The organism is Clostridium paraputrificum AGR2156 (assembly GCF_000424025.1).
GTDB lineage: Bacteria > Bacillota > Clostridia > Clostridiales > Clostridiaceae > Clostridium > Clostridium paraputrificum.
This window is the reverse complement of the sequence record NZ_AUJC01000004.1, coordinates 57,672-288,357: the sequence shown is the minus strand read 5'-3', so window position 1 is coordinate 288,357 and position 230,686 is coordinate 57,672. Positions and strand designations below refer to the sequence as shown.

The 230,686-nt window shown below is 29.9% G+C and carries 219 protein-coding genes, 2 pseudogenes, 2 riboswitches and 1 other annotated feature (2 of these 224 only partly in view); of the genes and pseudogenes, 19 read left to right on the top strand and 202 right to left on the bottom strand.

The window, feature by feature from the left end; translation table 11 throughout:
• The 4 genes from codY to G594_RS0104740 form a co-directional block, all read right to left on the bottom strand.
• On the bottom strand, positions 1-279 hold the beginning of the coding sequence (gene codY, locus G594_RS0104755; protein WP_027097529.1) for a GTP-sensing pleiotropic transcriptional regulator CodY. 498 nt of this gene lie to the left of the window's left edge; only the first 279 of its 777 coding nucleotides appear in the window; its start codon is at positions 277-279; the stop codon falls past the left edge of the window.
• Positions 280-435: 156 nt separating this feature from the next.
• Positions 436-2,538, bottom strand: coding sequence for a type I DNA topoisomerase (gene topA / locus G594_RS0104750; RefSeq protein WP_027097528.1), 2,103 nt, complete (start codon positions 2,536-2,538; stop codon positions 436-438).
• 41 nt (positions 2,539-2,579) lie between these two features.
• Positions 2,580-3,590, bottom strand: a complete 1,011-nt coding sequence (dprA, locus tag G594_RS0104745) for a DNA-processing protein DprA (RefSeq protein WP_027097527.1) — start codon at positions 3,588-3,590, stop codon at positions 2,580-2,582.
• Between the two features lie 15 nt (positions 3,591-3,605).
• Positions 3,606-5,129, bottom strand: a complete 1,524-nt coding sequence (locus G594_RS0104740) for a YifB family Mg chelatase-like AAA ATPase (RefSeq protein ID WP_027097526.1) — start codon at positions 5,127-5,129, stop codon at positions 3,606-3,608.
• A gap of 152 nt (positions 5,130-5,281) precedes the next feature.
• Here G594_RS0104740 and G594_RS0104735 point away from each other — a divergent pair, with 152 nt between their 5' ends.
• Positions 5,282-5,638 (top strand): YraN family protein, encoded by a 357-nt coding sequence (locus G594_RS0104735; RefSeq protein WP_242829702.1) that lies wholly within the window; start codon positions 5,282-5,284, stop codon positions 5,636-5,638.
• A gap of 55 nt (positions 5,639-5,693) precedes the next feature.
• On the opposite strand, the gene G594_RS0104730 is transcribed toward G594_RS0104735, so the two are convergent.
• From G594_RS0104730 to pta, 20 genes are all read right to left on the bottom strand, one after another.
• On the bottom strand, positions 5,694-6,500 hold the full coding sequence (locus G594_RS0104730) for a ribonuclease HII (RefSeq protein ID WP_027097524.1): 807 nt from the start codon (positions 6,498-6,500) through the stop codon (positions 5,694-5,696).
• Positions 6,501-6,516: 16 nt separating this feature from the next.
• Positions 6,517-7,359 (bottom strand): ribosome biogenesis GTPase YlqF, encoded by an 843-nt coding sequence (ylqF, locus tag G594_RS0104725; protein ID WP_027097523.1) that lies wholly within the window; start codon positions 7,357-7,359, stop codon positions 6,517-6,519.
• Between the two features lie 81 nt (positions 7,360-7,440).
• Positions 7,441-7,788, bottom strand: coding sequence for a 50S ribosomal protein L19 (gene rplS / locus G594_RS0104720; RefSeq protein ID WP_027097522.1), 348 nt, complete (start codon positions 7,786-7,788; stop codon positions 7,441-7,443).
• Between the two features lie 120 nt (positions 7,789-7,908).
• Complete coding sequence (trmD, locus tag G594_RS0104715) at positions 7,909-8,625, bottom strand: tRNA (guanosine(37)-N1)-methyltransferase TrmD (protein ID WP_027097521.1); 717 nt, start codon at positions 8,623-8,625, stop codon at positions 7,909-7,911.
• Positions 8,615-9,112: a ribosome maturation factor RimM gene (gene rimM, locus G594_RS0104710; protein WP_027097520.1), complete on the bottom strand. Its 498-nt coding sequence runs from the start codon at positions 9,110-9,112 to the stop codon at positions 8,615-8,617. Before rimM ends, trmD begins: the two co-directional genes overlap by 11 nt.
• A 58-nt stretch (positions 9,113-9,170) precedes the next feature.
• Positions 9,171-9,398, bottom strand: coding sequence for a KH domain-containing protein (locus G594_RS0104705; protein ID WP_027097519.1), 228 nt, complete (start codon positions 9,396-9,398; stop codon positions 9,171-9,173).
• Positions 9,399-9,444: 46 nt separating this feature from the next.
• Complete coding sequence (gene rpsP, locus G594_RS0104700) at positions 9,445-9,690, bottom strand: 30S ribosomal protein S16 (RefSeq protein ID WP_027097518.1); 246 nt, start codon at positions 9,688-9,690, stop codon at positions 9,445-9,447.
• A gap of 36 nt (positions 9,691-9,726) precedes the next feature.
• Positions 9,727-11,082, bottom strand: a complete 1,356-nt coding sequence (gene ffh / locus G594_RS0104695; protein ID WP_027097517.1) for a signal recognition particle protein — start codon at positions 11,080-11,082, stop codon at positions 9,727-9,729.
• 19 nt (positions 11,083-11,101) lie between these two features.
• The gene (locus G594_RS0104690; protein ID WP_027097516.1) at positions 11,102-11,431 is read right to left on the bottom strand and encodes a putative DNA-binding protein; all 330 of its coding nucleotides are present in this window, start codon (positions 11,429-11,431) and stop codon (positions 11,102-11,104) included.
• An 81-nt stretch (positions 11,432-11,512) separates the two neighbouring features.
• Positions 11,513-12,424, bottom strand: coding sequence for a signal recognition particle-docking protein FtsY (gene ftsY / locus G594_RS0104685; protein ID WP_027097515.1), 912 nt, complete (start codon positions 12,422-12,424; stop codon positions 11,513-11,515).
• 17 nt (positions 12,425-12,441) lie between these two features.
• Positions 12,442-15,996, bottom strand: coding sequence for a chromosome segregation protein SMC (gene smc, locus G594_RS0104680; RefSeq protein WP_027097514.1), 3,555 nt, complete (start codon positions 15,994-15,996; stop codon positions 12,442-12,444).
• 15 nt (positions 15,997-16,011) lie between these two features.
• A complete protein-coding gene (locus G594_RS20440) occupies positions 16,012-16,107 on the bottom strand; it encodes a DUF4044 domain-containing protein (RefSeq protein ID WP_195259236.1) in 96 nt (31 codons plus the stop codon).
• 124 nt (positions 16,108-16,231) lie between these two features.
• Positions 16,232-17,230, bottom strand: a complete 999-nt coding sequence (locus G594_RS0104670; protein ID WP_027097513.1) for an elongator complex protein 3 — start codon at positions 17,228-17,230, stop codon at positions 16,232-16,234.
• Positions 17,223-17,921, bottom strand: coding sequence for a ribonuclease III (rnc, locus tag G594_RS0104665; RefSeq protein ID WP_027097512.1), 699 nt, complete (start codon positions 17,919-17,921; stop codon positions 17,223-17,225). Before rnc ends, G594_RS0104670 begins: the two co-directional genes overlap by 8 nt.
• 98 nt (positions 17,922-18,019) lie before the next feature.
• Positions 18,020-18,250: an acyl carrier protein gene (gene acpP, locus G594_RS0104660; RefSeq protein WP_027097511.1), complete on the bottom strand. Its 231-nt coding sequence runs from the start codon at positions 18,248-18,250 to the stop codon at positions 18,020-18,022.
• An 84-nt stretch (positions 18,251-18,334) separates the two neighbouring features.
• Positions 18,335-19,333 (bottom strand): phosphate acyltransferase PlsX, encoded by a 999-nt coding sequence (plsX, locus tag G594_RS0104655; RefSeq protein ID WP_027097510.1) that lies wholly within the window; start codon positions 19,331-19,333, stop codon positions 18,335-18,337.
• Between the two features lie 55 nt (positions 19,334-19,388).
• Entirely contained in the window at positions 19,389-19,571 is a 183-nt protein-coding gene (gene rpmF / locus G594_RS0104650; protein ID WP_027097509.1) for a 50S ribosomal protein L32, read from the bottom strand.
• A gap of 2 nt (positions 19,572-19,573) precedes the next feature.
• Positions 19,574-20,083, bottom strand: a complete 510-nt coding sequence (locus tag G594_RS0104645; RefSeq protein ID WP_027097508.1) for a YceD family protein — start codon at positions 20,081-20,083, stop codon at positions 19,574-19,576.
• A gap of 97 nt (positions 20,084-20,180) precedes the next feature.
• A complete protein-coding gene (locus G594_RS0104640; protein WP_027097507.1) occupies positions 20,181-21,377 on the bottom strand; it encodes an acetate/propionate family kinase in 1,197 nt (398 codons plus the stop codon).
• Between the two features lie 27 nt (positions 21,378-21,404).
• On the bottom strand, positions 21,405-22,406 hold the full coding sequence (gene pta / locus G594_RS0104635) for a phosphate acetyltransferase (protein WP_027097506.1): 1,002 nt from the start codon (positions 22,404-22,406) through the stop codon (positions 21,405-21,407).
• 214 nt (positions 22,407-22,620) lie between these two features.
• Here pta and G594_RS0104630 point away from each other — a divergent pair, with 214 nt between their 5' ends.
• Entirely contained in the window at positions 22,621-23,832 is a 1,212-nt protein-coding gene (locus G594_RS0104630; RefSeq protein ID WP_027097505.1) for a nucleotidyltransferase, read from the top strand.
• Positions 23,833-23,882: 50 nt separating this feature from the next.
• Positions 23,883-25,058, top strand: coding sequence for a sporulation integral membrane protein YlbJ (gene ylbJ / locus G594_RS0104625; protein WP_027097504.1), 1,176 nt, complete (start codon positions 23,883-23,885; stop codon positions 25,056-25,058).
• On the opposite strand, the gene G594_RS0104620 is transcribed toward ylbJ, so the two are convergent.
• The 6 genes from G594_RS0104620 to G594_RS0104595 form a co-directional block, all read right to left on the bottom strand.
• Complete coding sequence (locus G594_RS0104620) at positions 25,038-25,583, bottom strand: hypothetical protein (RefSeq protein WP_027097503.1); 546 nt, start codon at positions 25,581-25,583, stop codon at positions 25,038-25,040. The genes ylbJ and G594_RS0104620 overlap by 21 nt on opposite strands.
• A 13-nt stretch (positions 25,584-25,596) precedes the next feature.
• On the bottom strand, positions 25,597-26,076 hold the full coding sequence (gene coaD / locus G594_RS0104615; protein WP_027097502.1) for a pantetheine-phosphate adenylyltransferase: 480 nt from the start codon (positions 26,074-26,076) through the stop codon (positions 25,597-25,599).
• A gap of 10 nt (positions 26,077-26,086) precedes the next feature.
• A complete protein-coding gene (gene rsmD, locus G594_RS0104610) occupies positions 26,087-26,635 on the bottom strand; it encodes a 16S rRNA (guanine(966)-N(2))-methyltransferase RsmD (RefSeq protein WP_027097501.1) in 549 nt (182 codons plus the stop codon).
• 66 nt (positions 26,636-26,701) lie between these two features.
• The gene (gene recG / locus G594_RS0104605; RefSeq protein WP_027097500.1) at positions 26,702-28,738 is read right to left on the bottom strand and encodes an ATP-dependent DNA helicase RecG; all 2,037 of its coding nucleotides are present in this window, start codon (positions 28,736-28,738) and stop codon (positions 26,702-26,704) included.
• A gap of 53 nt (positions 28,739-28,791) precedes the next feature.
• Positions 28,792-30,441, bottom strand: coding sequence for a DAK2 domain-containing protein (locus G594_RS0104600; RefSeq protein WP_027097499.1), 1,650 nt, complete (start codon positions 30,439-30,441; stop codon positions 28,792-28,794).
• An 11-nt stretch (positions 30,442-30,452) separates the two neighbouring features.
• A complete protein-coding gene (locus G594_RS0104595; RefSeq protein WP_027097498.1) occupies positions 30,453-30,803 on the bottom strand; it encodes an Asp23/Gls24 family envelope stress response protein in 351 nt (116 codons plus the stop codon).
• Positions 30,804-31,000: 197 nt separating this feature from the next.
• On the opposite strand from G594_RS0104595, the gene rpmB reads away from it, so the two are divergent.
• Positions 31,001-31,192, top strand: coding sequence for a 50S ribosomal protein L28 (rpmB, locus tag G594_RS0104590; protein WP_027097497.1), 192 nt, complete (start codon positions 31,001-31,003; stop codon positions 31,190-31,192).
• Between the two features lie 273 nt (positions 31,193-31,465).
• Here the strand turns inward: rpmB and G594_RS0104585 are convergent, their stop codons facing one another.
• The 19 genes from G594_RS0104585 to G594_RS0104495 form a co-directional block, all read right to left on the bottom strand.
• On the bottom strand, positions 31,466-32,101 hold the full coding sequence (locus G594_RS0104585; RefSeq protein ID WP_027097496.1) for a thiamine diphosphokinase: 636 nt from the start codon (positions 32,099-32,101) through the stop codon (positions 31,466-31,468).
• Positions 32,101-32,751 carry a ribulose-phosphate 3-epimerase gene (gene rpe, locus G594_RS0104580; protein WP_027097495.1) on the bottom strand — a complete coding sequence of 217 codons (651 nt, stop codon included), beginning with the start codon at positions 32,749-32,751 and terminating at the stop codon, positions 32,101-32,103. Before rpe ends, G594_RS0104585 begins: the two co-directional genes overlap by 1 nt.
• Positions 32,745-33,614 (bottom strand): ribosome small subunit-dependent GTPase A, encoded by an 870-nt coding sequence (gene rsgA / locus G594_RS0104575; protein WP_027097494.1) that lies wholly within the window; start codon positions 33,612-33,614, stop codon positions 32,745-32,747. Before rsgA ends, rpe begins: the two co-directional genes overlap by 7 nt.
• 132 nt (positions 33,615-33,746) lie before the next feature.
• A complete protein-coding gene (pknB, locus tag G594_RS0104570) occupies positions 33,747-35,717 on the bottom strand; it encodes a Stk1 family PASTA domain-containing Ser/Thr kinase (protein WP_027097493.1) in 1,971 nt (656 codons plus the stop codon).
• A 1-nt stretch (position 35,718) separates the two neighbouring features.
• On the bottom strand, positions 35,719-36,438 hold the full coding sequence (locus G594_RS0104565) for a Stp1/IreP family PP2C-type Ser/Thr phosphatase (protein WP_027097492.1): 720 nt from the start codon (positions 36,436-36,438) through the stop codon (positions 35,719-35,721).
• A 20-nt stretch (positions 36,439-36,458) separates the two neighbouring features.
• A complete protein-coding gene (gene rlmN, locus G594_RS0104560; protein ID WP_027097491.1) occupies positions 36,459-37,502 on the bottom strand; it encodes a dual-specificity RNA methyltransferase RlmN in 1,044 nt (347 codons plus the stop codon).
• An 8-nt stretch (positions 37,503-37,510) separates the two neighbouring features.
• Positions 37,511-38,830 (bottom strand): 16S rRNA (cytosine(967)-C(5))-methyltransferase RsmB, encoded by a 1,320-nt coding sequence (gene rsmB / locus G594_RS0104555; RefSeq protein WP_027097490.1) that lies wholly within the window; start codon positions 38,828-38,830, stop codon positions 37,511-37,513.
• A 12-nt stretch (positions 38,831-38,842) separates the two neighbouring features.
• Positions 38,843-39,532 carry a zinc metallopeptidase gene (locus G594_RS0104550; protein WP_027097489.1) on the bottom strand — a complete coding sequence of 230 codons (690 nt, stop codon included), beginning with the start codon at positions 39,530-39,532 and terminating at the stop codon, positions 38,843-38,845.
• A 14-nt stretch (positions 39,533-39,546) separates the two neighbouring features.
• Positions 39,547-40,473, bottom strand: coding sequence for a methionyl-tRNA formyltransferase (fmt, locus tag G594_RS0104545; protein WP_027097488.1), 927 nt, complete (start codon positions 40,471-40,473; stop codon positions 39,547-39,549).
• Between the two features lie 17 nt (positions 40,474-40,490).
• On the bottom strand, positions 40,491-40,934 hold the full coding sequence (gene def / locus G594_RS0104540; protein ID WP_027097487.1) for a peptide deformylase: 444 nt from the start codon (positions 40,932-40,934) through the stop codon (positions 40,491-40,493).
• A gap of 11 nt (positions 40,935-40,945) precedes the next feature.
• Entirely contained in the window at positions 40,946-43,153 is a 2,208-nt protein-coding gene (priA, locus tag G594_RS0104535; protein ID WP_027097486.1) for a primosomal protein N', read from the bottom strand.
• A gap of 45 nt (positions 43,154-43,198) precedes the next feature.
• On the bottom strand, positions 43,199-44,389 hold the full coding sequence (gene coaBC / locus G594_RS0104530) for a bifunctional phosphopantothenoylcysteine decarboxylase/phosphopantothenate--cysteine ligase CoaBC (protein ID WP_027097485.1): 1,191 nt from the start codon (positions 44,387-44,389) through the stop codon (positions 43,199-43,201).
• Between the two features lie 2 nt (positions 44,390-44,391).
• On the bottom strand, positions 44,392-44,610 hold the full coding sequence (gene rpoZ, locus G594_RS0104525; protein ID WP_027097484.1) for a DNA-directed RNA polymerase subunit omega: 219 nt from the start codon (positions 44,608-44,610) through the stop codon (positions 44,392-44,394).
• A complete protein-coding gene (gene gmk / locus G594_RS0104520) occupies positions 44,603-45,226 on the bottom strand; it encodes a guanylate kinase (RefSeq protein WP_027097483.1) in 624 nt (207 codons plus the stop codon). The genes rpoZ and gmk overlap by 8 nt, the downstream gene beginning before the upstream one ends.
• 1 nt (position 45,227) lies before the next feature.
• Positions 45,228-45,497 carry an extracellular matrix/biofilm regulator RemA gene (remA, locus tag G594_RS0104515; protein ID WP_027097482.1) on the bottom strand — a complete coding sequence of 90 codons (270 nt, stop codon included), beginning with the start codon at positions 45,495-45,497 and terminating at the stop codon, positions 45,228-45,230.
• A gap of 19 nt (positions 45,498-45,516) precedes the next feature.
• Positions 45,517-46,398 carry a YicC/YloC family endoribonuclease gene (locus G594_RS0104510; RefSeq protein WP_027097481.1) on the bottom strand — a complete coding sequence of 294 codons (882 nt, stop codon included), beginning with the start codon at positions 46,396-46,398 and terminating at the stop codon, positions 45,517-45,519.
• Positions 46,399-47,110: 712 nt separating this feature from the next.
• A complete protein-coding gene (locus tag G594_RS0104505) occupies positions 47,111-48,478 on the bottom strand; it encodes an NCS2 family permease (protein ID WP_027097480.1) in 1,368 nt (455 codons plus the stop codon).
• Between the two features lie 80 nt (positions 48,479-48,558).
• A riboswitch (purine riboswitch) is annotated at positions 48,559-48,656 on the bottom strand.
• A gap of 86 nt (positions 48,657-48,742) precedes the next feature.
• Positions 48,743-49,738 carry an asparaginase gene (locus G594_RS0104500; RefSeq protein WP_027097479.1) on the bottom strand — a complete coding sequence of 332 codons (996 nt, stop codon included), beginning with the start codon at positions 49,736-49,738 and terminating at the stop codon, positions 48,743-48,745.
• Positions 49,739-49,930: 192 nt separating this feature from the next.
• Positions 49,931-50,332, bottom strand: a complete 402-nt coding sequence (locus tag G594_RS0104495; RefSeq protein ID WP_027097478.1) for a PBECR3 domain-containing polyvalent protein — start codon at positions 50,330-50,332, stop codon at positions 49,931-49,933.
• A gap of 150 nt (positions 50,333-50,482) precedes the next feature.
• On the opposite strand from G594_RS0104495, the gene G594_RS0104490 reads away from it, so the two are divergent.
• Positions 50,483-51,508, top strand: a complete 1,026-nt coding sequence (locus G594_RS0104490; RefSeq protein ID WP_027097477.1) for a branched-chain amino acid aminotransferase — start codon at positions 50,483-50,485, stop codon at positions 51,506-51,508.
• Positions 51,509-51,540: 32 nt separating this feature from the next.
• Here G594_RS0104490 and spoIVA read toward each other — a convergent pair whose 3' ends face one another.
• A complete protein-coding gene (gene spoIVA, locus G594_RS0104485; RefSeq protein ID WP_027097476.1) occupies positions 51,541-53,019 on the bottom strand; it encodes a stage IV sporulation protein A in 1,479 nt (492 codons plus the stop codon).
• Between the two features lie 244 nt (positions 53,020-53,263).
• Between spoIVA and G594_RS0104480 the strand changes: the two genes are divergently transcribed.
• The gene (locus G594_RS0104480; protein WP_027097475.1) at positions 53,264-53,788 is read left to right on the top strand and encodes a hypothetical protein; all 525 of its coding nucleotides are present in this window, start codon (positions 53,264-53,266) and stop codon (positions 53,786-53,788) included.
• A 31-nt stretch (positions 53,789-53,819) separates the two neighbouring features.
• Here the strand turns inward: G594_RS0104480 and G594_RS0104475 are convergent, their stop codons facing one another.
• The 39 genes from G594_RS0104475 to G594_RS0104285 form a co-directional block, all read right to left on the bottom strand.
• Positions 53,820-54,812 carry an NAD(P)H-dependent glycerol-3-phosphate dehydrogenase gene (locus tag G594_RS0104475; protein ID WP_027097474.1) on the bottom strand — a complete coding sequence of 331 codons (993 nt, stop codon included), beginning with the start codon at positions 54,810-54,812 and terminating at the stop codon, positions 53,820-53,822.
• On the bottom strand, positions 54,812-56,131 hold the full coding sequence (gene der / locus G594_RS0104470; RefSeq protein ID WP_027097473.1) for a ribosome biogenesis GTPase Der: 1,320 nt from the start codon (positions 56,129-56,131) through the stop codon (positions 54,812-54,814). The genes G594_RS0104475 and der overlap by 1 nt, the downstream gene beginning before the upstream one ends.
• Positions 56,131-57,465 carry a DUF512 domain-containing protein gene (locus G594_RS0104465; RefSeq protein ID WP_027097472.1) on the bottom strand — a complete coding sequence of 445 codons (1,335 nt, stop codon included), beginning with the start codon at positions 57,463-57,465 and terminating at the stop codon, positions 56,131-56,133. The genes der and G594_RS0104465 overlap by 1 nt, the downstream gene beginning before the upstream one ends.
• Before the next feature lie 205 nt (positions 57,466-57,670).
• On the bottom strand, positions 57,671-59,668 hold the full coding sequence (locus G594_RS0104460; RefSeq protein WP_027097471.1) for a methyl-accepting chemotaxis protein: 1,998 nt from the start codon (positions 59,666-59,668) through the stop codon (positions 57,671-57,673).
• 116 nt (positions 59,669-59,784) lie between these two features.
• Complete coding sequence (gene phoU / locus G594_RS0104455; protein ID WP_027097470.1) at positions 59,785-60,447, bottom strand: phosphate signaling complex protein PhoU; 663 nt, start codon at positions 60,445-60,447, stop codon at positions 59,785-59,787.
• Positions 60,448-60,462: 15 nt separating this feature from the next.
• On the bottom strand, positions 60,463-61,212 hold the full coding sequence (gene pstB / locus G594_RS0104450) for a phosphate ABC transporter ATP-binding protein PstB (RefSeq protein ID WP_027097469.1): 750 nt from the start codon (positions 61,210-61,212) through the stop codon (positions 60,463-60,465).
• A gap of 9 nt (positions 61,213-61,221) precedes the next feature.
• Positions 61,222-62,103, bottom strand: a complete 882-nt coding sequence (gene pstA, locus G594_RS0104445) for a phosphate ABC transporter permease PstA (RefSeq protein WP_027097468.1) — start codon at positions 62,101-62,103, stop codon at positions 61,222-61,224.
• A complete protein-coding gene (gene pstC, locus G594_RS0104440) occupies positions 62,103-62,993 on the bottom strand; it encodes a phosphate ABC transporter permease subunit PstC (protein ID WP_027097467.1) in 891 nt (296 codons plus the stop codon). Before pstC ends, pstA begins: the two co-directional genes overlap by 1 nt.
• Before the next feature lie 19 nt (positions 62,994-63,012).
• Positions 63,013-63,882 carry a phosphate ABC transporter substrate-binding protein gene (locus G594_RS0104435; RefSeq protein ID WP_027097466.1) on the bottom strand — a complete coding sequence of 290 codons (870 nt, stop codon included), beginning with the start codon at positions 63,880-63,882 and terminating at the stop codon, positions 63,013-63,015.
• Positions 63,883-64,075: 193 nt separating this feature from the next.
• On the bottom strand, positions 64,076-65,752 hold the full coding sequence (locus G594_RS0104430; protein WP_027097465.1) for a HAMP domain-containing sensor histidine kinase: 1,677 nt from the start codon (positions 65,750-65,752) through the stop codon (positions 64,076-64,078).
• 1 nt (position 65,753) lies between these two features.
• Positions 65,754-66,452, bottom strand: coding sequence for a response regulator (locus G594_RS0104425; RefSeq protein ID WP_027097464.1), 699 nt, complete (start codon positions 66,450-66,452; stop codon positions 65,754-65,756).
• A gap of 13 nt (positions 66,453-66,465) precedes the next feature.
• Positions 66,466-67,200: a peptidoglycan editing factor PgeF gene (gene pgeF / locus G594_RS0104420; protein ID WP_027097463.1), complete on the bottom strand. Its 735-nt coding sequence runs from the start codon at positions 67,198-67,200 to the stop codon at positions 66,466-66,468.
• A gap of 145 nt (positions 67,201-67,345) precedes the next feature.
• A complete protein-coding gene (gene nrdR / locus G594_RS0104415; protein WP_027097462.1) occupies positions 67,346-67,798 on the bottom strand; it encodes a transcriptional regulator NrdR in 453 nt (150 codons plus the stop codon).
• A gap of 75 nt (positions 67,799-67,873) precedes the next feature.
• Positions 67,874-68,140 (bottom strand): YlmC/YmxH family sporulation protein, encoded by a 267-nt coding sequence (locus G594_RS0104410; protein ID WP_027097461.1) that lies wholly within the window; start codon positions 68,138-68,140, stop codon positions 67,874-67,876.
• A 114-nt stretch (positions 68,141-68,254) separates the two neighbouring features.
• Positions 68,255-69,028 (bottom strand): RNA polymerase sporulation sigma factor SigG, encoded by a 774-nt coding sequence (gene sigG, locus G594_RS0104405; protein ID WP_027097460.1) that lies wholly within the window; start codon positions 69,026-69,028, stop codon positions 68,255-68,257.
• 81 nt (positions 69,029-69,109) lie between these two features.
• Entirely contained in the window at positions 69,110-69,814 is a 705-nt protein-coding gene (gene sigE / locus G594_RS0104400; protein ID WP_027097459.1) for an RNA polymerase sporulation sigma factor SigE, read from the bottom strand.
• A gap of 11 nt (positions 69,815-69,825) precedes the next feature.
• Complete coding sequence (locus tag G594_RS0104395) at positions 69,826-70,629, bottom strand: sigma-E processing peptidase SpoIIGA (RefSeq protein WP_027097458.1); 804 nt, start codon at positions 70,627-70,629, stop codon at positions 69,826-69,828.
• Positions 70,630-70,995: 366 nt separating this feature from the next.
• Positions 70,996-72,117, bottom strand: a complete 1,122-nt coding sequence (ftsZ, locus tag G594_RS0104390) for a cell division protein FtsZ (RefSeq protein WP_027097457.1) — start codon at positions 72,115-72,117, stop codon at positions 70,996-70,998.
• A gap of 13 nt (positions 72,118-72,130) precedes the next feature.
• The gene (locus G594_RS0104385) at positions 72,131-73,348 is read right to left on the bottom strand and encodes a cell division FtsA domain-containing protein (protein WP_027097456.1); all 1,218 of its coding nucleotides are present in this window, start codon (positions 73,346-73,348) and stop codon (positions 72,131-72,133) included.
• 293 nt (positions 73,349-73,641) lie between these two features.
• Positions 73,642-74,697: a type IV pilus twitching motility protein PilT gene (locus G594_RS0104380; RefSeq protein ID WP_027097455.1), complete on the bottom strand. Its 1,056-nt coding sequence runs from the start codon at positions 74,695-74,697 to the stop codon at positions 73,642-73,644.
• 107 nt (positions 74,698-74,804) lie between these two features.
• Positions 74,805-75,503 (bottom strand): RNA polymerase sporulation sigma factor SigK, encoded by a 699-nt coding sequence (gene sigK / locus G594_RS0104375; RefSeq protein ID WP_027097454.1) that lies wholly within the window; start codon positions 75,501-75,503, stop codon positions 74,805-74,807.
• A gap of 271 nt (positions 75,504-75,774) precedes the next feature.
• Entirely contained in the window at positions 75,775-77,313 is a 1,539-nt protein-coding gene (locus tag G594_RS0104370; RefSeq protein WP_081663562.1) for a penicillin-binding transpeptidase domain-containing protein, read from the bottom strand.
• A gap of 123 nt (positions 77,314-77,436) precedes the next feature.
• Positions 77,437-78,054, bottom strand: a complete 618-nt coding sequence (udk, locus tag G594_RS0104365; protein WP_027097452.1) for a uridine kinase — start codon at positions 78,052-78,054, stop codon at positions 77,437-77,439.
• Between the two features lie 22 nt (positions 78,055-78,076).
• Entirely contained in the window at positions 78,077-79,312 is a 1,236-nt protein-coding gene (locus tag G594_RS0104360) for a peptidase U32 family protein (RefSeq protein WP_027097451.1), read from the bottom strand.
• Positions 79,313-79,317: 5 nt separating this feature from the next.
• A complete protein-coding gene (locus G594_RS0104355; protein ID WP_027097450.1) occupies positions 79,318-79,962 on the bottom strand; it encodes an O-methyltransferase in 645 nt (214 codons plus the stop codon).
• Positions 79,963-79,976: 14 nt separating this feature from the next.
• Positions 79,977-81,029: an endolytic transglycosylase MltG gene (mltG, locus tag G594_RS0104350; protein ID WP_027097449.1), complete on the bottom strand. Its 1,053-nt coding sequence runs from the start codon at positions 81,027-81,029 to the stop codon at positions 79,977-79,979.
• Between the two features lie 82 nt (positions 81,030-81,111).
• Entirely contained in the window at positions 81,112-82,938 is a 1,827-nt protein-coding gene (typA, locus tag G594_RS0104345; protein ID WP_027097448.1) for a translational GTPase TypA, read from the bottom strand.
• 136 nt (positions 82,939-83,074) lie between these two features.
• Positions 83,075-84,742 carry a ribonuclease J gene (locus tag G594_RS0104340; protein WP_027097447.1) on the bottom strand — a complete coding sequence of 556 codons (1,668 nt, stop codon included), beginning with the start codon at positions 84,740-84,742 and terminating at the stop codon, positions 83,075-83,077.
• A 40-nt stretch (positions 84,743-84,782) separates the two neighbouring features.
• Complete coding sequence (locus G594_RS0104335; RefSeq protein ID WP_027097446.1) at positions 84,783-85,244, bottom strand: Fur family transcriptional regulator; 462 nt, start codon at positions 85,242-85,244, stop codon at positions 84,783-84,785.
• Between the two features lie 26 nt (positions 85,245-85,270).
• Complete coding sequence (locus G594_RS0104330) at positions 85,271-85,540, bottom strand: DUF1292 domain-containing protein (protein WP_027097445.1); 270 nt, start codon at positions 85,538-85,540, stop codon at positions 85,271-85,273.
• A gap of 75 nt (positions 85,541-85,615) precedes the next feature.
• Positions 85,616-86,035, bottom strand: coding sequence for a Holliday junction resolvase RuvX (ruvX, locus tag G594_RS0104325; RefSeq protein WP_027097444.1), 420 nt, complete (start codon positions 86,033-86,035; stop codon positions 85,616-85,618).
• A 52-nt stretch (positions 86,036-86,087) separates the two neighbouring features.
• Positions 86,088-86,345: an IreB family regulatory phosphoprotein gene (locus G594_RS0104320; RefSeq protein ID WP_027097443.1), complete on the bottom strand. Its 258-nt coding sequence runs from the start codon at positions 86,343-86,345 to the stop codon at positions 86,088-86,090.
• Between the two features lie 134 nt (positions 86,346-86,479).
• Complete coding sequence (gene alaS, locus G594_RS0104315) at positions 86,480-89,119, bottom strand: alanine--tRNA ligase (RefSeq protein ID WP_027097442.1); 2,640 nt, start codon at positions 89,117-89,119, stop codon at positions 86,480-86,482.
• Positions 89,120-89,171: 52 nt separating this feature from the next.
• Positions 89,172-89,350: a binding site (T-box leader), on the bottom strand.
• Between the two features lie 73 nt (positions 89,351-89,423).
• Entirely contained in the window at positions 89,424-90,455 is a 1,032-nt protein-coding gene (locus tag G594_RS0104310; RefSeq protein WP_027097441.1) for an AI-2E family transporter, read from the bottom strand.
• The gene (locus G594_RS0104305; protein ID WP_027097440.1) at positions 90,433-90,933 is read right to left on the bottom strand and encodes a PRC-barrel domain-containing protein; all 501 of its coding nucleotides are present in this window, start codon (positions 90,931-90,933) and stop codon (positions 90,433-90,435) included. Before G594_RS0104305 ends, G594_RS0104310 begins: the two co-directional genes overlap by 23 nt.
• Before the next feature lie 113 nt (positions 90,934-91,046).
• On the bottom strand, positions 91,047-92,123 hold the full coding sequence (gene mnmA / locus G594_RS0104300; protein WP_027097439.1) for a tRNA 2-thiouridine(34) synthase MnmA: 1,077 nt from the start codon (positions 92,121-92,123) through the stop codon (positions 91,047-91,049).
• A 9-nt stretch (positions 92,124-92,132) separates the two neighbouring features.
• The gene (gene nifU, locus G594_RS0104295; protein WP_027097438.1) at positions 92,133-92,570 is read right to left on the bottom strand and encodes a Fe-S cluster assembly scaffold protein NifU; all 438 of its coding nucleotides are present in this window, start codon (positions 92,568-92,570) and stop codon (positions 92,133-92,135) included.
• 2 nt (positions 92,571-92,572) lie between these two features.
• Positions 92,573-93,754 (bottom strand): cysteine desulfurase NifS, encoded by a 1,182-nt coding sequence (gene nifS / locus G594_RS0104290; protein WP_027097437.1) that lies wholly within the window; start codon positions 93,752-93,754, stop codon positions 92,573-92,575.
• Positions 93,755-93,766: 12 nt separating this feature from the next.
• Positions 93,767-94,210, bottom strand: coding sequence for an RrF2 family transcriptional regulator (locus G594_RS0104285; RefSeq protein ID WP_027097436.1), 444 nt, complete (start codon positions 94,208-94,210; stop codon positions 93,767-93,769).
• A 154-nt stretch (positions 94,211-94,364) separates the two neighbouring features.
• Between G594_RS0104285 and G594_RS18335 the strand changes: the two genes are divergently transcribed.
• Positions 94,365-96,110 (top strand): glycosyl hydrolase family 18 protein, encoded by a 1,746-nt coding sequence (locus G594_RS18335; protein ID WP_051195904.1) that lies wholly within the window; start codon positions 94,365-94,367, stop codon positions 96,108-96,110.
• A 48-nt stretch (positions 96,111-96,158) separates the two neighbouring features.
• On the opposite strand, the gene G594_RS0104275 is transcribed toward G594_RS18335, so the two are convergent.
• From G594_RS0104275 to G594_RS0104260, 4 genes are all read right to left on the bottom strand, one after another.
• On the bottom strand, positions 96,159-97,430 hold the full coding sequence (locus G594_RS0104275; RefSeq protein ID WP_027097435.1) for a replication-associated recombination protein A: 1,272 nt from the start codon (positions 97,428-97,430) through the stop codon (positions 96,159-96,161).
• Between the two features lie 93 nt (positions 97,431-97,523).
• A complete protein-coding gene (locus G594_RS0104270; protein WP_027097434.1) occupies positions 97,524-98,321 on the bottom strand; it encodes an ABC transporter ATP-binding protein in 798 nt (265 codons plus the stop codon).
• Positions 98,281-99,207, bottom strand: a complete 927-nt coding sequence (locus G594_RS0104265) for an ABC transporter permease (protein WP_027097433.1) — start codon at positions 99,205-99,207, stop codon at positions 98,281-98,283. The genes G594_RS0104270 and G594_RS0104265 overlap by 41 nt, the downstream gene beginning before the upstream one ends.
• A complete protein-coding gene (locus G594_RS0104260) occupies positions 99,207-100,208 on the bottom strand; it encodes an ABC transporter substrate-binding protein (RefSeq protein WP_027097432.1) in 1,002 nt (333 codons plus the stop codon). The genes G594_RS0104265 and G594_RS0104260 overlap by 1 nt, the downstream gene beginning before the upstream one ends.
• Before the next feature lie 281 nt (positions 100,209-100,489).
• On the opposite strand from G594_RS0104260, the gene G594_RS0104255 reads away from it, so the two are divergent.
• Complete coding sequence (locus G594_RS0104255; protein WP_027097431.1) at positions 100,490-101,296, top strand: mechanosensitive ion channel family protein; 807 nt, start codon at positions 100,490-100,492, stop codon at positions 101,294-101,296.
• Positions 101,297-101,334: 38 nt separating this feature from the next.
• Here G594_RS0104255 and G594_RS0104250 read toward each other — a convergent pair whose 3' ends face one another.
• The 4 genes from G594_RS0104250 to G594_RS0104235 all read right to left on the bottom strand — a co-directional run bounded on the left by G594_RS0104250 (position 101,335) and on the right by G594_RS0104235 (position 106,377).
• A complete protein-coding gene (locus tag G594_RS0104250; RefSeq protein ID WP_027097430.1) occupies positions 101,335-102,006 on the bottom strand; it encodes a M48 family metallopeptidase in 672 nt (223 codons plus the stop codon).
• 586 nt (positions 102,007-102,592) lie between these two features.
• Positions 102,593-103,918, bottom strand: coding sequence for a family 4 glycosyl hydrolase (locus G594_RS0104245; protein ID WP_027097429.1), 1,326 nt, complete (start codon positions 103,916-103,918; stop codon positions 102,593-102,595).
• A gap of 39 nt (positions 103,919-103,957) precedes the next feature.
• A complete protein-coding gene (locus tag G594_RS0104240) occupies positions 103,958-105,520 on the bottom strand; it encodes a PTS transporter subunit EIIC (RefSeq protein WP_027097428.1) in 1,563 nt (520 codons plus the stop codon).
• A 71-nt stretch (positions 105,521-105,591) separates the two neighbouring features.
• Complete coding sequence (locus tag G594_RS0104235; protein WP_027097427.1) at positions 105,592-106,377, bottom strand: carbohydrate deacetylase; 786 nt, start codon at positions 106,375-106,377, stop codon at positions 105,592-105,594.
• A 237-nt stretch (positions 106,378-106,614) separates the two neighbouring features.
• Here G594_RS0104235 and G594_RS0104230 point away from each other — a divergent pair, with 237 nt between their 5' ends.
• Both G594_RS0104230 and G594_RS18330 read left to right on the top strand, forming a co-directional pair.
• A complete protein-coding gene (locus G594_RS0104230; RefSeq protein WP_027097426.1) occupies positions 106,615-107,334 on the top strand; it encodes a MurR/RpiR family transcriptional regulator in 720 nt (239 codons plus the stop codon).
• Positions 107,335-107,598: 264 nt separating this feature from the next.
• Positions 107,599-107,925 (top strand): annotated as a pseudogene (locus tag G594_RS18330) (helix-turn-helix domain-containing protein); the annotation flags it as partial.
• 127 nt (positions 107,926-108,052) lie between these two features.
• Here the strand turns inward: G594_RS18330 and G594_RS0104220 are convergent.
• The 4 genes from G594_RS0104220 to G594_RS0104205 all read right to left on the bottom strand — a co-directional run bounded on the left by G594_RS0104220 (position 108,053) and on the right by G594_RS0104205 (position 112,094).
• On the bottom strand, positions 108,053-109,612 hold the full coding sequence (locus G594_RS0104220) for a MutS-related protein (protein WP_027097425.1): 1,560 nt from the start codon (positions 109,610-109,612) through the stop codon (positions 108,053-108,055).
• A 276-nt stretch (positions 109,613-109,888) separates the two neighbouring features.
• Positions 109,889-110,557 (bottom strand): response regulator, encoded by a 669-nt coding sequence (locus G594_RS0104215; protein ID WP_027097424.1) that lies wholly within the window; start codon positions 110,555-110,557, stop codon positions 109,889-109,891.
• Entirely contained in the window at positions 110,535-111,710 is a 1,176-nt protein-coding gene (locus G594_RS0104210) for a sensor histidine kinase (protein WP_034865878.1), read from the bottom strand. Before G594_RS0104210 ends, G594_RS0104215 begins: the two co-directional genes overlap by 23 nt.
• Before the next feature lie 147 nt (positions 111,711-111,857).
• Positions 111,858-112,094, bottom strand: a complete 237-nt coding sequence (locus tag G594_RS0104205; RefSeq protein WP_027097422.1) for a TIGR04540 family protein — start codon at positions 112,092-112,094, stop codon at positions 111,858-111,860.
• A 155-nt stretch (positions 112,095-112,249) separates the two neighbouring features.
• Here G594_RS0104205 and G594_RS0104200 point away from each other — a divergent pair, with 155 nt between their 5' ends.
• On the top strand, positions 112,250-112,657 hold the full coding sequence (locus tag G594_RS0104200) for a hypothetical protein (RefSeq protein ID WP_027097421.1): 408 nt from the start codon (positions 112,250-112,252) through the stop codon (positions 112,655-112,657).
• A gap of 24 nt (positions 112,658-112,681) precedes the next feature.
• Here G594_RS0104200 and G594_RS0104195 read toward each other — a convergent pair whose 3' ends face one another.
• The 8 genes from G594_RS0104195 to G594_RS0104160 all read right to left on the bottom strand — a co-directional run bounded on the left by G594_RS0104195 (position 112,682) and on the right by G594_RS0104160 (position 118,263).
• On the bottom strand, positions 112,682-113,029 hold the full coding sequence (locus G594_RS0104195) for a hypothetical protein (protein WP_027097420.1): 348 nt from the start codon (positions 113,027-113,029) through the stop codon (positions 112,682-112,684).
• 17 nt (positions 113,030-113,046) lie between these two features.
• On the bottom strand, positions 113,047-115,002 hold the full coding sequence (locus tag G594_RS0104190) for an elongation factor G (RefSeq protein ID WP_027097419.1): 1,956 nt from the start codon (positions 115,000-115,002) through the stop codon (positions 113,047-113,049).
• A 90-nt stretch (positions 115,003-115,092) separates the two neighbouring features.
• The gene (locus tag G594_RS0104185; RefSeq protein ID WP_027097418.1) at positions 115,093-115,269 is read right to left on the bottom strand and encodes a (2Fe-2S)-binding protein; all 177 of its coding nucleotides are present in this window, start codon (positions 115,267-115,269) and stop codon (positions 115,093-115,095) included.
• A gap of 48 nt (positions 115,270-115,317) precedes the next feature.
• Positions 115,318-115,500 (bottom strand): ferredoxin, encoded by a 183-nt coding sequence (locus G594_RS0104180; protein WP_027097417.1) that lies wholly within the window; start codon positions 115,498-115,500, stop codon positions 115,318-115,320.
• Positions 115,501-115,599: 99 nt separating this feature from the next.
• Complete coding sequence (locus G594_RS0104175) at positions 115,600-116,370, bottom strand: endonuclease/exonuclease/phosphatase family protein (protein WP_027097416.1); 771 nt, start codon at positions 116,368-116,370, stop codon at positions 115,600-115,602.
• Positions 116,371-116,674: 304 nt separating this feature from the next.
• Positions 116,675-117,304 carry a DUF488 domain-containing protein gene (locus tag G594_RS0104170; protein WP_027097415.1) on the bottom strand — a complete coding sequence of 210 codons (630 nt, stop codon included), beginning with the start codon at positions 117,302-117,304 and terminating at the stop codon, positions 116,675-116,677.
• A gap of 32 nt (positions 117,305-117,336) precedes the next feature.
• Positions 117,337-117,750: a hypothetical protein gene (locus tag G594_RS0104165; protein ID WP_027097414.1), complete on the bottom strand. Its 414-nt coding sequence runs from the start codon at positions 117,748-117,750 to the stop codon at positions 117,337-117,339.
• A 12-nt stretch (positions 117,751-117,762) separates the two neighbouring features.
• Positions 117,763-118,263, bottom strand: coding sequence for a gamma carbonic anhydrase family protein (locus G594_RS0104160; protein WP_027097413.1), 501 nt, complete (start codon positions 118,261-118,263; stop codon positions 117,763-117,765).
• Positions 118,264-118,370: 107 nt separating this feature from the next.
• On the opposite strand from G594_RS0104160, the gene G594_RS19530 reads away from it, so the two are divergent.
• Positions 118,371-119,459, top strand: coding sequence for a YbjQ family protein (locus G594_RS19530; RefSeq protein WP_051195902.1), 1,089 nt, complete (start codon positions 118,371-118,373; stop codon positions 119,457-119,459).
• Between the two features lie 56 nt (positions 119,460-119,515).
• Here the strand turns inward: G594_RS19530 and G594_RS19525 are convergent, their stop codons facing one another.
• The 17 genes from G594_RS19525 to G594_RS0104065 all read right to left on the bottom strand — a co-directional run bounded on the left by G594_RS19525 (position 119,516) and on the right by G594_RS0104065 (position 137,572).
• Positions 119,516-121,864, bottom strand: a complete 2,349-nt coding sequence (locus G594_RS19525; protein WP_027097412.1) for a sensor histidine kinase — start codon at positions 121,862-121,864, stop codon at positions 119,516-119,518.
• Positions 121,865-121,885: 21 nt separating this feature from the next.
• Positions 121,886-124,717: an ATP-dependent DNA helicase gene (locus G594_RS0104140; protein WP_051195901.1), complete on the bottom strand. Its 2,832-nt coding sequence runs from the start codon at positions 124,715-124,717 to the stop codon at positions 121,886-121,888.
• Positions 124,718-124,839: 122 nt separating this feature from the next.
• Positions 124,840-126,033, bottom strand: a complete 1,194-nt coding sequence (locus G594_RS0104135) for an acetate kinase (RefSeq protein ID WP_027097410.1) — start codon at positions 126,031-126,033, stop codon at positions 124,840-124,842.
• A 334-nt stretch (positions 126,034-126,367) separates the two neighbouring features.
• Entirely contained in the window at positions 126,368-126,784 is a 417-nt protein-coding gene (locus tag G594_RS0104130) for a HutP family protein (RefSeq protein WP_027097409.1), read from the bottom strand.
• A 32-nt stretch (positions 126,785-126,816) separates the two neighbouring features.
• Positions 126,817-127,749, bottom strand: a complete 933-nt coding sequence (locus G594_RS0104125; RefSeq protein ID WP_027097408.1) for a DUF4003 family protein — start codon at positions 127,747-127,749, stop codon at positions 126,817-126,819.
• Between the two features lie 147 nt (positions 127,750-127,896).
• Positions 127,897-128,706: an acetyl-CoA carboxylase carboxyltransferase subunit alpha gene (locus tag G594_RS0104120; RefSeq protein WP_027097407.1), complete on the bottom strand. Its 810-nt coding sequence runs from the start codon at positions 128,704-128,706 to the stop codon at positions 127,897-127,899.
• On the bottom strand, positions 128,699-129,565 hold the full coding sequence (gene accD, locus G594_RS0104115; protein ID WP_027097406.1) for an acetyl-CoA carboxylase, carboxyltransferase subunit beta: 867 nt from the start codon (positions 129,563-129,565) through the stop codon (positions 128,699-128,701). Before accD ends, G594_RS0104120 begins: the two co-directional genes overlap by 8 nt.
• Positions 129,558-130,910, bottom strand: a complete 1,353-nt coding sequence (locus G594_RS0104110; RefSeq protein ID WP_027097405.1) for an acetyl-CoA carboxylase biotin carboxylase subunit — start codon at positions 130,908-130,910, stop codon at positions 129,558-129,560. The genes accD and G594_RS0104110 overlap by 8 nt, the downstream gene beginning before the upstream one ends.
• 9 nt (positions 130,911-130,919) lie before the next feature.
• A complete protein-coding gene (gene fabZ / locus G594_RS0104105) occupies positions 130,920-131,342 on the bottom strand; it encodes a 3-hydroxyacyl-ACP dehydratase FabZ (protein WP_027097404.1) in 423 nt (140 codons plus the stop codon).
• Between the two features lie 3 nt (positions 131,343-131,345).
• Complete coding sequence (gene accB, locus G594_RS0104100; RefSeq protein WP_027097403.1) at positions 131,346-131,837, bottom strand: acetyl-CoA carboxylase biotin carboxyl carrier protein; 492 nt, start codon at positions 131,835-131,837, stop codon at positions 131,346-131,348.
• A 21-nt stretch (positions 131,838-131,858) separates the two neighbouring features.
• The gene (gene fabF, locus G594_RS0104095; protein ID WP_027097402.1) at positions 131,859-133,091 is read right to left on the bottom strand and encodes a beta-ketoacyl-ACP synthase II; all 1,233 of its coding nucleotides are present in this window, start codon (positions 133,089-133,091) and stop codon (positions 131,859-131,861) included.
• Positions 133,092-133,103: 12 nt separating this feature from the next.
• Positions 133,104-133,844, bottom strand: coding sequence for a 3-oxoacyl-[acyl-carrier-protein] reductase (fabG, locus tag G594_RS0104090; protein ID WP_027097401.1), 741 nt, complete (start codon positions 133,842-133,844; stop codon positions 133,104-133,106).
• 9 nt (positions 133,845-133,853) lie between these two features.
• Entirely contained in the window at positions 133,854-134,798 is a 945-nt protein-coding gene (fabD, locus tag G594_RS0104085; protein WP_027097400.1) for an ACP S-malonyltransferase, read from the bottom strand.
• The gene (gene fabK / locus G594_RS0104080) at positions 134,791-135,729 is read right to left on the bottom strand and encodes an enoyl-[acyl-carrier-protein] reductase FabK (RefSeq protein WP_027097399.1); all 939 of its coding nucleotides are present in this window, start codon (positions 135,727-135,729) and stop codon (positions 134,791-134,793) included. The genes fabD and fabK overlap by 8 nt, the downstream gene beginning before the upstream one ends.
• Before the next feature lie 119 nt (positions 135,730-135,848).
• On the bottom strand, positions 135,849-136,073 hold the full coding sequence (acpP, locus tag G594_RS0104075; protein ID WP_027097398.1) for an acyl carrier protein: 225 nt from the start codon (positions 136,071-136,073) through the stop codon (positions 135,849-135,851).
• 58 nt (positions 136,074-136,131) lie between these two features.
• Positions 136,132-137,109 (bottom strand): beta-ketoacyl-ACP synthase III, encoded by a 978-nt coding sequence (locus G594_RS0104070; protein WP_027097397.1) that lies wholly within the window; start codon positions 137,107-137,109, stop codon positions 136,132-136,134.
• 10 nt (positions 137,110-137,119) lie between these two features.
• Complete coding sequence (locus G594_RS0104065) at positions 137,120-137,572, bottom strand: MarR family winged helix-turn-helix transcriptional regulator (protein ID WP_027097396.1); 453 nt, start codon at positions 137,570-137,572, stop codon at positions 137,120-137,122.
• Positions 137,573-137,804: 232 nt separating this feature from the next.
• Here G594_RS0104065 and G594_RS0104060 point away from each other — a divergent pair, with 232 nt between their 5' ends.
• Positions 137,805-138,788 carry an alpha/beta hydrolase gene (locus G594_RS0104060; RefSeq protein WP_027097395.1) on the top strand — a complete coding sequence of 328 codons (984 nt, stop codon included), beginning with the start codon at positions 137,805-137,807 and terminating at the stop codon, positions 138,786-138,788.
• A 59-nt stretch (positions 138,789-138,847) separates the two neighbouring features.
• On the opposite strand, the gene G594_RS0104055 is transcribed toward G594_RS0104060, so the two are convergent.
• From G594_RS0104055 to G594_RS0103910, 30 genes and pseudogenes are all read right to left on the bottom strand, one after another.
• Complete coding sequence (locus G594_RS0104055; RefSeq protein ID WP_027097394.1) at positions 138,848-139,261, bottom strand: DUF3592 domain-containing protein; 414 nt, start codon at positions 139,259-139,261, stop codon at positions 138,848-138,850.
• 68 nt (positions 139,262-139,329) lie between these two features.
• Positions 139,330-139,824 carry a flavin reductase family protein gene (locus tag G594_RS0104050; protein WP_027097393.1) on the bottom strand — a complete coding sequence of 165 codons (495 nt, stop codon included), beginning with the start codon at positions 139,822-139,824 and terminating at the stop codon, positions 139,330-139,332.
• A gap of 54 nt (positions 139,825-139,878) precedes the next feature.
• The gene (locus G594_RS0104045; RefSeq protein ID WP_027097392.1) at positions 139,879-140,772 is read right to left on the bottom strand and encodes a tetratricopeptide repeat protein; all 894 of its coding nucleotides are present in this window, start codon (positions 140,770-140,772) and stop codon (positions 139,879-139,881) included.
• Between the two features lie 96 nt (positions 140,773-140,868).
• Entirely contained in the window at positions 140,869-141,690 is an 822-nt protein-coding gene (locus G594_RS0104040) for an energy-coupling factor transporter transmembrane component T family protein (RefSeq protein ID WP_034865892.1), read from the bottom strand.
• 4 nt (positions 141,691-141,694) lie between these two features.
• Positions 141,695-143,404, bottom strand: a complete 1,710-nt coding sequence (locus G594_RS0104035) for an ABC transporter ATP-binding protein (protein WP_027097390.1) — start codon at positions 143,402-143,404, stop codon at positions 141,695-141,697.
• Positions 143,405-143,653: 249 nt separating this feature from the next.
• Positions 143,654-144,100: pseudogene (locus tag G594_RS18315) on the bottom strand (GNAT family N-acetyltransferase).
• A 32-nt stretch (positions 144,101-144,132) separates the two neighbouring features.
• On the bottom strand, positions 144,133-144,537 hold the full coding sequence (locus G594_RS0104025) for a GNAT family N-acetyltransferase (protein ID WP_027097389.1): 405 nt from the start codon (positions 144,535-144,537) through the stop codon (positions 144,133-144,135).
• Between the two features lie 21 nt (positions 144,538-144,558).
• Positions 144,559-145,239 (bottom strand): HD domain-containing protein, encoded by a 681-nt coding sequence (locus tag G594_RS0104020; protein WP_027097388.1) that lies wholly within the window; start codon positions 145,237-145,239, stop codon positions 144,559-144,561.
• A gap of 210 nt (positions 145,240-145,449) precedes the next feature.
• Positions 145,450-146,001, bottom strand: coding sequence for an ECF-type riboflavin transporter substrate-binding protein (locus G594_RS0104015; protein ID WP_027097387.1), 552 nt, complete (start codon positions 145,999-146,001; stop codon positions 145,450-145,452).
• A gap of 96 nt (positions 146,002-146,097) precedes the next feature.
• A complete protein-coding gene (locus tag G594_RS0104010) occupies positions 146,098-146,892 on the bottom strand; it encodes an RnfABCDGE type electron transport complex subunit B (RefSeq protein WP_027097386.1) in 795 nt (264 codons plus the stop codon).
• Positions 146,893-146,905: 13 nt separating this feature from the next.
• The gene (locus tag G594_RS0104005; RefSeq protein WP_027097385.1) at positions 146,906-147,484 is read right to left on the bottom strand and encodes an electron transport complex protein RnfA; all 579 of its coding nucleotides are present in this window, start codon (positions 147,482-147,484) and stop codon (positions 146,906-146,908) included.
• A gap of 19 nt (positions 147,485-147,503) precedes the next feature.
• Entirely contained in the window at positions 147,504-148,190 is a 687-nt protein-coding gene (locus G594_RS0104000; RefSeq protein ID WP_027097384.1) for an RnfABCDGE type electron transport complex subunit E, read from the bottom strand.
• A 22-nt stretch (positions 148,191-148,212) separates the two neighbouring features.
• Positions 148,213-148,824: an RnfABCDGE type electron transport complex subunit G gene (locus G594_RS0103995; protein ID WP_027097383.1), complete on the bottom strand. Its 612-nt coding sequence runs from the start codon at positions 148,822-148,824 to the stop codon at positions 148,213-148,215.
• Between the two features lie 2 nt (positions 148,825-148,826).
• Entirely contained in the window at positions 148,827-149,711 is an 885-nt protein-coding gene (locus G594_RS0103990) for an RnfABCDGE type electron transport complex subunit D (RefSeq protein WP_027097382.1), read from the bottom strand.
• A gap of 42 nt (positions 149,712-149,753) precedes the next feature.
• Positions 149,754-150,917 carry a 4Fe-4S dicluster domain-containing protein gene (locus G594_RS19520; RefSeq protein ID WP_051195900.1) on the bottom strand — a complete coding sequence of 388 codons (1,164 nt, stop codon included), beginning with the start codon at positions 150,915-150,917 and terminating at the stop codon, positions 149,754-149,756.
• A gap of 282 nt (positions 150,918-151,199) precedes the next feature.
• Positions 151,200-151,964 (bottom strand): DUF4097 family beta strand repeat-containing protein, encoded by a 765-nt coding sequence (locus G594_RS0103980; protein WP_027097381.1) that lies wholly within the window; start codon positions 151,962-151,964, stop codon positions 151,200-151,202.
• Between the two features lie 161 nt (positions 151,965-152,125).
• Positions 152,126-152,419 carry a nitrous oxide-stimulated promoter family protein gene (locus G594_RS0103975; RefSeq protein WP_027097380.1) on the bottom strand — a complete coding sequence of 98 codons (294 nt, stop codon included), beginning with the start codon at positions 152,417-152,419 and terminating at the stop codon, positions 152,126-152,128.
• On the bottom strand, positions 152,412-152,807 hold the full coding sequence (locus tag G594_RS0103970; protein ID WP_027097379.1) for a YbaN family protein: 396 nt from the start codon (positions 152,805-152,807) through the stop codon (positions 152,412-152,414). Before G594_RS0103970 ends, G594_RS0103975 begins: the two co-directional genes overlap by 8 nt.
• Before the next feature lie 54 nt (positions 152,808-152,861).
• Complete coding sequence (cydC, locus tag G594_RS0103965; RefSeq protein WP_027097378.1) at positions 152,862-154,532, bottom strand: thiol reductant ABC exporter subunit CydC; 1,671 nt, start codon at positions 154,530-154,532, stop codon at positions 152,862-152,864.
• The gene (locus tag G594_RS0103960) at positions 154,532-156,271 is read right to left on the bottom strand and encodes an ABC transporter ATP-binding protein/permease (RefSeq protein ID WP_027097377.1); all 1,740 of its coding nucleotides are present in this window, start codon (positions 156,269-156,271) and stop codon (positions 154,532-154,534) included. The genes cydC and G594_RS0103960 overlap by 1 nt, the downstream gene beginning before the upstream one ends.
• 202 nt (positions 156,272-156,473) lie before the next feature.
• The gene (locus G594_RS0103955; RefSeq protein ID WP_027097376.1) at positions 156,474-157,919 is read right to left on the bottom strand and encodes a DEAD/DEAH box helicase; all 1,446 of its coding nucleotides are present in this window, start codon (positions 157,917-157,919) and stop codon (positions 156,474-156,476) included.
• 138 nt (positions 157,920-158,057) lie between these two features.
• The gene (locus tag G594_RS0103950; protein WP_027097375.1) at positions 158,058-159,125 is read right to left on the bottom strand and encodes an ABC transporter permease; all 1,068 of its coding nucleotides are present in this window, start codon (positions 159,123-159,125) and stop codon (positions 158,058-158,060) included.
• Positions 159,116-160,210 carry an ABC transporter permease gene (locus tag G594_RS0103945; protein ID WP_027097374.1) on the bottom strand — a complete coding sequence of 365 codons (1,095 nt, stop codon included), beginning with the start codon at positions 160,208-160,210 and terminating at the stop codon, positions 159,116-159,118. The genes G594_RS0103950 and G594_RS0103945 overlap by 10 nt, the downstream gene beginning before the upstream one ends.
• A gap of 12 nt (positions 160,211-160,222) precedes the next feature.
• The gene (locus tag G594_RS0103940) at positions 160,223-161,158 is read right to left on the bottom strand and encodes an ABC transporter ATP-binding protein (RefSeq protein ID WP_027097373.1); all 936 of its coding nucleotides are present in this window, start codon (positions 161,156-161,158) and stop codon (positions 160,223-160,225) included.
• A gap of 85 nt (positions 161,159-161,243) precedes the next feature.
• The gene (locus tag G594_RS0103935) at positions 161,244-161,885 is read right to left on the bottom strand and encodes a response regulator transcription factor (protein ID WP_027097372.1); all 642 of its coding nucleotides are present in this window, start codon (positions 161,883-161,885) and stop codon (positions 161,244-161,246) included.
• Between the two features lie 3 nt (positions 161,886-161,888).
• Positions 161,889-163,040, bottom strand: a complete 1,152-nt coding sequence (locus G594_RS0103930) for a sensor histidine kinase (protein WP_027097371.1) — start codon at positions 163,038-163,040, stop codon at positions 161,889-161,891.
• Between the two features lie 92 nt (positions 163,041-163,132).
• The gene (locus G594_RS0103925; protein WP_027097370.1) at positions 163,133-164,893 is read right to left on the bottom strand and encodes a S8 family peptidase; all 1,761 of its coding nucleotides are present in this window, start codon (positions 164,891-164,893) and stop codon (positions 163,133-163,135) included.
• Positions 164,890-166,716 (bottom strand): S8 family peptidase, encoded by a 1,827-nt coding sequence (locus G594_RS18305; RefSeq protein WP_034865876.1) that lies wholly within the window; start codon positions 166,714-166,716, stop codon positions 164,890-164,892. The genes G594_RS0103925 and G594_RS18305 overlap by 4 nt, the downstream gene beginning before the upstream one ends.
• 140 nt (positions 166,717-166,856) lie before the next feature.
• Entirely contained in the window at positions 166,857-168,764 is a 1,908-nt protein-coding gene (gene hcp / locus G594_RS0103915; protein ID WP_027097369.1) for a hydroxylamine reductase, read from the bottom strand.
• 94 nt (positions 168,765-168,858) lie between these two features.
• Positions 168,859-169,533, bottom strand: coding sequence for a Crp/Fnr family transcriptional regulator (locus tag G594_RS0103910; RefSeq protein WP_207734586.1), 675 nt, complete (start codon positions 169,531-169,533; stop codon positions 168,859-168,861).
• A gap of 96 nt (positions 169,534-169,629) precedes the next feature.
• Between G594_RS0103910 and G594_RS0103905 the strand changes: the two genes are divergently transcribed.
• Complete coding sequence (locus G594_RS0103905; RefSeq protein WP_027097367.1) at positions 169,630-169,878, top strand: hypothetical protein; 249 nt, start codon at positions 169,630-169,632, stop codon at positions 169,876-169,878.
• A 62-nt stretch (positions 169,879-169,940) separates the two neighbouring features.
• On the opposite strand, the gene G594_RS18300 is transcribed toward G594_RS0103905, so the two are convergent.
• On the bottom strand, positions 169,941-170,585 hold the full coding sequence (locus G594_RS18300) for a phosphatase PAP2 family protein (protein ID WP_051195899.1): 645 nt from the start codon (positions 170,583-170,585) through the stop codon (positions 169,941-169,943).
• Between the two features lie 157 nt (positions 170,586-170,742).
• Between G594_RS18300 and G594_RS0103895 the strand changes: the two genes are divergently transcribed.
• The gene (locus G594_RS0103895) at positions 170,743-171,648 is read left to right on the top strand and encodes a Gfo/Idh/MocA family protein (protein ID WP_027097366.1); all 906 of its coding nucleotides are present in this window, start codon (positions 170,743-170,745) and stop codon (positions 171,646-171,648) included.
• A 55-nt stretch (positions 171,649-171,703) separates the two neighbouring features.
• Here G594_RS0103895 and lexA read toward each other — a convergent pair whose 3' ends face one another.
• The 3 genes from lexA to G594_RS0103880 form a co-directional block, all read right to left on the bottom strand.
• The gene (lexA, locus tag G594_RS0103890) at positions 171,704-173,113 is read right to left on the bottom strand and encodes a transcriptional repressor LexA (protein WP_027097365.1); all 1,410 of its coding nucleotides are present in this window, start codon (positions 173,111-173,113) and stop codon (positions 171,704-171,706) included.
• A gap of 107 nt (positions 173,114-173,220) precedes the next feature.
• Positions 173,221-174,090, bottom strand: coding sequence for a potassium channel family protein (locus G594_RS0103885; RefSeq protein WP_034865874.1), 870 nt, complete (start codon positions 174,088-174,090; stop codon positions 173,221-173,223).
• 52 nt (positions 174,091-174,142) lie between these two features.
• Positions 174,143-174,874: a hypothetical protein gene (locus G594_RS0103880; protein WP_027097363.1), complete on the bottom strand. Its 732-nt coding sequence runs from the start codon at positions 174,872-174,874 to the stop codon at positions 174,143-174,145.
• A gap of 319 nt (positions 174,875-175,193) precedes the next feature.
• Here G594_RS0103880 and chbG point away from each other — a divergent pair, with 319 nt between their 5' ends.
• The gene (chbG, locus tag G594_RS0103875) at positions 175,194-175,931 is read left to right on the top strand and encodes a chitin disaccharide deacetylase (protein WP_027097362.1); all 738 of its coding nucleotides are present in this window, start codon (positions 175,194-175,196) and stop codon (positions 175,929-175,931) included.
• Between the two features lie 50 nt (positions 175,932-175,981).
• Here the strand turns inward: chbG and G594_RS0103870 are convergent, their stop codons facing one another.
• The 6 genes from G594_RS0103870 to G594_RS0103840 form a co-directional block, all read right to left on the bottom strand.
• On the bottom strand, positions 175,982-177,073 hold the full coding sequence (locus tag G594_RS0103870) for a ribose-phosphate pyrophosphokinase (protein ID WP_027097361.1): 1,092 nt from the start codon (positions 177,071-177,073) through the stop codon (positions 175,982-175,984).
• An 89-nt stretch (positions 177,074-177,162) separates the two neighbouring features.
• Positions 177,163-178,686 carry a YfcC family protein gene (locus G594_RS0103865; RefSeq protein WP_027097360.1) on the bottom strand — a complete coding sequence of 508 codons (1,524 nt, stop codon included), beginning with the start codon at positions 178,684-178,686 and terminating at the stop codon, positions 177,163-177,165.
• 73 nt (positions 178,687-178,759) lie between these two features.
• Positions 178,760-178,924, bottom strand: coding sequence for a hypothetical protein (locus G594_RS20280; RefSeq protein ID WP_167539549.1), 165 nt, complete (start codon positions 178,922-178,924; stop codon positions 178,760-178,762).
• A gap of 112 nt (positions 178,925-179,036) precedes the next feature.
• The gene (locus G594_RS0103850; RefSeq protein WP_027097359.1) at positions 179,037-179,561 is read right to left on the bottom strand and encodes a GNAT family N-acetyltransferase; all 525 of its coding nucleotides are present in this window, start codon (positions 179,559-179,561) and stop codon (positions 179,037-179,039) included.
• Between the two features lie 7 nt (positions 179,562-179,568).
• Positions 179,569-180,339 carry a DUF2087 domain-containing protein gene (locus tag G594_RS0103845; RefSeq protein WP_027097358.1) on the bottom strand — a complete coding sequence of 257 codons (771 nt, stop codon included), beginning with the start codon at positions 180,337-180,339 and terminating at the stop codon, positions 179,569-179,571.
• Positions 180,340-180,517: 178 nt separating this feature from the next.
• A complete protein-coding gene (locus tag G594_RS0103840) occupies positions 180,518-182,233 on the bottom strand; it encodes a methyl-accepting chemotaxis protein (protein WP_051195898.1) in 1,716 nt (571 codons plus the stop codon).
• 288 nt (positions 182,234-182,521) lie between these two features.
• On the opposite strand from G594_RS0103840, the gene G594_RS0103835 reads away from it, so the two are divergent.
• Positions 182,522-184,039 carry a bifunctional metallophosphatase/5'-nucleotidase gene (locus G594_RS0103835; RefSeq protein WP_027097356.1) on the top strand — a complete coding sequence of 506 codons (1,518 nt, stop codon included), beginning with the start codon at positions 182,522-182,524 and terminating at the stop codon, positions 184,037-184,039.
• Positions 184,040-184,202: 163 nt separating this feature from the next.
• Here the strand turns inward: G594_RS0103835 and G594_RS0103830 are convergent, their stop codons facing one another.
• From G594_RS0103830 to G594_RS0103815, 4 genes are all read right to left on the bottom strand, one after another.
• Complete coding sequence (locus G594_RS0103830; RefSeq protein ID WP_027097355.1) at positions 184,203-185,846, bottom strand: SulP family inorganic anion transporter; 1,644 nt, start codon at positions 185,844-185,846, stop codon at positions 184,203-184,205.
• A gap of 190 nt (positions 185,847-186,036) precedes the next feature.
• Positions 186,037-186,261, bottom strand: coding sequence for a PF20097 family protein (locus G594_RS0103825; protein WP_027097354.1), 225 nt, complete (start codon positions 186,259-186,261; stop codon positions 186,037-186,039).
• Between the two features lie 122 nt (positions 186,262-186,383).
• The gene (locus tag G594_RS0103820) at positions 186,384-186,794 is read right to left on the bottom strand and encodes an FxLYD domain-containing protein (protein WP_027097353.1); all 411 of its coding nucleotides are present in this window, start codon (positions 186,792-186,794) and stop codon (positions 186,384-186,386) included.
• A 103-nt stretch (positions 186,795-186,897) separates the two neighbouring features.
• Positions 186,898-187,959, bottom strand: a complete 1,062-nt coding sequence (locus tag G594_RS0103815) for a serine/threonine-protein kinase (protein ID WP_167539548.1) — start codon at positions 187,957-187,959, stop codon at positions 186,898-186,900.
• An 85-nt stretch (positions 187,960-188,044) separates the two neighbouring features.
• On the opposite strand from G594_RS0103815, the gene G594_RS0103810 reads away from it, so the two are divergent.
• Positions 188,045-188,473 (top strand): helix-turn-helix domain-containing protein, encoded by a 429-nt coding sequence (locus G594_RS0103810; RefSeq protein WP_027097351.1) that lies wholly within the window; start codon positions 188,045-188,047, stop codon positions 188,471-188,473.
• 18 nt (positions 188,474-188,491) lie between these two features.
• Here G594_RS0103810 and G594_RS0103805 read toward each other — a convergent pair whose 3' ends face one another.
• From G594_RS0103805 to G594_RS0103750, 11 genes are all read right to left on the bottom strand, one after another.
• Complete coding sequence (locus tag G594_RS0103805) at positions 188,492-188,794, bottom strand: hypothetical protein (RefSeq protein ID WP_027097350.1); 303 nt, start codon at positions 188,792-188,794, stop codon at positions 188,492-188,494.
• A 21-nt stretch (positions 188,795-188,815) separates the two neighbouring features.
• Positions 188,816-190,159, bottom strand: coding sequence for a magnesium transporter (gene mgtE / locus G594_RS0103800; protein ID WP_027097349.1), 1,344 nt, complete (start codon positions 190,157-190,159; stop codon positions 188,816-188,818).
• Positions 190,160-190,489: 330 nt separating this feature from the next.
• A riboswitch (M-box (ykoK) riboswitch) is annotated at positions 190,490-190,655 on the bottom strand.
• A gap of 44 nt (positions 190,656-190,699) precedes the next feature.
• Positions 190,700-191,452: a tRNA pseudouridine(38-40) synthase TruA gene (truA, locus tag G594_RS0103790; protein WP_027097348.1), complete on the bottom strand. Its 753-nt coding sequence runs from the start codon at positions 191,450-191,452 to the stop codon at positions 190,700-190,702.
• Positions 191,453-191,489: 37 nt separating this feature from the next.
• A complete protein-coding gene (locus G594_RS0103785; RefSeq protein ID WP_316110342.1) occupies positions 191,490-192,119 on the bottom strand; it encodes a class I SAM-dependent methyltransferase in 630 nt (209 codons plus the stop codon).
• Between the two features lie 182 nt (positions 192,120-192,301).
• On the bottom strand, positions 192,302-193,702 hold the full coding sequence (locus tag G594_RS0103780) for a glycoside hydrolase family 1 protein (protein WP_034865873.1): 1,401 nt from the start codon (positions 193,700-193,702) through the stop codon (positions 192,302-192,304).
• Between the two features lie 10 nt (positions 193,703-193,712).
• The gene (locus G594_RS0103775) at positions 193,713-194,015 is read right to left on the bottom strand and encodes a PTS sugar transporter subunit IIA (protein ID WP_027097345.1); all 303 of its coding nucleotides are present in this window, start codon (positions 194,013-194,015) and stop codon (positions 193,713-193,715) included.
• Between the two features lies 1 nt (position 194,016).
• Positions 194,017-195,105, bottom strand: a complete 1,089-nt coding sequence (locus G594_RS0103770; RefSeq protein WP_027097344.1) for a DUF871 domain-containing protein — start codon at positions 195,103-195,105, stop codon at positions 194,017-194,019.
• A 25-nt stretch (positions 195,106-195,130) separates the two neighbouring features.
• Positions 195,131-196,450 carry a PTS sugar transporter subunit IIC gene (locus G594_RS0103765; RefSeq protein WP_027097343.1) on the bottom strand — a complete coding sequence of 440 codons (1,320 nt, stop codon included), beginning with the start codon at positions 196,448-196,450 and terminating at the stop codon, positions 195,131-195,133.
• Between the two features lie 2 nt (positions 196,451-196,452).
• Complete coding sequence (locus tag G594_RS0103760; protein ID WP_027097342.1) at positions 196,453-196,764, bottom strand: PTS sugar transporter subunit IIB; 312 nt, start codon at positions 196,762-196,764, stop codon at positions 196,453-196,455.
• A 167-nt stretch (positions 196,765-196,931) separates the two neighbouring features.
• Entirely contained in the window at positions 196,932-199,679 is a 2,748-nt protein-coding gene (locus G594_RS18295; protein ID WP_034865872.1) for a sigma-54-dependent transcriptional regulator, read from the bottom strand.
• A 1-nt stretch (position 199,680) separates the two neighbouring features.
• Entirely contained in the window at positions 199,681-199,992 is a 312-nt protein-coding gene (locus G594_RS0103750; protein WP_034865871.1) for a PTS sugar transporter subunit IIB, read from the bottom strand.
• Positions 199,993-200,267: 275 nt separating this feature from the next.
• Between G594_RS0103750 and G594_RS0103745 the strand changes: the two genes are divergently transcribed.
• On the top strand, positions 200,268-201,377 hold the full coding sequence (locus G594_RS0103745; RefSeq protein ID WP_027097340.1) for a DEAD/DEAH box helicase: 1,110 nt from the start codon (positions 200,268-200,270) through the stop codon (positions 201,375-201,377).
• A gap of 30 nt (positions 201,378-201,407) precedes the next feature.
• Here the strand turns inward: G594_RS0103745 and hcp (G594_RS0103740) are convergent, their stop codons facing one another.
• From hcp (G594_RS0103740) to G594_RS0103640, 21 genes are all read right to left on the bottom strand, one after another.
• Entirely contained in the window at positions 201,408-203,072 is a 1,665-nt protein-coding gene (hcp, locus tag G594_RS0103740; RefSeq protein WP_027097339.1) for a hydroxylamine reductase, read from the bottom strand.
• 123 nt (positions 203,073-203,195) lie between these two features.
• The gene (locus G594_RS0103735) at positions 203,196-203,789 is read right to left on the bottom strand and encodes a CHAP domain-containing protein (protein ID WP_027097338.1); all 594 of its coding nucleotides are present in this window, start codon (positions 203,787-203,789) and stop codon (positions 203,196-203,198) included.
• 88 nt (positions 203,790-203,877) lie between these two features.
• Positions 203,878-204,918: a MerR family transcriptional regulator gene (locus G594_RS0103730; RefSeq protein ID WP_027097337.1), complete on the bottom strand. Its 1,041-nt coding sequence runs from the start codon at positions 204,916-204,918 to the stop codon at positions 203,878-203,880.
• Positions 204,919-205,013: 95 nt separating this feature from the next.
• A complete protein-coding gene (locus tag G594_RS0103725; RefSeq protein WP_027097336.1) occupies positions 205,014-205,262 on the bottom strand; it encodes a hypothetical protein in 249 nt (82 codons plus the stop codon).
• A gap of 178 nt (positions 205,263-205,440) precedes the next feature.
• Positions 205,441-206,172, bottom strand: a complete 732-nt coding sequence (locus G594_RS20690; protein ID WP_034865869.1) for a metalloregulator ArsR/SmtB family transcription factor — start codon at positions 206,170-206,172, stop codon at positions 205,441-205,443.
• A 184-nt stretch (positions 206,173-206,356) separates the two neighbouring features.
• Positions 206,357-207,817 carry a DUF4179 domain-containing protein gene (locus G594_RS0103715; protein ID WP_027097334.1) on the bottom strand — a complete coding sequence of 487 codons (1,461 nt, stop codon included), beginning with the start codon at positions 207,815-207,817 and terminating at the stop codon, positions 206,357-206,359.
• Positions 207,818-207,820: 3 nt separating this feature from the next.
• Positions 207,821-208,333 carry a sigma-70 family RNA polymerase sigma factor gene (locus G594_RS0103710; RefSeq protein WP_027097333.1) on the bottom strand — a complete coding sequence of 171 codons (513 nt, stop codon included), beginning with the start codon at positions 208,331-208,333 and terminating at the stop codon, positions 207,821-207,823.
• Positions 208,334-208,486: 153 nt separating this feature from the next.
• Entirely contained in the window at positions 208,487-209,395 is a 909-nt protein-coding gene (locus G594_RS18285; RefSeq protein WP_034865868.1) for a patatin-like phospholipase family protein, read from the bottom strand.
• A 30-nt stretch (positions 209,396-209,425) separates the two neighbouring features.
• Positions 209,426-209,770: a hypothetical protein gene (locus tag G594_RS0103700; protein WP_027097332.1), complete on the bottom strand. Its 345-nt coding sequence runs from the start codon at positions 209,768-209,770 to the stop codon at positions 209,426-209,428.
• A 150-nt stretch (positions 209,771-209,920) separates the two neighbouring features.
• Positions 209,921-211,021 carry a DHHW family protein gene (locus G594_RS0103695; RefSeq protein WP_027097331.1) on the bottom strand — a complete coding sequence of 367 codons (1,101 nt, stop codon included), beginning with the start codon at positions 211,019-211,021 and terminating at the stop codon, positions 209,921-209,923.
• 12 nt (positions 211,022-211,033) lie between these two features.
• Positions 211,034-212,410, bottom strand: coding sequence for an MBOAT family O-acyltransferase (locus tag G594_RS0103690; protein WP_027097330.1), 1,377 nt, complete (start codon positions 212,408-212,410; stop codon positions 211,034-211,036).
• 291 nt (positions 212,411-212,701) lie between these two features.
• A complete protein-coding gene (locus tag G594_RS0103685) occupies positions 212,702-213,184 on the bottom strand; it encodes a DUF4358 domain-containing protein (protein WP_027097329.1) in 483 nt (160 codons plus the stop codon).
• A gap of 112 nt (positions 213,185-213,296) precedes the next feature.
• On the bottom strand, positions 213,297-214,799 hold the full coding sequence (gene yjeM / locus G594_RS0103680; protein ID WP_027097328.1) for a glutamate/gamma-aminobutyrate family transporter YjeM: 1,503 nt from the start codon (positions 214,797-214,799) through the stop codon (positions 213,297-213,299).
• Between the two features lie 128 nt (positions 214,800-214,927).
• Positions 214,928-219,280, bottom strand: coding sequence for a DNA polymerase III subunit alpha (polC, locus tag G594_RS0103675; RefSeq protein WP_027097327.1), 4,353 nt, complete (start codon positions 219,278-219,280; stop codon positions 214,928-214,930).
• A gap of 134 nt (positions 219,281-219,414) precedes the next feature.
• Entirely contained in the window at positions 219,415-225,030 is a 5,616-nt protein-coding gene (locus G594_RS0103670; protein ID WP_027097326.1) for a glycoside hydrolase domain-containing protein, read from the bottom strand.
• A 260-nt stretch (positions 225,031-225,290) separates the two neighbouring features.
• A complete protein-coding gene (locus tag G594_RS0103665; RefSeq protein WP_027097325.1) occupies positions 225,291-226,082 on the bottom strand; it encodes a sulfite exporter TauE/SafE family protein in 792 nt (263 codons plus the stop codon).
• A 91-nt stretch (positions 226,083-226,173) separates the two neighbouring features.
• A complete protein-coding gene (locus G594_RS0103660; protein WP_027097324.1) occupies positions 226,174-227,535 on the bottom strand; it encodes a sulfatase family protein in 1,362 nt (453 codons plus the stop codon).
• 19 nt (positions 227,536-227,554) lie between these two features.
• Positions 227,555-228,094, bottom strand: a complete 540-nt coding sequence (locus G594_RS0103655) for an RDD family protein (protein WP_027097323.1) — start codon at positions 228,092-228,094, stop codon at positions 227,555-227,557.
• A 12-nt stretch (positions 228,095-228,106) separates the two neighbouring features.
• Positions 228,107-228,577, bottom strand: coding sequence for a PTS sugar transporter subunit IIA (locus tag G594_RS18280; protein ID WP_034865867.1), 471 nt, complete (start codon positions 228,575-228,577; stop codon positions 228,107-228,109).
• A gap of 87 nt (positions 228,578-228,664) precedes the next feature.
• Positions 228,665-230,251 (bottom strand): PTS transporter subunit EIIC, encoded by a 1,587-nt coding sequence (locus G594_RS0103645; RefSeq protein WP_027097322.1) that lies wholly within the window; start codon positions 230,249-230,251, stop codon positions 228,665-228,667.
• 37 nt (positions 230,252-230,288) lie between these two features.
• Positions 230,289-230,686 carry the 3' end of a DUF3604 domain-containing protein gene (locus tag G594_RS0103640; protein ID WP_027097321.1) on the bottom strand. 1,141 nt of this gene lie beyond the right edge of the window, so the window shows 398 of its 1,539 coding nt (coding positions 1,142-1,539); the start codon falls outside the window, past its right edge; the stop codon is at positions 230,289-230,291.

The window sequence follows — 230,686 nt, the reverse complement described above, 5'->3', positions numbered from 1 at the left end:
GTTAGGTAAATTAGATATAGTTTCTGTAATATTAAGAAGCTTTTCATTGTAATCCGCCGGAAATCTTCTTTCTTCTATTACTTTCTTCTTCATCACATGACATTCGAAATCTTTTGCAAAAGTATATCCTAATATTTTCCCTTTTCTACTAGCAATATATACATTACATTCTAACACTTCGCTTAAAAGCTTACATATATCTTCAAAAGCAACTGGCTCTGTTCCTGACTTCTGCAATATCTTGTTCAACATTCTTGTTTTGCTAAGTAATGATGACATATAACTCCCCCTTAAATAATCTATTAAAATTCAAGTATATTTTAAATTTTCATAATTTTTTAAATTTTTGTTCTTTTCATTATAGACTATTTCAGTTTATCATACAGAGCCATTTATTTCAACTCCATTTTTGTTCTTTCGACATTTTAGTTACTATTAGTTATTTTCTTTGTCGTTTTTTTCTTCCTTCTTAATAACTTCTTTATATCCACATTCACTATTTGAACATTGTACATAATTCCCATCTTTTTTAGAGTATTTTAAAACCATATACGCATTACACTTAGGACACTTGTCTTTTACTGGTTCATTCCAACTTACAAACTTACATTCAGGATATCCAGAACAACCAAAGAATTTTTTACCTTTTTTACTCTTCTTAACGACAATCTTTTTACCACATTCAGGACATGGCACATCTAGTTCTTCCACTATTGGCTTAGCATTTTTGCATTCAGGATAACCAGGACATGCAAGGAAGTCACCATATCTTCCTCTTTTTATCACCATCATTCTTCCACACTTATCACATGGAACATCACTAACTTTATCTTCAATAACTACTTTTGCAACTTCTTTTTCAGCTTTATCTATAGCTACCTTTAATGGCTTAAAGAATTCATCTACAACTTCTCTCCATTCTTCTCTACCCTCTTCAATATGGTCTAGCTTCTTTTCCATATCAGCAGTAAACTCTACATCTACAATTTGATTGAAGTAATCACTTAAAATCTTATTTACTATAAATCCCAACTCAGTCGGAATAAGATTCTTCTTTTCTCTAAGTACATAACCTCTACTTAATATTGTTGAAATGGTAGGTACATATGTACTTGGTCTTCCTATCCCCTTTTCTTCCATAAGTTTTACAAATGAAGCTTCAGTAAATCTTGCAGGAGGTTGAGTAAAGTGTTGTTTTCCTTCTATGGATTCCTTCTTTAAAACTTCCCCTTCTTCTAAAACTGGAAGAATAACTCCTTCAGCATCTTCCTCATTAGAGTACTGATATAGTTTCATAAACCCATCAAAGTCAATTGTTGATCCACTAGCTTTAAATTTGTAATCACCATTTATTATATCAATTGAATTTGTATTCAATCTACACGAAGCCATTTGACTTGCCATGAATCTATTCCAAATTAATGTGTATAATTTATATTGTTCGCTAGTTAAGTTTGCCTTTGCAATCTCTGGAGTAATTTCAACATAAGTAGGTCTAATAGCTTCATGAGCATCTTGGATATTTTTCTTTCCTTTATACTCTCTAGGCTTCTCTGGGGAATATTCTTCTCCATAAGTACTATTAATAAATTCTAAAGCCTTTCCTTGAGCTTCTTCTGAAATTCTAACAGAATCTGTTCTCATATATGTTATAAGACCAACTGTTCCATATCCTTTAACTTCAACGCCTTCATATAAAACTTGTGCTACCGACATAGTCCTCTTTGTCATAAAATTAAGTTTTTTACTTGCTTCTTGTTGAAGTGTACTTGTAGTAAATGGTGGAAGTGGATTTTTAACTTTTTTACCTTTTTTGATCCCAGCTACTACAAATTCACCTTTTTCTAGTTCTTTAACTATAATTTTAGCTTCATCTTCATTTTTAATTTCAATCTTTTTGCCATTCTTTGTAGATAACTTAATAGGAAATTTCTTTCTTTCCTTTTTCATTACACAATCAACTGTCCAATACTCTTCTGCATTAAAAACTTTTATCTCTTCTTCCCTATCACAGATAAGCTTCAAAGCTGCTGATTGCACTCTACCTGCACTTAGACCCCACTTTACATTTCTCCATAAAATAGGACTAATTTCATATCCAACTAGTCTATCTAATACTCTTCTAGCTTGTTGAGCATCAACTAAATTTATATTTATTTTTCTAGCTTGTTTTATTGATCCTTTTACAGCAGTTTTAGTTATTTCATTAAATACTATTCTACATTGTGAATCTTCTGATATCTTCAAAAGCTTTGCTAAATGCCAAGAAATTGCTTCTCCCTCACGGTCAGGGTCAGTTGCAAGATAAACTTTATCAGCTTTTTTTGCTGCTTTTCTTAACTTATCTATTAATTCTCCCTTACCTCTTATTGATATATACTTTGGTTCATAATTATTTTCTATATCAACACCCATCTTACTTTTAGGCAAATCTCTAACATGCCCCATAGATGCTTCAACTGTATAATTTTTTCCTAAATATTTTGCGATTGTCTTAGCCTTTGCAGGTGACTCTACTATAACTAAATTTTGACCCATATAAAAACTCCATTTTTATGGAGCCTTCACCCCCTTAAAACTCACGTAATCTTTGCATAATAATTGCCAGGAAGGCTAACTATTTCATTTCTAATTTGCATTTCAAATAATACCTTAAACAAAGCAGCCCTGTCAATACAAGACTTTTCAACGATTTCATCTATATGTGTTGGTGCCTTTGCTATAACAGATAATATTTTTCTCTTTATTGGAGATATTATTCCTTCTTCCTTTGGAATTTTTAATTTCAAAATAGAATATAAGTCATCCATTCCACTAAAAATCTGCGCACCATCTCTAATAAGCTTATTACATCCATTACTTCCTTTTGAAAAAATTGATCCAGGAACAGCCATTACTGATTTTCCTTGTTCTGCAGCATAATTAGCCGTAATTAAAGAACCACTTTTACTCGACGCCTCGGCAACTATTACTAATCTACTTAACCCACTAATTATCCTATTTCTCATTGGAAAATGGTATGGAAGTGGCTTAGTGCCTGGTAGAAATTCTGAAATAATCAATCCAGTATCTTCAACCTTTTTAAATAATGATGCATTTTGTTTAGGATATACAACATCTATACCACATCCTAAAACAACAATAGTGTTTCCACCATCTTCTAATGCTGTTTTATGTGCTACTGAATCTATCCCTTTAGCACCTCCGCTTATTATTGTGATATTATAGCTAATTAATTCTTTTGTCAATAGTTTTGTAATTTGTGCACCATACTGAGTACACATTCTTGAGCCAACTATACCAACTATATCTTCATTAAGTAATTCTATATTTCCTTTATAAAACAAACCATATGGCGGTTCATCTATATTCTTTAAATCCTCAGGATATTTAAGATCATTATATGTAACAAGCCCTATATTTTCTTTAGCTAATATCCCTACATATTCCTCTGCATCCTGTAATGAAGAACTGCTAAAAGTACTGTTTAATTCATCATAAACAACTTTTTCATTTCCATATCTCTCAATAAGAGATATTTTATCCGAATTTGATACATTTAACATTATTAACCATATCTTATATTTCATAAACTGTCTACCCCTTTACACAATTTCTCCATGATAATCCCTCCTATAATTTATTCCCTCCAGAATATTTTCTTCTAATATATCCTTATTCCCATCTAGGTCTGCAATAGTTCTAGATATCTTTATAAGCTTTCCATATCCTCTTAATGAAGGACTATTTAAGTCAAAATAGTTTTCTAATATTCTCTCTATATTTTTTGAAACTCTACACAATTCAAAAACATCTTTTCCTCTTATTTCAGAATTATATTTATATTTAGTTCCTTTTAACCTTCCTCTCTGAACTTCTGTTGCCTTAATTACTCTCTCTTTCATTTTCAAGGAAGAATACATTTCATTATTATTTCTTATTTCTTTATATCCTACCTTTGGTACATAATTATATAGATCAATTCTATCCCTTAAAGCTTTTGACATTCTATTTAAATATTTCATTTTTTGATTATCACTACAATTACATCCATCTGAATCCCCACTTTCTAGTCCACTCTTACCACATGGACAAACATTAAAGGAACCTATCATTATAAAATTGCATGGTAATTCATAACTTCCATATAATCTATTAATTTTTATCTTTCCTTCTTCTAATGGTTCTCTCAAAACCTCTAGTACATCTCTTTTAAACTCTAATATCTCATCTAAAAACAGTACTCCTCTATGAGCCAAAGTAATTTCTCCAGCTTTAGCAATATTTCCTCCACCAATTAAAGCTCCTTTTGTAATAGAGTGATGAGGATTTCTAAAGGGTCTTTTTACATTACATAATTTATCATTTCCTGCTATACTATAAACCTTAGCAACTTCAAGTTCTTCCTCTTTAGTTAAATCAGGCAATATGGATTGAAGCGCATTTGCTAACATAGTTTTTCCTGCTCCTGTACTACCATAAATAAGTATATTATGATTTCCTGCAGCAACTATTTCCATTGCTCTTTTAGAACTTTCTTGCCCTATAATATCACTGAAATCTAAATAGTTTTCCTTAGAAACTTCTTCTAATAAAAATGAATCATAAGGTAACATATCTTTATAATTCAAAAAAGATATACTTTCTCTTAAATTACTAAAAGGATAATATTTCGCTTCCTTAATATATTTACATTCATTTAGGTTTTCATAAGGTAATACAAAATTCATTTTCCCTTCACTAACACCAGCTAGTATTATTGGAAGTGTCCCCTTTACCCCTTTAATATCTCCTGCTAATGATAACTCTCCAAACAAAATGTAATCTTCTATATATTTAGAGTTAATTTGTCTAGAACAGGCTAGTATGCCAATAGCAATAGGTAAATCTAATAATGATCCTATCTTTTTTACATCTGCTGGTGCTAAGTTAACTACTATCCTTCCTAGAGGAAATTCAAATCCGCTATTTACTATTGCTGATCTCACTCTTTCTTTTGCTTCTTTTATTGCAGCATCTGGTAATCCAACAATATTGAAGTACGGAATTCCTCTTGTAATATCAACTTCAACATCTATAAGCTGCCCTTCTAATCCAGAGTAGGTGGCACTAATTATTTTTATTGCCATGCGCTCAATCCCTTCTATACAATTTCCTCTTAGATTATTACCAATATAATTTATACTAAACATAAAATCTTGCTTGCATTAACCAAATAAAGGTAATAATTATTTATATAAATATAAAAATATATAAATATGGGAGTTATAAAATGAAAAATATGAAGAAACTACTAGGTAACCACGGCGAAGACATTGCCGCTAATTATTATTTAAATAACGGCTATACTATTCTTGATAGAAATTTTCTAATTAAAAAAGGTGAGATGGATCTAATTGTTAAAAAAAATGACGTCATAGTATTTGTTGAAGTGAAATCTAGAAGCAATAACTCCTTCGGTACCCCTTGTGAATCTGTAACATTCTCAAAGCAAAAAAATATAAAGTACTTATCTAAATACTATTTAACTATTCATAATCTCTATAACTATTATGTTAGATATGATGTGGCAGAAATATATTTTAACTACTACGATAATTCGTACAAATTAAATATAATAAGTGATGCTTTTAGATAAAATTAAAAACAAAAAAAAGAACTCTTAAATAAATCTTTAGAGTTCTTTTAGAGAGTTATAATATTTTTGTTAAAAAACTTTTTCTATGTATTTCACATGGCCCAATTGTTTTTAAAGCTTCTACATGCTTAACAGTTCCATACCCAGCATTTTCATCAAAATAATATTCAGGATACTTCTTTGAATATTCTTTCATTAAGTTATCTCTATATACCTTTGCTAAGATCGAAGCTGCAGCAATAGTAGCACTTTTAGCATCACCTTTAATAACATATTTATTCTCTATAGTGATATTTTTTACCAAGTAACCATCAGACAAAACTAAATCTGGTTTTATTTTTAATCCATAGCATGCTTCTAAGAATACATTATTATTACAATAAGCAATTCCTTTACTGTCTATCTCTTCATTTGATGCTTGGGCTATATGATATGCAAGTGCTTTTTCTTTTATTATTTGAGCTAATTCTTCCCTCTTCTTTTCAGAAATCTTTTTAGAGTCATTAAGCCATAAAATTAACTCGTCATCCATTGCATTTAAATCTAAAATTACAGCACAAGACACAATAGGGCCAGCAAGTGGACCTCTTCCCACTTCATCTACCCCCGCAATATATTGATAGTTTCCAAAATTCTTATCAAAAGCATACATTTCTTTAACTCTAGAAATCTCTTTCATAATTTTATCTCTATTCTTTTGAAGAGATTCTCCTAGTTTTACAACATTTTTTCTACTATCAGAAAGAAGTAAGTCAATATATCTTTTAACTAATTCGCTATTATAATCTTCTTCTATATTTATATTAGAAACAATTTTCTTTATCTCATTAAACTTAAGTTGATTAAAATCTACACTATTCATACCCTAATACCTTTCACTATGGACGTTCCAAAGTTATATTTCCAATTTTTCCGCCTCTAAATTCATCTAAAAGAATAACTGCTATTCTCATATAATCAATTTCGTTGCCCTTCATTAAACATCCTCTTTTTCTAGCTATAGCATCCAAAGTATCTAAAGGATTTTCAAAAATCTCATCTATTTTATATCTTTCTTTTAATTTTTCAGGATAATAAGTTTGTAATCTTTCTACAAGCTTATAAGCTAATTCTTCTGAATCCATTACTTCATCCTTAATAGCCCCAGTAAAAGCAAGATTTAATGCTGTTTCTTCATCTTCAAACTTTGGCCATAAAACACCTGGAGTATCAAGCATTTCTACACCTAATGGAGTTTTTATCCATTGCTTATTTTTCGTAACTCCAGCTCTATCTCCTGTTTTAGCTATATTATTCTTAGCCATTTTATTTATAAATGTAGACTTACCGCAGTTAGGAACTCCTACAACCATTACTCTTGTTATTATTTTTACTAAACCTTTTGCCTTTAATCTATCATGCTTTTCTTTTAATAACTCCAGAATTGCAGGCTTAATTGCATTAAGACCACTTCCAGTTAAACAATTAACTTCAAGTACCTTAACATTTTCAGAGGATAAGTGTTTAATCCATTGCTTTGTAACACTCTTTTCTGTTAAATCACTCTTGTTTAATAAAATTATTCTTGGCTTATCTCCCACCAATTTATCTATATCTGGATTTGCTGAACTTCTAGGAATTCTAGCATCCCTTATTTCTATAACAGCATCAACTAACTTTAAATTTTCTTTTATTTCTCTTTGAGTCTTTTTCATATGACCTGGAAACCAATTTATTGCCATATAATTTCCCTCCTTTACGCTAGTTTAATTCTAAATATTAAAAAAGGAGACTTCATAAAAGTCCCCATTTTTATAAAGAAATTATCTAACTAATTCTTTAACCTTAGCAGCCTTACCTACTCTGTCTCTTAAGTAGTATAACTTAGCTCTTCTTACTTTACCTCTTCTAGTAACTTCAATCTTTTCGATGATTGGAGCGTTCATAGGGAAAGTTCTTTCAACACCAGTTCCATAAGCAACTCTTCTTACAGTGAAAGTTTCTCTGATTCCACCGTTTTGCTTCTTAATAACTGTTCCTTCGAAAGCTTGAACTCTTTCTCTGTTACCTTCTTTAATTTTTACGTGAACTCTTACGTTGTCCCCAACGTTGAATTGTGGTAAATCAGTTCTGATTTGTTCTTGCTCTATAGCTCTTAATATTTCGTTCATTGTGCATTCCCTCCTTAAAGATAATTTGACGTTCTTACCGAAGCCTAGTTCAGCAGAGGAGCGCCCGTACTAGCACAAACTATATTCTAGCATACAACTTTATCTAACGCAACATAAATATTATAATCTATCATCCTTTAAAATTTTTATATCCTCTTTAGTAAGTTGGAGATTTTTATAGAGATCTTTTCTTCTTTCTTTTGTTATAAGTAAAGATTGTTTTCTTCTCCACTTTCTTATATTTTCGTGATGACCTGAAAGCAATACCTCAGGTACTCTTTCATCTTCATACACTTCTGGTCTAGTATATTGTGGATATTCTAATAAACCATCAGAATAAGATTCGTCCATAAAACTTTCTTCTTTACCTAAAACACCTGGTATAAGCCTTAAAACAGAATCAATAATAGGAATAGCTGCCATTTCTCCTCCAGTAAGAACAAAATCACCTAAAGATACTTCCATATCAATATGCTTATATGCTCTTTCATCTATACCTTCATAATGACCACATAAGAAAATTAAATTTTCTTCTTTTGAAAGTTCTTGTGCCATTTCTTGATTAAAGGTTTTACCTCTAGGTCCTAGAAAAATTACCTTTCCTGAATTCTTTTCTTTTGCAGCTTTTATAGAATCAATTATTGGTTGAGGTGTCATAACCATTCCTGCACCTCCACCATATGGGTAATCATCAACTTTCTTATGTTTGTTTAAAGAATAATCTCTTATATTATAATACTCTAAATTTACAAGATCTTTTTCCCTTGCTCTTCCTATAATAGAATGATCAAATATGGAAAACATCTCTGGAAAGAGAGTTAAAATACTAATCCTCATCTTGCCATTCTCCTACTGGTCTTATAAGAACTTTCTTTTCATCTATATTAACATCTAACACTATATCTCTTAGAACTGGAATTAATAATTGTTTAGGTTTCTCAATCCAATAAACATCATTATTAGGAGTTTGTAGTACATCGTATATTTTACCTAGATCTTTTCCATTTGTATCATATACTGTACATCCCACTAAATCTACAACATAATAAGTATCCTCTGGAAGTTCAGGCTCTTGATCCCTTAAAACTTGTAGATACTTTTGTTTATACATTTCCGCATCATTCATAGAATCGATTCCCTCTAATTTAAGAATAACTCTATCCTTTTGAAACTTTACTCCTTGGATTTCAACCCACTTATTATCGATTAAAACTTTTCCATATCTTTTAAAATTGTTAACATCATCAGTAAAAGCCATTACCTTTACTTCTCCTTTTATTCCATGAGTATTAACAATTTGACCTACTTTGAAATATTCACTCACACTTGTTCCCTCCTGTGTAAATGTATAAAAAGAGTTAGGGTGTACCTAACTCTTTCATTTAGATTATTTCTACTACTACTCTTTTTTCTTCTTTAATTGCTGCAGCCTTTACTACGGTTCTAATAGCTTTCGCTATTCTTCCTTGTTTCCCAATAACTTTACCCATATCATCTTGAGCAACTTTAAGTTCTAAAATAATTGATTGCTCACCAACTACTTCATTTACTTCAACTTGCTCTGGATGATCAACTAAAGCTTTGGCTAATATTTCAACTAATTCTTTCATATAGTGCCTGTAATTATACTATAACTACAGTGTTCACCTCCAAAAATTACTTGTTAAGGCCTGCTTGGTCGAATAATCTCTTAACTACATCTGTAGGTTGAGCACCATCGTTTAACCATTTAGTAGCTTTTTCTTCATTAATCTTAACTTCAGCTGGTTCAGTTATTGGATTGTAGTATCCAATTTCTTCGATGAATCTACCATCTCTTGGGCTTCTTGAATCAGCAACTACTATTCTGTAGAAAGGAGCCTTCTTAGCACCCATTCTTCTTAGTCTTATCTTTACTGCCATTGTAATTTCACCTCCTTTTAAAATATACTTATATTTCTAACTCATGAAAGGCATTTTTCCAAATAAACCTTTTCTAGATTTCTTTGTTAATGATTTAACCTGTTTCATTTGTTTCTTCATTGCTTCATAGCCTTTAATAAGTTTATTAACTTCTTGAATTGTTGTACCTGCACCTAATGCAACCCTCTTCTTTCTGGAAGATGATCCAATTAAAAGTGAAGGATTTCTTCTTTCCTTTAAAGTCATTGATTGAATAATAGCTTTAGTTTTATCTAATTGCTTTTCACTCTTTTCAAAATCAATTTTTCCAACATTTTGAGACTCCATTCCAGGAATCATCTCCATAATCTTGTTTAAAGGACCAAGCTTCTTCATCTGTTCCATTGCAGTTAAAAAGTCTTCAAAATTCAGTTCATTGGTCATCATCTTCTTAGCTAAGTCACCAGCTTCTTTTTCATCAATAGCCTCTTGTGCCTTTTCTATTAAAGACAATACATCTCCCATCCCCAAAATTCTTGATGCCATTCTCTCTGGATGGAAAACTTCGAAATCGCTCATTTTTTCCCCTACACCAATATACTTAATTGGCTTTTCAGTAATGCTTCTTATTGATAAAGCTGCACCACCTCTTGTATCACCATCTAACTTTGTTAAGATAACTCCTGAAACATCAAGTTCTTTATTAAAACTTTCTGCAACATTAACAGCATCTTGACCAGTCATGGAATCAACAACCAATAGTATTTCGTTAGGCTCAACTGCAGATTTTACATCTTTAAGTTCTTGCATAAGCTCTTCATCAATATGTAATCTACCAGCTGTATCTATAATAATTACATTATTACCATCATTTCTTCCTTGTTTAATTGCTGCCTTAGCAATATCAACAGGTGATACTTTATCTCCCATAGTAAATACAGGAATATCTATTTGTTTACCAACTACTTGTAATTGCTTAATTGCTGCAGGTCTATATATATCACATGCAACTAATAAAGGTTTTTTATTATCCTTCCTTAATTGAAGTGCTAATTTTCCACACATAGTTGTTTTACCAGCACCTTGTAAACCTACTAGCATAATTACAGTTGGTCCATAACTTGAATAATTTAATTTACTCTCACTACCGCCCATAAGATTAGTAAGTTCTTCGTTAACTATTTTTATAACTTGTTGCCCTGGTGTTAAGCTTTCTAGAACGTCGCCTCCAACACACTTAGAACTCACATTAGATACAAAGTTTTTTACAACCTTATAGTTAACATCTGCTTCTAATAAAGCAAGCTTTACCTCTCTCATAGCCTCTTTTATATCTTTTTCATTAAGCTTCCCTTTTCCCCTTAATTTCTTAAAGGTACTTTGAAGTTTTTCTGATAATCCTTCAAAAGCCATATTAAACCTCCTAAATATATTACAACTCTTCTAACTTAAATCTTAATTCTTCAAGTTCTTCATTAGATAAAGAATACTTTTCCTTAAAGTCTTTTAAAAGAACTGTAATCTTTTTTTCACGTTTTATACTCTTTTGAAGTAAGTGAAGCTTACTCTCATATGATAGAAGTAGCTTGTAACATCTTTTAATTAAATCATGGATAGCTTGACGGCTTGTGTTATTTAATTCAGCAATTTCAGCCAAGGATAAATCCTCATTATAATAAAGCTCCATAATGTTACCTTGTTTTTCTGTTAATAATGGACCATAAAAATCCATTAATAAAGAAATTTCAACTCTATCTTCCATATAATCACCTTACCCACAAAAGAGATAATAACAGAATAATTTATAGGTGTCAAGTATTTTTACTTAACACCTTTTGAAATATTAAAATAAAGCTTCTGCAAAAGCTTCTGCATCAAATTCTTGTAAATCCTCTATACCTTCTCCAACTCCAATATACCTAACTGGAATATTTAAGGTTTGTTTAATTGATATTACAACTCCACCCTTTGCAGTACCATCTAACTTTGTAAGTATTATTCCGTCTATAGGACATGCTTCCATAAATTGTTTTGCTTGTATAACAGCATTTTGTCCTGTTGTTCCATCCAATACTAATAAAGTTTCTTTTTTAGCTTCACTATATTCCCTATCAATTATTCTATTTATTTTGGATAATTCATTCATAAGATTCTTTTTATTGTGCAGTCTACCTGCAGTATCACAAATAAGTATATCTGCACTTCTTGATTTTGCAGCAGTTACAGCGTCAAATACTACAGCTGCAGGGTCTGACCCTTCACTTTGCTTAATTATATCAACACCAGCTCTTTGACTCCACACCTCTAACTGGTCAATGGCAGCAGCTCTAAAGGTATCAGCAGCTGCTAGAAGAACTTTTTTACCTTCTGCTTTATTCTTTGCTGCAAGTTTTCCAATAGAAGTTGTTTTACCAACTCCATTAACACCAATAACTAAAAGAACCCTTCTGCCTTCTTTATCTTCCTCTTCTTCAGCTCCTTCCATCATCATCTCTTTAATAACAGATTTTAATGTTGGAATCACTAACTCTGTATCATTTATTTTTTCTTTTCTAATCTTCTCTCTTAGCTTTTCTATGATTTCCATAGTTGTATCCATACCAATATCAGAAGTTATTAAAATTTCTTCTAACTCTTCATACAAATCCTCATCGATTGTTACTGCTAACTTTAAAGCTTCGTTAATCTTATCAGTTAATCCATTTCTTGTTTTTGATAATCCATCCTTAAGTTTGTCAAATAACTTTCCAAACATATTTTTTCCTCCTAGTTCTATTTTGTTAAGTCTACTGATACAACCTTTGATATACCCTTTTCCTCCATTGTAACTCCATACATTACATCACTAGCTTCCATTGTACCTTTTCTGTGAGTAATAACTATAAACTGAGTTCCTTTAGAGAATTCTTTCAAGAATTCAGCATATCTATATACATTAGCATCATCAAGTGCTGCTTCAATTTCATCTAATATACAGAATGGAGTTGGCTTCATCTTTAATATTGCAAACAGTAATGCAATGGCAGATAAAACTTTTTCTCCCCCTGACATAAGATTAATGTTTTGAAGTTTCTTTCCTGGTGGCTCTACATTTATATCTATATTTGCAGTTAATTCATCACCTTCTGCAAGAATAAGTTCTGCGCTACCCCCTTTAAATAATTCTTTAAAAGTTTCATTGAAGTTTTTATTTAACACCTTAAAATTTTCCTTAAATAATTCCTTCATTTTGGTAGTCATTTCATATATTACAGATAAAAGTTCTTCTTTTGATTTTTGTAAATCTTCTTCTTGAGAAGACATGAATTCATACTTTTCTTTAACTTCATCATACTCTTCAATTGCAGCTAAATTAACAGTTCCAAGAGCTGTAATTTTTCTTTTATAGCTATTAATACTTTCTTTTATATCATGGACATTCTCAATATTTACTGCTATTTCTTGTGCTTCAGCTAATGTAAGGTCCAACTCCTCATTTAACTTTGTATAATGATTATCTTTTTCCATTTCATATTTAGCTCTCTGCACTTCTTGCTTGTTTAATTCGCCTTCTTCTTTATTTATTATATCTAAGGTTTCATTTATTAAACTATCTTTAATCTTAAAGTCTTCTTTTAATTTAGCTTTTTCTAATTCCTCTTCTTTAAAACTTTCCTCAAGTTCAACAAGTCTATTCTTCTCTATCTCAATTCTGTCTAATCTTTCATGTATATTATTATTTAAAATTTGAACATTCTCTCTATTGTCTTTATTTTCATCTTCCATGAACTTAGCTTTTGAGATATTCTCATCTATTTCTTTTTCTTTCCTTGATATTTCACTTAACTTACCAGTTAATGCTTCATCTAAAGATGCCTTATTAACCTTAAGTTCTGTAATATATTCTCTTTCTTTATTAAGCTTCTCCCTAGCAATCTTTAATTCATCTTCTAGTGATACAGCTCTTTCTTTATTCCAACTATTTTGTTCTTCTATTTTTTCTAACTCATTAGTTTTTTCATTTAACTTATTCTTTAAGCTTTGTATATCTTCGTCATTTCTTTTAGACTCAAGCTTAGAAACCTCTAAACTATTTTTTAGCTTTTCAGATTCATTTTTCAAAGAAATTATTTCAGATTCATTCTTTGCAACCTCAACATTTTTAGCATGAATTTCATCTCTGTCATTTAATATACTTTCATCCAAATCCGATACTTTCTTTTTAAAACTATTGTACTCATTTAAAGCTTCTTGTAATTTTTGCTTTTTACTTTCTAATAGTTCACCTATCTCTTCAATTTCTCTTTTTCTACCAAGAATATTAGTATGCTTCCCTTGTATACTTCCACCAGTTAAAGCTCCTCCTGGAGATATTAATTCTCCTGATAAAGTTACTATTCTATAACTATTATTACTATTTCTTGATAGTCTTAAGGCTGAATCCATATCACTACATACAATAGTTCTTCCTAAAACATTATTAATAGCTTTAGTATACTTATCATCATATTTTATTATATCTGATGCTATTCCAATAAATCCTTCCATTGAAGTAATTCTAGAATCCAACGACAGCTTGTTTCCTCTTATATTATCTAGAGGTAAAAATGTTGCCCTTCCTATATTATTCTTTTTTAAATAATTAATAAGGTCTTTTGCTACCCTTTCATTCTCAGTAATTACATTGGATATACCAGCACCTAAAGCTATTTCTATAGCTGTTTCATAATCTTTTTCAACAGTAAAAACTTCTCCAAGAACTTTAGTTCCATCTGCTTTTGGTGTTAAGCCCTTCTCTATTCTTTCCATAAGAATTTTTACTGATCTATTATATCCTTCATAATGCTTTTCTAAATTGGATAACATATTTTTATTTGCTTCAAGTTCATTAATATTTTTATTAAAAAGTTTTATCTCATTATCCTTTTTGGTTATTTTAGAATTTAATATTCCTATTTCTTTTCTCTTCTCATATATAGAAGCTTCTAAATTTCCTATTTCACCTTTTATTGTCTCTACTTTATTTTTCAAACTTTCTAAAGTAGCTATATTTATCTTTATATTTCCTTCTAAAGACTGAATAGAAGATTTTAATGTTTGTTCCTTTTCAACCCTTAACTTAATTTCATTATTTATTAATGTAAGAGAGTTTTTAATTTCAGAATTACCTCTTAATAACTCAAATTCATCCTCTTTTAATTTTTTAAGTTCTTCATCCATATTATTAATATTTTTTATGGATTCGCTATTCTTATTTTCTAATAAAGAGATTTCTTCTTCCTTCTCTCTTTGTTCTTCTCTTTTTATTAAAAGTTCCTGTTCAACTCTATCTCTTTCCTCTTTGATAATAGAAATCTTATTCTTATACTCAGCTAAACTTAAAGTATTCTTCTCTATTATAGTTTCAAGATTTTTTATACGCTCTCTAAATACATCTATATCATTTGAGATTTTAGATATACTTTCTTTTTTCTCATAATACTCCGCTTTTTCTTGTATTGTCTTATTTTCTATTTCTTCTATCTTACTCTCTATTTCTTTTAACTTTTCTTTTTCAGTTAATAAAAGATTTTTCTTTTCATCTAATTTATTTCTCTTTTGTATTACTGCTTCACTATACTCTTTTAATGTCTTTTCAATATTATTTATATAGTGAACTAATAAAGATACTTCACTTACTCTTAACGTATCATATAACCCTCTATATTCAATAGCTTTTTCTCTCTCTATTCTTAATGGTTCAATTCTCTCTTCATATGTAGATATAATATCTCTAATTCTCACAAGGTTTTCATCTGTATTAGAAAGCTTCTTTTCAGCCTCTTCTTTTCTAGATTTATACTTTACAATACCAGCTGCTTCCTCTAATAGAGATCTTCTTTCTTCAGGTTTTCCACTAAGAATAGCTTCAATCTTACCTTGTCCTATTAATGAATATCCTTCTTTACCTATACCAGTATCCATAAATAGCTGATTTATATCCTTTAATCTACACTTAGTTCCATTTAAAAGATACTCAGTTTCACCTGATCTGAATATTCTTCTTGAAACAGTAATTTCATTGTAGTCAGAACTTAATGAACCATCTGTGTTATCAAGAGTTAAAGATACTTGTGCTAATCCTACAGGTTTTCTATATTGAGTTCCTGCAAAGATTACGTCCTCCATCTTCCCTCCTCTTAATGTCTTTACACTCTGTTCACCTAAAACCCATCTAACTGAGTCAGAAATGTTACTCTTCCCACTTCCATTTGGTCCAACTACAGCAGTTACACCCTTTTTAAACCTTAATTCTGTTTTGTCTGCAAAAGATTTAAATCCTCTTATTTCTAGCGACTTTAAAAACAATACGCCCACTCCTTACTAGTGAAATATAGCTGGAATTAATCCCAATATAAAAATAATCACCATAAATGTTGCTAATATATATTTCAATTTATCTCTTGTCTTCTTTTTCATAAAAACACTTCCTATCTTCTTTATAAGTTTATCTTAACCTTGTACAAAATTCAATATTTCTTAACTCTTAAGAATAAAATAACCCGAATTATAACTCTTCTTATAATTCAGGCTACCTCTCCATTTATTTAAAAATAATCTGTCCTCTTTCTAATGTGTCATCTGTTTGAACATCTATTTTGAATCCATCAGATAACAACTCTTTAAAATACTTTTTCTTATTTGCATATAACTTACTTAAATCTCTACTATTTAAACAGATTATTCCCTTTTTACTTTCCTTAAACACTTCACGTATCCTATCACTAATGAAACTACCTTCAACTAACTCTCTAAAGGCTGGATGGAATGGACCGTCTACAATATCTTTTCCTTCTGTAATAGTATCTGTAGGCTGAAGTCCTATTCTTATAACTTGAACACCTGCTTCCAAATACATTTTATATAACTTTTTACATATAGAAACCGCTTCATCTAGTGTATAAGGAATATACTCTCCCCTATTATACATGACTGACATTGGAGTATCCTTAATAACAAGAGAAGGATATATTCTACAAATATCAGGCTTCATACTAATAGACCTTTTAACTGTTTCTATATCTTTTTCGAAATTATCTCTAGGTAATCCAGGCATAATTTGATGTCCTAGGGTAAAACCATACTCTTTTATAAGTTTTGATGCATCTTCAACCTGCTTAATTGTATGTCCTCGTCCTGCTCCTATTAAAACATCCCCAACTAATGATTGTACTCCTAATTCAATTATATCTACACTATACTCTTGTAAATAACTCAGTATATAATCATTAATATAGTCTGGTCTAGTTGACATTCTTATCTTATCTATAAGACCTTTATCTTTATATTCTTTTGCAACAGAAAGTAATTCTCTTTGTTTTTCTTCTCTTATTCCTGTGAATGTTCCTCCAAAAAATGAAATTTCTATAGTTGCATCTTTATTATTAATTGTTTGTAAATACTCTTCAACAGTATCATATACCGTTTTTGCTGTAACACTTTCTTTTGAACCAGTTATTCTATCTTGGTTACAAAATACACACTTATGTGGACAACCTTCTTGTGGCACAAACAAAGGTATAATATAATAATTTTTACTCATCAACAACCTCCAGTTTAATTAGTGCTTCTTTTGCTGCATTTTGTTCTGCTTCTTTCTTGCTATATCCTTCGCCACTACCCAATAACTTACCTTCTACATATAAGTTAACAAAAAACTTTCTTCTATGTGGTGGACCCTCATGTTTATAAAGTTCATAATTTATATCAATATCTCCATCCTTCTGTAAGTATTCTTGTAACTTAGTTTTAAAATCTAAGATTATCTTATTATCTATAGCTTTTTTAATAATATCATTAAAATTAGTTAATATAAATTCCTTAGCAACTTCTAATCCTTTATCAATGTAAATAGCTGCAATAATAGCTTCTACTGCATCAGCTTGTATAGATATTCTATCCCTACCACCAGTTAACTCTTCACCCTTGCTCATCATTATAAAATCAGATATTCCTAGCTTTCTTGCTACATTATACAAGGAGTTTTCACAAACAATTAAACTACGTAATCTTGTTAGCTCTCCTTCTAACTTGTTTTTATAATTTGAAAATAAATACTCTGTAATTGTTAACTGCAAAACAGAATCACCTAAGAACTCTAATCTTTCATTATATTGAGATTCCTTAAACTGTTTTGCATATGAGCTATGAGTAAAAGCTGTTTGTATTATTCTTTTATTATTAAAATTTATCTTCAAGTTTTTTTCTACATTACTCAAATTAAAGTTATTCATATATACCCCTCTTCTAAGTTTATTCTTCAATCTTTAGCTTACTAATAAATTCAAGAATAAACTAAAATACAAAATCCCGCGAAAGATGCGGGATTACATTATTCTTCGTGATGAGTTTTTACATAATTCACAACATCTCCAACTGTTTTAAAGTTTTCAACGTCTTCATCTGGAATTTCCATTTCTAGTTCATCTTCTAAAGCCATAATAAGTTCAACAATATCTAACGAATCCGCATTTAAATCGTCTATAAACGATGAATCTAAAGTTATTTCTTCAACATCAATGCTTAATTTATCAGCAATAATTTCTTGTATTTTTTCAAACATTATATTCACCTCCTAAGTCCTTTCATTTAGATGATAGTATATATAATTTTATTCGTCAATATAACTTATAAATAAAATCTAATATTATTTTTCTTTATGAAATTCTTTTTTCATTGTATCAAGAATTCCTCTTTCATTAAATAATATAGTTTGTCTTATAGCATTTTTAAATGCTTTCCCATCAGAACTTCCGTGTGCTTTTATACATATGTTATTAACGCCTAAAAATGGTGCACCACCAACTTCTTTATAATCAAACTTAACCATTAACTTTTTAAACACAGGTTTTAATAATGCTGCTCCTAACTTAGGTATTAAAGGTGCCGAATAAATTTCGTCTTTAATCATTTTTAAAAGAGTGGAAGCAGATCCTTCATACATCTTTAAAACTGTATTTCCAACGAACCCATCAGTGACTAATACATTAACATCTCCTGTCGAAATATCCCTTGGTTCAACATTTCCCACAAAATTAAAGTCTTCTTCCTTTAACAACTGATACGCTGCTTTTGTAAGCTCATTTCCTTTTTCTTCTTCTGCTCCAATATTTACAAGACCAATGCTGGCATTTTTAGTATCAAACATCGCTTCATAATAAATTCTGCCCATCTTTGCAAATTGAGCTAGATATTGAGGCTTACAATCCACATTTGCCCCTACGTCAACAACCATAAAGTTACCATTTCTACCTGGCATTATAGGTGCAAGTGCTGGTCTTTCAACCCCTTTAATTCTTCCTATTATAAATGTACATCCTGCTAAAAAAGCTCCTGTGCTTCCACCAGAAATAATAGCATCACATTCTCCTTCCTTAACTAAATGTAAGGCCTTTACAATACTAGAATCTTTTTTCTTTCTAACTGCCATTACAGGATGTTCATTAGTAGATATTACTTCAGTAGCATCAATTATTTTTACTCTATCCTTTGGATAATCATACTTTTTAAGTTCTTCTGCCATGATATTTTCAGGTCCAGTTATATACATCTCTACACCATCAAATTCTTTTAGTGCTTGAACAACACCCTCAACAACAGCTTGCGGTGCATGATCTCCTCCCATACCGTCTATAGCTATCTTCATATTATTATCTCCTTTTTTATCTGAATATAAAGAAAAGAAAGTCTAATGACTTTCTTTATTCTTCAGTAACTACTACTTCTTTACCCTTATAGTAACCACAGTTCTTACATACTCTGTGAGCAAGTTTCATTTCGTGACATTGTGGACACTCTACGATCCCTGGTAAGCTTGCCTTAAAAGTTTGAGCTCTTCTTGAATCTCTCTTTGCTCTATATGTCTTTCTAGCTGGATTTCCCATTGTTACACCTCCTTATTATCTAACAACGCCTTTAAGCCTGCCAATCTAAGATCTACATCTTCATTGTTACAGTTGCATGCTTCTTTATTAAGGTTAGCACCACAACTTTGGCATAGGCCTTTGCAATTTTTGCTGCAAAGTCTCTTAATAGGTAAGGTTGATATTATTGAATTTTCAACAATTTCTGTGATATCTAATGCATCACCTTTTACAAAAACAACATTTTCATCTTTACAATGTTCGCTGTTATTTGTAAACCTTTCTTCTATATCAATATCTATTGGATAGATAAAGGTATCTAGGCATCTAGAACATTTTAATTCTAAATCTACTTTAATATGAGCTTTAATCGTTATTATATCATTATCAGATGTCACTTCACCTTTAACATCTACTTCGCTTAAAGGTTTAATATAATCCCCTTCGAAATAGAATGGTTCAGTTACCACCTTATAAGTAATATCTTTTTTTCTTTCTTTTCTAGAAATAAGATCTAAAAACTGTATCTCCATAAAAACGACTCTTTTTGAGCCTTTTCACTCCTTAGCTAAAATATTTACTGAATAAACACAATTTATTATATAAACTGCATGGTTAAAAGTCAAGGGATTAATTTAACAATTCTACTGTTTCTTCTGCTATCATTAATTCTTCATTAGTTGGAACAACATAAATTTTTACTTTTGATGTATCTTTAGACACTTCTTTAAGCTCTCCACGAACTTTATTCTTATCTTTATCTATTTCAATACCAAGGAATTCAAGTCCTTCAACACATCCTTCTCTTGTTTCAATAGCATTTTCTCCTACACCAGCTGTAAATACTATTACATCTACTCCTCCCATTGCTGCCGCATAAGCACCAATTTGACATCTAACCTTATAATGATATAAATCTAAAGCTAATTTAGCTCTTTCATTATTTTCTTCATAAGCTGCTGATCTTATATCTCTAAAATCAGAACTTACTCCTGATACCCCTAATATTCCTGACTTTTTATTTAAAATATCATTAACTTCTTCTACAGAGTAACCTAACTCTTGTATTAGATAAATAACAATTGCTGGGTCTATACTTCCCGATCTAGTTCCCATAACAATTCCATCTAATGGAGTAAATCCCATAGTAGTATCTATAGCTTTTCCATTCTTAACTGCTGTTAAACTTCCTCCATTACCTAGATGGCATGTTATGATTTTTAAATCCTTTATATCCTTGCCCATAGCTTCTGCTACCTTATTAGATACATATTTGTGACTTGTTCCATGGAATCCATATTTTCTTATTCCATGCTTTTCGTACATTTCATATGGCAAAGCATACATATACGCTTCTTTTGGCATTGTACCATGGAATGCTGTATCAAAAACAACAGCCATAGGTGTATTAGCCATAAGTTTCTTACAAGCTTCTATTCCGATTATATTAGGTCTATTATGAAGAGGTGCAAGTTTTACACATTCTTCTAAATAATTCATAACTTCATCATTAACAAGTACTGATTGCGAATACTTTTCTCCACCATGAACAACTCTATGACCTACTGCATCAATTTCGCTCATATCCTTTATTATTCCATGCTCTTTATCTATTAAAGCATCTAATACATGCTTTATAGCATCCTCATGATTAACCATTTTTTCCTCAACCACGTATTTTTCTTTACCGCTTATCTTTTGAGTTAAAATTGAACCATTAATTCCTATTCTTTCTACTAACCCTTGTGCAAGCACCTCTTCATTTTCCATATTTATTAACTGATATTTTAATGATGAGCTACCACAATTGATAACAAGTACCTTCATTATTAGAGACACTCCTTTTTAGCTTTATTATTTACTACTTTGAGCTTGAACAGCTGTGATTGCAACAACCTTTACTATGTCTTCTGAGCTACATCCTCTTGATAAGTCATTAATTGGCTTAGCAAAGCCTTGACATATTGGTCCAATTGCTTCTGCTTTAGCAAATCTTTGTACTAATTTATATCCTATATTTCCTGCTTGTAAATCTGGGAATACTAATACATTTGCTTTTCCTGCAACCTTGCTATTAGGAGCCTTTTGACTAGCTACTGACTCAACTATTGCTGCATCTAATTGCATTTCTCCATCTATTAATAAGTCTGGTCTTAATTCTTTTGCTTTTTCTGTAGCAGTTCTAACCTTTGATACTAACTCATGGTCAGCACTTCCCATAGTTGAAAATGAAAGCATTGCAACTCTAGGTTCAACCTTACATAAGTTTTTAGCTGTTTCTGCAGTAGCAATTGCTATAGCAGCTAATTGATCTTCATTAGGATTTGGGTTAACTGCACAGTCAGAGAATAGAAGCATTCCTTCTTCTCCGTATACAGAATCCGGTACCATCATTATAAAGAAGCTAGATACAACTGAAACTCCTGGAGCTGTCTTTATTATTTGTAAACCTGGCCTTAAAAGATCTCCTGTTGTGTGAACAGCACCTGATACCATACCATCTGCATCACCAAGCTTTACCATCATTGTCCCAAAATATAACGGGTCTCTAACTATTTTCTCAGCTTTACTCATAGTCATACCCTTATTTTTTCTTAATTCATAGAATGCTTCTATATACTTGCTTAAGTTTTCTGATGTCTCAGGATCTATAATCTCTACTCCTGTTAAATCAACTTTTAAAGCAGTAGCCTTGTTTAATATCTCTTCTTTATTTCCTACTAAAATAGGATGTGCATATCCTTGCTTATATATTTCTTCCGTAGCTACTATTGTTCTTTCTTCGTTTCCTTCTGGAAGTACAATTCTTTTTTTATCTGCTTTTGCTACTTCCAATATTTTATTCATCAGTTTCATGTTCATTTCTCCTTTCAAAGACACGTTGTCTCTTCATCTTATACTATACTCCTACAACACATACTATTTCAACCTTAAAATCCCCTATTTGCCAAAGTCTTTAGATTAAAAATTATCTTAATTATCAGAAAAATTCTCTCTATTTTATGTTGTGACCTAAATGGATATATTTTATGTTATAATATCTCTATATTTTCAGTATAGGAGGAAAGCTATGAATATAACTGGCTTAATAACTGAATATAATCCATTTCATCTTGGTCATCTTTATCATCTACAAAAAGCAAAGATGGATACAAATTGTGATGGTGTAATATGTATAATGAGTGGTAACTTCATGCAAAGAGGAATCCCAGCTATAATTGATAAGTGGGAAAGAGCTAATATAGCAGTAGCTAATGGCGTTGATTTAGTAATAGAACTGCCTTTAGTATACTCTATATCTTCAGCTGAAGGTTTTGCTTACGGAGCATGTAGTATACTAAACTCTACAGGAGTAGTAAACTCTATTTACTTTGGAAGTGAGTCTGGTAATATTGAAGAACTGAAAAGAATCTCACAGGTATTAATAACAGAACCTGAGGACTTTAAATTAAATCTAAAACTTCAACTTGATAAAGGTGCACCATTTCATACAGCAAGAAAAATTGCTTTAAAGAATTCTCTTCATGATATTTGTTGCGAAGAAATTATTGGTAGCTCTAATAACATTCTTGCTATTGAATATATAAAATCTTTATCAAAATTAAATAGTTCCATTATTCCATATACATTAAAAAGGCAAGGAGCAAATTATAACGATTCAGAACTTAACAATATTTTTTCTTCTGCCACTTCAATTAGAAACGCTTTAAAAAATAGTGGTAGTTTAAAAGAAATTGAAAATGCTGTTTCCAAAGAAACTTTCACCTATTTAAAAAAGTTGAAAGAGGAAAAATATAATTTTGTCTTTAACGATGATATGTTTCAATTTGTAAAATATAAAATTTTAACTTCAGGAGAAACTCTTAATAGGGTTTATGATGTAAAAGAAGGTTTAGATAATAAGATAATAAAAGAAATAACTAACTCTAAAAGCATAGATGAGTTAATTTTAAATATTAAGAGCAAACGATATACATATACAAGAATAAGCAGAATTCTAACATCATTCTTTTTAGGATTAGAAAAATATGATATTAAAAAACTTGTTCATAAAACACCTAATTACATTAGACCTCTTGCTTTTAATGAAACTGGAAGTAAAATACTTAAGGAAATAAAAAAGAAAGGTAATATAGAAATATTAACAAAGTTGCCCCAAAAGCTTAATGATGAATACTTAGAAATTGATTTACTAGGAACTAAAGCTTATTCTATCCTTAATTCTTCTATTTTACCTTATGATGATTATTTAAAAAGTCCAACATTTTTTAGGAAAAAATAATATTGTAAAGCCATAGGAAATATAAATACTATATAGATTGGAGTGATTTCATGTTAAGTATTATTTTCTTATGGCTTTTAATTATTCTATTAATTCAAATTTTATTTAAATTGATAAATATAAAAAAGAACTATATTATATCTTTTTTAATAAGCATACTTATAATTTTATTTTTTGTTAATTTAAAAGTATCTATGGCATCTGCAATTGAAGGATGCAAACTATGGTTTAAAGCAATGGTTCCAACGTTATTTCCTTTTTTAGTAATCTGTAATTTATTAATATCTTATGATGGTATTTCCTTATACTCAAAAATATTAGGACCTTTTTTATGTAAACCACTAGGTTTATCAAAAGTATGCTCTTTCCCATTAACTGCTAGTTTTTTATGCGGATACCCTCTAGGAGCAAAGTATTGTACTGATATTTATGATCTAGGTTATATAAATAAAAAAGAATATTTCAGACTACTTAATATAGCTTCTAACTGCGGTCCTTTATTTATTGTAGGTTCAGTTTGTACTGCAATGCTAGGAAATGCAAGATTTGGGTACTTACTATTAATAGCAAACTATATTTCTTTAATCCTTATAGGACTATTTACAAGAAAGAATAAAGAAATATGCAATAATAATTCATCTAACTTATCAAGTCCAAAAATCAATTTTGGTCAAGCCTTTAAGAACGCAATAGATAATGCAATTTCTACTACCATACAAGTTGGTGGATTTATAGTCATCTTTTCAGTAATTATCGGCATAATAAAAAATAATGCTAATATAAGCATTATTTTTAATAATTTAGAATCATTTTTAAGTTTACCTAAAGACTCTATATATGCACTTTTTCTTGGCAGTATTGAAATCACTAACGGTTGTAATATAATAGCCAATTCAACATTAACAATACCATTAAAACTAAGTATAATAAGCTTCTTATGTTCTTTTTCCGGGCTATCAATAATAGCTCAAGTAAATTCTTTTATTAGCAAGCATAATGTACCTATGTTTAGATATACTTTACTCAAGCTAATCCAAGGAATCTTAAGCTTTATAATAACCTTTATAGTTGCAAAGTTATTTGTAGGTAGTATAGCAACCTCTACTATAGTAACTCCTGCAACTCCTTATATAACAACATTTATGTATTTTATACCTTTCATAATAATTTTAGGTATATATGCAATAGGGAAAACCTTTAAAAAATTACTTTTTCATATCTCGTAGTTCTTTAATATTATCTTTAATGGTAGAGCTTATACCAGTGAAATTCTTATCTACATCACTAGCAACTTCTTCAAAGCTTGCTTGTAAGGCTTTTATAAGCTCTGCCTTCTTTACTTCTAATTCTCTATCAAGATCCGTTAATATTTCATCAGAATAGTCTCTTGACCCTAATCTTATGGCTTTTGCATCTCTTTGAGCAGCTGACACTATTTCTTGCGCTCTAATTTTAGCTTCTTTTACAACATCATGATTTTCAACATTTTGTCTCATCATTTCCATTGTTTCTTTTTTTACTGAATCATACTCTTTTTTAGCTTCTGATAAAATTCTTTCTCTTTCATTCATAACCCATTGTGCCTTTTTAAATTGATCTGGTAGATAGTTTATTATCTGATCTATTACATCAAGCACTTCTTTCCTATCAACCATTGTTTTCCCACTTATAGGCACCTTCGGAGAATTCTCAATTAAATCCTGAAGATATTCTAATAATTCTACGATATTAACATCCACGTTCTTATCCACAATACCACCCAACCTATTCCTTTATTTTTTTTATAATATCTGGAATTATATCACTAGGAACTAATCCTTCTACACATCCACCAAATTTAGCGACTTGTTTAACAGCAGATGAACTTAAATACGAATATTGAGCAGAAGTCATCATAAATAAAGTTTCCACTTCTGGATCTAACTTATTGTTCATCAATGCCATTTGAAACTCATATTCAAAATCTGAAAAAGCCCTTAACCCCTTTAAAATTACATTTGCATCATACTTTTTCATAAAATCTATCAATAAGCCATGAAAACTTACCACTTCAACATTAGGTAAATCTTTTGTCACTCTTTTTATTAACTCAACTCTCTCATCTATATTAAATAATCCCTTTTTATCTACATTAACCAGTACCCCAACAATAAGCTTATCAAAGGTCTTTGATCCTCTTGTTATAATATCTAAATGTCCATTTGTTATTGGGTCAAAGCTTCCTGGATAAACAGCTATCTTCATTTTCTTCCCCCTAATATTTATAGAAACATACTGTAGTGTTTCCATATTTCTTATTTCTACTAAACTTTATATCTTTATAACCTTCATATATCTCTTCTACAGAATCTATCTTTGTAACTATTATTCCGTCCTCTACTAACATATCATTTTCTTCTATTAGTTTGATAGCTTCTGGAATCATTTCCCTACAATATGGAGGATCTATAAATATTAAATCAAATTTCTTACCTTTCTTCGCTAATAATCTTAACGCATCATAAGAATCCATATTCATAGGATTACAAAATTCCTCAAATTTTAGATTTTTAACATTTTCCTTTAACAAAGGAAAAGTTGTGGAACTCTTATCTACCAGGTATACTTCCTTAGCCCCTCTGCTTGCAGCTTCTAAACCTAAGCTACCAGTCCCTGCAAAAACATCTACAACTACAGCATTAGGAATATATCCTTGAATCATGCTAAACATTGCCTCTTTAACTCTATCTAAAGTTGGTCTTGTTTCTAAGGTTGCTGGAGGAATTAACTTACGTCCTTTTGCTTTTCCTGCTATAATTCTCACTTCTTTTCTCCTCCTCGAAGTTTTATCACTAACATTTTATCATATTAGATAAATATATACAATTTATTAGTTAAAACATATATATTTGCTACTTTTTTCTAATCCTTGCTTAACTTCATATACTAGACGTTTATCATTCAAATCTTCAGACTCTAGCATTTTATTAGCTTCTCCCCTTGCACATTTTAAAATATTAATATCTTCATATATATCTGCTAACACTAGTCCTTCATCTCCACTTTGTCTCATGCCAAATACTTCACCAGTTCCTCTAAGCTTCATATCTTGCTCTGAAATGAAGAATCCATCTGTAGACTCTGTCATTATACTCATTCTTTTCTTAGTTATATTGCTCTTTGCATTAGCTATTAAAACACAATAAGATTCATATTGCCCTCTCCCTACTCTTCCTCTTAGTTGATGAAGCTGAGCTAATCCAAATCTTTCTGCATTTTCAATAATCATAACTGACGCATTAGGCACATTTACCCCTACTTCTATAACTGTAGTTGAAATTAAAACCTTAGTTTTATTTTCTTTAAATCTTGTTATTATCTCATCTTTTTCAGAAGGTTTCATTTTACCATGTAGAATTTCAACTTCAATATCATTAAATATTCCTTCTTTAAGTTTCTTATATATACTTTCTACAGAGTTTAACTTTTCCTTTTCATCCTCTTCTATTAATGGACAAACAATATAAACTTGTCTTCCCTTTTTAATTTCTCCAAGAGCTAATTCATATGCACTATTTCTTGATGATTCATTAAAGAATCTTGTATCAATTTTCTTTCTTCCTGGTGGAAGTTCGTCTATTGCAGAAACATCTAAATCTGAATATAGATATAGTGCTAATGTTCTCGGAATAGGTGTAGCAGTCATTACTAATACATCTGCCCTTGCTCCCTTATTTATAAGCTTGCTTCTTTGTTCTACTCCAAATCTGTGTTGTTCATCAGTTATAACAAGCCCAAGTTTATTAAAGTTAACATCCTCCTGAATTAGAGCATGTGTTCCTATCACAACTAAAGGTGCACCATCTGCAATTCTTTCCTTTATTCTTTTCTTTTCCTTAGCAGTTGTACTACCTGTAAGTAGTTCAATTTCCACTCCAAATTGTGATAATAACTTTTTAGCTTCTTCATAATGCTGATTTGCTAAAATTTCAGTAGGAACCATAAAAGCTGATTTATATCCATTTGTGTATGCATTATATATTGCTATTAATGCTACTACAGTCTTACCACTTCCTACGTCTCCCTGAACTAATCTATTCATAGGATAATTACTTTTTTGATCTCTTAATATTTCTCTTACAACCCTTGCTTGTGCGCCAGTCAATTGGTACGGAAGAGCTTCCCTAAGCTCTCCCATTCTTTCATTGTCCCAAGGAATACTAATACCTTTATTATTTTGTTTGATTTTTCTTTTTAATAAAAGTAACTTCATTGAATAAGTAAATAGCTCTTGAAACTTTAATCTTGTTATTGCCTTATCTAACATTTCTTTATCTTTAGGAAAATGAATTTCTCTTATAGCTTTATCTAATGAAATCATGCCATACCTTTCACACATTTCTTTTGGTAAGTTTTCTGTTATCTTTATTGAGTCAAGAACCAAACTAATAAGCTTTGTTATAAGTTTATCTGTTAAATCTCCCTTTAAGGGATATTTAGGTATTATTTCACTTTTCAGAGCATCTTCGCACCCTACTAATGGATTAACTATCTCTAAAGTCTTACCAACCCTTTTAAACTTACCTATCAAATTATATGTAACACCAATTCTATAATTATTTTTTATATAGGGTTGATTAAACCACTTACCATCTACCCTATGCCCATTATAATCAAATTCTATTGTTGTTATAGTTTTTCCTGTTCTAGTTCTAACATCTCTTTTAAAGGCAACTACTTTGCAACTTAGTATTTGCTTTTCTTCCCCATCAATCTCTTCAAAAGGTATGTTTCCATTAACAAATTCATAATCTCTTGGAAAATATAACAATAAATCAAGAATATTAAATATAGATACTTTATTAAGTTTTTCTAATACCTTAGGTCCTACTCCTTTTAAGGTAGATACTGAACTATATATATCCATTCTTTTTACTCCTTATATAACAAAAAGCACCCAAGGTGCTTTTTGAAAGAAATTTATTCTACTGATATAAAGAAATAATAAAGTGGTTGATCTCCCTTATAACATTGAACATCACACTCATCATACTTCTCTTCTAGTTTAGAAATAAAATCATTTACTTCATCTTCATTTACATCTTCACCATAGAAAACAGTTATAAGTTCGCTATCTTCATCAACCATGTTTTCAATAACTTTTTCAGCTACTTCATAGGTATCTGCTCCAACTTCCTTAATCTTACCTTCGATTAATCCAAGTTTGTTACCTGCTTCTACCTTTTGGTTGCTTCCTTCTAATTCAGTATCTCTTACAGCGTAAGTTACTGAACCAGTTTTAACAGACTTCATTAATTCCTTTAATTCTTCTTCATTTTCATCAACTTCTGCTTCTTGGTTAAACATAGTTACACAAGTAATACCTTGTGGTATTGAAGTTGTTGGAATCACTCTAACATCCTTCTCTGATATTTCTGAAGCTTGGTTTGCTGCCATAACAATATTCTTATTGTTTGGTAGTATAAAAATATGTTCAGCATTTAGTTTGTTTACACATTCTAGTATATCTTGAGTTGATGGATTCATAGTCTGACCACCTTCAATTACATAGTCAACTCCTAAATCCTTAAAGATATTTGATATACCTTCTCCCATAGCTACAGTAACAAATGCATATTTTTTAGCTTCTGCAGCTACTTCTTCATGTGCTTCTACTTCAGCATTAGCATATTCTTCTTCGCTCATAAGAAGTTCTCTGTGTTCTTCTCTCATATTATCTATTTTAATCTTAGATAATTCTCCTAACTTTACTGCTTTTGCTAATACATCTCCAGGATCATTTGTATGGATATGAACCTTAATTACATCATCATAACCAACAACTATCATTGAATCCCCTAATGGTTCAATTTCATCTTGGAAAGCTTTTGCATTGCTTGCATCACCTAAAATTATAAATTCAGTACAATATCCAAATTTAATGTCAGCTTCTGCAGTAGATTTTGCACCAACTGCTCCACCTTCACTTACCTTTATATCCTTAACTTCTGCTTGAATTCCTTCTTTTAATGCAGCTGTCATACCTGAAAGAATTATGTATAATCCCATTCCTCCTGAATCAACTACCTTAGCTTTCTTTAAAGCTGGTAATAAATCTGGTGTCTTATCAAGCATTATTTTTGCTGCTTTTGTAGCTTCATCCATTAAATCTGCAACATCTGTCGCTTCAATTTCAATAGCTGCTTCTGCTGTTGCTCTTATTACTGATAGGATAGTACCTTCTGTTGGTCTCATTACAGCCTTATATGCTGAATTTGAGCCTTCTTTTAAAGCCACAGCAATTTGAGCAGCATCAGCCTCTTCTAAACCTTCTAATCCCTTTGATATACCTCTTAATATTTGAGAAAGGATAACTCCAGAGTTACCTCTTGCTCCCATTAAAGCACCTTTAGCTAGCTTTTTAGAAACTTCTCCAATTGAATTTGAGTTTATATTTTCAATTTCTTTAACTGCTGCCTTGAATGTCATAGACATATTAGTTCCTGTATCTCCATCTGGAACAGGGAAAACATTTAAAGAATTTACAAAATCGCTCTCCTCAGCCAATCTATTACTAGCATTCACGACCATGTTATAAAAATCACGGCCATTTATTGATTTATATTCCATCAGATTACCTCCTAGACTCTTACCGCTTGAACATTAACTGTTATAGAAGAAACCTTTAATCCTGTAAAGTTTTCTACATTGTAACGTACCTTTTGTACTATATTGTTTGCAATAACGGAAATTTTAGTTCCGTATTCCACCATAACAAATAATTCTATATTTAACTTCTCATCTTCTGTAAGAGTTAACTTTACTCCCTTGCTTAAATTTTCAACTCTCATTAGTTCCCAAAAACCTTCAGTAGCGTTCTTAGATACCATTCCAACAACACCATAGCATTCCATAGTTGATAAACCAACTATTTTTGCTAAAACCTCATCAGAGTAATGTATATATCCATTTTCTTTAGAAAATCCAACCATTACAATTCCTCCTCATACTATCCTTAACTTCTATTTTATCTTAGAAATATATTTTATTCAAGAATTATCTACCATAATAGATATCTCGTCTCAATTTATTTTATATTTTACTTGCAAATATTATACTAGGTGTGGTAAAATCGTATTTGTCCTATTGAAGAGAACTTTATCTTCACTATATAAGGAGGTGTTTTCAAGTGGCAAGAAGATGCGAAGTATGTAATAAAGGTGTTGTTTCTGGAGTACAGTACAGCCATTCACATCGTCAATCAAAGAGAACTTGGGCTCCTAACATAAAGAGAGTAAAGGCTTTAGTTAACGGAACACCAAAGACAGTTCACGTATGTACAAGATGCCTTAGATCTGGTAAGGTTCAAAGAGCAATATAAGTTCAAATAGAAAAATGCAATGCTTAAGCAATGCATTTTTTTATGCTTTAAAAAGCCGAAAGTTTATAGCTTCCGGCTTTTTCTATTTTTCTATTCATTTTAAAGTTATGTATTATTTTTTTCTTCTAAAGAACCTTATAAAACTCGAAATGAATCTTGGTAATTTTATAGCTACTATCTTCATAAAATCCTCCCATTTAAATTATTAAAAAACCACCAAATTTTCTCTTTATTCTATTGTATGAACAAAAAGTCAATTTGGTGATTACTTTTTTAATCTTTAGGAAAATTTACTAAAATTAATCCACTTTCAAATGTAATTCGTATATCTTTATCCAAAAACTCATTACATATAGCTCTAGGCTCTAATAATTTCATATCATAGTCTTTTAATTTATACTTTCCACCTATTATATTAAGTTTTTTAACCTCATCGCTTAAAGAATGAAAACTAATTGTTTCTCCATAACTCCCTTTAAAAGTGGCTTCTTTATTTACAACAAACATTCTATTATTATCATCAATAATTTCTAAATGAACCTTATCAATTATTGAATTTCTAAAAAGTCCTAAGTTGCCAAGCATATGGTCAACTCTTGTGCCTGTTGCTCCAAACAAAAAAATTTTATCTGCCCCATTTTCAATGGCTGTAATATATCCCAAATGAGTATCAGAATAATCTTTTTCTGAATTATAAGTTAATATATGAGTATTTTTACTATTTAATATCTCATATACCTCCTTATTTATTGAATCAAAGTCACCTAAGGCTAAGTCTATATGAATATCATATTCAACTAATGCATTGCATCCCTTATCTACTCCAATTATAAAATCACCTTCTTGGATATAGCTCTTTAGTAACTTTTCTGATGGAGGTGTTCCACCACTTACAATAATTGCTCTCATTAAACACTTTCCTTTAATAATTTAATGTTTTCCTCAATCTTATTGTCCTTAAATACTGCTGACCCTGCAACAACAACAGTAGCTCCGGCTTCAACAATTTCTTTTATGTTATTAACTCCTACACCACCATCTACTTGTATCATTAAAGCATTGTTATATTTTTTCTTCAACTCATTTACCTCTCTTATCTTTTCAAGAGAATAATCAATAAACTTTTGTCCTCCAAAACCTGGATTTACAGACATAATTAGAACCATATCTAATTGAGGTATTAAATCCTTTATAAGGCATACAGATGTACCTGGATTTAATGCTAGTCCTACTTTTACTCCTTTAGATTTCACATATTGTATTGCTCTATCTATATGTACCTCTGATTCATAGTGAATTGTAATTAAATCTGAACCTGCCTCTACAAAGTCATCTATAAATCTAGTTGGGTTTTCAACCATTAAATGAACGTCAAAAACCTTATCACTCTTATCTCTTAGAGCTTTAACAACAGGAGCACCTATTGTTATATTAGGAACAAATGCTCCATCCATTACATCTATATGTATCCAATCGGCACCTGCTTCAGATACCCTCTTAACATCCTCTCCTAGTTTTGCAAAATCTGCTGATAATATTGACGGTGATATTTTTACCATCTATATTTCCTCCCCTCAAGTATTTCTTCTAATGTTCTTATATAAAATTCATATCTATATTTATTAATTTTACCTTCTTCAACAGCTTCCTTTATTGCACATCCTGGTTCTTTATGATGTAAACAGCCTCTAAACTTACATTCATTATTAAGCTCTTCAAACTCAGGAAAACAATATTTCAAATCATCCTTATCGATAAAAGTTACATCTAATGTAGAGAATCCAGGTGTATCTACAATATATCCACCTGATACTTCTATAATTTCACTATGTCTTGTAGTATGTCTACCTCTACCTATTTTTTCACTAACAACACCTGTTTCCATATGTTCTCTATCACTTAAGGTATTTATTAATGTAGATTTTCCTGCACCTGATGGACCACATAAAACAGTTATATTGTTCTTCATTCTTTCTTTAAGTAACTCTATACCCTCACCTTTTTTGGCATTTATATAAAGCACTTCATATCCAATATCATTAATTTTCTTTTTTACTTCTTCTCTTTCTTCATCTGTTACTAAATCTATTTTATTTAAACATACTATTGCCTCAATATTATTACTTTCGCATAGTACTAAAAATCTATTTAATAAGTCAAAATTTAAATCTGGATTTTTTATAGCAAATACAACAAAAGCCAATGTTACATTTGCAACTGTAGGTCTAATAAGTTCTGATTTTCTTTCATGAATATCTTCTATTACACCTTTGCCATTCTCAATTTTGATTGTAACATCATCTCCAACCATAGGTTTCATATCCTTATGACGGAATTTTCCTCTTGCTTTACATTCTATTATTCCTTCAGATGTTTTTATATAATAAAAGCCACCTATACCTTTAATTATTTTTCCTTCCATACTTCCTCCATGATTGTATTTCTATTATATATAATAACCAGATTTAATCTATAATTGCAATTAATTTTAGAAATTATTGAAAATAAGAAAGGAATCTACACATTAAATGCAAATTCCTTCTTTATATCTAACTTATTCTTCAGGATCAGTTGGTGGTAATGGTTCTTCAGCTTTTCCAGAAGTTATAATAACCTTTGTAGACTTTGTAATCTTATCTGTAGGATTCCATCCTATTACAACTCCATTCTTGTCTCCATTAATAACTACATTAGTGAAGCCAGCATCTTCTAATGCCTTTTTAGCATCTAAAGCCTTCATTCCTGCTTTAATAAAGCTATCAACAAATACTTTCTCTTCTTGTAATTTACCAACCTTAAGTTGAATCTTAGTTCCCTCTGCTACTGAAGTCCCATATGCATGAGATGTCCATGCTATTTTTCCAACTAACTTCTCATCAGTAACTTCAACTTCTCCAACTACACTTCCATCTAAATTTAATTTAGCTAATTCTCTAATTGCTTCATCTCTGCCTTTTCCAATTAAATCTGGCATTGGTTGATAATTAGTCTTCTTTCCTTCACTCACAACTATAGTTATGGCTGTATCTTCAGTTATTTCTTCATCCTTAACTGGATTTGTACTTATTACTTTTCCTTTTTCTATATCATCAGAAAAATTATATTCAATCTTATAATTTTTTAAATTCAACTTATCTAAAGTAGCTTTTGCATCTGTTTCAGTTTCTTCAACTAAGTTTGGCATTTTTATCTTAGTAACACCTGCACTAGTTATAACTCTTACCTCAGATCCTTTTTTAACTTCTTTTCCTGCTTCAGGATCAAATTTAATTACAGTGCCTTCTTCTTCATCACTCTTTTCAGTTCCTGCATCTACATACTCTAATCCCGCATCTTCAATTGCTTTCTTAGCTTCTTCAAGAGTCATTCCTTTTAAATCTGGAACCTTAACAGTTTTAGCAGCTGAGAATCCCCCTGATATAGCAAATGCTCCTACACCTAATAAAAGTAATCCTACAACTACAGCTACACCTATTATTAAATTTTTATAAGATTTTTTCTTTTTCTTCTTACCATCGTACTCTTCATCGTCATCATCTTCATCATAGTAGTCATCATCATAATACTCATCATCTTCATCATCTTCATAATACTCGTCTTCTAAAGCTTTATTAACAGACTTAGTATTATCTGGTGCATTAACACTACCCATGATTATTGTGTGTTCATTTTCTTCATTTTCAACAACATTATCAATCACAGCATTAGGATCTTCCTTAATCTTTTGAAGATCATTAATAATATCTCTAGCATTTTGATATCTCATACCAGGATCTTTCTCCATAGCCTTTATAATTAATTTATTAAGACTTTCTGGTATTTTTGAATTAATTTGTTTTGGTGGCACTACCTCTTCTTGTATATGTTTTAAAGCTATTGTTACTGGAGAATCAGCTTCAAAAGGAACCTTTCCAGTAACCATTTCATACAACACAACTCCTAGAGAGTATAAATCCGTTCTATTATCAACTAAAGTTCCTTTAGCTTGTTCTGGAGAAAAATAATGTGCAGATCCCATTATAGTTGTTGTATTTGTAAGAGTAGCAGAACTTGTTGATTTAGCTATACCAAAATCAGTAACCTTTATTAAACCTTCTTCTGTAACCAAAATATTTTGTGGTTTAACATCCCTATGAATAATATTATTTTTATGAGCACATTCTAATGCTTTTGCAATTTGAATAGCTATAGTAATTGCAGTTTCATAATTTAATTTGCCAAACTGTTTTATCAACTCTTTTAAGGTTTTGCCCTTAACATACTCCATAACTATATAGTTAATATCATCTTGACTTCCAACATCTAAAATATTTACTATATTATTATCTGAAAGTGCTGCTATAGCAGTTGCTTCTCTTTTAAATTTATTTACTATATCTTCGTTATCTGACATCTCTTTCTTCAGTACTTTTACAGCTACATATCTATTAAGCTTGTTACATCTAGCTTTATAAACAATAGACATGCCACCTTCGCCTATTTTTTCTTCTATCTCGTACCTATTACCTAAAATTTCTCCTATCATCTTACATCTCTCCTCCAAACAACAAAACTGTTATGTTATCTCTTCCACCTTTATACTTTGCTATATTAACAAGTCTTTCACAGGCCAATGATAAATCTTTTTCTTCATTAATTACTTTGATGATATCTTCTTTGGTAAGTTCATTAGTTAATCCATCTGAACACAATACATATTTATCATATTTGTTTTCAATTATATCAAATATATCAACATTTACCTTATCACTCGTACCAATTGCCCTCGTTATAATATTTTTTTTAGGATGATTAGCAGCCTCATTTTCAGAAATCGATCCAGAATCAACTAGCTCTTGCACCAAAGAATGATCCTTTGTTATTTTTATAATTTCATTATTAGTAATGCCAAAACAAGAGCTATCTCCTACATTAGCTATCTTTATCCAATCCTTAGTAATTAAACAAGCAGTTATTGTTGTCCCCATTCCATTTAAACAATCATTTTTTAATGAATGAAAATAGATATCTTTATTAACCTTTTCTATTGCATTTTTTAACACAACATCTTTAGTATTTTCACTGAAATTCTCTCCAACATAGTTTACGATTCCTTCTGCTGCCATTTTACTAGCAACTTCGCCAGCATTATGTCCACCCATCCCATCTGCAACCACATAAATTTTAAAATCATTACATTCTAAGTACTTTGCATAATCTTCATTTAAGTTTCGGACCATACCTATATCGCTCACTATACCTACCATACAATCTCCCCCCTTTTTAGTTATACTAGCTTAATATCATTTTCTTTTATGTAACTTCTTCTTAGCTGTCCACAGGCCGCATTAATATCGCTTCCCATTTCTCTTCTAACAGTTACTTCTACGCCAGTATTTTTTAATATATTTTCAAATTTTTGAATTGTCTTTTCTGAAGACCTTTTAAAACTATTTTCTTTAACTTCATTTACAGGGATTAAGTTTACATGACATAACATTCCTTTTAGTAATTTTCCTAAAGCCTTTGCATCTTCACTTCCATCATTAACATCTTTTACCAAGGAGTATTCAAATGTTATTCTTCTCTTAGTTTTTTCTATGTAGTAATTACATGCATCTAATATTTCTTTTATTGAATATTTATTAGCTATTGGCATAATCTCTTTTCTTTTTTCATCGTTGAAAGCATGAAGCGAAATTGCTAGTGTTATGCTTAGCCCTTTATCCGCTAATTCATACATTTTAGGCACAATTCCACATGTAGAAAGAGTTATATGCCTTTGACCTATGTTTAATCCATAATCTGCATTTACTATTTCTAAGAATTTCATTACATTGTCAAAATTATCTAGTGGCTCTCCACTTCCCATTAAAACAATATTAGAAATTCTTTCTCCAGTAATCTTCTGAGCGACTAATATTTGCGAAATTATCTCACCAGCAGTAAGATTTCTTATTCTCCCCCCTAGGGTAGAGGCACAGAATTTACATCCCATTCTGCACCCTACCTGTGTAGAAACACATATTGAATTTCCATGTTTATACTTCATTATTACTGTTTCTATTAAATTACCATCATTAAAAGCTAATAATAACTTTTTAGTACCATCTACTTTTGAAATATATTCTTCCTCAACCTTTGGAATTCCAAAATAAAAGTTATTGCTTAATTTGTCTTTCAAGCTCTTTGGAATATTTTTCATTTCTTCAAAATTCCATATTTCTTTGTATATCCAAGAAATCACTTGCTTAGCTCTAAAGGCACTTTCTCCATTTTCTTTCATCCAAGTTAATAACTCTTCTTGTGTATAATCTAATATATTTTCCATAGTTTCTCCTAGTTTTTCTTAATCTTAGCCACAAAGAACCCATCCATATATTCATTTGGCAATATTGTTAAAGTTCCCATTTGGTTGTAACAAAGATTTGCGCCCTTACCTATAAACACCTTTTCTATAGTTGCATCTTTGTGCTTGCTTAAGAACCACTTAATATTTTCTTCATTTTCTTCTTTATTTAATGTACAAGTTGAATATACCATAACTCCACCTGTCTTTAAATATTCCCAAGCATTTTCAAGAATTTCTCTTTGAACTTCTACTATTTCCTTTAAGTCTTTTCTCTTTTTAGTCCACTTTATTTCAGGCTTCTTTCTTATTATTCCTATACCTGAACAAGGCACATCTAGTAATACTCTATCAGCATAAGATACTAATTTAGCATCAAGCTTAGTAGCATCCATTTGAGCTAATTTTATATTTGTTATTCCAAGTCTTTCATAGTTTTCTTTAACTAATTCCAACTTATTTTCGTGCAAATCAAAGCCTAACACTTCACCTGTATTATTTAATAATTCACCTATATGAGTAGTCTTACCTCCTGGTGCACAACATAAATCTAGTACCTTCATACCTTCTTCTAAATCAAGTAAAGGTGAGATAAGCATTGCACTTTCATCTTGTACTGTTATTTTTCCATCTACAAAAGCCTGATTATTTTCAATTCCCTTTCCACCTTTTATAGATATAGCCTCAGGACAAATGCAACCTTCTTCTATATTATATCCAGCTTCCTCAAGTTCTTCATATACATCTTCATAATCCCCTTTAATGCTATTTACTCTAACAGTCATCTTTGGAGTATTATTTAATCCTTCTAGTATTTCAAGTGCTTCATGTTCACCATATTGTTTTATAAACATTCTAACCATCCATGGTTCAAATGATAAATCAAAGGCTATTTCATCGATTTTATTTCTAAATACAATATCAAATTTACCTTCTTTTTTAACAAAGTTTCTTAAAATACCATTTACTAACTTTGAATCTTTATCTGATATTTCTTTTGCTTCTTCTACTGCTTCATTACATGCAGCATATGAAGGTACCTTATCAAGATAGTTCATTTGATATACTGCTACTCTTAAAATATTTAATATTTTTTTATCCATTATAGATATATCTTTTACAAAAGAAGCTATTATAGTATCTATAGTCTTTAATCTTCTTAAAGTTCCATATACAATTTCTGTAACTAACGCTTTATCCTTATCTGATAAATCAGAATTATTTAACTCATTAGATAAAATTATATTTGAATATGCTCCTTCATTTATTATTCTTTCTAGTATATTTATTGCTACTTTTCTACAGTTCATATCGCTACCTCTTTAATCATCTCTTCTACTTATTAAAATTAAACGCACTAATTGTAACACTGCCATTAATGCTGCTGCCACATAAGTCAATGCTGCTGCTCTTAATACCTTTTTTGCACCATCAACTTCATCGCCATATAATATTCCTCTACTGTTTAAAATTCCAAGGGCTCTACTAGACGCATTAAATTCTACTGGCAAAGTAATTAGTTGAAAAATCACTGTTGCTGAGAATAAGAATATTCCTATTGTCACTAATGGCTTAAACGAGAACAATATACCTGCAAAGAATAATACCCATGAAAAAGAACTACTAAAATTAACTGCTGGTACTATTGCATTTCTTATTATAAGTGGACTATATTCTTGCTGGTATTGTATTGCATGACCTACTTCGTGTGCTGCAATTCCTGCTGCTGCAATAGTTGAACCATTATATACCTCTGGTGATAATCTTATAACACCACTTCTAGGATCATAATGATCTCCCAAACTTCTCTCACATCTTTCAATTGAAATTCCTTGAAGTCCTGCTTCATTTAGCATCATTCTTGCTACTTGCTCACCGGTATACCCATTTAAGCTTCTAACTCTTTTATACTTATTAAATGCTGAATTCACCATCATTTGAGCTATAAAACTCAAAATAACTGCCGGTATTAATATTAAGAATGTAGGGTCAATGTAATATCCATAAGGCATCTTTAACCACTCCTCTATCCTAATTTTTCTTTCTTCTCAATCTTATGCCCATTTATATATTGTTCTATGGTTAAAGGCTTTCCATTTGGAAGCTGAATCTTTTTTATTAATAGAACATTACTTCCACATGAAACCTTCATACCTTCCTTTGTTGCACTAATAATTGTACCTGGCTCTTCTTTACTTTCTTCATTAAGTAGATTACTTTCATAAATTTTCATTCTTTCACCTTTAAAGTTTGTGAAAGCTACCGGCCACGGATTTAGCCCTCTTATAATATTATGAATATCTTTAGCACTATCATTCCAATTTATCTCAGCTATCTCTTTATTAAGCATTTTTGCATAGAATGTTTCATCGCTTTGCTTTTCTGGAATTATAGTATTGTTCTTAATCCCTTCAATAGTGTTAACTAAAAGGTCTGATCCTCTTTCTTTAAGTATATCATATAGTTCACCGGCGGTCATATTCTCTGGTATCTCTACTTCATCCTTTAATAACATATCTCCGGTATCTAAACCAACGTCCATAAGCATAGTCGTGTTTCCAGACTTCTTTTCACCCTTAATTATTGCCCAGTTTATAGGTGCAGCACCTCTATACATTGGTAATAAAGATCCATGTAGGTTAATACATCCATGCTTAGGTATATCTAAAACTTCTTTTGTTAATATTTGACCAAAAGCAACAACTATTATAAAGTCAGGATTAATAGACTTTAACTTTTCTATCATATCTCTATCATCCTTAAGCTTTATAGGTTGATACACCTCTATATTATTTTCTAATGCAACTTCCTTAACTGGTGAAAAAGCTACTTTTTTACCTCTTCCCTTTGGTCTATCTGGCTGTGTAAATACTGCACAAACATCATATTTTTCAATTAGCTTTTTTAATGAAGGAACAGCAAAATCAGGTGTTCCCATAAAAACTATCTTCATAAGTTATCCTCCAATTTCTACTTTAAATGGTCTACAAATAACACTCCATTTAAGTGATCATTTTCATGACATATTGCTCTTGCTAATAACTCCTCTGCTTCTAAAATAAATTCTTCACCCTTTTCATTTAAAGCCTTTACTTTAACATAATTAGGTCTTTCAACATCTTCAGAAACTCCAGGTACACTTAAGCATCCTTCTTCACCTATTTGGCATCCACCTACCTCTAGTATTTCAGGATTTATGAATACTCTTGGACCATAATCATCATATACATCTATAACGAAAATTCTCTTTAAAATCCCCACTTGTGGAGCAGCAAGCCCTACTCCATCTGCATCATACATAGTATCTATCATATCCTCTATTAATGTTAAAGTACGCTCATTTATAGTATCAACATTTCTACACTTCTTTCTTAAAACTTCATCGCCTTTAGTTCTTATATTTCTAATTGCCATTTTCCATCCTCCTAAGTCATATTATTTGGATTAATATCCATACTAATTCTTATTTCATTATATACACTCTTATTCAATTCATAAAGTATATCTTTTATTTTTAACTTTAATTTATTATCTAAATTTCCTTTAATAATTATTTGCCATCTATAGTTATCCTTCAACTTGGTTATTATACACGGTACAGGTCCTAATATTTGAATATTTTCCCTACTATCTAGTAGTTTTCTCAAACTTTCTCCTACCTTATTCATAAATTCTTTTAATTTTCGTTCATCTTTACTAATAGAATTTATTAAAAAGATAGTACTGAAAGGTGGATAATTCATTATTTTTCTAACCTTTATCTCTTCATTATAGAGATCATTATAATTGTTTTCTATGGCATATTGAAGGCTTAAGCTATTTGGAGTATAAGTTTGTATAACTACTTTCCCCTTCTTTTCTCCTCTACCAGCACGACCAGCCACTTGCGTTATTATTTGATAAGTACGCTCTGAAGACCTATAATCAGGAATATTTAATGATATATCAGCGGCTAATACCCCTACTAATGTTACATTCTTAAAATCTAACCCTTTTGATACCATTTGTGTACCAATAAGAACATCTCCTTCTCCACTTTTAAAAGCATTATATATATTTTCATGAGAATCCTTATTTCTTGTTGTATCAACATCCATCCTCATTACTCTAGCTTTAGGAAAATATTTTTTCACCTCTTCTTCCACTCTTTGAGTTCCTGCCCCAAAAAACTTAACATACTTACTACCACACTCTGGGCACACCTTTTGTTCCCTCTGTGCTCTACCGCAATAATGGCATATTAAATATCCATTTTTATGATAAGTCATTGATAAATCACACTCTGGACATTTAAAAACATAACCACAACTTCTACATGAAACAAAACTTGAAAAACCTCTTCTATTTAAAAATAGAATTATTTGTTCTTTTCTTTCCAAAGTTTCTTTCATCTCATTATATAAGCTTCTACTTAATAGTGACAAGTTTCTAGATTTTAATTCTTCTCTCATATCCACTATTTCCATTTGTGGAAGTGGTCTATTACTTACTCTATTTTTTATTTCTACTAATTCCAACTTTCCATTTAAAGCCTCATAGTACGTTTCAATAGATGGAGTCGCTGATCCTAAAATATATTTACACCCTTTTATTTCACTAAGAAATTTTGCTACTTCTTTAGTTAAATATTTGGGATTTTGTTCAGATTTATATGTGTTTTCATGTTCTTCATCAATAATTATTATTCCTAGATTATCTAAAGGTAAGAATATTGCACTCCTTGCACCTACTACAAGTCTTGCTTCTCCTTTTTTTATTCTATACCATTCATCAAACCTTTCACCTTGAGATAATTTACTATGAAATAATGCAACATTTTTACCAAATCTACCTTTAAACCTTTCTATCATTTGAGGTGTTAATGATATTTCTGGGACAAGAACTATTGCTGATTTTCCTTCTTTTAAAGTTTCACCTACTAAATTCATGTAAACCTCAGTTTTTCCTGAACCTGTGACCCCTTTTAAAAGAAATCCCTTTTTATCCGAATTAAGTATCTTATTAAAAGCATTTTTTTGTTCATCATTTAGAACATTTTTACTTTCTTCTATATAACTTCTAGTATTATATCTGTAAACAACTCTATCTTCTGTTAGTAAATAACCATTTTCTATTAATTTATTTAATGAATATGATGATAAAGAATAATCATTAATTATTTCACTTTTAGTTAATTCCCCATCCTTTTCTTTTATTAAATTAACTATTTTTACATAATTATCTTTGTCTTTAAGCTTTCCATCTAGTTCTTTATTAAAAACAATTACTGTTTTTTTCTTATTTTTAATTCCTTTTGATAATCCAGAAGGAATTATTGTTCTTATTGCATCTATATATTTACAAAGATAGTTTTCTCGTAAGAAATCAACTAACTTTAAATCATCTCTTGTTAAGATAGGAATATCATCAAGTATTGAAGAAATATATTTTATTTTTTTAACATTTTCTATCCCTTCGCACTTCAAACCTAGAACAAATGCTTCAGTAGGTTTATTTTTAACTCCAAAAGGAACCTTTACCCTATGTCCTATCTCTATAATATCAAGTAATTCTTCCTTAACTTTATAAGTGAAGGGTCTATCAATTTCTATTGCATCACTATTTATTATAACTTCAGCATATAATTCAAACAATTACCCTCACTCCTTTTAGATGTATAATATAAGAAAAAGCGCATTTTAGCGCTTTCCTCCTATAATGTCAAATAAATTTCTAGCCACTTCCCTTTTACTCATTTTCTCTAGGGAAAGCTCTTGTCCTTCTCTTGTAACGATAGTTACTCTATTGTCATTTGAAGCAAACCCACTATCTTTTGATGTAATATCATTTGCTACAATATAATCTAAATTCTTTTTAATAAGCTTACCTTTAGCATTTTCAACAACATTTTGACTTTCAGCTGCAAACCCAACTAAAATTTGTCCTGACTTTTTCTCTCCTAATTCCTTTAAAATATCATTGTCTCTAGTAAGAATTATTTCAAGATCGCCATTTCCCTTTTTAATTTTGTTTTCACTGTATTCTTTAGCCTTATAATCAGCAACTGCAGCTGACTTAACAACAATATCAGAAGTTTCAAAATGCTTTAGAACCTCACTTCTCATTTCTTCATTAGTGTTAATTTTAATTACATTTATTCCATATGGTGCAGGTTCATTTGTAGGTCCTGAAACAAGAACTACTTCTGCCCCTCTATCTCTTGCTTCTTCAGCTATTGCATATCCCATTTTACCTGTAGATCTATTTGAAATAAATCTGACTGGATCTATATTGGCTCTAGTTGGTCCTGCTGTTACAAGAACCTTTTTGCCTATTAAATCTTTTTTATCATAAAGCTCACTTAGAACTTTTTCTACTATATCTGAAGCAGGTGCTAATTTTCCTTTTCCCTCATCTCCACATGCAAGTCTACCACTAGCTGGTTCAATAAATTCATATCCTAACTTTTTAAGTTTTGCTATATTTTCTTGAACTATAGGGTTAGTATACATATTAGTGTTCATAGCTGGTGCAAATATTACTTTAGCTCTTGTTGCCATTATAGTAGTTGAAAGCATGTCATCTGCAATACCATTTGCAACTTTTCCTATAATATTCGCTGTAGCTGGCGCTACTAAAAACACATCTGCCCTTTTAGCTAAACTAATATGTTGTATTTCCCAAGCCTTAGGTTCTGCAAACATATCTGTTGTAACGATATTTTGACTCATAGATTGAAAGGTAAGAGGAGTTACAAACTCGGTAGCTGACTTTGTCATTATAACTCTAACATCTACATCTTTTTTTCGTAGTGCACTTATAACATCCAAAGCCTTATATACTGCAATTCCTCCAGTTACACCTAAAACAACACACCTTTTATTTTCCATGATTACTTAGTTGATTCCTTTACTCTCTCATATCCAACTGCGCCATCATTTACTTCATTTATTGCAATAGTTAAAGCCTTTTTAGAATCTACATCTACTAATTGTTTAGAACCGTCTATTAACTGTCTAGCTCTTTTTGATGTTACTATTACTAGTGAATATCTATCTTCTACCTTTTTTAATAAATCTACTACTGATGGATTAATCATTGAATTACTCATGACTTATGCCCTCCTCTAAATTCAAAATTGTTCCTTGTATTCTATCAACTCTACATTTTTCTGCAGCTAGTATATTTTCTATCTTATTCACTGCATTTTCTACAGTATCATTAACCACTGCATAATTATATTTAGAAATATAGTTAATTTCTTGATAAGCTGAATTAAATCTTCTCATTAAGGATTCTGGTGTTTCACTTCCTCTATTAATGATTCTTTGTTTTAATTCTTCCATTGAAGGAGGAAGTATAAATATAAATACTCCTTCTTCTGTATTTTCTTTTACTTTTAATGCCCCTTGTATATCTATTTCAAGAATTACATCTTTTCCAGAGTCTAAAAGTTCTTGTACATTTGACTTTGGTGTACCGTAACAATTACCATATACCTCAGCCCACTCTAAAAAATCATCCTCTTCTACTTTCTTTAAAAACTCATCCTTATTTAAAAAGTAGTAGTTAATTCCATGAACCTCACCTTGTCTTGGATTTCTAGTTGTAGCAGAAACAGAAAGGTGTATATCTTTATGTTTTTCTAAAAGTGCCTTGCATATTGTACCTTTTCCTGCACCTGAAGGACCAGAAATAACTATTAAAACTCCCTTGTTTTTTGCCATATTAATCTTCAACCTCGTCTTCTACTTCATCCTTTGTAGATAATCTATGAGCTACCGTTTCTGGTTGAACAGCAGATAATATTACATGATCTGAATCTGTTATTATAACTGCCCTTGTTCTTCTTCCATATGTTGCATCAATTAGCATGCCTCTATCTCTTGCTTCCTGAATAATTCTTTTTATTGGTGCTGATTCAGGACTAACAATTGCCACTAATCTATTTGCAGAAACTATGTTCCCAAAACCAATATTAATTAATTTAATACCCATGTTCTAATCCTCCTAATTATTATTCAATATTTTGAACTTGTTCTCTTATTTTTTCTAATAAGTTCTTTATGTTAATGACTATATTGGTCATACCCATATCATTAGCTTTTGAACCAATGGTATTAGTTTCTCTATTCATCTCTTGAACTATAAAATCAAGTTTTCTACCTATTGGCTCATTTAATTCTAGTGTTTTTCTCATTTGATTTATATGGCTATTAAGTCTTGTAATTTCTTCATCTACAGCAGCTTTATCAGCAAAAATGGCAACTTCTGTAGCTATTCTTTCTTCATCTAATTTAATACTACTAGTTAATTCTTTTATTCTTTCTTCTAATTTACGTTTGTAGTTTACAGGGACATTTTCTGCTATTTCTTCAATTTCCTTAACATTTGCTTCTATATCAGATAACTTACATAGAATATCTTCCTTTAACTTTTCTCCCTCACTTACTCTCATATCATTCATCATTTCTAATGACGATATAACAAGAGGTTTTATTTCTATTAAAATTTCTTCTAGGTTTTCTTCTTCAGCTTCTAATGTTAAAACATCTGGAAATCTTGATAATCTTGTAGCTGTTATATCGTTAACAACTCCTAGAGTTTCTGATATTTCCTTTAAACACTCATAATATCCCTTTGCAAGATCCATATTTACTTTAGGAAGAGCATTGCTTTTACTATAGCCTTTAAAGTTTATAAAAACATCTACCTTACCTCTATTTAGATAATTATTAATTATTTTTCTTACTTCATCTTCTAAAGCAATCATAAATTTAGGCATTCTTATATTAACATCAAGATATCTGTTATTCACACTTTTCATTTCTATAGAAAATAAGTGTTCTTTTCCTTCTTCACTTTGAGCTCTTCCAAAGCTAGTCATACTTTTAGCCATAATTATTCACTTCCCTCTCCCTTATTATAGACTCATATTAATTTATTTTTCCTCACCAGTCAATAATTCGTTAATAAATTATTTACATTTGTTCTTTTTCTTTTCTTCTCTAAACTTTATAGTAACCCTTCAGCTTACTCCGCTTATTTTTTAATAACTTTTATATTATAATCCTCATAACATTATCTCCAACTTCAAATAAAAAATTAACGACACCACTGTGGAACCCTCACTTTTTACCAGACGCACAAATAGCATTCTAATTTTTAATTTTACAAATAGAACTTACTCATTAAAGCTTCTAAAGCTTGTCTGAGAAAAATCTTGCAGAGTCACATATTTTATTTTTCATTCTTTAAGAAGCAGACAAACTTTATCAATATCAAACTATTGAAGCTAACTGAAATTTAATTTAATTTACTTAAGAATAAAAAAATAGTTTATCTTCTTTTCTTTTTTAAATAAAATCCTCCATGCCCTATTATAACTACATATTTATATATTTAAAACAATCTTTAAATATATATTTATACACAATAAATTCAAAAAATTTAATTTTAGATAAATAAAAAATTACCAAAGCAACTGTGGAGCCATCTATTTTTAAATCATCTACATAAGTGATGTTCCAAATTAAAATCTTATAACTAGTCTATACGTTAAAAAAGTGGTCATACCCACAAAAGATATAACCACTTAATCACTATAAATATTAAATAAATATTAATTTCAATAAGAATAAGAATGCAAGTATTATCATTACCCAAGATACTTTCTTCTTATCTTCTTTAACAAAGAATATATTGTATATTAAATTAATTGCTACATAAGAAATTACACCAAATGTTAAACCATCACCAATGCTATATGCAAGAGGCATCATAGCAATTGTAATAAATGCTGGTACACCTTCTGTTAAATCATCGAAGTCAATATTCTTAACTGCTCCTAACATTAAATATCCAACGTAGATTAATGCTGGTGCAGTTGCACATGAAGGAATTGCTATAAATATTGGAGAGAAGAACATTGCTAATAAGAATAGAACACCTGTTGTTATTGCAGTCCATCCTGTTCTACCACCTGCTGCTACACCTGTTGAACTTTCAACGTATGTTGTAACAGTAGATACCCCTAAGCAAGCCCCAGCTGTTGTACCAATAGCATCAACCATTAAAGCCTTACCTGCATTCGGAACCTTGCCATCTTTATCTAACATATTTGCTCTTGAACAAACACCAACTAATGTACCAACTGTATCAAAGAAATCTACGAATAAGAACGTACAAACTACAACAAAGAAACTACCAATTGTTGTTGGATGTAACATATATCCAAAATCAATCTTACCAGCTATAGGTGCTATACTTTCAAATTTAAAAATTCCTTCTGGAAGATAAATACCAAGTGATGCTGCATAAGCAGGATCAAACTTTGCATATCCCCAAGCTACTAATGTTGATACTAATATACCAATAAGAATTGACCCCTTAACACCTTTCTTATCAAGTACTGCAATAATTAATAGCCCTAATAAAGCAATTAAAAATGTAGGTGATGTAAATCTACCAAGTGCAACTAATGTACTATCATTGTTAACTACAATTCCAGAACCTTGTAATCCAATAAATGCTATAAATAGTCCAATACCTGCAGTAACTGCATACTTCATGTTTTTAGGAATTGCATTTACAACAGCTTCACGTACTTTAAATAATGATAAAAGAATAAAAATGATACCTTCTACAAATACTGCTGTTAAAGCTATTTCCCAAGGAATTTTATTTTGTCCTACAACTGTAAATGCAAAATATGCATTTAGTCCCATACCAGATGCTAATGCAAATGGTAAATTAGCGAAAACACCCATTAAAATTGTAGATAAACCCGCAGCTAAACAAGTAGCTGTAACTAAAGCTCCTGCATCCATTCCTGCAGCACTTAAAATATTAGGATTTACCGCTATGATATAAGCCATAGTTAAGAATGTAGTAATACCTGCCATGATTTCTCTTTTGAAATCAACATTTTCGTTTGTGAAGATTTCTAATAATCTTCTTTTTTGTTTAACGTCTTGCATTTTTCTCCTCCTAAATAATAAAAAGGTCCTTATGAGCTAAAGAAAAGCAACAACTCATAAAGACCTTTTAAAATTTAATAATATACATTCAGTCCACTCATAGTCAGATATTTACGGTATCTGGTAGAAACTGTGACCCTTATTGACACATTATATGAGTTATTCGCTTTACGAATATTATTATATAATGCGCAAGTAATAATTGTCAATAGAAACGTATGAAATTCGTATATCTTTTCACGAATATTCGATTTATTTTATTATTTATAATTCATTATTATACAATCCATCTTCCATAAACTCTTTTATAGCACTATATTCATCAGTATAACTTAAAGCTACCATCAACTTAATTCTAGCTTTTTGCCCTTGCATAGTATCTCCAAATATGGCACCTCTATTTCTTAAATCTTTTCCTCCACCTTCATATCCATAGGAATCAAAGACTCTCCCTTCAAAACACCTTGACACAATTACAACAGGAATATTTCTCTTTATAGCCCTTTCAACTCCATGAACCATTTGAGGAGGTATATTACCTCTTCCTAAGGCTTCAATAACTATTCCTATGTAACCTTTTTCTATAGCAAAATCAATGAAAGAACAATCTGAACCAGATACACACTTTATTAGGGCTACATCCCCTTTAATATTATCTATTTTTACATGCTGTCCTTTTTTACACTTTCTGTAAAATATTACATTATCATTATCTACTATACCTATAGGACCAAAATTAGGTGTTCTAAAAGCATTGAGAGCCATAGAGTTTGTTTTTGTCACTTCTCTTGCACTATTTAATTCTCCGTTAAAACACACTAACACTCCTCTTCCAACAGCCTTTTCTGATGCAGCCGTACATATTGATGTAGCTAAATTAAACGGACCATCATACCCTAACTCTGAGCTACTTCTCATTGCACCCGTTATAACCACAGGCTTGCTACTATCTAAAGTTAAATCTAACATATATGCTGTTTCTTCTAGCGTATCCGTTCCATGAGTTATTACAACTCCGTCTATATCATCTCTTTCTAATAACTTATTAACAAATCTTGATAATTCAAACATAAGATTAGGTGTCATATGAGGAGATGGAAGACTAGAAAAGTTATAACTTTCTATTTCCGCATAATCTTCTATCCCTGTTACCATAGTCATTATTTCTTCACCAGTTAATGAAGGTACTGCTGCCTTAATCCTCTCATCTACTTTCATAGATATTGTTCCACCATTAAAAACCACTGCTATTTTCTTCATGTCAAACCTCCATATTTTATCTAAAAAAATAACTTTTGGTAAATTCCAAAAGTCATATAGTTTTTGGCAGGTCGGCGTATCCTGCATCTCTATTTACTAAATTTAGCGTGTGAGGAGCCATTTCTCACCTCAAAAAATAACTATTCAATTTCTATATTATAATTCTTAGAAAATAATCTTTCAAGTATATAGTTACTCTATACTACAACTTAATAATTTTCCACCATATATCTTATTATCTATTTTACTTTTTGTGATTGGGTATAAAGTAGAAACATAAATATATCCTTCATCTTTATCTACTTCCATTCCCAATAACAAAATACTATCTACCTTTTTTACAAACTCTATTGTTATCCTGTTATTTTCTTTTATCTTTGTCCCTATATAATCAGGATCCTTTAAAATACTTTCTATTACATTTATAAGATTATCCTTTACATTTCTACTTAACTGCTTACTATGGCGTCTTATTATATGCCTAATTACACCTGGTGAGATATATACACATCCGTAACACATAACTCCTAATTTTTCTGCTAAAGAAGTCTCTATTTTCCCTACTTTTTTATAAGCCTTATAATAACTTCTCATACTTTACTCACCACGCCTTTTTGTATTCTATTTACGCTTTATAGTATATTTTATTCTGCACAATTCAAATAAGATTACATTTTTTATTTACCTATTGAAAAATAGTGATAAAATATAATTATTATTAAAACAATTAGGAGGGCTATATTTATGGATACAACAAAAGAAATAAATTGGGACGAACTTGGTTTCAATTATATTAAAACAGATTTTCGTTACATATCTGTTTGGAAAGATGGTAAATGGGATAATGGCAAACTTACAGAAGATAATATGCTTAGAATAAGCGAAGCATCAACAGCTTTACATTATGGTCAACAATGCTTTGAGGGGCTAAAAGCATATAGAACGAAAGATGGTAGCATTCAACTATTTAGAGTAAATAGAAATGCTACTCGAATGAATGATTCTTGTAGAAAACTTTTAATGCCTGAAATACCTGAAGAAAAATTTATAGATGCATGCATGCAAGTAGTTAAAGCAAACGAAAGATTTGTTCCACCTTATGGTTCAGGAGGCACCCTTTACTTAAGACCATTTATGATTGGTGTTGGTGACAACATTGGTGTAAAACCTGCTCCAGAATATATATTTTCAGTATTTTGCGTTCCTGTAGGAGCTTATTTCAAAGGAGGGCTTGCTCCAGTTAACTTTATGATTTCAGATTTTGATAGAGCTGCTCCATATGGAACTGGTCAACAAAAAGTAGGTGGAAATTACGCAGCATCTATGGAACCACATAAAATTGCAGCAGAAAGAGGTTTTGCAGACTGTATATATCTAGATCCAGCTACTCATACAAAAATCGAAGAAGTTGGAGCTGCTAACTTTTTTGGAATTACCCATGATAATAAATTTATAACTCCAAACTCATCATCAATATTACCAAGTATAACTAAGTATTCACTATTAGAGCTTGCAAAAGATTATCTTCATCTAGAAGTAATTGAGGGTGATGTTTATATTGATGAAATTGACCAATTTAAAGAAGCAGGGGCATGTGGAACTGCTGCTGTTATTACTCCAATTGGCGGAATTGAATATAAAGGTAACCTTCATGTTTTCTATAGCGAAACAGAAGTTGGTCCATTAACAAGAAAATTGTACGATCTTCTTGTTGGAATTCAATTTGGGGATGTTGAAGGACCAGAAGGATGGATATTTAAGGTTAAATAAAAGAAAACTCCTGAATTATCAGGAGTTTTTTTTTATAAAATTATGCAGATTAATCCACCATTACCTTCATTAATAATCTTTTGAAGTGTTTTCTGGATTTTTACTTGTACATCTTCTGGCATCTTATATAACTTATTTTGTAACCCTTCCTTAACCAATACCTCTAATGACTTACCAAACATATTACTTTGCCATAAACTTGTTGGGTCACTTTCGAACTGATCTAAAATTGCCTTAACTAACTCTTCTGATTCCTTTTCAGAACCCATTATAGGACTGATTTCAGTTTTAATATCTGCTTTAATAAGATGTAACGATGGAGCACTAGCTTTAAGCTTAACACCAAACTTATTACCTTGCTTAACTATTTCTGGTTCTTCAAATTTCATTTCACTTAGTTGAGGCGCTACTAGTCCATAACCAGTTTCTTTTACATCTATTAATGCATCCTTAACTTTGTCATATTCCTTCCTTGCTACATTAAGTTCCTTTACTAAAGACAATAAATCACTCTCTGAAGAAACATCTAAATCACAAATTTCACTAAGTACTTTATAAAAGATACCATCTTTAGGCTTCATAAGAATTCTTCCAGTTCCAACACCTAAATCTATTTCCATTAGTTGAGAACTACCTAAATTCTCGTCTTCTTTAAAGGACTCTAAAGAAACCTTAATATCTTTTACCTTTGATATGTTGATACTCATATCCTTAACTATGTTTAAGAAATCTTTCTTTAACCAATGAGAAGGCTCAAGTTTTTCTAACCACTCTGGCATATCAATATTTATTTCTCTTACAGGAAATTCTGTAAGCACAGACTTAAATATATCCTCTATATCTCCTTCCCCCATATTGTAAACATCAAGAATTTGTACAGTTACATTATACTTTTCTTCAAGTTCTTTTTTTAGTGCTTTTGTTTCAGGAGCATTTGGTTTCATACTATTTAAAACTATTATAAATGGCTTATTTATAGATTGAAGTTCGGATATTACCCTTTCTTCTGCCTCTACATATTCCTCTCTAGTTATTCCAGTTATACTACCATCTGTAGTTACCACTATTCCTATTGTTGAATGATCTGTGATTACCTTTCTTGTTCCTATTTCTGCTGCATCCTCAAAAGGAATTTCATACTCATACCATGGAGTATGAACCATTTTTGCTTCCTCACCATCAAGATAACCTAATGCGCCTTTTACGATATATCCAACACAGTCTACCATACGCACTTTAAATACTAACTCATCGTCAAGACTTATCTCAACAGCTTCGTTAGGAACGAATTTAGGCTCAGTTGTATGAATACTCTTTCCTGATCCACTTTGTGGCAGCTCATCCTTAGCTCTTTCTTTTTTATAGTTATTATCAATCTTTGGTATTACCATAAGGTCCATAAACTTCTTTATAAAAGTTGATTTTCCAGTCCTTACAGGCCCAACAACTCCTACATATATGTCCCCTTGGGTTCTTTCAGCTATATCTTTGTATATATTGAAGCTGTCCAAGTTACGACCTCCTATATTATTTTTTAACAATATATATATATTCTTGATTTATAAAAGATATACTACCTTTTATATTTAACCTTAAATAATATATCTATTTTTCTATATATGATATGTTCCATATCTTAAGTAAATACCATGTGAAATTAAACTATTTTTTCCTATAATTATAGAATGTATGCATATTATGTGTTAAACTATTATTAAGATAACATTTACAGTAATTGATAAAAGAGGGATTAATATGGAGAAGAAGGAAATCATAAAAAGATTAATTAACTTTCTTAAGGGTATAACTAAAAGATGTCTTATAATTGATACTAATAACACCGAAGGTATGTCTAAGCTTACCTTAAATATATTAGTAAAAGAATTTACTACCCCACTTAACATAGCGATTGTTTCTCCTTCAGAAAAATTTTTCAATGAAATATTCCCTACAGCAAAAGATGGAATTAAGCTAAATACAAATTATTCTGTAGGTATTCACAAAATTTCTTTCTTTATATTTGAAAAGTCTTTTGTGAAAACTCCACCTAAGGATATAGAAATTTTAATTGTGCATCCTATTGACGGAATAAAAGATAAAGATTTACTAAAAGTGTTAGAGGGAAGCAAAAAAATGAAAAAAGCTATTCTTTTAGCAGATTCAATCAACGATGTTAGCAAAACATTTAAAAAATTTAACGTTGACTTCTTTTCATTGAAGCCACCTGAAGATGTAAGCTATTACGATGTTATGAAACAAAAATTATTTGATATCAAATAAAAGACCACGGAGTACCCGTGGTCTTTATACTTTAATATCTTTCATTCTTTTTATCACGTTCCATAAGTTCTTTAACGCCTTCTTCTGCGCTTTTCCCTTGGAATAGAACTTTATATAAAGAATCTGTGATAGGCATTGAAATATTCATTTTCTCTTTTAATTCATAAAAAGCCTTACAAGCTTTAACTCCTTCTACTACCATTCCTACTTCCTTTAAGGCAGAGTCTAGAGTTTCACCTTTTCCTATCAAAATACCCGCTCTTCTATTTCTTGAATGCATAGAAGTACAAGTTACTATTAAATCTCCCATTCCAGTTAGTCCATAGAAAGTATCTTCTTTCCCTCCAAGAGCTACACCTATTCTTGAAATCTCTTTCATGCCTCTAGTCATTAACGCAGCTTTTGTATTATCTCCATATCCTATTCCATCAATTACTCCAGCAGCTAGTGCAATTATATTTTTAACAGCACCACCAATTTCTACACCAACAATATCATCATTTGTATATACTCTAAAGTAAGATGTCATAAATAAATCTTGAATTTCCTTTGCGCATTCCATATCTTTTGATGTTACAACTAAAGTTGTTGGAATTTGAAGTGCAACTTCTTCCGCATGGCTAGGGCCTGATAGCACAACAACTTTATTAGGTAACTCTTCATTAATAACCTCTGAAAGTCTTATATCAGTTCCTTCTTCAATTCCTTTAGCTATTGAAACTATAGGAACATTAGCATTAAGCTTTCCTTTCAAACTTCTTGCAACAATTCTAATTATATGTGAAGGAACAGCTAATACTAAATAATCAATTCCTTCAATAGCATCATCTAAGTTATTATAGGCAGTTAAATTTGATGGTATATCTAAATCTTTTATATACCTATCATTTTTTCTGTTGATGTTAATATCATCAACAACACTTTGATCCTTATCATATATAGACACTTCATTTCCTTTGTTCGCCAAAAGGATTCCTAAAGCTGTACCAAAGCTTCCTCCTCCTATAAACCCGACTTTACTCATTACTTGTCCTTCCTCTCTCTATATTCTATCTCTATACCTGTTCCCTTAAAATCAAAACTTTCTCTTATTTGGTTCTCTAAATATCTTTCATAAGAGAAATGTCTTGCTTGTAGGTCGTTAACAAAGAATACAAACTTAGGTGGCTTTGTAGCTACTTGAGTAGCATAATATATCTTTAATCTCTTTAATGCTACCACAGGTGGCTCTTTCATTAATACCGCCTTACTTATAACATCATTTAAGATACCTGTTGATATTCTCTTGTTATAATTATCATAACACTTTTTAGCTAATTCTAAAACCTTATGTGTTCTTTGACCTGTTAAAGCTGAAATAAATAAGTATTCTGCATAAGATAAGAACTTAAGATTTTGTTGTAAGTCCTTTTTAAACTTATCCATAGTCTTATCATCTTTTTCTACCAAGTCCCACTTATTAACTATAACCATTATAGCTTTTCTCATTTCATGAGCTAACCCTATTATCTTTTCGTCTTGTTCTGTAATTCCTTCTGTTGCATCTATCATAAGTATACATACATCAGCTCTTTCTATGGAAGTAAGAGTTCTTACAGCACTATACCTTTCTATTTCTTCTTTAATCTTACTCTTTCTTCTAAGACCAGCTGTATCTATAAGAATAAACTTTCCTAACTCTGTTTCTAAAGTACTATCTATAGCATCTCTTGTAGTACCTGGAACATTAGATACAATTACTCTATCTTCTCCTAAAAGCTTATTTATTAAAGAAGATTTACCAACGTTAGGCTTACCTATCATTGCTATTCTAATGAATTCATCTTCCTCTTCTTCATCATCAAATTTATCGAAATTTTCTACAACTCTATCAAGCATATCCCCAAGACCTAATCCTTGTGATGCTGATATTGTTATAGGGTCTCCTATTCCTAAATTATAAAATTCCCAAGCATTTTCTTCTTCTTTTAAAGAATCTACTTTATTTACTACTAAAACAACAGGCTTTTTACTCTTTCTAAGCATATTTGCAACTTCTTCATCAGCTGCAGTTATACCTTCTTTACCATCAACGATAAATACTATAACATCTGCTGTTTCTATGGCTATATTCGCCTGTCTTCTCATCTGTTTTACAATGATATCATCTCTTTCAGGTTCAATCCCTCCAGTATCAATCATAGTAAAGTTATAACTTAGCCATTCAGCCTCTGCATATACTCTATCTCTTGTTACACCTGGTGTATCTTGTACTATTGATATTCTCTTTCCTGCTAATTTATTAAATAATGTAGACTTACCTACATTTGGTCTTCCTACTATAGCAACTATCGGTTTACCCATTATATCTCCTCCTGGTTATATTCATTTATTAATGATATAAGATCTTCTCCTGTATAATCACAAACAATAACTTTAACATCTAAAGCCTTCTCTATATCATCTATTGTTAAATCATCTAGCATAATACTATCTTGAGGTGCAAGTTCATATCCACGTCTGAACATATTATCTGCCATAAATAGATAAGGTGTTCTTATCTTTCCTTTTAATTGCTCAATAATATCTCCTCCTGTTAATAATCCATTAACAGTAATAGTATTTCCAAAGAAATTATTTATTATCTTAAATACATCTATGTGTATTTTAGGATTCTTCTTCACTATTTTTTCAGCTGCACTTTTCACTTCATCATAAGCTAAAGCACCCGTTATCATTGTATAACTTCCCTTTTTATTTAGATCTAATATATCTAAATCACTTTCTATCGCATCTCTAAAACACCTAGTAACTCCAACGCCATCTTCTATTTGGGTAAAACCATTATAAAATTCTGCATCTGGAATTTCTTCTCCTGCAACAATATAAAATTCATCTGAAAGTCTTACAAAAGGCTCTCCAACTTCATTATAAAATTTACTTTGAAGCTCTTTAACCATATCTATTGTATATTTTGAACCTTCTTTAGTAAAAGTATTTACTTTTTCAAGTCCTTCTCTAAATTTTGTAATACCTATAGGAACAACAGCTACATTATTAACCTGAGGATATAATTTATATAAATCCTCAATAGTTCTTTTAAGCTCTTCTCCGTCATTAACATCTGGAATACACACTATTTGCGCATGCATTTGTATTCCTTCATCTGATAGCCTTTGCATTCTTTCCAAAACATTTCCTGCAAACCTATTTTTAAGCATCCTTACTCTTAATTCTGGGTTAGTTGTATGTACAGAAATATTAATAGGGCTTATTCTATATCTAATAATTCTATCAATATCCTCTTCTTTCATATTTGTTAAGGTTACAAAATTTCCTTGTAAGAAAGATAGTCTTGAATCATCGTCTTTAAAGTATAGAGTATCCCTCATTCCTTTTGGCAACTGGTCAATAAAACAGAACATACATTTATTACTACAACTCTTAGCTTTATCCATTATTCCGCCGCCAAATTCAATTCCAAGTTCTTCTCCATAATCTTTTTCTATCTCTATATCCCAAATTTCGCCATTAGGCTTTTCTATTTGTAATACTATCTCTTCATCAGCTGAAAGAAATCTATAATCTATTATATCATCAATAATATTATCATTTATAGAAATTAACACATCATTAACTTCTATTCCAACTTCTTCTGCGATACTATCAGGAAGTACTTCTTTTATAACGTTTTTCATCTTTTCACTCCCTTTTTGTATAAGTTTCTACCTATGCTATATTACCTTATTAATAAATTCAAGTCAATTATATTGCCAACTTAATCCTTTTTTTAATTTTAACCAAAATTAAAAAATACAGTCTTAAATAATCCTAATGATTTTGTAATGAAAAACTATTTTTAATATAAAAGGTGAATTACCATATAGTAATCCACCTTTTTACTTATTGTTTAAAATGATTTAGTTTTTCCACTAAGTTTTCATTTAATTCAACTATTTTTTCAGACAATTCATTTACCGAATTATTTATTGATAACTGTTCTTCTGTATAAGCAGTTACCTCTTCTGTTGATGCAGAAGTTTCTTCTATTCCAGCAGCTAAGCTTTGCATTGAACTAGATATATTTTCTTTCTTTTCAATCATGGTTTCATTTCCTTCACTAGCAACCTTTATAGAATAATTTAAATTATTTACCCCATCAAATATGTTAACAAATGATGTTTCTGTTTCTTTAACATTATCATTTTGAGCATTTATAACTCCATTTACAACTTTAATTCTTTCAACAGCATCTATAATTTTATGTTGCATAACTGAAATAATGTTTTGAATATTAGATGTTGCTTCTTGAGATTGTTCTGCAAGCTTTCTTATTTCTTCAGCCACAACTGCAAAACCTTTTCCGTTTTCACCAACTCTTGCTGCTTCTATAGCTGCATTTAAAGCAAGTAAGTTAGTTTGTTCCGAAATACTATTAATGAAAATTATAATGTTTTCTATTTCTTTAGAACTTTCCTTTACATTATTAACACTATTATTTATTTCTTTTGTAGCTTCTATTGTATTTTTTGACCCTTCAACTAAGTTATTTACTGTCAACAAACCACGTTTAGATAAATCCTCTAGTTTGCTACATGCACTTTCCATTTCATCTAAAGAGTTTGACACACTTTCTATTATATTAGATAAATCTTCAGACTCTTGTGCTACTGACTCAGTATCCTTGGCTTGCTCATTTGATACGTCAGCAATCTGATACATTGTAGATGCTATTTGATTAGAAGAATTCTTTAATTCATCTAAAGCAGAGTTTAACTCTTCATTTCTTTCCATTAATGAAGATAAAGTAGCTTTAGTATCGCTTATTGCTACAGAAAAATCATCCAACATTAAGTTATAAGACTGTGCTATAGAGGTAACCTCATCATCTTCATTGTCAATTTCAACCTTACTACTTAAATCTCCCTCTCCTGCTTTCACCATAGCTTTTGCAACTCTATTTAATCTTTTAACTATTTTATTAATTATTATAGTTACTATAAATACAGTGGCAACAATCATAAGTATCATAGTAATAATAACATTTATTATTACTCCCCTACTAACATCTACATGCTCATCTTCATTTATAAAACTTATCATCTTCCACCCAGTTCTTGATATATCTGTAGAAAGGTATTTATATGTATGTCCATTTAAATCTATCTCGCCATTTGTATCTCCTTCTTTTGAGATAATATCTAAAATATTTTTCTCTTCTACCTTTGTATGAACTTTTGACATATCACTTCTATCAGATAATATAGTACCTTCTTTATTTATTAAAACTGAATATCCTGTTTTACTAAAGCTCTTTTCTGAAAAATAAACTGATATATCATTAAAGTTTATATTCATTCCTATAACACCTATAGGAGTATCTCCATTTTTCACACTTATATATATAGTAAGTGCTATATTACCTGAAAGCTTGTCTTCATACGGCCCAACCCATACAATATCTTCTGTCATAGCTTTTTCATAATACTCATTAGGGATAACATTGTCCAACCCTTTACTCTTATAATCAATAGAAGGAGTAATTAAATTAACATTACCACTTCTAAAGACTGTACTCATAATAACATCTGTTGCCCCTTTAAGACCTGATAAAATTCTCTCAGAATTAGTGAAATTCCCATTAGCTAAATCAGCTTGAAATATTCCTGTTTTAGCCATAGTATCCATTCTATATTCGATTCCCCAAAAATACTCATCCATAGCCTGCATAGCCGAGCTATAACCATTCTTTAAATCTGTCTCTAATACTTGATTACTAAATCTATTAATACTCCTTATACAGATAAAACTCAATAATACCTGTCCTAAGATAATAACTGGTAAAAGAATTAATAAAACTTTTACTTTTAATGATTTCTTCTTTTTAATTATACTATTCATTTGTACCTTCCTTTCTGCTATGCTCCTTACCTTTTATTAATTTTTCCTACTTTATATTTTCGCCCAAAAAGCTATATATCTTTAACAAAAAAAGACAAATTCCAAAAGAATTTGTCTTATTCATTCAAATCTACATATGTTCCTTTTTTAGAAAAAATTGTCCATTCACAAATATTAGTTACATGATCTGCTATTCTTTCTAGATATTTTGTAACAAATAATAATTGAGCACTTTTATTTGTTTTGCTATCATCTAATTTTATGCCCTCTAACAAAGCTCCAAATATACTACCATATAGTTCATCTATTTCATCATCCATAGCACAAATTTCATAAGCTTTATCTACATCCCCTTCAATATAAGTTTCTATAGATAATCCTATCATATTTCTTACTTTTTCTTCCATATCCCATAATGGAAGGGCTTCATCTCTTGTTTCTCCACCATTTCCATTTACCTTTTTAACAATCTTACATATATCAACTGCATGATCGGCCATTCTTTCAAGGTCTGTTACTATTTTAGATGCAGTAAATACATTTCTTAAATCTTTAGCTAATGGTTGTTCAGTAGCTATAAATTTTATACATTCTTCTTCTATTGACTTCTGTAATTCATCTACCTTATCATCATCTTTTATTATTTCTTCAGCTGACTTAACATCAGCATTTCTTAAGGCTAACATACTTAAGTAAATTTGTTTTTCCACCAAACTTGACATTAGTATTAATTGCCTATTTATTTCATTAATCCTTGCTTTTTGTGAAGTTCTAGTCATAAAGCACCTCCTATTTTAACCGAATCTACCTGTTATATAATCCTCTGTTCTCTTATCCTTTGGTTTATAGAAAATATCCTCTGTTTTACCAAACTCAATCACTTCACCATTTAAGAAGAATGCTGTTTTATCTGCAATTCTTCCTGCTTGTTGCATATTATGAGTAACAATAATAACAGTATATTTTTTCTTTAGTTCATCCATTAATTCCTCTACTTTACTAGTAGAAATAGGATCTAAGGCTGACGTAGGTTCATCCATTAATATAACTTCAGGAGATACAGCAAGAGTTCTTGCTATACATAATCTTTGCTGTTGCCCACCAGATAATCCTAAAGCACTCTTTTTTAATCTGTCTTTTGTTTCATCCCAAAGAGCTGCCCCCCTTAAACTTCTCTCCACTATTTCATCTAATGTCTTCTTATCCTTTATACCATGTATTTTAGGACCATATGCAATATTATCATAAATTGACATAGGAAAAGGATTAGCCTTTTGGAACACCATTCCCACCCTTTTTCTTAATGCAATTTCATCATAATCATCATATATATTTTTACCTTCAAATAAAACTTCCCCAGTTACTTTAACCCCTTCAATCAAATCATTCATTCTATTTAATGTACGTAGAAATGTTGACTTGCCACATCCTGAAGGCCCAATTAAGGCTGTAACCTCATTCTGATTTATATTCATATTTATATTTTTTAAAGCTTTATTAGTTCCATAATATAAATCTAAGTTTTTAGTTTCTATAATCGACATAATTTCCTCCTACTTTCCACCATAAGCCTTTAGTAATCTGTTCCCTATAACTCTTGCTAGTATATTGAATAGCAATACTGCTATTATTAATACAGCTGCTGTTCCATTAGCAATTGCTGCTGCATCTGGAACTATAGCTTCAGAATTCAACTTCCATATATGAACTGCTAGGGTTTCAGCTGGCCTAAATAATGAGAATGCTGACTTCCCAGTTAAGCTAATTGTATTAAAGTTTAATTTTCCCGAACTTAATCCTGCTGTATAAAGGAAGGCTGCTGCTTCACCAAATATTCTACCTGCTGACAAAATAATACCTGTTAATATTTCTCCCATAGCTATTGGAAGTGTTAGTTTAACAATAGTTTGCCACTTACTAGCCCCTAAACCCAATGAAGCTTCCTTAACTCCTTTACTAGCTGTTTTTATAGCATTTTCTGCAATTCTTGTCATAGAAGGAATATTTAAAATGCTTACTGATAAAGCACCAGCAATTATAGAATATCCCCATCCAGCAAAGTTAACAAAAACTAATAATCCAAACATACCTATTACTATTGATGGTAATGAAGACATAGTTTCAAGCGACAATCTTATAAATCTTACTAAAGGTCCTTCCTTAGCATATTCAGCTAAGTATATTCCAGCTCCTATTCCTATTGGAACAGTTATTATTAACGATATTAAAAGCATATAGAATGAATTAAATAACTGAGCTCCTATTCCTCCTCCTGGAGATGTTGTCTTAGATGCTCCAAACAAGAAACTAGGTTTTAACATTCCTAACCCTTGATATAAAATATATGCTATGAATGATCCTAAAAGAAATACAACAAAAAAGCTAACTATATATATAATTACGGTAGAAATCTTATCTACTTTCTTTGCATTCACTATCCTTCACTCCTCTTTTCAATCTTTCTAATTGCAAGTATAAATAAGAAAGATATCACAAGTAATATTAACGCTAGGCTCCACAATGCATCATTCCAAGCCGTACCACCTACTGTATTTGCCATATCCATTGTTAAAATACTCGTAAGTGTAGATGATGAAGATAATAGTCCATTAGGAATCTTTACTGCGTTACCTATTACCATTTGTACTGCTAATGCCTCACCAAAAGCTCTTGCTACTCCTAAAACCACTCCTGTTAAAATACCGCTTTTAGCTCCTGGAATAATAACATTTTTTATAGTTTGCCATCTTGTTGCCCCTAATCCATAAGAAGCTTCAATATGCTCTCTTGGTATGCTCTTAATAGCATCAATAGATAATGTTGCTATAGTTGGTAATATCATTAAGGATAATACTAATATACCTGCAAGCAATGAAAATCCCATTCCACCTATATGATTCTTTATAAAAGGTACTAATACAGATATCCCTACCCACCCGTAAACAACAGATGGTATACCAACCAGTATTTCTAATGATGGCTTTATAAGTTTATTACCTAACCCTTTGGAAATCACATTAACAAAAACCGCTAATGTAATAGCAATAGGTGCACTAATTATTACCGCACCCATTGATACAAAGGTTGATCCTAATATGAAAGCCAAAGCTCCAAAAGAGGCTGGTGTTTCACTCGGGTTCCAATTATTTGTAAACAGAAATTCTACTATTCCATAATTTCCTTTTGTAAATGTTTGAATTCCTTTTTGACCAATGAATATTATTATTGATAATGTAACTGCTATTATTAACATTCCACATAATGTTGCAAATGTTTTTCCTATATATTCATTAAATAGCCTCTCTTTAAAGCTTCGTTTTTCCATACCTATCATTCCTTAACTATTATTCTACTTTCATTTCACTTCCTGAAATAAATCCTGTATCTTCTACTACTTTTTTATTATCTTCACTCATAATGTAATCAATAAACTTCTTAGCTTCTTCTGTTGGTTCTCCCTTAGTGTACATGTGCCCCCAAGACCAGAATGGATATTTACCAGTAGTTATATTTTCCTTACTAGCTTCAACACCATCTATAGCTACTTTAACCATTGACTTAGCTTCATCTGAATTTAAGTAAGAAAGTGCCAAATAACTAACTGCTCCATCATTTTGAGCCATTGCCTTTGCTACTGCTCCACTTGAATCTTGAACTGATCCTAATGAATCATTTTCTAAGTTCTTGTCTCCACCTAAAACAGTTTTAACAAATGTTGCTCTAGTACCTGAAGATGATGGTCTATGAACTAAGAATATTTCTTTATCTGCTCCTCCAACTTCCTTCCAGTTCTTAACTTTTCCTGAGAAAATATCTTGAATTTGTTGCTTTGTTAACTCTTTAACTCCAGCAGCTTCATTAACTACAACTGCAAATCCTTGAGCTACTACTTTATGATCAACTAACTCTTTTGCTTTATCTTCTTCAAGCTTTTCATTTGCAAAAATATCTGAATTACCAATATCTACACTTCCATCTAATACTTGTGTTAAACCAGCACCAGAACCACCAGCTTGTGCATTAATTTCATAACCTGAATTCTTTTCTATAAAGCCGTCAATAGATGCTTCAACTAATGGAAGTAACGCTGATGACCCACTTAGTGTTACTGTTCCACCTTCTTCTCCTTCACCAGAGCCACAACCTACGAAAGCGCCTCCAATCATTGTTATAAGTAATGCCCCAACTATTAATTTCAAACTTTTCTTTTTCATTTTTATCTCCTCCAAAATTTTTAATGAAGATTTTCTTTACACTTATATTTTAGTTTCTTTAAGTTAAGGCTTTATTATACAAATGTTAAGTATCTTTATAGCTATGTTAAATAGATTTTACATATAAAATGGTAACTTTCACTAAACATATATAAAAAGAGCTGAGTACTAAATAATTAGCACACAGCTCTTTTTATATATGTTTTATTTGAATTATAAATTTACTTCCTACCCCTAACACACTCTCAACCTTAATATTCCCATTAAAAGTTTTAACAATGTGTTTTACTATTGCTAAACCTAAACCAGTGCCTCCACTTTTTCTTGCTTTATCAACTCTATAAAACCTTTCAAATATTCTTGGTATGTCCTCTTTTGGAATACCTATACCATTATCTTCTACAATTAAATTATAATTATCTCCATTAGTAAAGCTTGATATCTTAACCTTTGACCCTTCATTAGAATATTTAATACTGTTTTCAACTATGTTAAGTACTAACTGTAAAAACCTATCCTTATCTCCAAAAAGCAAATCATTATTTCTTTCATCTAGCTCTATTGTAATATTTTTATTATCTGCTAAAACTTTTACCATATTTATAACATCATCTACTACTTTATTAGGTAAAAATTCATCTTCCTCACCTGAGATATCACTTTCAATCTTAGATAATATTAAAATATCATTTATTAATCTTCCAAGCCTATCAGCTTCCTTTTCAATAATATCTAAAAACTTCTTGCGTGTTTCTTCATCTTCAACATATTTTAACGTCTCTGTAAATCCTTTAATGGAAGTTAATGGTGTTTTAAGTTCATGAGATACATTGGCAACGAACTGACTTCTCATATTTTCTAGACGTTTTATATTTGATATATCTTGCACTGCAATTACCTTTCCAATTCTATCAATACCATCTATTATTGAAGCTTTTTTTATTCTAAGCTCCCTCTCAACTGGATGAAGTATTTTTACTTCTTTTTCACTATCATCTTCTTCATTCAAAAAGGTATTTATATCGTAATCTTTAATATATTTTGATATCTTTTCACCGCTTATATCTCTTCTTATTCCAAATACTCGTTTAGCGTATGGATTAATAGTAATTACTGTATCATCCCCATCAACAGCAATCACTCCACTTTCCATACTTCTCAAAATTGATTCTAATCTATTTTGTTTATCAACTACTTCTTTAATTTTTGCTTGTAATTGATCAGCCATATTATTGAACGTCTTCCCTAAAGAACCTATCTCATCATTTGAAAGAGATTTTACCCTAATATTGAGATCACCACCAGCTATACGTGCTGTTACATTCTCTAAGTTCTTTAAAGGCTCAATAATAGTTCTTACAAGCTTCATTGATAATGAAATAGAAAATAGCATTACTATAGTTACAATACCAATGCATACTTTAAGGTTAGTGGGTTCAAAAATATCTATTGTCTCAAAAGGTAAAGATGCTCGAAGAATTGTACCATCCTCTAACTTTTCTGCGTAATATACAGTTTTTTTACCTGTTGTATCACTTATCCTAGTAGAATATCCCTCCCCATACTTGTTAGCTTTTATTACTTCATCCCTATTTTTATGACTATTTAAGCTTTTGTCTACACTATCATACACAACATTTCCATTCTTATCTATCACTGTACATCTAACAGGTGTATTATTTATTCTATATCCCGATATAAGATCTTCATAGGCACCATTTACATTAACAATATAATTAGCAAAATCCTTTAAACTTTTTTTAGTACTATTTAGATCCTGATAATTGTATAAGACAACAAATGATGAAGATGCTATAATAAGTGCAAATAAAACAGTTATAATTACAGATGTTAATATCTTTTTTCTCATATTACTCAACAGGATTAAATCTATATCCTACTCCTCTTATAGTTTCTATAAATTTAGGATTTTTATCATCATCTTCAACCTTTTTCCTTAGATATCTTATATGTACATCTACAGTTCTAGTTTCTCCAATATATTCATATCCCCATACCTTATCAAGTAGAGTCTCTCTTCTAAGAATCTTCCCCTTATTCTTAATTAAAATCTCTAACAGTTCAAACTCCTTTAGGGTTAATTCAACTTTCTCATTATTAATTAATACTTCATGCCTTTCAAAATCCACCTTTAATCTTCCAATTTCATAGATTTCTTCAGATATTTCATCTGAACTAGACCTTCTTAAAACAGCTTTAACCCTTGCTAATAACTCCCTTATTGAAAATGGTTTTGTAATATAGTCATCTGCTCCAAGTTCTAAACCTAATATCTTATCAAGTTCTTCACTCTTTGCAGTCAACATTATTATTGAGGTTTTTGATGTTTCTTTATCTCTTTTAATTTCTTTACATACATCTAGCCCGTCCATTCCAGGCAACATAAGATCTAATAAAAGTAAATCTGGTTTATTTTCTTTTACCTTCTTTAATGCATCTAATCCATTGTTGGCTGTAATAACTTTATAACCTGCATTTACTAAATTAAACTGTAATAACTCTACAATATGCTCCTCATCATCTACAATCAGAACTTTTTCATCAGCCATTTTTATATCCCCCTTATTTTAAAATAACAAATGAAAATAATCTTCCATAATCTCCATTTGATTTTCTATACGAATGTAGCCTTATATCTTCATTACAATAAGTACATAAATTTAATGTATATATATTTTCCTCTAAAACACCAATTTCTCTTATATCTTTTAATATACATTCCTCTAGAGATAACCTTCTTCCATCAAATAAAACATCTTCTGGTATTCCTGTCTCTTCTAAAAAAGTTTCTTTTAATTCTTGAGATACCTCATAACAACATTTTCTTATATGAGGTCCAACATATACCTTCACATCTCTATAATCAGTGTTAAACTTTCTATTCATTGTTTCAATAGTTTTCTTAGTAATAGAACTTATTGTTCCTCTCCAACCACTATGTACAACTGCCACAACACCCTTAATATCATCTACTACAATAACTGGTACACAATCTGCTGTAAAAACACCTATAGCTGTATTAGTTTTAGATGTTATTATTGCATCTCCTTCTTTTTCAATAAATTCTTTAATATCCTCATTTGATAAAACATGTACAGTAGATGAATGTACTTGTCTCATATACGCAACTTCATCTACTTCAAATTCTTCTATAATGGCATTTAAAGTTTTTACTCCATCTTCAGTATGTCTATTGAAATTTTTTCCTGTTTCTGCAGTTGAAAAAACTATCTTTGCCTTATCACTCTCAAATTCAATATATCCTTCTTTATTTACTGTAATATCTAAATACTTCATACTTCCTCCAAACTTATATATATTTTAACATCCTAACTATATTTTATCTATTTTAGTTAAATAATTTAACCTATCTTTAACGAAATTTATTAGAAACTAAAAAGAATTGAAAGTCCCCTTCCAATTCTATACATATATACAAAACTTACTTAGTCATAAGATTTTTTATTTCTTCTAAAAATGTATTTATATCTTTAAATTGTCTATAAACAGATGCAAATCGTACATAAGAAACTTCATCAATATCCTTAAGTCTATCCATAATCATTTCTCCAATATACTCACTAGCTACTTCAGTTAACATTCTATTAGAAATATTTTTTTCAATATCATCTGCTATATCTTCAATTTGTTTCCTTGAAACTGGTCTCTTTTGACAAGCAGTTATTAATCCATTTATAATTTTTTCTTTATTAAAATTCTCTCTAGTAGAATCCTTTTTTATAACTAAAATAGGAATGTCCTCAATCTTTTCATAAGTTGTGTATCTTTTATTACACTTTAAACATTCTCTACGTCTTCTTATAGCTGTATGATCCTCAGTGGACCTAGAATCAACTACCTTGCTTTCTTCATATGCACAAAAAGGACATTTCATATCTATTCACCTTCCAAGCTAATCTTTACTTCATCTTAAGGTAATTATACATATTTTTATATATTTTTACTAGTATTAATCAAAAATATTCTCCTTATCGCTACAGTTAATATTAACTAATATAACGTCTATTCCAACCTTAACTATATCACTCCAAAGAACTTCTACATCTTCAGTCTTTGAAAACCAACCTTTAGCCTCTCCTGGAAGTAAAATCGATAATATTTTGTGTTCATCACTGTCTATCTTTATGTCTTTAATAAATCCAACCCTACTACCTGTATTTATATCAATTACCTCCATAGATCTCATAGCATTTATAGAATGTAAATTTTCCTCCATAAATATCACTCCCTCCATTACATAATTATATGTAATAAATGTTTTAATATAACAAAATCTTATCCAATTTAAAATAAAAAATGAGATGCAAGTTTAAACTTGCATCTTATTAATTCATACATGTTTTCGCATATGTTTTAATGCTGTTTTTTCTAAACGAGATACTTGTGCTTGTGATATTCCAATTTCCTCTGCAACTTCCATCTGAGTTCTCCCATTAAAAAATCTTAGGTTTAATATTAATTTTTCTCTATCACTTAACTTTTTCATAGCCTCTTTAATTGATATATTCTCTAACCAATTCTCATCAGTATTTTTATTATCACTTACTTGATCCATTACATATATTGCATCTCCACCATCATGGTATATGGGCTCATATAATGAGACTGGATCTTGTATCGCATCTAAGGCAAATACCACTTCTTCTCTTGGTATATTTAGTTCCTTAGATATTTGAGAAATCGTCGGCTCTTTATTATTTTCTTTTATTAGTTTATCCCTAACAACTAAAGCCTTATAAGCTATATCTCTTAAAGACCTACTAACTCTTATAGGATTATTATCTCTAAGATATCTTCTAATTTCGCCTATTATCATAGGTACTGCATATGTAGAAAACTTTACATTTTGGCTCAAATCAAAGTTATCTATTGCTTTCATCAACCCTATACATCCTACTTGAAATAAATCATCTACATTTTCTCCTCTATTATTAAACCTTTGTATAACACTTAAAACTAATCTTAAATTTCCTTTTATAAAAGATTCTCTAGCAGAATTATCTCCTTGTTGCATCTTTAAAAGTAGTTCTCTTTTTTCCTTTTCTTTAAGTACTGGAAGTTTTGAAGTATTTACGCCGCATATTTCCACCTTGTTTATTATCAATGTCATCAATCCCTTCAGAGGTAATAACGTTCTGCATTAAACATTATCTCCGATAGATGATACTTTTATACTAAAGACAAACTATATCATTCTACTAATTTCTTTTTTTAATCTATTTATAATTTTCTTTTCAAGCCTTGATATATATGATTGTGATATGCCAAGTAAGTCTGCCACTTCCTTCTGAGTCTTTTCTCTCTTTCCATTTAACCCAAACCTAAGTTGAACAATTTCTTTTTCTCTATCATTTAAATTCTTTAAAGCCATAAATAATAATTCCTTATCAACTTCATCTTCAATTAAATTATAAACAGTATCATTTTCTGTTCCTAAAATATCTGATAATAGTAATTCATTTCCATCCCAGTCTATATTTAATGGTTCATAAAAGGATATTTCAGCCTTTACCTTACTGTTTCTTCTTAAATACATAAGGATTTCATTTTCAATACATCTAGATGCATAAGTTGCTAACTTTATTTTTTTCTCTGGATTAAATGTATTTACAGCTTTTATTAAGCCTATTGTTCCAACTGATATTAAATCTTCTATATAAACTCCAGTATTTTCAAACTTTCTTGCTATATAAACTACTAGCCTTAGGTTTCTTTCAATTAAAGTACTTCTAATACTTTCTTCCCCATTTAATAATTTACCTACTAACTCTTCTTCTTCCTCCTTTGTAAGTGGTGGTGGTAATGCATCATTTCCTCCTACATAATGTAACTTTTTAGATAGAAATTTAAACTTTTGTACAATTCTGTTTAACAATACATCTAACTTCATATTATCCTCCTCTAAATTACTCCACGTGACAATAGAGCGTTAAATTCATTTTCCTTATTTAGTACTTCTTTACATGGACAAATAATAGCTGAGATTTCTAACTCTTCATTATCATTCTTTTTTAAAATAACCTTGTCCACTTTAAACCCTTTCATTTTTCCTCTATATCCAATACCGTTATATTGAATATAGTATGTGTTACTGTCATTTTCCTGGAAATAATTTATATATTTCTCCTCAACAATAATACATGGTAAATTTGTTATAGACTCCCTTAATTCATTTCCCGTGTCTAAGAACCCTCTTACTACATATCGTACTCCTCTAATATACAGCTCCACCTCATAAATAAAATTAGTGATTAACGCTCTTTCTCTTAAGTAACTTAAGACTCTGTCCGAAATTATATATACTAGTATAATGGATATAAGTAAGTACTGCATTGAAGCATTACTAATTACATAACTATGTTCAAAAGAATACTTGTTTTCCCAAGTAGAAAATCCAAAGCTTATCCCACTTAATAGAAAAGCTATTAATATATATATTCCTGTTGCTTTCAATTCCACTTTAAAATTATTTCTTTTCCAGAGTATTCTTATCATTATCCACGCTACTAATATTTGAAAGGGAAATAAAGAAAACATCTTTAGTTTTGGAAATATGGACACCACTGTATATAACGCACCTAAAGAAGATGCTAATAACAAGCTTTTATTATTATGCTTTATATGCATCAGCTTAGCAGTTATAAGTAATATAAACATATCGATTACAAAGTTTTCTATTAAAACTATATCTAAATATATCTCCATATATCCGCCCCCTCTCATTAAGATTATTATAGACCTAACTCAAATAAAATTTTGTCAGTTTTACTTAGTGTAAACAGTTTTTTTAACTGTTCTTTTTTACATTAATGCACAAAATAATTTTTATATGAGTAAGTTTTATTTATTTCCTTCTTTTTTTCATACTTATGCAAAGTATCTTATAATGACATTTTTAAGAATATAATTATTTCATTTTTAAATATAAAACATACTAATTTCAAGGCCTACAGCCTTTATTTCTACTAAAGCTTATAAGATTTAACCCAAATAGAATTTTGCCATAAAAAGAAAAGTCATGCTGAATAAAAATTCGCATGACTTTAAAATCAATTTCATAAAAATAATATATTAACTTTTTCTAGCTCTTCTTAAGAAAACTGGAATGTCTAAATCATCACCTTCATATTCTCTAGTTGATTGAGTTTCTGTTTTCTTTTCTTCTTCTGTAGCTGCTACTTCTTCTCTAGCAGCTTCTTGCTTCTTAACTTCCTTAACTGGTTGAACTGTACTTATTCCTTCTGCTTCAAATCCAGTAGCTATTACAGTAATTCTTATTTCATCATTTAAAGTTTCATCAATAACAGCACCAAATATAATATTAGCATCAATATCTGCAGATTCTCTAACAACATCAGCAGCTTCATAAACTTCTAAAGCACCTAAATCAGCACCACCTGTAAAGTTTAAAATAACTCCAGTAGCTCCATCTATAGATGTTTCTAATAATGGGGATGCAATAGCTTGTTTTACAGCATCAGATGCTCTATTATCACCTTTCCCATAACCAACTCCCATATGTGCTAAGCCTTTATTAAGCATTACAGCTTTTATATCTGCAAAGTCAGCATTTACTACACCTGGTATAGTAATTAAGTCAGATATAGCTTGTACACCTTGTCTTAATACATCATCAGCTAACTTGAAAGAGTCAAGAAGTGTAGTCTTCTTATCAGCCATTCTTAATAGTCTTTCATTCGGTATAATTACTAATGTATCAACCTTTTCTTTTAGCTTTGCAATACCCATTTCGGCATGCATCATTCTTCTTTTTCCTTCAAAAGGGAAAGGCTTAGTAACAACACCAACTGTTAAAATATCCATTGATTTAGCGATTTCTGCTACTACTGGTGCTGCACCTGTTCCAGTACCACCGCCCATACCAGCAGTTATAAATACCATGTTAGCGCCTTTAATTGCAGCTGTTATTTCTTCTCTACTTTCTTCAGCCGCCTTTTGTCCAATTTCTGGATTTGCTCCAGCTCCTAGACCTTTAGTTAACTTTTCTCCTACTTGAATCTTTTGATTTGCGTGAGATAACATTAATGCTTGCTTATCTGTATTTATCGCAATAAACTCTACGTTTTTTAAACCTTCAACTATCATTCTATTAACGGCGTTACTTCCTCCGCCACCACAACCTATTACCTTTATATTAGTTAATTCTTGCATATCTACTTCAAAATCTAACAAAATAATACCTCCTTTAGAAAATTTCATCTAGGAAGCTTCTAAACTTCCCCATTATTCCTAGATTGTTTTTGTCAACATTAAATTCATCTTCTTCAATTTCTTCCTTTATAGGACAATCATAAAGTAACTTTAATCTATCATATACTTCTTTAATTATAGATAAAGATGATATATTTGAGAAATCCTCCATACCTAAGCAGCGACTATTAATAACTTTAATTTTTTTATCCATCTGCTCTTTAATTACAGTAAATACATTTTCGTAACAGGATATACCATCTCCATAGATGATTATACTACAAATTCCCTCAAAAAAGGAAGTCTTTTTTAACTCTAAGTTAATATATTCCACTATTTCTTCTATTCTTGCTTTAGTGACTTCATAAAATAATTTAGTAGGAACTACAGCTGAACCAACATTAACTTCTTCTTCTTGAAGAAGACTTTCATATGTAGAACTATATATTTTCTTTATATTTTCTGCTTCCGATAATGTAAAGTTTCCACAAATAGATAAATCCTTAGTAATATTTTCTCCACCTAACGGCACAGATGATATATATTTTAGAACGCCATTATTAAATATTGCAATATCAGATGTTCCTGCTCCTATATCTATAAGTGCTTTCATTCCTAGAGAGTTTTTCTCATTTAGAAACACCTTTCTGCCACTTAATATATTGGGTACAAAGCCTTCTAACACTAATCCACAATTATTTATAACCCTTTTGTATTTTTCAAGTTCTTCAGTACTACCAATTAGTATAGAAAAATTAACACTTAATATATTAGCTCTCCATCCTATAATGTTTTCATTAAATATATTGCCATCTATATTAAAAAAATTTACTATTGTATCTACTATTTCTTCTCCATCACCTAAAATAACATTTCTCTTCCCTTTTTCTATAGCTCTTTTTACGTCAACCCCTCTAACTTTACCCTCACGCAAATTTACACTGCTAGTTACTTCTGATAATCGAATATTTCTTGATGAAATACCAACATAAACATTACGTAACTTTTTTAATGTCTTGTGTTCTACTTCTTCAACTAATCTCATTAAACTTTGACAGCACTTTTCTTCATCTATGATAATTCCTTTATTTATTCCATCTGAACTTTTAAAGTATGATCCAAGAATTTCTATATCATCATTATTTTCTCTTCCTAAAGAAATAGAAATTTTCTTACTTCCAAAGTCTATTGCTGTCAATGTTAATTCATTCATCTCTTTCTTGTCCCTCCCTTGTAGCAACTTATATTATTCTTATTCAACAAAAGATCTTTATTTCCTTTCTATTTTAATTTAATTATAAAATTTTATTTGAAAAAAATGAATGCGTTTTAATTTGGTACAAAAGGAATATATGGGAAGTATTTTTTTATGCTTTTATTTACCCTCATTTACACAGCAAATATAGTTTTATACAAATAAAAAAGTGACTCTCTACGCTTTAGCGAAGAAGTCACTTTTTTAACCATATCACATTTTGTTGTTCTATGATATCACTATATTTTTGTTTATAACATCATTATTCTTTTTATAGTTTCTCTATCAACTGAATATGTTAAAGCAGTTTCTTTTGATATTATTCCCTTCTTATACAAATCAGCTAAGGCCATATCCATTGTCTTCATTCCATACTTAGTTCCTGTTTGTATAGATGATTCAATTTGATGTGTTTTTCCTTCTCTAATTAAGTTTTGTATTCCAGGAGTTATTGTCATAATTTCAAGAGCTGCAACTCTGCCTAAACCATCTGCTGTTGGTACTAATTGTTGAGATATAATTCCTTGTAAAACAGCTGATAATTGAATTCTAATTTGTTGTTGTTGATGTGGTGGAAATACGTCAATTATTCTATCTATTGTTTTAGCAGCACCAATTGTATGTAATGTTGAAAACACTAAGTGACCTGTTTCAGCTGCTGTAATGGCAATAGAAATAGTTTCAAGGTCTCTCATTTCTCCTACAAGAATAACATCAGGGTCTTCTCTAAGCACTGCTCTTAAAGCATTTTGATAACTTCTACTATCTTTCCCAATCTCTCTTTGGTTTATTATACACTTATTATGCTTATGAAGATACTCTATAGGATCTTCTAATGTAACTATATGTGCTTGTCTAGTAGAATTAATTTCATTAATCATAGCTGCAAGTGATGTAGATTTACCACTACCTGTTGGTCCAGTTACAAGAACTAATCCTCTTTGTTTTTCAACCAAATCTTTTAGTATCCTTGGATGTTTAAGCTCATCAAGAGTTGGAACCTTTAAGGTAATTACTCTAAGTGCAATAGCATCACTATTTCTTTGCTTAAAAACATTAACTCTGAATCTACCTACCCCTTGTACAGAATATGATGTATCTGCTTCACCTATTTGATTATATCTTTCAAATCTTTCCCCTAGTATTTCTTTTGCAAATTCTTTTATATCTTCTGGCATAAGCTTATTAGGTCCTATTGGAATAAGCTTACCATTTACTCTTACTGTTGGCTGTATTCCAACTGTAAGATGTAAGTCAGAAGCCTTTAGTTCAAGAGTTCTAATAAGCAAATCATTCAAAATATACATATATATACCCCCACCTTTTTACAGTTAAATTTTTCTACTAATTATATAATATTCTATATAAAAAGCTAAATTCCTTTAAATAATAAAGGAATTTAGCTTTAAAGTAATTATATCTTTGTATATAAAGCTTTTTGCAACTTTTTTAAAGCTTTTTTTTCAATACGCGATACATATGACCTAGAAATATTAAGGTTTACCGCTATCTCTCTTTGTGTCTTACACTTTCCATCTTCTAACCCATACCTCATTATTAGAATATCACATTCTCTTTTTGTTAATACTTCATACATTTTATTGTATAAAGATTTTATCTGAAGATTGCTTTCCACCTTTTCAATTACAGAATCTTTTTCACTACTTAAAACATCAATAAGACAAATTTCATTACCTTCTTTGTCCACTCCTATTGGATCCTGCAAATAAACCTCACTCTTTTGTTTCTTATTATTTCTAAACAACATTAGTATTTCATTTTCTATACATCTAGAAGCATAAGTAGCAAGTCTAGTACCTTTTGATGAATCGAAGGAATCTATCGCTTTTATAAGTCCTACTGTGCCAATAGAAATTAATTCATCTACATCTTTATTAGGAAAAGAATACTTCTTTACAATATGAGCAACTAGTCGGAGATTCCTTTCAATTAAGATACTTTTTGCTTTTTTATCTCCCTCTTTTAGTTTGTTTAAGTATAATTCCTCATCTTTTTCATCAAGTGGTAAAGGAAATGTGTTATTTCCAGTAATATACCCAGTTAAGAATAGGGAGTTAGTTATAAGATTTAAAAAATTTGATAATATAAACACCTTACTCCTCCTAGTAATGCTTATTACTATAATATTCACTTGAAAAGATTTTCTTTCCTAATTTTTTAAATATTTAATTTATAAATTTTAAAGGATAAGAAAATACATATTTATATTTTCTTATCCTCTATACTTTTTTAACGTCTAGGAAAGTGTAAAATTATAATTAGCTATAAAACAAAGATATTACTACAATTTCATATTAGAAAATATAATTTTTTTATAATTCCCTTACCTTAAGTAAGAGGGGAATAAATATCCCGAAACCCTTTTATTTAGCTATATTTTTTACTATATCCGAAAATATTGGAGCAGCAGTATTACTACCACCTAAATCTTGCCCCTTATCATTTACAGACTTAATATTAGGCACTATAACCACAACTGTATAATACTTATTATTATATTTATAGTATCCTGTAAACCAGCAATGTACTGAATTTTCATCACTTGTATTGGCAGTTCCTGTTTTCCCTCCAACTTCAACTCCATCTACATTTGCCATTTTTCCAGTTCCAGAATCTACTACCTTATTCATACCATTCATTATTATTTTACTGGTAGTACCACTAAATATTCTTTCTTTTTTAGTAGAATATTCTTTAACAATATTATCATCCTTATCTAATATTGCTTCTAATAAATATGGTTTTACATATTCTCCTCCATTTACTATTGCATTAGTTGCTCCAAGCATCTGAAGTGGTGATAGAGTCATACACTGCCCTATAGATATATTAGTCATACCATCTTCAATATCAGGTGCAATACCTTCTGTTTCATTTTGTCTAGGTGCAGTTACATTTAGAACTTTAGAAAATAACCCCAACTTTTTACAATAATCCATCATTGTAGTATAACCTACCTTTTCTCCAATGGCAGCATATACGTCATTACAAGAATTTAATAAAGCCTGTTCAACAGTTTGAGTTCCATGTATTCCCAAACCACATATCTTTCCTGTACAGGTATACTTATCATTCATAGTAACCAAACCTTTATCTAAAGCACTAGCTAAAGTAATAAGTTTAAAAACAGATCCTGGCTCATAACCGTTACCTTCAATACCTAAATTAACGTTGGGTTCACTTTCATCCTTTTGAACCATTGCTTTTATTTTGCCCGTATCAGCTTCCATTATAGTTACCCCTATATTATTGAAAGCTTTATACTTTTCAGAAGCTAATACCTCCCTTACCTTATTCTCTATATCTAGGTCTATAGTTAATTGTAAATTTCTATTATTATCAGATATAGAAACTTCACTTTTTCCATAAACAGCTTTATCATCTAAATAAAATCTTTTAGTAGGCAAATCATTATCTTTTATATTATTATATATTTCTTCTTGCATCGAATTACTTACTATATCTTCTTCTTTAGGTAGATTAGATAAAAAGTTACTAACCTTCCACGCCTTCTTTCTATCTACATTATCATATGAATAATAATACAAGCCCTTAATATTATCTAACTTTTTAACTTTATTATAAGTTTCTTCTGAAACTGTGTAATACAACTTTCCAGTACTTTTCATAACATCAGTATAATTAAAATTGCTATCTTCACCTTGCATTATAAAATTAAGCGCCATTAGATCTTCTAATGTTTCTTCATAATTATTTAAAGTAAATGGCTTTTTATCTATTACAATTACATATTTCTTATTATAATTCATCATATCTTTACCATTAGTATCTAGTATCATATAGCTTGAATTACTTATGTATTCTGATTGATGATTTTGATACTGACTAAGAACTTGTTCACTTGGAAATAGCTGTAATACTGCTAATCTAATTGATAGCATTATTAATATAGTTATAAAAAGAGATAAAACCCCTAACTCTCTTTTTTTCAATTTTCTTACCAAATAAAAACACCTCCCTCTGCCTAAATTCTAGACAAAGAGAGGTACTTTTATTCATATATATTATTTTAGTATATCTCTAATTTTAGCTACTAAAATATCAATTGCTACTTTATTATGACCACCTTCAGGTATAATTATATCTGCAAATCTTTTTGATGGTTCTGTAAATTGAAAATGCATAGGTCTTACAACTGATAGATATTGATCTACAACTGATTGTACTGTTCTTCCTCTTTCTTCAATATCTCTTAATAACCTTCTAATAATTCTAACATCGGAATCTGTATCAACAAAAGCCTTAATATCTAGAAGATTTCTAATTCTTTCATCCTCTAATATTAATATTCCTTCAACTATTATTATCTCTTTAGGATCAACCTTTGTAGTTTCTTTTGATCTATTATGAACTGTAAAATCATAAATTGGCTTGTTTATTGATTCTCCATTAATTAAACTCTTTAAGTGCTCAACTAAAAGAGCATTATCAAAAGCATTTGGATGATCATAATTTGTTTTAGTTCTCTCTTCCATTGAAAGATGGCTTTGATCCTTATAATAAGCATCTTGCTGAACCATTGCAATGTGTTCATCACCAAAAGTTTCAAATAATTCTTTTGCTATAGTACTCTTACCTGATCCAGAGCCTCCAGTTATTCCTATTAATATTGGTTTTTTCATTAGTTTTCCTCCTAATTATGTATTAAAGCGTTAATACTTTTGTACCTTTTATTAGCATATCATTTTTCTTTAGAGGCGTATCAACTTTAGCTCTAAACATCATCATAGCCCTATTCGCCACATTTGTTTTAACTTTTTTATCTAAATCAAACATATCTTCTAACTTAACATTAAAGTCTGGAGTATGAGCTCTTAAAACTTCAACTTCATCCCCTTCAAATACTCTGTTCTTTTGTAAAATAGTTGCAGTTTTAGTTTCTTCATCATAGGATTGTACAATTCCAACAATGTCGTAATCTCTTATATATGATGATTCATCATAGTTTTGTTCACCCATTTTTCCATAATAGAAGCCTGTATGGTAGTTTCTATGACTTATTCTAGTAAGTGTATGCATCCATTCATCTTTAAATTCATATCCTTCAGGGTTTGCCATGTAACTATCAATAGCTTCTCTATAAGCCTTAACTACTGATGCTACATAGAACTCACTCTTCATTCTTCCTTCAATTTTGAAAGAATTTATACCACTCTTCATTAAATCAGGTATGTGCTTAATCATACATAAGTCCTTAGAATTCATTATGTATGTACCATTATCATCTTCAATTACTGGATAATATTCTCCTGGTCTAGTTTCTTCAACTAGGTAATACTTATATCTACAAGCATTTGAACATATTCCCTTATTTGCATCTCTACCTAACATATAATTAGAAATTAAACATCTTCCTGAATATGCAACACACATTGAACCATGGACAAATGCCTCTAATTCACATTCTGCTGGAATATTTTCTCTAATTGTCTTTATTTCTTTAAAAGTTAATTCTCTTGCCAAAACTATCCTTTGACACCCTTGCTCATACCAAAACTTAACTGCCTTCCAATTAGTTATATTAGCTTGAGTACTTATATGCACTTCTAAATTAGGAGCTGCTTCTTTTGCTGCAACAACAATAGATGGGTCTGCAACGATTATTGCATCTATACCTAAATCTGCTAATCCCTTTATATACTCCTCAACACCTGTTAAATCATGATTTCTTGGGAATACATTCATTGTAACATATAATTTTGCCCCTCTATCATGACAATATTTCACACCTTCTGCTATTTCTTCATTAGTAAAGTTATCAGAGAATGCTCTAAGGTTTAATCTACCTCCACCTATATATACAGCATCTGCTCCAAAATCTATTGCTATTTTTAATTTTTCTAAACTTCCTGCTGGTGCTAAAATTTCTGGTTTCATCATATTAATTACCTCCTCTTAGTCACTGCAATTCCATCCCCCATTGGTATTACAGACGTTATTAAGCTTTCATCCTTTGATACCATCTCTAAGTATGTTCTCATTCTTTTTACTATAGTTATTTTTCTTCTTTTTACAAGTTCATCTGTAGCAACCATTCCTCTAAATAGAACATTATCAGCTATTATAATTCCATCCTCTTTAAGTAATCTTAAACAATGTGGAAGGAAATGATTGTAGTGTCCTTTTCCTGCATCCATAAAAATCAAATCAAATGGTTCTTCAAGCTGTTCAAGTATTTCTAAACAGTCACCTTCTTTAATCTTTATTTTATCTTCAAGATTAAATTTTTTAAGATTTACGTTAGCAAGTTCTATCATTCTGCTGTCTCTTTCAATAGTAACTATTTCTGGTTCTGTACCTGACGCTTCATACATTAATATTGAAGAAAATCCTATGGCTGTACCTAACTCTAAAATACGTAATGGCTTCTTCATACTAACTATAAACTCTAAAAACTTAGCAGTTTCTTTTTGAACTATAGGCACTCCATTTTCTCTAGCAAAATCCTCTATCTCCTTTAAGGTGCCCTCTCTATCTGAAATAAGCTCCCTAATATAGCTTTCCATATATTCAAAAGTAATTCCACTCATCCTAATCCTCCAAATTAATTGCTTGCACTACCTCTTTTTTTATTTTGTTCTATATTAACTCTTTCATGTTCCTCATAATTAGTTGAAAAATGATGTTTTCCATTTTCACCATATAAAAGTACGAAATACAAATAATTAGTATCTGCTGGTTCTAAAACAGCTTTTATTGAATTATATCCTGGACTTCCTACTGCTCCAACTGGCAATCCTGCATTTTTATATGTATTATAAGGAGATTCAACTTTTAAATCATTGTATGATAAAATTTCATTTCCTTCATATCCTATTACATAATTTACTGTAGAACAAAATTCTAATTTCATACCTTTTGATATTCTATTATTAATTACTGAAGCAATCATAGGTCTCTCTTCATCTAGTCTTGCTTCTTTTTCAACTAATGAAGCCTTTATAACAATGCTCTCAATTTCATCTTTATTTATTTTTTTTCCTGTTTCTTTTTCCAGTTTAGATAACTTTTTATCAAAATTATCTAACATAACTTTTATAACTGATTTAGCATCAAAATTTTTATCAAAAAAATATGTATCAGGAAATAAATATCCTTCAAGGTTATACTTTTTATTAGAATCTACTTTAACATAATCAGGAAGTGGATAGTTTTTAATTTCATTTATAAACTCATCTCTTGTACATATTCCACTTTCTGCAATTACATCAGCAATAGTATCTATAGTATATCCTTCTTTTATAGTAACCTTAACTTGATTTTTCAAAAAATCTTCTGTAGTTAACATTTTTATTAACTCTTTTAAAGTTACGTCACTCTCAACTTCATAACTACCAGGTATAATTTTAAGATTCTGATTAGTTAATTTCAAATTAACTTTTATTAAGGTTTTATTTTTTATTACTCCCTCACTATATAATCTATCTAATAGATTATAAAATCCTTCACCCTCATTAACTTCTATTGTTATCTTGTCAGAATCAGTTTTCAAAGGCCTTTTTACGACATTATTATATGCAATAAACATTCCTATTATAGAAATCAACAAAATCCCTATAATAACAAGTAATATTTTCTTTAAATGAATACTCTTCATAAAATCCTCCTAAATATAAAAGTAAATAGCCTATTATTAGGCTATTCACTTTATTATAATACTTTTTTAGGATTTAAGAAAGTTACTTTTTATTTCTACTAATCAGTCTTCTTCTTTCGCCACTGTCTAATACTGTCTTTCTCATTCTTATGTTTTGTGGAGTTACCTCTACTAATTCATCATTATTAATGAATTCTAGACAATTTTCTAATGACATAACAACTGGTGGAACTAATTTAACTGCATCATCTGATCCTGATGCTCTTGTGTTAGTAAGCTTCTTACCTTTACATACATTTATATCTAGGTCTTCTGCTCTTCCACATACACCTACAACCATTCCTTGGTACACTGGTACACCAGCTCCTATAAATAATTGTCCCTTATCTTGTGCATTAAATAATCCGTAAGCTATTGCATCTCCTGTTTCAAATGCAACAATTGAACCTCTACTTCTTGATGGAATGTCTCCCTTGTATGGTCCATATCCTTCAAATACATGATTCATGATACCATTACCCTTAGTATCTGTCATGAATTCATTTCTAAATCCTATAAGTCCTCTAGCTGGTACTACAAACTCTAATCTTGAATAACCATTTACTGCTGATGTCATATTAACCATTTCAGCTTTTCTTGGTCCAAGCTTTTCCATAACTGGTCCCATAAATTCTTCTGGAACATCAATTGTTAAATATTCCATCGGTTCAAGCTTTTTACCATTTTCTTCTTTATAAATTACATTAGCCTTTGATACTTGGAATTCATATCCTTCTCTTCTCATTGTTTCTATAAGTATAGAAAGGTGTAGTTCTCCTCTACCTGAAACTTCAAAGCAATCAGGAGTAATTTCTCTTACTCTTAAACTTACATTTGTTTCAAGTTCTTTCATTAATCTATCTCTTAAGTGTCTTGATGTAACAAACTCACCTTCTTGACCTGCAAAAGGAGAATCATTTACCATAAAGTTCATGCTTAATGTTGGTTCATCAATATGTACAAATGGTAATGCTTCTGGATTTTCAGCATCTGCTATAGTCTCACCTATGTTTGCATCGGTAACACCACTTATAGCAACTATATCACCAAAACCAGCTTCTTCTGTTTCTTCTCTTTTTAATCCATTATATACAAATAAGTTAGTAACCTTATAGTTCTTTGTAGTTCCATCATTTGAAACTAAAGCAACATTTTGGTTCTTTTTAACTTTTCCTCTATGAATCTTTCCTAAAGCAATTTTTCCTACAAATACGTTAGAATCTAATGTTGTAACCAGCATTTGGAATGGAGCATCTAGGTATCCTTCTGGTGGAGCAACATGCTTTATTATTGTTTCAAATAATGGTTGCATGTCTTCATTTGTATCTTCAACGTTATATCTAGCAAATCCATTTCTAGCAGAAGCGTAGATAATTGGGAAATCTAATTGTTCATCATTTGCTCCAAGTTCAACAAATAAATCAAACACTTCATCAATTACTTCTTCTGGTCTAGCATCTGGCTTATCTATTTTGTTTATAACAACGATTGGCTTTAATTCTAATTCTAATGCTTTCTTTAATACGAACTTTGTTTGTGGCATTGGTCCTTCATAAGAGTCAACTACTAGCAATACTGAGTCAACCATCTTAAGTACACGTTCAACTTCTCCACCAAAGTCAGCGTGTCCTGGAGTATCTACTATGTTTATTTTTACTCCTTCATGCATAACTGCAGTATTCTTAGAAAGTATTGTAATTCCTCTCTCTTTTTCTAAATCGTTAGAGTCCATTACTCTTTCTTCTACCTTTTCGTTTGTTCTAAAAACGTTACTTTGTCTTAAAAGAGCATCTACTAGAGTAGTTTTACCATGGTCAACGTGCGCTATAATAGCTATGTTCCTTATATCTTCTCTTTTATTTAATTCCATGCTTTGCCTCCAAATTCTTGGTTTTCAAATATGTAAACCTATAAATATTTTTTTCAAAAAGAAAATTGGATACACAAGTACCCAATTTTTTAAACCTTTTTTATTTTAATCTTTTAAGCTTTAAAAGTCAACCTAATTATATCTCCATTATAATAGGTAAAATCATTGGTTTTCTCTTAGTTTTTTCATATAAGAATTCTCTTAACTCTTCTCTTATATTAGATTTCAGTGTAGCCCAGTCGCTAATTTTCTTTTCTTCACAATCTTCCAATACATTTTTTACAATTTCTCTAGCCTCATCCATTAGTCCTTCAGATTCTCTAACATAGACAAAACCTCTTGAAATAATATCTGGTCCAGCTATAACTGTACTTGTTTCTTTTTCTATTGTAACAACTACTGTTAATATTCCATCTTGAGATAAATGCTTTCTATCTCTTAATACAATATGACCTACATCACCTACACCTAAACCATCTACAAATACTTGACCCGAAGTTACAGTTCCATTCTTTTTAATATAATTTCTTGCAACTTCAACTACATCTCCATTTTCTGCTATAACAAAGTTTCTTTCTGGAAGACCTAATTTACAAGCTAATTCTGCGTGTTGTTTTAGATGCCTGTACTCTCCATGCACAGGAATAAAAAATCTTGGCTTTACTAATGTTTGCATCAACTTTAATTCTTCTTGACAGGCATGACCTGACACATGAACTTCAGCTAATGATTCATATATAACTTCAGCACCTTGTTTAAATAACTGATTAACCACTCTAGATACAGTCTTTTCATTTCCTGGTATTGGATTAGCAGAAATAATAACAGTATCTCCCTCAACTATACTAATCTTTCTATGTTCGGAAGATGCCATTCTTGCTAAAGCTGACATTGGCTCTCCTTGACTTCCTGTAGTAATAATTACCGCCTTGTTATTAGGATATTTTAAAATCTGATCCAAAGAAATTAATGTATCTTCCTTTGATTCTAAATACCCTAGTTCTTTAGCAACCTGAACTATATTCTCCATACTTCTTCCAGATACAGCAACTTTTCTTCCATAACTCTCTGCTGCATCTATAATTTGTTGGATTCTATGAATATTAGATGCAAATGTAGCAACTATTATTCTCCCTTCTGCTTTGGAAAATAGCTTCATAAAGCTTTCTCCTACAGTTCTTTCAGACATAGTATATCCAGGTCTTTCCACATTAGTAGAGTCGGCCATCATAACAAGTACGCCTTTTCTACCAAGTTCAGCTAATCTGGCAAAATCAGTTAACTGACCATCTATAGGAGTATAGTCAATTTTAAAATCACCAGTATGTAATACTACTCCTAAAGGTGTATGAATTGCTATTGCTACTGAATCAGCAATAGAATGATTTGTTTTTATGAATTCAACAGAAACAGAATTCAACTTTATTGTATCTCTTGGTTTTACAGTTATTAAAGTTGTTGAACCTAATAATCCGTGCTCTTTTAGTTTAGTTTCAACTATACCAAGAGTTAATTTTGTTCCGTAAACTGGAACATTTAATTGTCTTAAGACATAAGGTAACGCTCCGATATGATCCTCATGTCCATGTGTCAAGAAAATACCTCTTATTTTCTCCTGATTCTTTAATAAATATGATATATCTGGTATAACAACATCTATACCAAACATATCTTCATCAGGGAATCTAAGGCCACAATCTATGATAACAATATCATCTTTAAACTCAATTGCTGTAATGTTTTTCCCAATTTCGTTTAAACCACCGAGAGGTATTATTTTGACCTTTGCTCTCTCTGTTCTCATATTTCCCCTCCTTTTACTCTACGTAAAAACTTTTGTTATATTACTTCCCATTTTTCTTCTGACATTCTTTACAAACACCATAGAACTTTAGAGCATGATCTACTATCTTAAACCCGTATTCTTTTTCAATTTCTTCTTCTAGTTCTTCTAATAAGTCATCTTCTACTTCTATAACCCCATTACATTCATTACACACTAAATGATGATGTCTATGTGTTTCGTCACTATGAACTAATTCATATCTACTGCATCCATCATTTAAATGAAGTCTACTTAGAATACCTATATCTTCAAGTAATAAAATTGTTCTATATACAGTTGCAAGTCCTATTTCAGGGCAACTTTTTTTAACCTCATCATAAATCTCTTCAGCTGTTAAGTGCTTACCTTCACTTTCTACAATAGTATCTACTATAGCTCTTCTTTGAGGAGTAAGTTTATATCCCTTATTTTTTAAATCCTCTTTTAGTGCTACATAATCAATTTCTATATTTTTCCCCATTAACAACACCCTCTTCCTTTTCTAATTTATTCGTCTAAATCCTCTTGCATTAAAAGTTCATATGTCTCTGCAACTAGATTAAATTCCTCATCATTATCTATAGTCATATAACTTTCGTTACCTTCTTCGTCCTTTACAAACTTAAGTACATAAGCTTCCTCTACATCTAAATCTGCTGGAGTAACAACAACATACTCTTGGTTAGTATCCTCTATTTTAAAGAAAGTAATTACTCTCATTTTTTCTTCCTTACCTTCTTCGTTTAATAAATATATAAATTCAAGTTCTTTTACCATTTTTATATCTCTCCTTTTTGTTTATTTTAAAATTTCTTTATGGATATTGTCAATAATAATTTTCAATTGGGAATTTTATTTCATATTTGATAACCTATCTAGATAACCTTGTAAAATATATGTAGCTGCAATTTTATCTACTATCTTTTTTCTCTTGCCTCTTGAAAGATCAGCTTCTAACATTGCTCTATGTGCAGCAACTGTTGTAAGCCTCTCATCCCAAAGTTCAATTTTACATTCTACAGAATCCTTTAATAGTTCTGTAAACTCCATTATTTTCTCTCCTGCAAAACCAATTGAACCATTCATGTTTTTAGGTAATCCAACTACTATAGTCTCTACAGCATATTCTTTACATAAATTTATAATTTCATTTATGTCTTCTTCTTTTTTCTTTCTTCTTATTGTTGTAATACCTTGAGCAGTAAATCCTAAGGGATCTGATATTGCTACCCCAATAGTTTTTTGCCCTATATCTAAGCCAAGTATTCTCATTTTGTGCTCCTATTCTAAATATATTAAAGGTGCCCGTATAAACGGGCACCTTCTACTTAATTTCTAAATAAGATTTCATTACTTCTTCAAGAATTTCGTCTCTTTCAAGTTTTCTTACCAAAGCTCTAGCTCCGTTATAATTTGTAATGTAAGTAGGGTCTCCTGATATTAGATAACCAACAAGTTGATTTATAGGATTATAACCTTTCTTCTGTAAAGAATCATAAACCTCTGTTAATATAGCTTTTGTTAATGCTTCCTTATTTTTTTGTACATCAAATTGCATTGTATGTTCTATATTTTTACTCATATTCGTCGTTGCCTAAAGTGCAACTCCACCCCCTTACATATTGTTAAGGAAATTATATTTCATCATTAATAATATAACCACTTTTTATGTTTCTATTCATATATAATTATACATTATTTAATTGGAAATGTATACTACTTTACTAAAGATTCTACTATTTCATAAACCTTATTCACTGCTTCATTTATCTTTTCAGGGTTCTTACCGCCGGCTTGAGCCATATCTGGTCTACCGCCTCCCCCTCCTCCAACTATTGAAGCAACTTCTTTTATTACCTTTCCACAATGTACACCTAATTGAACGCTATCCTTAGTAGCCATTGCAACTAAATTAACTTTTCCACCTACATTACTAATAAGTACCACTATGCCTGACTGAACTTTGTCTCTTATTTTATCTGCTAAATCTCTTAAAGCATTTCCATCAACATCCTCTAATGCATATGAAACAACCTTAACTCCATTTATTTCTTTAACAGAATTTAAAATATCATCTTCAGCTCCCATAGTTAACTTACTCTTAAGTTCAGAAATTTCTTTCTCTTTTTCCTTAAGTTCAGCATTACTATTAGAAATTCTATTTAGTATTTCCTTTTCACTACATTTTAAAGCATGACAAGCATCTATAAGAAGCTTTTGTTTATCTTCAACATATTTAATTGCATTAAATCCTGTTAAAGCTTCAATTCTTCTAATTCCAGCTGCAACACCAGCTTCACTAACTATCTTAAATAGTCCTATTTCACCAGAATTATGCACATGAGTTCCACCACAAAGTTCTTTAGAGAATTCTCCAACACCTACTACTCTTACCTTATCCCCGTATTTATCGTCGAATAAAGCCATTGCTCCTGATCCCCTTGCTTCATCTAGTGTCATTAAATTAGTTCCAACATTATAAACTTCCATAATCTTTTCATTTACTAATGTTTCTACCTTTTCTAACTCTTCCTTACTTAATCCTTGGAAGTGAGTAAAGTCAAATCTTAATCTTTCATCATCTACATATGAACCAGCTTGATTAATATGATCTCCAACAACCTTCTTTAATGCACTGTGTAGCATATGAGTTGCTGTATGGTTCTTACAAATGTTACTTCTTCTAATTCTATTTACTTCTAAAGTAACCTTTGAACCTACTTTAACAGTTCCTTCTTCAACTTTAATATATTGAACAGTCTTACCACCAACATTTTTCTTTGTATCAAATACAACTATCTTAAATCCTTCACCATGGATTATACCCTTATCTCCAACTTGACCACCCATTTCAGCATAAAATGGTGTCTTATCTGAAACTAAGTATCCTTTTTCTCCTTCTGATAATTCTTCTCTAAAATCATTATCATCAGCTAAAACTAATACTTCACCTTCACAAGTAAGAGTTTCATATCCTAAGAATTCACTTTCTACTGCAGCATCAATCTTATTTATTGGAAGTTCATCACTACCCATGTAAGAAGATTCCCCTCTTGCATTTCTAGCTCTTGTTCTTTGGTCTTCCATTTCTTTATCAAAAGCTTCTCTATCAACTTTTAATGACTTTTCTTCACATATTTCCTCTGTAAGTTCATATGGGAATCCAAATGTATCATAAAGCTTAAATGCCTTTTCTCCATCAAGAGTATCTTTTCCTTCTTTGATTAATTCATCAATATATCCAAGTAAAATATTCATTCCCGAATCAATAGTTTCATTGAATCTTTCCTCTTCTAATGTAACCATCTTTTTAATATAATCTTGGTTTTCTTTTAATTCTGGATAAGCTGGTGCATAGTTTTCTACAACTGAATCAACTACATCCTTTAAGAATATCCCCTTAATTCCAAGTAATCTTCCATGTCTTGCAGCTCTTCTAAGAAGCCTTCTAAGCACATAACCTCTTCCTTCATTACTTGGTGATACACCATCAGATATTAACATAGTTACAGCTTTTACATGATCAGTAATTATTCTTAAAGATACATCTTTATTAGAATTTTCTCCATACTTAACTCCTGATAATTCACTTACTTTAGCTAAAATATTTTTAACTGTATCTATTTCAAATATATTATCTACGCCTTGCATTATAGTTGCAATTCTTTCTAATCCCATTCCAGTATCTATGTTAGGATGCTCTAATCTGTTGTAATTTCCTTCTTCGTCCTTATCAAATTGTGTAAATACTAAGTTCCAGAACTCAACTACTCTGTCTTCATCTGCAGCCTTTAAGAAATCTTCCACATTAGTTATTACACCTTCACCTCTATCAAAGTGAATTTCTGTACAAGGTCCGCATGGTCCAACTCCAATTTCCCAGAAGTTATCATCCTTACCTAATCTGAAAATTCTGTTTGGATCCACATCAGTTTTGCTCTTCCAAATTTCAAAAGCTTCATCATCTTCTAAGTAGATAGTTACATAAAGCTTATCCTTTGGAATTTGAAGAACCTCTGTAATAAACTCCCAAGCCCATGGAATTATTTCTTCCTTAAAATAATCCCCAAAAGAGAAATTTCCAAGCATCTCAAAGAAAGTACCATGTCTCGAAGTCTTACCTACGTTTTCAATATCACCTGTTCTAATACATTTTTGACAAGTTGTTACTCTTCTTCTTGGTGGTTCTTGAAGACCTGTAAAATACGGCTTAAGAGGAGCCATTCCAGCATTTATTAATAATAAGCTTTTATCATTCTTAGGAACTAAAGAAAAACTCTTCATTCTTAAGTGATCTTTACTTTCAAAAAACTTTAAAAACTCTTCTCTTAGATCGTTTGTTCCAATATTTTTCATATTAATTACCTCCATCTAAATTTAAATATAAAAAAGCCTTTCATCCCTAAAAATAAGGGACGAAAGGCTAAACTTCCGCGGTACCACCCTAATTACGCACAAAATAAAATGCATCACTTAGTATACTTATAGCTCCAAGGCAGCTTCGAAACTTTTTCTAGAAAGTTTTCACCAACCACTTTCTCTCTAAATAGAAAAACAAAATCTACTAATCCTCTTCACAGCTTAATATTAATTTTTCATCTCAAATTATATTTTATATAGAGAATTATGTCAATATTTTTGTATTCTTTATGGATTACATCTAAAATATATAGTAATTGATATCTTCATATATAACCTTAATTATAACCCCTATTGGAACAGCTAATATCATCCCCACAAATCCACAAAAACTTTCTCCTATAAGCAGTAGTATTATAATTACTAAAGGATGCATGTTGGTGCTATTTCCTGTAATCTTTGGCGAAAGAATATTACCTTCCACCTGTTGTATTATTAAAATAGCCAATGCCGCCCATAACGCTTTAGTTGGAGATTCTAAGAAAGCTATAAAAACTACTGGCACTGCCCCAAAAATAGCACCAAAGTAAGGTATTATATTAAAAATACCATTTAATATAGATAGCCATAAAGGAAATTTTACTCTTATCAAAATCAAAGCTATAAATGTTATTACACCAACAATTAAGGATAATAATAGCTGCCCTACAATATAACTTTCTAATAGCTTATTTATATCCTTAATAATCTTTTTAACCAATTCCCTTTTTTTAATTGGTATAAGTAAAGAACATTTATTCCATATAAATTCATCATCTGCCAAAAAGTAATATGTAATAACTGGCACTACTGCAAAGCTCATAATATTCTCACTAAATGTAATAATATACCCCACTATACTTCCTGAAAACGAATTTATAAATGAGGATATTTTTTCTTTACCATCTTCATACAAGAACTTGAGAAATGTAGAGTTCCCTATATTAGACGTAAGAAAAAAATCTTCTATAGACTCCGTTAATTTATTTATCATTGGCCCAATATTATTCATTTCTTTAAACATTGTAGGTATTAATAGAACTATAGAAAGTATAGCTATAATTAGTATTCCTAAAATAATTATTAATGCTACCTTTTTCTCTTTTATCTTAGTATGTTTTGCAATATATATTTTTAAAGGCTTTAATATGTAAGATATAATAAAGGATAGAAGTATTAAATTAAATATTTTTCTTATATTTAAATTAAATATATATATGGCTATTAAAACTAGAACTACTATACATAAACTAAGTTTTATAATTATATTTTTATGCTTTTTTATAATATTCATTATTATTCACTTCACGAGGTATATTTTTAACTATTACATTAGAATCACCTAAATATAAAATGCAGTCTTCTCCCAAAATAGACTGATTAATTAAAATAACTTCACGTCCATATATCAATTTATCAATTATGCCTGCACCAACTATTATACCTTTTATGGAATAATCATCCTCCTTTATTAAGACATCCTCAACAACACCTTTTATAGTTCCATACCTATTAATTACTTCCATTCCTATTATCTCAGATATCTTTAGCCCTTCTCCTTTTATACATCCCTTCACTAATATATCATCATCTATATTTAGGATTCCATCAATTGGAGTATAATTATTCTTCAATCTCAAGGAGTACCCCCCTACTGCTAGCCCAATTACTTTTCCCTTGTAGAAATCAATAAATATATCTCTTACAGAACCTAATTTCTTTCCTTTTATATCATATACTGTCTTATAAAAAAAATCTTTAATCCTATACATCTCAATTCCCCTTTCATCAAATACAGGAATAGTTTACCCATTATGGTATTTTTGATACAAAAAAAGAGACTGTATTAATAATAATTTTACTAATACAGTCTCATTTTTTGCAGCTATAATATTTTTTCAATTATCCCCCCGCCAACTACAATATTACCGTCATAGAATACTACTGACTGTCCTTTTGTAATAGCTCTTTGTTTATCTTTAAATGATACTCTAACTTTACCATTCTTTTCAGGGTATAAAACAGCCTCTGCTGGTCTTGCAGAATATCTAACCTTTGCAGTTACTTTTAACTCACTCTGAAGATTATCAAAGGGAATAAAGTTAACATCCTTAGCTAATAAATCTGTTTTAAATATATCTTCTTCAGGACCAATTACAACTTCATTTGTCTTTGGTCTAATATCAGTTACAAAAACAGGTCTTCCTAAGGATAGTCCTAATCCTTTTCTTTGACCAATAGTATAATATACTATTCCTTTATGTTTTCCTAATACATTTCCTTCTTTATCAACAAAGTTTCCTGGTTTTATTTTTCCAGGCTTAGCTTCTAAGATAAATCTTCCATGGTTGTTATCGGGAATAAAACATATTTCTTCACTATCTTTTTTGTTATGAACAGCTAATCCTATTTCCTTAGCTATTTCTCTTATTTTATCCTTAGTATATTCTCCACAAGGCATTAATGTATGTTCTAATTGATCTTGTGTAAAATTATATAAAGCATAAGTTTGGTCTTTCTTATCATCATCAGATTTAATTAGAAGGTATCTTCCATCTTCTTCTACAATCTTAGCATAGTGTCCTGTTGCAACATATTCTGCACCTATACCTCTAGCTTTTCTAAGTAAAGCATCAAACTTTATATGCTTATTACAAGCAATACATGGATTAGGAGTTTTTCCAACCATATATTCATCTATAAAATAATCAATTACCTTTTCTTTAAATATATCTTTAAAATTCAACACATAAAAAGGTATACCTATTCTATCACAAACTCTTCTAGCATCTTCTACAGCAGAAAGTGAACAACACCCACCTTCATTTTCTATAGTTTCATCATCGTCTGGTGACATTCTTAAAGTTATACCTATAACATCATATCCTTGTTCTTTTAAAAGATAAGCAGCGACGGAGCTATCAACTCCGCCACTCATACCTACAACTACTTTTTTCTTCATAGACTACTCCTATTCTTCTCCATGAACGTGATCGTGTAAATCATCTCCATGCTCTTCGAAATCCCAAAGTTCCATTCCTTTGCTCTTTCTGTAGTCATTAATTGCCTTGTGTATAGCTTCTTCTGCTAATACTGAACAGTGCATTTTTACTGGTGGAAGTCCATCTAAAGCTTCTGCAACTGCTTTGTTTGATAGCTCCCAAGCTTCATCTATATGTTTACCCTTAATTAGTTCAGTTGCCATTGATGATGATGCTATAGCAGAACCACAACCAAATGTCTTAAACTTAACATCTTCTATAATTCCGTTATCATTTACCTTTAAGTAAATCTTCATTATATCTCCGCACTTAGCGTTTCCTACTTCACCTACACCATTTGCGTCTTCAATTTCTCCTACGTTTCTTGGATTTCTGAAATGATCCATAACCTTATCTGTATATATCATAATTATCTTACTCCTCTCTTAATGAAATCTTCCCATAATGGTGACATATCTCTTAATCTTTTAATGATTGGTGGTAATACTTCTATTACATAGTTAACATCTTCTTCTGTTGAAGCATCACCTAATGTTAATCTTAATGATCCATGAGCTTTTTCATGTGGAAGCCCTATAGCTAATAAAACATGTGATGGATCAAGTGATCCTGATGTACATGCACTACCACTTGAAGCACAAACTCCCTCAAAGTCTAATGAAAGCAATATTGATTCTCCTTCAATAAATTCAAATCCAATATTAACGTTACCTGGTAATCTCTTATCACCAGTTGGTCCATTAAGCTTTGAATATGGAATCTTTAATAAGCCTTCTATTAATTTATCTCTTAATGCTGTCATTTTATCTACATGTTCTTGTAGATTTTCAGTAGCAAGTTCAATAGCTTTTCCAAGCCCTACGATACCAGCAATATTTTCAGTACCTGCTCTTCTAGCTCTTTCCTGTCCACCACCGTGAATTAAATTATGTATTCTAACACCCTTCTTTATATAAAGAGCTCCTACACCCTTTGGTCCATATATCTTATGTCCCGCTAAAGATAACAAATCAATATTCATATCCTTAACATCAATTTCTATATTACCAATTGCTTGAACAGCATCAGTGTGGAATAAAACCTTCTTTTCTCTACATATAGCTCCAATTTCTTTAATTGGTTCAATAGTACCTATTTCATTATTAGCAAACATTACAGAAACTAAAATTGTTTTATCTGTAATTGCATTTCTTACATCTTCTGGATTAACAAAACCTTCGCTATCAACATCTAGGTATGTAACTTCAAATCCGTTCTTTTCTAAATATTCACATGTATGCAACACAGCATGATGCTCAATTTTAGTTGTTATTATATGGTTACCTTTATTCTTATACGCTGAAGCTATTCCTTTAATTGCCCAGTTATCGGCTTCTGAGCCTCCACCTGTAAAGTATACTTCATTTATATCACAATTAAGGGCCTTTGAAACTTGGCCTCTAGCCTTATCTACAGCTCTCTTAGTAATTCTTGATATTTCATAAAATGAAGATGGGTTACCAAATTTACCTGTGAAGTATGGTAACATTTCTTCTAAGACCTCTGGCTTAACAAAAGTTGTTGCAGCATAATCCATATACACTGTATTCATGTTTCTTCACCTCTATAATTTAAGTTTTAATGATTCGTTATTTGTCTTGATTCTTTCATAGTCATTTACTATATCTTGAAGAGTTACTGACTTCATTACATCATCAATACTGTTTTTAATCTTTGCCCAAAGTAATCTTGTAGCACAACAATCAAGATTATCACAAGAAACACCATCAATGCATTCTGCAATTTCAATTGGCCCTTCAAGTACATACATAATTTCAGCTACAGTAATATCTTTAGGTTCTCTACTTAAAACATACCCTCCTTGAGCACCTCTAATACTTGTTATTAGCTTTGCTTTTCTTAATGGGGAAAATAATTGTTCTAAGTAATATTCAGATATATTTTGTCTTTTTGAAATAGTTTTAATTGATAAAGGCGCTCCACCGTAATTAATAGCAAGTTCAACCATTGCTTTTACTCCATAACGCCCCTTAGTTGAAAGTTTCATTCTCTTCACCTCTTAATGTTGAGTAAATTACTATGCTTTACATTTCATATCATAGCAAAACACTCGGACATTGTCAATAATCTAAATACATCAATATTTACTTTACTCAAATATAATTTTATAATTAGTTGTAATAATATGTAAGGAGGGCTCTATGAAAAAGAAATTATTAATATCTGCATCTATTGCACTTATACTATGCTTAAGCCTATTTATCTCCTATAGAAATATAACAAAAAATAACTTCAATAACAATTCTACTGTAAATGAAGAAGTCTCTAATAATTCTGCCACAAACCAAAACAATACATATAATAACAACAAAAATATTATTATGTACTTTCCTAATTGGGGAGTTTACAGTGAATCTCACAATAATCTTACTGTTGGAGATATTCCCTGGGACAAGGTTACAGTTATAAATCATGCTTTCTTTACTGTATCTAAAGAATTTAAATTAGAGTCTACAGATAAGGATGCTGATTTTGAAAAATTCTTTCCCAATTCAGAAGGATGGAATCAAGATCAACTTAGGGGACATATTGGTGAATATAAATACTATAAATCCAAATACCCTAATGTAAAAGTCCTTATATCTGTTGGTGGTTGGACACGTGGAGAAAACTTTCATGATATGTCAAAAACAAAGGAAAATAGAAAAATATTTATTGATAGTATAATAGATTTCCTAAAAAAATATCCCTTTATTGATGGTATAGATATAGACTGGGAGTATCCAGGGGAAAATCGTGAAAAAGACCCTAATGATGAATATGATAAAGGATGCCCAGGTGGACCAGAAGATAAAGAAAACTTCACCCTTTTACTTAAAGAAATAAGACAAGCTTATAATGATAACAATTTTTCTAATAAAATGCTTACTATAGCCAATGCTGGAAATTATGAAAAACTTCAACTTCAAGAGCCTGATAAATATATAAAATATTTAGATTTCATTAATGTAATGACTTACGATTTTCATGGTGCTTTTGAAAGTAAAACCAATCATCACTCTCCTATCTACTACAATGATGATGACCCTACTAGATATAATAAATATACTTTCTGTGCTGAAGATGCTTTGAAAATGTATGTTAAGGAATATAATATTCCTACTGAAAAATTAAATGTAGGATCACCATTTTATTCAAGAGGATGGAGTGAAGTAGATGATTCTACTGGTACAAATGGTTTATTTTCAACTGCTACAAAAGCATATAAAGGTTCATGGGATAGCGCAACAAGCCCTGGTGGTCAAATACCATGGTTTCAAATAAAAGAAATGGAAAACAAAGACGGATGGAAAAAGTACTGGGATGATAAAGCTAAAGTTCCTTATTTATATAATAAGAATTTAAAATCTATGATTACATATGAGGATGAAAAATCCCTAAAAGAAAGGTGTAACTTTGTAATAAAGAATAATTATGGAGGAATAATTGTCTGGGAAATAACTGGTGATGATAAGAGCAAAAATTTCCCTCTAACCACTCTTCTATGGGAAAGCCTTGGTAAAACAACTGAAACTTCTACTGAGAATAATTCATCTATTAAAGATAATGAAGAAAATATTAATGAAGAAGTTATGAATAACAATTTAGATGGTTTTAATATAAACTTTGAAGTGACTTCAGATTGGACTTCTGGTGCAAATTGGTCTATGGCTATTGAGAACAATAGTGGTAAGGATATTTCTTCATGGAAAGTATCCTTTGATTTTGACAAGAAGCTTTCTCAATGTTGGGAAGGAGTACTTGCCTTCTCTGGTAATACCTACACTATATCTAACCCAAGTTGGGGCGGAAGCATTAAAGACGGTAGTTCCATTACAGTAAATGGAGCTTGTGAAGGTAATTCCAAGGACCTTAAAATTAAAAATATTAAAATAGAAGTGAACTAAAATAAAAGGAGATATTGCAAACTATGTTTAGCTATATCTCCTTAATTTCTATTTTCCTTTAACTTTATCCCAATAATCCTTAGAGGTTCTTTCCATCTTGTTATCTCCATACTCATAATATACCTTATCTTTAATATTATTAGGTAAATACTGTTGTTTAACATAATGGTTAGGATAACTATGAGGATATTTATATTCCACTCCTCTTCCTAATTTTGATGCTCCAGAATAATGTGCATCTTTCAAATGAGGTGGTATATCATCAATAGATAGATTATCTAAATCCTTTAAGGCACCATCTATTGCATTAATTGCTGAATTTGATTTTGGTGATGTAGCCAGTAGTATAGTTGCCTCAGCTAGTGGAATCCTAGCTTCTGGAAAACCTAACTCCCTTGCTGAATCCACTAATGACTTTACTATTAATGCTCCTTGAGGATATGCTAATCCTATATCCTCAGCTGCTATAACTTGAAGTCTTCTGCATATAGAAATTAAATCACCTGCTTTTATAAGTCTTGCTAAATAATGAATTGCACCATCTGGGTCACTTCCCCTTATTGACTTTTGAAAAGCACTTAAGTAATCATAATGGCTATCTCCATTAATATCATAGGAAACCACCTTTGTTTGAGTAGAATCTCTTGCAATTTCCTCATCTATGTATACTACTCCATCTTCATTAGGATTAGTTGACCTAATGGCAACCTCTAAACCATTAATAGATTTTCTTACATCTCCATTTGATGCTTTTGCAAAGTAATCTAAGGCTCCATCAGTAACTTCTAATAAAATTTCAGTATAGTCCTTTTGTTCAATTTGAATTGCTCTGCTTAATGCCTTTTTTATATCATCCTCACTTAATGGCTTAAACTCAAAAATAGTTGATCTACTTAATAAGGCTTTAAACACGTAATGATATGGGTTTTCTGTAGTTGAGGCGATTAAAGTAATTCTACCATCCTCTATGTATTCTAATAGGGACTGCTGTTGCTTTTTATTAAAATTCTGAATCTCATCTAGATACAGTAATACCCCTTCTCTTCCCATAAATGTATCTAAATCCTTACAAATATCTTGAATATCTTTTAAAGAGGCATTTGTTGCATTTAGTTTGTAAAACTGTTTATTAGCTTTTTTTGCAATTATGTTAGCTACAGTAGTCTTTCCTATACCTGGTGGCCCATAAAAAATCATATTGCTTATAGCTCCACTTTTCACCATTCTATCTAATATCCTATTTTTACCTAGTATATGTTTCTGACCACATACATCCTTAAGTTCTGTGGGTCTAATCTTATCTGCTAATGGTTTATACATCTCTATCTCTACCTTTACTTTAAATATATATAAATCATATCATAATTTAACACATGAATAAAACTCCTACGTTTTCACATAGGAGTTTACATTTTAAACAAATAAAGTTCTATCACTAAGCTCATCTTTAATATGAACCTTTTCAAAAAGTTGCATTAACTTATCAGTTGAATCTAATTCTTCCCTCTCTTTTCCTTTAACATCTATAACTATATCTCCTCTGTGCATCATAAATAATCTATTTCCAGAATCTATAGCATGCTTTAAATTGTGAGTTACCATCAAAGTAGTTATTCCTCTTTCTTTAACTATCTTTTTAGTAATCTCCATTATCTTTTCTGACGTCTTAGGATCTAGGGCAGCTGTATGCTCATCTAATAGTAACAACTTAGGATTTGACATTACTGCCATTAAAAGTGTTAAAGCTTGTCTTTGTCCACCAGATAATAATTCAACTTTATTATAAAGCTTATCCTCTAACCCTAAATTTAGCTCTTTAAGAAGTTCCTTATAGGCTTCTATTCTCTTTTTATTAATCCCTAAGGACAAACCATATTTTTTCCCCTTATTATCTGCAAGTGAAAGATTTTCTAATATAGTCATTTTAGGAGCAACCCCAAAAGATGGATTTTGATATACCCTACCAATCTCTTTGCACCTATAAAACTCTTCTTTATCAGACACATTTTCTCCATCAATATATATCGTTCCAGAGTCTTGTTCTATTGATCCTGCAATGATGTTTAACAAAGTAGATTTTCCAGCTCCATTAGAGCCTATAATGGTAACAAAATCACCCTTATCAATTTCTACCGATAATTTATCAAACACCTTATTTTCATTTATGCTATTAGGATTGAATACTTTCGATAGCTGCTTGATCTTCAGCATTTTCTTCAGCACCACCCTTCACTTCAGTTTTTTTCTTTTTAAATAGTCCATTTTGTGTACTTAATGCAATAACTAATACTCCTGCTGTTAAAAGATTTAAAAGATTTGGATTTAATTTCATCTTTAATGCTACTGAAATAGCAAAGTAATATATTACAGTGCCTATAATAGCTTGAGTTGTAGATTTAACTCTCCTAAACCTTCCTAACAATGATGTACCTATTATTACACAGGCTAGTCCTTTTACTACTACACCGGTACCCATACCAACATCAGCATATCCATTATACTGCGCTGTAAGGCCTCCAGACAAAGCAACTAACCCATTACTTAACATAAGACCTATTATCTTTATATTATTCTTGTTCACTCCAAGAGAGGTTACAACTTGTTCATTATCTCCTACAGCAAATAGTAGAAAACCAACCTTTGTTTTCATAAAAATATCTAATAAAATCTTAAATATAATCAAAAGTACAGCAACAATAAGTAATGTTGTAAATAGTCCACTTACTTCTGAAAATATATGAGTTGTTTGAAATAATGGGGTATTTGATTTATTACCCATAACCAATAGGTTAACTGAGTAAAGCCCTATCATTACCAATATACCAGACATTAAATTCGTTATCTTTAGCTTCACATGCAAGAATGCTGTAATAAATCCTGCTATAGCACCTCCTAAGGCTGATGCAACAACTGCTATCCATGGATTTACTCCATTTACTAAAAGAACAGCTGATATACATGCTCCTAAAGGATAAGTACCATCAACTGAAAGATCAGGAAAGTCTAATATCTTGTAAGTAATAAATACTCCCATTGCTACCAAACCAAATAATGAAGCCTGCTCTAAGACATTGATAGCTATTTTAAGAATATCCACTACTTAACGCCTCCTGTAACCTTCTTTGCTGAATCTAAAATATTTTGAGGTATTGTAATACCTAGCTTTTTAGCCACATCTGTATTTACTGTTATTGCAAGTTCTTTCATAGTTTCAATTTCAATGTCTTGAGGGTTCTTTCCATCTAATATTTCTGCCGCCTTATAGCCTGCCATCTTTCCTAATTCATAATAATCTATTCCCTTTGAAATTAATCCACCTTTTTCAACCACTGCTGGTTCTGCTCCCATTACAGGCTTATTTGCTTTTAAGGCTATTTGTGCAACTAATTCATAAGAAGCTGCAACATTATTGTCAGTTGGAGCATATAAAACATCTATATCTCCCATAGAATTAGATAGCACTTGATTTATTTCATTTATATTAGCCACCCCTATCTTCTTAATAGTTAGCTTATATTTAGAAGCTAATGTCTCTAATTCATTCACTTGATTTACTGAGTTTGTTTCAGATGTTGTATAAACTACACCTAAAGTTTTAGCATCAGGTAAAACTTCTTTTAATAAAGCTAATTGTTCATCTATATTGGCCATATCTGATGTTCCTGTTGTATTACAACCTGAACTCTTCAAATCCTTAGCTAGTCCATCCTTTACTGGATCTGTAACTGCACTAAAAACAATTGGAATATCCTTTGTAGCATTATAACAAGCCTGCGCTGTTGGTGTAGCTATAGCAAATATCAAATCCTTTTTTGCTGATACAAATTGCCCTGCTATTTGTTGTGCAGTATCTTGTTTTCCCGAAGCATTTTGTTGTTCAATTTCAATGTTTTCTCCATCTTTGTATCCTTTTTCAGCTAGTCCATCAATAAATCCCTTATTAGCTTGGTCTAACGCATCATGTTGAATAAGTTGAATTATCCCGACCTTTTTCTTTGATGTTTCTTTTTCATTCTCAGTCTCTCCTCCACATCCCACAAGTAAAGATGCACTCAAAAGACCACATAGCAATAAAGCTATCTTCTTTTTACCTACCATAATACCATCCTCCTAAATTTTTATACCTTAAATCACACAAAACTTCAAAAGCAAATATCTATTTCTTAAAAAAAATCTATATTTTTTGCTTATTACTACTATACTGCATCCATTTAATCTAAATATATTAATTATTTAAGGTATATGTTAATAATTTATAAAATACTTTTTGTTTATAATACCACAATTTATCACCACTGTAAATATTACTCACATTTTGCTGTTGTATTATTTTTATATGTGTGTAAAATAAAACTTATTATAAAAAAAGGAGAGATATTATGAATTTTGAAGACTTATTAAATGACTTTTTATCCTGGTCATTAAAAAACGGAATAAAATTAATACTAGGTATTATAATTCTTGTGGTTGGCTGGAAGCTTATAAAAAAAGTCATTACAACTTTAAATAACTTTTTAGAAAAAAAAGGATTTGATTCTACTCTTCATTCTTTTTTAGATGCTTTAATAAATATTTCACTGAAAACTCTACTTATTTTTGTAGTTCTTCAGTTTATGGGTATTGAAATAGCAGGTCTTGCTGCTATAGTTGCATCTGCAGGTTTTACTATTGGTCTTGCCCTTCAAGGAAGCTTGTCAAACTTTTCTGGTGGAGTAATACTATTATTAATGAGACCATTTAAAGTTGGAGATTATATAGAAACTTCAGGGCATGCTGGTACTGTTGAAAACATAAAAATATTTTATACTCATTTAGTTACTCCAGATAATAAGGAGATTATGATTCCAAATGGTACAATTGCAAACAATAGTATGATTAATTACACAAATAAAGATACTAGAAGAGTAGATTTAACTTTTGGTGTAGGATATGAAGATGATATACTTCATGTAAAACAGACCTTATTTAAGATCATAGAATCAAATGATAAAATATTAAGTCATCCAGAACCTTTTGTAAGTATTTGTGAACACGGACCAAGTTCCCTTAACTTTGTTGTGAGAGTTTGGACAAAAACAGAAGATTATTGGAATGTATATTTCTACCTACTTGAAGAAGCTAAGATAAAATTTGATGAAGAAAAAATTAACATACCATATCCTCAAATGGATATTCATATGAAATAATTTAAAGAGAGTGAAGTTTTCTAAACCTCACTCTCTTCTTATATTAGCTTTATATTTGCAAGATGAGAATTCTCCCTTAAATATTTATGTTCCTGTTCATAATTTGGCATTATGTTCTTTACTAAAGCCCAGTAATCTTTAGAATGATTTTTATGAATCATATGACACAATTCATGAATAACAACATAATCAATAGCTTCATTCCTAAACATTATAAGTTTTGAATTAAACACCAACATATTGTCATAAGAACAACTTCCCCATCTACTCTTTAACTTTTTAACCTTAATTTCTTTAGGAATAATCTTAAATAAAACTTTATACCTCATTACTTTTTCTTCTACTATTCTTAAAGTTTCTCTCTTTAAATATTCTTCTAAAACTTTCATAGCATTTTCTTTAATCGTAACATTCACCACAAATTTATCATTAAAAAATGCAACAAAATTTCTTTTCAAAAAAGGTTGTTCAATAATTTCTATAGAGTATTTTTTTCCTAAATACATAATTGTATTTACTTCTAACTCTTCTCTACTATTAATCTCCTTTATTTTTCTTGATATCCATTCACTTTTGGATTTTATAACTCTTTCTATGGTATCCTTACTTGTATTATTAGGAACGCTAACTTTAACATTTCCTTCTACATCAATAGAAATTGATATAGACTTTTTCTTCTTATAAATTATTTCATACTTTATCTTACTCATATTAATAATAATAAAATAAGTTAGAATTATTAACAATATAAAAAAGGTAGGAGGATATTTATATATTTTTATATTTATAACAATATATAAATATTTCTTTTTAGGTTAATAAGCTTTAATCAATTCAAATCTCTCTATACATATAGAATTTTACTAAATCTATCCCAGATACCCTTTTTAATCTATAGTTTTCTAAAAATAAAAGAAGGATATTAAACCTATCCTTCTACCAACATAATTAATCTATATTAATTCTTTTCTGCCTAGTCAATTTAATGCTCTAAATGTATCGTTTTTTCCTTTCTGCCCTTCTTCTAAGACTCTTCTATACTTTACTAAATCTGTTTTTATCATTATAGTTTCAATCACGATATATTTTAAATAATCTCTAAGATTAAACCAATAATGTCCTGCTGATTCAACACCTGCTCTATATTGAAAAACTTATAATAAAAAGTATATTAGTATCTTTAATAAATCCATATTAATTTTCTCCAAAAACTAAGGAGCTGTATCAGATTGAATTAATAAATTCAGTCAGAACACATCTCCTTTTTTATTGTTATATTAAATTTTAAGTAATAGCTTACTTTAATTCAGGCCATAGTCCCTTATTAGCTACGTATAATTCATCTAACACCTTTTTACCCACAGTGTAATTAGGTATTGTTTTGTTAAGCATCACAGCTTCTAAGGCTTTTTGGTAAGATCCAGATAATGCTGCGTCAACTGTCATTTTTTCATATGCTTTTTGCATTTCCATCAATCCTTTTTGGAAAGTTGGTATTTCACCAATATTGATTGTTTCAGCTCCCATTGATCCAATATAAGCTGGTGTCTCAACAACTGCTTCTGGATCAAAATTAGAGATTGCACCATGATTCTTTTTATTGACTATAAATCTTTCCCTAGTATTATGAATAATTGCATAAGCAATATCTACAATATAATTGCCATGAACTCCTGCATGTAGTGAAGAATCCTTAGCCGATCCTTCTGAAATCACTCTACGGCATTCATCATAAATACGTTTTTCCCTACCTTGCATCACATAATCTCCACGAGTAAATGAAACGTCATCATGCGCAACCATTTCATCTGGAGTCAAATAATACTGTAAGTAACAATTAGGGAAATACTCTGGAAATCTTTTAAATAGACTAATCATTTGTTTATAAGTATTCACCCAATATTGATCTCCAACAGTTTCATCATTTGACATTAAAAGCGTATCAATTTTACCTGAAAGAACATCTTCACGTAATTGTGGCAACAAATCAAAGCCATTTTCATCATAAACATTTGTCCACCAACCAAAATGATTCAGTCCAAAGTATTTAAATGTTAAATCACGGTGCTCCTTATTAAAGTACTTTGCAATGGCACCTTCAATTGAAATCGGCATATCACAAATACACAAAACATTTGCATCTGGAAACTCACGATAAATTGCTTCTGATAAAATAGCCTCCGGATTTGTATAGTTTAAAATCCAAGCCTTAGGACAAACTTCTTTTACCTTTTTAACTATTTCTAAAACAGCTGGGATTACCCTCATAGCAAAGGAGAATCCACCTAAACCACAAGTTTCTTGACCAACAACACCATTGTTTAAACATATTTTTTCATCAATAGCTCTTTGTTTATTCAAGCCAGGACGAATTTGCATAAATAAGAAATCAGCACCTTTTAAAGCTTCATCAATATTTGTTGTGTATATAACATTTACTTTAGAGCCTAATTCCTTATAATACATTTTCGTATATTGTCCAAGCAAAGAAACTCTTTCTTCATCAATATCATATAAAACTAAATCACTTAAGTTTAATTCTTTTGCACGCTTTCTTAAAACTTCTAAAATACCAGGTGACTGAGTAGAACCGCCACCAACCATTACAAATTTATTACCCATTTTCTATCTTCCTCCAATTTTCAAAAACTATTTCTCACTTTATACATGTACTTTTTTTAAATAATCTATATAAGCTTCAACTTTTTCACGTTCTTTTTCTACACCCATACCAATGACGATTTGGATATGTTTACCTTTATCAACAATTCCAGAAGACTTGACTTTTTCTTTTAATACTTTAATGTCAACTTTATTTTCATCTTTTACATCAACACGTAATCTTGTGTAGCAATTAATGATGCTTTCAATATTGTCTGCACCACCTAAACCTTCAACAATATTTTGAATTTGTGGTTCAAATCCTGAATCAGAATTATCTACAATGGAATCAATGAATGGCTCACTTACAACCTCGGCTCCTTCACGTCCTAATGTTGGAATATTTAACTTAACTATTAATTTTTTAAATACAAAATACTCTAAAACAGCAGTTACTATAAAGATTATTGGAATTAAATATTGATGCCCTAAGCGTGTTGGAATTGCAAAACTATTGATAATCATATTTATTCCTGTATCAAACTGAATAGCAATACCTACTAGGTTTGTAATGAATAAACTCAATCCATATACTACAGCATGCGCTACCCATAAAACTGGTGATAAAAACAAGAATAAAAATTCTAGTGGCTCAGTAACACCAGCCAAGAAAGCTGTAGTTACAGTTGGAATTAAAATTGTAGCAACCTTCTTCCTATTTTCTGGACGTGCCGTTTTCCAAATTGCAAAGGCAATACCAATTGGTAAAGAAATTGAACCAAAGTTTGATAGATAACCTATCGATGGATGCATTGTTGTAATTTGACTTGCATTTCCTAATTCTGCTAACCAGATATTAAATGCACCGTTATACGTTTGACCCGCAATTTCTGCCATACCGCCAAGTGGAGTATAAAAAATTGGCATCCACAAAAAGTGATGTAAACCTACTGGCAAAAGGAGACGATTTAAGAACCCATAGAAGAAGAACCCTACTGATCCCGCAGTTGTAGTTGTTTTAACCACTCCTTCAACTGCTGAATTAACCATTGGCCAAACATAAGTAATTCCTATTGCAAACAGAATTGTTGCAAATACGATTAAGATGTAAACAGACTTTGTACCAGCATATGGTGACAAATACTTATGTAGCTTAATTTCTCCGAATTTATTGACCATCCATCCTACGAATACACCTAAAGATATCCCTAGAAAAACTCCCATATCAGTTACTTGAATACCAAAGACAATTCCTTGTCCAGTACCATAAAGTCCTTGTTCTCCAGCAACAGCTAAGCGATCCGTAATTGTTAACCAAGAATTATTTGCATATAAAAATATTAAAAATGTAATAATCCCTAAAATTGCCGCATCTGTTTTATATTTTGGTTTTGCTAATGCTGCAGCAATTCCTACACAAAATATAACGCTTAGTTGACCAATCATACCACCAGATAAAATATTAAAGATAAAATCCCCAATATTTTTTGTGAAGGTTGGCATAAATTCCAGTTTTAAAATTGCACAAACTGATAAAATAATTCCAGTCACCGCCATAAACATTACTGGCTGAATAATTGCTTTTGAAAAAATACTAGCTGATTTAACAAATTTCTCCTTCATATATATGTCCCCCTTTAATAGTATTAATTTAATTATTACAACTTTTAAAAAAGTTAATAATCAACAAATACTTATACATTTTTGTAACTACATGTAACAATCTGATTATCTGCAAATAGTTGCTTCATTTGTGAGTCACACAAAATTGATACTTCCTTCATCCTTTGAATATTGAATGAAGAATTGAAATACAGAATCTCATCTACATAAGCTGGATGAACCATAAGCTCTGTTATCTCATTATCCTCAACTTGATCAAGGACTGCTTGAACTTCCTCGAAACATCTAATTCGGTTTTTTTCAAAAGGTATTGTTAAGTCACGAATTGCGGAATGATCCATTAAATCTAGAAACCCCTTAATTCCCTTCTGAACAGGTAAATCTATATTTTCTTCTAACTCAAAGACATTTCTAAAACACAAATGATATTTATCTGCAATTCTTTTCGTTATCTCCAAGTTTTCAGGAAATGTATGGGCATGATGATGACTATCTAAATGAGTCAACTTAAGTCCATGATCCATTAAATAATCTATTTGATGAGACCATTCCTGAAAAATTTCTTCATCACACATTTCATTACGATGTTTTTTATATTCAGCTAGACTATAAAAATATCCGTTTTCATCTATGAGTGACTCTCCTTTAGTTAAAGGTTTTCCACAAGTTAAAACAAGATGACCTCCTACTCCAAGATCTGGATTTTCCTTAGCAAGCGTAATAGCTTCATCACATCCTGGCATATTTGCCATTAAAGTTGTAGAGGTCAGAATCCCTTCTTTATAAGCTTTTATGATTCCTAGATTGACCGCTGAAGAGTATCCAAAATCATCAGCATTTATAATTACTTTTTTCATAATCTCCCTCTTTCATTAAAGACGATCTTTTAATTTAAAGAACAATAAAATCTAGATTTTATTAAGCTATTCTTTCATAACAGCTTAACAGATTTATTAAAGAAACTATATTCATACAATTGTATTTGCTTTCTTTATGTTAATAGTATATTATATAAAAAAAACGTAAACAACGCTTATACACTAGTATGGCTACGATTTCATTTTATGAATATATTTTCACAGGAGCGTGATATTATGTCCAAAATTTACTATTTAAATCGTTTGTTTCCAAACAGTAACTTTCGCGATGAAGATGAAAAAATAATAGAGAGCATTATAGAATCAATTAAAAGCAAAGACATCATCGATATTCGTACTGTTGCACAAATGAACTATACCTCACAATCCTCAATCAGTCGCTTAGCAAAAAGAGCAGGCTTTAATAATTTTAAAGAACTCATTTTTTTCCTTTCAAAAGAATTTTCACATAAGTCTACTAATCAATTGGAATACTTGCCTTTTGTGAGTGTAACTCAAGACTGGGATCAAATAGATAGTTATTTTAATGATGCTTTTTCTAATAAAAAAATCTACTTGTTTGGTGAAGGATTTTGTCAAACTCTAGTTAATTATACTTATCGTAAATTACTCTTAAAAAAAATTTATGCTATTGATTTAGAAGGTGTGGAAATCAGTTTGGTGTCAGATCAAACACCATATACCTTAATTACATTTTCTCAATCAGGCGAAAACAAAAACGGTTTGCTCAAAATGGATGAATGTAAGATTTATGGTGGTAAAGTTATTGCTTTGACAGCTACAGAACACAGTAGCTACACTGCTAAAAGTGACCTTTCCTTCATTGTAGAAAGTGGAAGCACTGGTATAGATCACGAAAATCAAAATTTAAATTATTTTTTTGGTAACTCTTTAAATTTAATGGAGTACCTTATAAATCGTTATACAAAAGCATAAATCTTTTTGATTTATGCTTTTTCAGTTTGTTGAAAAAGGGACTATATCCAAAAAAATTTGATACAGCCCCTTTTTTATTTACTAAAGGTATTTTTTGATGCAAATATTTGAAATAACATAGTTATTAAAAACGCCTTTATATCTGTGTTCTTAGGATTTTTGACTAATTGTAAAATGAAATTGAACTAATAAAAAAATCCATAATAGATTATTCTGTGTTATGATTTAATCGCCAAACCAAAACATACACGAAGGATAATCAATATGGATCATTCAAATATTAATACAGAATTAAGCAAAAATAAACACTTGATTTTTTTAGAACGTATGACTATAGAGCTTCGTTTGAAATATGGATTTTCAGCATATAAGATATCTAAAGAACTTGGTAGATCAATAAATACTATTCTAATTGAAATACGTCGTGGTACAACTATTCAAATAAGACAAGGAAACCATGTTCAAGTATACATTACCGATACTAGCGAAGCTGTACGTAATTTTAAACTATTAGAATGTAGCAACTTTAGTAAGTATACTGTAGACAAAATTACAAATGACTCATGGTCACCAGATGCTTCTATTGGGGAAGATACCAATGAGTGTCATAATGGTTTGATACGACATTTTTACCAAAGGGAAAACGTATATCGGACTATTCATGTGATGATATTGCTTTTAAGGATAATAAACCTATCCTTCTACCAACATAATTAATCTATATATACTTTTCTAATTTCTCTGATTTCTTATAAGATTTCTGTATAATCTCATTTGGATATCCAATATACTCTAAAAGCCTTATGGCATTTCTAGTTTTAGAAACTCCCTTTTTTAATTTGTAATCAAAGCTTAATCCTGTATTATCATCTATATCTTCGCTAAAGTAATAAAATTCATACTCATCTTTAAGCATATCTGTTAATTCTCTGTCATGAGTAGCAACAATCGCAATAGCATTTCTTTCATTAATATAACTTAATATCTCTGCTGAAGAAGATATCCTTTCAATAGGATTTGTTCCCCTAAAAATTTCATCAATTGGACAGAAGACTGTTACATCTTTTTCTAAAGCTTTAATTATCCTAAGTATTGATTCTGCTTCTGCTAAATAATAACTTTTTCCAGCATTTATATCATCCTTAGGAGCAATAGATGAAACTATATTTAAAAAACATCCTTCATACTCTTTTGCCATAACAAAATTCATAGTTTGAGCTAGAACTATATTAGCTCCAAGCATTCTTAAAAAAGTAGATTTCCCAGACATATTTGTACCTGTAAGGACTATTCCCTTTCCATCAATACTTATTGAGTTAGGTACAGGCTTTTTTAAAACAGGATGTACCCCATCTATAACCTTTAATTTATTTTCATTAATGAATCTAGGCTTTGATAGTTTATTTTTATTACAAGCCTTATAGCTAGCTATAGCTGTTAAAGCATCTAATTCACCTATTAAATAATAAATTCTATATATTTCACCTGCATTCTCTTCAATTTTGTCACTTATTTTATAGAAAGTAGTTTCTTCTAATAAAAAAGGGATTGATAGTAACTCAAGTAATCCTCCAAAGGCATTAATTATTTTTATTACTATAGTCCCCTTTTTTAAAGAACTAATATTTTCTAAGTTATACTTTAAGTTTTCAACATAGTAAGATATCTTATGATCTTTAATTTTACAGATTTTTTCACTAGCTATAAATAAATCACTTAAATAACTTAGTCCATGAGACTTAATTATTTCCCGCTCTTTTCTATTAATCTCTATATTTACAAATACACTTACTAATAATAAAAGATTTAGTCTAGGTTCTTTAAAAATAAAGGCTAAAACAATTAATGCTATAGGAATAATATTCCCAAGAACCTTATATAACCAATACTTTTTCTTATTTACAGGTAATTTATCAGATATCATCTCTAATAATCTATTTTTCTTATCATATCCTAACTTAAATAAATTAAATCTTATCTCTGTGGTCAAATCTTGATTTTCTATAAAATAATCTATTAATTCACTTCTTTTATTAAGTTTCTCCTCACTCATTAATGGGTTTTTAAAAATAGAATATAATACCTGCTCTCCAGGAGTGGAATATGTTTTATCTATCTCCCCATATATATCGTTCATACTTAAGTCATTCCAAGTTTGATCATCAATAGAATATTCATTTTCTTCACTAATATCACTTAAAATCCTTATTTTATCAAACTCTCTTGTTTTATTTTGTTCCTTTAAAAAGTCAACTCTTACATCATCCTTTAAACTCATAGTCACCCCTCCAATTTAGTCTATATTATCACATAAAAAACACACTTAACAATATTTCACTTATATAAAGTAAAAAGGTGTAGAAAAATCTACACCTTTTTATGAAACACTGCAAACGATATAACATTATAAAATAATCTTGCCCGTTTGGGGAAACAGGTACTTAATCCTGGGAGAATTAACTACAAAGCAAGATTAATCTTATAACTTATATTATATAGGAATTCTTGCTGAGCTCAAGTAGGCAAAAGTCCCGTTTTTTCTAGGACTTTTTTCCTATTTTTCTATTTTTTTATACACTCTTCTATTATAATATCCCTCTATACCATTATTTATGGCAAAAATAGTAGCATGAACTCTATCTTCAACTCCTATCTTTTTAAATATAGCTGTTACATAATTCTTTATTGTTTTTTCTGATAAATATAACTTTTCTGCTATATCCTTATTTTTAAGTCCATTAGATATTTCAAGTAATATTCTAAGTTCTCTATTAGTTAATGAATCAAGTAAATTATTTGTTCCCTCAATATTCACGTCATTAATAAATGAGTCTATCAATGATTTATCTATATATTTGCCACCAGCATATACTGTTCTAATTGCATTAGTTATTTCACTTCCAGCCGATTCTTTTAACACATATCCTGAAGCACCTAAATCCATTGCTTCTCTTATTTTTCTTCTTTGCTTTTCAACTGTCAAAATAATAACCTTTATTTTATTCCATTTATTCTTTATGATTTTTAATGTTTCTATTCCATCTAAAGCATACATATTTATATCTAAAAGAACTATCTCTACTTCTATTCCTTCTATTTTTTTAATTAAATCTTCCCCACTACTGCTTTCTGCTACTATATTTAAATCTTTTTCATAACTTAGTATCTTGCTTAATCCCTCCCTAATTAAAGCATGATCATCAGCTATTGCAATATTTATCATCTATCATACTCCCCCTAATAATAGGCACCTTTATCCTATACTTTGTTCCTTGATTTATTCTCGAATTAATGTCTACTTTACCACCTAATCCTTCTACTCTATCCAATATTCCGACTATTCCATATGATATTTTTCTTAGCTTTGACTCATGTATTACCTCTTCTAAGTTAAATCCCACTCCATCATCTTTAAAACTAATAAACAAGTAATTTGTTCCTTTTTCTATTAAAATTTCCACATAGTTAGCTTTTGAGTGCTTCTTTACGTTACAGATAAGTTCTTGTACTATCCTATAAATACCAATTTCCACTGTATTATTACATTTGTCGTAATTTAACATCTTAAACTTTATATTTATATTACTTTCATCTGAAAAAGTATCAATTAAATCTTGAATTGATTCCTCTAAAGTTTGTTTCTCTAAGTATGGAGGTCTTAAATCAAATATAATTCCTCTTACTTCCATTAATGCTTTTCTTACTGTACTTTTTAACTCATCTATTTCTTTAAGGCCTTTTTCTAAGTCTTCCATTAATATTTTCTTACAAAAGTCTATTCTCATTATTGAACTTGCCAAATATTGAGCTGCTCCATCATGAACTTCTCTTGCTATTCGTCCTCTTTCTGCTTCCTGTATTTCTAGTATCTTGATAACCATCTCTTGATTATTCTTTTCATTCATACTAGCAACAGTTTTGCCTAAATCACCACATAAATAGTTTAAAACTACATTTACTTGACAGACAACGCTTTCAGCTTCTTCTATGTTTTTAAGGTAATTTTTTAAGGATATTTCAATTTTGTCCCTTTTTCCCCTTAATTCACGCTCTTCTTTTTGTTTAGTTATATATCTTACTTTAGTTTCAAGAGCTTCGTTGTAAACCTTCTTTACTAATTCATCAGATACAGTTAAATTAGCTGAAATTTTAGCTAGTTTATTTCTCATCTCCCTATCCTTTTTTTCTAATTGGTCTACTTCTCTAATTGTCTCCTTTATATTAACTAAAATTATCTCTAACTCCTGTTTTTGATTTTCAAACTCATTTTTAAGACTCTCTGTAATACTAAATATTTTATCTTTACCTTCATTTATTTCTTCTATTACTTTTTCTAAAATCAAATTTATATCTTTTATACCATTACCATTACCCATTACCTACGTACCCCTTATTAAGTAAAATAATCTGCTAATTAAAGTATTCAATATTTTACTTAAAACTCCTTCTTTTTATATATGATTATATATTCTTACATATTTATTCACTAAATTTATAAAATAAAAACTCACAATCGTGAGTTTTTATTTATCATTATCTTTTATTATCTTATTAATAATCTCAACTCTATCTTCTCCTAAAACTAATGATACCTTTCTATCAACATTACCATTCTTAACTAGTCTTTCTTCATTTACTTCTATCATTTTTAAAATCTTTTTTTCTAGATCTTCATAAGACATTAGGTCTTCTAAATAAGTATCAATTGCATCTTTCACAGCTGTAGCTAATTCTTTAGGATTTCTATAACTAACTCTCATCTTTAAGTACTCCTTATAATTTAATATAACTTTCACTTAAAGTTTAACAACTGGATAATAAAATTGCAACACTTAAGACTAATATAGATTTTTTATCATTTTATCAACTTACTTTACATATATTTTTATAAATAATATTAATGAGGTGATTTTAAATGAAAGAAACTAAATTTTATAAGACATTAAATATATCTCTTCAATCAAAAAGATATACCATAGTACAAGACATTATAAATAGCTGGGATAATAATTTAACTAAAAGTGAAGTCGTTTGTGAAGATATTCTCGCTATGTATAAGATTAAGCAGATACCTTGTTTAAAAGATATAGTTAACCTAATAATTAATAAGTGTGAACCTCTAACCAATATAAATGATAATGAATATTTTCTTTCGCTTAATAAATCAATTATTAATTATTTTCAAGATAAGTATTCTAAAAATCCAGAGATAGCAATTACTAAAGAAACAAATGAATTAAATAATTATAAAAAGTTACTTAGCTTGCTTATTGAATACGACCCAGCTCTTGCTATTAACCTTATAAAGAAGCTAGATAGTTAAAAGAGGATAGGCTAGGAAAAAAATTCATCCTAGTCTATCCTCTCTTATAACAAGTGAGTTATATATCTTATACCACTTTTGCACCGTATTTTCTAATCTGTAATAATGAATTATATAAGCAACTGACAAAACTCCCAAAATAAACATTAATACTCCTAGGGGCAAGCTAACATTATTATAAAATATAAAAAAAGTAATAAAGAAAAGTATAATAGTCATTACCATTACTATTAAATGTACAAATCTCTCATGTTGAAGAAATTGTATTTGAGTTTTATGGTAATTCGCAAGTTTATTTGCTTCATCATTATTTAACTCCTGCTTTAATATTTCTTTAAGCCACTTCTCATAATTCTGTATATACTCCTTCACACTAACACTTCCTATTATTAAATTAGACCTTCTAAATCACAATGAACTTCTTCTTTAACCTTGTCCCATTTAACTAAATATCCTTGTCCTTTTGAGCAAAAAATTGAAGTAGATGTGTATTCTATATCTGCATCTTTATTATATCCTCTACTTTCTATTACATCTTCCCAGTTATGACACTTATCATACCCATCATATGTAAGACTAATACTACCTTTTCCCTTTGTAAATGCATTAAATTCATTACTATAATCCATAAATGTAGATACTGGCCCTCTCCCCTGTATAACTACCTTATTTTCATTTTGTTCTGGGGCATTAAAGCTTCCACTTAATCTTTGTATATCTGAAATAATTCTTCCCATATATTCTATATCTGCACTAATTTTAAACCTATAGTATGGCTCTAAAAGAATATTTTCCACCTGTTCTAGCCCCTGTCTTATTGCTCTATAAGTAGCTTCTCTAAAATCCCCTCCGCTAGTATGTTTCAAATGAGCTTTCCCTGTTAAAAGAGTAAATTTTATATCAGTAATTGGAGAACCCGTAAGTATTCCTCTATGCTCTCTTTCAAATACATGTGTTTTTATAAGATTCATCTGTCCTATATTTAAATTATCACTATGACACTTATTTTCAAATGTTATTCCTTTGTCCCTATTATTAAGTTCCATTAATAAGTGAACTTCTGCATAATGTCTTAACGGCTCAAAATGACCTGATCCAATAGCCTTTTCTTTAATGGTTTCTTTATATAAAATATTACAAGGCCCAAATTCAATATCTAAGTTAAACCTTTCCTTAACTATTTCCTTTAAAATTTCAGTTTGAATCCTTCCCATAATATGAACATTTATTTCTTCAAACTCTTCTATCCATGTTACATTCAATAAAGGATCCTCACTATTCAAGATCTTAAAGTAATTAAATACTTCTTTAGCATTTATATCATCATTAAATATTACCTTTGATACCATAATTGGTATAAAATCATATTCTATCTTTTCTTTCTTATACCCTATAGCTTCACCAGGGTATAACTCTGTAACCCCTGTAACTCCAAATATATCTCCAGCCTCTACAGAATCAACACTCTTAAATTTTTCACCATTATAAATCCTAATACTACTAATCTTATCCTTTTTGTCTTTATACTTAATTTCATCCCTTACTTTAAATTTTCCATTAGTACATTTAATAAATGTTATTCTAGTTTTATTATCATTATCATATTTCACCTTATATACAGCACCTTTAAATTCACCTTCACTATCATAATTTGTATATGTTAGATTATCTAAAGCATATATAAATTCCTTTATACCTATATCTTGTAAAGCCGAACCTGAAAATACTGGATAAATTCTGCACTCTTTTACTTGATTTCTTAATGCTCTAATCCATTCATCTTTACTATATTCACCATTAAAATACTTTTCAATTAACTCCTCATCATTTTCTGAAATTCCTTCAACTACTTCTTCACTTAACTCTTCTTCTAAACCATTTTCTATGAAACAAATTTTATTAGAAAAGTTAGTTTTTATTTCATTTATAATTCTCCCTACCTCTGCCCCTACTCTATCTATCTTATTTATAAATATAAATGTAGGCACATTATTTTTCTTTAATATATTCCATACAGTTTCTGTATGACCTTGAATTCCTTCTACTGCACTAATTATTAATATTGCATAATCTAACATGGATATAGTTCTTTCCATTTCTGTAGAAAAATCAACATGACCTGGGGTATCTAACAAATAATATGTAGATTCACCAATATTAAATATGGCATCATGAGAAAATACAGTTATACCACGTGCCCTCTCTATATTATGATTATCTAGATATGAATTCTTGTAATCAACTCTTCCTCTAGTTCTTATACTGTTTGTATGATAAAGCAATTGCTCTGAAAAAGTAGTTTTTCCAGCGTCTACATGTGCTAATATTCCTATAGTTTTCTTCATATGATATATATCCCTTCTTTTATTACTTACTTTTATTATACAAAAAAATAATCCTAGTTTGAAAACCAAACTAGGATTATTTACTAAAAACTACTTATTTTCATCTATTAATTTTAAAATAGTTTCTTTACATCTTGATGCATGACAGAATCCAGTACCTGCTCCTGTCTTTTCACTTACTTCATCAAAAGTTTTTGCACCATTCTTTATTGCTTCAACTATTGTTTCTTCCGAAACACCTTTACATAAACATACTGTATTTGACATATGCTCAACTCCTTTTCTATACATATAATTTCTGCAAAAATTTTTTTTTTATTCTTCTATAGATATTGCTGCTACTGGGCAATTTTCACACGCTTCTCTTACAGCATCTTCAGTTCCATCTACAACTTCACCTGCAACTGCTATTCCAGTATCTAAGGAGAAAACTTCTGAGCATGTTCCTTCACATAATCCACATGATATACAAATATTTTCATCAACAAATGCTTTCATAAAACTAAAACCTCCAAATAACCTTTATAGCATCCCATATCAGACTAGAATGCTCAACTATATTATCAATTAATAATCGTTATTTGTCAATACCTTATATTATTCAACTTCTGAAATTAAAGGATAATGATCCGAAGGATACTTTCCATTTTCATTATATGTTAGTATTTGAATACTTTTAATTGATAAATTATCTGTCACGAAAATATAGTCGATATGAATCCCCTTACTTCTCCCTTTAAATCTGCTCATTGTGGTATGATTGTATATTTCTTTTTTATAGTCCTGAACAGCTACAAACTTTTTATTGTTATAGTTATATTTTCTTATTTCTTCTATAACTTTAGAATTTGGTGATGCATTAAAATCTCCCATAAGAATAGTTGGTAAATTTTCTTTACCTTCTTCATTTTCAATAAAACTTAGTATCTTCCTCACTTCATATACTCTTGATTTTGTAAACAAAAAATCCAAATGAGAATTACATATTCTATACTTATTCCCATTATTATCTCTTATCACAGCAGCTGTGCATATTCTAGGAAATACAGAATACCATCTAGAGCTACTTATTTTTTGTGGAGTATTAGAAAGCCAGAAAGTTTTATATTCTTCTACATGAAATTCTCTAGAGATAAATATATCATTTCTTTCTAAAAACATTTTTTTACTTCTTGGAGTTCCGACCACATAATATTCATCTAACACATCCACTAATTCTCTATGCATAACATTTGTTAACTCTTGCACTCCAATAATATCAGGCTTATATTTCTTTATAATATTTATTACCATATCTTTTCGATTTGTCCATCTGTTATTAATATCTAAAATAAAATCACATCTTAAATTAAATGTCATTATTCTCATAAGAAAACCTCTTTTAAAAATTATTTTTACAGCACAATTTTTGCTTAAGTGCATAGTATAAAGTATAGTTAAAAGGGAGTAGTTATAACTATAGGGTCAACATACTGGTCGTTAGCGCCTGGCCTTATAACCCATTGGGTAACGAGACTTTTAGCACAATCTATTTAGGTTGTGTTAAAAGTCTTTTTTAATTCTTTAATTGTTTATTATACTTACTACCTGTATTTATCCCAAGTTATTTTAGATATAGGTATTTTAAAAATTTATCCCTAAATAATAATAAAAAGTGGTAGACTCCCTACCACTAATTTTTTTTCCTATCTTCACCTATATGCTCTATTCTATATCCAATTTCTTTATTAGCATGTTTATATGCTTCTCTTATCATATCTTCTTCTGAAATACTGCTATTTAAAGAGTCTAAAGTTAATTGATATCCAGATTTATAATACTTTTCTAATAAATACTTTTCAATATCTTCTTGACTTCCTATAGAATAATCGTGAAGAATATGCTTAACTTTAAATCCTGCATCTCTTAGTGATCTTCCAACCAATATTGCTCTATGACACCTTATTGGATCTTGCATAGCACCAAGTAAAGCAATTCTATACCCTTTTTGGCAACCATTCTTTAATCTTTCCATTCCCTTTATAAATTCTTCTTCCTGAACTACTTTCTCAAAATCTGAATACCCTTCATCATTATAAGAAACTTTATTTATACGTTTAGCAGCTAACTCTTTTGCCATATAAATATATATAAAACCTTCTCTTTCAAGAGTTTTTTGTATAATTTCTTTATTATATTGGATATTATACTTAGAATAAGGAGTACCTCTAATATCTACAACGCAATTAATATTATAAAATCTTAGCATATCTATCAGTCTCTCTACATCATAATTTGAATGACCTATTGTAAATATCTCCATACTAAAGACTCCCTTCTTTATATGACTATAATCTATTCTACTTGAGTTAATAGTCTTCTAGTTATATCTTTAAGTTTTCCTTCACTAAACTCTTCATGAACTATAACAATTATTCCCCTTACATCATTATCGCTTTCATCCCATTTATAGCTTTCAACATTAATAACAGAATCATCTGGCATGAACTCCTCTAAATCTGTTCCAAGTTCAGTGAATAATCCTAATAATTCTTCAAATAGTTCATCTTCTGTTAGCTCATTAATATCATAATCATCTGATAATATTTCCTTTAAAATATCAACAGATAAACTTAAATTTAAAGCTACTACATCTTCTCTCTTACTTCCTTTAGACATATCCTTTAATACTTTAAAATTGCTATTATCTTCTATCAATTTCTTAAAATCTAAACTATCTACAACTCTATTTCCAAATGCTACGTACATATTAATTACTCCTTATTTATGCATATTTGCCATTTCAATATAATGAACAGAAGATTCTTTTATAGATTTTATTTCCTCTTCGCTTAACTCTCTTACTACTTTTGCTGGACTTCCCATACAAAGTACACCTGACGGTATTTTCTTATTTTGAGTTACTAAGCTTCCAGCTCCTATAATAGTATTTTCTCCAATCTCTGCTCCATTTAATATTACAGACCCCATTCCTATTAAAACATTATTAGAAACTTTACATCCATGTATAACACAATTGTGTCCTATAGTCACCTCATCACCAACTATAGTTGGAATCCCAAAATCATTATGTAATGTACTATTTTCTTGTATATTAGTATTTTTTCCAATTACAGTTTTATCCATATCACTTCTTATACAAACCCCATACCATACAGACGTGTTTTCTCCAATTACCACATCTCCAACAACTGCTGCATTTTCTGCAACAAAACAACTTTTATGAATATTAGGTATTTTTTCTTCAAGTCCTTTTATCATGCTTCCCTACCTCGTTTATTTTTTTCTTAATTATATTACCACAAATTTTAATCTTTTATCTATATATTGTATAATTAAAATATATTTATAAAAGGCGGGGAAAATTTATGAGAAATATTTTAACTGTTACAACTTCAACTTTAATGGGTAACTATGAAATTGAAAAGTATTATGGATATATATCTATAAACTTTGTTACTGGAGCTAATTTTTTAAGAGACTGGTTTGCAGGATGGACTGATATTTTAGGTGGAATATCAAAATCTTATACAAGGGAATTAGACGAATTAAAATCTATGGCAAGAAATGCCTTGGAAAACAAAGCACGTTTACTAGACATGAATTGTATACTAGGCTTAAATATCGATTTAGATCCCATCTTTGGTTCAAATTACTCAATGTTTATGGTTTCTGCTACAGGAACAGCTTGTAAAATCACTAATCTTATTAATGATGATAGTAATTCTGAAGAAGAAAATATCAAATTAGATTTATCAAGATTATATTCAAACACACTTATTTCTAATGCCCCCTTAGACTTTTACAATTGCACTATAGATGAGGTTGAAGGATTTTTAGCATCCTTACCAAGTGGAAGTGAAAAAATGCTTGTAGACAAACTTATTGAAGAACTTGGAAATAATCCAACTAAAAATATATTCTCTGGTTTTAAGGATAATATAGATTCTGTTACTGAGTTTCTACTTGGCAAAAATTTCTCTGAGGTATGTAGATACGTAACTGATGATATAACTAAAGAAAAGGCTCTTTTTATTAAAACCTTCAATATTATTGACTATAGTTCTATATTAGAACAATTTAAAAATTTAGCTAATAGTGACACAGAAATTGACCTTTTAGTTTCACTAACAGCTAAACCTCCTCTTGTAACAAAGGATAACTTTTACGCCTTAGAAGAGCTTATTGATTTATTAGAAAAAAAATTTCAAAAGGAGATTACAATAAAATCTCAAGGCTTTGGAAAGAAAAAAGATATGTGGATATGTAAACACTGTGGTTCTCCAGTAGAAATGGATAGACAAAGCTGTTTCAATTGTAATTATGATAGATATGGTCTGCCATCTAGGATTACAAGATATGTTGCTGGAGATGGGCAAATATTTAATTATGAAAAGAGAATATCAAATCTTAAATCAATCTATGAAATTCTCAAAAAATATTATAGCAATAAATAACTTTTTTTAAAAAAGTGGATGCATCAAAACCTTCTTTAATGCATCCACTTTTATTATTATCTATCATAAATATCAGAAAACTCTATATTAATCTTTTCTTGTATTGCAGTTTCAGCAGCTCTATTATCATCATCATTCCACACATCATCCATAACTAAATTAGGAATTTTAAATAAAAAGGTACTTCCCATTTCCGAACTATCTTCTAGCATAACTTCTCCATTATGTTTATTAATTATATCTTTAACTAAAGCTAAACCTATACCACTACCTTCTCTCTCCCTACTAAATGATTTATTACTTTGAACAAATCTTTCAAATATTACATCCTTTAAATGCATAGGTATACCTATTCCTGTATCTTTTACTCTTACATATACCCAAGTTTCATCTACTTGAATATCAACAAAAATTTCTCCACCCTTAGGAGTAAATTTAACAGAGTTAGAAATAAGATTTAACATAACCCTTTCTATTTTTTCAGGGTCACATCCTACTATTAATTCCTCTATGGAAGTGTCAAACATTATATTTATTTTTTTTTCTTCAACATACGGAACAGTAGACAATGTTATATTTTCAATTAAACTAATAATATCTATATTCTTAACTTTTATTTGCATTGCTCCTGTATCTAACTTAGAAATATCTATAAGATTATTTACTAACCTTAATAATCTAAATGCATTTTGACTGATAGTTTTTTCGTATTTAATATAGTATTTAGCTAAAGACTCATAACCATTATCTTTCTGATTGTTTAATAATTGAAGACATGAATAAATAATATTTATAGGTGTTCTAACCTCATGAGATAAGTTTGCAAAAAACTCTGCTCTTATCCTATCGTATTCTTTAATTTCATTATATTTAACTCTTAATGACTTTAGTTCTTCCTTCATTTCTAAACTTCTAGATATAACAACATATCCTTCAAATTCACTATTAATGCGTCTAAAAACTGATTCTACTCTTAAGCTATCACCATTGTTACATAATATTTTATGTTTTATTATCTCGCTATTTTTAATATTATCAATTACAAATGTATCTCCATTATCCTTTTTAAAAAACTCTCCATACCTATGCCCTATTATCTCCTCCACTTTAACCCCTAAACTTTCTATAGCTGAGGTATTAGCAAAAGTAACTATTCCACTTATATCAATAGTAATAATAAAATCTAATATATTCTCTGCTACACTCTTAAGCCTATTTTCACTTATTTTTAGCTTACCAATGACTTCGCATTCATCAGTTTTATCTATAAAGCTTCCTATTATCCACTTTGAATCATCTGTTACTACCTTTTGAAGGTGTACCTCATAATATTTCTTTAAGTTACTAAAATACATTATATTTAAATAACTACCCTTTTCTTCAAGTATCTTTTTTATATTTTCAGAAATTTCTTTATTGATATTAAATATAGAATTCTTCTCCAGTCTATTATACTGGTCCTCTATAGTTGCACCTTCATTAATAATTCCTCTTGCCAATTCATTTGCATATACAATTTTATAGTTTTCATTATACACTAAGATATTACTATGTAAATTCTTTTCATTTGCAGCATAAAACACATTTAGATTAAGTCTTAATTTCTCAGACTCTCTAATTCTAAAAATCATTTCAAAAAACAAACCTATTATTATTACCAAAAAGGCCATAAATGTTAATATATATACAAGTATTTTTACATTATCTGGATATTTATTGTGCAATATAAAAATATACAAATTTTTTATAGTTAGTATATTTATACTTGCTCCAAATATAGAATAAATAATTCTTTTTGTTTTTATACTATTCCTAAACAATATAAATACTAGTATAAAGTGGAATAAGATTAATCCCCAAACTAAATAAAAAAACATCCTTTCACTTACTATATCTTCATAACTTACTACTTCCCCTATTTTCCCAAACATTATTGATACGGATAAAAGGGATACTAATATACATGATAATAACTTATTATTCAATATATACTTAAATAGTATATTTTTCTTATATACTATATAGGATAATAGAAAACCTTCATACAGATATATAGCAATTATTGTTATATATCTATCTCGCATCTCTACTCCCCAATAATTTCCAAATGTGTTGATTATAACGAACTCGATAGTCATCATGGTATATACTTGACTTATTATAAATATGTCATCTTCTTTATAAATATAGTAAAATGTATAACAACATATTAATGAAAATATAGCCAATATTATATCACCATTGATTATAAGACTCTCTATATTAGATTCTTCTATTACTTTAGCATTGCCAAAAAACAATGTTAATATTGCCACAAAGTTAAAAGAAATTATAGTAAAAATAATTGAATATATAGTCCACTTAACACCTATATTATCTTTATACCTCACCTCATCTAAAAACATATATTTCCACCTCTTACTTTGCTATTTAATAAACTTAAAATTCATATTTGTAATTTCATATCTTCCATTATTAATATTTATCTTAAAGAAAGACTTTCTTTTTTTATTTTCTTCTATAAATGAATTATAAAACTCCTCTCCATTTATACTTTTACAAATAGATCTTAAGTTCTCCAAATTCCATCTATAGTAATCAATTTCTACCCTTCTTAATACTTCCTTCTTAGAAATATTCTCAATAATAGGGCCTCCTAAATCTCTTTGCAGACTTAAAAGAGTCTTATTATTAGTTCCTCCATCTAAAATACAAAAGTATCCATAATCTGTAGTACTTCTAATTAGTCTTCCATAAACTTGTTTAACTTTTATACAAAGTTGTGGATAGTTAACATATCTATAATCCTTTTTTCTATAATTAACTATTGCTTTCAGTAATGGATCTTCAATAGATTTATTAGGTATCTTATCTAGAATAACTGCTGTTAATGCATCTCCAGGTAAATCAATCCCTTCAAAAAACCCCTTACTTCCTAATATAATAACCTGCCTATCTCTATCACTTAAATACCTTATTGACTTTTTATTTGAATGTACTTCTATTTTACTTCCCTTTACTAATTCATTAAGTCTATCCTCAACAGCTTGTTTCCTTAAATTATTAGTAAATAACACTAGTATATGACCATTTAACTTCACAGCCATTTCATATATAAATTGAGAAGAATTTTCTATAAAATCTCTACTATTATACCTTCCAATATCCTTTAAAGTAATTATCCTAGTTCTATCTCTTAAGTTAAAAGTAGGTGGAACCACCCACTCATTTGCTTCTTCCTGTCCTAATATAGACTTAATTCTTAAAAATGAATTATTAATCCTAAGTGTTGCAGATAAAAATGTAACACTTTTTACATCATTTAATATCTGTTCATTAAATAATTCATCTACATTTAATGGTATGTTTCTTATTCTAAAATAGCTGTTATCTTTTGATACCTCAAACTCTTTTGCGGTATTTCCTTTTCCTTCTGACTGTTCTATAAATGAATCTAGGGTATCAAAGGAAGACTTTAGTTTTAAAATATAGTTTGTTACCATCCTATATTCGTGCTCTTCCTTACCTTCTTCCCCCTCTAAGGTTATATTATTAAAATACTTATTTAACACTGAATATAAAGCATATATATTTTGTTTTAACTTAGATATATATACATCTAACCCTTTCAGCTTTTCCTTAATATGAGATTCAGCTAAAACATATTCTATCTTAAAGTTATATTCCTCATTAGGAAGCTCTGCATTATTTAAATAAACCAATAAACCTTGAATATCTAAATTTATTTGTGATACCAAATACTTCAATTTATCTAAATCTAATACCTCTCTATATCCTAAAGATGCATTTAAATAATTTAATATTCTAAAGATAGAAGGTTCCTTTCCATATAAGTACTCTAGTTGTTCTTCTAAAACTTTAGATTCAAATTCATCTGCAAAAAAGTCATAGCACTTATCCATTAAATTATGAGCCTCATCTATTATAAGATGAGTAATCTTTTTCTTTTCACCATATGGCCAACTAGCAAGTAAGGAGTGATTTACAACTGTTATATTTTCTTGTGGTAATTCATTATACCTCTTTCTTAAATAGCACTTTTTGTAGCATCTATCTAAGTTACACTCATCACTATCACATAAAAACTTATTTATATCCCCATCTAAGTTAAAATGATTAAAGGCAAACTGAGATACTTTTTCAATATCCCCATACTCACCCTCTTCACATAGTCTTTTTAAAAAAATCTCTCTTAAATTCTCTATTAAGTTACCAGTAACTTCACTATTTTTAGCTAATCGTTCCGGACACAAATAATTGCCTTTTCCTTTTATGTATCCAAAATTTATCCTATCACTTAATCCAAGCATTTCTAGCATATTAGGAATATCCCTATCTACAAGTTGATTTTGTAACTCTTTAGTATCTGTAGAAATAATAAAAGATGCATCCTCAACATTATGTGTATTCAAATTTTTGTAGCACTGAAGTATTCCTATAAGCAAATATGCAAAGGTCTTACCACTTCCTGTTGGTGCCTCAATAAATATACGTTCTTCTCTTTCAATATTTTCTCTTATCTTAAATGAAAATTTCTCTTGCTCTTCTCTATACTGATAATTGAAATCTCCCCCTCTATTCCATATATCCTTCCTTCTTAATAACTTTTCAAATTCATTATAAGGAATTTTCTTTTTCGAAGCTTTAATCTCAACTTCTTGTTTTTTATTATATTTAACATAATTAAATTCATTATAATTAAAAAACAGTGGCTTCTGTAAATACACAGCCCACCCCCATTTTTCATGGATATTATAATCAAGTTTTAATATATTATATAAATTAGCATTTTTCTTTTTATACTCTTCTTCCTTATCCCACAATCTACATAAAAATGAATTAAGTACATAAAGAATATTTGTTGCTTTATTTATATTATCAAAATCAATTGATGTAACTTCTTTTATTAAACTTATAACTCTATAATCTCTTCTCCACGGTTCTAAAATGGAACAAAGTTCCCTTAAATCTAATATTTCATTCTTTATATCACTTATATATTTTTCTAAAAATCTTTTTGTAAATGATGCATCCTCACATATTATTGGAAGCACTTCTATAAATAACATTAACTTTTTTATATCTTGTAATTTATTCTTGAAGGAAGTAGAGAAAACTTCAACATTACCTTCTTTTATTTTTACTCCATCTATTCTTATTATTTCTGAATACAATGGATCGAAGGATGTAGCATCAATGTAAAGATATACTACATTATTTAAAATACTATTATCCACAACCCTACTCCTTTCTTTATACATACCTTAGTATTTTACAAGAACTACTTAAATAAGTAAAATATTTTTTTAGCAAAAAAATAGTCCTATCAAAATTTGATAGAACTATTTATCTAATAAAACTACTTCACTAAATTTTTAGTATCTCTTGCTATAACTAATTCTTCATTAGTTGGTATAACAAATGCTTTTACTGTAGAGTCTTCAGTAGAGATTTCTCTTACTTTTCCTCTTACGTTATTCTTTTCTTTATCAACCTTAACTCCTAAGAATTCTAAACCTTCTAGGCAAGCTTCTCTAGTTTCAGGACCATTTTCTCCAACACCAGCTGTAAATACTATAGCATCTACACCACCCATAGCAGCTGCATAAGCTCCTATTTGTGTTCTAATTCTGTAGTGATATATATCTAAAGCAAGTATAGCTCTTTCGTCTCCCTTAGCTGCTGCATCTTCAATATCTCTAAAGTCTGAGCTTACACCTGAAATTCCAAGTACACCTGATTTCTTATTTAATAATGTATTTACATCCTCTGTTGAATATTTTAATTCATTTATTAAGTATAAAACTATTGCAGGGTCTATACTTCCTGATCTTGTTCCCATTACAATACCATCAAGTGGTGTGAATCCCATTGTAGTATCGATTGAAACACCATTTTTAACTGCACATAAAGATGCACCATTTCCAAGATGACAAGTTACTATCTTAAGATCTTTTATATCTTTGCCCATAACTTCTGCAACTTTATTTGATACATACATATGTGAAGTACCATGGAATCCATATTTTCTTATTCCATTTTCAGAGTATAATTCATATGGCAATGCATAAAGGAAAGCTTCCTTTGGCATTGTTTGATGGAATGCTGTATCAAATACTGCTACCATTGGTGTATTTGGCATTAACTCCTCACATGCTTCTATACCAATCATGTTTGGTGGGTTATGTAATGGAGCTAACTTATAGCATTCTTCAATTGACTTCTTAACTTCCTCAGTTATTAATACTGATGAAGCATATTTTTCTCCACCATGTACTACTCTATGACCAACTGCAGTAATTTCATCCATTGATTTAATTACACCATGTTCACCATCAACTAAAGCCTTTAATACTATTTCAATAGCTTCTTTATGGTTATTCATAGGAGTCTTAACTATATACTTATCTTTTCCTTCAACCTTTTGTGTTAAAACTGATCCTTCAATTCCAATTCTTTCAACTAAACCTTGTGCTAATGAGTTCTCTGTTTCCATATCAATTAATTGATACTTTAAAGATGAACTACCACAATTAATTACTAAAACCTTCATGTTCAATTCCTCCAACTTCATTGTCTTTTATGCTATAAAAGCATTAAATAATTATTATTTCTTATAATGATACCTATCTAAAATACCACTTATATTCTTGACATAATATCATTAAATAATTCACTTCTAAATCGTTTCCATCATTGTAAAAAATATCCTGATAACTACTATCAACAATACCTTTATAATAATGGGTAAAACCCCTGTAGTCAACAGTTTTAACCTGTTTTTTAATGTTAAGTTTTTAACATATATACTCTACTACTTATATTTAAAATTTTGTTATAGTAGTAAAAAAAGAGAGTAACTAGCACTCTCTTTAAAAAACATCTTATTATTCAGGTAATGACCTATGCCCTATTCCTATTACAACTTCATCTAAATGCAATAGTCCAATACTTAAAAAAATACATACAGAAATATGTTCACCTTTTCTTGCTATGCCTATTTTTCCACCTACATTTTGTGCATTTGCTCTATTACTTATTTGCATTAATGCATCTCTAGTTGCACCTATCACTGCTCCTTCATGAAGATGCTCATCTCTAATTAAGTTATTCCTTTTAGATGCCACTAAGGCTCTTTCAAGAATTTTATGAATTGATTCATTAATATTGCCACCAACATTAACTGCTGTAACTTTTACTCCTTGCTTAAAATAGCTTTCTTTTAAAATTTCTTCCTCATCTCTATTACTAATTGCCATTCTGGTAGCAATTCTTGCAACTTCTGTACTATTTTGATTTACCATTTCATATTCTCCATCCTAAGTATAATATTTTGTTATATAACTGATAATGAAAAAACTGTACATTCTTCTAGTGCCAGGAAAACATTAATTTCATCACTTACATTTATATCAATTAAATCAGCCTTTAACTCCTCAACATATTTATTTAGTAATAAACCTAAAGAAATCATTATCCTTAAATCTCTATTCATAAAATATCTATATTTCTTAGTATTTTTCAAAGAATTATAAATATCCTTTAATTCCACACAAAAGCTTTCAGGATCTTCTACTAACATAGTAGCTAGTCCTAATAATGGATATGCTTTATCTGGGATTTCAAATAACTCTGATTTTATATTGCACATTATATTTAATGCTTTTTCAACTTTTGTTTCAACATTATCTTCATCTATCATCAGTAATGTTGAAAAACTTTTTATATCTACAGAACTCTCTCTTCCCGTTACCTTCAATATATTTTCTATTTCAGTAAGTTCTTTTCTTATTCTATCAACACTTCTATTGGTACATGATAAATTTGCATAACTTATATAATCATTATCTTTTAGACTACTATTTATATCAATTATTCTATTGATTCTATTGTCTAATTCTTTACCAAAAAACCTTTTTGCAAGCATTAATGATGCAAAAGCAGCCTTCTCATTTCCTTTAAAACCATTCTGGATTAATCTTTCATATACATATAATGTGTTATTAAATACTTGTACATAATCATCCCTATCATCTAACATAATAGAGCAAATTTTATTAAATACCCCTTTAAAAGGATAAGGTAATTTTCTACTATCTAAATACTTTCTAACTTCTTTTATTTTTTCTAAAGAAAACTCTTTATCTGTCCTAACATATAGCAATGCCTCAAAGTGATTAAGAAGATTTCCATCCCACCTTAATGCCTTTCTAATATCATTATAATTGTCAGAAAGTAAGTCTACCTTACTCCTCAGCTCAACGTCCATATCATCATCCTTTTTTATTCTTATATATTTTCATTATAATAATATCATACATTTGATATTATTTGAATTTTATATTTTTAACATTTTATTAATAAATCCCTATATAGATTAAAGAGGATAAGCATATTAAATACTCATCCTCTTTAACTATCTTCCCATTTTTCTAAATTTTTCATATCTATTAGTTAGTATTTCTTTCCTATCTTTATATCTTAATGAATATACTTCCTCTACAAGTTCCCTTTTTATAGCTGCTGCCATTTTAAGCGGATTCTTGTGAGCACCTCCATTAGGTTCCTTAATAACTTTATCTACTATATTATAATCTATTAAATCCTGTGCTGTTATCTTCATTACTTCTGCTGCTTCCTTAGCTTTACTACCATCTTTCCACAAAATAGATGCAAAGCCTTCTGGTGATAGAATAGAATATATAGAATGCTCTAACATAAGAATCCTATCTGCCACTGCTAGTGCTAAAGCACCTCCACTTCCACCTTCACCTAAAAGAACAGTTATAATAGGAGTTTTTAGCCTACTCATTTCTAATAAATTCTTTGCAATTGCTTCTCCTTGCCCTCTTTCTTCTGCATCAACTCCACAAAAAGCTCCTGGGGTATCTACAAAACAAATAACCGTTCTATCAAATTTTTCAGCTTCCTTCATTAGTCTTAATGCCTTTCTATAACCTTCTGGTTTGGGCATTCCAAAATTTCTTTCTATATTTTCTTTAGTGTTAGCCCCTTTAGTTATTGCAATAATTGTAACAGGAATTCCTTCTAGAAAACCTATTCCCCCAATTACTGCATTATCATCTCCAAAATATCTATCTCCATGTAGTTCTATAAAATCACTAAAAATATTTTCAATGTAAAAGGCTCCTGTAGGTCTATCTTTGTGTCTTGCAATCACCACTTTATCCCATGCTGACATGGTTTTAATTATATCTCTAGTCATTGTTACTCACCCCATGCATTAAAAGAAGCTTATAAAGCATCTTTCTAATATCTTTTCTATGGACTATAGCATCTACAAAGCCTTTTTCTAACAAGAATTCGGCCTTTTGAAAGTCATCTGGAAGTGTTTCTCTAATGGTATTTTCAATTACTCTTCTTCCTGCAAATCCAACTAATGTTCCTGGTTCACTTAAAATAATATCACCTTCCATAGCAAAACTTGCAGTCACTCCTCCTGTTGTTGGATTAGTTAGTACTGTTATATATAGCAAACCTGCATCATCATGTTTTCCTATTGCTGCGCTAATCTTAGCCATTTGCATCAAAGAAAAGATTCCTTCCTGCATTCTAGCTCCTCCAGAGGTTGTAAATATAATTAGTGGTAGTTTTCTTTCTGTTGCACATTCAATTAAGGATGTAATTCTTTCACCTACTACAGTTCCCATACTTCCCATCATAAAATAGCTATCCATGACAGCTATAGCTACAGCTACACCATTAATTTTACCAACACCTGTGATAACCGCTTCACTACTATCAGTTTTTTCCCTACTTTTTTGGAGTTTTTCTTCATAGCCATCAAAACTAATAGGATTGGTTGTTTTAATATCCTCTCCCATCTCTTTGAAACTTCCCTGATCAACTAGAAAATTAATTCTAGTTCTTGCTTTTAATCTTAAGTGGTTATTACAACTATTACAAACATAAAGGTTTGCTTTTAAGTCTTCCTTATAAATAATACTTCCACACTTATCACATTTTAACCACATTCCAGATGGTATATTAGGTTTTTCTTCTGCTTCTACATTTACACTTTTTACTGTTCCGTATTTATTTTTCTTAAATAAATCCTTAAGCATTTCTCTTCACCATCACTTTTTCTAAGAAAGAGGTATCATACTCCCCTCTTACAACTTCATCCATTTCTAATAAAGAAAATTGAAAATCCACATTTGTTTTTACTCCACCTACGCCAAACTCTCCCAAAGCTCTTTTCATTATTGTTATAGCTTCTCCCCTATCTTTACCAAATGAAATTAGCTTAGCTAACATTGAATCATAACAATGCGGAATTTTATAACCACAGTAAATAGCTGAATCTAGTCTTACTCCTCTTCCTCCAGGAACATACAATTCTGTAATTTTTCCAGGACAAGGTATAAAATCTCTATCTGGATCTTCTGCATTAATTCTACATTCTATAGCATGACCTTTAATTTTAATATCATCTTGATTTAACTCTAATTCTAATCCTGATGCAATTTTTAATTGTTCTTTCACAATGTCTATCCCTGTTATCATTTCTGTTATAGGATGCTCTACTTGTATTCTTGTGTTCATTTCCATGAAGTAATAATTACAATCCTTATCTACTAAGAACTCTATTGTTCCTGCATTTTTATAATTAACAGCCTTAGCTGCTCTTTTCGCAATTTCTCCCATCTCAATTCTTAAATCTGAAGTTAAAAATGTTGATGGTGCTTCTTCTAATACCTTTTGATTCTTTCTTTGAAGAGAACATTCTCTTTCATTTAAATGTATTACATTTCCATAATTATCTGCTAAAATTTGAAATTCTATATGTCTTGGATTTTGTATATATTTTTCAATATATAACCTATCATCTCCAAAGCATGCTTTAGCTTCTGCTTTTGCTGTATTATAACCTCTTCTTAACTCTCCTTCATTAAAGGCTATTCTAATACCTTTTCCTCCGCCACCTGCTGATGCTTTTATCATTACAGGATAACCTATTTCCTCGGCAATATAGGAAGCGTGCTCCTCACTTTCAATTATACCTTCAAAACCAGGTACAACAGGTACTTTGGCATCTTTCATTACTTCTCTTGCCTTAGCCTTATTTCCCATTAATTCAATTGAAGCATAATCAGGACCTATAAACTTTATATTACACTCCTTGCACATCTTAGCAAACTTAGCATTCTCCGATAAAAAACCAAAGCCTGGATGAATAGCATCTGCCCCTGTAAGTACACATGCACTTAATATATTAGTTATATTTAAATAACTGTCTTTAGCAGAAGCTGGTCCTATGCATACAGCTTCATCTGCTAGTTGAGTATGAAGGGCCTCTTTATCAATTTCTGAATATACTGCTACCGTTAAAATGCCAAGCTCTCTACAAGCTCTTATTATTCTAACAGCTATTTCTCCTCTATTTGCAATAAGTACTTTCTTAAACATCCTTATCACCTATCCTATAGCAAACATTATTTCTGCTTCACAAACCTTTTTTCCCTCAACAGTAGCTACTGCCTTTCCTATTCCTATAGGTCCCCTTAATTTAATAATTTCACAACTTAAATCTAATCTATCACCTGGTACTACTGGCTTTCTCCATTTAACTTTATCTGCACCAGCAAACATAGGTATTTTCCCTTTAAATTCATTCATACTTAATATTGAGACTGCACCTAATTGAGCTAGAGCCTCTAATATTAACACACCTGGCATTATAGGTTTTTCTGGAAAATGCCCTTGAAAAAATTGATCATTTATTGTTACATTTTTATATCCTTTTATACTTTTACCTTCAACCACTTCAGTAACTCTATCTACTAAAAGGAAAGGATATCTATGAGGTAAAATTTCTCTAATTTCATTTATGTCCATCATCTTTTATATCTCCTTTACCTTAAATAATGGTTGCCCATATTCCACCATTTCGCCATCTCTTACTAATATCTCTCTTACTACTCCATTTACATCACTTTCAATTTCATTCATAAGTTTCATAGCTTCTATTATACATAGTACATCACCCTTAGAAACTTCATTTCCTTCAGATACAAAAGCTTTACTATCTGGAGATGAAGAACTATAAAAAGTACCAACCATTGGAGAATTAATAACTTTTAAATCTTCATCCTTTTCTTCTACCTTTATTTCACTTCCATCTGTAGCAACATTTACTGATATACTATTATTCATTTCCCCTTGACTACTTGGCAATTCTTTTTTAACAACTTCATTATCTTTTTCTTCTGAGACAATATTTCTACTTAATGATTTATCCATTTTTATATGCCCGTCAGCAGTTTCAATTTCAAAGTATGCTAATTGTGATGAATTTATTAACTCAATTAACTCTTTAACCTCTTTAAAATTCATAATAAAACCTCCTAAACCCTACTACCACTTTTTAAATAGTAAAGTAGCATTGTGGCCTCCAAAACCTAGAGAATTTGAAAGAACATATTTTAATTCCCTTTCTCTTCCCTTATTTGGTACATAATCTAAATCTAATTCCTCATCTACATTTTCTAATCCTATAGTTGGAGGTATAAATCCTTCTTGAAGTGCCTTAATACACGCAACTGCCTCTATAGAACCAGCTCCCCCTAGTAGGTGTCCTGTCATTGATTTTGTTGATGACACTGGTATATTGTATGCATAATCATTAAATACCCTCTTAATAGCATATGTTTCATATTTATCATTTAAAGGTGTTGATGTGCCATGTGCATTTATATATGAAACTTCATTTCTTTCTATCCCAGCTTCTTCAATAGCTTCTATCATAGCATCAGCTGCTCCCTCTCCTTCTGGATGTGGACATGTAATATGATAAGCATCGCAAGTACTACCGTATCCTACAATCTCAGCCAGAATTTTTGCTCCCCTAGATTTAGCATGTTCTTCTGACTCTAGTACTAATACAGCTCCTCCTTCACCAATTACAAAACCATTTCTATCCCTATCAAAAGGAATTGATGCCCTAGAAGTATCATTACTAGTATTTAATGCTTTCATGCTGGCAAATCCAGCAACCCCCATTTTGGTAATTGGAGCTTCTCCACTACCTGCAAGCATTACATCTGCATATCCATCTTTTATTAATCTAAATGCCTCACCTATATTATTATTACCAGTTGCACATGCTGTAACCATTGATGTACATGGTCCCTTAGCTCCATATTTTATAGCAATATTACCTGCACCAAGGTTTATGATAGTCATTGGTACAAAAAACGGTGAAACTCGTTTAGATTTTCCTATGGCTATTTTTTCAGTTTCACTTTCCATAGTCATAAAGCCACCAATTCCTGATCCAACATATACTCCAAATCTTTTACTATTAATTTTTTCTACATCTAACCCAGATGACTTTATAGCCTCATCAGCTGCATATAACACAAATTGTGAAAACTTATCTAATCTTCTTACTTCTTTCTTTGGCATAACCTCTTCTGTATGAAAATCCTTAACTTCTGCTCCTATTTTTACATCTATAGTTGATGTATCAATGTTTTTTATATAGTCAATACCGCTTTTTCCGTTCTTAAGGCTATTCCAATACTCTTCAACATTATTTCCTATAGGAGTAACAGCTCCCATTCCAGTTACAACTACTTTTCTACTCATAACACTCCTCCACTACATTACCATTCCACCATCAACTTGGATTACTTGACCTGTTATATAATTAGCACTATCACTAGCTAAGAAAGCTACAACTTCTGCAACATCTTCTGCTTTTCCTAATCTTTTTAAAGGAATACTCTTTTTTGCTTCTTCTTTAAACTTATCTCCTAGCACATCAGTCATATCTGTCTCAATAAAACCAGGTGCTACTGCATTTACAGTTATTCCTCTAGATCCTATTTCCTTTGCAAGAGATTTTGTCATTCCAATAACTCCTGCCTTTGATGCAGCATAATTTACTTGCCCTGCATTTCCAACTAAACCTACTACAGAAGAAAGATTAATTATTTTCCCCTCTTTTTGCTTTACCATAACAGGTGTTATAGCCTTTAAACAATTAAATACGCCCTTCAAATTTACATTTATTACAGAATCAAAATCTTCTTCTTTCATCCTTAATAGCAGTGTATCCTTCGTAATTCCAGCATTATTAACCATAATATCAATCTTACCAAATTTCTTTTTAGCACAATCTATTAAATTCTCCACATCATTTGCTTTGCTTATATCACCTTTAATTCTTAAAACCTCTACCCCTAAACTCAAAATTTCTTTTTCTGTTTCTATAGCCTTATCTTCGCTACTTCTATAATTTAAAACTATATTTACACCTAAACTTGCTAGTTTTAAGGCAATAGCTTTACCAATACCTTTTGCAGCACCTGTAACAACTGCACATTTTCCCTTTAACATTTGTACCTCCTATATCCCTTCTTTTAACTCATTTAGAGTGTTTTCTAAAGACTTAATATCTTCCACATTAAGTAATCTTGAATTTCTATCTATCTTTTTCACAAAACCTCTTAATGCCTTACCTGGACCTACTTCTACAAATGTATTAACGCCTCTATTTAGCATATCCTCAATTTCTTTCTCAAAATAAACTGATGACATAATATGTTTTTTTAAAATAAGCCTAATATCATCTTCCTTTTCATAAGGTAATCCCTTTACGTTAGAATAAATAGTTTTATTTGTTTCTTTAATATCTACCTTTTTTATAGTCTCGTAAAACTCATCACTAGCTTCTTTTAATAAAGAACTATGGAATGGTCCACTTACCTTAAGTAAAACTGCCCTTCCCCCTAATTCTTGAGCTATTTCAACAGCCTTATCTATAGCTTCATTTTCACCTGCTATGGATACTTGACCTGGGCAATTATAATTTGCTCCCTCACAAACTCCATATTCACTTGCTCTAGATAAAAGTTCCTGAACTTTTTCATTATCTAATCTCATTATTGCAGCCATTTTACCTAATCCCTTGGGTAAAGCAGAGCCCATAATTCTTCCTCTCTCTTTAATTAGCCTTAAACCATCTTCAAAGGATAAAGCTCCACCATAAATTAAGGCTGCATATTCTCCTAGTGAAAGCCCTGTTGCATATTCTGCTTCAACACCATTAACTTCTAGTGCTTTCAATGCTGCTAATGACGTAAGTAATATTGCAGGTTGAGCTAGTTCAGTTTGCATAAGCTTTTCTTCTGGTCCATTAAATATCAACTCTTTAATAGGCATATTAAGTATTTTTTCTCCCTTATCAAAGATTTCCTTACACTCTGGAATACTTTTATATAACTCTTTTCCCATTCCAACGTATTGAGCTCCTTGACCTGAAAATAAAAATGCTACCTTCTTGCTATTCATTGTTACCTCCAAAATCTTGGAATCTATCTGAAGCTTCTCTCATAATCTCTTCAATAATTTCTTTACAGCTTTGTTCTTTATTTATTAATCCTGAAATTTGACCTGCCATTACAGATCCAAAATCCACATCACCTTTAACTGCTTTAGAAAGACATCCTCTTCCCAGTGCCTCCAGCTGTTCAACTGAAGCCCCTTCTTTTTCAAGCTTAATAAATTCTCTAGTTAATTTATTTTTAATAACCCTTATTGGATGCCCTGTAGATCTACCTGTAACTTCTGTATCAATATCTTTTGCTTTAATTACTCTCTCCTTATAATTTTGATGTACTGTACATTCTTTTGCTACTAAAAATCTTGTTCCTAATTGAACACCTTCTGCACCTAACATAAAGCTAGCTGCAACACCTCTTCCATCTCCTATTCCTCCTGCAGCTAAAACTGGAATATTTACTGCATCTACTACTTGAGGTACTAAGGCCATAGTTGTTAATTGACCAACATGACCACCTGATTCCGTTCCCTCTGCTATAATAGCATCTGCCCCTGCCTTTTCCATTCTTTTAGCTAATGCTACTGAAGCTACAACAGGAATAACTTTTACTCCATGTGATTTCCACATCTCCATATATTTCCCTGGACTTCCCGCACCAGTTGTTACAACTTTAACTCCTTCTTCACATACCATTTTAGCTATTTCATCTGCTTGTATATCCATAAGCATAATATTTACACCAAAGGGCTTATTAGTTAACTTTTTAGCCTTTCTTATTTCAGCTCTAACCCAGTCAGTTGGTGCTGTTCCTGTAATAATTCCAAGGCCACCAGCTTCACTTACAGCTGCTGCTAAAGATGCATCTGCAATCCAAGCCATCCCACCTTGAAATATAGGATACCCTATATCTAATAATTGACAAACCCTACTCTTCTTCATACATAACCCCTTCTTACTTTGTTAAATAAAACACAATCATTTTTATGATTATGTATATAATTAAATCGGGCAACCTATATTGATAATGAAACCCGATTTAAAAATTAATATAATACTTTTTACTTATTTACTTTCTTTTCTACATATTCAACTGCATCTCTAACAGATTTAATGCTTTCAGCATCTTCTAATTGAATTCCATATCTTTCTTCTATTTCAATTACAACTTGAAATAAATCTAATGAATCCGCCCCTAAATCTTCAAATGTAGTATCCATTGTAACCTCTTCTGGTTCAACCTCTAATTGTTCACATATAACCTTTTTAATTTCTTCAAATATCATTTTAATACCTCCAAATTTTATAATCTTTTCATTTTAACATTTAATGGGAAATGTAATGTTATAATTCTATCAAAATTGACCCATAAGTCAACCCACCACCAAATCCAACTAATATTATCTTCATTCCCTCTTCTAACAAACCTTTTTCATACATTTCATTTAATGCTAAAGGAATTGAGCCAGAAGATGTATTACCATACTTATCTAAATTCATGAAGAACCTATCTATACTAACTCCTAGCTTTTTAGCAGAATAATCAATTATTCTAGAATTAGCTTGATGACATATAATATAATCTATATCCTCTATACCCATTTCATTTGTTTTAACTAATTCTTTTACAGAATTAACTATTGAAGTAGTTGCAAATTTAAAAACTTCTCTACCATTCATGTAAATCTTCTTGTTTCTAATGTTTTCTTTTTTTATATAAGGGTTTATAACATCAAATGCATAGGTTGTTAAAAATTCTCCCTTATCCCCCTCAGATTTAGAATAAAAAGAGAATTTCTTTGAAAAACTTATGTCTTCCTTAGATAAAATAACAGCTCCTCCACCATCTCCAAAAAGAACACAAGTACTCCTATCTTCCCAATCCATAATTTTTGATAATGTTTCTGCTCCTATTACTAAGGCATTGGTAAAATTATTAATCTTCATCATTGAATAAGCAACCTGCAGCCCATATATGAATCCAGAACATGCTGCATTAATATCAAAAGCCATAGCATTTTTTGCCCCTATTTCTTTTTGCACTAGACAAGCTACTGAAGGAGTAAACATATCTGGTGTTATAGTTGCAACTACAATTAAATCAATATCTTCACCTTTAAGTTTTGACCTTTGAAGTGCCATTTTTGCTGCTTTAATGGAAATCTGAGATGTATCTTCTCCCTCTGAGATTCTTCTTTCTTTTATCCCAGTTCTAGAAGTAATCCACTCATCACTTGTATCTACTATTTTAGATAAATCATCATTTGTAATAACAAGTGAAGGTGCATAGGCCCCAAAACTTTTAATATTAATTGCCTCCATAATACTCTCCTTAATCAATTAACTCATATTTCTCTTTAAAGAAGACATTCAATCTCTCTAATGACGAAATAAGTATTTCTTCTTCATCCTCTCTTAATCCACTTATTGTTTCATTTATCATGTCATTGTGAAACTTTTCATGTATTCTATATGCTAGTTTACCCTTTTTAGTTAAGTGAATCAGAACTACTCTTCTATCTTCTTCAATTCTTTTTCTGTCTACATATCCTTTTTTTATAAGTTTATTAATTGCAGTTGTTAATGTTCCTACTGTAATTTTTAAATCTTGTGCAACTTCAGTCATTGTTCTTTCTTTATACATTCCTATAGCTTCAATAGTATGTAACTCTGTTACAGATAAATCTGATAGTGGACCATTCTTCAAAGATTTTTCTTCAATTTGAAGAATGTCATTAAATAATTGCACCAAAAGTTCATTAAGTATCTTTTTTCCTTTTTCCATGTAAAATTTTCCTCCATTTTTCTAACTATATTAACATAATAATAGCTTTCCTTTTAAAATTCAATTGGTGCATCAAAATATTATTATCATTCAAATATTTTGATACTCAAAATATACTATACTCAAAATACCTTGTCAATAATATATTTATTTTTTTCACATTATTAATATTAATTTTATATTTTCTGTCAATCATTTATAATGGATACTAACTATAAAGGGGAGATACATAATGAAAAAATTTTTTAAATACTTTTTTTTAATTTTATTAGTAATAACTATAACAGCTGGCTTTGTCTTTAGAAATAAACTCTCTCTTTGCATAAATATAGTAAGTAAATTTACTAATGCCAAAGAATCTCTTGCAACAATAGATACAGTAGCAAGCTATAACGATATAAAATGGATGAGTGATTCAGATTCAGAAAAGGTTATTTATAAATCTACAAATAATAAACCACTAACTTTAGACATATATAAATCTAAAAAAGAAAGCAAGAAATCCTCTCCTGTAATTATTTATGTACATGGTGGAAGTTGGGTATATGGTACTGACAGTATCCCTCAAGCACTCTCCCCTATACTTGATATTTTCAGGGAAGAAGGTTATACAATCATAAGTGTATCTTATGAAATGTCACATAATAGCATTGACTTTAAGAAACAAATTTCCGATGTTAAAGATGCAATAAGATGGGTGTACAAAAATAGTAATGCTTATAATTTAAATACTAATGAAATTGGATTAATGGGAATATCTGCTGGTGCTCACTTGTCCCTAATTGCTGCGTATTCAGAGAATGATGCATTTATAGATAGTCCTGATTTGGCTGAGTACCCAAGTAGGGTAAAATATCTTCTAGACTGCTTTGGTCCAACAGACCTTTCAACTTTATATCCATCAAATATTGACTCTAATTTAGCAAAGGTATTTAATTCAATAGAAAACAAAGAAGAACTAATAAAAAAATATAGCCCTATAAACTATCTAAAAAAGGGCTTGCCTAAAACAATGATAATACATAGTAAGGTTGATTCCTTAGTTCCATACTCTAACTCTGAGACTCTATATACAGAAAGTAAAAAGCTTGGAAACCCTGTTGAGCTGGTAACTCTTGACTATTTAGGACATGATTTATCTAACTTTACTACTGAAGATGGTAAAAAAATAGCCTTAAACATTTTAAAATTCGTTGTATTTAATTCACCTTTGTAATATTTAGTATACAAAAAAAATAAAGACTCAGATATTCCACTCTGAGTCTTTTGATAGTATTAAATTATTATTAATACTATAGCAAATACTAATAACATAATAGATAAACTAATCAATATAATTGGTAGTTTTAATGTATTTGGATAATCATTAACCTCAAAACCTTTTGGGTCATTTGAAGGATATACTATATTAATAAAATCCCCCTCTTTATAAATTGGTGGATTACTTCCTTCATCGCATACTGCTTGTAATTTTAATCCATCCTCTGTCTCAAATTCTATAACAGGCCTATAAACTGTAATTTCAATTATTTGATCAAAGGAATCTACTGTATGATCTATAAATTTTTCATTTCTAATTACTCTTCCTACAGCTTTTACTCCATACTTTTCAAGTATTACCTTAGAATAGAACATCCATAAGCCACCGGCTAATAATATAAGGCTTATAACCACTAATAATATAAACATAATTATGGAAAGAGCCTCCTTTATATACTTTTAGTACATAATATGAGAGGCTCTCTATAAATGTTATTCTAGTATTCTTCTACTATTTCTCCAAAATAAAGAACATGCTTTGCATCCTTTGAATAAACTGCTTTAACAATATCCTTATCCATATTCTCTAAATCTATTTCTTGCTTATAAACGATCTTACATTCAAAATATCTATCACACCCTTCTACTACTGGTGTTTTAACAGATCTTGAATCAATAAATTTAATATTAGCTTCCTTTTCTTTATCTATATCTCTTCCTGATTTAGTGCCACAGATAGTTAGTGCTTCCTTTTTACTTCCTCTTTCAGGAACACTAATTGTATATGTTTCTCCTAAATCTAAAAATTCATTTGTGTATCTATTAGTTCTTATTAAAGCCATAAACATTGGCTTTCTCCACATATACCCTATGCTTCCCCAGCTTATAGTCATAGTATTAGCTTTAGCTTTATCTCCCGCTGTAAAAAATGCCCCTTCTAAATAAATATTATCCATTACATTTTCAATATTTTCTGTAAACTTATCTATCATTTTTAACACTCCCCAAGTTTTTTCTATTCTTATAATATCATATATTTACCAAAATTAAATCTTATCCCAAATTTCTTCTAATTCTTTATCCTTCTTAGAATATTCTATAAAGAAGGAATTAAGTTCTATGCTCTTTTTTACATCCTTCAAAGAATTTTCATAATTCTTTAAATTTATGTAATTACACCCTCTGTTATAATAAAGAAAAGCCTCTTCATTAAATTCTAATCCCTTATTTAATATTTCTATTGCCTTTTTATAGTTTTTCTCTTCCTTATATGTTACTGCTAAATTTAAAAAACTATAGGGATAAAAAGGATTTGATTTAATTGATTCAAAATAGTATTTTCTAGCCTCTCCTACGTTTCCTAATTTATTAAGTACTACTCCTACATTAAATAACACTCTAAATTGTCTATTATCTATTTCTAAAGCCTTTTTTAGATATTCTAAAGCTTCCTTATTCTTATTTTCCTCTTCTAAAATACATCCAATATTAGCATATGCCCAAAGTTCATTAGGGTTTATCTCTATTGCCTTTTTATAATTTTCTATAGCCTCCTGCTTTTTTCCAATCTCATCTAGTATGTTAGCTAAGAAAAAATACGCCTTATCATATCTTGGATTTAACTCTATTGCTTCTTTATAGTACTTAATAGCTTTTTCATATTCTTCATTTTCATCGTACAATACTCCAAGACCATAATATGCACTAGCTTCTCCTTTATCTATCTCAATAACTTCTTTATATTTCTTTTCGGCTAAATCCTTAAAACCAAGTTCATCATATAAAAGCGCCATATCTAGTAATAAGTCTATATCCCCTTTTCCTATTGGAAGACTGTACGCTTTCTTATAAAACTTAAGTGCCTTTAAGTTATCCCCATCAATCTTGGAGTTTCTTGCTATATTTATATAATTATCAAAAAGATAATTCTTATTTTCCATGTAAAATCCTCCACAAATTTATATAATTTAATATACAACAATAAAGAGGTTGTTGCAAAATAATTAATTATTTGCAACAACCTCTCAACTCTCTTATTAAATAAAAGGATTATAAAATCGCTTATCTGGATTATTTAGTGTAATTACTAAGGATACTATAAACAGGATAATCATAAAAGCAATTGCTATATAATCTCCGTTTTCAAATTTTCTACCACTATACCATGTCCTTTTCTTCTTATTACCAAAGGCTCTAAGTTCCATTGCACAACTTACAGTTTCTATTCTCTCTAAACTAGAAAAAATTAAAGGCATAAGAATTGTAGACATATTCTTTACTCTCTTTATTAACTTTTCCTTTTTTGACATATCTACTCCCCTTGCTTGCTGAGCAAAGGAAATCTCCATATAATCTCTTTGTACATCTGGTATATATCTTAATGCAATTGAAACAGAATAAGCTATTTTATAACTTACCCCAATCCTATTTAAGGATGCTGCAAACTCACTTGGATTTGTAGCTACCATAAATAATAATGCCATAGGAATTATTGAAAAATATTTTAAAGTAACGTTAAATTGATAGAAAACTTGTTCCAAAGTAACATTATAGTTTCCTACAAGGTGAAATAAATCTGTCCTTGATTTATAAATTTCAACCCCTTCATAGGGTGAAAATATAAATATAGCTATATTATTGATTAATAAAAATATCAATATAAAATATAATACAAATGAAATATCCTTAAACTTCACCTTCGATTTTTTAAAGAATACTATGCTTAATATGAACATTAATATCAACACCCTTGTGTCGTAGGTAACCATTGCTGTTATAGCCCAGATTATTAATGCTATAAGCTTAGTTGCACCAGTTAACTTATGTATAGGTGACTTTAAATCCGTATATTCAAGCATTGCATTATTCACTTTCTCGAGTCCTCCTATCATAGTCAATGAACTTATTTACAAATTCTCTTGGATTAGCTAAATTTGCTTTTAAAGCAAGCTGATACAGAGATGTTTCTTTCAAGTTTGCTCTTTCTATAACTTCATTATCAGTTAAAATACGAAAAGCTTTATCTTCTGCAATCTTCTCCCCATCTGATAAAACTATGGATCTATCTGTATATTCAAGCATAAGATGCATATCATGAGTTATCATAACTATAGTTACACCTTTTTTATTAAGCTCTTTTAAGAACTCCATTATTTCTGTATAATGCTTAAAATCTTGTCCTGCTGTAGGTTCATCTAATATTATTAATTCTGGGTTTAGTACTAATATAGATGCAATAGTTACTCTCTTCTTTTGCCCAAAGCTTAATGCAGATATAGGCCAATTTCTAAATTCATATAATCCACATATTTGCAAGGCTTCATATACTCTTCTCTTAGTTTCATCTTCTGAAATCCCTCTAATTTGTAATCCTAAAGCCACTTCATCAAATATCATGGTTTTAGATATCATTTGATTAGGATTTTGCATTACTAAACCTATTTTCTCTGCTCTTTCTTTTATAGTACTACTTTTAAGATTATTCCCTTCAAATAGTATTTCTCCTGATGTTGGGCGATAGAAACCACAAATAAGTCTAGATATAGTTGATTTACCTGCTCCATTTCTACCAACTATGCTTACCATCTCACCCTTGTTAATTTTAAAAGAAACATCCTTTAAAACCTTTTTATTTTTAGAGTATTCAAAATTAACATTCTTTAACTCTAGTAAAGGTGTCACAAATTCTTTAACTTCTTCATTAACTACTCCATCAGCCCATGATTTAAGAGCCCCACTTAAGGAATTTAAGTTAATTTCATCTATATTTTCTAAATTCATATCTTCATCTAGTTTACAACCTGCATATTTTAATGCTGTTATATAAAGCGGTTCACGAATTCCACATTCTTTTAAAATTTCTGTAGCTAACAGTTCTCCTGGCGTAGTATCCTTTACTATTTCTCCATTGTTAACTACTATTACTCTATCTACATTTCTATATAAAACATCCTCAAGACGATGTTCTATAATCACTATAGTTTTATTACTATCATTTTTTATTTTATCTATAAGATCTATAGCATTCTTTCCTGTAGCAGGGTCAAGACTTGCAAGAGGTTCATCAAACAATAAGATATTAACCTCATCTACCATTACCCCTGCAAGAGAAACTCTTTGCTTTTGTCCACCTGATAAACGCTGAGGCGATGAATCTAAGTGAGTATCAATTCCTACTATTTTAGAAACTATGGTTACTTTCTCCTTCATTATGTCTACATCTACACAATTATTTTCTAGCTTAAAAGCTATGTCTTCTGCAACTGTCAAACCTATAAATTGACTATCAGGATCCTGAAGCACAGTTCCAACTGAATTTGATATTTCTGCTATACTCATATCCCTTGTTTCTTTTCCATTTATCTTTAAACTTCCACTTATATCTCCTTCATATAAAAATGGTACTAATCCATTAATACAATTAGAAATAGTACTCTTTCCAGAACCAGATGGTCCAACAATAAGTACCTTCTCACCTTCATATATAGTTAAATTAATATTATTCAATGTTGGTTTAGCTTGAACTCTATATTGAAAGCTAAAATCTTTGAACTCTATTACTGGTTTCTTCATTCCATTCTCCTTTGTACATTTTGTCTATAATATTATATACTATTCGACAATATTTTCAAAAGAATTTTTCATTATATTTTTTATTTCAAAGCAATACTTATATATAACTAACACTCTACTTGTTTGATTTAATCAGTTGAAGTTACTCCTAAAATGGAATGTAGGTAGTGAGTTTCATTTTTGAATATATCATTTCTACAAATTCTTTTTTATCTCTAAATTTAATCTATTAGATAAATTGGAATTTGATTATTTCTCCATAATATAATTTTGTAGCACACCCCCACTTCTTTCCACATTCTGTTTCTTAATAACTTTGTATCCTCGTTTTTCAAAAAATGGCCTTGCCGTAATTGAAGCATGGGTACTTACTTTGCTCTCATTAAAATTGCATTCCAATTCGTCACAAATTGCAGTAGCAATACCTTGATTTTGATAATCCTTATGGACATATAATCTATCCAGATATCCTGTGAAATCTATATCACCAAAACCAACTATAATCCCATTTTCAACTGCGACAACTGAAAAATGTGATAATAAAGATTGATTCTATTTTTCTAAATCTACACTTCCCGTTGCCCATACATTTAACTGCTCCAAACTATAATCTTTTGCATTAATAGAATGTACCGTATTATAAAATAATTCCGCTAAATATTTACAATCTAATGCTTCATATCGTCTTATAAACATTTTTATCTCCTCTGCAAAATTTAAATAGGAATTTATCTAATATACCCAATCATATTCATATCCTCTAATTTCTTAAGATTGAATGATCTATAGAATTTATTATCTACTACGTCTTCTATATCAGTTACAACCATGAACATTCTTACTTCGGAATACTTTTTTATTATAGTTTTAAAAAGATATGTTCCAATTTTACGCTGTTGATATTCTGGCTCAACAATTAAATCCTGCACTATTAAAACATGCTCTCCATCTCCAACACATCTAATAAAACCAACAAGTTTACAATCATCAAATGCTCCTATAGTATATAATGAATTATCAAATGCTCTTATTAGTTTTTCATCATCTTTTAAATAAGCATTCCAAGATTCTTTTCTATAAATATCTTTTATAGCTTCAATCATTGATGAATTAATTTCCTTATAGTTAATCATTAAGATCCCCCCATTTAATTTCTATTCATATAATAATTGTATCATATGAAACTTTTCCCATTCTTCATTATTAAATAGTACCCTGGGATTTAAATTCATCTTTTTTGAAAAAGCCATTATTGCTTTAAAAACTTTTTCCATAAAATAAAATCCTTCTAATTCATTTTTATTAATCTTCTCATGGCAAATAAATTTGATTTCTATATTTTTATTATTAATTTCAATAAAGATATTTGTGATATACTGCAACTCCTTCATTCCTTTTACTTTATATCCTTCTTTAGCAACTCTAGTGTATTTTATATCTAGTTTGTCACTTAAGATGAGAGCTAAAGCAATAATATTATCACTATTAAATCCATCACTATGAATCTTTATAGCCTCTAAAACTAAATCTTTATTTTTTAATATAATATTATTTTTCTCAAAGTACTTTTTTGCAAATTCATAACTTCTTAATGAATGATTATTTTTTCCCTCTATTGCACCAGTATCATGTAATAAGGCTGCTATTTTAGCTTCTTCTATAAAGCTATCATCATAACCCAATTCACTAAGTAAGGACTCAACTAATTTAGCTACATTTTTAACATGATCAAGATTATGATGTGCCCATCCTTTATCTAGATCTTCATATTCAGAAATTTTATTATATACTTCAATTATTGTTTTATCATTTTTTATTTTTTCAAACCTTTTCAATACACTCTCCTAATTAGCGAAAAGTTAAAGATAACTTTCTTATCCTTTTACCACGCTTCCTCTCTACCAATATTTATATATTTATATATTTATATATTTATATATTGTTATATTTATATTTTTCCTATAACTTCTTATCTTCTTACATAAAAAAGAAAGAAACTGCGAAAGCAGTCTCTTTCTCAACTTTTTTCATCTCTTTTATCTTATTTATTCTTTACTTAGGCTTCCCTTTTTAGTTCTTGTCTTTGAGTAAGCATAAATTAATAATGATCCTATTATCCCAACAGTAAGTCCATTTGAAACGAAAGCAACTGCTCCTTGAACAAATACTTTATTAGCTGGTTCTGCATAAGCAAGAACATCTAACCCTGGAGCTACTAAAAACCAAGCTATAGCATTTCCTATTATTTGATAAATATTGAATCTAATAATATCCTTCTTATTAAATTCACCATCATTAATGCTCAATCTTTTGTATGCAAATCCAATTACTAATCCTACTACTGCTGAAGCTAAAATCCAACTAAACCATGGTGACCCATATGTAGTTAAATCCTTTAATGTATGCCCTATAAAGCCAATTGAAAAACCTGCAACAGGTCCATATAAAACTGCCATTAATGCTAGAAAGGCATATGCTGTTTCAATGCTTGTGTTTGGTATACCTGTTGGAATTGCTCCAAACCTTCCAAGTATCATAAACACAGCAGCACCTATACCTATAGCTACAATAGTTTGTATTCCTGATCTTCTATTCATATAAATTCTCCCTTAGTTTTAATTTATATATATTTTTCATAATATTCTATATTTATATACACAAAGATAAAAAGCTGACTTATGTCAGCTTTTTAATTAACTTTCTAAGAATGAAATTGCCTTAGTCGGACATTTAGTTGTACAAATCTTACAGTTAACACAGTTTTCATAGTCAACCTTAGCTAAGAATCCATCAACTTTAACTGCACCCTTTGGACAATTCTTTTCACAAATTTTACATCCAATACATCCAGCTGAACAAGCATTTCTTACATCCTTACCAGCATCTTGTGAGTTACAAGCAACTCTTACCTTCTTATCATATGGAACAGCTTCAATTAATCCCATTGGACAAATATCTATACAAGCTCCACACATTGTACACTTTTCTTTATCTACCTTTGCAATACCATCTACTATATGTAAAGCATCAAACTCACATACATTAACACAACTTGCAAGTCCTAAACATCCATATGAACACTTCTTAGCACCACCACCTACTAAAAGAGATGCTTCTAGACAGTTAGTTACACCTTCATATTCATAATTTTGTTTAGCTTTTTCACAGTTACCAGCACACTTAACAAATGCTGTCATTTTAGCTCCAGTTTCAACTGAAACCCCTAAAACTTCACCTAATGCTTCTGCAACTGGCGCACCACCAACAGAACAAAGGTTAGGTTTTGCATCACCAGATGCAACTGCTTCTGCATAAGCGTCACATCCAGCATATCCACATCCACCACAGTTTGCACTTGGAAGACATTCTCTAAGCTTTGGAATCTTTGGATCAACTTTAACTTCAAACTTCTTTGAAGCAAATCCTAGTAATATACCAAAAACTAATCCTAAGGCACCTAAGCTAAGTGCTGCATATAATATACCCATCTATAAATACCTCCTAGTGAATTAATCCTTGGAAGCCTAAGAATGCTATAGCCATTAACCCTGCTGTAAATAGAGTTATTGGAAGGCCTCTTAAAACTTCTGGTATATTCTTGTTGTTATCAATTCTTTCTCTAATGAATGATAATAAAACTATTGCAAGAGTGTAACCTGCAGCAGCTCCAATACCATTTACTAAAGCTTGTAATAAGTTATAGCTTTCTTGAATATTTAATGAAGCCATACCTAAAACTGCACAGTTTGTTGTAATAAGAGGAAGGTAAACACCAAGAGCCTTATGTAAGCTTGGCATCATCTTCTTCATTGCCATTTCTATAAATTGAACTAACGCAGCTATAACTAGTACGTTAGCTATAGTTGATAAATAATTTAATCCTAATGGATCTAAAATTTTATTGTAAACTAACCATGACATAACTGATGCCACTACCATAACTAGTGTAACAGCCATCCCCATACCAAAGGCAGCATCCTTCTTCTTAGAAACTCCTAAGAATGAACAAATACCAAGGAACTTTGATAGTACGAAGTTGTTTACTAGCATAGCACTAATAAAAATTAAAAATAAACTCATCTATCTTCTCCACCTTTACTTATTTTCTTGTAGAGCATCCACCGTTTCCACATCCAGAACAGCTTCCGCATCCACCTGCTTGCATTTCTATAACTTGCTCGTTATTCTTCTTAGCTTTCTTAATCTTTCTATAGTTTAAGAAAGTAACTAGTCCACCTAATGTGAAGAAAGCACCTGGAGCAAGAATCATAATTGATGCTGGCTTATAACTTGCTGGCATTACTTGCATACCTAAAATTTGACCTGCACCTATTACTTCTCTGAATGCACCTATTAAGAAAAGAGCTACTGTAAATCCAAGTCCCATACCTATAGCATCAAATATTGATGGTATTACTGGGTTCTTTGAAGCATAAGCTTCTGCTCTTCCTAAGATTACACAGTTAACAACTATAAGTGGAATAAATATACCTAGTGACTTATATAGTGCTGGAACATATCCATGCATTAACATATCAACTATTGTAACGAATGAAGCAATAACTACGATGTACGCAGGAATTCTTATCTTATCTGGTACAAACTTTCTTATTGCAGAAATCATCATATTAGAAAATATTAAAACTACTGTAGAAGCTAGTCCCATACCTAAGGCATTTTCTGCACTTGTTGTAACCGCTAAGGTTGGACACATAGCTAATACTTGAACAAAAATTGGATTTTCAGTAATTATACCGTTTTTTAGTCTTTCAATTAACTTGTTCATTTTTATCCTCCTTATCTTTAGGTTACTGAGTTGCACTTGTAGTAGAGTCTACTTCTTCCTTAGGTGCTACCTCTTCTCCCTTAATGTTTTCTTTATAGAATCTTATTGCGTCATTTACTGCAGTAGCTACTGCTTTTGAAGATACAGAAGCTCCTGATACACCTTCAACTTGATTATCCTTTGATGGAGTTACCTTAACTATTTCTATATCTTCAGCAATTGGTAAATCCTTTATTCTTTCCATAAAAGCAGGTTCAGTAATTTTAGCTCCAAGACCTGGTGTTTCAGAGTGAGCTAAAACCTTCATACCAGTAACCTTATCTTCGCTTGAAATAGCAATAACTAATTCTACAGGTCCATGGAACCCTTTTGTTGTTACCTTAAATACATTACCTACTTTATTACCACTTCCATCTAATGCATCATATACTTCATTAATAGTTTCATTTGTTTCTACTCCTTCAGTATCAGCAATAGACGAAGCAGCAGGTAATATAACCTTTAAATCTTCTTTACTAACCTTTGAATTTTCTAAGATGGCTTCAGCAGTTAACGAGTTAGCAAAACCTAAAAGTAAACCAGCTATTACTGTAATAGTTAATAAAATACCACCTAATTTTAAGTTTTCTTTCATTATTAAGCCACCTCCTTCTTAAACTTCTTAGTAGTGAAATATTCAATCATTGGAACTACTAAGTTCATTATAATAATTGCATAGTATGGTCCTTCTGGGTTATATCCAAGTACAGATATAACTGATGCTGTAACACCAAGACCTATACCAAATATGTATTGACCAACTCTAGTCATTGGTGAAGTTGCATAATCACTTGCCATAAATATTGCTGCAAAGAAGAATGCTCCTGAAAGTAATCCTTCCTTACCTAAGTAAAGGTTCATAGCATAACCTGAAACTAAGAAAGCAAGTGGAGCTCTTAAGCTTATTCTTCCTCTTAAAGCAAGGTATAAAGCGCCTACAGCTATAGCTAAAACAGAAGTTTCTCCAATGCTTCCTGAAGCTTGACCAATTATTTGATCCATTAAAGTAACAGTTTCTTCAACAACCTCTGATGCTGCTGCAACTGAATCTACTACAGGTTTTGCCATTACTCCTGCCCATGAAGCTATTAAGAAAGCCTTAGCAGCTGCTACTGGATGCATGAAGTTTTGACCAAGTCCACCAAAGAATTGCTTAACTACAATAATAGCAAAAATTGAAGCTATAACTGGTATCCATAATGGAACATGTGTTGGTAATATAAGTCCCATCATTAATCCTGTAACTATTGGGCTTAAATCTGTTAAAAAACTAGTCTTCTTAACAAACTTGTTCCATAACATTTCTATAACTAATGCTGATAAAGTTGATGCAACTAATATTTTAACTGCATCTTTTCCATAAAAATATATTCCTGCACCTGCTGCTGGAAGTAATGCAATAATCATATCAATCATTATCTTGTTGACAGTATTGTTACTTCTTATATGTGGAGCAGGTGAAATATTAATTTTTCTCTCCAAAATGTTCACTCCTTATCTTTTTTCTTTAGGAAATCCAAACTATTACTTTATAAAAGCCTTTGCAGTAACAATCTTGTTTGCTACCTCTATCTTAGACGGACATACATAACTACATAAACCACACTCTATGCACTTATTTCCTCCAAACTTTAAGAACTCTTCTTTTTCTCCTCTTTCCCAAAGCTCCATAAGCTTTATTGGATTTAGCCCTTCAGGACAAGCTCTTAAACATTTTGCACATCTGATACATGGTGATTCAGTTGCCTTTGTAGCATCCTTTGTATTTAAGAAAAGTATAGCTTTCGCATTGTAAGATATTGCTGAATCATCACTAAATTGAGGTATGCCTCCTAATGCTCCACCTACAACTATCTTACCTAATTCTTCTTTACTTCCACCTAACTTTTCTAAAACTTCATCTAAAGTAGTACCTAACTTAACCTTAAGTAAAACATTTTCTTTAATAGCAGAACCTGAAACAACAACATACTCATCTAAGTGAGGTTGTCCACTTAAGAAGCATTCTCCAAGATATACTAATGATAAAATATCTTCAACTATAACCTCTTCATTTTTCACGCCTTTACCAAAGAATTTAGAAATAAGTTCTTCTCTCTTTAACTCAATTGTCTTCTTTGACACGCTCTTACTATCAACTTTCTTTATTTCTAAAGACACAAATAGCTTGTTTAAAACTTCTAAAGCTTTGTTTATTTCCTTTTCCTTAGTATTTAAAAGATCATAATAAGCTATATTTGATTCATAGCTAAAACTCTTAACTAATAGCTTATTTCCACTAAAAGCTCTGTACTTTAATGATAAAGGGACTCCAGCTTCATCTACTAAACCAAACTCTTGAATCTTATTTAATATTTCCTCTTTTGATAAAGAGTTAATATCAACTTCCTTTTCTTCAAGTTTAGTATTTTCTTTCACTTCAACAACTACTGCTTTTGACTTTTTACCATCAGTATTATAAGTATCTCTTATTTCTACAACACTTCCATTAACTGAGCTTAAAACAGGTATTGATAAATCTTCTTTTTCTTTACCAATTACACTACCTACAACTACTTCATCTCCCTTTTTAACTAGGGCTGTAGCATTAACTCCCTTTCCTTCTAAATAGAATACACATTGTTTAGTTGGATAAAGGGACTCTTCCTTTGATATTTTAGTCTGTTTAATTAAATTAAATAAACTCATATAAGTCCTCCTATTTTATAATTAACTTGAAACAAAGCTTTACATTTAAATTTTCGACTTCATTCCGCTTTATAGTAGTCCATTTGTCATTTTATCATCTTATATAGTACTTAACAACTCATTGTTTTATATTTAACATATATTTTTTAAAATTATTTTATTAAAAAATTAAAAAAGGTGCCTTAGAATATAGCTCTAAGGCACCTTTTCTCCAACTCTAATATTTTGAATCTACTATATGGTGGTTTTTCCCACTTAATCTTTGTTATATAATTAACCATATTAATTGTATATTCTAATACTTCCTACCCCAACACTTATATCGAAAATATAGTCACCATTACCAGAGATAACTGCTTCATTTTCTATTGACCCCAATCCTGATTCTGATTTAATACTTATTGGTGAATTCTTTGGTATCTTAATATTAGAACTACCAACTCCACCATCATATATTAAATCCCCACCGACCTTCTTTATTGCCACATTTACCTCTCCAACGCCTCCGTTTATATCAATATCTCCACTTCTATCTCCTGTCTCTATATTAACTTGCCCTACTCCACTATCTAAGTCTAAGCGATTAAAACATATATTAGATAATGTTAGTTTTCCGGCTCCACCATCTATATTAATATCTTTTAAGTCTAGATTATTAATATCGGCCTTTCCTGCCCCTTGATTAAAATCTAAATTACCATTAAAAGTTTTTGGTACCATTATATCTAACTTTGTATGTTCAATATTAACACCTATATTTTTCTTACTTTCTTCCTTTATATATAAAGTATTCCCTCTTTTGTTAATTTCAAGACTTTTGCTATAATCTCCAAGTTCACCTTTTACCTTTACTTCGCTTCCATCATATGCGTATAAATTAATTTCTGATGCTCCACTTTCAATCCGTATTTCTTCAACCCCAGAAATAGATTCTGTTTTATCAATTTTTGTTACAGTAGAGTTCACATCTTTAGCATTAGAATTATTGCACCCTATAAAAAATACACTTAACATTACTGATGCTAAATAAAAACTTATTTTTTTCATAACTTCACCCCTCAGTATACATTATATCCCAACACACTCCTTTTACTTTCTTAAAAAAACCTTATTTTTATTTATAATAGCAAAAAAACTATACAAATTTCTGTATAGTTTCTCTCGCCACTTGTACTTGATTTTCATTATCAGTTATCTCTCTAAAAAAATCACTTGAATATATGTCTAACATACTCAAATGGTCTATATATTAAAAGTCTTGGTCCTGAAAACCTCATTACCTTTTTTATTTTTTCCTTCATATCTTTCTTATAGCAATGAATTGGACATTTACTACAAGATGACTTTTTATCTCCAAACTTGCAAAAACTTAATCTTTTATGAGCATATTCTAAAAGTTCCCTACAATCATCACAAAGTTCATCCTTACAATTATGGTTTTTTTCACAGTAAAGCCTAATCATTAATTCTACAATTTCTTTTTCCTTTTCTACCCTACTCATTTACATTCTCTCCTACAACCTTAATAGTCTTAATTTTAAATGTAAAATAATATAGCTTGAGCAATATAACTACTGCCATTGCAATTCTTGCATGAAAATTATTTACAAAATACATAGCTGTAAGAATCATAGTATCTGCAAATAGTAATATACATACCTTTTGTTTTAAAGTCATAGCCCTGTTATTCACAAAATTCTCTAAGTGCTTTTTGTATATTTTTGTTTCTTTAAACCACCTATCAAATTTGTCAGAACCTCTAACAAAACAAAATGATGCTAATAATAAAAATGGTGTTGTAGGTAATATCGGCAATATCACTCCAATTGCCCCTAATCCAAAAGATATTAATCCTACAATTATATAAAGCGATTTCTTTATCTTATTCATATCTATTTTTCCTTGAAGCCTAGACTCCCCCCTAGACTTCAAGGATCCTCCTTATTAAATTACTTCAGTTAACTTTTTATTTTCTAACCTTAAAGTTCTATTACATATAGAAGTTGTTGAGTTTCTATGTGTAATTAATATTATTGTTTTATCATTACAATTTTCCTTAATTGCCTTTAATATGGAACCTTCATTTAATGTATCTAAGTTACTTGTTGGCTCATCAAGAATCATTATTTCACTATCCCTTAAGAAAGCTCTAGCTAGTCCAATTCTTTGTTTTTCACCAGATGATAAATTACCACCTAATTCTCCAACCTTAGTTTCATATCCATTAGGTAGAGTTTCTATAAATTCATGTATCGATGCCTTTTTAGCTGCTTCTACTACTTCCTCTCTAGTTGCATCTAATTTAGCTACCTTTATATTCTCCTCAATTGTTTCATTGAAAAGATATGTTTCCTGACTCATTAGTGCCTCTACTTTTCTAAGTCCATATGTTGTAATATCCTTTATGTTCTTATTTCCTAAAGATATTTCTCCACTATTTGCATAGAAGAATCTCATAAGAAGCTTAACTAGTGTACTCTTACCACTTCCACTTTCACCAATTATAGCTACCTTATCTCCCTTTTTTATCTTTAAGTTAATATCTTTTAGTATTTCTTCTCTTCCTTCATAACCAAAGTTAACATTCTCATAAGAAATGTCTACATTACTAACTGCTTCTTTTCCATCAACATCTTGAACTGCAGCTTCTTCATCTAAAAGATTAAATAATCTATCTGCTGAAGCGAATGTTTGTAAAAGGTTATTTGAAAGGTTACTTAAAGCAACAACTGGTCCAAAGGATGATGCTAGTATAAATATACAAAGTATATATTGATCAATTGGAAGTGCTCCATTTTGAACAAAATCTCCTCCTACAAATACAAAGGTTAAAATTGCTATCATTATCGTTGTATCTGATAATGCTCTAATAAGACCTTCATGATACTTAATTTTCTTTTGTTTTGTATTTAGAAGTTTAGAACTTTTACTTATTTCTTCTCTTCTTTCTTCTGAAACCTTATATATAAGTACTTCCTTTAAGCCTCTTAAAGAATCTAAAAGATATGAATTAGCTTCTCCAAAAGTTTTTCTGTATTCTTCTCCAGCTTTCTTTCCATACTTTGAAGTAAAATATGGTATACAAAAACCTACTATAAAGAAGAATATTCCTCCTAATATACCTAGTGTTAGGTTAATCCAACAAAGTACTATTGTAATTATTATATTAGTTATTATTGCAATTGATATTGGTGCAATAGTGTGAGCATAAAAAACTTCTAAAAGTTCAATGTCAGCTGTAATTAAGGATACTAAATTTCCTTTACCCATTCTTTCAAGTTTTGCAGGTGCAAGCTTTCTTAGCTTAGTAAAAACCTTATCTCTTAGAATAACTAATATTTTAAATGCAATATAGTGCCCTGAAAGTTGTTCTATATATCTAAGTGGCCCTCTTAAAATTGCAAATATAATCATTATCCAAATAGCAGTTTTCATTGCTACTCCTAAGGTACTTCCAACCATTTCTCCTATGGCAACTGCACCAAATGATGTAATTCCTATAGCTGCTAAAAATCCAAGTACACCAAAAGTTATAGTTATAAACATAAAAGGTAGTAATGGCTTTAATTCAAGAATAAGCCTACTCATTATTTTAAATCCTGATCTTCTTTCCATTACATCACTCCCTTTCCTTCTAGTTCTTCTTGCATTGATACAAGATTAAAGTATTTATTCTTTTTATCCATAAGTTCTTTATGATTTCCCTCTTCAACTAAGTTACCTTTATCTAAAAGATAAATCCTATCTGCATTCTTAACATTAGCTAATCTATGAGATATAACTATTAATGTCTTATTATTTCTTAGTTTCTCTACTGAGTTCCAAATCATTTCTTCACTTTCAACATCAATATTTGAAGTTGCTTCATCTAAAATAAGTATTTCTCTATCAGACAGTATTGCACGAGCAAATGCTAATCTTTGCTTTTGTCCTCCAGATAAAAGAGAACCACCCTCTCCTACTTGTGTATCTAATCCATTATTTAATGAATCTACAAATTCTTTTAAGTTAGCTACTTCTAATGCTTCATTAATTTCTTCAACTGTAGCATCCTTTTTCCCTATTAATAGATTATCTTTTATACTTCCATTAAATATGAAACTATTTGTAGATATAATAACCATCTTTTCATATAAATCTTTCAATGGAATTCTATTTATATCAATCCCATTAACTTTAATACTTCCTTCATTAACTTTAAATGTATTTAAAAGTAGTGATGCAATGGTACTCTTACCACTTCCACTTTCCCCTACAATAGCAGTAAACTTATCCTTCTCAAACTTCATTGAAACATTATTTATTACATTTCTTTCACCATCATAGCTAAATGTTATATTATCTACTTCTATATCAGATTTATGGCTTAATTCTTTAGTAAAGTCTTCTTTTCTTTCTTCTAATTCATCAGAATCTAATAGTTTAAAGATTCTATCACAAGCTGCCATACCATTCATTGCTATATGGAAAAATGATCCTAAAAGTCTTAATGGTATAAAGAATTCTGAAGATAAAAGTATTATAATTATTGTTCCAGCTAGAGTAACTTGTCCATTATAAAATGCATTTAAGGTTATAATGCTTCCTAATGCTGCACCACCAAAAGCAACTAAATCCATAACATTTATAGAATTAAGCTGCATACTTAAAACCTTCATAGTTATTCTTCTAAAGTTTTCAGCCTCATCATTCATCTTCTTGTGTCTTTCTTCATCAATATTAAATACCTTTAAAGTTGTAAGACCTTGAAGATTTTCTAAAAAAGTATCACCTAAGTTAGCATAGTTATTCCAGTAATCCTTAAGTATTCTTTTAGCTATTTTCATTATCGCAATAATTGAAACAGGTATTAAAGGAACACACACTAAGAAAACTATAGCAGCCTTTAATGATATAAATGAAAATAGTATAAATAATGTTATTGGTGCTAGTAATGAATAGAAGAATTGAGGTAAATATCTACCAAAATAAACTTCTAATTGCTCTACACCTTCAACAGCAACTTGCACTACTGAACTAGTTGATGTTACCTTATTATAATTAAGGCCAATTCTTGTTAACTTTCCAAAAATCCCATCTCTAAGCTTTACCTTTACTCCTTCAGAAGCTTTGTGGGAAAAGTGACCGTAAGATAAGTTAGCAGCTATTCTTATTAAAATTAGCATTCCTAAGATAAATAATCTTAAAGTATTATTACCTAAGCTATCCACAGTAAAAAGCATTCCTATAAAATCTCCAACAATTAATATAATTCCTATATTACATAAAAGAGAAATCCAATTTGCCAGTACAGTTAGTACTATATATTTTTTTGACTCTTCACAATAGTTTATAAGCCTTTTATTTATCATCATAAGCATTCACCTCGTAGTTTAATTGATAATAACTTTCATTACCAAAGTAACTATACCATGATTGATAATCATTTTCAATACTTTTTTCTTATATTTCCAAAAATAGACCTATAAAAAAGAGAAATTGCATAGCAACTTCTCTTCCTAGAACTTTATTATCTTCTTATCTTTTTACCTTCTTACCTAGTACCTTGTTACCTTATTATCTCTTTTTAGCTATTTCCACCTTAAGCTTTTTCCCTTTAATAGTACTATCCTTAAGCTCCTCTAAAACTAGTTTACCTTTTCCATTAAGTATTTCTACATAAGATCCCATATCCCCAATTTCAATTATACCTATATCATCTGAGCTTACTCCTTCAATGTTTGATATTGTCCCTACAAAGTCTACAGCTCTAATTTTTTTCTTCTTACCACCATTAAAGTATAGCTTAGTAATTTCCTTATTTATATTTTTACTCTTACTTTCCTTCTTCTTAGCCTTCTTCTTTAGTACACTTTCTTCAGATTCTAAAAGTTTCTCATCTAAGAATATTTCCTCTAAACTCTTTTCTGGAATCTTAAATCCTATATATTCTTCTATATCATTTAAGAATCTATCTTCATATGGAGTTACAAATGTTATAGCCTTACCACTTTTACCTGCTCTTGCAGTTCTTCCTATTCTATGTACATAAGCTTCCTTCTCTAATGGTACATCAATATTTATTACATGAGTTATACCTTCTACATCTATTCCCCTTGCGGCAATATCTGTAGCAACTAAAATTCTAAAATCACCCTTTTTGAATTTTTCCATAGTGGATATTCTATCCTTCTGTAGCATTCCGCCATGAATTTTATCAACAGAATATCCTAAGCTTTTTAGATAATCATATTCTACATCTACATTTTCTTTAGTTCTACAGAATATAACTGCTGTTTCTGGCTTTTCCTTTGCAAGTAACATTCTTAAGTATTTTAACTTTTCCTCTCCATTTACTCTAAATAAAATATTTTCAATTCTATCAACTACCAATCCGCTACTTTCAACCTCAATATTAACTGGTCTTTTTAAATGTTTTGAGCATAATTCTCGTATCTCTTCAGGTATTGTTGCAGAGAAAAGCATAGTTACTCTTTTTTTAGGAATTCTTCTTATAATACCTTCTACTTGCCTAATAAATCCCATATTAAGCATCTCATCTGCCTCATCAATAACTAAATATTTTATATTAGATGTATTAAATGTTCCCCTATCAATATGATCTAAAACTCTTCCTGGAGTACCTATTACTATATGAGTTTTTCCTTTTAATTCTTGTGCTTGATCTTTAAATGGAGCTTTTCCATATACGCTTACTCCCTTTAGTCTCTTATATCTTCCTATATTTTTAACATCCTCACCTATTTGTATGGCTAATTCTCTGGTAGGTGAAAGTATTAGAACTTGCGGATCATTTTCTTCCCATTTTACTCTTTCACATAAAGGAATTACAAAGGCTCCTGTTTTACCAGTACCAGTTTGAGATTTTACAATTAAATCTTTATTAAACAATACCTCTGGTATTACCTTTTCTTGAACTCCAGTGGGTTCTTTATATTCTAAGGCATCTAATGCCTTAATTAATTCTTTACTCAACTTAAATTTTTCAAATGCATTAATCATGTTTTTTCTCCTTTGATTTTATAGTATTAGTCTAACCTAAAAACATAATTATTTCTATAAAAAGAGGAGTAGATATTTATTTGGCTTGTTCCATAACAGAAAGACAAATATCCACTCCTCTATACTTAAGGAAAGAAATTACTCCCTTGCATAATCCCTTAATCTAAAGCTTCCTGCTGTAAAGAATACTAAAGACATAAATATAATCACTATAGAAGGTACTATATATTGATTGTTTTGTGCTATTTTTATCATCCAAGTAAATGGTGATATAATACTTAACTTTTCAATAATCTTAGGTACATTTTCAAAACTATCTAAATTCATACTAACCATAGAAATTCCAAAACAAAGTAGCCCAAAGATTACTGTAGCTAAACTTGTAATGATTGGATTCTTAAGCCATCTTGTTACACATACTACAATGGTAGTAGATATTAAACTACATAATACAATTACTAAAATTGTTGATATTATATTATATGAATGTAAACCTACTATTTTAGAAGTAATAAGAAATGCAATTGTACTTAAAATAGCCTGTAAAAAGAATATTGATAAGAATATTCCTCCTAGAATTTCATAATCCTTATTAGCTGTAGATATAGTTCTTTTTAATACTTTCTGATTTCTTAATTTTATTATATCTTCCGTTATTACGGACCCACCAATCATCATAAAGTAGCATATCATCATTAAAGTCATAATAAATTGAGAATCATCTTCCACTATATCATCTTCTATAATTGTTTCTATATAATTAGTGCTTAATCCCTCTTTAACTTCTTCTTCAAGCTTGTTATTTATATAATTTTCTATAATTTCATCTCCGATTACAGATCCTATTTCCTCTTCTGTTTTATATACTTTTACTTCTGGTGTTCTACCAGACTTTAGAATCTCTCCAAAACCATTTTCTATAACATATATAGCTCCCACATTATTTTTTCTTAATTCACTATAATTATCCTCTGGAGTTCCTTCATATTCTTTAATTGTATATTTACTCTCTAGCTCATTTACTAATTCTTGAGAGTATGCAGAATTATCGTTGCATATTACTCCAATATGGCCACCACTCATATCATCTGGAGCCTTAGCCATACCAACTAATACAATCATAGGAAGTAAAAAAGAAATAGCCCACATTAAAGGGTTTTTTATATGTCGTTTCATATTAATAAAAATAACTCTTATTAAACGCATCTTCTTACCTCCTTAACCATACTTTCTTTTATAATTGATACTATAAAGAAAATTACTGATAACCCAAATAAAATTAATATAGAACTATTTACTCCTTTTAATGTTCCATATAGAGTAAACCAATTAACTACTTTTATAATTAAATGTGTAACAGAAAGTGATGATAGTATACTTTCTACTCCTGAGAACATTTCCATACTTGCTATTGGAATTAAAAACATTATTACCCCTACAATTTTTCCATATTTAGGACCAAATAAACTTAAAACCATCATGCTAATAGTTGACATAAATAAAGAACTTACTCCTAAAATTAATGTTAAAGAAAATATATTTCCTGTAAAATTAACCCTAGTAACTCTAAAAAATAATACATAAACACTCATAATTATAAAACAATATATAAAGTTAGTAACTAAATCACTTATTAATAAACCTAGTCTACTTGTAGGAGCTGATCTAATCTTATTAGACAAATTTACTGATTGCTTTGAATAACTTCCTTCAATTAATCCATATATAAGCATTGTTACCACAAAACCTATCATTGATGAAGACATCATTTTATATGGAGAAATGTTTTCTTCCACATCAATTATTACATTTTTTACAGCTTTATTATCCTTTAATCTTTCTAATTCTTCCTGAGATCCCCCACTAATTCCAACATACATACTCTTATGATATTTATCTAATATAACTTTTAATGTTTCAATTGCTGTATTCCTTTCATTATTATTTTTCTTTATTACAATATTTCCTTTAGTTAATGATGTTAAGTTTTTTTCATATCCTTCTTTAATGATTAAATCACAATTACTATCTTCATCACTTATAGTAATTAGTTCCTGTATCTCTTCACTCTTTAAAAAATCTATTAAACTTTGAGACATATTTGTTTTATCTTCATCCATAACACTCACTATAACCTTTTTTAATTTTAATGGATTATTATGGGTACTACTTTTCATAAATCCCATAACTCCTGCAAGTATTACAGGTAACAAAACAAAGTAGGCAATTGTAACTAAACCATTGGCGAACATCCCCTTTAAGGTTGTTTTTACATAATATAATATTCTCATTGCCACTCCCCCTTAGTCTCTTAGATTTTTTCCTGTTAATGTAAGGAATACATCTTCTAATTTAGCTTCTTCATAACTTATTTTTTTGATGACTACATTTTCTTTTTCTAAGATATTTAGAGCATTTCCAAGTTTAAAATTACTATTTATAGTTAATGTTATTAAATTTTCATTATCAAGAACTTTTAATACTCCTTCTACATTTTCTAATTTAAGTAAGGCTTCACCACTAATATTTGAAGCATTAATTATTACCTTGTTATTAGGAAAAACTGAACTTTTTATATCTTCCTTATTCCCATAAGCTATTTCCTTCCCTAAGTCAATAATAAATACTCTTTCACACAGTTCTTCAACTTCCTCCATGTAATGAGAGGTATATATAACTGTTGTTCCCCACTCTTTACATATCTTTTTAGTAAAAGTAAATATATGATTTCTAGACTGCGGGTCTACCCCAACAGTTGGTTCATCCATAATTAAAACCTTAGGATGATGCATTATAGCTGTAGCTATATTTAATCTTCTCTTCATTCCTCCAGAAAATTTCTTAACTTTTTGCTTCCTCTTATCTTCAAGTCCTGTTACCTCTAAAGCTTCTTTAATTCTTTCCTTTAGAAGTTTTCCTTTTAATCCATATAAAGCCCCAAAAAACTCTAAATTGTCATAAGCACTTAATTCTTCTAATAGAGCTATATCTTGAGGTACATATCCTATATTAGCTTTAGCTTTAAGGCTTTCTTTTACTATGTCATACCCACAAATCTTAATTTTCCCACTATCTGGCACCAAAAGGGTTGTCATTATATTAATTAAAGTAGATTTACCAGCTCCATTAGGCCCTATAAATCCAAATATTTCTCCTTCATTAACCTTAAAGCTAACATTATCTAAAACTAATTTATCATTAAATCTCTTAGTTATATTTTTAATTTCTATTATTCCCATAAAAAATACCTCCTTAAATTTCCTAATACTATAATAGAAAATCTAGGAGGTTTTATCTATATATAAAAGTCACTATTTATATGACTTAAGTCATTATTCCATTTTTAAATGCGAATATAGCAATTTGAGTTCTATCTCTTAACTCTAATTTTGATAGTATACTAGTTATATTATTTTTTATTGTTCCTTCTGATAAAAATAATTCCTCTGCTATTTCTTTATTGCTTAATCCCCTTGCTATTCCTTCAATAATATTTATTTCCTTTTCAGAAAGTCTATATCTTTCTATATCCTTATTCTTTATTATTGAAGATTTTAATATCATTTGGGATGCCACATCTGGATGAACTACCATATTCCCTTTATAAGCAGTCTTTACCCCTTCATAAATAACATCATAAGAACTATCTTTTAACATATATCCAAAAGCACCATATTTAAGAGCTTCATCTATATATTCCTTATCTTTAAATGTTGTAAGTATGATAACTTTTATCTTATTAAATTGATCCTTAATAAGTCTTGTCCCCATTACTCCATCGCAATCTTTCATTCTTATATCCATAAGTACTATATCAATCTCTTTGTATTTACATATTTCTAATGCCTTAAACCCATTTTCACAAGTATCTACAACTTCAATATCCTCAAAAGTAGAAAGCATTATCTTAAGTCCATCTCTAATTAACTTTTCATCATCTACTATTAAAAGTTTTATTTTTTCCATCCCCTATATCTCCTTTTCCTTAGGAATTGTAATTTTTACAAAGAATCCATTACCTATGGATGATTTAATATCTACTAATCCATTCATTTCATTAACTCTTTCTCTTATACTCTTTAATCCAACTCCACTTTCTTGAATTTTATCAGTTCCTTCGCCATTATCTTTAAACGATATTACAAAATCATCTTCAGTAAAATTCATAATTATATTTACTACAGTAGCCTTCCCATGCCTTAATGCATTAGATAAAACTTCTTGTGTTATTCTGTATAAGTTACTTACTTGCTTAGTAGATAGATTCCACTCCCCTTTAGAAACTATAACCTTAACATCTACACCTGACATCTTCTTAAAGTTTTTACAAACTTCTTGTATTCTTAAGACTCCTTGATAGTTATCATATTCATCTGGTTTTAATTCTTTAACAGCCTTCTTTACATCTTGAAAACTTTCATTTATAAATTCTCTCAAATTTCCTGCCATTTTCCCAAGACTACTTTTCTCTTTTTTCCCCATAGCCTCCATAGCAGATAATTGTATCATAGCTGTAGACAATGCATGTCCTACACTATCATGTATTTCTCTAGATATTCTATTTCTTTCTTTTAGCAAGGTTATTTCTTCTATAGACTGTACATATCCTTCCAATTCATTGTTAGCTTCTATCAATTTTTCTTCTGAAACTCTTAATTTGTCATAAAGCTTTTGTGCTTCTAGTTTTGTTGAATAAAGACGTTCAATATAATTTAGAAGTATAATAAACACTCCTAAAATAAATAAATTAACCATACCACTTTCAAAGGATTGATTAAATTTTTCTGTAATTCCTATTAGTGCAGAGACTATAATAAATCCCCTCTTAATGTAAATATTTTTTAATGTAAATACATCAATTATTGCACCTATTAAGTAAAAAAGTATCCATCCCCCAAAATTCAATTGAGCAATAGGAATTAGTATAAACTCTAGTGCTATGGATATAATTTTTATTTTTTCATTTTCAATAAAAAATACCCTAAGATTATTATTGATAATAATTAGTAAAATAAAAATCAAGCTAAATAAGCTGGCATTTCCACTTTCACAAAACAATTGATAAATTAAAAATATAAATACTATATATCTTACACTTAATAACTCTTTACTCTTATTCATAAAATTCTCCATACTATATATGTTTTACCTATATAATACTATAGTTTTATAAAATAAGAAAAGAAGAAGCTACAAAATATAGCTTCTTCTTATTAATTTATATTACTAAATATATCATATAAATTTAGAATTCCATATCCCCATTGTGCATTAGGGTATATATCCCCTTTTCTTTTTTGTGTTCCCCTAGCAATAAAAGTTTTTATACTTTGAGTAGACATATATGGATAATTTCTTCTAACTATTCCCCACTCCATCAATAAAGCACATGTGCCAGCAGCCATAGCTGCTGCAACACTTGTTCCATTTATAATATTTATTTTATTATTTAACCCTATTGCTACTGCATTCTTACTACCTGCAGCTATATCAATTCTATCAACAAAGTCATCTCTAAATGCAACACCAGAATAACCTAATATATTAAAATTATCTTGATCATAACCAGCAGCAGTAATAGTTTCAGTAGAATCTCCCGGTATTGTTATAGTTCCATATATATCACTATTTAAAAATCTTGTTTTTGGATTTATTAAAGCCCTTTGAGGAATCCATGCATTTATAGTAGAATTTTTCCCCTTTTCTAATGTAGTTCTGACTTTCCATATCCCAGGTCTGATATTATGCATAGCTATTCTTATCAACTGATCTCCAGTAAAAACTTCCGGAACAAATTCTGTATAAAAAATATGAGTTTCCTCTAACACAAATGAAATTTCTTCAGCAAATTCTATACTTCCAGAAGTACTTAAAACACCTGACTCTTCTCCAGAAGGTGATATTACATTTACATCAACTACATCCGGAACATTAACCCATATATCTAATATTATATTTTTATCTTCCTCTGATATATTAAGCTCAATAACTTCACTATCTCCTACATTCTCAATAACTGATAGAGAATGACCTCCTGCATCTCCCTCATTTCCTGTTCCAGTAACTATTACTATTCCAACATTACTAGCTATAGTTTTTATATATTTGTCTAATATAGAATTTCCTTTATGGTTACCAGAATTACTTTCAATAGGTAATAAAATAACCATGGGCTTAGAATTAGCCAGAGTATAATCCTTTAAATATTCTAAAGCTGGAAATATTGTAGCTAAATTATAAACTGGTACTTTAATGTTGAATCTTTTTTTTAAAGCCATATCTTCATTTAATTTTATTATCCCATACCTACACTTTGAAGCTATTCCATATACTTGATTTTTATTATAATCCATTCCTCCAACTAATGATGCCATATGAGTTCCATGTCCAACTTCGTCTCTGCTTGGAACTATATCATATGGATTTTCACCATTTCTATATGCATTAATAGCTTTATTAATATCATTCGATGTATATATAGTCCCATAAGGGATATTATTATTTTCATTCCCTTTTGTATTTACTCCTTGATCCCAAATAAACTCAATTCTAGTTTTTCCTGTTTCATCCATAAAAATATTATTTAGATAATCTATTCCTGTATCAATAATACCAACAATAACCCCTTCTCCTTTTAAGTTAATAGAGTCACTGCCTTGAATATATTCAAAATCTGTTGCTTCTAATGGAGTAATTTCTTGCAATGTATATGGCTCAAGAATTTTAAAAAACGATATACTATCGAAATCTCTATTATTTCTAATAATTAAATTTTTAATATATCTAAATTCATTGCTAAGTCCCATCTCAACATTTATAACTGTAAGAATAGCATATTTATCATTAATTTTACTTACGTACAATCCTGGAACACCTTTTAAATCTAATTCAATATCACCTTCATATTGAATTAGATATTTATTATAATCACTGCTTGTATAAATAAATTCTGGAATATAATCAGATTTTTTCAATTAAACAAATCTCCTCTCTTTTCAAAAGTGTCGTATATCCCCTTATCCATTACCACAATGATCTGTTGTCTATTGTTATTATACTTACAACCACGCTCTAACCTATATACTCCACCAATAAACTCAAATGTATTTTTTATATTTAAATATCCAAAACCAGTTTCTCTATTAGGATAATTCTCATTACTCTTTCTATTGGCTCCATAAATCAAGTAACTTCTTACTTTAGATGAGAACATTTGAAGATCATTTTTATTTACTATCCCCCATTGAAGTATCAATGCACATACACCTGCAACAACTGCTGTAGCAACAGAACTACCACTTACTGCTTGTATATTATCTCCTGGTGTTGTAGCTAATATATTAACTCCTCCTGTAGTTATATCAGGATTAATTATCCCATCAACATTATATCCTCTTCCTGATTCCGACACTAAGGTATCATTATTACTATTATAATAAGCTACAGTCACCACATTTACAGCTGTAGATGGAATTGTTAAGGTGTTATATGGATTGGGTTTTAAAAACTTTGTCCCTTTTGGTAATAGCTTACTTGGATATAGCCAAATATGAAATGTACCATTTAAAACATAATCTCCTCTTAATTTAATACTCCATATTCCTTTTTTTATATTATCAAATCTAAGCATTATAACCTGATTTCCAGTATATATATCAGGATCATAGTAATTAACTCTAAGTGATGTATTTATAAGTATATACCTTACTATTTTCTCTTTATTAACTTGAGAATTTATATATTTAGATTCTTCACCAGATGGCGATATAACATTGATAGCCATTTTGTTAGGTCTTGACACCCAAACAAGCACAGTAAAATACTTCATTTCTTTTGCTATACTTAATTCTATTTTATTTTCTTCTCCTATATATTTAATTGTATCTGAATAATGCCCATCACTAGATCCTTCATTTCCTGTTCCTGCTACAATTACTATACCTCTTCTATCTGATATATTTGTTAAGTACCTAGATATAATATTATTAGCATTATGGGCTCCTATAGTAGTCCCAACTCCTATAAAAATTATTATTGGTTTCTTTATTTTTTGAGCGTATGTATTTAAGAACTCAATTCCAGCCAATACCTCACCGGAATTGTAAACTGGAACTACAGGGACTCCATTCTCTCTTAATCGTTTTTGGAAATTAGGAGAGGGTACTAATTTTACTACTGCATAATTGCAATTATTAGCAATCCCCCTTATCTCGCTCTTATATCCCCTTGCGCCAATTATTCCGGCCATCTTAGTTCCATGTCCATTTTCATCTCTACTTGGAACTATATCATATGGGTTTTCTCCACTTTTACTTTTTTGAATAGCTTGATTTATATCATTATTGGAAAATTCTCTTCCCACATAATAATTTGAATTTTCAACTTGAATTGTCTGATCCCATATAACTTCTATTCTAGAGGTACCATCCTCCCTAATAAATTCTGGATTTAAATAATCAATACCTGAGTCTATAATTCCAACTAAAACTCCAGTTCCATCTAAATTTAAATAAGGATTCACTTTAATTGAACTTATTTCATCAATTGATTCTGGTGAAATATCCTGCAATACATAGGCACTTCTTACTTCTATATAAATAATAGCTGGTACATCTACCTTTAATCTTTCTATATTTTCCTCATTTACAGAAACTACAGCTAAAGTATCCGTAATTGTATTACCATATGCATAATCCACTTTATCTATTTGTTCTTTAAATGCTCCTCTATATTCTACTAAGTACCCCTCAGTATTTTCATCTAAGTATGGATTATAATAATTAACTCTTATATTCATCCCCCTTTACTTTGCATTCTGTTCATCATATATAACTATTCAAATTATATTAATTAAAAACTCTTATTATTCTACAATAAAATAAAGAGTTACTACAAAACTAATACTAGTTTTTGTAACAACTCTTTAATGAAACTATATTATTTTAACTTTTTTAATAACTCTTCTATATCTAATCCATGAACCATACAAGCCTCTTGTAATGTTTCTCCTTGAGAAGCTGGACATCCAAGACAATGCATTCCTGCAGACATTAATATACTTTCTGCATTTGGATTTATTTTCAATATATCAGCAATTATTGTATCTTTTGTAATTTCAGCAATTTCTACACTTTCAGGGAAGAACATATTCATATCTTCCTCTACTGTTGAAATTCCACCAATTCCAAAATTCTCAACTAACACATTTGCTACATTTGGAGAAAGGAATGCAGGTAATGTTGGCCCTAAGTGAATTTCTTTTACTCCAAGATATAATAATGATAGTAATACAATTACAGCTTTTTGCTCATACCAAGCTATGTTGTAAACAATTGGTAGTTCATTGATATCAGCTAGTTCAAATACTTCTTTCAACTTAAGAGCAATTAATGCTAATGAATAAGAGTCATTACATTGACCAGCATCTAATACTCTTGGAATACCACCAATATCTCCTAAGTTTAATTTATTATATTTATATTTTGCACAACCTGCAGTTAAAATAACTGTGTCCATTGGAAGTGCTTTTGCAAAATCAGTATAGTAGTTTCTCTTAGAAGCTCTACCGTCACAACCAGCCATAACTACAAATTTCTTGATTGCTCCTGATTTTACTGCTTCTACTACAGTATCAGCAAGTGCAAATACTTGTTCATGAGCAAATCCACCTATGATTTCACCTGTTTCAATTTCAGTTGGAGCTGCACATGTTTTTGCTAATTCTATTATTTCAGAGAAATCTTTCTTAGATCCAGATTCACCTTCGATGTGCTTACATCCTGCAAAACCTGCTGCACCTGTTGTAAACATTCTATCTTTATAAGATTCCTTTGGAGGAACAATACAGTTTGTTGTCATTAAGATTGGTCCGTTAAATGATTCAAACTCTTCTTTTTGTTTCCACCAAGCATTACCATAGTTACCTACTAAATGAGAGTATTTCTTTAATTGTGGATAATAATGTGCTGGTAACATTTCGGAGTGAGTATATACATCTACTCCTGTGCCTTCTGTTTGAATTAATAACTGTTCAATATCTGCTAAATCGTGACCGGATACTAATATACCAGGATTTTTACCAACACCTATATTTACTTTTGTAATTTCAGGATTACCATAGGTAGATGTGTTGGCCTTATCAAGTAATGCCATTCCATCTACTCCCACTTTACCTGTTTCTAATGTTAATGCTACTAATTCATCTACTGTTAAGGAATCATCTAATAATTTTGATAATGTTTCTTGCATAAATGCATCTATTTCTTCATTATCATATCCTAATGCATTTGCATGCTTAGAATAAGCAGATAATCCTTTTAATCCGTAAGTTATTAATTCTCTTAACGAACGAATATCTTCATCCTTAGTTGCTAACACACCAACTTCTTCAGATTCTGCTTTTTCCTTTAACATTGCATTTACTTCTTTACCATCATTGTTCACTAAAACTATATTTTTAAGTGTATTTAAAAAGCCATTATTTTCATTTTCTTTTAAATCCCAAGTTGCTGCTTCAGATAATCCTTCTTTATTTGAAAGCTTTTCTAACAATTCATTTTTCTTTAAAAGTGTTTCTTTTACTCTTTCATAAAATACTTCATCATCAAAATTTGCATTTGTAATTGTTGTAAATAAATTTAAAGTTACATAATGATTTATATCCTTAGATACTTCTTTCCCTTCTTTACGTAATCTTGTTGTAACTTCTGACAAACCTTTTGTTACATATATTAATAAATCTTGCATATTGGCTAAATCAGCACTTTTACCACATACACCAACTTTTGTACATCCTTTATTTTGAGCAGTTTCTTGACATTGCATACAGAACATATTTTGATTCATATTCTTATCTCCTTTACTTATGTATTTATTATCTGAGTTAATAATACATTTAAATAAAAAATGAGTCTGTAACAAACGTTACAAACTCATTTTTTTATTTAAAAAGCTCCTCTTCTAATGCCTCTAAATTCAATATATTTATTGATGCTCTATCAAATTCTATTAATTTATCTTCTCTTAATTTTATTAATTCTCTTGAAAGTGATGGTCTTGGAATTCCTAAATATGATGCTATATCCTCTTTACTGCTCTTTAATTTAATAAGCTCACTTTGCTGATTTTTTTGTAATTCCAATATAAAATTTATCACTTTTTCTCTTACACTTTTAAATGCTAAACTTTTTACTTTATTATTTAACATAAAAACTTTATCACTTAGTAATGATACAAAGTTCTCTAGTATTCTTTCTTCTCTTACACATAACCTTAATATTTCATTCTTATTAACAAATAAAATTTTACTATCTGTTGTGGACATAATCGTAGCTGGATATGTACTCTCTTTTGAAAAAACTAAAGCTTCTCCAAAGACATCACCACACCTTAATCTCTTTACAATTATACTGTTACCACTTGGATAAATTCTTTGTATTTCTATAACTCCATCTAAAATTAATCCTATGCAACTACACTCTTCTTCCTCATTTGCAATTACACTGCCTCTTTTATATTCTTCAAAGGAATATTTAACAGATTCTAATATTTTCCCTATTTCTTCTGATTTTAGTCCAATAAAAAATTCATTCTTCTCAAGTAAATCTATATTCAATATATCACTCCTACAAATAATTATTCTTTTTTAATAAAGACAATTTCAAGTTTTTCCTTTATAATATCATTATATAAAACAAAGGAGGAATTTGAAATGGGTTGTGGATGTTTAACAAAAGCTAATAATGGTGATGATGGAAAAGCCATCGTTGATTTAGTAAGAAGTAAGGGTAAAGAAAATTTCCCTTTAAGATATCTTTATAAAATAGACTGCTCATGTGGTAGTACATTTACAATGAAAACCTTAGTAGATAAATGTGTAAATTGTAACATGACATATGGTGTTACACCATGTGGACAAAACGACAAAAATAATGTTAAGCCAGCTGGTATTAACTATTAAAAAAATCATAAATTTAATATCCTATGCATAAAAAAGATGAGGAAGTTACCTCATCTTTTTATTTATCTTATTTCTACAGTTTCCTCATATTCAACATGTGGATTTCTATCTACTATATTTCTTAGAACAAACACTTGAATAAATGCAACTATAACATCCATAATTACATGTTGTTTAATAAATAGTGTAGATAAAATAATTAAATAGCCTACAACAATTACTGTTGATTTTAAAATCCTATTTTCTGAAACTCTACAAACCCATATACTGCAAATTAATGCCAAGGCTACATGAAGGCTTGGACAACAATTCACCGGTCTATCATTTGCATATATATTTCTTATCATATTTGAAAACATATCATCCCCAACAATAATTGGACGACTTACACTAGTTTGAAAAAATATAAATATTATTAAAGCTGACAACATAGTCAACACTATACACTTAGCAAACTTATAAAATTCCTCATTATTTTTTGTATAAATATATATGAATGAGAATAAAACAAGTGCATACCACATATAGTATGGAATTACAAAATACTTAATAAGAGGTATTTTACTATCCAACGTCGTTGCTAATGATACACTTTGTATATTTAATCCATTTACAAGCTCATAACCTATTATAGTAAGTAAATATGATATTACTAAAAATATAGCTTTTCTATCTTTTATAAATCTTTTTGCTATATCCTTGACCATATACTATTCGCCCCCTCAGAAGACATAATAATTAAAACCTTTACCCTTAATAATTATATCACTACTCCTTAATTTGTTTTCTTAATTTTATATTAATATTTCTTTAGTTATGTATATCTGATAAAATTTAATTAATTATTTAAACTTAGGAGGATTTATGAAAGTTGGAATTATTGGAATAGGTGACATATGTAAAAAAGCTTATCTTCCCCTTATAACATTGGTGAAAGATTTGGAAATTGTATTGTGTACAAGAAATATATCTACATTAGAAGAAACTAAATTAAAATATAAAATAAATAAAGCAGTTTCTAGTGTAGATAATTTAATTAATGAAGGAATAGACTGTGCTTTTATTCATAGCTCTACAGATTCACACTATGATATTTGCAAAAAACTTTTATCTAATGGAATTCATGTTTATGTAGATAAACCTATAAGTTATAACTTAGATGAAGCCTTAGAATTAAAAGACCTAGCTATGAAAAATAATTTAATCCTTAGGATAGGTTTCAATAGACGTTTTGCTCCCATGATAAGTTCCCTAAAAAGCTTAGGAGAAGCAAATATAGTACTAATTCAAAAAAACAGAATAAATTTACCTGGAGAACCAAGAGTCTTTGTATATGATGATTTTATCCACGTTGTTGATACTCTAAGATTTTTAATGAATGATGCTTATGATAATTTCACTGTAGATACAAGAATTGAGGATAATTTATTACAAAGCATTACTTTAAAACTATCTAATTCTAAAACTACAGCTATTGGTATAATGAATAGAATAAATGGAACAACTGAGGAGATAGTTGAATATATGTCTCCTGGTAAAAAAGCCATTGTTCGAAATTTAACTCATACAACTCTTATTGAAAACAACTGCACTTCACTAAAAGAGTTCAGCGACTGGGAAAACACTCTTCATAAGAGAGGTTTTAATTCAATTATTTCATCATTTATTAATGATGTTAAAACTAATAGTCTGAATTATGATATGCTGGAAGACTCAATAATTACACATAAACTTTGCGAAGAAATATTAAAAGAAATCCCTAGAAACTAATCTAGGGATTTCGCTTTTAGTTATCTTTAATAAAGATAATATATCAACCCCATTATTATTTTCTTATTACACCAATTGCTTTTCCTAAAATATAAAATTCTTCATCTGGTGTAACAACGATAGGCTCATACTCATCATTTTCTGGCAATAAAGTTATTGTAGTCTTAGTTAAACTTAATGTTTTTAATGTTGCACTTCCCTCTATATTTACTGCTACTATATCTCCATTCATAGGAGCTTGTGTTTGCTCAATTACAACAAGATCACCATCATTTATGTTGGCCTTTATCATAGAGTTTCCCTTTACCTTTAATATAAACTTCTTGTTTCCACCCTTAACCCAATACTTAGGTAAATTAAAAGTATCTTGTTGCTCTGGAGATATAAGAATTGGTTCTCCTGCTGCTATATTATTAAAAACAGGAATTTGTTCTAATTCATCATCAGAGTACTTTTCATCTAGTTCTCCTAATATCTTTTCCTCAAAACCTGTATTTTCAATAGAAAAATGGAAGTTTCTTCTATGTTTTAAATCAAAGAACTTATATTTTTCTTTTATATTAAACTCTTCATTAACTGCTTGTCTATTGTTCTTTTCTACTACATCTACCTTAAAATTATATATTTTTTTATTATTACCAAATACCTTCTTAGCATAAACTCTTCCCTTTTTTACAAGTTCAGAATAAATATTCTCTCCCTTATCTACATCAATTCCTAATGTAATTGTCCCATAAGACTTGTCCTTATATAAAGCTAATAAAAACTCTAACTCTAATTTAGATAGCCCCTCTACATTATCTACAAAAAGATGAACATATCCACTATCTTCTTTCCTTATATTTTCAATAGCTAGTCTTATTCTATCCTCTTCATCCACTAATCCCTTTTCTTTAAGAATTCTATTATAGTAGCTATATAAAATGAACATTTCTGCCCTTGATGGAGAATTCTTTCTTAGCTTTAATGGACCTCCCATTAAAGTCATAAACTCTTCAGCCTTCTTTATATTATTATTCTTCATATACTTTATTTCATTTAAAATTAAATATAAATTATCACTATTTAACTTATTGCATCTTTTAAAGCATCCTATTTTTATTCCATCTTTAAGGATTTCTAATCTCTCATTTTGCTTTGCTAAAACAGAACCATCAGAGTACTTTAATATAAGCTCATTTAATGTAATAAACTCAGGCTCCACATCCGATGATAATAGTGATATATATTTATAATTATTATTAAATTTAACTTTATTAAATCTACTTTCTATTTTATCTAATAGCCCTTTTTCCTTTTGAACAAATAAAATTTTATCCTCTTTTTCAAAGGCAAAATTATTAACTAAATTTAATATTCTATGTAAAAACGCTTCAGTTTTTCCTGTATTACTTCTTCCTTTAACTATATTATTTTTGCAAGGTTTTCCCTCTATAAATTTATTTTGTATATTAAGTAATTTCATATATTCTGTCCTCTTCTAAAAAAATCTTATACTTATATAATAAAGGAAAATGATTATCTTTTCAAAATTATTTTCACTAGAAAAAAACTTAATTTTTTCCACTCTTATTACTCTTTTCTTTCTCTTAATGAAAAAATACTTCCTAAGAAAATAGTTAAACAAATAATACTCGTAATAGAGATTACTATAGCCATAAACTTAGCCAAGTTAGATACAGGGCTTATATCGCCAAAACCTATTGTTGTGAAGGTTACTATAGTATAATAAAACAAATCAAAATTATTAGGATTTGAAGAAAAAGCTCCTTTATCTATTATATTAGTTAAAGAAACCCCTAAAAATAAGTTTATAACTATCATAGTAACTATAGACATAGCTGCAATAAATACTTGAAAAAATCCCCCTCTATCCTTACTGTCAAACTTTATATACCTTGGATTTCTCATTATTTTTAGTAACAACTTCATATTTAAAAAGTAGCTTATTATAATTCCCAATACACCAGATAAAGTATATTTATTTAATTCATTTGGAAAAACTATAAGTATCATCACATAAGAAGATGTTATAAAATAGGTAAGTAAGAAATCTCCCTTTATACTCTTATCAATTCCCATACTCATATACCTATGAAGATTAGAACTCAATAAAAGTATATATCCCATTAAATAGTGCACGATTATAACCCCTACTATAATAACAATAGTTTTCAAAATCATGTCTACTTCAATAGAAAAATGTACTTTAATATACTTTAACACAATAGTATATATAGAAAGTAAATTAAATATCTCTGTAATAATTATCATTCCACCTTGAGTTATCCTTACAAGAAAATCCCCCTCTGTCCATAGACTTTTATAAGTAATATTAATTCTCTTAATTCCATACTTAAAATATTCTTTTGTTCTATCCACACTATCAAAAGCCGTTAAAATAAATATAATTATTGTTAATATAGTAATTATTATAATCATACGCCTCACCTCCATGTGCTAAGTTACACATGATATAATATGTGGGGATATATTAAAATATTTCTTTAATATGTTTTATCATCTTTTCTTTGTTATCTTCATATTGCTTTTTTCTATTTCCATTTGCACCGGAAGGATGAGGAAATCCTTTTAAAACATAGTCTTCATCTATTCTTCCTTCTTTTATAAATTTATCTAACACTTCTTCTACAGCTTTTCCTAGTGGAATAATTAAAACATTTTCTAAATTAGAAAGTTCATCTAGAAAAATACTATCTATATAGTTCATCAGAATTGAAGTTTTTAGAATCTTTGGGGTGTGCCCTGTATAATTCTTACCATCTATAAAAACTGAATAAGGTATAAGTGAAATTGTATGTAGAAGATAGTCTTTATTCTTAAAAAGTTCACTGCAACTATTTATTCCTAATGCATCATTTAAATATATTCCATCTAACATACTTATTATATTATTTCTTAGACTACCACTAAATCTAGCTGCAACCTTGCAATTATAACTTATTTCATCAATAGATAATCCCTTTTCTATTCCTTTTCTTGCTTCTACAATTGCTGCATTCATCTGTTGAAATCCTGGTGTTATGCCTACAATAAATACCTTAGCCTTTGGGTTTATGTATTCATTATGAGGAGCATAGTATATTTCAACCTTTCCTTCTTTTTGAATTAAGAAATCATTTATTAATAACTCTTCTTTCGAATATTTGTTTTTAATTGGTAACTCTTTTATAGCCTCAATATAGTCTTTTAAAAATTCTCTCATATGTTATCCTCCTATTGTCTATGCTCTTTAATAATATAATTTCCATTAACTAAAAAAGCATTTATAAAATTAAAATAATATTATGTAACATATTATTTGGTATAGAATAATATGTATTATAGATTTAGATTTAAATTTAACTTCATTAATAATAAAATATTTTAATATTTTCCAATTAGTTTCTCCAACATCTAATACTCTCAAGATTTTTGTGGGATAAATATAAATTATCCCACCTTTAATAATCATGTATATGTTTACAAAGTGTATAATCTTATGATACTCTACTTATACAAACATCATCGAGGGGGACTTATATATGAAACTTATTGTAAACGGGGATGACTTTGGTTATAGTATTGGGCAAAATTTAGGTATTTTAGAATGTTTTAAAAATGGGATTATGACATCTACTTCATTAATGGTAAACATGCCTGGATTTAATCATGCTATTGAATTAATGAAAAACAACAGCGAATTAAAGGTAGGAATTCATTTAGTTATGACTGTTGGTAGTCCAATTTCTACAGGACTTAAGGCAATAGTAAACAATAATGGTATATTTGATAGAGATATGACTAAAATTGAAACTGCTAATATTAAAGAAATAAGAAAGGAATATAGAGCTCAAGTAGATAAATTCTTATCAACAGGATTTACTCCAGCTCATATAGATTTTCATTACGCTGTAACTAATGAACAATACCAAGTTGCTATGGAAATAGCTAAAGAACTAAATATTCCTGTAAGAGGAATGGATAAAGTTTGGGAAGATATACTTGATAAAAACAATATTAAACACTCTAGAAACTTTAACTGTGACTTTTATAATGAAGGTGTATCTTTAGAAAATCTAATTTCAATTCTTGAAAATAATCTAGATAAGGACTATATAGAGTTAATGAGCCATCCAGCTTATATTGATTCAACTATCCTTAGAAATAGTAGCTATAATATAAAAAGAGCTTTTGAACTGGAAATCCTTACAAGCAATGAAATAAAAGAATACATAAAAAATAATGATAATATAGAATTGATTTCTTATAAAGATTTATAAGAAACATAAAAAACTGCCCTAAGGCAGTTTTTTATGTTTCTTAATTACTATTATTCTCTAAGTAAATTATGAATCACTTGTGTAGCATCCATATATTTAGCTATAGACTTACCACTGTGTAATCTATTAACTATTCTAGCTAAGAATTCTGACATATCTACTCTTTCAAACCATTTAGCTTCTAGTAATTGTTCTGGTATATATGTTAAGTTAGTTGAATAAATCTTTGATATAGTACCATCTTCATAATACTTATTGAACTTCTCTAAACCTTCTGTAAAGAAAGCAAATGTAGCAGCTACATATACATTTCTAGCATTTCTCTTCTTTAACTCTCTAGCTATATCAAGAACAGATTCTCCTGAAGCTATCATATCATCAACTATTAATACGTCTTTTCCTGCAACATCTCTTCCCATATATTCATGTTGAACTATTGGATTCTTTCCATTTATAACAGTTGAATGGTCTCTTCTCTTATAGAATAAACCTACATCTACACCTAATACACTTGAATAATAAATTGCTCTATCCATAGCTCCTGTATCAGGACTTATAACTAATAACTTTTCTTTATCTAATTCTAAATCCTTTTCCTGTGATACAAGTGTTTTAACTATATCATATGTAGGATAGAAGTTTTCAAATGATAATAAAGGTACTGCATTTTGAATATTAGGGTCATGAACGTCAAATGTAATTATTTCATCTACCCCTAATCTTTCAAGTTCTTGAAGTGCTAAAGCACAATCTAAAGATTCTCTTCCCTTTCTTCTATGTTGTCTTGATTCATAAAGTAATGGCATGATCACTGTTATTCTTGCAGCCTTACCTCTTATTGCAGCAACAGTTCTCTTGATATCTTGGAAATGTTCATCTGGTCCCATATGATGTTCAAAACCGAACATTTTATATGTACAACTATAATTCCCAATATCACATAAAATATAAATATCTTTACCTCTTACAGTTTCAGATATCTTAACTTTACCTTCACCATTAGCAAATCTCACTTCATTTAAAGGTATAATATAAGAATCTTTGTTATCTCTCGCTTCTTGTATAAACTTATTTACAGCATCTCCTAGTTCCACACAACTTCTAAGGGCTATTATGCCAAGATCATGATTCAATTCACTCATTGATTTCTCTCCTTTTTATTAAAATCCCAAATATATTATATATCAAAAAATGTTGTAATGGAAATAATTATACACGAAATTTTGACAAATTATCCTACAATAACTCCAAATCCCAACACAACTATAGCTAATACCCCAATCATTATCATTAATGGTAGTATAAATTTCAACCATTTATCATAGGTTATATTAACCATAGCTAGCGAAGCTAATATTAATCCTGTAGGAGTTATAAATCCCATTAACCCTTGCCCAAATTCATAGGCTGAAACAATTATATCCCTGTTCACTCCCACAATGTCTGCAAGAGGTGCCATTATTGGTATAGATAATACTGCAAGTCCTGATGAAGAAGCTATAAAAAATCCTAAAATGATATAAATAAAGAAAATTACAGTTGAAAATACTACCCCACTCATACCTGAAATTCCCTTACTTAAATAAAATAAAATGGTATCACTAATCATCCCTTTTTCCATAATTATAGTTACTCCACGTGCTAATCCAATAATTAATGCTACTCCTAATAAATCTGAAGCTCCTATTACAAATTCATTTACAAACTCTTTTTCCTTTAATCCAGCAAATAAATACATAATAAAAGTTACACCTAAAAATAAGGCAGTCATTTCCTCAAACCACCATCCTAGTTCTTTTACACCATAAATCATAATTCCAAAGGACAGTACAAATATTATAAGCATAGCTTTTCTACCTAAAGTAAATTTAGGAGCCTCTTCTTTACTACTAATGAAATATTGTTTATCTATTTCTTCCTTCTGGCTATGTATTAGTGATTTACTTGGATCCTTCTTTACCTTTTCTGAATATCTAATTACATATATAGTACATGTTAATAATCCTAAAACAAGTAAAGCAATCCTTACAAAGATTCCATCTGTAAAATTTATTCCTGCTGTATTTGATGCTATTACTGTTGCAAAAGGATTTACTGTAGAAGCCATAGAGCCCATAGCAGACCCTAAATATACAGCTGCAATAGCTACTAGTGCATCATATCCTGCTGCCAAAAAAACTGGTATAACTATTGGATAAAAAGCTATTATCTCCTCTGCCAATCCAAATGTGGTACCACCAATACCTATTAGAATTGTAATAAGAACAATTAGCCACTTTTCTTTTCCCTCTAGTATTTTTGAAAGACTATTAATACCTGCTGTAAATGCTCCAGACTTATTTACTACCCCTACAATGCCTCCTATAACTAAGACAAATGTAATAATATCTATAGAGTCATATAACCCTTCAACTGGAGCTTTAAAAAATGATACTATTCCATTAGTTATAGATTTATTTTCCTTTTCTAGTCCTTTATAGCTTCCTGGAATAGCTACTGGCTTTGTTATTGATCCATACTTGAACATTCCTATATTAATCTTTATACCAAGTTCATCTAAGGTCTCTTGTGTACCTTCTAACTCTATCTGCTCCCCAAAAGGATTCTCAACTACAAATTTTCCACCCTCCATAATATAACTTAAAGTACTGTACTTTCCTGAAGGTATTAAGTATGTTAATAAAAGAACAATTAGCATTACAACCAATATAACTGTATATGCTGTTGGAAATAAAAACTTCTTTTTCCTCTTCATAAAATCACCTTTTCTTTTGTTTAATATTCACATATATTATGTACAAAAAAACAGGTTCATATTTATGAACCTGTTAGTCATCACTACATACACAAAATGAATGTTGAAGTGCTACATATTCCTCTTTTGATAAACTTTTTAGATAATCATCAAAATGATTCTCGGAGCAAAAATTTCCTATTTTGTTCGAAAAGTAATCTCCCTTCAATTTCTTATTGCAATATAAACACTTTTTCATTCTACTTCCTCCATATTGTTTTTTCTTTTATTTTCTACATTATAAAAACAAGTATTCACTATTAAATTTGAATTATCTATGTAAACAAACTCAAACATTACGCTTGAGTTTGTTACAATTCCTTTTCCATAACTATCAGGTTCCAATACTTTTCATCTGTTTTTTTATTAATACATCTATCAACCTCTATAAATTGAAGGCTCTTCCAAAATATTTGACTTATAGTATTTTCTTTTATACAAGCTAATTTTATTCTTTTTAATCCTTTTTTCCTAGAACACCTAATTAAAGAATTCACAATATTTTTACCTATTCCTAAACGATGATATTCTCCATGAATCATAAATAAACCAATAAAAACTACCTCTCTTTTTGGATATCCTTCAATTAAATCCATCACTGCCAAAAGTTTTCCATCATGAAAAAATCCAATGTATTGTTTTTGATTTCTTCTAGTATTGGGTGGAATTTCTATCAAATCATTTATACACTCTTCATATCTTATTTCATGATCTTGTATTTTAGAAAAATAGTATGGATTAGATTTATATAATTGAAACAGCTCCAGATAATGATCTTTCCTAATCTCTCTAATGACATAATCATTTAATTCCAGCTCTAAATCATCTATAAGCATAATTTCCCTACTCCTTCACCCAGTAAACACTACAATCATTTGAACGTTCAATAAATCCATATTCTATTAATGCTCTTCTAATTGTTACATAATCCTCGTATACTCTCTTTAATACTTTGTTAATATCCTTTTCTGTATACTTTCTGCCCTTAATAAAATTCTTAGTAACTTCCCCAAGAATTATAATCTTCTTCTTCTCCTTAGATGGATAAGTTTTTATACCACCTGTTTCGTCCATATAATTCTTTATAACTGTTTCTCTTTCCTTCTCTGTTATATTATATCTATCATCTATAGTTGTTGCAGTTTTATGGGCATCACAAAGCTGTTCATTCTCTAACTTTGTAATCTTTTTATTAGTATTACTAGATAATAACTCCATCATAGCAAGAAATAATCTAGCTTGTTTTTCCTTTTCTCTTAACTTATATCTATGATTTCTTATAGTAGACTGAGCTACCCCCATCTTTATAGCAATTTCTTTATCAGATAAACCATTAGCCATTAATATTATTAAATCTCTTTGTACCTCAGAAATCCCAATAAAATTATTGTTCATATTTAGCAAGTATTGCAACATAGAGCCATGTTTATCTACTATATGAATTTCTGTTGCCCTTTTTGCATCATATAGATTTTCCTTTACATTATATATTCTTCCCTTTTCAAACTCATCTTCACAAACAAGGCACATATAACAGTTTTTTTCTTCAATATATCCTTTTTTAACATCTTCAACTGATGCCTCCCAAAATAATTCTTCTTTCCCCTTCTCCATAGCAATTCTTCCTTTCAAATTTATTTCTTCAATTATAATTATAGTTATATTTACACTTTTGTCTATTTATTTATAAACTTTTTATCACTTAGTTTGCTTTTTTTATTATATTTTCCTAAAACAAAAAAGGAAATTGACATTTCAACTTCCTTTTTTGAACACAATATAAAAATAATTCTTACATATTAAACTTAGCCACTAATTCAGTTAATTTTTGTGCTGACTCAGCCTGTGTCTGAGCTGTTACTGCAACTTGCTCCATAGCCTCAGTTGCTTCTAAAATATAATCCTTTATAGATGATACATTTTCAGCAGATTTTTGTGCCATTCCTGCTACTTCCTCTACAGCAGAATTTATATCTTTAGTTGTTTCATTTATTTCTGTACTCATAGATGCAATATCACTACTCATTTTGTTCATGAATACTCCATCCTCTTCATAATCCTTTCCTAATTCTAACAATTTATATCCTTCTTTAGAAACATCTTCATTTATAAAAGCAAGTAGCTTATTACTACTACTAGCAATTTTATTAAATGCTTCACGTACATCTTTTATTGTAGCTTGTACATCTTTAACAGCCTCCCTTGATTGCTCTGCTAAAGTTCTTACCTCATCAGCTACAACAGCAAAACCTTTTCCTTGTTCTCCTGCTCTAGCTGCTTCTATAGCTGCATTCAAGGCTAACAGATTTGTTTGTTCTGCTATTTCATTTATAGTATCAGCCATTATCATTATTTCATCGACAACTTTTGCCTTATTCATGGCTTCAATAATTTCTTCCTTAACGCTTGAAAATACTTTCTCATTATTATCTAATAATGTCTTTGTACTTACTTTAGTATCATTGGCCTTCTTACTTATTTTTTCTGCATTTCCTCTTCCCTCATTAGCCTTTTCTTCTAATACTATAGTCCTTGAAGATACTTCTGATATTGAAGCATATAACTCTTCTGCAGTTGCACTAGTTTCTTGAACCGTAGAACTAATATTGTTTGCAGAAGCACTTATTTCCTCAAGCTGCGATGTCATTTCTTCAACAGTAGCATATAATTCCTCGCTACCTGCACTCATATCCTCTGTGCTTTCAATTAAAACTTTTAATAATTCTCTTATATTATCTTGAGCTTTATTTAAAGAATTAGCTATAATACCAAACTCATTATTTTTTTCTATATTTATTTCTTCTGATAAATTATATTCTGATATTCTATTTGATAATAGTCCAATCTTCTTTAAATATCCTCTTATTTCCTTGATAATTAAAAAAGAGCATACTACAGAAAAAATAATTGCTAAAATTAAATATATGTTAGATATAAAAACACTTCTTTTATACCTTGCTTTACTCTCTTCTACAGACTGAACTGCCCAACTTTCATTCATATTTACAATATTATTTAAATCCCATGTATAGCCTTCTTTTTGTCTATCTAACTCTGGTATTAATGCTTTAGCACCTTCTTTGTCCCCTTTCATAGTTAACGCTATTATCTCATCAACAATCTTATTATACTCACTAAAAGAATTTAAGAATATATTCGTGTATAGAGTGTCTTCCTCATCTCCAAAAATTGTTTCTTTATACTTTTCAATATAATCATTGCATTTAACTCTATTTTCTTTAATAGTATTTATTATTTTCTCCTTATTTCCACTACTTTCATCAGTACATAAAAGATTAGTCAGCAAGTCATTTTCTAATGCTATTTCACTAACCTTACCTATATATAATATTCCCTTTGTATCTTCATTATATAAAGCTATTAATTCATCATTTGATACTTTCATATTATAACTATTAAATATCGTTAAGGAAAACATCAATAATATTATTACGGAAAAAACTGCAATTAACTTTTTTGATATACTAGTATTTCTTATTATGTTCATATTATTCCTCCAAATAGACTTTTTTCATTTTTAACCATTTTTAAACATGGGCATTTGTCATTATAACAAATTGCTTTAAATAGTCAAATATCACCCTGTTAAACACCTCTCAATTTTTTTCGTCACTTTTTAACACTTTGATAATTATAATGCATTTATTTTAATAATTTACCACTCTATTATCACCTTCTATTCTTAACATATTTTTTGTTTTATATGTTATCATTTTTTTTTACAAATAAACGCTATATTTTATTAATTTTGATATAATTCAATTGAGGTGTTAATATGAAAACTTTAAAGATTTATTTTACTTCAGATATGCATGGCTTTGTATATCCAACAGACTATACTAATAATGATGATAAACATCTAGGAATGCTAAATGTAATTAACTCTTTCACAAAGGACGAAAACACTTTGATAATTGATGGAGGAGATACTATTCAGGGCTCTCCATTTACAACCTTTATATCAAAAAAAGATTTTCAAGTTCATCCAATTGGGAAAGTTTTAAACCAAGGTAAATATGATTTAATTACATTAGGTAATCATGACTTTAACTATGGATATGATTATCTTGCTAAATATCTAAATACACTAGATGCAACTTGTGTTTGTTCTAATGTAGAAGATAAAACAGGTAAGCTCCCTATTCTTCCATATGCAATTAAAACGCTAGGAAATGGATTGAAAATAGGTACATTAGGTTTTACAACAGACTTTATAAACATTTGGGAACAACCACAAAACCTAACAAACTTTAATATAAATGATACCTATACTTCAGTAAAAAAAGTATTTGATGAAGTAAGATCTCAAGTTGATATTTTACTTGGGGTTTATCATGGTGGTTTTGAAAAGGATCTAGATACAGAGAAAATTTTAAGCACTAGTAATGAGAATATAGCTTATAAAATTTGTGAGGACTTTAACTTTGATATCCTATTAACTGGACATCAGCATATGGATATTGGCGGACAATATGTTAATGGAACTTATATAGTTCAAACTCCACAAAATGCATTTAAGTTTATAGAATTAAGCTTAGATTATGAAGAAAAAATCATTTCAATTAAATCAGAATTAAAGACTGCAGAAATAAATCCAAATAAAGAAATGTTCAATGAATTATTACCTTATGAAAAAGAAGTTCAGAAATGGTTAGATAGCCCTGTAGGATTTTTAGATATTCCACTTCATCCTTCTACTCACATAGAAATGGCTTTATCAGGATCAAATCTTGCTAACTTTATAAATAAAATTCAATTAGATGCAAGTGGTGCTGATATAGCTTGCACATCATTTGCTAACAGCATAAAAGGGTTTAATACCGATGTAACTGTCCGTGATATTGTTTCAACTTATGTTTATCCAAATACTTTAGTTGTATATGAAGTTACTGGAGAAATATTAAAGAAATCCTTATCAAGAAGCGCTGAATATTTTTATTATGACGGAGAAGAAGTAAGAATTTCAGACTCATTCTTAAAACCAAAGGTTGAACATTATAACTATGATTATTTTTCAAATATAGAATATACATTTACTTTAAATTCTAATGGAATAAATACTGTAGATTCAGTTATATTTAACGGAAAGGAGATAAGTGATACTGATAAATTCACATTAGTTATGAATAATTACAGAGCTAGTGGTGCTGGTGGATATGAATTCTTTAAGTATTGTAAAATCATAAAAGAAATTCAAATAGAAATGCCAGAAATTATAATAAATTATTTTGAAAAAAATAAAAAAGTTATTGTAGATAAAACAAAATATATACATGTTAAGCTAAATAAATAATTTTAGAATAGAACGAAGCGTTGTAACAATCTTTATTCTACGAATATTTATATAAACATATATTTATATATTTATATATTTATTGTACAAATGACCCTATTAAATAGATTTTTTATTTTCTACTTAACAGGGTCCATTTTAATATAAATATTTATGTATAAGATTAAATTGCAACTCTATTATCTTCAACATAGTTAATTGCTTCCACTGCGCTCCAAAATATTTTGTCTTCTCCAATCTTATCTTTAAATCCTGACTTTTCTACCGTATCCTTAACTCCTTCCTGTAATCCACATAAAAGAAGTCTACAATCATTGGATACAAGTTCCTCCATTATTTCTTCCAGTGCTTGAATCCCTGTAATATCTATTAAAGGTACTCCTCTCATAGATAATATTAAAACCTTAGCATCCTCTAACGATTCAATTTCTGATCTCAACTTGTCCACAGTACCAAAGAATAATGGCCCAGTAAAATAAATTACCTTTGTTTTTCCTAAAGTATTATTTTTACTTATATTTCTATTTAATTTGTCCTCATCAACGTCACTAATAAAAATATCTGCATTTGATATTTTAACCATAAATAATAGGCTTGCAAAAATCACTCCTATTAATATAGCTTGTGTTAAGTCAAAAACTATTGTTGCCATCATAGTTATAAAGAATTTCATAATAGATCCCTTAAATCTTTTAGTGAACATATATTTAATATTTTCCCACTCATTCATTCTCCAAGCAGTAATCATCAAAACTCCTGCTAATGCTGATAGAGGAATTTTTGACATTATAGGTGCTAAAACAAACATTGATATTAATAAAAATATAGAGTGGAAAATACTAACCAACCTAGTTTGAGCACCTGATTTTATAGCTACACTTGTTCTTGCTATTGCAGCTGTAGCAGGTACCCCTCCAAAGAAAGGTATAATCATATTTCCAATCCCTTGAGCAACAAGTTCTCTATTAGGATCAAAGGATTCTCCCTTCATTTTCTTACCAACTTCACCACAAAGTAAACTTTCAATCATTGCTAAAGCAGCTATACTAATAGCAGGAACTACTAATCCCTTAATAGACTCTAAATTAATACCTGCAAAAGTTAATCTATCATCTAAAATCAATTTTTGTGGGATATCTCCTATAACATCAACTGGTAAATTAAATAACATATTAACTATTAAAGCAACTATAAGTCCAATTAAAGATGATGGAACTTTTGCATTCCACTTTTTAGGCCATAGAATCATTATAGCTACTACAAGTATTCCAATTAATAACGCATACATATTAGGATTTATAGGTCCTCTTACAAAGTTAAACACCTTTATAATTGCACTATCAGAAGTTTTTGTAGTTACTCCCAAAAAATTATCTAGTTGTCCAATTGCAATAGTTAATGCAATACCAGATGTAAAGCCTGTAATTACTGGTAGTGGAATATAAGACACCACTTTTCCTAACTTAAATACACCTGCAACTATTAGAATAAGACCAGCTATTAAACTAGCTACCCATATTCCTTCTAATCCATATTGTTGTCCAAGCAATATTAATATTGCACTCATAGCTCCAGTTGGTCCTGAAATTTGAAAGGAACCTCCAGAAAGAGCACCAATTACTAAACCAGAGATTATTGCTGTTATAATCCCTGCACCAGCTGATGCTCCACAACTTACACCAAAGGCTAATGCTAAAGGAAGTGCAACTGCTGTAACAGTTATCCCTGCCATTAGGTCCTTTTTAAACTTTCCTCCATTGTAGTTCTTAAACTCTTTGATTAAATCATTTTTGTAATTAGTAAACATTTTTTGCCCCATTTCTTATACTTTTTTAAAACACATCAACTATTTTATACCTTAATGTAAATAAAGACAAGTTTTACATAGAAGAATAAAAAAGTGGAGGATATTTATTTTGCTCCATCTCAAAACAAATATCCCCCACTACTAAAAGTAAGAAATTATAAAACTATTATTCTTGATTTTATATATGTTACTATACAGCTTGAGTTTCAAGATCAATAACTAGCTTTTTGCATTGTTGGCAAACATAAGCTTCACTTCTAGGTCTTCCAAAAGCTGAATTAGTCTTTAACTTTATGCCCCCTTTTGACCATATACCTGCCACTAGCTTCTTATCTTCTGCTTGCCATTTTAGTGCATATCTATCACCAAAAAGATTTCCCTTTACCATTTCATTACCACAACTTGAACAAACCATCTTTCTTCCTCCCATAATATATAAAAAGTTAATCACTTAATATATATTATTTATATCCCCTAATAATAACATCTAATTATCCTACTTTTAATTGAATGGCTAGTCCATGATTACAATATTATCTATATAGCACTTGATACTACATCTATCTCATATTTACTAAAATCTTTCTTTATTAGCATAATCTTAACTTCTCTTTTTTCTCCTGGTTTTATATCAGTTTCATTTGTAAATGAACTCTCAATAGTAACCCCATTACCATCATATAACTTATAATTAAACTGTATGTAATCTATTGTTTCATTTGAAGTATTCTCAAATATCCCTACTATTTCGCTTGAATACTCCCCTTTTTTAACCTCCCAATTAACCTTCTTTGCCATCTCATTATATAATTCATCTTTAGATTTTTTGTCATCTTCCATTTGATTTATTGTGTCAGAGGCTGATTTTGCCATCCCCCCCATTAATGCTGTACATCCTCCAACTAAAACAATAAGTATTATTACTACCCCAATTAAAATCTTCTTCATTATTATTCCTCCTTTAAAACAAAAAATGATACTTGTCCATTTTCTTGGACTAGTATCATTATAAAAATATTTAGAGTTTCATTGGTATGCTATCAGCATACACCTATTGAAATATGTTTAACATCATGCCAGCAAAGATTATAATTAATATAGTATAAATAGTAACCCCTACTTTTCTAATACTTTTATTATTTCCCTTTAATAAAGGTAACATAGATTGTATATTATTGTAGTTTCCATAAAGAAAAGTCAACCCGAATAATGCTATAACCATACTAATATCACCAATAATATAAGAGAAACTTTTTGTACCTATATCAATAAAAATAGCAAATACTAAAAATATGTACCATAATGATGCAGCTAAAATATAAGAAGGCTTTCCTCTTCTAAATCCAGGTAAGTTTCTAATAAACATTTTACTCTTTCTATATTTTATTTGTTTGCCACTACATAACTCTAAATCTTCCTTAAGCTCACGACATGTTTTATATCTTTCATTAGGAGAAATCTTAATACATTTTTCAATTACTTTAGCTAATTTTTCATCATTCTTTTTATCCCTTGGTAGTTTTCCTGTTGTTAAAACATTCATTAAAACCCCAATAGAATAAATATCACTTCTACTATCTGTTTGATTAAAGCCAAATTGCTCTGGGGATGCATATCCTTCTGTTCCTAATATCTGAGTATCCCTATTTTCATCACTTTTATGTATTCTTGACACATCAAAGTCTATTAATTTAACTATACCATTATTATCTACAATAATATTAGAGGGCTTTATATCCCTATGTATTATTGGACTACTTAAATTATGTAAAACATCTAATATTTCGCAAATCTTTATACCATATTCTATAACCCTATCCTCTGATAATACTCCTTCCCCCTGGATTTCCTCTAGAGTTTTACCATTAATAAATTCTTCAATTACATAAAGTATCATCTCATCCTCAATAACTTCATAAACCTTCGGAATACCTATGTTATCAATCTTTTGTAATTCTTTAAAAACTCCTTTTTTATAATTTGACAATGTCTTTTTTACATATATCTTATTATCTACTATATTCTGAACCAACTCTATTTTACTTTTATCCGATTCATTTATTACCGTTAGTTCCTTATACAATGATAATTTATAACCAACATTATAATTCATCTCCATGTTCCACCTAAACTTTCACTTAACTATAATATAATATATAATATTATTATCTCATTTTTTATTTAAGGATGGAATAACTATGATTGATAAAAAGACTTCTGAATTATTAAATACTCTTAATTCTATAGATAATTATAAAAATTTAAAAACATATATTTCTAAGGATTTAGATGTTAAGGAACTAACTATTTCTGAATACTTAGTTAACCTTTGTAATAAAAAAAATATAAGCAAAAGTACTTTAATTGCTAATGCAGATATTGATCGTACATATGGATACCAAATTTTAAATGGAAGTAAAAATCCTAGTAGAAATAATATAATTAAGCTTTGCTTATCCCTACAACTTACATTAGATGAAACAGATAGAGCTCTTACTATAGCTAAAGAAGGACGACTTTACCCTAAGGTTATTAGAGATACTTTTTTAATATTTGCTATAAATAATAAACTTACTGTCTTAGATACAAATATATTATTAGAAGAAAACGGACAATATATCCTATAGATATCATGTCCTTTACTTTTAAAAAATATAAGTCATATTTTGAGGTTCATAATAAGATAATCCATGTTGTTTAGCTAACCCCTTAACTAGATTATCAATCTCTTCTGCATCTTCAAGTAAACATCCAATAATTATAAAGCCTTTACCCTTGTTTATATCTAACTTTTCTCCATTAGATATTAAATCTTCAAAAAACTCATCTATTAATCCAATGTCTCCAACTAGAGAATCTTCCCATTGACATAACTGCTCATATAAAAACTGGGCTCCCATTACATTACTTACCTTATCACTATTCCATACTGCACAATACCACTCCATAAAAACCTCCATTTATCTAAACTAGATTAAATAACTAATAAACATAGTTGCAAGTCCAAGGAAAAAGAAAAAGCCTAAAACATCAGTAACTGTTGTTACAAACACTGCTGATGCTAGTGCAGGGTCTACCTTAAGCTTCTTTAGTATTACTGGAACTATAAACCCCGACATTGTTGCTACCATCATATTTAATATCATTGCAACACCAATTACAATACCAAATACAAAGTTCCTTTCCCATATAAAACCTAAAACTGCTATAATGGCTCCAATAACTATACCTGTTACAAGGCCTACTAATAACTCTTTTATAAAAATTCTCATCCCATTATCTTTATCTAATTCTCCTAATGCAATACCACGAACTACTATTGTTAATGATTGTGTTCCTGCGTTTCCTCCCATTCCTGCTACAATAGGCATAAAGGTTGCAAGAGTTACAACTTGACTTATTGTGCCTTCGAAAGCTCCTACAACAGAAGCTGCAAGAATTGCAGTAATTAAGTTTACTATAAGCCACGGTAATCTACTTTTTACAGAATCTCTAAAGGAACCATCTACTTTTTCCTCTTCATCCACACCACCAAGACGATGGATATCTTCTGTAGTTTCCTCCTGCATAACCTCAACTATATCATCTACAGTTACTATTCCTAAAATCTTATTATTCTCATCTACAACTGGCATTGTCATAAATCCATACTTTTCAAACTTGCTAGCCACTTCTTCCTGATCCATATAGTACGGCACTGATATTACATTGGTATTTGTTATTTCAGATATCTTTGTATCAAAGTCATTGCATACTATATCTCTTAAAGAAACTACACCTTTTAAGACATTTTCCTTATTAATAACATAAAGATAATATGCAGATTCAGCATCTGGAGCTTCCTTTTGTAAATACTTTAGGGTTTTTTCAATAGTTTTATTTTCCCTTATTGATACAAACTCCGTTGCCATAATACCACCAGCTGTATCTGGCTCATATGAAAGAAGCTTATAAACATCTTTTCTATCTTCTTCATTTATTTTCTTTAAAACATCTTTAATTTCTTCTTCATCTAAGACTCCAACAAGATCTGTTAACTCATCAGAGGACATCTCACCTAAAATCTTCTTTTGCTTATTTTCAGAAAACTTCTTTAAAATTTCATACTTTTCTTCATCATCTTCTTCCTCAAGAATAGCTGCAATAAACCAATCTGGTAATCTTTTTAATATCTTAAAGAAATCATCTTCGTTGTCATGAAGTAAATCTAATACATCAGCAGGATGAATATCCTCAATCTTCTCTTCTAGCTCCTCCTGAGTATAATTTAGTAATTTTTCTAATAAATCCTTTTCATTTAATTCTTTCTTCATTATAACTCCTCCTTATATAAGAGGATAAAACACCCTATACGGCGAACAAACTTCATCCTCATCCTTTATTTTGTTTTCCGTCTTAACTTTTATACTCCTACTGGCATCAGATTCCATTTAATTCACCACCTTATTTTTTTGCCCATCTGCATTTCCGAAGCTTGCCTGAAGAAAATCTTGCAGGGGCATATATTTTATTTTTTATTCTTTAGGAAGAAATGAAATAATATCTAGCTAAATTGTTGAAGTTATCCACAATTTAATTGATGCTATAATTTCCTAAAGAATAAAAAAAGACCTTTTAACCCTACGTTAAAAAGCCTTAAATATAACACAATTTAATTGTAGAGCTTTAGCACTATAAAGCTTTGACCTTTTCTTGTCAGCTACGTTAAAAATTACCTTGGCGATAATTATTGTTAACCCATTGGAATCTCTCGATTTTTCTGGGTAGCAGCATCTATCTTTATAGGAGCCTCACCTAACAAATTTTCCTACTTAATACTATTCTTTTATTTGATATAAGTCAACACTTTTGAATTAATATTCTAAATTTTTAAGCATTAATCCTTTCCCTGGAACCTTTAGACCTGAATTTTCTCTATTCTTAGACTCTAATATCTCTTTAATATCTTCTGGATTCCTTTTATGAACTCCAACCTCTACTAATGTTCCTACAATTATTCTTACCATATTTAACAGAAATCCATTTCCACTTACTTCTATTTGTACAAATCCATTATAATTTGTTATTTTTATATCCCTTATAGTTCTTATAGTGGACTTTTTACCATTCTTTACTTTTAAATTAGTAAAACTCTTAAAATCATGAGTGCCTATAAGATACTTTGCACCTTCTCTCATACTTTCTATATCTAATTCTTCTTTTATATGATAAGCAAATCTCTTGGAAAATACATCTTGATATTTTGTGTTTTGAATTGAATACACATAGGTTTTTCCCTTTACATTTAACCTAGAGTGAAACCTATCACTTGCTATCTTAAGTTCTTTAACCACAATATCCTCTGGTAAATATTCTTCAAGATAACTCATCATTTCCACTAAAGTCATTTTTGAATCAGTAAAGAAGTTTGCCACATAATTATCTGCATGAACTCCAGAATCTGTTCTGCCACAACCTATTACTTCTATTTCCTCCCCTGTCATTTTACTTAAAACATTTTCGATTTTTCCTTGTATTGTTACAACAGAATTGCCTTTTTGATTCTGCTTTTGCCATCCCTTATATCTTGTTCCATCATATTGTAATAACATTTTTATGTTTCTCATATTTTCCTCCTAAAGAAAAAAGAATCTAGATACTATTTTACCTACATTCTTTAATTGCTACAATATATGCTAACTCAAAAGTTCCTTTTATTTTTTTACTTTTCTTTATTTTAAAGCCATTACTTTTTATAAACTTAATATACTCATCAGTTGTCCATTTGCTATAAGCCTTAAAACCTACAATAGACATAAGTTTCCATAACACTTTAGCTTTTATACTACTCTTATGTGTAAAAGTTGGTGCTATTAAGATCCCCTCATCCTTTAATACTCTTTTAATATTACTAAGTGCTTCCTCAGGCTTTGGCATTATGTGAAGTGCATTAGATATAAGTACACAATCAAATGTTTTAGAACCATAAGGTAAATCACATGCATCCTCTACTGAAAAATTAAGATTATTAGGCCTCTCTTTACGTTTTGCTTCTTTTATCATTTCTTCAGAAAAATCAGTAGCCTCCAAATACTTCACTTTATCTGCTATTCTTAAAGCAATTAATCCTGTACCTGTTGCAAGCTCCAACATTTCCATTTTAGAATTTACATCTCTTCTAATAAGTTTAATCATCTCTTCATAAGCTTGCTCATCTTTTTTTATTATAAAATCATATTTACTAGCAAATCTATTCCAAAACTTTTTATTTGAGTTCATCTCTTGTTTCTCCATATTCTCACCAGCCTCGATAAATTCCAATGTTTGTATACATTTTACCATAATTATCCTTATTAGCAAATCTAAATTATAACTTCATTTTTAACTTCTTATTTAGCATCACTTTTTACATAAATATATAGAAAGAAGTAGAATTTAAATTGTAAATTCTACTTCTTTCTATATATAATATTAGTTTAAAGTTTTTCCCCATTACTTTCAATTACTTCTTTGTACCAGTTAAAACTCTTCTTTTTTCTTCTCTCTAAAGTTCCATTTCCCTCATCATCCTTATCTACATAGATAAATCCATAACGTTTCTTCATTTCACCTGTAGATGCACTCACTAAGTCTATTGGTCCCCAAGATGTATATCCTATAAGGTCAACACCATCATTTACAGCCTCTTTCATAGCACTTATATGTTTTCTTAAATAGTCAATTCTATAATCATCATTAATTGAGCCATCTTCCTCAACAACATCTACTGCTCCAAGTCCATTTTCAACTATAAATATAGGAACTTCATATCTATCATATAATGTATTTAATGAGAATCTTAATCCTTCTGGATCTATTTGCCATCCCCATTCTGATGATTTAAGATAAGGGTTTTTAACCATTTTAAATATATTCCCTTCTGCTTTTTCAAGATGTTCAGCATCAGTACTTGCAACCCTACTCATGTAATAACTCATACCAAGGAAATCTACAGTATTTTCTCTTAGTATCTTTTCATCCTCTTCTGATATTCCTATGGAGATATTATTTTCTCTAAAAAATCTCTTTTGATAATTTGGATATTTTCCTCTAATTTGCACGTCAGCAAAGAATAACGTTCTTCTATCTTTATCTAAAGCATCTAATGCATCAAGTGGATTACAAGTCATAGGATATACACATCCATAATTAATCATACACCCTATCTTTCCACCATCTACTATTTCATGACATGCTTTAACTGCTAAAGCACTTGCAACTAATTGATTATGTGCTCCCTCATAGCTTAATTGCCTTGGATTCTCACCTTCTTTAGGAATGATACCACCACATGTAAATCTCATTACAGTTATACTATTGATTTCGTTAAAAGTCATCCAATACTTTACCTTATCCTTGTATCTTATAAAAACAGTTCTTACATATCTTTCAAAAAATCCTATAAGCTTTCTATTTGTAAACCCACCATATTTGCTACATAGACCTAATGGCATTTCATAGTGAGATAAGGTTACTACAGGTTCTATACCATTTGAGATTAATTCATCAAATACATCATCATAAAACTTTAATCCTTCTTCATTTGGAGTTTCTTCATCTCCATTAGGAAATATTCTACTCCAAGCAATAGATAATCGTAAACATTTAAAACCTAATTCTTTGAAAAGTTTTATATCCTCTTTATATCTATGATAAAAATCGATTGCTGTATGAGATGGATAGTCTCCCTCTGGTGGTATAACTGGTGAACTCATCATTCCTTTTGGAAGTACATCTGCTGTGGATAAGCCCTTTCCCCCTTCTAGGTAAGCCCCTTCAACTTGATTAGCTGATAGAGCCCCTCCCCATAAGAAGTTTTCTTTAAACCCTAAAGTCATAATATCCCTCCTATTCTATCATTAAAATAATTTGTTCTGCTAAATCCTTTGCAAGCATAGCATTCATTAAATGATCTTGAGAATGTACTAATAATAAACTAAATTCACATGGATTACCTTGCATTTCTCCTTGAAGTAACTCAGTTTGAATCTTATGAGCTTCAAGTAAATTTTTCTTTGCTTCCTCAAGTAACTCTAAGCCTTTTTCCTTACTTCCTTCTCTTGCTACCTTCAATGCTGTTATAATTGAGCTTCTAGCATCTCCTGCATACATAATTATGTTCATTGCACTATTTAAAGTTCTTTCGTCCATACTACTCCTCCAACTTAAACTTTTTCCCTGATTTAATATATTTTAGTAATTCTATGTGAGAGTTGCATACAGTTGCTATTACATTTCTTCTATTATCTAACGCAATATCCTTGCAGGCTACGAGTACCTCTCCTTTATAATTAAGATAATCATTATTATTAATTAAGACAGTTCCTATAGGAACAATTCTATCTTCTTTAGTTGTTGATTTTATTTCTTTGTCCTTAAATTCTTTTCTTCCCATTGTATGTCTTATGACAGAGTCACTATAATCCCATCTGTTTTGAAGCACCTTATTAAATATTGACTTCTCAACCTCTGTAACTTCTTCCATAGTAACTTTTAAAGATATAATATTTTCATCTAGCTTTGCAAGAGACTCTAACTCTTCATTTGTTGCAAAAGCATTACCTATTATTACATCATCTATTCCTAAAGCAAATAATTCTTGCGCTTGAACCGTTATATCTATTCCTCTATGCTTTTCTAATGTACACAAGCCATCATTAGATAACCATGGTCCTAGTCTTCCTCCTTTAGTTGCATCAACAAAAGCAGCTGTATGTAATCCTAATGACTTATGCCTCATATGACAAGCCTTAAAATACTCTAATCCTAAACCTGTATCTTTTTCAGGGTAGAAGTTGTGACAAGTCACAAGCTTCCCCCTCTTACAACCTATATCCATAATATTATTAACATATCCACTATCAAAGGAGCCATTTATTTCAATATCTAAATCAAATTTATTAAATGTAACCATTGATTCATAGAATCCATTAAACATTCCATCTAATCTAAGTCCAGTTGCTCCTAAATCTTTAAAGAATTTCAAATCCATAGGATTTATATCTATTATCTTAAGAACTTCAGGATTTATATCTATAAATACTCTCATCCCTAGATTCCTTGAAAATTTTAATAATTCTCTGTATTTTTCAACCTGATTTAAAGCTTTTTCCTTATGGCTATCTAATTCTAACATAGAGGTAAATACTCTACTGTATCCAAGTTTTGCTGCTTTTTCTATATAAGCTTTATTTTCTTCAACAGTACTATTTAATGGATATATACTAATTCCTATTCCCATATGATCTCCTCTCCAATGAATGTTTTTATTTATTTAATAATTGTTTTTCTTCATTTCTTTCTATTAATTTTAAGAATGGTATATATAGTAATACAACAACTACTATATTAACTACTGATAATGCTGCTCCTGTCCAATGCATACCTGTTGCTAAGAATCCATTTAATATTGGAGGTGTTGTCCAAGGAACTGACGCTACAACTGGGTGAACTAATTGGAATTTAATTGCTAAATATGAAATTGCACTAATAATTGATGGTCCTATTACAAACGGTATAAATAAATATGGATTTAAAACTATTGGGAATCCAAATATTATTGGTTCATTTATATTAAATGCACCTGTAGGACCTGCAAGAGATAATAATACCTTATGTCTTCTTCTGTTTGTAATAAACATAGCAACTATTAAACCTATTGTACATGCTGCTCCACCCATATTAACAAATGAAGATATAAATTGGTAAGTTAATACATTATATTGAGACCAATCAGTAACACCTTGAGCGTATATTTCAATATTTGACATTCCAAGCGGTGCTAAAACAGCTGCAAGTATTGGTCCCACAATATTTGAACCATGAATTCCAAAGAACCATAAGAATGATATAACAAATGGTGCTACTATAGCTGTTACTAAATTATCACTAAATCCTTGTAGTGGTTTTGTTATAGCCATTGTTATTAATTGATTAAATGATTTACCATCAGCAAATCTCATAATTAAATATGATATTACCGCAAATATAATAACTGTTAACATAGTTGGTATTAATTTTGAAAATGAATCACTTACTGCTGTTGGAACTACATCTGGCATCTTAATCTTAAATGCTTTAACATTTGATAATCTATGCAATATTTCAACTGATACAAGAGCTATAATCATACAAGCAAATAACGCATCCGCACTAAAACTAGTATAATTAATAAATCCAAAGGCTCTAATTGGTGCTTCTTTTCCATTTGGAACTTGTGCCATCCATGGAATTAATACAAAATATGAAGCCAATGCTACACATAACCCATCAAGTCCATTATGACCATAGTTTCTCCAAAGTGATTGTCCAACTGTTGCACAAACAAATAGTCCATACATAGCAAGACATCCCCACCAAATATTTTGAGTTATATTCCAAATTACTTGTCCTGCTTCTGTATTAGTAATAAAGTTTTGATATGATTCCACTTGCAAATTTTGAACTAATGTAGCTATTGAAGCAAGTATAATAATTCCTACTAAGCTAACCATACCAGCAGATATTGCTCTGATATGTACTTGGTTACCAATTTTATTGGCTATAGGCATTACCTTTCTTTCCATATAATCCATAATTTTTTTCATTATTAATTACCTCCCTTTAAACTTAAAGCTAATTCTAAAACTGCCTTTCCATTCATCATTCCATAATGTTGCATTGGAACAACCTCTACTGGAATACTTTGAGGAGCAGCTATTGCTCTAATTTCATCAATCATAAACTTTACTTGTGGTCCAAGTAATATAACATCACATTCATTTAAATGTTGTGATATCTCTGCTTCTGGAATAGCTTTTATTGAAGCCTCAATATTTTCCGCCTCTGCTACCTCCTTCATTTTATTTACTAATAGTGATGTGGACATTCCTGCTGCACATGCTAAGATAATTTTTGTCATATATATCTCTCCTATATAAATATTTTTCTCACTATTAATTCAAAGCAATTTCCATGCCAAAATCAAAAACCTATAAAAAAAGAGGGTTCCCCCTCCTTTTTTATACACTATTTAAATTTTCAAATCATACACTAACATTCATTTCATACACCACTTTTTAAATCACTCTATAATTTATACAGTATGGTAAGTATATAGCAAAGCTCATCTAATTTGAACTCAACTTCTAAGTCATCCTCTATATTCTTAAGTGCATACTTAATCTGCTTTATTTCATTTGCATAATAAATCAATAGATACTCTTTATTTTTATGCTCCTTACACTTCCTTTTTAAAACTAAATTCTCTGTTGTTGCTAACAAGTGGAATACTACAGCTATTAATGTATCCTTATCAAACTGATAGCTTAATTCACTTTCTATCCATCTCTTAAAAACTCCAAAGTCCTTTTTAAATATATTTATATTAAAGCCATTAATTTTATCTTTTAGCTTATTAAATACCTGCTCAATTATTAAATTTAAATCTTCATTTTCCTCAACTTTTTTCTGTACTACAGTTGTTTTTATCATCTTCTCAAGTTCACCATATTTATTTAGCATAATTAAATCTGTTATAGATATGAATGGTACACCATATAACATTGGATCAATACTTCCTACAACAGCTATTATATTTTTATCCTTGCCTAGCTTACCTATAATATTGCTTATGTTTTCATGACTTGTAATTGCTGCTGTAATTATTTCAGTATTGGTTCCTGAAATATTTATATTATCCTCTATTAATTTCTTAATCTTTTTAGCACTTCCTTCGCCAGTAGTACAAGCTGCAATAATTATATTTTCTTTCTTAGTTTTAGTTTCATCCTTATACCTATTACCCATTAAGGTCATTCTTTGCTTATTTAAAATAGAATTATATATAACATCAATATCTCTTTCAAACTCAGCATGTCTTGCAACCTCTAAGGCTGTAATTGTTGTTACACAATCTATTACCCTTACCTTAACTAAAAGTTCCTCTCCAATTAAATCACCAAACATAATTAATGATCCCATATCTACTAATAATAGAACTCCAGCATCATTACTATTCTTCCTTACTACTTCCTTTAATTCCTCATAGCAAGTTCTCGAATCTTTATCAAGCTCCATATCATAAGCTTGTACAGTATCTATTCCTAATAAAGAATTCACAGTTTCCGCCATAGATGATGCTGTACTCTTTCCATGCATGCTTATTATTACCTTAGGTAATTGGTTCTTAAGATCGCTCTCAATTGCATCTATACATAAGAACATCGCTATAAAGGCTATCTCATCAAGAGGCACCCTAACCTCTAACTCTCCTTCAATTCCTTTTATAAAGTTTCTAACTAACTCAAACTCCCTATGGTGATTTTCTATTACATTAAGAAGGTTCTTATTTACTACGGTTTTATTTTCACCCAGTCTTTTTATGCTTGAATCAAAGTGCATGCAAAGTCCATAAAAGACTTTTTTAGAAAACTTTTTGCATAGCTCCTTTTCAGCCAATGCTAATAGAGTTTCCATATACATAATACTTTTCTTACTAACTACTTTTTCAAGTTCAATATTATTGTTTACACCCTCTATATAATTTTTAAATTGTCCATTAATTTCAAACCTAATGATTGTATCAATATCATCCTGATTATCATATCTTGTACTTAAATCCTTTAATCTTTTTTCTATCTTGTCATAAAAAGACTCATACTTAATCTTATTTTTAGAATGGCCTATCTTTCCTCCTCCATCACCAGTGAAGACTAAAAAATCACTTTTTCCTACTATAACTTCTATCTCACTTTCGAAATCATTTTCATAAATACCATACTTTCTTATATGATCTGGAAGGTGTATAACCTCAATTTCAACCTTATCTCTATTTAAATGAATAGCATCTAAAAAAGCATTAGCACATATTAGCTTTATATCACTTTTTAGTTGACCTATATTCCCTAAGCACTCATAGTTTAAAAGATTTTTTAAAACAGCATTGTTAACAACTATTTCTTTCTTTATCCTACTAGCCTCTTCCTCAATAAAAGCTTGAGCTATTTTAAATCGCTCTTTTTTACTTCTCTCCTTTAATGAAGGTATCTTTATAGACATAGGAATTCTTCTTGTGAAGGTATCTAATAATGAATCCTCTTTCCTAGCCGTAGTTGCACAAATAATAAGAACATCTACATGCTTTCTCTCCGTTGATCCTACCGGAGAAAAGACTCCTTTATCCATTAGATAAAATAAAGTTTCTTGTCCCTCTGGCGGTAATCTATGTACTTCATCTAAAAATAATATTCCATTATCTGCAGACTCAACAAGCCCAGAATAATCTTTATTAGCTCCAGTAAAGGCTCCCTTTACATATCCAAAAAGCTGTGATAGTAAGAGCTGAGGATTATTACTATAATCTGCACAATTTAAAGTAACAAAAGGGGCATCTTCATTTAATTGTCCCTTCTCTTTAGCATACTCATACATTTTTTCTGCAAACATTGTTTTACCAACACCTGTTGGACCAAGTAATAAGGTGTGAAGTCCTCTTGGCGGATAACTAATAGCCGCTTTTGCCTGCTTTATTGGCTTCTTTAAACTTCCCTCGCAACCAATAAACTTATTAAATGCATCAACTTCATTTCTACTTATGACTTCAACTTCTTCATCATCCTCAATACATTTATATACTACAGGCCTTCCTTCTTCTTTCTTTATTAACCCATCTCTTACAAGTTTGTTTAACTCACTACTTGCATTAGTTCTCTTTATACCAATTCCCTCTGCCACCTCATTTGTTGTTACACCTATTCTCTCATTATTTTCTCTTTGTAATTTAGTTGTTTCTAATATGAAATGATATATTTCTTCATATCTATTATCCCTAGTCATATTATTCTCCTTTGAATAAACTTATAAGCTGTATGGCCTTATTAAGTATTTCTTCTCCTCTACATAACCCATAGTCCATACTATCTATTATTCCAACTGGTATATTCTTATCTTCTACAACTTTTTGTACCGTTTCTAATTTATATTTAATCTGAGGTCCTAATAGGATTAAGTCACAAGATTCAACATTATCTTCAATTTCCTCTATTCCCTTTGCAGCAATTTTAATGTTTAAATCCCCTACTGCCTTTTTTACTGATTCTACAACTATATTACTTGATGTTCCTGTTGCACACAAAATTAATATTTTCATAGCCTCCTCCTTCCATAAAGCACAAAGTATGTATACGATTAAATAAATATTAAAAAATATATATTAAGCTTCTATATTATTCTAATATATCAAAGAATTCGACATATTTCAAACAATCCGTATGCTCATTTTTAATCTCTATACATTTGACTATAACCTTATTAAATGGTATCATTACTAAGCAATTGGAATCCCTATTCCAATTAGGATAGAGTTTGAGTGTCTGTCAGCTGATACCAAGCTCTTATTTGCTTTATATGGAAGGATGATTAATTATGGCTTTTAAAAGCTTAGGAATAAATGAAAATATAGTTAATAAATTAAATAAAAATGGAATTAAAACTCCAACTCCTATACAAGAGGAAAGTATTCCTCATATTCTACTAGGTAAAGATTTAATAGGTGAAGCAAAAACTGGTACTGGTAAAACTCTAGCTTTCTTGATACCAATATTCCAAAACCTATCACCAAAATCTAATGCTACACAGGTGCTTATATTATCTCCTACTAGAGAATTAGCAATACAAATTACTGAAGAAGCTAATAAGTTAAATGTGAATGAAGAAATTAATATTTTAGCTGCATATGGAGGTAAGGATATCGGAAGCCAACTAAAGAAGCTGAAAAATAATATTCATATGATAATAGCTACCCCTGGAAGACTTTTAGATCATATTGAGAGAAAATCTGTTGATTTATCTAAATTAAAAACTATTGTAATTGATGAAGCTGACCAAATGCTTCTTATGGGATTCAAAAATGAAATAGAAAAAATTATGAAGGTGTGTTCTAAAAACCACCAAACACTTTGTTTCTCAGCTACTATGGATTCCCAAGTTAAAAAGTTAGCCTACAGATATATGAAGGAACCAGTATTTATAGATATACAATCTCCAACTATAGCAGTAGATAAAATTAAACAAGAAGTTGTAGAAGTAAGTGATAGATGGAAACAAGAAGCCCTTTGTTCTACATTAAATGAAGATAATCCATTTATGGCTATTATTTTCTGCAGAACTAAGCGTAGAGCTGATGCTTTAGAATTAGCTCTTCATCAAAAAGGTTACAATTGTCAAAAGATACATAGTGATGTTCCTCAACCAAAACGCGAAAGAATAATAAAGGCTTTTAGAAATGCAGATATTCAATATTTAATTGCAACTGATGTAGCTGCTAGAGGTATTGATATTTCAGGTGTAACTCACATATATAACTACGATACTCCTGAAACTCCTGAAAGCTATATTCACCGTATTGGTAGAACAGGACGTGCAGGTGAAGATGGATATACATGCATGTTTGTTGCTCCAAAGGATGAAAATCAGCTAAAAGAAATAGAAGAAAAAATAGGTTTTAAGATAAATAGACGTGAAATAAAAAGATAAGTTGAATATTCAACTTATCTTTTTACAATTTTATAATCCAATTCCTTGTTGTAAACAAGTTTTTAAATCATCATCTGGTTGACTTATTTGTTGTAAATTAAATGTATCAACTAAATATTGAAGTACATTAGGACTTAAAAATGCTGGTAAAGTTGGTCCTAAAAAAACACCTTTTATACCTAAAGAAAGTAAAGCTAAAAGGTCTGCAACTGCTTTTTGTTCATACCATGATAAAATAATGGATAAAGGTAATCCATTTACATCAGTATCAAAGGCATCTGCAAGTGCAGTTGCAATTCTAACAGCAGAATAGGCATCATTACATTGGCCTACATCTAATAATCTTGGTAAACCTGCCACCTCACCAAAATCTAATTTATTAAATCTATATTTACCACAGGCTAAAGTTAATATAACACAGTCTTCTGGAACCTTTTGAGCAAATTCTGTATAATAATTTCTTCCAGGTCTTGCTCCATCGCATCCACCAATTAAAAAGAAGTGTCTTATCTTTCCATCCTTTACTGCATTAACAATTTCTCCAGCATGACTTAGAGTTTCATTATGGCCAAAACCTACTAAAATTTCATGTGGTTCTTCTGATTCAGTGAAACCACCAAGTTCTAGAGCTTTTTCAATTATTGGAGTAAAATCTTTATGTCCATCTTTATCAGCAGGAATATACTTAACACCATCCCATCCTACTACACTTGTTGTAAATATTCTATCTTTATAAGTTTCCCTTGGTCTCATTAAACAATTAGTTGTCATTAAAATACATCCTGGTATTCCATCAAATTCTTTTTGTTGATCTTGCCATGCTCCACCATAATTTCCTACAAGATGCTTATATTTTTTTAATTCTGGATAACCATGAGATGGTATCATTTCACCATGAGTATATATATTTATTCCTTTCCCTTCTGTTTGTTGTAATAACATCTCTAAATCCCTTAAATCATGTCCTGAAACTATAATAAAAGGTCCTTTTTCTCTCTTAACATTAACCTTATGTACTGTTGGATTTTTATAAGTATTTGTATTTGCTTCATCAAGTTTTTTCATTACAGCAACACTCATATCTCCAGTTCTCATAGTCATACGAATCATTTCTTCTACACTTAAATTATCATTAGTAGTACACTCTAGTCCCCTAAAATAAAAGTTATCAACTTGATCATCAAAGTATCCTAAGAATCTAGCTTGGTGTCCATAGGCACTTATCCCTTTCAATCCATAAATAATTGTCTGCCTTAAAGATCTGATATCTGCATCTAGTGTTTGATCAAACATTATTCCTGCCCTTACTGAATCTTCAAGCATTTCTTCTTTTGTAGAACTAAGATTATATGTAGCTTGTTCAGGATATTCTTTATTATTAGACGCTTTTTCTCTTAAAGCCTCTTTTATCTTTTGAGATTCCTTAAGCATCTCAACGTGTACTTCTGCATCAAAATTCACATTAGTTAATGTAGTAAATAATGAATTTTCAACAAAACTAACAATACTCTTATCTATAATTTCGCCCTTCTCAATTAGATCCACTGCATAAGCGCTTATTCCTTTACATTGATAAACTAGTAAATCTTGAAGGTTAGCTATTTCCGGTGTCTTACCACATACACCCATTTTAGTACACCCTTTTCCCCCTGCTGTTTGTTCACATTGATAACAGAACATTGGATTTTCATCCACAATAAATCACTCCTCTAAACTAAATAGATAATAGTATTATTCTCTCAAAATACTAAATAATTCATACAAAAAAGAAATACTGCTGTAGCAATATTTCTTTTACTTACACATATTATTAAATTTCTACTCTTTTCTAAGCCATCCAGCTGGAGTTCTATGGCCTCCAATATAATAATTATTTCCATCCTTCTTAAGTTCAAACTTATCTCTTGTCTGAGTGCCCATATTTTGTTGTATTACTTCAATATAGTCATCTTCAACTTCTGAAATAATTGCTATATGACCATATGTTGTATCATTAAATATTAATATATCATTTACCTTAGGCATTACATTGTCGCCATTCCTATATTGAATAAGACCTCTTTTCTCATTTACTTCTCCCTGTGGAATACTATCATCAAAAAAGTCCTTTGCGTTACCATAGCCATCTGGCATCTCATGCCCTAAATAATCATAATAATATCTTTTTATAAACTCAACACACTGCCACTCATATCCATAATAATATCCATCCTTACTATAATGTTTTCCATGAACATTGCCATATTCTGAACCATTATAGTATACCTCTACCCCATTAAATACATCAATTGTTTCTCCAATTCCATTTTTCTTATCTTCATATTTTTTATAACCTTTATATGATGTATATCCTATACCACAACATAAAAATAGAAATATAATAATGAACTTTAATACCCTTTTTTTCTTCACAATCACCACTTCCAATCTCATGGTAATTATATCCTAATAATCTATTAAAATACTTGATTTTTGATATTTGTAATATTTTTTTAATTTTCTAATTTACTTCAATTACACTTATGAATCTATCTATCTTTTCATAGTTAAGCTTTTTATTATACTTCATAAATTCACTTTCAAGCTCATCTATATATGAGTAATATTCATCTTTTATTTCATCTACCTGTACTTCTGTTAACTCTTTTAATACCCATTCTTCTTCAACTCTATTTTTAAACATTAAATCTCCTATTACTATCTTCCCATTATCTTTTAAAACTCTTATCATCTCTTTAATAGCCAATGATTTTTCTTCAGAATTTAAGTGGTGAAATGCATAAGTTGATACAATTATATCAAATACTTTATCATTAAAAGGTATCTTTAGAAATTCTCCTAATCTTACTTTTAAATTAGGATATTTATGTTTTGCTACTCTTAACATTTCTCTAGATTGGTCTATTCCAACTACTCTATAGTTATTTTCTAAAAACTTTTTAGCTAAATTTCCTGTTCCTACCCCAATGTCTAACACTGATATATTCTCTCCTGTTATAGTAGATTTTTCATACACCTTATTCAAAACTTTATTATAGTTTTCATAAATCTTTAAGGCTCCCCTGTCAACCTTCACATCTTCATCATAACTATCTGCCCAACTATTAAAGTTCCACTTATCCTTCCATCCCTCTCTAATAGACGCTACCTTATTTCCTTCCTCAATAATAGGAAAGATTTTATCAGAGTTCATTTTCTCATCTTCATATAAGGTATCTATTATTTTCTCAAGTGATTCTCTAATAGTATTTAATCTATGAATCTCATCATTTACCATGATCCATTGCCTATTAAAGTGCTCTAAATAATCTATACCATCATTCCTTTTAATTATTTCCTTTATAGTTTTAATTGAGAGTCCTATAGACCTGTATAATAATACTGCTTGAAGTTGCATAATATCTTTCCCACTATAAATTCTATAATCATTTTCCTCATCTCTTATAGGTTTAATTAATTCCTGTTTTTCATAATATCTAATTTTATTGGTTGTTATATTAAATAACTTCGCTACTTCCTTTATATTATATTTTTTACTCATGTTCTTTCCCCCTTCACAACTAAGTTTAAACCTTAGTCTTAGGTTAAAGTCAATAAAAAACTCACAGTAATTTTCATCACTGTGAGTTCTAACTCTTATATAACCAAACTATTTATATCTACGTAATAATTTTCTGCTTTGTTACTGCACTCATTACATACTGGAATGCTATAAACAATTTTTCCTTCTTCCACATCATTTATTTTTACATTTGATATTACATCTGCCTTTTGTATACATCCCTTGCAAGAACATAATGTAACCTTTTCTCTTTTCTTTTCTTCCCAAATCTCTTTTTTTAATATTTTGCTCTCATTAATATTATGTACCTTTATAAAATTCATTTTAATCCCCACCTTATTATGTATAGTTATATTACACGTCTATTTTCATTGTACTCCTTTTCCAGTTATTACATTATTTATTCAGAAAATTAAAATTAGTAACAAAATACAAATTATTCTATACTTAGAAAAAGCCTACAGAAAGATCTGTAGACTTTTATACACAAGTATTTAATTTTTAGTGAGAACATCCATCATGATTACATACATGAGTACTAGGAAACTCTTTTAACTTATTTTCCTTAAATGCCTCTAGATTTTTTTCTAAATCTCCTTGGATTGCTTGAAAAACTTTTATTCCCATAGAATTTAATTTATTAATAGCTCCTGCACCAATGCCTCCAACTACTACTGCATCAACTTCTTCACCCGATAATGCTTTCATTGGTTGACATTTACCATGTTCGTGACCTAAATCTCCATTGCCTACTGACTTAACCTTATTAGTCTCTAAATCACATATTACAAAAAGTGGTGCTGTACCAAAATGGCCATATGGTATACTTTTTACTCCTTCATTTGATTCAACTGGAAAACAAATTTTCATTATAGGTTCCTCCTTGATTTTATTATTACTAGCACATTTCATATGCTTGCATCCATTTAGACATTTTAAGTTTGCAATATTTGTTGTACTAGTTTTTTCATTATCTATTATTAATTCTAAAAACTTAATTGAAGAATTTATTTTTTCTTCATTTAAGTCGTAGATAATATGATAACCTATTTTATATCCTTGAATTAAGTCAATATCTTTAAGTATTTTTATTTGTTGAGATACTGCTGCTTCACTTATTTCAAGATGTCTTGCTATACCTTTAGCACACATTCCTCTATTTGAAATTAAAAGCAATATATTTACTCTGGTTTCATCCCCTAGTGCCTTAAAAATCTTTATAAACTCTTCCATTGCTCCTCCGTTTTTTAATTAAGTGATTACTTAATTAAATCTTAACACTATTGTATGTTAATTTCAACCATATTATGAGATATATACAAATACTTCTTTTTAATTTTCATCTTTATATTTCCTAAAATTATTTGCTATACAAAATAAAAGAAGTGCATAAAGCATATGCACTTCTTTTACCTAATTATTTAATGGATACATTTATTTTGTAAGAATCCTCTACTATTGGATTTTGAACTTTTGGCATAGCAATCTTATATTTCTTATTATTATCTACTACTGGCAATTCTATCAATACAAGATTGTTTTCAGCATCAATTATAGCTTCTTTTCCATTGTTTAAATCAATTTCATAGTAGTTGCCATCCTCATCTAACAATAAGAAACTAGAGAACACACCATTTAACAAACAATATGAATAGTTTCCCTCTATCTTCATAGTTATTAATGTCCTATCTTCTAATGTTTTAATAGAATCTACTTTAACATTTGTTGCTCTATTTAGCTGAATATTTTCACCTAATAAATCATTAAGATATAAGTATGGTTTATTATCCATACTAAATACCTTTACTACCTCATCATAGGCATAACCAGCTTTCTTTTCTTCTGCTGTAGCTTTTCTACGATTCTCTATAATACTTTGTTTTTTATCTATATCATTTACATTACATTGATATATACTTGCTCTATATTCACCTATTTTTTTATATATTTCATTATCTTCATAGTCAAGGATAGGCACTATAGAAATACCATCAACACTCCATAGATTATTTAATATTTCAAATTTTCCACTATACTCAATATCACTTGATGTACTACCAGCAAACTTTACTCCTAAAACTTTCCCATTATTATCAGTTACCCTAAATCCTTTAATTTCAGGGTTTCTACTTTTACTCTTCTCATAGTAAGTACCCGAATAATTAATAGAGCTTCCGAAAGGACTAATTACTACATTTTCGATTTTCAATTCACTTGTTGGTAATTTAATCTTTTCATTTACTTCTATAGTTTTTGATAGACTATTTGCCTTTTCCTTATTTGTAGAGAATTTAAGATTCCAATCTCCTTTAATATCATCTATATACTTAAAGTCGATCTCAATATTTACTTCATCACCTAATTTTATATCAGAAACATTACCATACAAAATATACTCTGTTGTTTTATCATCTATTTTTACATATTTATTATTTCTACTTTTCATTAAATGACCATCTAAATATATATTACCCATTATTCCCTTAGCTCCATCTATATCTTCACCTACTATAGTTGTAGTAATAGCTAATATATTATTATCTAGAGCAATATCATTTACTGTAACCTTTACGCCATTGCTTTCAACAGTTTTATTTACACTTTGAGAAAAATCTTCAAACTTATCAATTTTATCTACATCACTAAAATGGCTAAAAATTGACCCTATTAATGGAATTGCACTAACTGCCTTTGGATTCATTATACCTATTACACTTACTAATACAAATACAGCAGCTATCCCTCCCCCAATCTTTTTTAATCTTACGTTCTTTCTTCTATATTTATATTTTTCTCCCCTTTTTATTGAATCTTTTATAATATTATTTAATTCATTTGTTGGAACATCTATAGAATTTTTCAAATTATTAATATCCATAACTCAAACGATCTCCCTTCCAATATAAAGTCTTAATGCATTTAACCCTTTATTTAAATATGTTTTAATTGTACCTTCTGGCTTATCTAAAACCTTTGAAATCTCATTTATAGTTAAATCATCAAAATACTTTAATATTATTACTTCCTTATATCTTTCATCTAATTTATCTATGGCACATAAAAGGTCTAATTTTTCATCATTATCCTCTTTCTTTGCTTCCATATTACCTAAAGCTTCTTCTTCTAAATAAATAACTCTCCCTCTCTTTTTATTAAAAGTTATTGCATTGTTAATTAAAATTCTAGTTATCCATGTTTTAAAAAGCTTTGGATTTCTTAACTTATCAATAGATATAAATGCTTTATAAACAGTATCTCCAACAATATCTAAAGCATCTTCTTTACACTTTACATATGCATATGCCGTTCTATATAAGTTATCTTTTATACTATCAATTAAAGATGAAAATGCTTGTACATCCCCTTCTATAGCCATAGTGACTTTTTCATCCATTTTACTCCTCCTTAAGTGTCTAAATTATCGATAATTTATCCTTACATCCATTAGACTAAGTAAACATTAAAATGGTTTTATATTTTACATATTATGATAACATAAAAATCCACATGGACTTTTATCTCCATGTGGATTTAATCTTTATACTATTTATTTTTCTTTCCTTTTAAAAGAAACAGACTTTAGCTTTCCATACATTTTATAAAGCATTGGATTTTCTTCTTCTTCTTCTTTTTCATTAATAAACTTTGTAAGCTCCATAACAGGCTTAAGTCTATTCATTGTATCCTTATATCCTTCATTAATTCTAACTCTTTTAGCATCAGTATCTAAATTCAAAGTACCATTAATAGTATTTTCATCTAGATTTTCAGGTGCTATTATAATTAACTTAGAATGAGGATATAAATCTCTATCAATAGTTGCTTCTTTTGAAAGTAAAACAACGATTATAACATCGCACTTTTCACCATAAACGGGCTGTATAGGTGTATTATCAGCAATACCACCATCAATATATTTTTCTCCTACAACCTCTGTACTATCATATATAAGAGGAAGAGATGCAGATGCTAACACAATTTTCTTCCTTGTCTCTTCATCATAATCGTTCAATCTAAAATACTTAACATTATAATTAGGTAATTCTGTACAAGCTGCAAAACAAACCTTATTAGTATTGTCAAAAACACTACAATCTAGATATTTTTCTATAACCTCTACAGCCCCTTCATTACTTATTGCTCCATGTTCTATCTTATCACTAAGAAATCTCTTAGCTAACTGAAGATTTTTCCCCCCTAAATATAACCCTATTCCTCTTTTTATTAATTCCACCTTACTAAGAGGGACTAATTTATCCATTGTTACTTCTTCCCATAGCTTATCTGCTTTTTCCATATTATCCATAGCAAATAGCACTGAATTAAATGCACCTATAGATGTACCTGAAAAGACAGATATGTATTTACTTATTCCTAATTCCTTTAGGGCTCTCCAAACGCCTAACTCATAAGCGCCTTTTCCGCCACCACCAGAAAGTACTAATCCTATTTTCATAATTCCCCCTATATTTATAAATACTTTATTTTATATTCCATAATGAATTATACATTTTCCCTTAACCTTTGCCTCCATAAGAAGACAAGTTAAGTCTGTAAGCTCTTGTGACTTCTTAAACCTATTTAGTGTTGATGCTATATCATGCAAAAACATTAAAGAAGTATCTGGTATCAACGTTACTCCAGTATATGCAAGTCCAAAACTTGGGTTGCTATAATTATGATGATATGTTCTTAATCTCTTAAGGTACTTTAGCATCTCAGTTACTAATTCATCATCTACTTCTATACAATTATATTCTTTAGGATCATAATTGCTATAATCTTTTTCTTTATCAAGCTTATCTATTATTCCAAACTCATGTTTTGCCATATCTCATCACCTGTACTCTTTATTCATCTTATTATTCATTATTATAACAAATTAACTCTATATATGAAAACAGGATTTCTACCTAATTTAATGAAATCCTGCTTTAACATTTTAAACTTATTAAGATAAATGTAATCCTATTTAATTTCCTTAAGACTTAAGCTTTATTATATTAGTATCTCTAGTAAAATTAATAAAATTATACAATACTAATACATTATCAAAGCTATTATTATTTATATATTCACTAACAGATTCAGAGAAACTTCTTAAATCTATAACATGAATTTCTTCAAAATTTTCAGTTAAAAATGGAACAAAAGAATTCGCATAAGAGTCCTTAAAGATAACTAACTTCTTTCCATTTTTCAAATTAGAATTATTAATTATAGTCAATGGATTATTTCCATATAAAAACAATGAATATTTATCTCTTATATCTAACTTAGAATAATCATATAAAGATTTATATAATTTATCATCTATCTTCATTGTTATTCCTGAAAAGTCATAATAAGTTAACAGATCCGAGGCAACATTAAAAGGTTTTGCCTTTGAAAAATAAGTTCCAAAAAAACCTTCCACCTCATTCTTATTATACTCATCTAAATTTATAGCTTTGTAACCTATACTTTCTATAAAATCTCTATAAGCTAAGTAGGCTCCCTTTGTAGTCCAGTGATGGTCGGTTTTATAATATAAATTTTCTTCGCTTTTCTCTATAAACTTTTCAGTAAGATTAATCTTATTACCACCGTTAATACCTATATATATCTTCTCTAGTTCATCCCTTTGATTAATTACAGGAGCACCTAAGGGCAATTTTTCTTTATATACTTCATATGAATTTGGCGCTATTAATACACTTACAGGTGTTTTGCTATTCTCTATGAGCTTATTAATAGAATCTATATTAATAGTAACTCTTCTTTCATCTAACTCTGTAAACTTTTCAAAAAGATATCCATCTTTTCCATAAATAATATTATTGTTTTCTAACTTTCCTAATAAGTACTCGCTTCTTGATTTTAAATCTATCCAGTTATCTCTTAAAATAAATTGATCACTCATATACTCCTCATACTTTTTAGGATAAGTTCCATCAAAATAATTTTCTAAGGAAAACTCAACCTTTCCTCTTAAATTTCTATTTTCTAACTCTGAAAATCTCTTATCCTCTTTACATATATCTATAATAATAATTCCTAGAAGGAAAATAAAAAAAGTATATAATAAAGGATTTCTTCTCATATTTAATACCTCCTAGAATCTAAAATAAAGGAATGGATTATATGTTGCATCAACTAAATAAGCAACAGATATTATAAAAATACCCATTAAAATTATTGTCTTTATCCATTTAAAGTTGTCTATCTTTTTATAAAACATCGAAACTAATGGTAAAGAAAAAATAATTGCAATAATTAGTGAAACTCCATAGTTTCTAAGATAATAAATCCACTCTTCTCCATTTGAATATAAAAACAACTTACTAAGGTATTCACAGATACCATTAAAATCGGTTATAGCAAATAAAGTCCATCCAATTAAAAGTAAAACTATTGTGTATATGTGGGAAAATACTCTATGCTTATTTAAAAAATTTATAAGCCCTAACTTTTCAATACTAATAAGTAAGAAAAAGAATAATCCCCAAAGTAAAAAATTATAACTTGCTCCATGCCATAAACCAGTTAAAGCCCATACAATAAATAGATTAAACGTAACCCTAACTTTACCCTTTCTATTACCACCTAAAGGTATATAAACATACTCCTTAAACCATGAACCTAGAGTAATGTGCCATCTTCTCCAAAATTCAGATATGCTTCTTGATATATAAGGGTAATTAAAGTTTTCTGGAAAATTAAATCCTAACATTTTACCTAATCCAATAGCCATTAAAGAATATCCACTAAAATCAAAATAAATTTGTAAGCCAAAGGATATAATCCCAAGCCAGGCTAGCGGTGTTGAAATATTTTCAAACCCTATTCCTTCAACTTCTGTCCAAAGCATTCCTATATTATTTGCTATTAGAACCTTTCTACCAAGACCTAAAATAAACTTTTCAATTCCTACTTCAACATTATCCTTAGTAATAACTCTCCTACTTATCTCCTTATTTATATCGGTATACTTTACAATTGGACCAGCTATAAGCTGTGGAAATAAGGTTACAAATGCTGCAAAATTAATAATGTTCTTTTCAGGAACTATCTTGCCCCTATAAACATCTATACTATAGGACATTGTTTGAAAGGTATAAAAGCTTATTCCTAAAGGTAAAGTTATCTTTACTCCTTTTATAGCTAAATTAAAAATATTATTTATGTTGTCTATAAAGAAATTAAAATACTTAAAGAAGAATAATAGACCAAGATTAAATACTAAGGAAATACACAAAACTATAGTTTTTTTCTTAATTTCATTTTTATATCTATAAATAAGCCTTCCAGCTGTGTAATCAATAATAATTGAGGCAATCATTATTAAAAAATATTTGCCTTCCCCCCAAGAATAAAACACTAAACTTAATAGAGTTAAAATTAAGTTTTTATATTTCTGAGGAGTTATATAATATAGTATTAGTGCAATAGGTAGAAACCTAAATATAAATAAAATACTACTAAATATCAAAACTTTTCTCCTTTTTAACTAATTATCCATCTTGCTCTTTATAAAGATAAAAAAGGTGTGGCTGATATTTATTTCCCTTGTTCCGTCGTAAGCTCCAAGTCACATAGAAACAAATATCCCCCCACGCGTACTAAAGGTAAGTAAATTATAAAATTACTATCCTTTATTTTATATTTTTTAATATGAAAATGTAATAATACCTTTGATTTATAGCTAATTGAAATTTTATAATTTACTAGACAGTAAAAAATTAATGCTTTAAGAATGTTTCCATTCCTAAAGCATATTTGACTATTTTAGAGCTTCTTCAAAAACTTTTGCTGCCTTTTCAGCATTGTTTTGTCCTTCTTCGTAATCTGGGATAATGAAAAGTCCTACATAATTTCCATTTACCTTTAATTGTGCTGCTTCAACTGCTTCAGGCTCTCCTGGATAAAATGCTGACGCCTTCTTATCCTCAATAACCTTTTCTAATGAATCCTTTACGGCATCAACCTTTCCCTCTTTAGCTTTAACAACTGCAACTACTTCTAATCCGGTATTAATCATACCATTTTCTACAGTTTGCTCTTCTACATCATCAAGACTTAAATGGAATTTTTCTTTTAAAAGTTCTCCTTCAACTGTTCCTAATGCTCTCATTTCCACTTTTTCTTTAATGCTTTTAACAATTTCACTTGTTGGAACATTTTTAGCTTCTTCCTTTGCTCCACAACCTATAAATGTTGCTCCTACCATTAAAGTAGCTAATAAAATTGATAATTTCTTTTTCATAATACCCCTCCGTCATCTTTTGTATTCCTTTACAATGTATCACATATTTTTCACTTTGAAAAGTTTCAAAATCATTACAATGTTAGTACTCCTACAAAACTTTTAACTATACTTAGTTATTCTTATACTTTTTTTCATAAATACTATATAAAATTAATGCAACCACAGAAAAGCTTATTGGTCCTGCTAGCATCATTATAGTATCAAATGTTTTTCCTGACATTGCTGGCTCTATTATTGTAAATATGTTAGCAAAGCCCACTATTATACATATAATAACTGCTACAAAAATTGAAGCTCCATAGGATTTATAAAATTCATAAGCTTTTGGAACCTTTCCTTCTAATTGCTTCTTTTTAAACTTAGGAAAAGCTCCCGCTAAAAATAAATATGGTATAGTCATGGCAACATTGGTCATTAAAACTAATACTCTAAAGAATTCTTTTGCACCTTTTCCTCCAAATGATACTAAAAGTATTATAAAAATTACTATAACAGCTTGAACACGCATAGCATTTATAGGCATTCCATTTTTTATTTCTCCAATTTTTCCTGGCCAAATTTCTTTTGGTGCTCCTGAAATCAATGTTTTTAATGGGGAATAGGTTAATGTGAAAAATGCTCCACTTAACGCCAACAACATTGATAAACCAACAAATCTAGCAACCCAAATGCCAATTTGTAAAGAAACTATCTCACTTAATCCCATTGCATTTCCAATTTGAACTCCAAAATTATTCATTAGAACATAAGCTACATTACTTAAATTAACATCTTGAGATGATAATACATCATTCCAATTAGTAAAAACTCCACAAGCAAATATTCCTATAGCATATCCTACTGAAATAACAAGAGCAGAAACAATTATTGCCTTAGGAAAATTCCTTTCTGCATCCTCAGTTTGGTCAACTAATCCACCTAATACTTCAAGACCTCCAAATGCAAAAATAGCAAAGGTTACAAAAGACAAGATTTGTAGTATTGATTGATAGTCTGGATTTGGCGAAACAAAAAATGCTTTTGCTCCATTAGTAATTGGTTCTGAAAACTCTCCACCATTTAAAGCGAATACTACAATAGCTCCTATAATTAAAACTACATTTAATATTGCTATAAAAGTTCCTCCTACAGATGTAATCTTAGTTATTTTCTCTATACCCTTAGTAGATATAAATGTGACAAAAATTATCCATAGTGCTCCTAGTATTCCTAATGTTTGAGTTGAATTTAATCCTAATAATGACCATGTAGATGTTAAATCCTTTCCAAAAAATGCATTTGATAAAGGAATCCATATAGATGATGCCACATTTACCATCCATACTATATAAGATGCATACCACATGAAGGTACCAATAAATGCATACTTAGGCCCTATAGACCCTTCCATCCAAGAATATATTCCACCACTTTCTTTCTTAAATGCAGAACCATATTCAGCCATAATAAAAGCATATGGTATAAAAAATGCTATTGCACTTATTATATACCACGGAATAGCTGCATATCCCATTAGTAAGAATGACCTTGGCATATTAGCAAATCCAAATACAGATGTAAAAATCATAAGTATTAAAGCCATTAATGTTAGTTTTTTTGTATTATTGTTCATTCTATCACCTCTATTTAACCTATCTAAAATAGGTTGAACAAAATAGAGAGATATTATTTATTAAATATAATAAAAGCTATAAAATTCATTAAAACCAAATTCTATAGCTTTTCTATCATATTACTAACTTAAATTACATCAAAGAAACTTACCTGATCACTTTCTGATAATCCATTTAAGCAACCAAACTTTCTAAGTAAATCTACTGCAGAATTACCTATTTTAGCACGTTTCTTTAAATTATCAATTGAACTAATTGGAGTTTCTTCATGAACAGCATTAAATATAGCTTCAGCTGCCACATTACCCATTCCCGAAATACTATTTAAAGGAGGTCTAAGGGCATCATCCTCTACTTTAAATTTATCCCAATCTGATTTATATAAATCTATTGGTAAGAACTTAAAGCCTCTTTCATACATCTCTAGTACAATTTCCAAATCATCATACATATCCTTATCCTTTGGAGCTGCATCATTTCCTTGTAAGCTTATTTCCTTCATTTTTTCTCTAACCTTTTCTTTTCCAAAAATCATATACTCTGCATCAAAGGCCTTAGCTCTTATAGAGAAATATGCTGCATAATATGCTAAAGGAATATGTACCTTAAACCATGCAATTCTAAATGCCATCATAACATAAGCTGCTGCATGGGCCTTAGGGAACATGTATTTTATCTTTCTACAAGAATCTATATACCATTCAGGTACATCATGATCTCTCATCATTTTTTCATACTCCGCCCACTTTTCTGGATCCTTTAAAGCCTTACCTTTACGAACAAGCTCCATTATCTTGAAGGATGTATTAGGTTCAAGACCCATTTTAATTAAGTAAACCATAATATCATCTCTACAACATACAGCATCACTTATACTTGTAATTACTCCTCCATCAATTAAATCCTTAGCATTTCCAAGCCATACATCAGTACCATGGGATAACCCAGATATACATAATAAGTCTGAGAAACTCTTAGGAAGTGTATCTAAAAGCATTCCTCTAACAAACTTTGTTCCAAATTCAGGTATACCAAAGGTACCAACCTTAGAATTAATTTGTTCAGGTGTAACCCCAAGGGCTTTAGTTGATGAGAAAATAGACATAGTTTCTTTATCATCTAAAGGTATTTTTTGAGGGTCTACTCCTGTAATATCTTGAAGCATTCTAATTACTGTAGGATCATCATGTCCTAGTATATCAAGCTTAAGTAAGTTTGAATCTATTGAGTGATAATCAAAATGTGTTGTTATAATATCTGAATTAGGGTCATCAGCTGGATGCTGAACTGGACAAAACTCAAATATTTCTCTTCCCTTAGGAACAACTATTATTCCACCAGGGTGCTGACCAGTTGTTCTTTTTATTCCAGTACATCCCTTTGATATTCTAGTAATCTCTGCTTTATTAGCTTGAGTATTTCTCTCTTCAAAATATTTCTTAACATATCCAAAGGCAGTTTTTTCAGCTATTGTACCTATTGTTCCTGCCTTAAATGTTGTACCCTTACCAAATATAACTTCTGTATATCTATGAGCCTTTGCTTGATATTCTCCAGAGAAGTTTAAGTCAATATCAGGCTCCTTATCCCCATTAAATCCAAGGAAGGTTTCAAAAGGTATATCCATTCCATCCTTATCCATCATTTCTCCACAAACAGGACAAGCTTTATCAGGTAAATCGAAACCATTCTTAGCCCCATAATCATTAAAATCTGAATGTTTGCATTTAGGGCATCTATAATGTGGAGGTAATGCATTAACCTCTGTAATACCAGTCATATAAGCAACAACAGAAGAACCTACAGATCCTCTTGAACCAACTAAATATCCATCATCATTAGATTTCCAAACTAGTTTTTGAGCAATTATATACATTACTGAGAAACCATTTTGAATAATAGAATTAAGTTCCTTATCCAATCTTTCCTGTACAATATCAGGTAGTTCTTCTCCATATAGCTCATGTGCCTTACCATAAGCTATATCCTTTATTTCTTGCTCACACCCTTCAATGTGAGGAGGACATTTTTCAGGAGATATTGGACTTATTTTGTCACACATATCTGCAATTAAATTTGTATTTGTAACTACCACTTCATAAGCCTTATCTCTTCCTAGATAAGAGAATTCTTCAAGCATCTCTTCAGTAGTTCTTAAATATAAAGGCGCTTGATTATCTGCATCCTTAAAACCTTGACCTGCTTCTAAAATACGTCTGTAAATTTCATCCTCTGGGTCCATAAAATGAACATCACCAGTTGCAACAACAGGTTTATTTAGCTTTTCCCCAAGGGCTACAATCTTTCTATTAATTTCTCTTAAATATTCTTTATCAGGTACTTCACCATTTCTTATAAGATAATCATTGTTACCTAAAGGTTGAATTTCTAAATAATCATATTCTCTTGCTATAGCTTCAATTTCTTCATCAGACTTTCCAAGTAGAATTGATTGATAAAGCTCTCCATCACTACAAGCACTACCTATAATTAAACCTTCAGAATACTTCTTAAACATACTTCTTAATATACGAGGTTTCTTATAGAAATAATCTAAATGTGAATAAGATACTAACTTATATAAATTCTTTAAGCCCACATAATCCTTTGCAAGAATAATAGCATGATGAGTTCTTAACTTCTTAAAAGCTTCCTTTTTAGCAGTTTCATCAGAAGCATAAATTTCTATATCTTCTAAGGTATTTACTCCTCTTTCCTTTAACATATCAAGCATTACCTTAAATACCTTAACTGTTGTATCAACATCATCTAAAGCTCTATGAGCAACATCAACCTTTATTCCAAGGTTTTTAGCTATTCTTCCTAGCTTATAAGTTTTATACTCTGGGAATAGCTCATAAGCTAGTGATAAGGTATCTAAATATGTAAAGTCAAATTCATAACCCAATTCTTTTGCAACATGCCTTAAGAATCCAACATCAAATTCAGCATTATGAGCAACTAAAACGCTATCTTTTATAAATTCTAAAAGCTTAGGAAAAACCTTATCTATAGTTTCAGCATTTCTAACCATATCATCAGTTATGCCAGTTACTTCAACAACTCTTGGAGGTATTGATTTCTCTGGATTAACAAAACAGCTAAACTTATCAATGACCTTACCATCTTGGTACTTCATTACACCTATTTCAGTTATTTTTTCTAACCTAGGTGAAAAACCTGTAGTTTCTAAATCTAATACACAATAAGTAGTATCAAGACTTTGCCCCTTAATATTTCTCACAGAAGGCTTTTTATCTGGAGCAAGGTAAGCCTCCACCCCATAAATAACCTTCATATCCGGATTATTTCTTCCTAATAGCTTATGTGCTTCAGGGAAAGATTGAACAACACCATGGTCAGTTATAGCTATAGACTTCATTCCCCAACTCATTGCTCTCTTTATTAAGTCAGCTGCACTGCTCATACCATCCATTTGACTCATTTTAGTATGAAGATGAAGCTCAACTCTCTTAACTTCTGACTCATCTCTTCTTACTACCCTTTCAAGTCCCTTTGTTTCAACTATGGTATTTGCAATCATCTCAACTTCCCCAGAGAAATTACTAAAACCTAAGTTACCACAAAGCTTAACTCCCCTAGCCTTTTTAAGCTTAGATATTACATCATCAGCTTGCTCTGGCTTAAGGAATGACTTACAAGTAAGAGAACCTGTTCCATCATATAAATCAAAAGAAACTAATATCTTACCACTTCTTAATTCCTTTGTTTCCATATTAGATAGTTCACCATATAAGGCAACTCTTCCCTCTTCAGGAGAGGCATCAGATATTCTTATTAATGATTCTTTAATATTAGAATTTCTACCTAATATTAAGAAAGGATTATTCATCTTTCCAGACTTCTTATCATCTTTACCCTTATCCCCTTCACTAGGAACAGTTGGGGTAGTATCCTTAGGAATAGATGGTCCAGTAGACCTAATTTCATTCCTAATCATAGACATTCTCTTCTTTTCTTCTTCTACTTGAAGCCTAATTAATTCATCTGCATCTACATTATCAACAAACTTTATACTATAGGATTTACCATAGAAGCTTTTTATGCCTTCCCTAATTTCCCTATCATACTTTAAGTCTCTAAACATTGTTGATACAGGCACTCTAAACTTTAATGTTATTGTATTACCACTTATTTCATAATCACAATTGTTAACAGCTACCCTAAGAAAAGGATGTTTATTAGAAACATAAGATATTATATTCTTAATTTCCTCTTCTATAGGCTTCATCTTAACTTCTTCAGTATAATTTACAGCAATCTTTGAATGCTCTAAATAAAACCTTCTTTTAATGAAGTTATTAAGTTCTTCAATTTCCTGTATTTCTATGTATCTATCTGAACTTATTGCTAACTCTAAAGTTTTAGATTTTTTCTTTAAAACTGCACTTTCAACCAAGGCAGTACTTATGTTGCTTCCAGTATTAAAATCACTAAAAACTTCATTTATCCTTTTCATAATACTTTATACCTTTCCATAACTTCAGTATGATTCTATTATATATAATTAAGTTCATAATTGCACATACAAAAAAAGGTATAGAGTTATATATTTTTATATAAACTCTATACCTTCTATCTTTTCAAATAATATTAAATACTTCTTCTTTTTCTTTTAAATATGAACATTACTGATAAACTCATTAGTGCTACTAAATATAGCATTGCTGTATTTGTTGTATCACCAGTTTTAACACTGTTAGAATCATCTACATCATTATCTGATGTATCTTCAGATCCTCCAGTATCAGTTTTGTTTTTCTTTAAATTATCAAAAGACTTACTTAATTTTTCCTTTGCTTCATCAATTTCATCTTGAGTACTTTCCACATTATCTTTCACATTAATTGCTTTATTTAATGCTATTTCAAAGTCACTCCAACTTTCAGGTGTATATTCATCCTTATTAAGACCTGATACTTTATCAATTAATTCTTCTAGTTCACTTCTATCAATTAATCCAGCCATATTATCAATTTCACTTAGCTTAAATTTTGCTTGTTTTATATAACATAAGTCTGTGGTTACTCCACCTGTCCAATTATTAGAGAACTCTTCATCCCAATGTCCATAAGAATCCATAATAAATGTACCATCATCTAAAACAACAACACCTGCATATCCAGTATCTCCTGATTTAGCGCTCTTAGAATAATCTTTACATATTTCAATACGATATTGTCCATCTCTTTGTTCCATAAGATCTTCATAAGTTCCAACCCATGCAACCCACTCTCCAGCAGTCCAATCAGCATCACCATCAAAAGTGTTATTTCCATTTAAATCATATTGAATTTCACGGAATGATATCACTAACCGACCACTAATTGGATCATATGCTGCTTTATGGCGTTCTCCTGCAAGAGAACCTGGTAAATCCATTGGTTTACTCCATGAATTTCCTTCATCATCAGAATAAATCATAGTTGCAGGATTATTATGAGATTGGCTACGTGCTAATCCAACAATACGTTTTCCATCTGGTGATCTGAACATACCAATTTCACACATTTTATACGTACTTTCAATATTACGATAATCACTTAAATATGGCTCTGGTTCACTCCATTGTTCTTCACCATTTTCATTAAATGTTAGGTAAGTTTTGTAGTTTACATAATCATAGTCATGGTATACTCCCATCCACTTTTGAATGTAATTTCCACTTTCATCTTTTAATTGTACTAAAGATGCCATACCTACAATAACATTATTTTCTTTTCCATTTTCATGATTAGAGTACCAATGCTTGTATTCTGTCCACGTTTCTCCATTATCATCAGAATATGAAGTATTCCATCCAGTTTTATTTCCATTTGAATCTGTTCCCCATCCAGGACATGCTGTAATCATCATAATACGCTCTTTTCCATTTCCTAATGGTAAAACATATAATGTAGGAGTTTCTTGAGAACCTATCCAACTACTAGGAATATTATTATTTTCCGTCCATGTTTCTCCATTATCATCACTAATTTGCATTATAATAGGACCTTTTCCATGTCCTTTTGGATATGCAGTAATTAAACGACCAGTGCTAGTGCGTACCATATCTGGTTGTCCAAGATATTGACGGTCTCCACCAGGTGATCTTTCAATATCAGTTAATCTATTTACTGGTAATTCATAGGTTTCTAAAGTATTTGAAATTGTTAGTTTCTTACTTACTTCAATAGTTACCTCTTCCTTATATCCACCTGCTTTATTCTCTACTATAATAGTAGTTAATCCACGTTCTTTAGCTGTTACTACACCATTTTCATCTACACTTGCAATATTTGGATTACTAGATGTGTAAGTAATTGTTTTATCCTCATTATCACTAAGTAGATTTGTTTCAACTGTATAAGTTTCACCAATATACAACCTCTTATAGTTTTCTGTAATATTTAATCCTTTAACTAACATTGTAGAAGCTATTTCACTAGGATTTAATACCTTGTTATAAACCTTAACTTCATCAATTAATCCAGTAAATCCTGTACTACCTATAATATCCATTGGGAATTTTACTGTATTCTTTTTTGTCCAGTCATTTTTTTGTATTAATTGACCATTTATATACATGCTTAATCCATCTGTTTTACTTTGAGTCCATGCTATATGATACCAATTATCAGGCTTAAAATCATATTGGAATGTTAATACATCTCCATTTCCTTTTCCTACACGGAATCCACTATCACGATTCTCTGCCATTTTTAATGATGCTGCAAAAGCCTTATCCTTATCACTAATAACAGATATTTCTTTATTAAACTCAGCATCTGTATTTACCCAATAAGCAATACTCCATGCATCATCAGCAGCAATTTGAGAATCTCCTTCTAAAGTCACACTCTTTCCATCTTCTGTTACTTTTAATGCATTATTAGACTTACCTTTTGCAATAGTTCCTTCATTAATTCCATTTCTAGAACCCCATTCATCAACTACTTTCCCATCTTTATCCTTATCAAAAGAATAATAAGAAACTTGTGCTGATTTATCAATTGTAACTGGTGATACTGTAACTTTAATAGTTGCTTTTTTGCTTTCATCTTGAACTGATATAGCAGTAATAGTTACACTACCTAGCTTATTTGCTGTAACTACACCTTTATCATTAACAGATGCAATTCCTTCATTAGAAGATGTCCAAGTTACACGATTATTTAATAGGTTATCTGGTTTTACAACTGCTTTTAATTGAACTGTACTACCTAACATGATTTCTTTTTCATTGCCATCAATTGTAACAGATTCAACTTCATTAGCTCCATTTTCCTTTAAGTTAATATAACGTTCTGTTAATTTATTAATTCCTTCAGTAAATTTTTCTACTTCTTGTGATAATTGATTTACTTTATCTTCACTTAAATATGAACGACTTGTAACTGGAGTAATTGTTATATTACCATATAAAGCATCAATTTCACTTTCTAAAGAAGCAACTTCTTTTTCCATAATTAGAAGTTTGTTTACATCACGAACACCCTTTGCCATAATTTCTAAACGAACTGAACTTTTACTTGTAGGATTTTCCGCATCTTTTTCATCTGGATAAATCAAGAAACAATCTCCTGGTTCAAATGCATTATGAGTTGTATCACGTAATGGATCTTCTACCCATGCATCATATGCCCATCTTAAGAATCCTGCTGTTTCACTTTTTCCAGCATTAATAATTGACCAATAGCTTTCTACTGGTGCACTTAATGAGAAATTTCCTGGTTGGTGCTCTGTACAAGAATATAAAGTTGTACGTAATCCTAATTCATTACGATTTTCTAACAATTTTTCAAACTCTTTTGGATGTTTTGCAGCAGCTGTATCTCCAACATTTAAGTCATATACTCTAAGTGCTAAATCTGGCTTATCAACAAATCCATCCATTGCTCCAGCTGTCTTTAAAGATTTTCCATGAATATTTTTCACAGAGTCTACAATATCAAAAGCCGCATTACTAAAGCCTCTTTCATCAATACCAATATACGATTCTTCAAACCACCCCATATTAGTTAAATGATCCACTAAATCTTGCAAAAAGTCTTTCCAAACCTTTGTATATCTAGCATCCCCAACCTTATATTTTTCATATACTAGCTTATCACCTTCCCAATAAGCAAAGCTATTATGCCATGGAGCAATACTATATAATACAATTTTATCTCCAATTCCAAGCTCTTTATTAAATTTTACCCATTTATCAAAATGAGTATAGTCATATTCAAACGTTCCATCTGCCTTCTTAGTCCACTTTATCATTGATGGATAATGCACATCATTTTTACTATATGTCTGCGCATTCCATGCATCTTCTACAATTGATGTTGTAATAGCATGTCCACCAATTTCTTTGTATTTTAACATACTTGATTTCATTATTTCTAAATGCTTTTCTGAAAATGGTTCTACATTATAGTACTCTGCACTACTATATGGATATTGCCATAATTCAATATCAAATCCATTTTCAAACTCTTTTGCATCAGGAAGTTCTGCATCTTGTACATTTAATGTATAAGTAAATTCTAATGGTTCTTTAATTCCATCTGCAGTTACTTTTAATTTTCCAGTATATGTTCCTGGTTCTGTTCCTTTTGGTACATTAACTTCAACCCAAACATTTTGTAATTTATTAAATCCAATTTCTATTGGTGTTGTTTGGTATAACACATCATTAGATTCACTACGATTTGTTTCAGTTTCTGCTGGTACCTCACGATTTTTATCACCATATCCTAAATATTCACCATTATACGCTTTTACAGACTTAATAAATGTAGCTTTTATATTATCTGATTTTAAAACCTTTTCACCATTTTTAAAATCACTAACTGAAATACTTACATTACTTAATTTGCTGTCTTTTGAATATAATGATATTTCACTAATTGCCTTATCATTTTTCCATGCTGTAAGAGTTGCAGATGTAGTTCCTAGTTTCTTAACCTCTTCATAGCGATCTTGTGTATACTGAGTATTTACATCAACAATACTTCCTCCAATTCCTGGAACAGCTTTCTTTACATTTACTGTTATTTCTTTCTTAATATTTGCTTTTTCACTAGATACAGTTATTTTTGCAGTTCCTTCTTTTACAGCTGTAATAACACCTTTACTGTTAACTGTAGCAATATCTTTATTTTGGCTTTCAAAAACTATATCATTTACTGTTACATACTCTGGTGTTAATGTATACTCTATTTTTTGAGTTGCTCCCTCTGACATTTCATAGCTTTTTTCTGCTAATATAATATCTTTTATAACATAAGGAGCATGAGAAACCTCTGCATATGCTACTTGATTAACATAGTTACTGCTACCTGAATTCTTTTTAGTTTGCATAACAGCTTTTAATGTATGATTTCCTTCTTCTAAACCACTAATTTTATATACAGATTGTGCTTGTGTTCTAGTAGAATTATAAAGATCTACTTCTTTGTCGTATTTACCATCTATAGTAAATTTCACAATCCCATGGTTATGATTTTTATTAGCAAATATCTCAATTCCATTTCCATAGAATGGGATCTCATAGTAACATTCTTCTGCCTTAGATACATCACCTTTTGTATCTATATACGCTTCGCTGCTAGAAAAACTCCACTTAAAACCATTTGGATTATTATAAGTAAACTTATTTGTTGTTCCTTCTACTTTAGTAGGTATTATTTTCTCTATTTGATTATCAGGATTATCTTGAGATGCTCCAATTACTTTTGCATAACTCACCTGTAAACCTTTACCATTTTCTGCTAAAGTAACCTTTACTGTATGCCTTCCTTTTGTTAGTCCTGTCTTACTATATAATTTTGTTGGTGTATCCGCTTCACCTTCAATTTTTACCTTCTCTATTTGACCATTATCTAACTGGAACATGTTGTAGTCATCACTTTTTACACCCCATAACTCTACTCCAGTCCCCTCAAAGGTAAATGTATAAGTATGCTTTGCAGCCTCTTTAGAATCATTATTCCATACCCAGTGCTGTGTCTGCGCATACTCTTCACCTTTAATTGATGATTTCTTATCTGATGCCCATCCATTTTTTCCGCTAGTATCTGTTTCTTCAGTATACGTAAAATAATGTACACCAGTTGTCACAGTATCATCAACAAGCATTTCATTCTCTGCAGCAAATATATATTGTATATTTACTGGCATTATGCTCATGATAAACGTAACAAGTAATCCAATTGAAATCTTAAAAAATCTCTTTCTCATAATTTCTCCTTTCTTTTAAAGTATATAAATTTGATTGTAATTTACTACATCCCTCCTTTTATATAAAATTTCCCCTTTCTACAAATAATAGATTTTAATTAAATAAAACCTATCCCATTATTTACAATTATCTCATTCCACACTTTAGTAATCTTTACAATTTTTATTATTGATTTTATACATTTTAACTTTAAAAAAAGAAATCCAGCAACGCTGGATTTCCACCTTTTTCATGCATAAAATAGCTTTTGTAATAAGAATTAATACAAAATATACTTTATAATATTAAATATATTTATAAAGTTAAGCATAAAAAGCACTATCATAAAGAATTTCTCTGTTTTGCAATCATCCATTTTTTTAGCAATATTACTTCCAGCCATTGCCCCAATAACTCCTCCAATACACATTAAAATTAGAAATATAAAATCAAATTTTGTTATATCCCATGTCAATAATGTAGTTACTAAACTCGTAACTTGAGAAAAGAAAATTATAAACAATGAATTTATAGTGGACTCTTTTGCACTCATAGATAAAAAATAATATAATACCACAATATTTAAAGGACCACCACCAATCCCTAAAAAGGAAGATATTATCCCTAAACTAAGTCCAATTAAAATACAAATATCTCTATTATTTATCTTTAAAGTTCTAATGCTACTTTTATTTTTCATATAAAAGATTATTACAACATTTATAATTAATAATATTATAGATTGAATCACTCCAATTATATTCTCACTAAATATATTATCCCTTATAATATCAAATAGTGCTTTTCCTATTGCTCCACCTAAAGCAGAACCTAATGCTAGATAAATTGTAACACTATAATTAATATTTATCCCGCTTTCATTTTTCTTATTTCTTATTAATGAAGTTATAGTCATTGCTAAAACAGTACAGCCAGATAAAAAGCTTATAGTAGATACACTCATGACACCTATAGAATCTAATATAGGCTTAATTATAACTCCTCCACCTATTCCACTAATAGCTCCAACTAAAGATGACACTAAAGCAACAAAAAAATGAATTATTTTCATTTATATCCTCCTAAGTTTGTAAATAAAATTTTTATACATTCTCAACCACAAATAAAGGAGTATAGTAAATTCATACTCCTTTTAATTGATTTTATCTACCTAAACTTACATAATCATTCTCGTCTTTAGAACTCGCTTGTTTACATTCCTTCTTGTTAACTTTCCACTTCTTTTTTATTGGAATTTCACCTTGTAAAATAATATCCTCAGTAGCATTAAGATGATTTTCTAGCTTTTCTGCTAAAGCATTCTTAATTTCTGATAGCTCCTCATTATCAATAAGGTTATTTCTTTCTCCAATGTCATAATATAAGTCATATAATGCTTCTTTATACTTAACTTGCTTATCCAAATCATTTCTTAATAGATAATCCTTCGAAAGCGATTCATCTATGTTAGATTGATTTATTTTTAAATACTCTTCATCATAGTATCTTATATATTTATATCTTTTTGTCCTTATACAACGGATTGGTTCATATGAAGTATGAAAACTTACTTCTGCAAATATCTCGTCTCTGGTTGGGGCCATTGTATCCTCAAATGACTTAACAAATGATTTTCCTTCTAGATATTCTGGTTTTTCTAATCCTAACAAATCACATATTGTAGGAAATACATCAATATGTGAAACTAAGTTATCAACAACTTGCCCTTTAGTTTTAGAATTTGGAACTCTCATTATTAAACTTACTGCTATTCCACTATCAAATAGGGTACATTTACTAAATGGATTTGCTAATCCATGGTCAGTCGTAAATAGAATTATTGTATCTTCATATAATCCATTATTTTTCAAGCTTTGTATTACCTCTTCAAAGCATCTATCTGCACTCTTTGCACTAGTCATATAACGAGCCTGATCTCTTCTAGTTTCAGGATTGTTAGGTATAGGGTATGGAGGATTTACCATATTCTCATTAATATCTTTATCAATAACATCTGGATATCTTCTATGGGTTGCATACATTCCATAAGAAAGAAAGAATGGCTCCTTCTTATCATAATTATCTAACCACTTAGTTACTTCATGTGCATTTTTACTATCCCAAATTGTTAGATCTTCCTGCCTATAATTGCTGTTATCACAAGTTAAATTTTCCTTATATCCAATCATTTTAGCTCCAGATTCGTGATCCAAATACCAACCTGCTTCATGTTGAATTCCAGATAATACTGTACGATATCCATGATTATTTAAAAAATTAACTAAATGCTTACTGTAATCTATGGAAAATCCTCGTTGTGCAAGACCTAACATACCACTTTGATGTGGATATGTACTTGTAAGCAATGCTGCTCTCGATGGAGAGCATGTAGGGGATGCACAATAACTTTGAGTAAACAAAGTAGCATCCTCTGCAAATTTTTTTATATTTGGTGTAGGTACATCATAACCATAGGGTGATAATATTCTCCCTGAATCATGTGTATGTATATATAAAATGTTCATTTTTTTGCTCCTTCCACTATTACATATTTACTTCTACTTTTAGATTTAGATATTTATCATATAATGTAGCTCCTCCTTTGTTAAAAAGAAACATGAAACCACAAAAAATACTTAATCCATTAACTATTATTTGAACACTTCCAAAAAAGTTACTAACACTTAAATTTAAAAAATCTATTAAATTTAAATGATTAGGATTTAATATTCCTCCTAATAGGAAAATCACTAATCCTTGTCTTACAAATATTTTAAGATGAGAAACTGAATTGTTATCTTTACTAGTAAGTTCTAAATGCATAATTGTTTTACCTATAGTTCTTCCTTTATTAAATAATGGTACAACTACTATTGCTACTATAGATACAAAAATAGCTATAATATCATACAATAATCTAAAATCCTTCGGTAACTCATTTAAAACTATGTAGTTTATACCAAGTCTAATGTTGATTGCATAAAATGATACTACACTTGTCGTTAAAATAATTATTAAACAATCTATTATATAGGCAATTATTCTTGTAAACTTACTTTTCTTTGCATTTAATACCTTACTCATCTTAAAATCCTCCTACTTTACTTCTACAATCTCTTTTTCACCACATTGAACAATCTGATTTTCCTTTAATATCTTAAAGTCAACATTCTCTTGAGCTAGCACAATGACATCACAAGAAGATACCCTGTCTTTTATTCCTTCAAAGTCAACCTCCATTAATAAATCGCCTTTCTTAACAGTTTGACCTACTTCACAGAATGACTTAAAACCTTCTCCCTTAAGTCTTACTGTATCCAATCCAATATGAATTAAAATATCTGGACCATCTTCATTTTCAATAGCTATTGCATGAAGTGTTTTAAAAACTAAAGTTACCTTCCCATCTATTGGAGATACTATCTTAGTATCCATTGGTTCTATAGCAAAACCATCTCCTAAATCTCTATTTACAATTACTTCATCTTCTACATTATCTAAACTCTTAAGCTTACCTTTAACAGGAGAAACAAACTTAAGCTTATCTTTTTTAAATATTGAAAACATACTATTTCCTCTTTTCATCATATATAAGGCAAGAATAAACTAGCTATATATAATACTTGCTATCTTATCCATGCCTTTTTTAATATCCTAATTATTTAATGATTCAAGATATTCATCTATTTCTACACGAACTATATTAACTGACGGTCCATAAATAACTTGAAGATTCTTTCCTCTTACTAATGTATTATGGGCACCTGTTTCTTTTAATGAATCTAAGTTTACATCAGCAATTTTCTTTATGTTAACTCTAAGCCTAGTTGCACAGTTATCTATATCTTCTATATTCTTAATTCCACCTAAAGCTTCAATAATAGCTTTTGCTTGTCCACTCTTGTAAGCAGTTTTTAATGATGATTCTGCTTCTTCATTATCATCTTCACGTCCTGGTGTTTTTGCATCTAATTTAGCTATTAAGAATCTATATATAAAATAACTAGCTATTGCAAATGGAATACCTAAAATTATTATCCATACAAATCCTGTCTTTGCATTACCTTGAAATACACCAAATAATAAAAATTCAATTAATCCTGCTGAGAATGTTGAACCAATTGTTACCCCTGTTACTGCGCAAGCTACGAAACCTAATGCAAATATCAATGCTTCAGCTATAAATAGTATTGGATTTGCAAATAATAGTGCAAATGAAATTGGCTCTGTAACACCTGTTATAAAACAAGTTAATGCTAAAGATAATAAAAATCCAAGAGTTTTCTTACGTCTCTTCTTATCTGGAATTGCATGATACATCGCTAAACAAATAGCTGGCATTGTAAATAACATGTGTATATAACGTCCGCTGTTATAAAGTGCGATATTTCCGAAGAAATGTGTTGTGTTAGGATCTGCTAATTGAGCTAAGAATATATTTTGCCATCCTTCTATCATTACTCCACCAACTTCAGCAACACCACCTGCTGCTGTAGTCCAGAACGGTAAATAGAATACGTGATGTAATCCGCAAACATATAAAGTTCTTAACATTAATCCATAAATAAAAGATCCAAATACACCTAATTGTGAAGCTAATTGACCAAATGCTGCTATTGCATTACCTATTGCTGGCCATACAAAGAACATGATAACACCAAATATTCCACCAACTACTGTTGTAATTATAGGAACACTTCTTGAACCACCAAAGAATGATAAAACTTCAGGTAACTTTAACTTATAAAATCTATTGTGTACCCATGATGTATATAGACCTGCTAGTACACCACCAAAAACTCCCATCTGAAGTGTCATAATACCAAATTGAGCCCCTTGTCCAAGTGATTTTGGATCTACCCCTTGCCCAGGTAGTTGATTAGTAACCTTTAATAAAGCATTAATAGTAGTGATTAGTACAAAATAACCTACAACAGCTGCTAAGCCTGCTGTTCCCTTATCAGTCTTAGCCAGACCTACTGCTATACCTACTGCAAATATAAGTGGTAGTGCATCGAATACACTTTTACCAATAGCATTTAGAATTTGCAGAAAAGCTTGTAACCCTGTGTTTGCAAGTATTGGATATGCTTCAAGAACAGAAGCATTGGTCAAGGCAGCTGCTACTCCTAAAAATAAACCTGTAACTGGTAAAATTGCAATTGGTAGTAATATTGCCTTACCTAATTTTTGCGCTAGTCCAAAAGATTTGTTTACTAAACTATTCTCTTTGATACTCATAATGAACCTCCTAAGTAATTTTATAAAAATTAATATTTTATCTCTTTACCCATATAGGTGATGACCATGCTACTGATCCATCTGTACAATAAACCTTTGTCAAGTAATATGAATCATTATCAAAATCTAACATAACTTCTTTATCAATTTTATAAGCTATTTCTGGCTTAGCTTTCATAAGTCTAACCTTATATGCATTGTGATAGAATGGATCACTTCTATAATAATCATCAAATCCAAATCTTTCTTTTGCTAAAGCTTTTGCTTCATCTAAGAATACTATAAGACTTGTATTATCTAATAACTCTCTTACGCTTTTTTCAAATTTTTGTCCATCTACTTCTAAAATAACTTTGGAATTAATATCAGCTTCTATTTCAAAAACAAAGCCTTCTGTTGTTACTGGTGATGGTCCCATCCATTTACCTGACTGAG

Coding starts and splice junctions, on each gene's coding strand:
- yjeM (WP_027097328.1), bottom strand. CDS start 214,799: ATGAACAATAATACAAAAAAACTAACATTAATGGCTTTAATACTTATG.
- G594_RS0104310 (WP_027097441.1), bottom strand. CDS start 90,455: ATGAATATTATAAAAAAGCATAAAAATATAATTATAAAACTTAGTTTA.
- G594_RS0104360 (WP_027097451.1), bottom strand. CDS start 79,312: ATGATGAAACCAGAAATTTTAGCACCAGCAGGAAGTTTAGAAAAATTA.
- ruvX (WP_027097444.1), bottom strand. CDS start 86,035: ATGAGAATACTTGGCTTAGATATAGGGCAAAAAACTATTGGGGTAGCA.
- typA (WP_027097448.1), bottom strand. CDS start 82,938: ATGGAATTAAATAAAAGAGAAGATATAAGGAACATAGCTATTATAGCG.
- pstC (WP_027097467.1), bottom strand. CDS start 62,993: ATGGAAAAACGAAGCTTTAAAGAGAGGCTATTTAATGAATATATAGGA.
- G594_RS0104735 (WP_242829702.1), top strand. CDS start 5,282: ATGAAGAAACTACTAGGTAACCACGGCGAAGACATTGCCGCTAATTAT.
- pgeF (WP_027097463.1), bottom strand. CDS start 67,200: ATGAAGTATTTAGATATTACAGTAAATAAAGAAGGATATATTGAATTT.
- ftsY (WP_027097515.1), bottom strand. CDS start 12,424: ATGTTTGGAAAGTTATTTGACAAACTTAAGGATGGATTATCAAAAACA.
- G594_RS0103700 (WP_027097332.1), bottom strand. CDS start 209,770: ATGGCAAAACATGAGTTTGGAATAATAGATAAGCTTGATAAAGAAAAA.
- G594_RS0104330 (WP_027097445.1), bottom strand. CDS start 85,540: ATGGTAAAAGAACTTGAATTTATATATTTATTAAACGAAGAAGGTAAG.
- G594_RS0103725 (WP_027097336.1), bottom strand. CDS start 205,262: ATGAATTTTATAAAGGTACATAATATTAATGAGAGCAAAATATTAAAA.
- rsmB (WP_027097490.1), bottom strand. CDS start 38,830: ATGAACTGTAGAAAAGTAGCAATAAATATACTAGAAAGAATAATAAAT.
- G594_RS0104220 (WP_027097425.1), bottom strand. CDS start 109,612: ATGAGTTTAAAGGATGATGTAAGAGTTGACTTTTTAAAGGAACAAAAT.
- G594_RS19525 (WP_027097412.1), bottom strand. CDS start 121,864: ATGTTTTTAGATGAGGTGAGGTATAAAGATAATATAGGTGTTAAGTGG.
- ffh (WP_027097517.1), bottom strand. CDS start 11,082: ATGGCTTTTGAAGGATTATCAGAAAAACTTCAAAGTACCTTTAAGAAA.
- G594_RS0104600 (WP_027097499.1), bottom strand. CDS start 30,441: ATGGAATATAAATCAATAAATGGCCGTGATTTTTATAACATGGTCGTG.
- der (WP_027097473.1), bottom strand. CDS start 56,131: ATGGGTAAACCGATAGTTGCTATAGTAGGAAGACCAAATGTAGGTAAG.
- G594_RS0103995 (WP_027097383.1), bottom strand. CDS start 148,824: ATGAAAGAAAACTTAAAATTAGGTGGTATTTTATTAACTATTACAGTA.
- G594_RS0104395 (WP_027097458.1), bottom strand. CDS start 70,629: ATGGAGATATATTTAGATATAGTTTTAATAGAAAACTTTGTAATCGAT.
- rnc (WP_027097512.1), bottom strand. CDS start 17,921: ATGAATAACTTTAATTTGAGTAATGTAGAAAAAAACTTGAAGATAAAT.
- G594_RS0103980 (WP_027097381.1), bottom strand. CDS start 151,964: ATGAAAAAAATAAGTTTTTATTTAGCATCAGTAATGTTAAGTGTATTT.
- chbG (WP_027097362.1), top strand. CDS start 175,194: ATGAAACTTATTGTAAACGGGGATGACTTTGGTTATAGTATTGGGCAA.
- G594_RS0104435 (WP_027097466.1), bottom strand. CDS start 63,882: ATGAAAAAGAAAAGTTTGAAATTAATAGTTGGGGCATTACTTATAACA.
- G594_RS0104110 (WP_027097405.1), bottom strand. CDS start 130,910: ATGTTTAAGAAAGTACTTATTGCAAATAGAGGAGAAATAGCTGTTAGA.
- G594_RS0104135 (WP_027097410.1), bottom strand. CDS start 126,033: ATGAAGGTTTTAGTAATTAATTGTGGTAGTTCATCTTTAAAGTATCAA.
- G594_RS0104690 (WP_027097516.1), bottom strand. CDS start 11,431: ATGGAAGATAGAGTTGAAATTTCTTTATTAATGGATTTTTATGGTCCA.
- remA (WP_027097482.1), bottom strand. CDS start 45,497: ATGGGTATTAAATTAATTAATATTGGTTTTGGGAACATAGTTTCTGCA.
- G594_RS0103810 (WP_027097351.1), top strand. CDS start 188,045: ATGATTGATAAAAAGACTTCTGAATTATTAAATACTCTTAATTCTATA.
- G594_RS0103870 (WP_027097361.1), bottom strand. CDS start 177,073: ATGAGTGAATTGAATCATGATCTTGGCATAATAGCCCTTAGAAGTTGT.
- G594_RS0104645 (WP_027097508.1), bottom strand. CDS start 20,083: ATGGAGATACAGTTTTTAGATCTTATTTCTAGAAAAGAAAGAAAAAAA.
- rplS (WP_027097522.1), bottom strand. CDS start 7,788: ATGAACGAAATATTAAGAGCTATAGAGCAAGAACAAATCAGAACTGAT.
- G594_RS0104495 (WP_027097478.1), bottom strand. CDS start 50,332: ATGAGAAGTTATTATAAGGCTTATAAAAAAGTAGGGAAAATAGAGACT.
- G594_RS0104285 (WP_027097436.1), bottom strand. CDS start 94,210: ATGAAACTTTCAACTAAGGGGCGTTATGGAGTAAAAGCAATGGTTGAA.
- G594_RS0103785 (WP_316110342.1), bottom strand. CDS start 192,119: ATGGAGAAACAAGAGATGAACTCAAATAAAAAGTTTTGGAATAGATTT.
- recG (WP_027097500.1), bottom strand. CDS start 28,738: ATGGATATATATAGTTCAGTATCTACCTTAAAAGGAGTAGGACCTAAG.
- fabZ (WP_027097404.1), bottom strand. CDS start 131,342: ATGATGGACATAAATGAAATTAGAGAAATTTTACCTCATAGATATCCT.
- accB (WP_027097403.1), bottom strand. CDS start 131,837: ATGAATTTTAAAGAGGTTAAAGAGTTAATTGAGTTAATAAATTCATCA.
- G594_RS0103880 (WP_027097363.1), bottom strand. CDS start 174,874: ATGAGAGAATTTTTAAAAGACTATATTGAGGCTATAAAAGAGTTACCA.
- G594_RS0104380 (WP_027097455.1), bottom strand. CDS start 74,697: ATGTATATTTTGAATGATTTGCTTATTAGAACTCTTGAACTAAAGGCT.
- G594_RS0103805 (WP_027097350.1), bottom strand. CDS start 188,794: ATGGAGTGGTATTGTGCAGTATGGAATAGTGATAAGGTAAGTAATGTA.
- G594_RS0103645 (WP_027097322.1), bottom strand. CDS start 230,251: ATGAGTATCAAAGAGAATAGTTTAGTAAACAAATCTTTTGGACTAGCG.
- trmD (WP_027097521.1), bottom strand. CDS start 8,625: ATGAGGATTAGTATTTTAACTCTCTTTCCAGAGATGTTTTCCATATTT.
- G594_RS0103935 (WP_027097372.1), bottom strand. CDS start 161,885: ATGGAAAAAATAAAACTTTTAATAGTAGATGATGAAAAGTTAATTAGA.
- G594_RS0103815 (WP_167539548.1), bottom strand. CDS start 187,959: ATGAATTATAATGTTGGTTATAAATTATCATTGTATAAGGAACTAACG.
- pknB (WP_027097493.1), bottom strand. CDS start 35,717: ATGATAGGAGAAATTTTAGGTAATAGGTACGAGATAGAAGAAAAAATA.
- G594_RS0104120 (WP_027097407.1), bottom strand. CDS start 128,706: ATGACTAGAGATATAATTAAAACCATGTCAGCATGGGATAAAGTGGTG.
- nifU (WP_027097438.1), bottom strand. CDS start 92,570: ATGATATATACAGATAAGGTTATGGATCATTTCAGAAATCCAAGAAAC.
- G594_RS0104305 (WP_027097440.1), bottom strand. CDS start 90,933: ATGTATAGGATTAAAGATTTTTTTTATAAGACAGTATATGATATAAAA.
- G594_RS0103695 (WP_027097331.1), bottom strand. CDS start 211,021: ATGAGAAGAAATCCTTTATTATATACTTTTTTTATTTTCCTTCTAGGA.
- G594_RS0104045 (WP_027097392.1), bottom strand. CDS start 140,772: ATGGAAAATAAGAATTATCTTTTTGATAATTATATAAATATAGCAAGA.
- G594_RS0104160 (WP_027097413.1), bottom strand. CDS start 118,263: ATGATAAAAGGACTTGAAGAAAAAATACCTAATATTCATAAAAGTTGT.
- G594_RS0103760 (WP_027097342.1), bottom strand. CDS start 196,764: ATGACAAAAATTATCTTAGCATGTGCAGCAGGAATGTCCACATCACTA.
- G594_RS0103950 (WP_027097375.1), bottom strand. CDS start 159,125: ATGCGTTTAATAAGAGTTATTTTTATTAATATGAAACGACATATAAAA.
- lexA (WP_027097365.1), bottom strand. CDS start 173,113: ATGAAATTACTTAATATACAAAATAAATTTATAGAGGGAAAACCTTGC.
- G594_RS0104055 (WP_027097394.1), bottom strand. CDS start 139,261: ATGTTTATATTATTAGTGGTTATAAGCCTTATATTATTAGCCGGTGGC.
- G594_RS0104190 (WP_027097419.1), bottom strand. CDS start 115,002: ATGAAGAAAACTATAGGAATATTAGCACATGTAGACGCTGGAAAAACT.
- G594_RS0104025 (WP_027097389.1), bottom strand. CDS start 144,537: ATGATTAACTATAAGGAAATTAATTCATCAATGATTGAAGCTATAAAA.
- G594_RS0104205 (WP_027097422.1), bottom strand. CDS start 112,094: ATGAGAGTTAGTTATAGAAATCCTAAAGAATTAGCTACAGCTGTGAAA.
- G594_RS0104370 (WP_081663562.1), bottom strand. CDS start 77,313: ATGCTATCAATTAGATTAGCAGTATTACAGCTATTTCCAAGTGAACAA.
- G594_RS0103945 (WP_027097374.1), bottom strand. CDS start 160,210: ATGAGAATATTATATTATGTAAAAACAACCTTAAAGGGGATGTTCGCC.
- rsgA (WP_027097494.1), bottom strand. CDS start 33,614: ATGGAAGGAAAAATAATTAAAGGTATAGGTGGCTTTTATTATATAAAA.
- G594_RS0103775 (WP_027097345.1), bottom strand. CDS start 194,015: ATGGACGAAAGAACTTTAAATAGTGCAATGAACATAATTATGTATGCA.
- rpe (WP_027097495.1), bottom strand. CDS start 32,751: ATGGTAAAAATATCACCGTCAATATTATCAGCAGATTTTGCAAAACTA.
- G594_RS0104070 (WP_027097397.1), bottom strand. CDS start 137,109: ATGGAGGCAATTAATATTAAAAGTTTTGGGGCCTATGCACCTTCACTT.
- G594_RS0103895 (WP_027097366.1), top strand. CDS start 170,743: ATGAAAGTTGGAATTATTGGAATAGGTGACATATGTAAAAAAGCTTAT.
- G594_RS0104060 (WP_027097395.1), top strand. CDS start 137,805: ATGAAAAAATTTTTTAAATACTTTTTTTTAATTTTATTAGTAATAACT.
- G594_RS0104320 (WP_027097443.1), bottom strand. CDS start 86,345: ATGAGTAAAAATATAGAACATACAATGCAATTTGATGTACAAAAAAAT.
- G594_RS0104015 (WP_027097387.1), bottom strand. CDS start 146,001: ATGAATAGAAGATCAGGAATACAAACTATTGTAGCTATAGGTATAGGT.
- sigE (WP_027097459.1), bottom strand. CDS start 69,814: ATGAAGTTAGATGTATTGTTAAACAGAATTGTACAAAAGTTTAAATTT.
- G594_RS0104250 (WP_027097430.1), bottom strand. CDS start 102,006: ATGAGTAAGATAAAGTATGAAATAATTTATAAGAAGAAAAAGTCTATA.
- G594_RS0104170 (WP_027097415.1), bottom strand. CDS start 117,304: ATGGAGATATTTACAATAGGTCATTCAAATTATGATGTAGAGAGACTG.
- G594_RS0104585 (WP_027097496.1), bottom strand. CDS start 32,101: ATGAGAGCAATTATTGTAAGTGGTGGAACACCTCCATCAGAAAAGTTA.
- G594_RS0103770 (WP_027097344.1), bottom strand. CDS start 195,105: ATGGGAATAGGAATTAGTATATATCCATTAAATAGTACTGTTGAAGAA.
- truA (WP_027097348.1), bottom strand. CDS start 191,452: ATGAGAAACATAAAAATGTTATTACAATATGATGGAACAAGATATAAG.
- G594_RS0104670 (WP_027097513.1), bottom strand. CDS start 17,230: ATGAGTAAAAATTATTATATTATACCTTTGTTTGTGCCACAAGAAGGT.
- G594_RS0103685 (WP_027097329.1), bottom strand. CDS start 213,184: ATGAAAAAGAAATTATCAATTTTATTAGCTACTTTAATGGTAGGAGCA.
- G594_RS0103845 (WP_027097358.1), bottom strand. CDS start 180,339: ATGGAGAAGGGGAAAGAAGAATTATTTTGGGAGGCATCAGTTGAAGAT.
- G594_RS0104125 (WP_027097408.1), bottom strand. CDS start 127,749: ATGGACGTTGAGCTGAGGAGTAAGGTAGACTTACTTTCTGACAATTAT.
- coaBC (WP_027097485.1), bottom strand. CDS start 44,389: ATGGAAAATAAAAGGTGTGTTGTTTTAGGTGTAACTGGAGGAATTGCA.
- G594_RS0104475 (WP_027097474.1), bottom strand. CDS start 54,812: ATGAGTAAAGTCGGGTTTATAGGAGGAGGAAGCTTTGGTACAGCTTTA.
- G594_RS0104200 (WP_027097421.1), top strand. CDS start 112,250: ATGAAAGAAACTAAATTTTATAAGACATTAAATATATCTCTTCAATCA.
- G594_RS0103665 (WP_027097325.1), bottom strand. CDS start 226,082: ATGAAAATAATTCATTTTTTTGTTGCTTTAGTGTCATCTTTAGTTGGA.
- gmk (WP_027097483.1), bottom strand. CDS start 45,226: ATGGCAAAAAACAAGGGAGTTTTAATAGTTATTTCTGGTCCTTCAGGT.
- G594_RS0104035 (WP_027097390.1), bottom strand. CDS start 143,404: ATGAAGAAACCAGTAATAGAGTTCAAAGATTTTAGCTTTCAATATAGA.
- G594_RS0103715 (WP_027097334.1), bottom strand. CDS start 207,817: ATGGATATTAATAATTTGAAAAATTCTATAGATGTTCCAACAAATGAA.
- G594_RS0104255 (WP_027097431.1), top strand. CDS start 100,490: ATGAATTTTGAAGACTTATTAAATGACTTTTTATCCTGGTCATTAAAA.
- G594_RS0104705 (WP_027097519.1), bottom strand. CDS start 9,398: ATGAAAGAATTAGTTGAAATATTAGCCAAAGCTTTAGTTGATCATCCA.
- acpP (WP_027097398.1), bottom strand. CDS start 136,073: ATGATATTTGAAGAAATTAAAAAGGTTATATGTGAACAATTAGAGGTT.
- G594_RS0104510 (WP_027097481.1), bottom strand. CDS start 46,398: ATGGCTAAAAGTATGACTAGCTTTGGAAGAGCTCAAAGTGAAGAAGGA.
- G594_RS0104550 (WP_027097489.1), bottom strand. CDS start 39,532: ATGCCTTATGGATATTACATTGACCCTACATTCTTAATATTAATACCG.
- G594_RS0104565 (WP_027097492.1), bottom strand. CDS start 36,438: ATGGTAGGTATAGTGAGCGATATAGGTATGGTCCGAAACTTAAATGAA.
- G594_RS19530 (WP_051195902.1), top strand. CDS start 118,371: ATGAGAAATATTTTAACTGTTACAACTTCAACTTTAATGGGTAACTAT.
- G594_RS0103955 (WP_027097376.1), bottom strand. CDS start 157,919: ATGATTAATGCATTTGAAAAATTTAAGTTGAGTAAAGAATTAATTAAG.
- G594_RS0104410 (WP_027097461.1), bottom strand. CDS start 68,140: ATGGAGGAAAATTTACATTCTATAAATGCTATGAGATCTATGGAGGTA.
- topA (WP_027097528.1), bottom strand. CDS start 2,538: ATGGGTCAAAATTTAGTTATAGTAGAGTCACCTGCAAAGGCTAAGACA.
- G594_RS0104040 (WP_034865892.1), bottom strand. CDS start 141,690: ATGCTTGAATATACGGATTTAAAGTCACCTATACATAAGTTAACTGGT.
- udk (WP_027097452.1), bottom strand. CDS start 78,054: ATGAAAAAACCAATATTAATAGGAATAACTGGAGGCTCTGGATCAGGT.
- G594_RS0103670 (WP_027097326.1), bottom strand. CDS start 225,030: ATGAGAAAGAGATTTTTTAAGATTTCAATTGGATTACTTGTTACGTTT.
- dprA (WP_027097527.1), bottom strand. CDS start 3,590: ATGAAATATAAGATATGGTTAATAATGTTAAATGTATCAAATTCGGAT.
- G594_RS0104180 (WP_027097417.1), bottom strand. CDS start 115,500: ATGAAAGCATTTGTTGATGAAAATATTTGTATATCATGTGGATTATGT.
- G594_RS0104005 (WP_027097385.1), bottom strand. CDS start 147,484: ATGAGTTTATTTTTAATTTTTATTAGTGCTATGCTAGTAAACAACTTC.
- G594_RS18295 (WP_034865872.1), bottom strand. CDS start 199,679: ATGACTAGGGATAATAGATATGAAGAAATATATCATTTCATATTAGAA.
- ylbJ (WP_027097504.1), top strand. CDS start 23,883: ATGTTAAGTATTATTTTCTTATGGCTTTTAATTATTCTATTAATTCAA.
- alaS (WP_027097442.1), bottom strand. CDS start 89,119: ATGAAAAATATTGGAACAAACGATCTAAGAGAAGAGTTTTTAAAGTTT.
- G594_RS0104230 (WP_027097426.1), top strand. CDS start 106,615: ATGTCCAAAATTTACTATTTAAATCGTTTGTTTCCAAACAGTAACTTT.
- G594_RS0104355 (WP_027097450.1), bottom strand. CDS start 79,962: ATGAGTGGAATTACTTTTGAATATATGGAAAGCTATATTAGGGAGCTT.
- G594_RS0103940 (WP_027097373.1), bottom strand. CDS start 161,158: ATGGGAATAATAGAAATTAAAAATATAACTAAGAGATTTAATGATAAA.
- G594_RS0103745 (WP_027097340.1), top strand. CDS start 200,268: ATGGCTTTTAAAAGCTTAGGAATAAATGAAAATATAGTTAATAAATTA.
- hcp (WP_027097369.1), bottom strand. CDS start 168,764: ATGAATCAAAATATGTTCTGTATGCAATGTCAAGAAACTGCTCAAAAT.
- G594_RS0104240 (WP_027097428.1), bottom strand. CDS start 105,520: ATGAAGGAGAAATTTGTTAAATCAGCTAGTATTTTTTCAAAAGCAATT.
- G594_RS18305 (WP_034865876.1), bottom strand. CDS start 166,716: ATGAATATAAGAGTTAATTATTATAATCCATACTTAGATGAAAATACT.
- rpsP (WP_027097518.1), bottom strand. CDS start 9,690: ATGGCAGTAAAGATAAGACTAAGAAGAATGGGTGCTAAGAAGGCTCCT.
- G594_RS0103930 (WP_027097371.1), bottom strand. CDS start 163,040: ATGAATAAGAGTAAAGAGTTATTAAGTGTAAGATATATAGTATTTATA.
- G594_RS0103655 (WP_027097323.1), bottom strand. CDS start 228,094: ATGAGTAAGGTATTAAATGCAAAGAAAAGTAAGTTTACAAGAATAATT.
- mgtE (WP_027097349.1), bottom strand. CDS start 190,159: ATGAAGAAAGAATTAAATGAAAAGGATTTATTAGAAAAATTACTAAAT.
- fabF (WP_027097402.1), bottom strand. CDS start 133,091: ATGAGTAGAAAAGTAGTTGTAACTGGAATGGGAGCTGTTACTCCTATA.
- G594_RS0103840 (WP_051195898.1), bottom strand. CDS start 182,233: ATGAACATAATAAGAAATACTAGTATATCAAAAAAGTTAATTGCAGTT.
- nifS (WP_027097437.1), bottom strand. CDS start 93,754: ATGAATACAGTGTATATGGATTATGCTGCAACAACTTTTGTTAAGCCA.
- cydC (WP_027097378.1), bottom strand. CDS start 154,532: ATGGAAAGAAGATCAGGATTTAAAATAATGAGTAGGCTTATTCTTGAA.
- fabK (WP_027097399.1), bottom strand. CDS start 135,729: ATGAAGAAGAGTAGGGTTTGTCAATTATTAGATATAGGGTATCCTATA.
- G594_RS0104505 (WP_027097480.1), bottom strand. CDS start 48,478: ATGCAAGACGTTAAACAAAAAAGAAGATTATTAGAAATCTTCACAAAC.
- G594_RS0104275 (WP_027097435.1), bottom strand. CDS start 97,430: ATGTATAAACCATTAGCAGATAAGATTAGACCCACAGAACTTAAGGAT.
- acpP (WP_027097511.1), bottom strand. CDS start 18,250: ATGTTTGAAAAAATACAAGAAATTATTGCTGATAAATTAAGCATTGAT.
- G594_RS0104260 (WP_027097432.1), bottom strand. CDS start 100,208: ATGGTAGGTAAAAAGAAGATAGCTTTATTGCTATGTGGTCTTTTGAGT.
- G594_RS18335 (WP_051195904.1), top strand. CDS start 94,365: ATGAAAAAGAAATTATTAATATCTGCATCTATTGCACTTATACTATGC.
- G594_RS0103765 (WP_027097343.1), bottom strand. CDS start 196,450: ATGAAAAAAATTATGGATTATATGGAAAGAAAGGTAATGCCTATAGCC.
- G594_RS0104010 (WP_027097386.1), bottom strand. CDS start 146,892: ATGGGTATATTATATGCAGCACTTAGCTTAGGTGCCTTAGGATTAGTT.
- G594_RS0103730 (WP_027097337.1), bottom strand. CDS start 204,918: ATGAGTAAAAAATATAATATAAAGGAAGTAGCGAAGTTATTTAATATA.
- rpoZ (WP_027097484.1), bottom strand. CDS start 44,610: ATGAGTAATTCAATGATTAATCCATCAGTAGTAGATTTATTAAAAAAG.
- G594_RS0104050 (WP_027097393.1), bottom strand. CDS start 139,824: ATGATAGATAAGTTTACAGAAAATATTGAAAATGTAATGGATAATATT.
- G594_RS19520 (WP_051195900.1), bottom strand. CDS start 150,917: ATGAGTTTATTTAATTTAATTAAACAGACTAAAATATCAAAGGAAGAG.
- accD (WP_027097406.1), bottom strand. CDS start 129,565: ATGCTTAAGGATTTATTTAAGAAAAATAAATACGGAACAGTAAAAAGT.
- fabG (WP_027097401.1), bottom strand. CDS start 133,844: ATGTTAAAGGGAAAATGTGCAGTTGTTACAGGTGCTGCAAAAGGTATT.
- G594_RS0103850 (WP_027097359.1), bottom strand. CDS start 179,561: ATGCTTATAGATGATTTAGAGCTGGAATTAAATGATTATGTCATTAGA.
- ylqF (WP_027097523.1), bottom strand. CDS start 7,359: ATGGCAATAAATTGGTTTCCAGGTCATATGAAAAAGACTCAAAGAGAA.
- G594_RS0103905 (WP_027097367.1), top strand. CDS start 169,630: ATGGGTTGTGGATGTTTAACAAAAGCTAATAATGGTGATGATGGAAAA.
- G594_RS20690 (WP_034865869.1), bottom strand. CDS start 206,172: ATGGAAGAGTTTATAAAGATTTTTAAGGCACTAGGGGATGAAACCAGA.
- G594_RS0104385 (WP_027097456.1), bottom strand. CDS start 73,348: ATGAATGAATTAACATTGACAGCAATAGACTTTGGAAGTAAGAAAATT.
- G594_RS0104595 (WP_027097498.1), bottom strand. CDS start 30,803: ATGGTTGGATTTTCTAAAGAAAATGGATATATACATTACTCTGATGAG.
- G594_RS0103820 (WP_027097353.1), bottom strand. CDS start 186,794: ATGAAGAAGATTTTAATTGGGGTAGTAATAATACTTATTGTTTTAGTT.
- G594_RS0104165 (WP_027097414.1), bottom strand. CDS start 117,750: ATGTACGTAGCATTTGGAAATAGAGTTGTAGATAGTTTAGATTTTAAG.
- G594_RS0104425 (WP_027097464.1), bottom strand. CDS start 66,452: ATGGCTGATGAAAAAGTTCTGATTGTAGATGATGAGGAGCATATTGTA.
- G594_RS18300 (WP_051195899.1), bottom strand. CDS start 170,585: ATGGTCAAGGATATAGCAAAAAGATTTATAAAAGATAGAAAAGCTATA.
- G594_RS0104465 (WP_027097472.1), bottom strand. CDS start 57,465: ATGAAAAACGTTATAAAAGAAGTACTTCCTGATAGTATCGCAGAAGAA.
- G594_RS0104500 (WP_027097479.1), bottom strand. CDS start 49,738: ATGAAGAAAATAGCAGTGGTTTTTAATGGTGGAACAATATCTATGAAA.
- G594_RS0104235 (WP_027097427.1), bottom strand. CDS start 106,377: ATGAAAAAAGTAATTATAAATGCTGATGATTTTGGATACTCTTCAGCG.
- G594_RS0104130 (WP_027097409.1), bottom strand. CDS start 126,784: ATGGTAAATCAAAATAGTACAGAAGTTGCAAGAATTGCTACCAGAATG.
- G594_RS0104065 (WP_027097396.1), bottom strand. CDS start 137,572: ATGGAAAAAGGAAAAAAGATACTTAATGAACTTTTGGTGCAATTATTT.
- G594_RS0104000 (WP_027097384.1), bottom strand. CDS start 148,190: ATGAACAAGTTAATTGAAAGACTAAAAAACGGTATAATTACTGAAAAT.
- fabD (WP_027097400.1), bottom strand. CDS start 134,798: ATGAATAGCAAGAAGGTAGCATTTTTATTTTCAGGTCAAGGAGCTCAA.
- G594_RS18280 (WP_034865867.1), bottom strand. CDS start 228,577: ATGTTTTCAATATTTAAAAAAGATAAGCTTAAGTTTGTTTCTCCTGTT.
- pta (WP_027097506.1), bottom strand. CDS start 22,406: ATGAAACTGATGAATAAAATATTGGAAGTAGCAAAAGCAGATAAAAAA.
- G594_RS0104175 (WP_027097416.1), bottom strand. CDS start 116,370: ATGAGAATAATGACATTTAATTTAAGATGTGATTTTATTTTAGATATT.
- def (WP_027097487.1), bottom strand. CDS start 40,934: ATGGCAATTAGAAATATAAGAACTAAAGGCGATGAAGTTTTAAGAAAG.
- G594_RS0104730 (WP_027097524.1), bottom strand. CDS start 6,500: ATGAATAGTGTAGATTTTAATCAACTTAAGTTTAATGAGATAAAGAAA.
- mltG (WP_027097449.1), bottom strand. CDS start 81,029: ATGAAGAGTATTCATTTAAAGAAAATATTACTTGTTATTATAGGGATT.
- G594_RS0104490 (WP_027097477.1), top strand. CDS start 50,483: ATGGATACAACAAAAGAAATAAATTGGGACGAACTTGGTTTCAATTAT.
- polC (WP_027097327.1), bottom strand. CDS start 219,280: ATGAAAAGGATAAATGAAGTTTTTAGTGATTTTAATACTGGAAGCAAC.
- G594_RS20280 (WP_167539549.1), bottom strand. CDS start 178,924: ATGAAAAAGTGTTTATATTGCAATAAGAAATTGAAGGGAGATTACTTT.
- phoU (WP_027097470.1), bottom strand. CDS start 60,447: ATGACTAGAACTTCACAAAAAGCAAGGATTAATGAAATAAATAGGCAA.
- G594_RS0104245 (WP_027097429.1), bottom strand. CDS start 103,918: ATGGGTAATAAATTTGTAATGGTTGGTGGCGGTTCTACTCAGTCACCT.
- G594_RS0104210 (WP_034865878.1), bottom strand. CDS start 111,710: ATGGGTAATGGTAATGGTATAAAAGATATAAATTTGATTTTAGAAAAA.
- G594_RS0104480 (WP_027097475.1), top strand. CDS start 53,264: ATGGAGAAGAAGGAAATCATAAAAAGATTAATTAACTTTCTTAAGGGT.
- G594_RS0103960 (WP_027097377.1), bottom strand. CDS start 156,271: ATGATGATAAATAAAAGGCTTATAAACTATTGTGAAGAGTCAAAAAAA.
- plsX (WP_027097510.1), bottom strand. CDS start 19,333: ATGAAGATAGCTATAGACGGTATGGGAGGAGATCATGCACCGCAAGCT.
- mnmA (WP_027097439.1), bottom strand. CDS start 92,123: ATGAAGAAAAAAGTAGTTGTAGGTATGAGTGGCGGAGTTGATAGCTCC.
- G594_RS0104430 (WP_027097465.1), bottom strand. CDS start 65,752: ATGAGAAAAAAGATATTAACATCTGTAATTATAACTGTTTTATTTGCA.
- coaD (WP_027097502.1), bottom strand. CDS start 26,076: ATGAAGATAGCTGTTTATCCAGGAAGCTTTGACCCAATAACAAATGGA.
- G594_RS0103885 (WP_034865874.1), bottom strand. CDS start 174,090: ATGATTATAATAATTACTATATTAACAATAATTATATTTATTTTAACG.
- G594_RS0104270 (WP_027097434.1), bottom strand. CDS start 98,321: ATGCTGAAGATCAAGCAGCTATCGAAAGTATTCAATCCTAATAGCATA.
- G594_RS0103710 (WP_027097333.1), bottom strand. CDS start 208,333: ATGGATGAAAAAGTCACTATGGCTATAGAAGGGGATGTACAAGCATTT.
- G594_RS0104335 (WP_027097446.1), bottom strand. CDS start 85,244: ATGGGGAAAAATATAGAAATTGATTATGTAGCACTAAAAGAGGATTTA.
- G594_RS0103825 (WP_027097354.1), bottom strand. CDS start 186,261: ATGGTTTGTTCAAGTTGTGGTAATGAAATGGTAAAGGGAAATCTTTTT.
- G594_RS0104630 (WP_027097505.1), top strand. CDS start 22,621: ATGAATATAACTGGCTTAATAACTGAATATAATCCATTTCATCTTGGT.
- rlmN (WP_027097491.1), bottom strand. CDS start 37,502: ATGGAAAATATATTAGATTATACACAAGAAGAGTTATTAACTTGGATG.
- G594_RS0104185 (WP_027097418.1), bottom strand. CDS start 115,269: ATGTCAAATACAGTATGTTTATGTAAAGGTGTTTCGGAAGAAACAATA.
- G594_RS0103975 (WP_027097380.1), bottom strand. CDS start 152,419: ATGAGTAGGGTAGAAAAGGAAAAAGAAATTGTAGAATTAATGATTAGG.
- nrdR (WP_027097462.1), bottom strand. CDS start 67,798: ATGAAATGTCCTTTTTGTGCATATGAAGAAAGCAAGGTAGTTGATTCT.
- G594_RS0104740 (WP_027097526.1), bottom strand. CDS start 5,129: ATGGCAATAAAAATAATTAGTGCCACCTACTCTGGATTAGAAGGGCAG.
- G594_RS0103970 (WP_027097379.1), bottom strand. CDS start 152,807: ATGAATAAGATAAAGAAATCGCTTTATATAATTGTAGGATTAATATCT.
- G594_RS0103830 (WP_027097355.1), bottom strand. CDS start 185,846: ATGTTTACTAATTACAAAAATGATTTAATCAAAGAGTTTAAGAACTAC.
- G594_RS0103660 (WP_027097324.1), bottom strand. CDS start 227,535: ATGAACATTTTATATATACATACACATGATTCAGGGAGAATATTATCA.
- G594_RS0104215 (WP_027097424.1), bottom strand. CDS start 110,557: ATGATAAATATTGCAATAGCTGATGATCATGCTTTAATTAGGGAGGGA.
- G594_RS0104640 (WP_027097507.1), bottom strand. CDS start 21,377: ATGAAGGTACTTGTTATCAATTGTGGTAGCTCATCATTAAAATATCAG.
- fmt (WP_027097488.1), bottom strand. CDS start 40,473: ATGAAGATAGTTTTTATGGGAACACCTGATTTTGCTGTTCCTTCATTA.
- rpmF (WP_027097509.1), bottom strand. CDS start 19,571: ATGGGAAATCCAGCTAGAAAGACATATAGAGCAAAGAGAGATTCAAGA.
- G594_RS0104340 (WP_027097447.1), bottom strand. CDS start 84,742: ATGAGAACAGAGAGAGCAAAGGTCAAAATAATACCTCTCGGTGGTTTA.
- G594_RS0104460 (WP_027097471.1), bottom strand. CDS start 59,668: ATGAATAGTATAATTAAAAAGAAGAAATCATTAAAAGTAAAAGTTTTA.
- G594_RS0103780 (WP_034865873.1), bottom strand. CDS start 193,702: ATGACTTTAGGGTTTAAAGAAAACTTCTTATGGGGAGGGGCTCTATCA.
- pstB (WP_027097469.1), bottom strand. CDS start 61,212: ATGTCGATTATAGAAACTAAAAACTTAGATTTATATTATGGAACTAAT.
- G594_RS18285 (WP_034865868.1), bottom strand. CDS start 209,395: ATGAAAATAGGATTAGTACTTTCTGGTGGTGGCGGAAAAGGCGCTTAT.
- G594_RS0103865 (WP_027097360.1), bottom strand. CDS start 178,686: ATGAAGAGGAAAAAGAAGTTTTTATTTCCAACAGCATATACAGTTATA.
- G594_RS0103750 (WP_034865871.1), bottom strand. CDS start 199,992: ATGAAAATATTAATTTTGTGTGCAACAGGAACATCAAGTAATATAGTT.
- G594_RS20440 (WP_195259236.1), bottom strand. CDS start 16,107: ATGAAAAAGAAGACAAGAGATAAATTGAAATATATATTAGCAACATTT.
- G594_RS0103835 (WP_027097356.1), top strand. CDS start 182,522: ATGAAAACTTTAAAGATTTATTTTACTTCAGATATGCATGGCTTTGTA.